This window comes from Niallia sp. Kr1, from assembly GCF_050389805.1.
GTDB lineage: Bacteria > Bacillota > Bacilli > Bacillales > Cytobacillaceae > Bacillus_BD.
This window is the reverse complement of sequence record NZ_CP130945.1, coordinates 1,745,515-1,940,000: the sequence shown is the minus strand read 5'-3', so window position 1 is coordinate 1,940,000 and position 194,486 is coordinate 1,745,515. Positions and strand designations below refer to the sequence as shown.

The window sequence follows — 194,486 nt, the reverse complement described above, 5'->3', positions numbered from 1 at the left end:
TAAGTTTAAAAAAAACTGGTAAGACTAATAATGTATTCCCTATTCTAAGCATTTGTTTAGTTTAAACAGATGCCTTTTTTTATTATTAGGAGCTTAATCGTTTCTTAAGTAATCTCAAAATAAATAGAAGCCATAAATACTTATAATGACTTCCATTCAACTCTATCTATTGAATTTTTACACAACGAGGTATGTATCAGGGGTACTTTAGATGAAGGTATTTATATATCGAGCTCTTTTCGAAGTCTGCTCTCAAAGTTGTTATGAACATATTCTTTAATAATTACTTTGCGTCCTTCTTCATTCTCTACCTTTTTAAACCAGCCGATTTTCACCATTCTTTCTTCTAATCTTTGCCGCCTATGCGATTTGTGCTTGTCTTTTCAACGATTTCAAATCTGTTTGACCCCTAGTTCATATGAAAGTTGCCTTCTAGAAAAATAGAAGGTGTCTTCATTTGTGGTCTGTGGTCAATAACCGATCGAGACGTATTTTACTTCTAAGTATTCGCCCATTCCGTAATGTCTGCCTTCTCGACCTAACCGGCTTTCCTTGACTCCACCGAAAGGTGCCTCTGGGCAACAGAAGGAAGTCCATCGTTTAACCCGATGATTCCGTATTCAAGCTTTTCACTGATTCGAATGGCTTTACCTAGGTTTTCGGTGGAGAAATATGAGTCATGGGACCTGTCCCTTGACTCATTCCAATTCTTTTAAAAGTGAATTCTCATCAATCACCCAGCGATCCACGAAAACGTCTCTTTTTAGAATAAAGTGGACCTCCTTTTTTACCAATTCATTTTTACTTGTATAAATGTTTACCCGAGCCGGAATTTCAATAAATAATAGTCCATTCATGTCTTTTATTTGCGGTTCTTGAAAATTCCCAATGGCAATGGATGTAATATTGTTTATTAAATCATCCAAACAGTTGGTACAGGTAGAATCTGAAATAATTTGATTTAATAATGGTTGATCATCCTGATTCGTAGCTACTTTAAAAATATGGATCAGTTCGTAAGGATCTACCGTATGTAAATATTCTTCTAATTTTCCAGCAGCTCTCAAGATCATTAATTTATGTGCAAGATCTTCTTGCTTTAATCGATGGGTAATGCTCCCAGAAAAATGCACACAAAAATGACCAGGAAAATTATTTTTAAGAATTCCCCCACCATGAGGCATACCATTCATAGAAGCTGCAATCATTTGATCATGAAACAAAACGATAATGGCTCTTCTTTTCCAGCTCCATTTATCATGATAGATTTTCTTCATGATCCTAGTATCTTCTTTTGTTAATGGCTGTACATCGGCATGTTGACTTCCAGCTCTACGTTGAACATTAAATTGCAAACCCGTTTCAACATCTATGATGGTAAATTTTGTTTTGTTGGGTAAAAGTTTATTTACCTCTTTCCAGGGTAACATTTCGATTTTAAAACTAATGGGTGTATCTTCATCTTCCCATTCATTTGCATAAGTTGAATGATTCCCCATCCCCAAAAATATAAAAATTACGACTACTATGTAACGGCATGTTTTATTGTTCACTTTTATTTCTCCACTGTGTTTTTTGTTATTTTTATAAAACATCACCTATTATATACTGTTAAATCATTGGAAAAATAAGTCGAGTCAAGGGGACAGATTCCTTGACTCATGTTTAGGGTGTCCGTGGGTCAAGTTATCATGAACGAAACTAGCCCCTTGCCGTAATCCCGTAGACTGTTTTATGACTATTAAACCAAACCAAATAGTTTCGCAACATGGAAACCTTCAGTATTATTGAAACCATTTATCTAAATTGATCGTTCCTGATTAGATTAGCCGTAATAACCCGAAATTTTTATAAGGTTTATGCCTGACGGTAATTTCTCAACCATGAATAACAAGTTTCACCTAACTAACTTCTTAAATAATCGATGACATCCTCAAAGTCTGGGTCATCCCCGCCCGTTTTGAAATAAACAATGTCATCTGGGAGTAAAAATGAATCGAAAAACTTCTTCATTTCATCTGCATCTGAAAAGTGATAAACACTATCTGGATCGATTCCGGCCTCTATAGCAGGCTTTACAAAATCTTTTGCAATGAAACCTTTGGTAATAAGCACATCAATTCCTAAATTACCGAGCAGAAGCCCTGCCTTTTCGTACTCTTCGTCAGCATATTTTCCCAGTGATGCCATTCTTCCCAGAACAGCAATTTTTCTTTGATTTGGCAATGCTATCCTGCTTAATGTTTCTAAGCCTTTTCTTAAGGAAGCAGGATTAGATTTCCAAGTATCATCTACCACTGTAATTTGGTTTCGTCCTTCAATTATTTCAAAATGGGATCTCATGTGATGAAACGTGGATAATCTTTTTAAAGCATAGTGAAGATCCACTCCTAAAATTGCTGCTGCTACCAATGAAGTAACGGCATTATATACATTATGTTCACCCATACCCGGGATAAATCCCTTATATTTACTTCTCTTATATTCAATACTAAAAGTCATGCCTGAAGATTTATGTTGATACTCCATAATCTTAAAATCAGCATCCTCATGTTTGCCGAATGTTATAATTTCTCCCTTAAACTTTGAAGTATCGAGCGAGGAAAGATATGGGTCGTCTATATTAAGAATGAGAGTCGCCTCATTGTTCATACCTTCCATTATTTTTGCCTTTTCTGCTAAATAATCATCAAATGATCGAATTTTATCCGTATGATCTACATCAATCATGGTTATAATCCCAATAGTCGGGTAAAAATATTTACAGGACTTCGTCATATCCCCTCTTTTAGATATGGCTGTTTCAAACACAGCCACATCGGTATCTTCGTCAATTCCCATTAAATAAGGAAGGTTGTAATAATCAGCATTCTTACTGGATTTGGTTGCCTGAACGTTATATTTTTCTTTCAAAATGTGTTTTAGCATTTCTTTTGTAGTTGACTTTCCACAAGTACCAGTAATGGCAACTACAGGTATGTTAAACAAATGCCTGTAATACCAAGTGAATGTAAAGAAACTTTCTTCGAGGTCCTTTACCATAATGATTTGCTCGGGTTTTAATCTTTCCATATTAGCAAATGGTGTTTCTGTAACGATAAATACATCCTTATAATTCTTTATCTTTTTAACAGGAACCTCTCTGTCGTGCCAACGAAAATATAATGTATGATGATTGATTTCAAATCTACGGTTCGTTACCGTCTGGATTCTTTTCCCTTTTTGCCTTTCATTAGGCCGAATCTTCATTGCAGTTAAAATGTCCTCCAATAATACTGTCTTCAAAATGTCACCCCTAATTTTTTTTTTGAAAAGGCATTCTCATAATACGGTTCTATATAGGTAGAAGTGCTTGATTCACTTTGAATTCAAAAACTACAGTATCATATGAAGTGTCCCCTAATGTAGGTTTGTGTTTAATACTCAATCAATTAGTGGAAATCATTGTTTGTCATACACTTATGAGATTTAGAATTTTATCTAGTAAAGTTTTCTTTAATTTCTACCCACCCTTATACTTCATTATCGGACCCTTTCCTGTAGTGATCGAAAGGAATGTAACATTTCGCACTTTTTCCAATATTGTTATTGGTTGCTTTTAGCATCCATTTACAAAAAGTATGACGAAACATATATGAGTAACCGGCTTTTGTTCTTTAAAAAGAACATTGTATTGGGGATTAATAAAAAACTCATTACTTATGACACGGTTCACCTTTACTACTCAAAATGAGATCTCTTTGTTCATTTCCTTATCCTTCAAAATAAAAACATTTTTTTATTTAATGATGATCACCCATTCATTATCATCTATAAAAAATATAATATTTCAGGTGGGAATGGATTAGTCATTTGAATCAAATATTCAAAATCTTATTAACCCATGGACCACTAAATAAAAATGAAGTGCTCTTTAATCTAAGCTAGAAGACATTTATAAGAAGCTTAATTGTTAGGTTGACGATTGTGATGTAATAAACAAAATTATACAAAATAGAAATGAGGGAATCTTCGTTTGAGAACCATCATCTTCCTTGACACAATGAAATCAGGTTCAACTAGAGAAGCGATTAAGGCGGCTGAAAAACTAGGCTATTTTACCGTTCTTTTTACAGACAATGAAAATTTTTTGAGGCAAAGAACTGAATTCTCAGACGTCCACAGAATGACTTTAGTTGATTTCTCGAATGTGGAAGGATTACGTAATCGTATAGAAAGTTACCAAAGCCAAGGGTTAATCATTGATGCAATTGTCAGCTTTGTTGATCCTTATGTGTATTTAGCAACAAAGTTGCATGAGGAATTCTGTAACAGAAGCTTGTCAATTAATGCAATAAAAGCAATGGAAGATAAAATTTCAACTAGGGAAATACTAAAAGACTCACCTTATACACCGAATTTTATCAAGATTAATGGTAAGGAATCTATAAAGTCATTAGCCACAAAAATTAAACATTATTCATATCCATTAATGGTTAAATCTCCCTTCTCTACTGGTTCAAAGGATGTAATAAAAGTTGAAAATATTAGAGAACTATTTAACAGTGTCAATTTACTAAAAAGAAAATATCCAGACCTACCTATTCTGATCGAGGAATTTCTTGATGGCCCACAATACCTAGTTGAAACGGTTGTTGTTGATGGAAATATCCATATTATCGCCATCCTTGAACAAGAAATAACTCAATATAAGAGATTTATCATAACTGGATACAATGTAGTGAATAAAACCGAAAAGGCTCTTCTCCAAAACATTCAGCAAGCAGTCGAAAGTATCATCAAATCCTTTGAAATGGAAACAGGTACTTGCCATTTAGAAATAAGGATTACTCAGGGTCAATGTAAACTAGTTGAAATAAATCCAAGGATTTCGGGTGGAGCAATGAACAGAATGATTGAAATTGCATACGGCATTAATTTAGTCGAAGAAACTTTAAAAATTTCACTTGGTTCTACACCTGATTTGACAAGAAAATGGGAGAGACCTGTATTCACACAATATGTCACAATTCCTTCAAGTGGAATTTTAGAAAAAGTAACGGGTAAAACAGTTGCTTCTCATCTTCCAGGTGTGCAAGAAGTTTATGTAAAACCTAGGAAAGGTAGTTTGCTGACTCCACCTAATTCTATGGGGCAACGATATGCGTATATTATTGCAACCGGAGATTCATCAGAACATGCCAAAGAGAATGCCAAAACTGCTGCAAAAGAAATACAATTTCACTTAAAACCCATTAAAAAAGACAAAAAAAAGAAACTTTAGATGAATAGAATTTATATTTATGATTTTTATCTAAAGTAGATGTATTATTAATCAACTTTCTGAAAAAATCATTGGAGGGATAGAGTTGATCACAATTGGTATGCTTCATTACCGAAAAGATCCGCAAACTGTTTTTAAATCATACGCATATGCGGCCGCAGCAAAAATGGAGGGGGTAGAGTTTTTCTATTTTACTCCAGGAAAAGTAGATTTAGAAAGTAAGCTTATTAATGGATTATTTTATGAAAATGGCGCATGGGTAGAACGAGAAACTGAATATCCTGATGTAGTATACAATGCTGGAGGGACAATAACCTCAAAACAAGACCTTATCGTAGGTGCGTTAGAAAAAGAAATTCCTTTTACCAGTCACCCCATAGGAAATAAAATGAGCGTTTATAATCGAATCAAAAAAGGCGAAATCTTTAATAGTTACTTAATACCTTCGGAAGATTTTGAAGAAATTGACTCGGCCTTTTCATACATCGATAAATTTAACGCTATCATCATTAAACCTCTTGCTGGTGCTAAAGGTGAAGGTATTCATTATATAGAAAAAAGGCAAAATGATTTTCTACTAATTGATTCTGGAACAGAACACTTATTATCAAAAAAACAACTTGAAGATCGGTTAGATGATATTTTATCAGAAGATAGGGCCTATTTAGTACAGCCATTCATTCATTCGAAAACTAAGCAAGGCCAATCATTTGATCTTCGCCTACATGTACAAAAAGATGGTGAAGGTAAATGGACGTTAACAACGATGTTTCCTCGCATTGCTAGCAAAGGAATTGTGGCAAATGTAAGTAGCGGTGGCTACACAAGTATGACCACTTCTTTTTTACAGGAACAATTTGGCGAGGACTACTTCGATATGAAACGTTATTTAGAAGTATTTGCAGTACAATTTTCAACACATTTTGATAGTTTATACGATGAACCATTAGATGAACTTGGAATCGATGTAGGAATTGATCAAAATAATAAAATTTGGATTTATGAAGTAAATTGGCGTCCAGGTACACCCGTATTATTTTATTTAGAAGCGGATGTAGCGAAAAAAACGATTCAATATGCTATTTACCTAGCCAATGAAACAAAAAAGACAAAGACGATTACTAATGACCATGGATTGACGATCAAAACACTTCAAGCACATGAAAAAACCATAAAAAAGCCTATACACTTTGAAACCAGCTCCAGTCGCAAAAAACAAGAAGGCTTCCAACGAAAATTAGAACTGTATAAAATGTTTAAAGAACGCACACAATGAAGTAGTCTTTGTACGAAAATGAAACATATTCGGGATTATCAAACGTTGCGTGTCACTTGGAGTGTATAAGGAAAAGGAAAAGGAAAAGGAAAAGGAAAAGGAAAACAAAACCCTACCTATGGACACCATGGCAGCGTAAGTCTATTTGGTTGGTCAACATGCAAAATGGATAGTTATCCAACAGATTTAAATTTCGGTTTTATAAAATTGATCACTTTCTACCTGTGTTTCTACACAATCGTGCCCGATCGTAATATAAGGTTAGCCAGATATTTCTGGTTGACCTTTTTCTATATGGTTTTATCATTTCGGTAGTCGGGATAGAACATAGCGCCCGTGGGGCTTGATCCCGTCCGTAAAACTGTTCCCCTCCTACCTGTATAAGCTTCAAGAATTGCATGTTCCCATTTATGAAATACCTAAAATATGACCGCTGTCCAAAAACATTATGTTCCTCTTTCATTCATGCACCCTTTACTTTAAGTGAATTCCTTCACCTTCTCTATACTGAATGCAACATACATGATTTAAGAATTTTCCCCATATAAAGGGAATAGATATCAGAAAGGTATGTATGGCTATTTATAACAAAGGGGGCATTGGTATGAATGATGTTTTTGAGAAGACAGCAAGATTTGAGCATTGTTTTTGGCTTCAAATCTTAGGTGATCATTCTAGGTTTATTTATGAAGCTTTAGCACCCGTTCAAAAAGAGGAAATTGAAAAAGCCTCAATTTTTATTAAAGTATTTGATACACTTCTAGATCATGCCAATTCCACCGATTCCATGCAATTAACAGAAAAAGCTGAACTGGAGGTAATAAAACTTCGAGAATTTAAATTAGAATTATTAAGAAAACACCTTATCGGGAAAATCAAAATTCATCTTTCCCCCACTTTTATTAATCATATGATAAATGAATTAGAAGAATATCTACGAATTTTAAAACATTTAAAAGCTGGGCAAGTTCCCCCTATTTATCATGAACTACATCATCATCTTATATGGTTATTAGATGCTGCTGGTCATTCAGATGCGATATCATCCAATTTAGACAGTGTTGAAAAGAGATTAAGGGAGAAAAGTGATTCATTTACGAAGCATTTTGAAGATTTTTACTTAAAAGCCGTAGAAATGGCAGGATATTTAAGAACGGATTTAAATACGTTTCCTGCTTTGGCAAAATTCAATTTAGACACCCAGTTAGAAATAAAATTATTTCAAAGATTTTTACAAGAAATAGAAGAACTAGAACTAAGTAATCAAGCATTAGGGACATTTGCCCCGTTAATGGCGGACCATATGTTACGTGAAGAATGTTATTATCTAATGAAGTTAAGTGAATCAGCAAATCTTGATACACCAAACTGTGACCCTACTAAACCTCGGATTAAAGAGTGAAAAAGATATATTCGGGTTTAATGATAAGTGCTGAGGAAGATGGATATCCTCAGCACTTATCATTAAATTTTTTTTATACAGTTTAATATCCAATGGTTTGAATGCTTCATTATAAAAGAGGTCTCACAACGAGCACAATTACAGGGCATCTTACTGCTGATTTCGCCCACGAGGTACGATATTTTTTTGCCATTCTTACAATAGACTTTCAGTGACTTGAAGAAGAAAAGCGATCCACGCTATTGTACAATCGCTACCTTTAATTGAAGGTCATTTATTAACAAACTTATCCTTTTTACAGTTCATTTATAACAGGAATCCTGTCTTGTTTGTAAAAAAACAACAGCTATTATTATCAATCGCCCTCGTTAGCTCTATTTTGACTGACTACTTCACCAAATGTTCCCTATTAAGCGAATGATCATTCTTGGTATAAACATTAAGATGTTCCAAACCACCTCAAATATAAACTCAATTAGGGTATCTTTAAAAAAGCCGTCTCTATTTCTTTTTTTATTTTTCATCTACTAACTCCCAATAATTGTTGTTTAACCATTCCAACTCGTATTAACAATCTTTAAATAAATTCTTCTTTTATTTTCTATTTCCTTCTTCCGCTAATCCACCGTTGTGAAAAAAGGTCAGCTTCACAAATAATAATGTGTATACTGTTACACTATGTATAAGATTCGATATTACTAATGAATATACGGCCAAAACATACATCAATTTGTTGCTAATCCTTGCACGCACGATTTAAGTTCGTTTGTATTTCTCTTTCGCTTGTATCCCCCTTTCTATTTTTCTTAATCATTAAATCTGTTAACAACTCCTTTTGACTTTGAGACAGGATACTAGTGAAGATATGAAATTCAAATACTAGAGATTGCCAATCAACTTCAACCCTATTTTTTTTCTCCTGATCTAACGATTTATTCTTTTAAACTACTAAAAAAATACGAGGTATAAAATTCCATACAGACACAAAACTGACGCGGTTTTCAGCTTGTTTTTTGGAAATTTTTTTGGCATTGTTTATATCCAACTATTAATATATGATTCTCTCAGCAAGCTAATTGCATGGCACTTATTAATAGTTTCGGAGGAAAATGCTGATGAAAAAAGCATTACTTTTATTTATGGTTTTCACCATCTTCATTTCTTTACTACCAATGGGTCAAGGTCATGCACAAACAACAGAACCGATTGTAAAAGTAAAGTTAATCAATTTTTTAGGAAACAAGACAGAAATTGTATTAAAACCAACAGGTGATTATGTAACAAATGATGAGAACGTTGTCTTAAAGGCGAATGAAACATATACATTAAAACAAGTAAACGGAAAGTTATTGTTGTTTAAAGGCGGGAATTTACTAGATTCCTATGAATCCTTTTCCGTTCAACCAATTGATCCTAGAAAAACACTTTCCATTAATAACCGTTTATATTTAGGAAGTTTTGATTTTGTGGTAGAGAATAATTTGTATGTACGTCCGATTAACTCTGTTTATATGGAAGATTATTTAAAAGGTGTCGTTCCGATTGAAATGTATCCTTCTTGGAACGTGGAAGCATTAAAGACGCAAGCCGTTGCTGCACGGACTTACGCTATGAGCTATCTGAATCGTGGGATTATCAATGACACCATTTCTTACCAAGTATATGGGGGTTGTATTTGGACTCCAAATACAACAAAAGCAGTAGATGAAACAGCAGGACAAGTCCTTCAATATAATGGTCGTTTAATCGATGCTGTTTACTCAGCTAGTAACGGCGGAATGACAGAAAGCAATGCCAACGCTTGGGGAAATGTAGCCGTCCCTTATTTAACCATCAAGCCAGATCCTTATGATCCAAAAACTGTTTGGAGTTTTTCATTCAATAAAACACAAATCGATTTAACAACAAAAGATTTAGCAAAACCATCTGAATGGTGGACTACTACAAAAGAGGCGGACCCAACGATTGCTTCTAACATTAAGTTGTGGTTAAACAATAACGGATATGCCAATAAAGATATCAAAATCACGTCGATCCCTACTTTTTCGCTTTTTGATATTGGTTCGGGTGGTCGCATGAACAAAGGAAATATCACGGTAGACTTTTTAGTGAAAGATATCGTCGATGCAACAGGAAAACTCATTCCTCAACGTATTTCTTTCTCTAATGTAAGTGCATCTAAAATCCGTGCGATCATGGGTAATCGTACAATGTTAAGCTATATGATAGATGAAGTGAATACAGATACCAATATCGTTCGTGTGAAAGGACGCGGTGATGGACATGGTGTAGGGATGAGCCAATGGGGTGCTAAGTATATGGCTGATGCCGGTAAGTCATATGAAGAAATTCTAACGTTTTATTATACAGGAATTTCAATCGTAAAATCGTACGAGCCTTCAGCTAAAATGGAAAGTCCGTTAACGATGTCACCCATTAAATACCCAATCATTAAACAAGAAGAAACACCTACAGAAGAAGTAAAGCCTATCGAAGTAGCGAAAGACCAAACTGCGCCGATTATTAAAGATCTAGCATCATCCTATAACAATTCGACAAAAACAGTTTCCTTCACTTATTCTTTTAACGAAGATTCGATCGTAACGGTTTATGTAAAGGACTCTAAAGGAACGATTATTAAACACCTTGAAAATCAAACAAAAAAATCTGCAGGCAAATATACACTAACTTGGGATGTGGCTTCTGTTGGTAACGGAAACTATACGTTTGGGATTGTTACTACAGACCTTTTCGGGAACACTTCTTCTGCAGCACATTCGTTTTCTTTAAATAAACCGGTTGTTGTTACAGATAAAACAGCTCCTTCTATAAAAGATGTGGCAACTTCTTATAACAACAGTACTAAAAAGGTTTCATTATCGTATTCCATTAATGAACCAGCTTATGTATCGGTTTATGTAAAAAATTCAAAAGGTGCCATTGTACAAAACCTTGAAAAACAAGTGAAGAAGGAAAAAGGTAAAGTTACGATGACATGGAATAAATCGGCTGTTTCCAATGGTGCCTATACATTGGTAATCACCGCAAAGGATTTAGCAGGTAATACTTCCGTATCATCTCCTACATTCAATCTGGCTAAAGTACAAACAGGAAAAATCAATGCATCCAACGTAATGATTAGACAAAAAGCTACGACAAGTTCTAAATCATTAGGGAAACTTCAAAAGAACCAAAATGTTACGGTTATTAGCAAAAGTGGTTCTTGGACTTATATCCAATATGGTAAAATAAAAGGATACGTCTCTTCAAAATATATTAGTCATATACGCTAAAAAAAGCAGTGTGATTCCACTTGGAATCCACTGCTTTTTAATTAAATTACTCTACCCACTCATTTTTCTTATATTAATTCTATTTGTGTATTGCAATCAAAAAATGCTGTTTACGGAAGTATGTTTTACGAATAAAAAAGAGTCTGAATGTTCAAAAAACTCATAAAACCCTGTATATTTTAGGCCCTTTCATTGTATTCCTTGTTGGATTAAACTTCCCGTTAGTTAAAGAAAAAAATAGTATATATGCAAAAGGTCTAACCACAACTTAAAAAGAACAATTAATGTTTTACACTCTCCGATTTTCTCAATATATGTTTCGTGCCCCATTCATGCATTGCTTCCAAAATTGGCTTCAATGTTATTCCATATTCAGTTATTGAATACTCAACTTTTGGCGGAACTTCTGGGTAAACTACACGGTTTATAAGTCCCTCCTCTTCTAATTCTCTTAATTGATTCGTTAGCATTTTGGGCGTAATATCCACCAGTGCTTTTTTTAATTCACCGTATCGCATTGTCCCCTCTGACATTAGGTATAGTAAGATGATAGGTTTCCATTTCCCTACTAAAATTGAAAGTGCTCCGTGTACTTTACAGTATTCAGGTTGTATTTTCATCATAACCTCCATTAGTATCCTTTTGTATACTATATCTCTTTGAAGTGCATACTTACATAATTAATTATAATGATTTATTATGATTCTAATATTAACAAAGGAGATGAAAAAATGGAAAAAGAAAATATGAAACTTCGTGAAATAAAAAAAATATGGACTGTAAACGAACAAAAAATCAGCCCTATTCATACTGCAGGTCCAGTTCTTCCACCAGGTCCTTGGAAAGACTATGATCCGTTTTTATTATTGATGGAAATATAAATCATTACGATAGTGCGACAGGTGCAGGTGGAAGACTTGAAAAAGGAGATTTACAATTTATGACTGCAGGTTCTGGGGTTGTCCATAATGAATCTCCAGCCGATGGAGAGAAAGTCCATCTTCTTCAACTTTGGGTCAACCTACCTCGCAAATATAAAATGGTTAAACCTCGTTACCAAAATATGCACGCCAAAGATATGCCTGTTCGTCAAGAGGATGGTGCATTAATTCGAGTATATTCAGGTTCGTCAGCTGATGTTGTATCTAATACCTTGAATTATGCACCTGTCACCTTTGTAGAAATGGTTTTGGAGAGTAGATCTTCCATTATTCAAGATCTCCCAGGTAGCTATAATGGCTTTATCTATGTATTAGAAGGGAGTGGAACATTCGGAGAGAATAAAGCAGAAGCTAAAAAGGGGCAAGCCATTTGGTTAGGTTCGGCAGACGAGTTAAAAATGAGTGGTATTCGTGTTTCTGCAAATGAACAATTACGCCTTATTATTTTTGCAGGTGAGCCTCTTAAAGAGCAAGTAGTAGCTCAAGGACCTTTTGTAATGAATACAGAGGAAGAAATAAGACAGGCTTATCGTGATTACCATGAAGGTGCATTTTTAAATCCAGAAAGATAAAGGATTTTTTAACATTGATGAATATGTACAGATAAGGTGTGTTTTTCACATCTAATAAGATCATCTGGGGAGAGGAAAAATGTTAGATTTAGCTTTATTATTAATACGTTTAGTAATTGGTTTATCATTTATGGCTCACGGAGCCCAAAAGTTATTCGGTTCATTTGGTGGTGGTGGATTAAAGGGAACTGGAGGATATTTTGAAACTATAGGAATTAAGCCAGGTATAACAATGGCATTAATGGCTGGGTTATCGGAATTCGTAGGTGGGACTTTACTTACGCTTGGATTACTCACCCCGCTTGCAGGCATTCTAATTGCAGGAGCCATGATTGTAGCCATTTTAAAAGTCCACGGACCAAATGGCTACTGGCTTATTCAAAATGGATATGAATATTGTCTTACAATATTAGTCGTAGTGATTGCTCTAGCTCTTTCTGGTGCAGGACAATATTCACTAGATGCTTTCTTATTTTAAATTACATCAATGCATAAGGTTAATATTTAAATTTTACTAGACGCTCAGAAGCTAATTCTGGGCGTTTGTTATTCAACTAAAATTCCGTTAGTGAAAAAAGTTCAGTATCACAAATATGTATGAATATGTATGCAATTACACTATGAACAAGATTCGATATTACTACTTACATACTGCCGAAACATACATCAATCAATCTCCGATACAAATTGCTTAACAAGAGCACTTTTTCCCCCTCGCCGTATCAATTTCCAAAAATCACTCTCATTCTTTATAACATCAATAAGCCATTTCTCTTTTAATTCAGAATAAAAGCATACACTTGTTCAGGCTACAAACTGTTTATATTAATTAACGTCAGAAATGATATTTTCTTGTTATAGTTAAAGTAAAAAGAAACTTGAATCGCTTTAAGTCGGTAACTAAACTAAGAAAAACATCCACTATTTTGGGATCAAATTGTGCACCTTTACTTTTCATATATATGTAGGAAGGGCTTGGTAAGAGCCCCTAAATAACCATGTATATTATTATCGGTTAACTGGTAATCCACCCCAAAATCCCCTATTTTTTCCTTTTTCCTATTAGAAACATCACAATTCCAAATAATATTGCACCAACAATCCAGACCCACGTTGGAATCCCATTGTTAACAACTGCTTGAGGTTTATTTGGTTGTGCTTTTTCTGCATATTCCTCAACGTCGTTATTGTTAATCGTAAAAGTTTCGGAAGCATTAATCGATTTCCCTTCAACCTTTCCCTGAATGGTTAATGTGTAAGTTCCGTCTTCAAGGGTATCGTGCCCCCATTGGAATGGGAACCTAATTTTTGACTTAGGAGCCATCTTGAACGGACCAAACTCTCCATTGAATAATTCGTTTCCTTCTTGATCTGAAACACTATACGTACCTGTAATTTCTTCTTGAATTTTTTTGGCATCATTGGTCATTACAATAAAAACTTGGGCATTTTCTGGAATAAACCCAGCCTCACCTAAAAAGAAATTAGATGTAACTGTTGTTGGTAAATTTAACTGCGCGGCAATGGCATATACAGTTTCCGTTTTTAATACAAAATTCGCTTTTCCTTCCTCAACCTGTTGTTGTTGTTCCGTTTCGTCCCCTTGCGTAGTAAACAGGATACCCCCTAATAGAGTTTGTCCATTCGATTCTGGAACACTAATTTCAACTGGTACATCGACGGATGATAGAGGAGGAACTGTTACAGTTTCTTCTATTTTAATATATTCAGCCATTCGAACAGCATCATCCAAAAGGACGGTATCTGGAGAATTAATCTCATACTCATACATCATTCCACCAGTTGGGTATGTATAAGCATTGGCTGATTTCATTGTAATCATGACCTCTTTATCTTCATTATTGGTAATACGAACACTTAGCGACTGCTTTTCTCCGGGACTTACTGTAAGGTCAAAATAGCCTTTTGTTTCGGGATTTTGATTTTCAGGATAGATGGGTTCAATGATTAAAGGTTGTTTAGTATCTTCTGCTACAGCATAACTCTTTACCAACGAAAAGAATATTCCATATATGACTGTTATCAAAATTACAATTCGTAATATTTTCATTCCTGCACCTCCCTATAGATTTATTCTAACCAGGTTATAGTATTTCAATTAAAGGTAAAAATAAATTAGCCATTCCACTATGAAATGACCTTTTTATCTTATCCTTAAGAATCCAGTATAAATATTTATAAAATGTATAATACTATAATAAAAAAAGACCATGCCTATAAAGACATGGTTAAACATAATTTGATTGTATTATGGTCCAGTTGTAACAGTTACTTTAACTGTTGAAGCGTAAGTTCCTGCTTTTACATCTTTCGGTTGAAGGTTTAAAGTTAAAGTGTTTGCAGCCACTTCGTACGTACCCATTCCGCCTTCTTCAGCAGCAGATAAAATTTTTACACCAGTAGAGTTGTCAATTTTACCACTTGCTTTAGTGATAGTTAAAACTTCACTTGCTCCTGGTTTAGGAGTAACAGTTGGAAGAGCAATATTTAATGAACCTTCTGGTAATACTAATCCTTTATCAGAATCAGTAAATTGAGAAGCCTGCACCATTACTTTCCATCCAGATCCAGTTCCTCTTGCATCAATTACAGTAAAAGCACCTAATGTAGCAGTTGTAGTTTGTTCTAGACCATTTAATGTTACAGCATCAAAGGTTCCTGCTGTTGGTTCTTGTGGCATTGATAATGATCCACCTACAATTGTTGATTCCGCAGCAAAGGCTGATTGACCACCTAAAAATGCTGTGCCCATAATTGCTAATGTTGAAACTGTTGCAAATACTTTTTTGATTGATTGTTTCATTGAATTTCCTCCTTTAGATTGGTTGTTCGATTGTTTTATAGAAATGAACTTGTTTTTCTCCATTAAAAAAATCCCTCCAAAACAAATTTTGATTTGCATCGGAAGAATTTTGAATTTCAACTCATATAGCGAGTATCATTCTCCATTCTTCAGCGGTCCAGCCACCATGGTGAATTTCACTTTAGGTCTGAAAACTTTGCGTCCCAATTTTTCAACTGGTTTGCCTTTTATAAAGAAATGAGAACGATCTTTGACTCTCTTTATCTATGTCGATTTATGTCGTTCATCACTCTCTGATACTAAATATAATCCAAAAATCGAAAACAAGGTAGTCATCAAATTCTTCCAATTAAACATTTTGTTTTGATATGATTTATGAAGATGAATTTTAACATTTTGCGTAACACATCGTATTGAATCGGGAGGCGATATGTAAGAAACAAATAATTATCTATCGATTTGTTCAAAGCTACTAGCTAGTTGTAATAACAGTATTAACCGTTTCAGATCTACCCCAAGTTGTCATAGCACCAGTTATAACAGTTGCACCCGCGATCTATAGTAATGTAGCTCCCATAATTATTCCTCCATTAATTAAGTCATTTGTGATTTGTTTCGACCTTGCAGAGATAAATAAAACATGAATTTTTCAAGGTAATCAGATTTTCCCTTTAAAAGAAGTTGGGATATTTAGGGTTAATATCCATAGTGTTGTATAAAGTAAAAAAGGAACTTGAATCGCTTCAAGTCCCTTTATTTATTGGTAACTAAACTAAGAAAAACATCCACTATTTTAGGATCAAATTGTGCCCCTTTACTTTTGTGAATTTCATTAAGAATATATTCAAGTTCAAGTTCATCTCTATAAACACGTTTAGAAGACATCGCATCAAAAGTGTCGGCTACAGCAACGATTCGGGCCACTAATGGAATTTGCTCCCCTTTTAAGCCTTTTGGGTACCCCTTCCCATCGTATCTTTCATGATGGTATAAAACGACGTCTAAAACCCCATTTTTATTAAAGTTCGTAACATGCTTGATGATATTATAGCCGATAGTGGGATGAGTTTTTATAATATTAAATTCTTCATCCGTTAATTTCTCTGGTTTATTGAGTACATGCTCTGGGATCCCAATTTTCCCAATATCGTGTAGCAATCCTCCAACGTAGATGACATCACACATATCTTTAGGTAGATTCATCTTTTGAGCGATTTCTAATGAATTTTTTGCTACATTTTTCGAATGATTTGATGTATAAGGATCTCTGGAATCCAAAGCATTAGCAAGTGCTTTGGTTAATTCTAATTGATCCTCTTTGACTTTTTGAACATATTTCATTAACCCAGCCGAGATAAATGTGATTAAAAGATAGGTAAACGAATGAATAAAAATAGAACCTACCATGGATACAGAATCCGAATCCGGTATACATAAATACCTAGCCACTACCACGATTTCAGTAAATAATAGTAAGAACCAGATTGGTTTGTTGTAGTAACCAATACCTAAAAATATAACGGATATAATATAAAATATATAAAAAGGACTAGCACTATGAAGGAGAAGTTTATTTAAGATGATACTGAAGAGTAAAATGCTAAAAAATCCGTAGCGAAAATAATCTGGATGGTTTAATCCTTTATTTAATAAATTAAACATAATACCTCCTTTTTGTTCTGCAAATGAAGGCCTAAGATTAGGAATACTTATATCATTCGCTTTTACTTTTGTATTAATCGTGGTGTTTTATTCTTATAAAAGTATTAAAATGATGCTTTGATGAATGTATACGTATAAGGCAAATGAAAAAGGAAGCCTAAATAGGCTTCCCACTTGCATTCTTGTTATAGTTTTACTTTCTTTGCCCCTAAATAACGTGCTTTCCAGTAAGAATTATTCATGTCTGTAATCGTTACACCTGTAGAAGATCCTGCATGAATGAATTTGTTATCGCCAATATAAATACCCGCATGGGATGGTCCGCTCTTATACGTTGTAAAGAATACAAGATCACCCTTTTGTGGGGTTGAAACTGGTGTTGTGGCACTCCAAATGGTTTCAACCGTACGAGGTATGGATACCCCTTGTTTATTGTAAACATAGTTTAAAAAACCAGAGCAATCAAAGCCAGAAGGTGTGCTTCCTCCCCATACATATGGAACACCCATGTATTTCTTGGCTTCCGCAATTAATGCATCCACCTTTAATGTTTTTTCTACTTCGGGGACAGGAGCCGGTGCTCCTTCAGATGTTAATTTTAGTACTTGTCCAACGGAAAGGTTGTCGCTAGTTAAGTTGTTGTAAGATTTTACTTGTGTAACCGTTAATCCATACGTTCTTGCTATGGAATATAAAGTATCACCTGACTTTACTGTATACGTTTTGACATTCTGATCTACAACTGGAGCTTGACTTGTTGAAGTACTTGGCACCTTCAATACTTGTCCTATTCTGATCATGTCAGAAGTTAATTGATTCATAGATTTTAATTCAGAAACGGTTGTATTATAATTTTTTGCTATAAGAGAAAGGCTGTCACCGGATTTAACGGTGTAAGTATAATTGGTAGTGTGTGAGTGTGGCGCAATCAATGTAAGTTCTTGACCAACATAGATTGTGTTTGAAGTGAGGTTATTCCAATTCAGTAAATCTTGAACTGAAACATTATTTGTTGAAGCGATTTTCCAAAGTGTATCACCCGATTGAACAGTGTGATTCAATTCATGTGCAGATGCTTGAGCAGAGTAAGTCGAGAATAAAATTCCAACAGAAGCAGCCACCGTAATTAGTTGTTTTTTCAAACACATCATCTCCTCTGATTTAGTTGTATTTTTCGTTTCGTTTGTCGAAATATCTTACAAGAAGAATTGTAACTTGATATTCAACGAAAAAATACCCTTCAAAAATTGGAAATTATAAAATCAAAGGAGTTAGTGTAATTCTGTCTTATCAAAGATTATTTTTAAATATGTTAGATTTGAAAGGTTTCTTGATCTAAAAAAGACCGTCAAAATGACGATCTCTTTTACTAAAGCACCTATATCCAACAACTTACTTGTTTTCTCCCATCATTTTTTGAAATCCGTACATTAAAAATGCGTTTTTATACATAAGGAGAAAAAAGTTAAATGGACTGATACGTTCGAGTGAGTATATATTTAATTTCTTGAATAGCCAAGATAAGGGATAAGCAAGGGTGAGATTGAAAATAGCATTTAAGAAAGTATATTTGGTGAATTTTCCATATGTAAATGTTAAAACCCATAATGAACCAGCAAGAAACGGACCTACTATAAAAGGTAGTTCGCCATTAACATTTGGATTCATTTTAGTATGGAAAACCCACCATTTACGTTTATTTCCGATAAATGATTCTATCATGAGGATGAAAGAAATGAATAATGAAGCTGGGAAAAATCTTTTTATATTTTTCCATCCAACGAAAGGAATTGTTATCCATGAGAGAAGAACCATTATACCTAATATGATCTTTGGATTTTTCATTGGATTCCCTCCGTCTAATTAAAAATCATAATAGTTTATTTAAATCCACTTTTTTTATTATTGTCTCTTTTAATACAAAAGTAATATTATCCCTGTTCCAAGCTCTAACCTTTCCCGAACCTTTTGGTATTGTAATCTGTCCGATAATTTCATTTAACTCACAACTCCTTATTTCTTTACTTTGTGTAAATGAAAGAATTTTATTCTTTTCATTATATTTGAACTATAATGCCCTCTAGTTCCAAATAAAGCATAGCTTAGTTGTTAAGTTAAGTTATGGAACAATTTACGAATCGGTAAAGTAATTCATCATAATCATGTTTTCGAGGGAATCCAATTAGGGAACGCTGGTCAGTTTTTGCACAAAATTCGCAGGTAGAAGGAGTGTTTTTTTTGGAATACAAAAATTGACAGTCCTGTTCTTCTTACCCAATTAATTGTAAAAATTCTCCATTGTTACTCCTTGCCTTTATTCTCCAATCCCATAGTCATTAACTTTTCCCACATCTTTTTAGGATGACTTTTCCTTGTATATCTTCTTTTTTGTCTTACTCAATAGAGTATTTATAAAATCTATAACATGATTACTTAATAATGCTTGTTCATAGCCTTCTTCAATCAGAGTCTTCATTTTTTACGATAAACTCAAATATTAATCTCACACAGTAGATCTAACCACCAATTATATAGTGGCACATTAAAACTGTTCTATATACTTCTTATCTTGCACATCATTTTTTATTAGCATATGTTGAATGTTTCTTCGTTCAATTTCGTTAAACAATAATCTTGTAAAGGAATCGTCTAATTTGAGTTCGATTGCTTTCGAATACGAGTTTATTAATAGCTCATCTGATAAATTTTGAAATTTCATTTCTTCCACCTTTGCTAATAATAATTTTTAAAAAACCTTCAAATAAAGATATAAATATTTTACATGTTTATATTACAATCTCAATTGTACTTATTCAAGTAAACTGCACGTCAGTTGATAAGAGTCCATCGGATACAAAAGATGATCAGCTTTTATTTATAAGATTTCGTTGCATCCCATTTTTTCTTCATCAGCCTGTTTTAATGGAGATCGGTCTTTTTATGTCTAGATAGAAAAAACAATATTGTTAACAAAATTTAACATAAGAACAACTATGTAGAGAATAGGCTTGGAATTTATATTCACTGTCTTTAACACGAACAAGTATTAAATAGTCATAACTTAAAGTTTTGACACTTTTTGTCTGGTGTTGGATTCAAGGTCAAACTAGTGTCATTAGGTAAGGTGAGTTTCAACATGAAATATGGGTAGTATGCCAGAGTGAGGACACTTCAACAGGACTAAAATCATGGTATGGAGTTCTTGCTCTAGAAATCAGAGGAAACGTAAAGTCTATTAAATATAAACTTGATGAGAAAAACTAGAGAAATTCTTAAAATATACACCTACCGGATAGAAATGAAAGAATAAGCTTATTTATTGGACAAGTACCGTTCCTTCTATATCCCCCAAAAATATACTGATATGGCTAAAGACATTCCATACAAAAAGGAGGTGAAAGATAAATGGAAAGAACTCCTTTTAACTTTATATCTATTAATCCATGTAATGGCGAGGTAATTACCTTTAACGGTGTGCTAAGATCCATGGTTAAAGAACACACTACCCCTTCAGGAACTGTCCACAATAACATTCATTTTTATTTACATGGTCAGGGAGTAGGAGACCAAGGAAATGAATATGTTTATAATGATATAAGGATTTTCGTGGCGAACGCAAATAAGCAATCCGAAATTTCATCTAACTTCTCCCTTCTTATTATTTCAAAGGGACCTGCCCCGAATTATATGTTACATGCCGTTCTTCATACAACGTTTAATGCCAATGGAGAGGTTACTGCAGTAGTCGAAATCTTAAAAGAAGAGTGCAGAGGGTAATGAATTCAATACGTTTTCTTCTTTGTTTCAGGCGTAAACTTACGCCTGATTTTTATTATAAAAGGTTTACTTGAACATTATTAAAAATGAAGTGCTAAATCGGTTTAAATGGACAGTCATTTACTCTTTACCCCTTAAAAAGGATTGCCGTAAATCATGCGACTGCCTCGAGGGACCGGAAGTTTATCGCCCACTTCCTGAAGACTCCGCGTCACTTCGGACAATCTTGCATTCATCTTACCGCTACGTTCACGACTTTCAAATTAGAGAGCACACACTCTGGACGCACGTAAAAAAGGAACTTGAATAGCTTCAAGTCCCTTTATTTATAACTGAACAAAGAAAGATATCCACTATTTTGGAGACAAATTGTGTCTCACTACTTTTGCGGATTTCATTGGGAACATATTCAAGGTCAAGTTCCTCTCTATAAACACGTTTAGAAGACATTGCATCAAAGGGTCGGATACAGCAACGATTCGTGCCACTAATGGAATTTGATCTCCTGATCTCCTTTTAACCCTTTTGAGTACTCCTTTCCGTCATATCTTTCAAATGGTACAAAATAATTTCTAACACCCGTTTTTGAGAGTATGATCTGAAGAAACAACTTCTCATCTATATGCCCTAATCTTTAACTCCTCAGAATGGAAAGAGTCAAGGAGAGAGATTCCTTGACTCTTTTTTTGGGGTGCTAGTGAGTCTTCCTACTTACTCTTTTGTTATAGTTTTACTTTCTTTGCCCCTAAATAACGTGATTTCTAATAAGAATTATTCATGTCCGTGATTGTTATACCTATAAAAATCTTGCATAAATGAATTTGTTATCACCAATATAGCTACCCGCATGGGTCAACCCGCTCTTATACGTTGTAAAGAATATAAGATCACCCTTTTGTGGAGTTGAAACAGGTGTTGCGGCGCTCCGAATGGTTTCAACCGTAAGGATTGCCAATCTCCTGCCCAACCTGATACTTCGTCATCTTCAAACAACCCTGAATAGACTTTTTCTGTTTTTCATCATCGTGTCCATGATCATGACTATAATTATGGTCATGATCGGTACTTTCTGTAGACTCAGAACCATATTCAATAGGTGGATCTACTTCTATCTAGAACCCTGCCAGTATTGACATAATTAAAAAACAAAGCCATTGTTTTTTTAATTTCTTTTTTCATAAAATAAAAACTCTCCCTTTCCTTTTTTATATATGATATAAAAAAAGAATTATTTTGTTTCACGGTGTAAGGTACGCCTTTTTAGGCGCGGACAGTACTTCATAAGTTCAATTCTTTCAGGCTTGTTTCTCTTATTTTTTGTTGTAATATAATTGCGGTCTCCTGTCTCTGTACATGCTAATGTAATTGTTACTCTCATTTTTTCTTCCTCCTAGATTAAAATATTTAAACTACATTTGGGATTTCACTCCACTACCGTAAAAGCAGGAAGCTGATCCTGAAATTTAGACCAGTCCATGTTCATCTCCTCATCGGTTAATAAACATTGATCCAATCTAGCCTCAATTTCTTTTCGGTCCATATCCACTCCGATTAAGACAAGTTCTGTCATTCGATCACCAAATTCTGGGTCCCACCTCTCAAGAAGTTCTGGTTCTTTCTTTAGGATTTGCTCTCTTTCCCCTTCAGAGAAAGCCGCTATCCATTCTCCAGCACCTTGAAAAATAATGGAAGGACCTGCTTGAGACAGTAATCCAGTCATATCGTTTCGAGATGCCAGCCAAAAGAAACCTTTTGCCCGGACTACCTCAACAGGCCAATCCTCCATCCATTGCTTCCATCTTTCAGGGTGAAACGGTCTCTGCTTACGATAAACAAAGGAAGAGATTCCATATTCCTCGGTCTCCGGAGTGTGATCCTCATTCAATTCCTTTATCCACCCTGCCCCATGGCTAGCCTCTTCAAAATCAAATAAACCTGTGTCCAGAATGGCTTCTAACGAAATCTTTGAGTGGGAACTTTCAATAATCTTAGCCCCTGGATTAAGCTTTTGTAATACGGCTTTTAGCTCAAGTACACTTTCTCGATCCACTAAATCAATTTTATTTAAGACTAAAACATTGGCAAACTCAATTTGATCGATTAATAAATCAACTACTTCTCGAGTATCCAATTCATCAGCTTCTTGCTTTCGTTCAAGCAGGCTCTCTCCTGAAGAAAAGTCATGCCAAAATCGTTTCGCATCCACCACTGTCACCATCGTGTCAAGCTTGCAATATTCTGTCAGGTTGATTCCTAAACTTTCATCTATATAGGTAAATGTTTGTGCAACCGGAATCGGCTCTGAAATTCCTGAAGATTCAATTAAAATATAGTCGATATCCCCTGCCTGAACGAGCCTTTTTACTTCGATCATTAAGTCTTCTCTCAATGTACAGCAAATGCATCCGTTTTGAAGCTCTACTAATTTTTCATTTGTCCGAGAGAAACCTCCTTTTTTAACCATGGAAGCATCGATGTTCACTTCACTCATATCATTGACAATGACAGCGATTTTTTTATTTTCTCGATTTTTTAATACATGGTTCAATAGTGTTGTTTTCCCCGCACCTAAGTAACCACTTAATACGGTTACAGGAATCGTTTTGGTCATTTATTCACCCCTATTTGATAACTGAAATCATTACGATTTAAAGTTTATAAACTGCTAACAATTCGCTCTGCAGCATGTCTAGCTCCAGATATATTCCTAGCAATAGGTCCAACTTCAAGCTCAGCTAAAGGACCAGATACATAAAGATGAGGACACCATTCTAAAGCTTTACTAATAATGGGGTATCCACATTGGGCACATGGTAAATCTAGTTCCTTCATTAATTTACCAAGCCAATTCAAGCCTGGTGGTGATGGTATAAATCCAGTTGCAAGTAAGATAGTATGTACATCAATTTCTTTATCTATCATTTTTAACGTAATCTCATTGTTTTTAGCAAAAGCTGAAATCACCTCACCATCAATAATGGTGATCTTTTTTTCGCTTTCCAGCCTCTTTAATTTATAAAAGAGCTCTTTCGTTAATGACCCTTTATTTCTTGCCTCTTGAATCAACCTCCGACGTTCTTCATAGCTTTTGTTTTTATGATATGACGTTAAATTTTTTGGACCTAACCATCCGGGATCACTGTCAAAATCCTCTATTCGAAATGGATTTCGTTTTATTAATACCACATTTCCAGGATACATGCTCGATAATTTAATCGTTACGTGTGCTGCCGTAATGCCTCCGCCAATAACCGCAATGGGTGGTTGTAAAGATGAAAATCGAACGGGACTCTCATCAAAAATGTGAAACACTTCGATTGGTAAATCTGATTTTAGTTGTTTAGCCCAATCAGGAATATTTAATTGGTTATTGATACTGATTGATAATACAATATTTTGCGCTCTTAATTCGTCTCCGTTCTTATTCCTTACTTTCCAAAAACCATGTTCTTTTTCAACAGAAATGACCCATCCCTTATGCCAGCATTGGTGTATATTCACTTCTTTTAGGATGAATTCACAATGTTCATTAAATAAATCTAAGGAAGGTCGCTTATATTTTCCATAAAGACCAGTTCCTTTCTGATTATACTGATGAGCATATTTTTGGAGACTAAATGGATCTACATCTATGTGATGGACAGACGGTGAGCGTAAATATTCCATTCCAATCCTTTCCGTATTTTTCTTCCATTGATACATTGGCTCATCGTGGGGGTCAATGATGCATAACCGCTCAATCCTGACTTTCCCTTTTTTTAATAAAAACGATGCCACCGTACAGCCATGGATACCTCCACCAATTACAATCCAATCATACAAAAATATTTCACCCCTTAATTTAAATCGGAATAATTACGATTTAAATTCTACAAAATATTTAGGATTATATCAAGTTTTTTTATAATTAATTATCAAAATCATCTAGACACCCTCACCCCGATTTTATTAAAATTGGATAAATATACGGTTCAGCAGGTTCTTGGATTACTGTCCATTTCTCCGCTTTTATCAATGGTAATTGTATTCCATTGTAGTTGGTTACTTCTAAAGTTCCTTCTATTTCAAGCCAAGTGTCTTCTTCAAACTCATTGGCTTGGTCAAATTCAGTAATCAATCCAGTGATACTTGCATCCGCAATACAATGGGTGATAAGAAACCTTGATAGTACAAGCTGGTTCTCCTCAAGTCCCTCTTCCTTATACACAAACCCGCTAACCTTTATTTTTCTTCCTTCAAAATCCTTTGGGTTCATATTCATGGCTTCAACATAAGAGGAATAAATTCTGTCATTCAGTTGAATCACCTCTGAGTTCTCTAGTTTTTTTATTTCATGATTATATTCCTCTTCAGAATAAAAGTTATTGTTCGGTAAGACTTCTTGTTCCTCCTGGCTGCCAGGTGGATGGTTTTCAAAAACAGCGTTATCGATTCCATTTTTTTCGTTCCTATTAACCTGAGGCAGAATCGTTCCTTTTTTAGCTGCAATAGAGGAATCTAATACGGTTGGGGCAAACGCAAACCCCGTTAATAAAGGAAAAATTAGAATACCATAACTCATTAACCTTTTGGACAAGGAACCGGATTCCCCATGGTCATGGGTACAACCTGGTGAACAGTGAGCATGGGAATCTTCCTCCTTCTCCCAGACCCGAAAAAGCTGAATGAAGAAAAACAGAATAAAAACACCAGCAGCAATCTTACTCATTCCATTGTACTTTGGATTGATATATTTTGTTATATCGTCCGTGATATGTAGTTTAATAAAGAAAATAGCAAACACAGCTAATACTGCGGCTCTTATGAAATTTTGAACTATGCGAATCATCGACATTCACCACCCTAAAAGAAACTTATCAAGTTGATAAGGATAAACACAATCATCGTGATTAAAAAAAGCAAAATGATGACAAACTTTGCTCTAAATACACTTAATAACATGATCGTATTTTTCAAATCGATCATTGGACCATAAACTAAAAAGGCTAAGATGGAGGAAGTTGGAAATAAGTTTCTAAAGGAAGCTCCTATAAAAGCATCGGCCTCTGAACATAGTGATAAAAAATAGGCTAGTCCCATCATCACAATCGTAGATCCTACAACGCCCTCTCCAAAAACGAACAAGGATTTTGCGGAAACATAAGTTTGTACAAAGGCAGCAATAAAAGCACCCAGGATCAAGTATTTACCCATATCAAAAAACTCATCAATGGAATGTTTCATCATTCCTTCTACCCGATGCATAAAAGGCTCTTTCTTATTTGTATGATTTGTAGATGAAGTAAAATCGGATACAGAATGTTTCAGTTGGGTTGACTTAAAGAGAAAACTAATGATAAGGGTGATGATAAGAGCAGCGACAAAGCCAACTCCCATTCTAAGCCCCGCCATCTTGATGTCATTTCCAAATGCCATATAAGTAGATAAAATAACAATAGGGTTAATTAAGGGACCTGTCAAAAGGAAACCAATTCCTGCATGGATCGGTACACCTTTTGAGATTAACCTTCGTACGATTGGGACTATTCCACATTCGCAGGCAGGAAAAGCAGCCCCTACAATACAACTCATCGTTACAGCTAGTAATCTATTTTTGGGTATTAAACGTCGAATATGATCTTCTGTAACGAATATTTGAATAAAACCTGCAATGAGGACGCCAATTAAAACAAACGGGACTGCCTCTATTAAAATACTAAGAAAAATAGTATTTAATTGGAGCAACGAATCGGGTAACTGCGGAGAAAATTTTTTTCCAGCTAGTTGACTAATGGTAATAAAATAAATAGCTGTACCGATTGCTAGTAAACATGTGAAGTCAATCAAATAGGAACGAATCCATCGAATCATTCTAATCATTCCTTCTTTTATTCTATTTGTCTTATAACGTCCTCTATCAAAATATATATGTTGTTAACTATTACATCATGTCTATGCGCTCTAAAAAACGTGAAGGCCTGTCAGAAATACAACTCCACTCTGAAACCATGCCTTGCTTAAACGTTCGTTAGGATAAATTTACTTTAAAACTAGTAAGAATCTCATCTGTATTCAATCTATCACCAATTAAGATAATCGTGGGCTGTTGTTTTGGCGTGTCTCTCATTCTTTCAAACTTCATATTCCCAGATGAAAACTGAAAATGAAAATAACCCGGATTTCCTTCCAGTTGAACAATCCCCTTGCCTCTTAAAATTGTTTTCGGTAACCGTTTCAGCCATGTTTCAAATTTTCTTCTTTTCATTATTGGCAGTTGAGTAATCTTTAAAGCAGTAATTGTAGAATGGTGGTGTTCATGTTCACTTTTATGTTTGTATACAGGACTTCTATCTAATGTTTTTTCTCGTTGACCTTGGACTGTATGTACATAAAACCTTTTTAAAAAAAGCTCTTTTATAGAAATGTTACCAAATGTGGTCTTGAAAATAGGTACTCCGGGCTTCACATTTTCTTTTATTTTATGTTCGATCTTTGATAAGGACTTCTCTTTTACAAGGTCGGTTTTATTTAATAAGACCATGGTCGCACTTGAAATTTGCTCTTTTAACAATTTACGTACCTCTGCTGTGCTTGAAAAATGGCTTTGATACACTAGATAATGACTTGCATCAACTAGACTGATGATAGAATTTAATTCAAAGTAGTCTAGATACTCAGGAATCATTAGGGTCTCTTCGATCTCTTGTGGATGGGCAACACCTGTCCCCTCTATGAATAATACATCTATATGGTTTCTTTGAATTTCTTCAGTAAATTGGTTTAATGTTTCTTTTAAGTCATCCTGAATCGTACAACATATACATCCGTTTAATAATTCTTTCACCTGTTGATTTTTAAATAAGTCACTCTCCACATTCACTTCCCCTAATTCATTTAAAATAATGCCCGGTCTTTTATCGTTTCTTTCACACTCTTTAACCATATTTAAAAGAACCGTCGTTTTCCCACTTCCCAAAAATCCACTAATGATATATACGGGTATTTTTTTCATTAGAATATTCACCCTTTCTGATTCTTACTTAAATGAGCCACCTTTAATCTCTCTTTTTTGATTCCAATCACGATAAATCGTAACTATTATGATTTACAGTAATTTCTATTATTGAGAATTAAAAATTAGTACATTATGTTAGAAAACCAATTTATCAATGATCTACTACCTACGAAATGTATAGATCCCAATTCCCCTATTCTGACGTTAACAATTTATTCATAGAATTTAATAATTTAATTTTATAAATCAAAATGATTACTATTTACAAATCGTAATCATTACGATATTATGGAAAACAGAAAAAAGAACAAGGAGAGGTTAACGGGATGAAATTAAAATACATATCATTTGGGGTTATTTTAGTTCTTTCTATTTTTCTAGCAAGCTGTAACACTCAAAAGACTTCTACACCGAATGAAAATCAAACAGAAACTACACAACAAGACGAAGTGGCGTTAAAGATTTACACGACACTTTATCCGTTGGAAGATTTTGCGAATAAGATTGGCGGCAAGTATGTAAATGTTGAAAGTATTATGCCTGCTGGAGCTGATGCTCATACTTTTGAGCCAACAACAAAGCAAATGATGATGATTGCTGAAGCTGATGCCTTTATTTATAACGGCTTGGGAATGGAACCTTTTGCCGAAAAAATGGCGGAAGCTCTAAGTAGCGAAAAAGTGAAAATGGTAGAAGCTACCCACGGGATTGAAACCATTGTTCATGATGAGGCACATGCTGATGAAGAAGATCAACATTCAGAGGAAGTTCATGCTCATGAAGAAGAACAACATTCAGAGGAAGTTCATGCTCATGAAGAAGAACTGCATTCAGAGGAAGCTCATGCTCATGAAGAAGAACAACATTCAGATGAGGCACATGCTCGTGAAGAAGAGGTATCTGATGAAAGTGATGCACACGGACATGACCACGGGGACTTTGACCCTCATGTATGGCTAGATCCTTATCGTTCTATTACTCTCGCTGAAAACATAAAAAATACTCTTGTTGAGTTAAAACCTGATGCAAGGGAAGAATTTGAAAAGAATTACGAATCGTTGAAAGCCGAGCTTGAAAAACTAGATGAAGAGTTTCATCAATTAGTAGACTCTAAGAATAATCCAGAGATGATTGTTTCTCATGCCGCATATGGATATTGGGAAGAAGTTTATGGGATTCAGCAAGTCCCAGTAGCAGGTCTCTCCCCTTCGGATGAACCATCCCAAAGAGACCTGGAAGAAATTATTAAACTTGCCGAAGAAAAACAAATTAACTATATCCTTTTTGAACAAAATGTAACACCAAAAGTAGCAGAAATTATTCGTAAAGAAATTAATGGTGAACCTCTTTACTTACACAACTTAGAATCTTTAACAGAAGAAGATCGACAAAATGGAGAAGATTATTTTAGTTTAATGAGAAAAAACCTTGCCACATTGGATAAGGCTTTAAAATAATAGATTAGGAAGTGCCCCATATAGGTACTTCCTTCCTTTATCTGAAACCATTGTTTTTGACATAAGACTTTACATATACATATTTCCCTTAGAACATGGATATTTCGGAACAATGATCGTTTCTTACCTATAAACCTTCAATGTGTATAACGCCTACAAAAATTGAGTCATTAAATTAATCACCACTGGACCAAGGAGAATAATAAATAAAGTTGGAAAGATAAACAATACCATTGGGATCAGCATCTTCACAGGAGCTTTCATCGCTTGTTCTTTCGCACTAAACCGTTGTTTTTCTCGTATTCGTTGTGTTTGGGCACTTAATACTTTGCTCATCCCAATTCCCATTTGATCCGCTTGAATAATGGAATTCAACACACTCTTAAAAAAATCTGAAGGAATCCGGTCTTTTAATTCAGTAAACGCTTGTTTTCTCGACTTTCCGAGTTTCATATCCTCTAAGGCAGATAAAAATTCGTGTGACAGCGGTGAATCCATTTGATGACATACCTTTTTTAAAGCACCATCTAATCCCATTCCCGCCTCGATCGACACATTTAACAAATCAAAAAAGTCAGGCATGGCTTTATCAATTTGTTTCACCCGTTGTTTACTCTTTGCCGATATATAAAAATTCGTGTAACTATAAGTAAAGACTGCAACGAATATGGAAAGAAAAAGAATCTTTATCGGTTCTTTTGCTACAGGGGCAAATAGCAAAAGTAACAATAAACTGATCACTGTTGGCAGTAAAAATTGGATGAGAACAAAATCCCCCGCTGAGATGCCAAATGGATACCCTGCACCTTGGAGTTTCTTTTCGACCTGTTCCATTTTTTGTTTGGGCATTTTTCCAACAGCGATTAATCGCCCTTTTGCCAACAAGGGTTGTATAAGCCGTTCATAGAAGGATTTTTGTTTCATATCCTCACCCTGTTGTTCGAGCGTCTCCATTTTTGATTGACTGGTTAATAACGGTGAAACTCTTCGGAGCATCACCATTCTATTTCGAAATAATCGCTGAAAGATGAGAAGGCCGATACAGGTAAAAAATAAAAATGAAACCAATGAAAATAGAATCGTTAACATGTTTATACCTCGATATTGACAATTTTATTAATGAATACCCAACCTAAAAGTCCTGATACCGCCCCTCCCCCTAATAAGACCCAGCCTAATGGATGGGAAAACATAGGCGTGAAATAATCTGGATTCATCACGTTTAAAATCAATCCTAAAATAACAGGTAACAGGGAGATGACAATGGCTGACATTCTTCCTTGTGAAGTCAATGCCTTTAATTCATCCTTCATCCGTACCCTTTCAGAGATGGTTTCATGGATCGTTTCTAACATTTGCGCCAAATTGCCCCCTGTTGAACGCTGAATTAATACAGCTGTTACAACAATTTCTAAATCTTTATTTGGCAGTCGGTTTAATAAATTCTCAAAAGCCACCTCAGTTGAAATGCCTAGATTCATTTCTTTTATTGTTTTTCGAAATTCAATCCCAATCGGATCGGGCATTTCTTTTGAAACTAACTGCATCGCTTGCATAAAACTGAAACCAGATTTAATCGCACTTCCCATGGTTTCTAACGCTTCCGGCAATTGGGCAGTAAAGTCTGCAATTCGCTTATTCTTTTTCTTTTGAAGATAAAGCGATGGTATTTTCCACCCGATTAACCCAATCAAAATCGATAACAAAGGATGAATTCCCATAACAAGAGTTAAGATGAAGACCATAAAGAACAAGATGATTCGAATCGTAATAAATTCTTCTACTTTTAAGGGAATCCCTGCACGTTCTAATTCTGTTTCAAGCGTAACTCGTTGATTTTCAGAAGCCCTAATATTTTTTGCTAGAACAGAAATGAATTCCTTCAATTGAGGTTTTTTCTTTTCCGTTCTTTCTTGTTCGGATTTGTTTTCAGCTTGCTCGATCGTGATGAATTGCCTAATTCTTCTTTTCACTTTATTATTTTTATTCAACAAGTAAGACCCCATTAAGCCAAAGCTAATGGTTGTTACTAGGAAAATGATGATGACCATTGCGTTCACTCTCCGTTAAACCAGTGGGCAGGAAGTTCGTACCCATATTGCTCTAATTTTTCCGAACAATACGGACGAATCCCTGTGGATCCATGTTTTCCAATTACTTTACCATCTGCACTTGTTCCACTTTGTTTGAAAGTAAATAAATCTTGTAAAACAATGGTTTCCCCTTCCATCCCAATGACTTCCGTTATATTGACCACTTTACGGCTTCCATCCTTTAATCTGGATTGCTGAATAATAATGTCAATCGCTCCCGCAATTTGCTCCCGGATGGCACGAATTGGTAAGTCCATTCCAGCCATTAGAACCATCGTTTCAAGTCGCGAAAGCATTTCTCTTGGTGAATTGGAATGTCCCGTTGCCAAAGAGCCATCATGCCCCGTATTCATGGCTTGTAGCATATCCAACGCTTCCCCACTCCGAACCTCTCCAATGACAACTCGATCTGGTCTCATTCGTAACGAGTTTTTAACTAAATCACGTATCGACACAGCCCCTTTTCCTTCTATATTAGGAGGTCTTGTTTCAAGTGAGACGACATGGTCCTGTAACAATTGCAGTTCTGCGGCATCTTCAATCGTAATAATTCGTTCATCATGAGGGATAAACGAGGATAAAACATTCAACAAACTTGTTTTACCACTTCCAGTACCACCACTGATAAAAATGTTTAACCTAGCCTTAACACATGCATCCAAAAATTGTGCCATCTCTTCCGTTAATGAGCTAAACCCAATTAGATCCTTCATTTGTAATCGATTTTCAGGAAATTTACGGATCGTGATAGACGGTCCTACTAATGATAAAGGGGGGATAATCGCATTGACCCTCGACCCATCAGGAAGACGTGCATCAACCATTGGAGAACTTTCATCAATTCTCCTCCCGAGCGGAGATACAATTTTTTCAATCACCTGTAAAGTATGTTGTTCATCTCGAAAGTAATAATCACTTAAGGTTAATTTTCCTTTTTTCTCTACATAAATTTGATAGGGACCATTCACCATAATTTCCGATACATCCGGGTCTTCCAATAATGGGGTAATTGGTCCATATCCGATCAGTTCATGTGAGACCCGGTCGATGAGCTCTTTCTTTCCCTCAAATGATAAACGATCCTGTTTATCATTCAAAAATTTCATCGATTCTTTTTCGATTAAATCTTTTTGTTCATCATCTGATAGATTGGGGATTTTTTTTAATTCTGTTATGAGATGACTTTGTAATTGTTTTTTTAACTCAGATTCAACGGGTCTACTTTCCCTCTTTTGATTGGATGGTAGATCCTGCTGATTTCCTTCAGAAGTTAATGTAGAGAGATTTTTTTCATTTAACCGTTTTAACAAAGACAATTCCATCTCCCCCTATTTCTTTGCACGTTTAAATAAGGACCATTCTTTTCTCTTTTTATCTTTTTTTCTAGATAAACCATCTATATTAGGCGTACCATTGATGAGCTTTTCAGCCATTTTCATAATCGCTTTTGCCACACCCGTTCTTGGTGCGGAGGTAATAAAGGATTCCCCTTTATTAATCGAGGAGATCACAGTTCGGTAATCGCTTGGAATACTTCCCTCAATCTTCATTCCTAACACATCTTCTACAATGTCTTTAGTCATATCTTCCGCTTCCGAATCCCGATTTAGAATGACATGGATTTTATCCCTTAGTTCTAATAAACTCAACGTTTCGATCGCCAGTTTGCCATTCTTTAAAGCAGGCAAATCTAATGAAGCTATCAGTAAGATGACATCGGATTTTTCAAGAGCCACTAAGCTTGTCTCCACGAAGGATGGCGGCGTATCAATGACGATCATGTCATACTGGGTTTTCATATTATCGAGAAGAAAGTGAATATGCTCTCCTGTGATTAACTCTGCAAATTCAGGAAGTGATGGTGCTGCAAAAATGTCAATTCCAGATTTGTGATGTAATACATAATCGTCTATAGATTTGTCCCCATTTTCATAAGACTGCTTGACCCAGTCGTAAATCGTTCTAGTCGGTTGTACATCAAATAAAAGCGATACATCTCCAAATTGTAAATCCAAGTCAATGATAGCGACCTTTAAGTTGTGTTTATTCAAGGCAACAGCGGTGTTTACGCTGATTGTTGTTTTTCCGACTCCGCCTTTTGTGCTACAAACGGTAATGATTTTTGCTTCTTTCTCTTGCTCTTTTGGAGCCTTGTCGCTTTTTAATGTTAACCCTAGAATTTTTTCCGCTTTTTGAATCGATTGAATGACTTCTGATTCGTCACTTTCAATATCGAGGACATCCACAGCTCCTGAAAACATCGCTTTTTTATAATCAATATCCTGTTTTTGAACCAATAAAAGAACGACTGCTAATGGATACATTCGTGAAATTTCCAAACAGATTTCATATGGATCTTGAATGGAATTCGGTCCGATGATTACAACGGTTCCTCTCGATTCTAGAAGACCCGTTTTTAATTCAGCAAACGTATCATAAATTTTACTATTCTTCCTTAACTCGTCTAACATTAGTTTAACAGCGGTCGAATACATTCTTTTTTCTGAAAGAATAAAGTAATTCATTCTCATAAAACATCTGTCCTTTAACCATTAAGACGTTTTTTCGTCCTCACTCCCCCTTAACATTAGAGTGACTGTTCCTCTTTCTTTTGCCAAAGCTAGATTCGCTCCATCTGTGGGGGAGACTTCGAGGGTTACCATTTGATAAGGTTCTTGTGTATTTTCTTGGGTTTCTTGGGTTTCTTGAGTTTCTTCTGTTACTTCCTTCTCTAAAACTGTTTTCCCAACGGCTAGAACCTTAACGTTTTCGATTAAAATCTGTGCGTTTGTATTTTCTTGAATAGGAATTGGCTGAACGACCACTACATCGACAAAGGATCCTGGCTGTACGAAACCAGATACACTTTGAACTTCATTTACTGGAATGGTCATCGCTCTTTTTCCCACTGTAATGTCTAGTATCTCTTCATGTTTTGGTTCTATTTGATCAGGTTGTTTTACTTCCTCACTTGGAGGCGGATCTATATTTTCATTAGTATCCCCATTGTTGTTGGTCAATATGAAGAAAATAACCGACATGAGGGCCCCAAATATGATCGCTATTATCCAGATTTTTTTTGTATTCACTGTATCACCTTTTATTAATCTGTCAGTTTAAAACTATAGGTTCCATAATCCTTTTGATTGGATGATGACTCCCCTGATTGGGAGTATCTAATAAACCTTCCAGTTACTTCGGCTCCTCCGCTCGTCGAAGAAACCCCTTCTAAAAAGAATGTTCCAAACCCAACGATACGCACTTGTTTAATTTGATTTTGATCCGTTTGAACGGGTTCATAGATAGGTATTAATACAACCCTTGAACAACCTGTGGGATAAGTCAGATACGTAGCATTAGGACAGGAAGCAATACGTTTATCAACCGCTTCTTTCGTTGGTCCCGCCAATTGACCTGTTTGTGTATTTAATATTTGACCGATTTTCAGTTCAAATTGATATCCATTTGTTAAATCAGTTTTATAGTCCTTTGCTCCTGGACCAGTCAATGCAATAGCACCAAAGTTACCATTAGCTGAATCACTTACTTTTAACACTTGTAATGTCCCGAAAGATAAATTCGTCGTCGGTTGTACCCCTAGAGGGATGGCCCCTTTTCCTGAAGTCAACGCTTGAAGTTCAACTCTTGCTTTTGCCGTAATATCTGGCTCATCGAATCCTAACGCTTTGGCAAAATAAAAAGTCGCCTTTTTCGTACCTGTTACTTCAATCATTGTATAATCCGCATTCGTGTTGATGGAAAAATTGTTAGGATTGCTATTATTTAGTTGTATCGTTTTATCGATCTCTACTTTTGCTTTTGAAAAATGACTGGGTAATTCTTGGGCTCCAGCCAATGCAGCCGCATCGACAATCTTTTGCAATCGATTTTTTTCAAGATAAAGAGATCCCATATCGATGACCAATGCTAAAAAACCTATAAAAACTGTCATACTAAGGGCAACTAAGACAATAACGGCTCCATCTTCATTTTTTGAAAAAGCTTTCATCTTATTCCACCCTCATGACCGTTTTTGAATGGAGAACAAAAGGATTTGGTAGAACATTTTGTAATAAAGGAACGGAAATGGAAACGGGATACGTCATATTTACAGTCACGTAGGTTCCTCTGCTACGGCTTTGACTAGTCGGTGATATCATCACACTTACATTACTGTCATTTAAAGATGGTGCCGATGCTTTAGCTCTTTCTTCCACTTCTACATCGGTTCCACCCAAACTAGCTATCCTTGCTGCTTCACGACCAGCGTGTTCAAGGGTCAGATAAGTATGAAAAATACGACCAAAATCAATGATCCCAAACAAAATAAACATAAGGATCACTAGAGATAGCGCTAGTTCCACTGTTGCTTGACCTTTTTCTGACTTGATCAAAGTACATTCACTCCGTAATAACTTAGAGTTCCAAATACAATCGCAACTCCATATGGAAACGCATGATGCAATTCATTTTTGCTTAACGTATCCAACGTTTTAAATTGGGCCGAAAAGATAATTCTCTTTAGTGAATTTAGTAGATCCTTTTTTACTAACAAAATGATTAAGGCTATTATGCCACCAATTATGGCGATATATAGGAATGAACTGAAAGTAAATGAACTGCCCTTTAACGCACCAATGGCCATTAACAGTTTAACGTCTCCTGCTGCCATTCCTTTAAGGGCGTATGGGATGAATAATAGACCGAAACCTGTTAATATACCTAGAAAGCTGAAGAGGAAGCCATCCCAGCCGTTTGTTATTGTATGGAAAAGAAGGCCGATTAACATGGCTGGAAATGTAACCAAATTTAAAATTTTCCTGTTTTTAATATCCGTTACAAATGAAATCGCTAAACAAATAAATAGTACTATACTTGTCATTCCGTCACCTCATAAAAAAACCCACTCTCAGATTTGAATATAATTTGAAAGTAGGTTTTTTATAAAATAGAAGCTTTTTAAAATTTAGTATTGAGATAAATAGATAAATTATTATCCGAAAATTTGTGTTTTAACCGATTGTAACTTAGTCACTATTGCCTCACCAAATGCAGTAAAAGCAGCAACAGTACCCACTGCAATTAATCCAAGGATTAAACCGTACTCAGTCATTCCTTGTCCTTCTTCTTCTTTAAAAAACTTCTTAACTTGGTTCAACATAATATGTGAATCCACCCTTCGTATAAAATATAGTTTTTTTGCATAAAAAAATACTATACCCGAAGAATAGTATCGAATGATCACTATTTTCGGCAGCTGGCTGGCATATCGTATGAACGAATGAAGCCCCTTTAGCTTTGCGTCCCAAGGTTTCCCCTGGTTTGCCTTTATCATTTTTTAAAACAACGCCAACGGTAAGATCTTTATGTTGAATGCTTTTTAACACTGTGTCGGTGTTGTTTGTAATGTGATATTAACACGCGAAATATACATGTAACAATCAAAAAAATTTTCCATTTTAACGTGATTCTGGAATACCATTTTGAACTTATTCTAAAAAACCCAATAAAGTAAGGGATGTTGAAAGTGAAGTCGATTTCGAAGACTGGTCAGATGAAAAATATACCAATAAAGGTTTATCAATTTAACACTTTCTTTAAAAGATTAAAAGGTTTAATGTTTCGAATTAGACCAATCGTGGAAGAAGGAATTCTTTTAACCCCCTGTAATTCAATCCATATGTTTTTTATGTTTTTTCCTATTGATGTTGTTTTCTTAAATGAACAGTATGAAATTGTATCGTTACATAAAAATGTTAAACCCTGGAGAGTTATTTTGCCGATCAAAAATGCTAAATCTGCATTAGAATTACCGCTAGGAACAATTACTAACTATTCTTTACAGATTGGAGACACCATTAACATTAAGCAATAAAAAACGCATACGTTTTTAACGAAAGGGTTCCGTTATAAGGTGCAAATTAGGTATACTTCTACTGGCTCTAATTCTATAAATTCTTTATTCGCAACTACTAAATTAGAGTAGGTGAAAGAGCCTTTTGCTTTAGATAGGAAACGAAGAAATCAATTGTATATACACGAGTACATGATAGCATTAGTAAAGGAAAAGATTAAAAGAAATTGAGAGGAACAAAATGGGCGTAGTATTTATCGTTATTAACGTTAAATACTACGCCCTGATATACTACATTTAAGGGTGCTAAAGTTCAGTAAGTACGAGCTATCTTCAGCAGCCGCTGATCTTTAACAATCGGGGGCATTTATACAAAAGGAATGCGCCTTTACACAGGTTGGGCTAGATTTTCTAATCCAACAAAATCAGTCTCATAGTTTTTATTTAAAATTCTGTACAGCAATTTATTCTTCTCGATTGTAGGAGGCATCCGGCAGCAACTTTTAGAGAAAAAATTGAAAAAAATAAATAAGGCAAAGGAGAAAAACGACTTGTTTATTTTCCTTGCCTTATTTAGGTATTATCAGATGGCCCCTTTTAAGACCATTAGATGCCATATCGTCTTTTCATTTTTACAGATGAACGAAAGGTAAAAATCTCTGCATCTGTTGACTCTTCTTTTTTTATACGTAAATTTACTTGACCTGTCTAATTTTTTTCTTCTTTTTTTGGAGTTGTTTTAAAATTAACTAATTAAACTTACAAACATCCCTTTACAAATTTACCTTGTTTTCTTTTTTGATTGAATTAGAATTGTTGGAATAATAACTAAGATAATAGAATGAACTAAATTACGGGTATTAATATAAATAATTAAACCAATCAATAAAAATACTATAGTTGCAAATCGGCATCTTCCCAAGGTACCTCGTTTGATCGACTAAGACATTACGGTCTGCTAAAAAGAGAACTTTTTTCTTTTTGAAAAAACTTTGTCCAAATGTTTTATATTTATTTTATAATTAATAATGATTATCATAGTTAATGATGAAAATAAATGCTTTAAACAATAAATAATTATTAGAAAAAAAGTATGTTTATTGATTTAGCAAGTCCTTTACTGGGGCTTTTTCAATATAAGCATATTTTCCAAATGCAGGTTTTTGAGTCAATGTTTCAATCGGGATGATATCCTGTAATTCCACTGATGTGCTGATTCCAAGTTTAGAGGAAAGCTCACTTTGGATGGAGTCAATATTTATTTCATTTACAAATTGTAGAATAAAAACAAGGTGGTCACCTTCAGACCTAATCTTCCACATAAATGGAACATGACTTAGTGAATACACGGCTTCTTGGACTTGAAGAAAATTGATGGTTTTTCCTTCAAAGACCATGGCGTCATCTTTGCGGCCATAATGGATGACAATTGGGGATTCATTGCAACATCTGCACATACTTGACTTTTTAACTTCTATTAGATCCTCGTTATAATAGCGAAGAAGAGGCATTCCCTCTCTGGCTGTTGTTATGACACAATTGCCAATTGTATCGAATTGCACTTGGCACCCCTCATCGTCCACAGCTTCTACTTTTAGTTTTGGGTGATTGAGATGATAGTGCCCAGCCTTACAGGTTACAAACAAACCTCCTGTTTCCGTACTGCCAAATAATAAATAGACAGGAACACCCCAAAGTTTTTCGATATATTTTTTTCTTGCCGGGGACACTAATTCTCCTGCTAAAATTAGCGCTCTTAAGCCTGGTATAGGGAACTGTTCACCCATTTGTATTCCAGTTTGATGAAGTTTAACTGCTTCTGTTGGAGATAAAGCTAAAATGGTGGGATTTACCTTTTGAATGATCTCAACTGCTCTCTTTAGGGGAGCAGCATTGCTCCATTCATCCACCCCAATGTGCCCTGCTTTTACTTCGCGCACTGCCCAATACACAATAAAAGCAGGCAAGGCAACAGCAAAAGGAAATCGATTTAATATAATATCCTTTTCATTCAACTTGAGATCTGATCTCAGCAAAACATCCACTTCTTGCTGAATATCATCGTGGCTGAACCAACTTGGAGTCGGTATTCCAGTCGTTCCGCTTGTTTCATGATAAGTTGCAATTCGCTCAGGATTAACACCCATTACTTCAAATATATCAACATTCCTTAATTCTTCTTTTGTTGTGAAGGGGATTTTCTCCCAATTTCCAAGATTCATTCCTGCTAATTTCTTTTGGTAAAAATTGGATTGCAATGCTGCCTCAATAAAGAATTGATTATTCATTAAAAATCCCCCTTTCTTTCTTTTAAAATGTCTTGAAGAAATTCTTTTATATCCATTTCCACTTTTTCCACACCATTGACATTTTCTTGGATAATTGTATTGAGTTCTTGTATCATATCTACACCGGTTAATTGAACATTCTTTGTAAAATCAGTAATATTACTGATTTCTTCCGACCCTGCAGATAACTGTTGAGCGGCAGCAGAAACTTCCATGATTTGATTCGACACTTCTTTAATCTTATCCTGAATGAGCCCAAAAGTAAGTTTGACATCATTTACTACTTGGATTCCGTTATTTACTTTCTCTTTTCCTTCTTCCATAAAATCCACTGATTTATCCACATTATTTTGAATGGATGAAACAATATCCGTGATTTGTTCAGAAGAGAATTTTACTTCTTCTGATAATTTTCTGACCTCTTCAGCCACAATAGCAAATCCTCGCCCGTGTTCCCCAGCTCTGGCTGCTTCAATCGCCGCATTTAGGGCTAATAGATTTGTTTGTGATGAAATATCAGTTATTGTTTTAACAATTTGACCAATTTCACTAGAATATTTCAATAGATCCATTATGACTGCCGAAAGATTATCGACAGAGAGGTGAATAGACTTCATTTGTCCCATTACAATGTCAAGAGATTGAAATCCTTCTATTGCAGCTTCATTAGTTGTTTGGGAAGTGTTTGCGACAGACTGCGCGCTTGTAGCAATTAGATCAATGCCACTTGAGAATTCAATCATCGATTCTGTACTTTTTTCAACATTTTGCGCCTGTAAATTAGCTCCCTGTAATACATTTCCTGCCAATTCTTTGATTTTATGAATATCATTTTGAAACTGTTGGATAGATGGATAGAGTTCACTTATATAACGAAAAGTTTCTTCATTCGTATCGTCCGCTGCTGTTTCCGAAGACAAATCAATCTGTTCATGTTCATGTTTGTTCCCGTCTCCCTTTTTTAAAACTTGTTGGATGGATACAAATAAAACGAAAAGGATGACAATTAATACAACCATAGCAAGCGTAATGTATAAATCAAAAGCATGAGTATACATATATCCTAACAACAATCCATTCGGAATAAGCAAGAGTAAAAGCAAAATAACATAGATATTCCTTTTTAAAGCCATACTTTAAATCTCCTTTTTCAATTTTAACGGTCTGATTAGCCAAAGCTAAAAGAGATGTAACTAATTGTGATCGGACTAATATAAACCAATTTATTTATATGTAAAAAGTCTAATAAACACTGTAGTTTATTCGAACATTAATTTAATAAATTCATATTTAACCTGTTAATAGTTAGGAAAGAAGCTTTCAAGCTGCCAATCTAGAATATTGTAAATAGTTGATAATAATAAAAAATCCCTCCTTCGTAATTTTTTCAAACACGTTCCTCTCTCCTTTCATAAAAAACACCTTTCCTATTAAGCAGGAAGCCTTCGATAAGTTTATCATGCTCGTTAAGTAAATTATAGTAGAATAGTATAATAGTATACTAGTGCAATTGTACTAAAATAAATAGTAACAACCCTATAAAATGATAAAATCACAAAGCTTAATACTCATAAGGTCTTTAGTTAAATATTACTATATTTGTTATTTGAAAAATTCTTTCAAATATTTCATTATGTTTTCTTTATCTAGGTTAGAATTATAAAAGGGATAATTAGTATAGTAGGATAGAGTGCCTCAGAAGTTGAATATTATAAGTACCCGAATATGTCATGTATTTTACCCTTCTAAACCTGTTTCAGATGATTTGTAAACATGTTGTTTAGTATAGAATCAAACAGTTCCTATCCTTTTTTCAATAAAGTAAATCTCATCTAATGGAACAGTGAATACAATACAACAATCAGTAGATCGTTTGGGTGGTTCCTTTTATATCACTCATCGATCCTATTGTAAATTTGAAAAAGGTATCGAATATCACTCCAATTAATGAGACATTTACGGTTAATTTTAAAGACTATGAAAAACTGCTTATGTTTCAATGTTGAAGGTTAATATTTTAAATTGAATTAATTGAGTAGAAACTTAAAAAAGGAGTAATCAAATTTAGAATATTTTTAGTTTAGTCATTTTTTACATGGTTAAACTCCTGCTCTAATAAGTTTAATAAGTGATCTAATTGTTGGCTGCACTCAATAGATAATTCAGAAGTAAAACCATATTTTTCTGCTGTTTCATACATTTTCTTACGCTTATTTTCGATAAGTACCATTAAGTAATTCATAAGTAAGCCTCCTTCTGATAAAAAATACATGTTTTTTTAAAAATGGTTATATTTTACTAAAATAGTATAAAAAAATTAATATAATTTCGTTATTGTGGGTGTATTTATGCCTGATATAATCAATTAGAAGATTGAGGATAAAAAAAGTTTTTTCGTCCTTTAATTGACAGGTTTTTCATTTTATCCACAGTCAGTAAAGGGTCAACCTTCTCTTGTTATACGAGGTGAATAAATATTTTTGCCTTGTTAAATGCTTGCACTTTTTACTTTAAATATGTAAATACGAAAAAGAATGTTAATAATTTACATGTTAAAAATCTTGATTAGACATTTAAAACATAGATTGTTTATGACACTTTAAAATCTACTTACCACATTAATAGATTAAAAATACTTTGAGTTTAATTTATAAAAATTTTCTACTATAAATTTTATCCAATTTGGTCTTATAATAAGGACCATTTTCCTTATCTTTTTAGATCAATCCAGTTTTTTAACTCCGCTTAACCAGAACGGTTAATATCCAACCTCTTCATCCTTTTATCCCACTTCCTTTTTATCAGTTGTTTCAATTTTAAATAAATTATGCTGGAAAGTCGTTTAAATGTGTATCACCGTATGCTCTTATTAAACTGCAAGGGTGGAAAACAGGATAAGATTCCTATTTCTTGTTTTATTCATTTTTGAATAGGACCCCTTTCCTATTTTCAATAGTGAACAAAAATTTAAACTGTTACACTTTAAGCGCTTAATTATGAAAAAAAGAGAGATTAGAGAGTATATTTGGATTCAAAGGAAAGTAACATAGCCTAAGGAACCGGCGTTAATATAAATATTATTAAGACAAATTTAATAAATTATTTATTGATGAAATTACAATGATTAAAATTAATGATAGTGTCATATAGTGTTATCATTCTTGAAAGGGATTTAGGAATTCAGTTCGTTGCAAGAAGAAGTAGAACATATATCTTTTTCACCTTGATTGCCCTCAAATTAAAGACTCTCGATTTAGCAAGCCAGTAAATCAGAAGAGTTTAACAAATATTAGAACTGGGCATATCTAAAACTTTATCGAAACAAGACTCCTACTTCAATTTTGTGCAGGGCGTAGCCCAAAAATAAGGGGGAGATGAATGTCGGTTGGCGATAGCCAAAACATTTGTTTGCATGGTAAAATATCCCTGTAAGTTGTTCTTTGAAAACTGGATTATAGGGTTAGTGCGAGAAAGGCTTCGCATTGTAAAATATCCAAGCACATCGCCTTTCACGCATACCGAAGTTGCGAAAACCAAGCTAAAGTAGGGTGCGTGGGGGGTTCAACGTATTTCTACGATGATTACATTAAATTTGAGGCACTTTTTCTCAAACGATCCAAGCTTATCTTCTTCGTTTGCATTAGTAATTCTTCTACCAGTTTAGAAGCAGTTATAAACTTGGTTTTAGCCAATTTGGATCATTTCTATCCCCAAAGCAGTGACCAGATGAGTTTTTCCTTTATGGAAAGCTTTCTATAATTTTGTTTAAGGCATGTTTATTCATATCGTCCACTTTTCCTTTTGGGAAAAATAAAGTCCAGGAACGCTGTTAAAAGGATTCCTGGACTTTTATATTCGGACTGTTACTGGAAACAAAGCTTAATGTTTCTTGCATTAAAACGATGTAGGTTTCGACAGTATGTTTATTAATTATCGTGAACCATTACTCAACGTAAATACTTTTGCTTTCACATAATTATCTAACAATTTGTATTGTATTAACTGGAAGTTTATTTTAAAAAATAGTACTTTACTTTATAATTACACCAATTGTCATATCTATTTGGTGAGTGAAACATGCTATTTTTCGACAAATCTGGAAAAGGAGTAGTGTTCTACTTTTGTTAAGGTTTTTGTGTTGGTTAGTTAATAAGGGAAATGAATAGGGAGGGAGTAATATTAGTCAAGCATTTAAGATAAATAGGTTTGATGAACAGTATTTTAGTAGCGATCATTTTATTTTAGTGAATTAGTGTTTTTATTTTAGCAGGAGAGTTGCCGTTATATTCTGAAGGAATTGATGGAGAGGCTATGCCGGAAAAAGGAGACATTATTTCACCGGATGTTCCATAAATATGGGATTCATTCTAGAGTGATTATTTTTATAACTATGCAACGATCGCAATTGTTGAGCAACACTGTTAAATGATCATGAAACACTGGGGTGTATCGAGGCCACTTGTTTCCTTTCGGAATACACTTTACTTTGACAACTAAGGTAACAACAGACATGTCTGGTTTGATTAATTTTGCTTTCAAAATTAATCTTGAAAATAAAAATACTCTAGAAAGTATATTAATTCCTAGAGTAAATAAAAAATTAAAATGTACTTATTTTTATTTAACAGCTTCTTTTAGTTCTTTACCTGGTTTAAATGCAGGTACTTTAGAAGCTGCAATATCTATTTCTTCACCAGTTTGTGGATTGCGTCCTTTTCGAGCTGACCGTTCACGTACTTCAAAAGTTCCAAATCCAATTAATTGGATTCTCTCTTCTTTAGCAAGTGTGTTAGAAATGGTTTCAAATAATGCATCTACTGCTTTAGCTGCATCTTTCTGTGTCAATTCAGATTGTGTAGCTACTGCTTTTACTAATTCTGTTTTGTTCATTATCATGCACCTCTATTTAATCATTACTATGTAGAATCTAAAATATAGCATAAATTTTCTTTCAATACTATGTCCAGTATTGTAAATTTACAATTTCTCTAAGAACAAACAATATCTTTCCATGGCCAACAACTGTATTTGGCTGTTGGTAACCTAAAGATTTTGCATCTTTTTCTCAAATTATAATTAATACACTATTAGTCCTCACAAGGAAAACTGTACCCTCGTAGGTATTATTTTTTCTTTCAAAAAGTATAATTTCCCCTGTACTTCCTATTTTTCTATCTGATAAGACTCCTTTTTCATTTTGCATTGCAATATACCTGATCGTCCTGGAAACAAGATTGTACAATGTATTTTAGTTGTCAATTGCCTTAACAAAAAGTGTCTCTTTGAATGTCCATTCTATTGACATTATGTAAGTATTAGAAAAGTAGTTGAGGAGTGACTACTTTTAGAAAGAAGAATTTTATTAAGAATCACTTTTAACTATTTAATCATTTTTAAAATACTTTTTGAGTTTTTTATCATCCCCAATATTCCAAGCCCTTTTTTCGCTTCTTTTGATAATTTCTTCTCTGCAATCTTTATGATCTTTTCTTCCGCAATAGAATAATTACCAGAATTAAATATGGTTTGAGGATCGTATTCAATTGTGAGTTGAATAGCTTTGGTTTCATCCTCACCGACAATTTTATTAGATAAATATAAAGCCATATCTATTCCTGCGGAAACTCCAGCAGCTGTTATTTACTTCCCTTGTTCAACCACTCTCTCTCTTTACGGGTGTAACTCCAAAATCACTTAATAGGTTGATCGGTTTCCAATGTGATGTTGCTTTTAACCCAGTGAGTAGTCCTGCTGAAGCTAGTATCAAAGAGCCAACACATACAGAGGTTGTCCATTTTGTTGTTTTATCTATTTCTTTTATCCAACTCAATACATTGTCGTTTTTCGTTTCTTTAATAAACCCAATAGTTGAACCCGGTATAAATTAAAATATCCGCTTCTATCATATCATCAATACTATGCTTTACATTCATATCTATAAAACCAGAATCAGCTTTTATTTCACCTGTTTTTTCAGCGACAAAGTACACTTCAGCATCAGTGATATTTCTTAAAACCTCATAAGGTCCAATTGCATCAAGCATAGTTATTCATTATACAAATAAATAATTATTTTCATCATTTCCTCTCCCTGATATCTCGGCTTTTAAACTAATTTTCTTTTATTTTTCTTGCTATGTAGTTTTTGTGAATTTTTCATACATGTCTAGTCGATAAATCGTACATTGCTATTTTCCTGAATATTCAATCAATAATTTATTGTCATTATAACAAAAACCCGCCTATTAAATAGACGAGTTTTATCTGCCATTTTATTTGTCCATTTTAATTTCATTTTGGGGTGTATTTTTTTGAAAATGCACCCCAAACGAAACCCTTTAGGTTTTAACATGTGCGTTATCCAACATCATTAGGACATCACAAAAGCATCGATCCCTAATCCTTGAATTTGTTTGACTCGGTCATCTGCATTTTCTCTTGTAGAGAAGGCACCCGCCTGGACTCGATACCAGGTCGTACCTGAAATCTGAACTTCAACAACAAAGGCATCGATATTGCTTTGACGTAACCGAGCGACTCTTTCTTCAGCATTTTCTAAATCTTGGAATGATCCAGCAATCACTCGGAAGAGTGTTCCAGTATTACTTCCCGAATCAGTACCACGGCCACCATCTGAACTTCCTTTCTTCTTTGGTAAATTAAAGGCTTTAACAATACCGTTGACATGCCCTCTTGCGACCTTTTCTCTCCAAGAAGGTTGTTTCATTAGATTTGCATCGCTGCTGTTATCGATAAACCCATTTTCCGTGAGTATGGCTTCCATTTTAGATTCTCTTAAGACATGTAGATTGCCTTTCTTTTGCCCACGATTAATAAGTCCATTCACTTTCATAATTTCTTCATGCATAATATCTTGAATTCTTGCGGATCTTGACCTGTCATCTAAACCACTATAAATAAAATCTTCATACCCTCTTGATGAACCATTAAATGCATTACAATGGATAGATAAGAAGAAATCAGCTTTCCAACTGTTTGCTTCATTTGTTCGTTGAGATAAACTTGGGAATGTATCGCCTGTTCGGCTCATTTTTATTTCAATATTGTCATATTCATCCACTAAAATATTTCGAATACGGAGTGCAATGTCTAAGGTAATATCCTTTTCCCTAAGACCATTTCCGACGGCTCCCGGATCCGATCCACCATGTCCCGGGTCCAAGTAAAGTTTCATCGTATCTTCCTCCTTTTATTCTTTTATACTGACTACTAACAACCTATGTATCTATATTCACACCGTAAGGGCATTTACCCCACTAACTGTTTTTTGTAAAGAAATTGAAATATTTATGAAACAAAAGAAAAGGCACCTCATAGATGCCGTTCCTCCCTTTTTGGTTATCCTGCTTACACATAGCTTTCTTATCCCATTGATATAGAAATACTCTCCTTTTAATTTTACCCTTTAGCTCTCCAACTAACTTTATCTTTTTTAAAAATTAAAAACTCACCACTATCAGTCGGTGAGCCTTTCAAATGAAATTATTTATAAACGGGTTCAAGAACGAATAATTGTATTAATTCGGATCAAAAGTTTTGAGTGTTTCAATTCTTAAAAGTTTAAATTTCTAATGGGACAGAAATACGAGTGGAAAGACATTAAAGCATTTAGGGGTTATCTATATCCAGTTAGTGTAGGTGGTATTTATAGAACAGGATATGTTCCTTTAGAAGGCTGTTATATTATCTTCGCCAATTTTGGTACAGCGAATTGAACGAGTATAAAGTAAATCATATTTACCTCACAATTTATTAGCAAACTCGTTAAGTTTTTTTGACAAGTCTTCAATTTCAACTATAAAGGTTAAGGTTTGTTGAATGGAAGCAGCCTGTTCTTGCCCAACTGCAGCTACTTGCTCAATCAATTTCCCCATTTTTTGTGTAATTAATTGGATTTGAGACATTGTTTCTCGTACATTTTGTGTTGAAGTTGCTGTTTCCTTTGGAAATTTTCGAATTTCATTTGCTACAACTTCAAATCCCGTTCCTTTTTCTCCAGCCCTTGCTGCCTCAATGGCTGCGTTTAATCCTAGTAAATTGGTCTGATCTGCTACTTTTTTTACCACCGTTAATATTTGATCTGAATTCTTAACATCTTCACACGCCTGTTGAGATTGTAATAGAAGTTCTTGAGAAAAATCAGCGAGAGAATTCGATCCATTGGTCAAAACACTTATTTGTTCATTTGCTAATAATAATGATTCTAAAATTTCATTGGAAATTGTCCGTAACTCAGTTTGTCTAGATATCTGAATTTATGACACCCTTAACAACCAGAATGATCAGAGGAAAAAGTCATCTAATGAAAGATGTCTTTTTCCTCTGAGTCAACTGTCACTTTATAAAATTGGAGATGTAAAACTAGTGATATCCGTCTTCTGTTCATATACTTTTAGAAGTACCATCGTAATATCATCTTTTTGAGGTATTCCTTCAGTAAATTGTTGAATTGAATCCATTACACATTGCTCAATCTCTCCTGCTGCTTTATCTTGACACTCTAATAGTGTTTGAGTGAGCCGTTCCAATTGATAGTACTCTTTCCCTTTATTTTGAGCTTCTATGATCCCATCTGTATAAAAGAAGACTGTATCCTGTTTATCTAATTGTACAGATTCTTCCTTATATACTTGATTTGGCAGCCCACCAACCATAATTCCTTTCACCTTTGGTAATGTTTCCATTTCATTTTTTTCCCCTTTAATCCATAAAGGAAGATGATGACCTGCATTAGCATAAGTAAATATTCTCGTATTGGGGTCCCAATCTGCACAAAATAAAGTCACAAAGGATTTTAAAATACGTAAGTCTTGGTAAATGGCTTTGTTAATGGCTGTTAATGTTTCACCAGGACCCTGAGTACTTTCAGCGGCACTACGAAATGCCCCTCTTGTTAAAATCATAAGCATGGCTGCCGGAATCCCTTTACCCATTACATCACCTATGACAATACGTATTTTCCCATTGATTAGCGGGTAAAAATCATAATAGTCTCCACCAATTAATCTGGCAGGAATTGAATTTCCTGATACTTCTCCACCCTGAAACGTAGGTACCTTGCCATTTAAAAGGGATGTTTGAATATTTCTAGCTAAATTGATTTCTCTTTGTAGCGATTTATCCATTAAAGGTTGCTGCTCCTCCTTACATCCATTTGCTTTGTTTTCATAGGTTAGATTATCTAAATACATTACTGTTCATCCTCCCGCAGCGCCTCCATTATCTGAAATAACCCTACTGTTTCAAACACCTGATGGGTTAATTCATCCACCCCTTCGAAAGTCAGTTTGAATCCTTTGTCCTTTGATAGATAAATGGCGTTCATGATAGAACCAATCCCAGTAGAATCAATAAATTCTAAATCACTAAAATCAATAATAAGAACATCAATTTCTCCCATTTCGGCTAGGTAGGGATCTATTACATTACTTGTTGAAATATCTAACGTCCCTTTTAGTTTTATGACCATAGTAGAATTTTGGACATTTGTTTGAACCGATAATAAATCCATATTCAATCCCCCCTCCATCACAACTTAAATTTGCTCATTTGTTCGAGTAAAGCACTTGATATTTCGGATAACTCCCTTGATTGCTCATGCAAAGAATTTAATAAATCGGATAGTGTGATTGTCGTATTCGTTGTACCGGATGCCTGTTTTTTAGCTATTTCTCTCATCGTATCGATTTTCTTCATAATCTTTTGAACACCTTCATTTTTTTGTTGATGAGGTAAAATAACCTCCTCTACGTAATCAAAGAATTCCATCAGCTCATATAATTGTTCTCTAGCTTGAATGGTTGCTTCCGTAGATAGTTCATAAATTTTTTCAACAGAATGAGAAGCATCTTCTTCTAAGATTAACGAAAGGTTTTGTGTTTCAATGGCTTGTTTTTGTGCTTCTTTTAATAGATGATTTAGCTTATTTGCCATACTATTTATCGCCTCAGAAAGATGTGTCAATTCAGTTCCATCGTTTATTTGACTTACTGCGGTCAAGTCTCCACCTTCTAATAAGTGAATTTGATGTGAGATCTTTTGAATACTAAAGTAGATTTTGCTAAACAGTTTAAAGATTAAGACGAACAGACTGACTAACGATATGACACCTGTTATAACTAAAATAATAAATTGCGTTTTAAGTGGTTCAATCATTTTTTCATAATCAAAAACAATATGAATGATATGACCATTTTCTTGGGGTAAAAATAATTTTAATGTTTTTCCCCCTTTAACCCTATCCACATAACTTTGTTTAATGGGGTTATCAATCATTCCGATAATAAAATCATGATCCTTTTCAGATTGATATTGATAATCTCCATAAACTACCTTTTTGACAGGGGGCCAAAATTGATTCTCTAAACTTGGATTATAAAATACCTCAGGATTCAAAACCGAAATATCCAAAACGAAAGAACTATCTTGTTCCATTTCACTAATCCAAGAATCCGTTCCTACATTTTTTGTGAATTTATAAATTTCATCAGCTTGGATATAAGGATTTATTATGTAATCAGTTCCCTCTGGATGGTAGTATGCGTATTTAAAGAATTGTGGTTCATCCTTATAAGTACCCGATTGCATAAGTGGTAAAATAACCAACCCTTTTTTAGAAAGGACTCCAGGAATATTGAGGTCCTCTCCCTTCATAACCGAATCAATTCCACTGTAGATCATTTCTCCATAATCTCTTCCACTGAAACCGACCTCTTTAGGATCTGTAGATTTAACAATAACAATGTCATCGTTTTTTCTTTCAAAAATAGCTAAACCAGCTAATTCTAGTTTTTCTTTTATATTAGATAGCTCTTGATCAGAAATGTCTTCAGCTTTCTTTTTATCTAACATACTTGCAATATATTCTAAGTATCCAACCATTTTTAAATCTATTTGATGTTCAATACTTTTTGACGCTAAATCCGTTTCTTCTATACCTTGATTAACGCTATTAGCTATAATAGTTGTTTGAGTTTCTATTTCGTAGTCTACTTGTTTAATCATTAAGTATAATTGAATCCCACTAGAAAGAATTGAAATAACTACTAGGATGGCAATAATCTGAGTTAAGAACTGTTTTCTTAATGTAATAGGCTTCTTAAACAAAAAAGCTCACCCCTTTATTCATGATTGATTGTTACTTTTTTTCGAAGGGTTACTTTATCAATTTTCCCTTGGATCATAGGATATTCATCTATCGTTAGAATTTGATCGGGAATTTTATATCGCGCAATACGATTATTACAATATTCATATAGATCATTTATTGTAAGTTCATTATCTTTTTGAACAAACGCAACAATTTGTTCTCCAAATACAGGATGTGGAACTCCAACTACCACAGCACTATGTACCCCAGGATATTTAGTTAAAAAGCTCTCTATTTCTCCTGGTATGACTTGTTGACCACCTTTTTTAATCATATCCTTTTTTCGACCCATCATTTCAATTTTCCCCTCTGGTGTTACTCTACCTAGGTCTCCAGAAAAGAACCAGCCATTTTTAAAGACCTCATTTGTTAGATCTGGTCGATTATAGTACCCTAAAAAAGGAGATTCACATTTAAATAAAAGTTCACCTATCCCTTCCTCATTAGGAGATTCTAATTTGTAATCAACATTTGGCAGAAGTGTCCAACTTATTCCATTTCGAATGTCTTCTTCGGTATACATTACAGTCCCAAACTCAGTTATTCCTAAAAAGCTCATTATTTTAGCATGTAAATCAGAATAAGTCTTAATGAACTGAGGCGTAACCATTTCTCCAAACACACACAGGAGGGACACCTGATTGATTACTGATTTATTAAGGGATTTACAATATAGATCAAATGCCTTAAATAACGATGGAGTAGTAATTAATTTTTCACTAGGTTGATGTTCAAACAACTGTATGATTTCTAGAAAATTAAAATTCTCCGGAATGACAAGATGGTTTTGTGAATGTAAACTAGATAAAATCCAAGCAAGGCCAAACACCCCAGTTGCTGGAGCAATAAGGAATAGTTTGTCATTTTGTTTCATATGCAAACCTACTTTAATTCCATCGTCTACCCTTTTAACAAAATCAACATCATATACAATCCCTTTAGGCATGCCCGTACTACCTGAGGTGCATCCAAGAATCTGAATATTCACTTCTTCTAGTGGGTTCTTTTCACCTGAAATATTTGATATGCTCCATTCTTCGTTCTCTTCTTGGGTAAGAATAATCCTATCTTTATGACTAGACAAAGCCCAGTCTCTCACAGTCTCACTTAAATGAAATCCATTATGCATGGATATTGTAAAAACAATATGTGGATTTAGAAAATCCAATAAAGATACTAAATCATCTTTACGGAGCAGTGGACTTAAAGGAATAATAATTCCTTCTAGTTTACTAATGGCCAAAGAAAGAGTAGTAAATTGAAAAACAGATGGAACAATTAATGCTACTCTTTTCTTTTTTACATTTCCTATTCTTTCTAGTAAATTAGTATTTTGTTCTACTCCTCGGTAAATATCTTGATACGTATAATTCCCACTTTGTGTAGATAGGATTTGTTTATTGAAATCTAGTTTTTGGTCGAAAATCCAATTGTATAAATTATTCATATTTTGTTTTCCTCACTTATCACCAATTGATAAAGACTCCATACGGTTGCGAAATCTTCATTACTCCGAATCTTGATATTTTCAATTCCTAAAATGGTAGTTAATTCGAGTATTAAATTAACCATCTGTAAGGAATCCACGTCTAAATGATCCCGAAAGGATGATTCTTTCTGAATTTGATCTAATGGTACCTTCGAAATCTCTGAAATGATTTTGCAGAATTCCTCAAAGCTCACAGACTATTTCCCCACTTTCCTTCAAACCACTTCGTTGCTTTTTGACGAATGGTTGACAGCTCGTAATTACAACAATGCCCTTCTTCCCTAAATTCCAAATAAAGCTTTCCTTCTGGTAACCTTTCAAATAATTGTTCAATATCTTCATCTTTTACCATGACATCTTTTTTTCCATGAATTAAGAACACGGGCCTTTTCAGCGGTAATTCATAATAGTTAGGTACGATATCCTCTTCTAATACATATTTCGTTCGTTCAACGAAATAGTCAGGCATATGAATTTCAACATTTCGAAACGCTGGAGAAACAGCCACTACTTTAGAAACTCGTTTATCGCAACTTCCATAAATAGCCCATGCTGCTCCTGAACTGGTTCCGAATAAATAAATGGGCTGACCGAAAAATTGGGTATAAGCAAAGTCGATAAGTCCATCCACAAATCTTTCCCAACTAGCTTTTGTTCCTTTTAACCCTGACTTTGTGTAGGTCTGACCCTGCCCAGGTCCATCCATACTGATGGTGGTATACCCTTTTTCTAAAAAGTCCATTTCATACGTAAACAGCTCTTCTTTAGTAGAATCTAAAGGGTTAATGATAACAATGACTCCCTTGGAATCTGCCGGGATACGAACTCTTCCAAAATATTCGTAATGGTCAATCGTAAGACTTGTATAATTGGTTTTGAACTTTGATAACTGATCAGCTATCATAGTCATCTCTAAGCTAACATTCATCCACTCAAGCTTTTGTTGGTTACATTCCGAAAAAAGCCATGAAATCAATTGATAATACAGGGCTGACGTTCTGTATGTTATTTCAGCTTCTCGAAAAAGTCCTTTTAATTCTAGACTTTTCGCTTTTAAATATTTAGCTTGTGCTTGTTCTTTCCATCCTTGAACCCATTGTTCTTCGGTTAAAAAGGAAGTCCGAATGGAAGAAAGGTCGTTTTGTTGCACACCGTGTACTTTCCACCGATCCCAGAATCCATCAAATATCCTAGCTGTCAACAATGTTTTTTCAATTGTAGTTAACTGTTGTCTATTAAGCACTCGATTCCTCATTTACTCTTCCTACTTTCGCTTCTCGATCTACAAAGATTAATATAATAGTTGACCCTGAAGGAGAAGTTGATAACAAAATCTTATTTGCCATTTTCCTCATAAGTGTAAACCCTTGACCCATTGACCTTTTTGTTGAATATCCTTCTAATAAGATTTTCTTAGGTAAATCTTCAAGTGAAAATCCGGGTCCATTATCTTCAATGATAAAGTAAATCTCATTGGTTCTGTGATTTTCAACCAGTGTCATTTTCCCATTCTCAGCATGTTTAATCGTATTCGTTATAGCCTCTGACAAGACAAGCAGCCAACTCATCATTTTAGCTTTATTAATTCCCATCTTTTCGAGACTCTCTTTTGCCATATTTCGATTAATTGGAATGTCTGAACTTTCTTTAATTATTCCTTCACAAAATATGTTTCCTTTTTTATAGCTTGCCGCTTCGTTCTCTGTAATCAATAAAAACTGTCCATGGGTAGCTGAAAACATGACATCACGATAGATTTTCCATTCAATCTTCTCTTCCTGAGACTGTTGGGACTTTTTTGGAGGATTAACTAAAAGTTTGGATGAAAATAAATCCTTTTGATGAATTTCATAGGCTTTTAACAATGCATTTTGAAATATCATGCTCATATTTAAATTCTTGATTTGCTCTACTACATCTAGGTTTTGATCATACCAATCTAACATTTTTTCGGAAAAATATAAGATGGTGGTATGTTGGTCTTCATATTTAGTAACATGGCTAAATGATGAAGTGGATAATGAAAAGTAGAACAGTTTATCTCCTTCTAACGAATCCAAACCAAGATATTGCCCTATTTTTTTAGCTAAGAATCCTCGATTTGTTTTCTTTATTAATTCTGAGTAGGATTCATCTACAGGAAGAGACGGTTGTTCAGTTTGATTAATTTCTACAGAATTCTTCTTAAATTGATCAAAAAACCGTCTCATTCACTGCCACCCTTATAAAATTCCAAGTGGCGGCATAATAGTGATTTCATCTATATATGCACCCTGCGGTTGATGGAGCAAATAGAGTATGTGTGAAGCCACACTTTCAACTGGAATCATTTGAGACAAATCTGGTTTTGGATCAAACTCATTCCAAAAGCTGCTGCTAACTGAGCCTGGAATTACCGATGTAACTTGAATACCTTTTCCACGAAGTTCTGCTTGTAGCACCTTCGTTAATCCCATCACCCCAAATTTTGAAGCTGAGTATCCTCCGCATCCCGTTAAAGCCATGGTACCTGCGATGGAAACTAAATTAATCATGTGTACCTGATGGGTATCGACCATATGTTTACCAAAATATTTGCATGTAAGGTATGTCCCCCGTAAATTAACATTGATCATACGATCAAAATCTTCAGTCGAAGAATCAATGATACTACTAAACACTCCTACTCCAGCCGAGTTAATTAACACATCCACAGTCCCAAATTGTTCAATAGCTTTCTCATAAAAGTGCTTAACCGAATCCTCCCTGGTCACATCTAAGTAAAGTTCCAATCTATTATCTTGTACACGGTCTTGATAACTTCTACTGCCTAAAACTAAATTACCACCGGATTCATTTACTAGATTAGAAACCGCCAAGCCGATTCCTCTACTAGAACCTGTAATCGCAATCGTTTTTCCTTGTAAGGTTTTATTTATACCCATATTTAATAGACTCCTGGACCGTAGTATTCAAAGTAATTCTTTTCTGTTTCATATAAACCAATTTTAAATAATTTTGGGATTCTCGGAGCTAATAAATTCCAAATGACAACTGCTACATTTTCTGACGTAGGATTTAAATCTTTAAATTCTTCTGTATCTAAATTCAAATGTTTGTGATCAAATCTATTCATAATTTCTTCGTCCACAATTTGATCTAACGTGGATAAGTTATCGACCATTCCTGTTATAGGATCCGGTTCCCCACTAACCGTTACTTCTAGATAATAGTTATGACCATGCCCATATGGATTATTGCATTTACCAAATAATTCAAGATTTTCCTCATCACTTAATTGATTACTATGTAAACGATGAGCCGTGCTAAAATGATATTTCCTTGTTAAACGAACCATGGAAGAACTCTCCTTTTCTGCATATAAGAAATCATTTTCTCTTAATCGAATTTTGTAAAGTTGGCAATTTTCCATTTTCCCCTCTAAAGAATCCCACAGATAAGAAACAATATTTTCAGTTGTAGGGACTTTTGTTTGGAAGAATGGATTTTCTTTATTTAAGAATTTACCGTCTAATTCTTTGCGAACAACTGACTTCATAACCCAATCAATATCTGTAATGTTCACAACAATACCCGATTTGGAGTTTAATTCTCCTTTTACCATGACGTCTAATGTATAATCGTGACCATGACCATGTACATGACTACATAAACCAAACATCCTGCGATTTTGTTCTTCACTCCATTCCTCAACTCGGTAAAAATGTGCAGCAGAAAAGTACATTTTTCTTGATAAATAAATCATGGAATACCTCCCTAATCTCTTAATATAGTTCGTTCAAATTCATCTACTAACGATGTATCTATTTTAAAAACTCCCTTTTTCACTGTTGTAACAGTTGAACTTCCCGGCTTTTTTACTCCTCTTGCACACATACAAAGATGCTGACCTTCAACACTAACGATCACGCCTTCTGGTTCTAATACCTTCATAATCGCGTCGGCAATTTGCTGCGTCATTCTTTCTTGCACTTGAGGGCGTTTGGAAACCAGTTCCACAAGACGAGCAAACTTACTTAAACCTACTACTCTACCATTTGGAATATATCCAATATGGGCTTTTCCAAAGAAAGGGATCAGGTGATGTTCACAGAATGTATAGTAAAATATATCCTTTACGACAACCATTCCTTCATAATCTTCTTCAAAAGTAGTGGTAAGAGCTGTTTCAGGAGGAATCCCTATACCTGCAAAAACTTCTTGATACATTTTTGCCACCCGTTTGGGTGTATCCACTAATCCCTCTCTTGTTGTATCTTCTCCTATTAAGCCCAATATTTCGTGAATATGATTTTCAAGTAATACTCTATTTACCTCGATTTGAAATGTCATACCATTTTCTCCTCCCCATTAATTTAAGTTACAATAGAATAGACGGGCTTTAAGATACAAAATATACAGGTATAAAGCCCCGCTTGTTCCCAAGAATATGCCATCTTTATTTTTTAATTTTTTTCCGGACTGTTTACATTACTTAAAAATGTCTTTGCCGATAATCTCATCTAGTTGAAGGATATCAAAAACCTCATTAACTAAAGGTTGAATATTAGTAATGTGTATTTCCATAAATTTGTCATTCTGCTTGACCGTATTAATTAAATTAATCAGTAATCCAATCCCTGTTGAATCCACGAACGGTACTTCGTTCATATCTAATTGGATATGGGAAAAGGGTTTTAGTTTTTCAGAGATCTCTTCAAATATCTCCGTTACCTCTATATCAAGATCGCCTTTAAATTCAATCGATGCATGTTTTTCTTTTAAGTTCAATTCATATGAAAACATATCTTAAAACTCCTCTTATCAAAAAATAATTTGGTTATTCTCATTTAATCTGGCGCGGATGGCTCTATGTTCTTGTTGAAAAGTATGTTTTGCATTACCAATTCGGATGATAGTCCCTTCTCTAACATGATCGATATTAATTTTTCCATTAGATGGAACCATTATTTTACTCACGACACCCCCAGGTGATCCTGACTCTTTAATAGTGATTTCAGACCTCGCATACACTTCACCACCACGGAAAACACCATCTATGATTAACTTTCGTCCTGCGTGTATTTTGGAGCTGTAACAGCCTTTTTCCTGAATAAGAACATCTCCGGCAGAATAGATCACACTATTATGTGTGTACTGTAGCTTCACAAAACATTCTTCGTCTTCAGTACTAAATCGCTCAATTAATTCTGTAATCTTGGTTTGTAATAGAGTCAATTGTTTGAGTGTATGGTATTCATTCATGACAGAAGATAGAAAACTTAGTCTTAGTTCTTCAGATAAAGTGATCCACTCTTTGTCTAATACGTGACTTCCTTTTTTCGTAATTTCAATAAAATGTTTAGTAGTGTGTAATAGGATATTGAACTTTTTTTCTAACAATAATTTAATTAACGGCATTAATCCTTTTTGATCATAATCAGACATTTTAAAAGCAGGTAAGTTTATTAATTGTTTAATAGATTTAAGCATCATCTGGTTTTGTTCTTGAATAATGGTTAAAAAATAGACTAATTCCGAAGTAAAAATGTTATGCCTACCTGCAGATATAGAACTACTGATTGCATTACCCCTAATGGAAATCGCACTATTGGAGATTACCGTACTTGAGTAGACATTTTGCAGAACCGAGATATTCCCTTCTGCTTCAACTACCATTCCTTCTTCAATATTTCCAAGAATGTCAAGATCCCCTTTAAAATGAATATTACCTGACATCATGTTTACATTCCCAGGGTGAATATGTTTAGGAATAACTGATACTTTTACCAGTAAACCTTCTTGTCTAATAAAAGGGCGCCCTGTTTCCGTTGCCACAATTTTAGAATCATTTTCAATTAAAGAGATTCCTTTTCCAGTTTGAATGATAAGAGAGTGTGTTGGTTTGGGTGGTATAGGTTCGTTCGTCACAGTTGTACCAGGAATACCGGGGATCGGTGGATGAATAAAGGCTATGACTTGACCTTTCTGTACGGTAGGGATTTTTTCAATTTCTCGAAAGTCAACCGTTCCATCCTTTCTCTCTTTTGGACCCACTTGTTTATCAATATCGACGGTCAACTCCAATCTACCATTTTGACCATCTTTCGTTTTTATTCCTGTTACGATGATAAAATTAGCCTCTTTTTTACTATTGACGGCTTCCATAATCTCACTGTGATTAAAACCATGAATAACCCGTAACTCATCGAGCTTGGATAATACGTCCTTATAGGTTAATTCATTATGAACCTCTATATTCTCTTCTGCCTCTAAATTTAGATGGTCGCTCGGTTCCATATCTTTTATTTGATACGTAATTCGTGTTCCAGGTTGGATATGTAATAAAACATTAAGTTTATCGGAATCCATAGTCACGTTCCATTTTGTTTTCTTTACTTCTTCCACTGTTTCAATGTCAAACTGATCCTCGAAGGTTACAATCGTTGTTCCCACAACAGGTTCATGATTTTTTAATAATTTCAAACCTTTTCCAACAGTAATCGTAGGATAATGAAGCCTAGAGGGTTTGCAAAAAATTCTGCCATTTTGAACCCACACTTTACCTTCAAGTTCATCTACTTCTTGAGCTGTGAAAAGCTCTTGCACTTCATGCATATTTTTATCTGTCAGGTGGTTTTGATTAGCGACCTTTTCCGGTAATATTTGATTAATCAGTGATTCAATCGAATCATGGTTATGTTGTTTTTTTATCTGTACGTTTTTTGTTACTTTTACAATAGCTGGCTTTGAAAGTAGGCCAATGAATCCAGTTGATTCTTGCTGAACAATCTCAATCGCCGCTTCCTGTTGCTTAATCCCTAAAATATCTAACCCTAGTTTAATGGCTTGTTTAATATCTTTTCCTTTTGATACAACCGTTTGAGCCATCTACATCACCTATCCTTGAAATAAAGTGGAAAACTTTCGAATGAAACCACCTACATAAATTGAATGTTGAATGCCATATGAAGCTTTTGCTTTTTAACAATTTTAGGATTCCCTAATAGATAGCCTTTTCCGAACTCTTCATCCATTCGGTCCATTACCTTTTAATTGAGTTGTTTCTTTATTTAAATAAATTATGCTAGAAAATAAGTTAAATGGGTATCACCGTATACTCTTATTAAACAGAAAGCAGAAAACAGGATAAGGTTCCTATTAATCATTTTTGTTCATTATTGATATAGGAACCCTTTCCTGTTTTCAATAATGCAAAAATTTAATCTATCCCTTTTTAGTGCTAAATGGTCCCATTTTTTAGATTTGAAAAAACGAGAGATTAGAGAGTATTTTTGGATTCAAATGAAAGTAACATAACCTATTCTTATCATTCTTGAAAAGGGTTTAGGTATTGAGGTAGTTGCCAGAAGGAATAGAACATATTTGTTAATTAACTTTCTTCTTCAACTTGAATGCCATCGAATTCAAGACTAGTTAACTAGTAAATCAGAAGAGTTTGAGTTAGCACAAATAATAGAATAGGAATATCTAAACATTTCTTTAGTAAAAGAAACCAAAACTAAAATTAGGTAATTTCCTAAATTTTTAAATGGGTATTAATAAAATTTTTATTTCGTAAACACCAATTGGACTGCAGTAGGAGGAAAATGGAGTATTGAGATTTAAGATCCGGTTATAAGCTCAGACTTACAGATCGGTCAAAAACAAAAAATAGACTTTTAAACAGGAAAAGTCTATTTTACAATAGTTTTTTATTTTATATATTTGTTCAATTGGATGAATCCTCAAATAAGACAATCTGTTTTGTATAATTGTCAATACGATTCCCTTTCGATTCATTATATGGAATATAATCGACCCTTAAACCGTCTATAATTAACGGCTTTTTATGAAGTAAATTAAATACATCATCTTCTTTAAGTTCGCCTTTATACTGGATAGCTACATCAATATCTGCAGAATCCGTATTAGTTCCTCTAACTCTACTTCCAACTAAACAAATTTTTGTTGGATGAAAAATTCGATTATATCTGTTAAATTGATAAGTAATATGTTGAGCCACTTTATAAAAGATTTGGCTTAATTTTTTTTGATTTATCACTACAAGTGCCTCCTAGCCGAAGTAAATTTGTGATTATTCTCTCTAAGAATCCAAAAGGAGCGCTTTTTTGTTATGGGTTTTTACGACAAGGTAATCACATACTCTACTGCTCGTTTTTAATTTATCTTGTGTATAGCGTTCAAATCCTCTTGCCTCTAGATTTATAATCTGAGGAGACTTTCCCCTATCTTAAGAGAAAGATGCTTGTCAATAAACCAAATTATCATATGGGTAATGAATACAGTCTACACGTTTACCTAGCACCTTTTTATAGTATTAAGTTAAATGCTTGAGCACAGTTTAATTTCTCCTTCCTGTTTCTTTTTCAGATTTTTTAATCCTTGTTACTTTTAAATAATTTTATATAGAAGCGATAGAAGAGATTAATTAGCAAAAATATCATGTTTCATACAGTAACAGTTAAAAAGATTATATATGCTCCTTTAAATATCGTGAGTCACTCCCGGAATCCAGAACTTTTTCATAGTATTCCACGCTATTACCTTTTATATATATCCATTAGTTCAGCGAACAACAAGGTTATCTTTATTTTTACTATTTTTAATAATCACTATAATTTTTTAATATAATTATTCGTTAATATAAAAGTTGAAGATAGTTCCCATACTTTAAAAGAGTAGAAGTATTGTAAAGACTTTTGAAATTGGGAATTTCTTTCGATTTAATGTCAAATACATCTGGATACGGAAGCACAATCTCTTTTCACCATTGGTAAAGCGTATGGTGTTTAAAGTTGCTACTATTGTTTCTAAATCAACTTCTTTTTTCTCATGCATTTTCATTAGAATGTCTGTACATACATCTACAGATTGTTTATGTGTTTCCTTGTTCCTAAGCAAGGTTAATATATGAGAATACTTTCTCTTGATAATAGGTAATATTATTTGAGCTTTTTCATTCCCATATACTCATGTATTGCGATTTGTCAAATCTTTGTCTAATTCTTGACTTGTGAATAAAAACCTTTTTATACCCGTATAATTATGTCTATTAGAGTAGATATACCCCTACTTGGAGTACAAAACCTAGTGAAAAAGGAGAACGCCCTTTGACGTTCTCCCTTAATCCTGGTTTAAATTTTAAAGCTACTGAATAATTCTTTTTGAAAATAGATAATTCTTTGACCAATAGGAGTTATTGAGAACATCGCTCGTAATGATAACTCCTTTTGATGTAGAAACGTGTATCATGCTCCCGTCACCCATATAAATACCAACATGGGCCACTCTTCCGTCTGTATATTGATCTTTCATAGTGAAATACATCAAATCTCCGACTTCTAAATTAGCTGTAGGAACAGCAACACCCTTACTCGCTTGATCTCTGGAAACCCTTGGAAGAGTAATCCCGTTGTTTTTAAATACTAATTGCGTATAAGAGGAGCAGTCAAATAAATTCGGGGCATCTGCTAATGTTGCTCCCCATTTATATTTTGCTCCAATGTATTTCTTTGCTTCTGTGATAATATTTTGTCTTTGAATATCCGCATTGAGTTCCTCATTTACATTTCTTACTATCCCTTCTTCTTTAATTGGCTCCATTTCTTTTGGTGAGCCACTATCAGGGATTTTTAAGACTTGCCCATCTTTGATGATATTTGATGTAAGATTATTTACTTTTTTCAGCTCATTGACCGTTGTATGGTGAATGCGAGAAATGTTATATAATGTATCTCCTGCATGAACGATGTACTTCGTTGCAGGATTTTCTATTTGAATGGAGCCGTTCTCCTTTTTAAAAGTAATGTAAGAGTTGAACAAGGCCCCACCAGCATGTAGCGAAATATAGCCTATTCCATCCATCCAGAGAGGAGGCTTAATGTTTACATACTCGTTCCCTTTCTTCGCCCTCGTCCCTCCCATCGTTGCTCGAATGATGGTTGAACCATCTGTGACTTCATACGTCAGTGTATTCTTGTCAAACTTGATGTGGTTGTATCCAAGAGCTTTTGCTAGTTGTGTAAAAGGTAAATAATAAATTCCATCTACCTTAACTGGATTAATCCCATTTACCACTTTCCCATTGATAAAAACTCCTGCTGTCGGGATTCTCTCTACTTGTGCATTAGTAGTTATAGCCCCACTCATAAAAATACCAAAGACTAACATAAGGACCGTTATCATTCGTAGAAGTTTTTGTCTTCTCATGTCTATCTCCTTTAATATTTTTTTCGTTTGAGCATATAGTTCCTTTCGACTTTGTTTTTTATTCTTTTTTTCAGCTTTCATTCATTTTATACCGTTAAGAACCCAAATAAAAAAGAGGGGAAACCTCTAGTTACCACTCAATTTGTCCAGTTAAGATCCCAGTGATGAAAGTAAACAAAGCAAATCCAAGGAGGACTAACTTACTTGTTTCCATAATAGTAGCAAACCAAAATCTTCCTTTCACCACACATTGATTTTCGTTCTCCACGATTTTTCTACTTAATCTACTTAATTTAGCTTTGGGATACTGTTCTTTGATAAGTTTCAGTATCTTTACAATTTCAAAGTAGTTCTCTCGGTCAACATCCGCTTTGATGTATCCAAAAAGAGTGCCATCTGAAATACGAAGCTTATATACATGTGACCTGGATACTGTAAAAAACGCTCTCACTACTTTGTCTATTGAAATTTCTGTTCCGTCATTTGAATTCTATCAATACTCCATCTTCATAGAGAACCATCTACATCTCCCCTTTCTATTCTAAAAAAACACAGGGCTATGGATCCTTGACTCATTTTTTGAGTTTTCCGTGTGTCAAGGGACATATCCCTCTAACTCATGCATGAAATATCGTTTCTGAGGACAGTTTAAATGTCGAGGTGTTGATTAATGGATATTTTGAGATATGAGCTTCGTTTGGAGCAGCAGGATGCTTATACATTGGTAGTCTATTTGGATCCACAAATGGAGGAGTTTTCTTCCGAGTTAGGCAGGTTGCGGAAGAATACAGCTAGTGTGCAGGAACAAATTCAGTTGTTGGTTAGAGAAAAGTTTCCTCATATGAAGATATCTGTAGCGAAGGTCATGGTGGGAACTGTGCTTGTCTCGACTATTTATTTAGGTACCTCTATAATGGGGGCTCATGCTTCATCCACATCAGGGCAAGTGCAACAAACCACTACTTATGATGTGTATCTTGTACAGCCTGGTGATACCTTATATGGAATCTCAAAAAAATTTAATGTTACAGTTGATTTGATTAAATCTGTTAACAACCTAACATCTAACAGTATATTTGTAGGACAACAATTAAATCTTCCTTTTTATACATACACGGTGGTACCCGGTGATACCCTGTATAGCATTGCGAAAAGAAACAATACGTCTCCAGAAAGGATTCGTACAGATAATGGGCTAACAAGCACTACGATTTTTGTAGGACAAAAATTAAGAATTTATAGAACTACAACTCCGGTGGTGACCACTTCACCTACGCCAGCACCAACCGAACCAGAACAAAATGGTACGTACACAGCAGTTGCTGGAGATTCCCTGTTCATCATCGCCCAAAAGTTCGGTACAACGATTGATGCCATCCGCTCACTTAATGGATTAACTTCCGATCACATTTATATTGGGCAAGTACTAAAGGTTCCAACCAATGGATCAACCAATCCAAACACGACGGAACCTACGACAAATGACCAAACCGTAACAGAGCCATCTCCTAGCCAAACAACAATTTCTTACCGTGTTGTTGCCGGGGACACGCTGTACAGTATTGCCAATCGATTCGCAACTACAGTTGATAGAATCATGATACAAAATAACTTAACATCGACAAACCTTTATATTGGACAGGAGTTGCAAATTACGGAAAGTGAATCCGTTACACCGCCTGAACCGACCGCAGATACAGTGGCGCCATCTGCCCCGGTCATTGCACAATCGGAAACGATCACATCTATGAATGTAAAAAACTTCTCCATCACTGGGAATGCTGAAGCAAACTCAACCATTACCCTGACCTTACGTGACGGCAGTAGCACGCCAATTACGCTTGAAACGACGGCCGATAATGATAGGAGATTCACGGCAAAAATGGATGCAGCAGGTCTCAAAGACGGGACCATCACCATTACGGCCACTGCAACAGATGCAGCAGGAAACACAAGTACGGAAGGGCTTTCTTCTATTAAAAAAGATACATCGACTGCCAAACCGACGCTTAACGTTGCAAATGAATTGAACGGACAGACGTCACTCTCCTACCCCGTAACGGGGACAGCTGAGCCGGGAGCAACGGTGAAAATCACAATTTCTGACGGATTCAATCGGGCAATAGCGAAACAAGCTATCGCAAATGAACGCGGTGAATTTCATACGTTATTGGATATCAGTTCCTTAAACGATGGAAACATGTTGGTTAGCGTAACAGCAGTCGACCGATCTGGTAACACGAGTGATGAAACGATCCGTACAGTCACAAAAGATACGGTTTCAGCGAACCCAGTCATTGATAATAAAATGCCGGTCACCATTGAAAATGTAAGAAATTATACAATCTTCGGCCTTGCCGAGCCGGGAGCAACCGTCGAGTTGACGATATCAGATGGTATTCATCCAATTGTGACCGCTACTGCAAATGCTAATGATGCTGGTGAGTTCCGAACAAATGTTGATTTACTTTCCTTAAATGACGGTGCATTGACCCTCACTTCACAGACCATTGATTCTTTTGGTAACAAAAGTGAAGTGACAAGCACGACCCTTACAAAAGAAACAAGTATCTCACCGCCTATCATTGAAAGTACTGACGTAATCAACAGTCAAAATGCCAGCAATTATGCCATATTTGGATACGCTCAACCCGATTCGTCGATTGAAATTACCGTTTCAGATGGGGTTCATTCACCGATTGTCGCTACGGCAACCAGTAACCCTAACGGTGAGTTCCATGTCAATACCGATCTCAGCTCCCTTCTTGATTCAACGATAAGAGTGACTGCGACCCAAACAATCGGGTCAGGCATTAAAAGTGAGGTCGGTTCAATAGAACTAAGCAAAGATGCGACTGCTCCAGGAGCACCGCTTCTCCATAACAATCAATTTATTAACGAAGAAAATCAAAGTGCCTATTTGTTAACCGGAAAAGGTGAACCTAATGCGGAGATTAGGATTCGGTCATTTAACGACAAAGACACCTCTGCCGGTGGATTGGAGACGACGGTCCAAACGGACAAAAATGGAGAGTACAGAATTCCTATTGACCTCTCCTCCCTTCAAGATGGAGATGTTGTATTCCAGCTTTCGCAAGAAGATCTTGCTGGGAATGTTAGTCCATTGACGACGAAGACCTTGCTTAAAGATACAACCGGTCCAACATCGGTGACCTTGGATTCTCCGCCGACCATATTTAGCGGGAATGTTGCCAATTACCTGTTAAGTGGGAAGGCCGAACCACTGATTACGGTGGAAATGGTCATTTCAGATGGAACGATCGACATTACTAAATCTTTTACAACTGACGCTACTGGAACCTTTTCAATTCCTGTTGATTTGAGCACGTTAAAAGATGGGGACGTCACCGTTTCATTTAAGGCAAAGGATGCTGCGGGTAATTTAAGTGACATTGAACCGATTACCCTTCTCAAAGATACTACCGCTCCAGAAACGGTCTTATCGGATATTGGACAGTATGTAAACAGCCAGAATCAACATGCCTTTTCGATCTCTGGAACTGGTGCAGCAGATGGTTCATCCGTTACCGTTGTCATCAGTGATGGAACCACAACCGTTACGAAGTTCACCAATGTGGTAGATGGTCGATTTACCGAGAACTTTAATTTATCTGGTTTCAAAGACGGGTCCTTGAGAGTTGACTTAACACAAACAGACCTTGCAGGTAATACCAGTACGATACAATCCACCATTTTGACAAAAGATACAGTCGTTGACGACCTCTTTGTTTCGAAAAATGGATTCTCGTTTGACAGTAAAGGCTCTATTTTTACCATCATTGGTCGTGCCGAGCCAAGGGCGACGATCCTTGTTCGCTTATTAAACGAAAATGGCGATGAGGTGCAAACGGTTACTTCAACTGCTGATGATACAGGATTCTACTCGATTCGGGTGCCAGTCACGGGATCGGTGGCTTCTGCAACGGTTTCACAAAGAGATGTGGCTGGTAATAGCGGCGAGGCGGTTACGTTCGACCTATACAGTCATACGGTGACAGCCGGGGAAAATCTAAATATGATCGCAAAAAGGTATAACACGACCGTTGATGCTTTGAGGTCTTTGAACAATCTTTCTGGTGATGCCATTAAAACGGGACAAACCCTTCAGCTGCCTGTTACGGCGAGTGAAGTGGTGAACCTTGGATATATGTATTTTAATACGTCGGGCTATACGGATTTAGCAGGTCAGACGGCGCATTCGGTAAACACGGTGTCACCGAGTTATTTTGATATTAATCCGGATGGGACTCTGAAACTGACCCCGAGTATAGATAGAAATTTTATCGAAAGCATGCATAAGCAAGGGATTCGTGTCGTACCGTTTTTAAGCAACCATTGGAACCGCTCTGTCGGTCGCGCGATGCTTGCCAATAAAGAGCTGGCTGCGACACAAATAGCGGATGCCGTATGGCGCTATAATTTGGATGGGATCAATGTTGATATTGAAAATGTAACAGATGAAGATCGAGATGATTATACAGAGTTTGTTCGGTTGCTTCGGGAAAAGATTCCTGCCCATAAGGAAGTTTCCGTTGCGGTCGCAGCCAACCCGAACGGCTGGTCACAAGGCTGGCACGGTTCCTACGATTACAATAATTTGGCAAAGTACGCTGATTATTTAATGATCATGAGCTATGATGAGAGCTATCCTGGCGGTCAAGCGGGACCGGTTGCAAGTGTGCCTTGGGTGGAGCGATCGATTCAATATGCTGTTAACCAAGGGGTTCCAACGGATAAAATTGTGATGGGAATTTCCCATTTTGGGCGTTACTGGATTGAGGGGCAATCCTACGGAGGATTTGGGATCTCCAATTGGCAGGTCGAGGAGCTGGTTGAGAAATATAATGGTGAAATCATTTGGGACGATCGGAGTCAGACGCCGAAAGCTATGATTACCATTAAGGCAGGTGATCCAAAAGCCGTAATTGGCGGAACCACGCTTGCTCCTGGGACTTATACGATTTGGTTCGATAATGATGAATCAATTCGTGGAAAGCTCGCTCTTGTTGAACAGTATGGATTGCGTGGGGTCGGAAACTGGAGTATTGGTCAGGAAACAGAGGCAGTATGGAACCAATTCGCTACGACTCTGCCAACAACCGTGCCTGTTAGTACTGCTCCTCCATCAAGTGTTGAGGTGGATCAAGACGCAAGCGATGATTCAGTTTATACCGTTGTAGCTGGAGATAGTTTGTGGTTAATTGCGAGTCGGACTGGGACTACGATTAGTGCGCTGAAGGAGTTAAATCAGTTAACTTCGGATAATCTTTATGTTGGGCAGACTTTGAGGATTCCTTCGGTTGTTGAGAATGAAGAAGCTGTTCCTGTAACGGATTCTGGTATGATTCCTGGGGATGTCGTTAATGAACCTGTTCCAACTCCAGAGACTGGGCTTGAATCCGGGGGAACACCTGAGACTGAGCCAGCGCCTGAGACTGTTGTGTCACCGGCACCTACTCCTGCTGTACCTCAGCCAACTATTTATACGGTGGGGTCCGGGGATACGCTTTATTCGATTGCGAAAAAATTGGGAACTTCGGTTACCGCCATCAAAGCCGAGAACGGACTAACCTCCGACTTTCTCGCTATTGGGCAGACTTTAAGGGTTCCAACTACAGCAGTTAGTCAGCCAACCATACAAAGCTACACCGTGGTTTCAGGAGATACTCTCTATTCGATTGCAAAACGGTTTGGAACCTCTGTGTCGGAGATTAAAACCGATAATGGATTAACAAGCGATATTCTTTCGATTGGACAAGTATTGAGGATAACAACATGAGTCAAGGGTGAGTCAAGGGGACGGTCCCTTGACTCATTTTTGGGGTCTCCGTGGGTCGAGGAACCTGCCCCTCTGACCCACCAATTTAGTGATTAGCTGTGGCTAACTGAATCTTCTTCGCCAATCTTGCGTAGCCGTTGGGCTACCTGTTCTTCTGTTAAGCCATGTTCTTTTACATATCGATTCCTAGGATGGACGCGACATTCAGGGCTGCATCCGCGAAGGTACTTGTGTTCGTTCTCTTCTGAAGTCAGGATCTGCTTGTTGCACTCTGGGTTTGCGCAATTGACATAGCGCTCACATGGCTCGCCTGTAAAATAGTCCCTTCCGACAACAACATGTTCTACACGGTTAATTGGCACAGAAATCCGCTCGTCAAAAACATACATCTTGCCATCCCAAAGCTGCCCCTTTACTTCCGGGTCTTTACTGTAAGTGGCTATCCCACCATGAAGTTGGCCAACATCCTTGAAGCCTTCCTCCACAAGCCAGCCAGAGAATTTTTCGCAGCGAATGCCTCCTGTGCAATAGGTAAGCACTCTCTTGTCTTTAAACTGATCCTTATTCTCCCTGATCCATTCCGGAAGATCGCGAAATGCTTTAATATCTGGACGGATTGCGCCACGGAAATGGCCAAGGTCATACTCATAATCATTGCGTGCATCAATGACAACTGTTTCGGGATTCTGCATTGCCTCAAAGAATTCCTTCGGCTCAAGATATTCTCCTGTCACTTCATTCGGATTGACATCATCCTCAAGCCCCAACGTGACAATCTCTTGCCTTGGACGGACATGCATCTTTTTAAATGCGTGACCATCTGCTTCATCGATCTTGAAAACCATATCAAAAAAGCGCTGGTCCTCGTGCATCACCCTTATATATTCTTCCGTCTGATCAACTGTCCCAGAAACAGTCCCATTTATCCCTTCCTCAGCCACAAGGATACGGCCTTTAAGACCTAGCTCCTTACAGAACTTTAGATGTTGCACTGCAAATTCCTCGGGATTATCGATATGGACATATTTATAATAAAGTAACACTCTATATGAATCGTTCATGATGTTTTTCTCCTGCCTGCTTTTAAGATTTTACCTATCAAGGTATTTATATAGTATACACTATTTCAATATTACTAAAGTAAAAATTGCTTTCAACTTGTGTCTGATTTTTAGTGACCAATGCGATTAATCTCCTTTCAGTTTACAATGAGTCAAGGTGACAGGTTCCTTGACTAATTTTTGGGGTGTCCGTGAGTCGAGGGACCTCTGACTCATAGAGCATGAGCTTAATAAGGAAAAAGCCATCACACCTTATTAATGAATCTATGCCATTTTTTTAGTTAACTTTTCAGATAACCAAAATGTTCTTAATCAAGATTTAATTTATATAATATAAAGAACAAAATTTAGTGCATTGAAAAGGAGAGGTTTTTTTGAAAAATAGGAGATTTTTTATGTTCTTAGCCGTTGCCTTTTTATTGATTTTCGGATTTGCCACTGTGGTTGGAGCACAATCCTATGGTCCAGATGTATCAAAACAACTTTCAGATGTCCGGAAAGCAACAGTTAAATATCATGACATTAACGTAGCTTTTGAGGAAGGGTATACAACTGATTACTTTCTAGTTCCAAACATGGGAGTTCATCTAGTAAGAGAAGATTTACTTTTTGATAACGGTAGCCTTGACCCACTCGCACCTGAAGTTCTTGTTTACGAACCTAAAAAAAATGGTGGATATAAGCTGGTAGCTGTTGAATACATGACTGTTGGTGGAGAGCGTCCATCATTATTTGGTCAAGACTTCGATAATGGACCTTTCCCTGATTCTTTTGCTTTACATGCTTGGGTTTGGCAGGCAAACCCTGATGGAATGTTTTCTCCTTTCAATCCCAATGTAGCAAACATCAAATAATCTTCATTGATATTAACAAAGAAAAATAGACAAACCACTTAATTTGTATAAAGTTGGTGGTTTGTTCTTTTTTATCTTCTTTTTCTTCTTTTGGTACCACTGTCACCACCCGAAAAGTCTTGTTTCATATAAGGTTTCACGGGATGATTTTAGTATTGACAAGCTATTTAGCTTGAGAACGGATTAAACATGGTTAACATTCTTGTTTAGTTTAATCCTATTGTGATTGACCACCTTTCAATAATACATAAAACCAGTAATCGACAAATCCCTTTGACTTGTTGATTACCGTTGCTCGATCATGAGCCAATGGACCTGTCCCTCTGACTCATGATTTTAACGAAATTAACGTCTTTTGTTGACCTCTTTTTACTTCCAGCGTAAGGGTTACGGTTTTCCCTTGCTGTTGGGATACTTCATGCATCAAATGATCGGATGCTCCGGCAGCATAGGTTTTTCCATCGGACGTGATAAAATAAAAAGCTCCAGGTTCTAGACCTACGATTTGAGCTACTACATTTATGTGATTTAAAGAAGTAGCTTCGGCATTAGGAATCTTAATCGCTTGTCCTACTTTCAGTTTTGTTGGTACCACTGCTGGATTTAGTTCTTGAATAACTGAGGGAGAGACACCTAACGTTCTACCAATTTTCGTGAATGTATCACCGCGTTTAATCACATATTCTGATAAATTATTTTGGGTGCTTTTACCGATATCATTTTTAGTTGATACTGGTTTTTTATCCGTTAAATAGGATTCACTAACAAACGATGCTTTGCCATTGAAATCAATCTCAGCCCACCCATTCTTTACGGTTTTTACAGAAACAGGATCATTTAATTTTAGCTTTCCTACGATTGAACTGTTAGTAGATGCTGATTCTCTTACTCTCAATGAAGATGCCGTTACATACATCGTTTTTTCCTGCGATTCAACTTTACTAGAACCTGTTGAAACGGTTGCAGGTACATTAATTTTTTGACCGATTTTCAGTTTTGTTGGATCCACTGTTGAGTTTAGCTTTTGAATCGTAGAGGGAGCGACACCTAACGCTCTGCCAATTTTCGTGAAAGTATCACCGCTTTTAATCACGTATACAGCTGAACGTGTGGTGGTGTTAGCTTTCATCCCTTCTTTATTTGTAAGATAGTCAGAACTAACATAATAAATTCTACCTTCAATCAGAATACCAGCCCAGCCATTTTCCTCAAATGAAACCTTAACGACATCCCCTTTTTTATATTTTGTAAAAATACTACTGTCTGTATTCGGACGGGAACGGACATTTAGTATTGAAGCTGTTACCACCCTATCTTGTACTTTCGGTAAAAGAATCTTCTTTTCCCAAATCGAAGTTATTCCATTAGCCTCAATTATTTGTTTGACTGTAACCCCATGATCCCTAGCGATATTTCCGATTTTATCATTATTTTTAACCTGATATGTATATTCCTCAACCATTGCTGCATTCGTTGAAAGTGTGTTCAAACCAAGAATTATTGTAAAAATCCCAGTCACTACTAGTTTCTTTACTGGATTTTTTTGAATCCAGTGGTTCATTTGTGAAACATATGTATTCCAATTATCTCTTATGTCATTAAGAAAGCCTTTAATATCTATAACATTTTGTATATCAAAAAGATTATTGGAATGATCATACTCCCGTTTTTCCATTCTTGAAGAGAAAACCGGTTCTATATTGCTACGTTTTCTTTTCCCATGAGTTTCTTTTCTCTCTAATACTAATTTCCCGTTTTCAAATAATTCTTTCGTCATGATAGTAAAAATCTCCTATTCTGTCATTTAATAACAAAAATTCTTTCATGCTACCAAATAATAAATTTTTGCTTCTATTATAGAATTCGTAGCTATATGTCACTTTCTGTCTGTTTATGTCGAAAAAAAGGAAAAATCATCCTTATTAACCATTATTATCCATAAAAAGTAAGGATTACCATCCATTTGAAATAGTTATTTTTCATCATAAACATTGAGTCAAAGGGTCAGGTTTCTTGACTCATTTTTGGGATGTCCGTGAGTCGAGGGACCTGTTCCTCTAACTCACTTGTTATTGACAAGATACACTATTCTGTATTACTATATACCAGTAATAAGTAATACTAAATAGCAGTAACACAGAGTACCTGTGATGACAGTTGCATAAGATCATATCGTGAAAAAAACGGGAGGAAAAATTGGAAAATATTACAGAAATGCTGAAAGGTCTACTTGAAGGTTGTGTGCTTGAAATCATCAGCCGTGGCGAAACATACGGCTATGAAATCACACAACAGCTGCGAGAACTAGGCTTCACAGATATTGTTGAAGGCACAGTTTATACGATTACAATAAGGCTGGAGAAAAATAATTTAGTGGACATTGAGAAAAAACCTTCTACTATGGGACCGCCTAGAAAATTTTATAAACTCAATGCCAAGGGTAAAGAACAACTTGAACTTTTTTGGAAAAAGTGGGAATTTGTCTCAAGCAAAATTAACGAACTCAAAAACAAAGAAAATTAAAAGGAGGAACAATCATATGAGTATTTTTGAAAAAATCATAGGCAGTCTAGATGATAAACGGGAATGGAAGGAAATGGAGGCGCGTGGAAAAGCACTTCCAGAAGAGTACCGTAACGCTTATAATGCAATCAAAAAATATATGTATAGCACTGGTGGTCTCACGGACTGGAAGGATATCAAACGTATCTTTGACGCCATTCTAGACCTCCTAGAGGAAGGGGCAGCAGAGGGAAAACAAGTAACTGACCTCACAGGTGAGGATGTAGCTGCTTTCTGCGACGAACTAGTAAAGGACTCACAAACTTGGAAGGACAAGTACCGAACGAAGTTGAACGATACAATTGGTCGTCGTGGCTAAAGCGAATCTTAGTAATCGACAAGGCCCTGTTCCTTGTCGATTACTCATGTGTTTCATTGCTAAATACCTATTATTCTTAGAAGTTTGGTTTTTGAAGGTTATGTACTACACCTGATCCGTATTATTTAGTTATTACTATTAGAAGCTTTGCTCGGAAAACAGCATATTAAGCTGTTTAACTACTACGATATTTCGTAATAAGTTTCATTGAAAACAAAAAGGACAGCCCATTTTTTAAAACTACGGCTATCCTTTTTTTGAAACGTGGAACTACTCTGGTGTTTCATCTTTTTGGACAAAGCTTTGGATGTCTAGTTTGAAGGTTATCTATCTGTAGCTTTATGTTTTCTCAAAATGAAACACGAGAACCGTCCCTCTGTTTCATAATTTATTAGCAAATCGATTTAGCTTTTCGACCATTTCTTGAATTTCTTCCATAAAGTTTACAATTTGTTTTGTTGATGTCGCTTGTTTTTCACCGATGTCGGTAATCTTTTCTATAGATCCTTCCATGGAATTCATGGATTCACGAATTTTCGTCATGGTATCATCGATTACTTTTGTTGAAGCAGCCGTCTCATTTGATAGCTTTCTAACCTCATTCGCTACAACTCCGAAGCCACGTCCCATCTCTCCAACTCGGGCTGCCTCAATTGCCGCATTTAAGCCAAGTAAGTTTGTCCGTTTCGCAACATGATCAAGGATTTCAAGAACTTCTGATGATTTATTTACATCCTCACCAGTAGAATGAGATTGAAGCAATACCTTCTGTGAATAATCAGCAAGGGAATTTGAACCACTTGATATCATTTTGATTTGTTCATTTGCCTGTAATAAAGAGTTTAGTATTTGGTCTGCTATCGACCTTAACTCCGTTTGTCTTCTTAGCTGAACTGCTATCCCTCCTATCACATTTCCTCTATCATCATGTAAAGGAGTAGCCGTTCCCGTAAACTCAAAACCATAAAATTCTGAAGGAACATGATCTTTTAGAAATTTATTCTGTTTTAAAGCGATCGAAAGTGGCTCATCTGGGTTTAACGTTTGGTTTACTTTAATATGTAGATTGATATTTTCTCCAGGAAAATAGGCAATAAACTTCTCTAAATCACATACGGCTATTGATAGATCTGCGGGTATTGCTGTTTTTAATATAGGTATTATTGAAATTAGGTTTTGTAAAGTATTCATTTTATTGTTCATTTTACTACCGGTTTCCTTTACTTTGATGATTATTCATGGGACAAAGGAACAGGTCATTGCCCCATCCCTGTACCACTCATTTTATCTTCTGATATAATTTGTGCTTACTACTAATTCCTTTATAACAGTCTGTAACCTCCATGTATGAGATGGTTTCTTTATCACCGAGACCGAGAACACCAAACATACATAGGCTTTCATGAAATAGTTTATGAACCTTTTTTTGTAGGGTTTTATTAAAATAAATTAATACATTTCTGCAGAGAATGACATGAAATTCATTAAATGATCGATCGGTTACTAAATTGTGCTGGGTAAAAATGACGTTTTTAGATAAAAAGGAGTGAAATTTAACTCCGTCATTCATGACATTGTAATAATCTGAAAATGCCCTTTCGCCACCTGCCTGCAAGTAATTATTCGTGTATTTTTTCATATTATTTAGAGGAAACAAGCCTTTTTTCGCTGCGCTAAGTGCATTTGCATTAATATCTGTAGCATATATTTTTGTTTTTTCAAGCAGACCTGCTTCATGAAGCAAGATCGCCATTGAGTACACTTCTTCCCCTGTTGAACAACCTGCATGCCATATACGGATCGAGGGATAAGTGCGTAAAAGTGGTACTATTTTTTCCCTGAAATGCAAGAAAAACAATGGATCTCTAAACATTTCGGTTACATGAATGGAAAAGTCCCCCACAAGTCTTTGCAAAACTTGTGGGTCATGTAGAACCTTGTTAAGCAACTCAGTAATTGTGTCTAAATTCTCCTCGTGTACTCGATGCCATATTCGTCGTTTTATCGATTGATACGCATAGTTTCGAAAATCATATCCACACCATTCAAATAACCCTTGTAATAATAATTTAATTTCTAATTCCTCTAAATCATTCTTGGAATTATTATGATGTAAAGACAAGTTTCCCTCTGAATTGTTCATGTCCTAGTGATTCCCTTCTCCATCGTATAACCAAACTTTTATTAAAGAGATTAACTGATCAGGATCAACTGGTTTAACTAGATAATCTGATGCCCCTACTTCTAAGCACTTCTCTCGATCTTCTTTCATGGCTTTCGCTGTAACCGCAATAATCGGAAGATTTTTGTGGTCAGGCATTTTTCTTATTCTTTCTATTGCTTCATATCCGTCCATCTCTGGCATCATAATATCCATGAGCACCAAATCTATATCTGTATGATCTTGCAATAATTCAAGGCTCTCTAAGCCATTTTCAGCAAAGATCATTTCCATTCCACTCGTTTCAAGAATGCTGGAAATCGCAAATACATTCCGAACATCATCATCAACTAAAAGAACTTTATTTCCTTTAAGCACCTTGTTCTTACCTAATTCCTCTTTCATGAAAGAATGATCCTTTTCATCCGACTGACTGCTTTCACTCAAATATAATTGAAGCTCCGCTTTTAACCGCTTCGGTGAATGTTCATTCTTGATGATAATGGTATGGGCATATTTATTTAATTGCATTTCCTCTTTTATCGTTAAGTCTCGTCCAGTATACACAAACACTTTTATTTCATGGTTATCTTCCATTATTCTTTCTAATAGATCAAAACCGCTTGTATCTGTCAATCCTAAATCTAAAATCATGCAGTCAAACTTATTTACTTTGAGTTCTTCAATTGCCTCTCGACCGGTAGAAACAGCTTTCATAATGAAATCCATCTCACTAATTAATTCCATTAAGCTATTTCTTTGTCTTAAATCGTCGTCAACAATGAGTAATCTCTTAATAGGACTATTCTCCGCTATTGGCTGTTCAGAATGAGATTGATGGGATTCATTCGTACCTAGTTGAAGGGTGGAAGTTTCAATGGATACAGCCGCTTCATCTTGTCCCATTCCCATCGTTTCATTTACTTCATTTTTATAATTTCCAACATAGAATGTGAACGTACTTCCTACGCCTTCGGTACTTTCTACCATGATTTCTCCGCCTAATAGAGCAGCGATCTCCCTGCTAATCGAGAGACCTAAGCCTGTTCCTCCATATTTACGACTCGTTGTTCCATCAGCTTGTTGGAACGCTTCAAAGATTAAATCCTGTTTTTCTTTTGAAATCCCGATGCCCGTATCAATAACAGAAAAGGCAATCCTATCTACATCATTGGTTTTTGAAATTTCTAGCTTCACTTCACCCTGTTCCGTAAACTTAAAAGCATTTGATAATAGATTTTTCAAGACTTGCTGTATTCGAGCTTCATCACTATAAATGAAAGGAGGCAAGTCATCTTGTATTTGAATATGAAAAGATAAACCTTTTTCATCTGCAACTGGTCTAAAATTCATCTCAACAAACTCTACGATATCTTTGTATATGACATTACTGAGGTTTACCCTCATTTTTCCAGACTCTATTTTTGCTAAATCGAGAATATCATTGATTAATAGCAGTAGATCCTGTCCAGAGGAGTAGATGGTTCTTGAATATTCTACTTGCTTAGCCGAAAGATTTTGTTCTGGATTGTCAGCTAGTAGTTTAGAAAGAATTAATAAACTATTTAAAGGGGTTCGAAGCTCGTGAGACATATTTGCAAGAAATTCAGATTTATATTTTGAGCTTAGTGCTAACTGTTCTGCTTTCACCTCTAGCTCTACTCGTGCTTTTTCTACCTCTCGATTTACTATTTCAAAGTTCATATTTTGTACTTCCAAGCTTTTCGCCTTTTCCTCTAATTCTACATTGGTTTGTTCAAGTTCTTCCTGTTGAATTCGCAGCGTTTCTTCAGATTGACGAAGGGCACTGGTTTGCTCCTCAAGTTCCTCATTAGTTGCTCTTAATTCCTCTTGCTGACTTTGAAGTTCTTCAGATTGAGCCTGTATTTCCTCCATTAGCATTTGAGATTCTTCTAATAAGTTTGCTAATTGAATTCTACCCATCACACTTTCAATAATGATGCCTGCATCATGCATCAATTCTTCTAAAAAGCTTTGTTGCGTTTCATTGAACGGCTTAAAGGATGCTATTTCAAGAACGGCCTTTACATCCCCTTCAAAAATGATGGGCAATACATATAAATTTAATGGAGTTGCCTCTCCTAGTCCTGATGAAACCTGTACATAATCTGATGGGACATCTGTAAGGATAATCGGTGATTTTTCTAGGATGACTTGACCAATTAGGCCTTCACCAGCCTGAATCGTATTTGTTACATGTTTTCTTTTCTTAAAGGCGTATGATGCCAGCAGTTTGTACATTTTATCTTCACTCTTAGGATCCATATCTTTTACATAAAATACAGCATGAGCCGCTTCCACTGTTGGAATCACTTTTGAAAGGAATGTTCGACCCAAGGTTTCTAAGTCGTGTACACCACTGAGGCTCGTTGTAATATCAGCTAGATTTGTTTTCGTCCATGTCAGTTCTTGTTCCTTTTGCATTTGTTCCAATAAAGTTTCACCCATCCGATTGAATGATCTTGCTACATCATCTATTTCATCATTAGATAGCACTTCCACTTTCGTATTTAAATCTGTCTTTCCATTAGCCACATTACTCATAATGCTGGACATTTTATTTAATCGAGTTGAAAGAGTCCAAATACTTTTATAAAGAATCCATAGAACGAGCATGATACATAAAGCTAATATGATTGAACTGATGATGATATCTCTTTGAAAATTATTCGTCATGGTACTTAACGATGTTCCTAGTTCGGCCTCGAATGAAGCTGATAAATCCGCAATAACCTTCGTTACTTGATCATGAAAGGGTTTCGAACTTTCATTAATGAGAGCAAGTGCTTCTTCTTTTTTATTTTCAGAAGCAAAAGTAATGACTTCTTCGATATAGGCATTAAAATCATTATTAATTTTTATCAACCTTGCCGTTGCTTCTTCTTGATCTTTTGTAGAAATCTTTGATTCCAAAAGACTAATATTTTTCTTTATGGCTTCACTTTCTAATCGTAATTGATCGATTTCCTCCTGTATGGATTCGGTTTCTGTAAAAATAACCAAATTTCTTACTAATAGCCCTTCATCCTTAATGTCTGCACGAATTTGTCCAGCCAATATAGATGCATCATAGTTATCTTCAAGCACTTTACTCGCATTAGTCAGATGACTGATTTGAATCCAGCCAGTTACAATAAGAACGATTAGGACTACCGGTAAGGTGCTTAGAGCTAATAATAGCTTTGTTCTTATTTTCATTTGTTTCTTCCCCTTCTTGAAGTTAGGCTTCCTTGATTCGGGTTCTTCTTAATTAAAGAGCGTATTCCCTTCATGCATGAACGTTTCATATACCAAAGCAATCGCTTGGATACGGTCAGTGACATTCAATTTTTGAAAAATACGAGTAATATGATTCTTAACCGTATGTTCGCTTATAAACAATTGTTCTGAAATTTCCTTGTTGGTTAACCCATCCATAATTAACGTGAATACATCCATCTCTCGACTAGAGATGGAATAGGTCTTTTGGATATAGGTAAGAGCTATATCGAGAACATCTTTTTTTATCTTTTTATCTTCGTTTATATCTGTATTTTGGGTACTAGGATTAACATAGGATGATCCATCCATGGTTGTCATTTTTGTTCCCTCTTCTCGGAACAAGAAGGGGTTCTTACTTCTAGTTACAATAAGTTTTTCAAAATCAGAAGATAACAACGGAGGACTGAATAGATACCCTTGTACCTCGTCACAATTTAAATTGTTGATTTCTTTTAATTGTTCTTCTGTTTCAATTCCTTCTGCAATAACCGACATGTTTATACTACTTGCTAAGGAGATCATAAATTGAATAATGGCTTTACTATTATTTTGCTGATTTAACATGTCATCAATGAAAGACTTATCTATTTTAATGGCATCAAAAGGAAAACGCCTTAGGTAATTCAAAGAGGAGTACCCAGTTCCAAAGTCGTCAAGGCTAATAATAATCCCTATTTTTCTAAGTTGCTGCAAAGTACTTGTTACAACATCCTCATTTCCCAAAAGTACGGACTCTGTAATCTCAATTTCTAGTTGATCAGATTTTATGTTTGTTTCGGTCAGTACCTGTTGAATATGTTCCAATAGATTTTTTTGTAAAAATTGACGTGCTGAAAAGTTAATAGCAATGCGAACCGGACTAAGACCTTTCTTATTCCATACCTGTATTTGTTCACAAACCTTTTGAAGTACCCATTTTCCGATCTCAACGATTTGGTCCGTTTCTTCAGCAATTGGAATAAACTCACTCGGAGAAATGGCCCCCCAACTTGGATGATGCCATCGTAATAAACTTTCAGCACTTGTAATTTTTCCAGATTTTGTATTTACTCTAGGCTGGAAAACAAGCTCAAGTTCCCCTTTATCGATTGCTTTTCGAAGATCATTTTGCAATAAAAAAGTTCGATAGGATTGCATATTCATTCCTGAATGATAGACTTTAAACTTGCTTTTCCCTTGCTCTTTGGCACGATATAATGCGACGTCAGCATTTTTCATTAAAGTGTTTGAATCCTCCCCATCGTAAGGGAAAACAGATAATCCGATGCATGTTGTGATAAAAAGCTCATATTGGTCGATCATAAAAGGCTGACTAAACCCTTCTACGATATTTTCAGCTACCTCTAGTGCTTTTTCACGGTCCGTATCTGCTAAGATGATGTTAAATTCATCACCGCCTCCCCTTGCGACAAGGTCTTCCTCACGAACACTTGCTAAAAGCCTTTTGGACACTTCTTTTAGTAGTCTGTCGCCAACAATATGACCGAGAGAATCATTCACATATTTGAAACGATCTAAATCTAAATACAAAACCCCAAGTGTCTGGTTCATTCTTTTGGCATGATTTAATTTTAATAGCAATTGATCATTGAACATTCTTCTGTTTGGTAGATCGGTCAACCCATCATGATAGGCCATATATTCGATCACTTTGTTCTTTTCTTCAAGAGTCTTTGCTTGATGAATAAGAGTTTGTTTCATCTTATAGATTTCAACAAAGCCTTCAACCTTTGCTTTTAAAATAATGGGATCAAAAGGTTTTAGAATATAGTCAATGGCTCCCAAAGAATAGCCCATAAAAATATGCTCATTATCAAGATTATTAGCTGTAATAAATAATATTGGAATGTTCTTTGTTTTTTCACGAGTTTTAATAATCTTTGCTGTTCCAAAACCATCCATACCAGGCATTTGAACATCCAATAGAATGGCTGCAAAATCATATTTCAACAAATGTTTCAATGCTTCTTCCCCTGATGATGCTTTAACGAGATTGTAATCGTCTCTTTCAATGATAGCCTCTAAAGCTAGTAAATTCTCTGGTCTATCATCTACTAAGAGAATATTAACCTTGTCTTCGTTTTTCAAAACCTAATATCCCCCATTCCTTATATCTTACATGTATATACTTATCTTATTATAGGATAGCATACTACTAGGAATGATGGCATAGTTCTATGCTTGGAATTGGTATCCAAGTATACCATTTGTTATTAGATATTCTTTAGAATCGTTATCAAATGATTGAAATAAGGCTTTATTACAAAATCTTTAGCCCCACTATGCAAGGCTTCTTTAATTAAGGTCTTCTGTCCCATAGCTGAGCAAATAATCACATTCGCAGAAGAATCATACTCTCGGATTTCTTTTAAGACATCCACTCCATTTACTTTAGGCATCGTTAAATCTAGAAGTAAAATGTCTGGTGAAAAAGCTTTATATTTTTGTATCGCCTCTTGACCATCCTGTGCTTCTAAAATTACGTTGAAACCGCCTTTATTCAACATATCCTTTAACCACGTTCTCATAAACAAAGAGTCATCTGCTAAAAGTACGGATTTATCCAAATTTTCTACCCCCTTATCCAGTCTCCTGAAGCTTTTTTAAAAAGGTCATTTTATCTTCATTAATAAAGTTACATTCAGGAGGAAACGCTTGTTTTTTTAATTGTATAGAAAAATGATTTAAGGTTTTAATTAGATGATCTCTTTCCTTTTCATCAATGGTGAATTCCAGCCCATACTGGTAAATATCCTTTATTTCATTTTTCCAAGTTAGATGTCCATAAAGTTCTAGCTTTTCACCCAAAATAGTCGTTACAAATTTATAGGTTATGTCAGGGCGTACTGGTAGATGGATCGATGATAAGAACCTTAGTCCTCCAGGACCGATGTCTTCGATCAATGCCTCTGTTCTCCCTACTTCAACATCTCTGCCTTGTATTGAAATTAAAGTCATATCAGCTTTTAATGGGGATATCAGCTCGATCCTATAATATTTTCTTCGATCTTTTATTTTCGGTTTGTCACTTCTCATAATGGGTCTCAGGATAACCCTTTTTAATAGGTCCTGAAAATCCTTCTCTGGGATCGGTCTACTAAAAATATATCCTTGTATTTCCGCACATTCCTGTTGTTTTAAAAAGTCTAATTGTTCTAAGGTCTCAACTCCCTCTGCAACAACATTCATCTTAAGAGCATTCGCCATATAGATAATGGACTTAATAATGATTTCTACATTCGGTGTTTTGGTAATTTGACTCACGAATGATCGGTCAATCTTAATTGTATCAATGGACAAATTCTTAATATGTGACAAAGAGGAATACCCTGTTCCAAAGTCATCTAAAGCTACTTTTATTCCGAGTTCATCTAGGAATCTCAGTGCCGATTCAACCAACGTCTCATGTTTAACAATGGTTGTTTCAGTTATCTCAAACTCTATGAGGGTAGGATCAACATTGGTTTCTTTCAAAATACGAATAATGGTCGATTTCCAATCATTTCTTAAAAATCGTTGAGCCGTAATATTGATGGATATGGGAACAACTGGAAGCTCTGCTCGTTTCCACTCTGTGATAGATTGACATACTTTCTCTAAAACCCAATCACCGATGTCGATAATAAAACCATTTTCCTCTGCAAGTGGGATAAATTCTCCTGGAGAAACTAATCCCCACACTGGATGTTGCCAACGTACTAAAGCTTCTGCACTGACAATTTTTCCAGTAGATGCTTCTACTCTTGGTTGAAAATGAATCAATAATTGATTATGATCAAGGGCTTTCCGTAAATCTCTCTCCAGTTCATATTGTTTAAATGAAGGGATATCTAAAGTAGGAGAATAAATGTGGAAATTATTCTTTCCGTTAGACTTCGCTCTGTTTAGGGCAACATCCGCATACTTCATAAACTCCTCTAAAGATACTTCATTAGAAGAGGTTATACTAATCCCAATACTAGCCGTAATAAATAATTCAAATTTCTCAACCATGAATGGTTGTTTTAGACTCTCAATGATCATCTTGGCAATTGTTTCTGGAAACTCTTTTTCCTTATACCCCCATAGGATAATTCCAAATTCATCTCCAGCAATTCGTGCAAATAAGGCCTTTTCAATCAATAACTCTTGTACTCTTTGAACAAAATGTTTCAGTAATTTGTCTCCAATAACGTGACCCAGAGTATTGTTGATATTTCTAAAACGATCCATATTTACATACAAAACGGCAATTGTTTCCTTCTTCTCTTTTGAAAAGAGAGAAGTGATTTTTTCATCAAAAAGCTTACGATTTGGTAATTCCGTTAAAGGGTCATGGAAAGCTAAATATTGAATTACTCTTTCATGCTCTTTCTGTTTTGTAATATCTCTAATAAATCCATCAACCCTAACAACATTGCCTTTCTCATCGATTTCTGGAATCGTTTTATCTTGCACCCAAATCATTTGACCATTATTATGGCATATTCGATATTGAATATTGAAACTTTTTCCTTCTGCTACCTTCGAATATTCATTTAAATAATGATTAAGATCATCAGGATGAATAATAGATTCCCAAGCTTCTCTATTATAAAAATATTTTCGAGGATACCCAGTGATCTCTTCTATACCTGGGGTGATCAAGATGTTCCCTTGATTTAATAAATCGAAGGATTTGATCCCTAAGGATAAATTCTCATATATATGTTCAAACCTTTGCTCACTTTCTTGCAACTTGTTTTCGACTAATTTTCTTTTTGTAACATCTTGTGTCATTCCAAATAGACGGATTGGTCTACCAGCTTCATCAAAAACCATTTCTACTTCTTCTGAAACATAAATAAGAGTCATATCCTTGCGAATAATTCGGTATTCAATCCTGTAGCCTCTTGACTCCTTTAAGGATTGGTTTAATGTTTTTTGATATCGGTCACGATCATCTTGGTGTACGAATTGTAAACCTTCATTCAAATTCGTCACATGATGATTATCTTTCGTTCTCCCAGTCAGTTCAAACAGGTAGTCGGACCAGTAGATTTCATCTTTAAGAACATCGTATTCCCAGCTGCCAATTTTTCCAACTTGCTGTGATAATTCTAAGCTGGTTTTTATTTTTTCTATTTCATCTTTATGCTCAATATTACCTGTAATATCCTTTGCTATAGCATAAACTGCGACTACCTTCCTATCTTGGTTTACAAATGGAAGATATGTAACATCCATTTTTAATTTGCTTATATTTTTGTAACATATCTTGACCTGGAACTTTTGCTCATCTCCCTTTAATGCTCGCTTAAAATATTTACTATTTTCCTTATTTTTCTCTTTAATATAGTTCTTAAATTCCGTTTCTAATTCTTGATCAGTAAGACTAAATTTGTCTATCACCGTTTTATTAAGATAGATTGGCTCTCCATAAACACTTAAGGCAAATACCGAATCGAGATGGTTTTCAAATAAAGTCTCAAATGTCGTTTCATTAAGCAACGTCTCACTGTCAATAAGAGAAGAGTCGTTTCTTTCATTTATTTCATTTCTTGTTCCTAGTATAAACGGGAAAATCCCCACGTGAAAAACCTCCTATTATTGATCTTTTCATCTAAATAAATTCAGTTTTCTTAATACCTTAATTTTCTATTATTTTGAAAGGTAAATGTATCCCCGTCTATTCTCATTAAAATAGGAAGAAGCTCCTTTTTTTCCCCATTTCCTATTTTTTTAGGAATCCATTCTTCCTAGTTCTACATACCTACCTTAACAATGAGTTATTTCACCAAATTCATTCCTTCAAATAAATTAATCGTGCAATCCGTTATTAATAGGGCGCTATAATTTTCGTACCTACCAAAACCTTTCTAAATATGAGCAATAAAAATGGATGACTGATCTCATTTCACGTATCTTGTAGAGTAAGAAACTGATTTCAAAGGGATAGCTTTTGCTATCTCTTTTACTTTCAGCTCCTCCTCATCAAACCGTACGTGAAGTTTTCCTTCATACGGCTTTCCGACGTTCTTCTTTCCTTGGCTTTACAGCGTCTAACTAGCTAATTTCACTAATATATGTTTCACTTCTTTTCTTACATCCTTTAAATTTCCATGTTTCTTACGATTATTTCTCTTTTTGTTATGAAATAAGGTAAGTCGTTCTAATACATACCAGTCGATTCTATTTAGCCATTTCTTTGCGTGAGCCGAGATAAGATAGTAATTCTTGAAACCTTGCAGTTTCCTATTTAGCCCTTTTACTAACTCTCTGATATCCAAGTATAATTTATTCCTTGGTTCTGTATAGGCTTTAATCTTAGAACGCATTTTCTTCATCGCATTCCTCTTAGGTATATGTGACATGACATATAACGTGTTTCCACCTTTTCGTCTGATTGGAAACTTCCGATTATGAAATCCTAGAAAATCGAAACCATCTATGTCATTCCACAGATTAACTAGTCTCGATTTATTTCTATTAATAGTAAGGTCAAGTTTCCTCATTATTGATTGGATGACCTTTATACTTTCAAGTGCTTGTTGTTTGGTTTTACACATAATGACGAAGTCATCCGCATACCTTATGAGTTCACCCAAGTCTTTGAACTTCTTCTCCCAAAGCATATCCATTGTATTTAGGTAGATATTAGCTAAAAGAGGTGAAATTACACCACCTTGCGGTGTACCAGTAATTGGATTTCTTATTTTGCCTTCCTCCATTATGCCTGACTCTAGCCATTTTCGAACAAGCTTTAAAACCCGTCGATCACTAATCCTTTGTTCTAATATTTTCATCAACTTGTATTGATTAATATTATCGAAATATCCTTGGATATCGACGTCTACTACCCAAAAACATTTCTTACTGGCTTTTCTTATCTTTGCCATCGCTTGATGGGCATTTCGCTTTGGACGAAAACCAAACGAACAGTCATGAAAGTCAGCCTCGAATATTGGTTCAATAACCATTTTCGTTGCCATCTGTACGACCCGATCTTTAATAGTTGGAATTCCTAATGGACGTTTCTTTCCATCATCCTTTGGAATATAGGTTCTTAGGACTGGACTAGGGTGATAACGCTTCTCCTTTAGTTCCAAATAGAGCTCGTTCATAAATTTCTTTTCCCCGTACTCCAAGACGATTTGTTCAATCGTCTGTCCATCGACACCTCCACTTCCTTTCTTTCGCTTCACACGTTGCCATGCCTCCCATAGAATATCAGGACGATAGATTTTGTCATATAAAGCGTGAAATCTTCGAGTTGGACATTCCTTGGCACAAAGATATAACGTCTTCCAGAGTTCTTGAGCTTTTACTTTATTGGTGTAGTTAGTCATTTTCCTGACATTCACTGACTCTTACCTCCTTCTGACATATGAACGAAGTAGGGTAATGGCTTGCGCCGTCCTTCCCTAGACAATGTTGTGTTGTCATTGTCATTAATGGTACTATGACCCCCTCCGACTCCCTCTCATCCATCCACCACTTCGTTTGCACTTATAGGTTTCTGCTTTACTTTCGTTAGAAAGTGACAAGGAGGGTATCCCCAGTTCCGCTAACTACTTTACTAACATGTCGCTCCCCATACCCCGAGAGATTCATTGGTGCTGCTATTCCAAGATCTTCACACCTTCCATGGTCTTCGCCCATTATCCCAAGGCTCGACTTCTCTTTGGCTACCGTAGGTAGGTTCTTTTGACGAGACGGCAGGATTCACTTTATGTTACAACCTGTTAGTTTGCTCGCACTCCGCTAGGGAGTTACTTTGTCACAGGGCTTCAACCTTAGAATTTCTTCACCAGTTGCCTGTCAGCTACTGAGCGTCTTGGTACTTACTCAGGTTGGACTTTCACCAACTAGCAATTAACGGCTTGCTAGGCACGCAAACAATAAAAAAAGCACCTTCTATTGAAGATGCTCATTTTTAAATATCCATTAATTTTTTTTCGTATTATTGGCTAACGGCTATCTTTGATGCTATATAGAAAAAGGCACGATTCATTCAAGAATCGTACCCTTTACTGACCTCATCCTATTTTATTATTTTTCTAAGTGCTTATTAACAATACGAAAATCTTTAACCTTAAGCAAGTTTGCAATATTTCAACTAATACTCATCATTAAAGCTAAATAACTTGAAAAGACAAATAGGACACTAAGCAAAAATGTAATCATTGCTGATGTTTTTTTAAAGAATGCGTAAAAAATCATGACCAAAAATAGAAGGGAAATAATAATGAGGAAAATACCCATTGTATTGATACTCAATTGAATATCCATCCCTGGATTATACTGACCTTGATAAAAAATTTCAAACAGGAAAGATAGTCCATCTATTTCTGGTGTACGAGCACTTGGGGGTGATTGTTGACCCATTGCCGCCGTTACAGAAAAAATAAGAAGGGCAACAATACTTTCTACTCTCACCCATGGAATCGGATTGAAATTATGGTTCTTTATTAAACTGCGACGAATCAATATGCCATTGATGGCAGCATAGACAAGCAATGAAATAATAAGTAACTGTTTCATTAATAAAAATTGCCCATAATTAACCGTCCACGAATCCGGATACTGTGAAAGATCCATGAAAAATGACATCAGGACAATCCCAGAAGCCGCTGTCAAAAGAACACAACCAATCGCAAGTGGGGTATACCAACGTAAAAACTTTAGCCAATTTGAGTGATTTTTGGAAAACCAACTGACTCCAAACAATACTCCCATCCAAATGCTAACGGCAGTAAAATGAGTCAGATGTGTTATTATCCCTATTCCTTGTTCTAAAGAACTTGCATGACTAGACCATGCAAGTCCTATGATTAAAAGAAATGTTAGAAAACATCCAATCCAAGAATATTTTGGCTGTTCCGGATGATAAAATTTTACGAGAAATATTAGCAAAAACAAAACAACAAGGGAAGTAAAAATCCATGCGTTTCCCATGTCAAACGTTAAAAGTACCGTTTGCATCCCCTCTTGCCATCCTAATCTTTTTTGCAAATTCAAAATTAACACGAGCACAGGTGTAAAGGAAAATAGGGCTACACCAACTGCAGCCAGTATCATATATCTTTTTTCCACTAAAATGGTTGGACGAAAATCATTTGAGATGAGTGATAAGATAAAACTCCCCATTAATATGGAAAAACAGAGATATAAAATGAATTCGCTAAAAATTACAGCAGCCATTGATTATTTCTTTCTCCTTAATACGAAGAAGATGATAATAATTGCCAATACTAATACGACTACAATAACAGATACGAGATTGGAAGATCCTTCATTTTCTGTTTGGTCACTAGCAACATCATTTTCTGTTGTATTGGCATTTTGTTCGGGACCTTGATTCGTCTCATCATTTGAGTTTGCTTCGCTATTCTCACCATTTTCAGTTACCGGTTCTTCATCATTGCTGTCAGCTGGTGGAGTTTCTGTTTCCGAAATATTTACTACAAATGAAAACTCCCCTTCCATTTGATGTCCGTCCGCACTAATGATGTTCCAAAGAACTTGATAATTTCCGTTTTTCAAATCATTTGGAATTTTCCCTATCACTTCAGTATCGGTAACGATAATTTCTTCTATTGAAACAGCTTGTCCATTAGGATCCAGTAATTCAAAAGTACTGCCTATTTCAACCTTACCATCAAAGGTTAATGTGATTTCACGTAATTCTTCGGTAACCACTTCTCCATTTTCAGGTGTGGAACTCTCTAAATGAGAATGTGCAAAGGTAGCAGGTGCAAATGAAAACAGGACTAGTAAAGTGATTAAAATAATTTTCTTCAAGATATTTCCTCCTAATCATTTTTATACCGTATCTGTCATTTGTGTTGTACAAACAATACAATAAAATCGACAAATGACAATCATTTTCAATTATAATATATAACAATAATAAATTTAATCTTTTTGCTCCTCTAACTTGTAACCATACTTTTATGGGTAGTGATAAATTTATGGTTACAATATATGTCTACCTTTATTTAAACTAACCCGCTTCGAGAGCTTAAGGGCATTTCTTCATATATTTATACAACGTCAAATTATAAGGGGTTTAGTATAGTTAATTTAAACTAAAAAAAAGCTGATGCATAAGGGCACCAGCTTTTTTAGTATATTTTTTCATATATTATTAGGAAGTTGTTAGGAAATACTGAAACTAGATTTGCTAAGTCACTAATATTTAGCCGCTTTTTTTTCACTTTTTAACAGTGTTTGCATAATGAGTTTACTCAAATGACTAGGTTTATAAGGCTTTACCAGGTACTCCTCTGCTCCCAAGGAAAAACCTAGTTCTTTATCATCGAGTGCTGATGATACAAAAATCGGTATATCTTTCAATTCTCTGCTTTCTTTGATTTTCTTCATAATCGTCCATCCATCTATTTCATCTTCAAGCAGAATGTCTAGAACAATCGCGTCTGGTACTGACATCTTTAATTGTTCCAACGCCTTTTTACCATTATTAAAGTGTTTTACATGAAACCCATTATCTTGCAATTCATGGTTTAAGAGTTGTGCCAAACTAAGGTCGTCCTCAATAACCATAATCGTGTATTGAAGCATCGTATCTTCTTGTATATTTTTATTTTCAGCTCCTATGCTTACTTGAGGGAATCTAGTAGTAAAAACACTCCCTTTTCCATATTCAGACGTTACAGAAATTGTTCCATCGTGTGCTTTGACAATCTCTTTGACAATAGAGAGTCCAAGTCCCGTCCCTCCAATTCTTCTTCGGTCCGAATTGTCGACTCGGTAAAATTGTTGGAATAAATGAGGAAGTGCATCTTCTGGAATACCTAGCCCTTCATCTTTAAAATCTATGGAAATCATATTGTCATACCCATACATTCTGATGAAAATGTTTCCACCATCAGGTGAGTATTTTATCGCATTACTCAATAAGTTCGTAAATACTTGTTCAAGTTTATCCCGATCTCCGAGAATAATGGTATCCTCTAATTCAATGGATAGGTTCATTTTGTGCAAGGTTGAATGAACTGCTTGGAGCTCCATTACATTCCGCAAAATGGAAGCGATGTCGATAAATTTCTTTTCATATGTCTGTTTACCAGACTCCATTCTTTGAACATCTAGAAAATCATTGATGAGTGCGGTTAGCCGCTTAGCCTCTTTATAAATGGTATTTAGATACTTTACTTTTCTCTCAGGTTTTAATTCTTTCGTGATTAATAGTTCTGTGAATCCGAGAACACTTGCCAATGGTGTCCGCAACTCATGACTCACTGTACTGACAAATTCAGACTTCATTTGAGCTACTTGATATTCTTTGGTTATATCACGATGAACAAGTAATGTTCCATAGTCTTCATTGTGTTGATTTTTAAAAGATTTACAATATACTCTAATCACTTGGTTACTATTGTTCAACCTGTATATAAACGAATGTTCTTCATCTGCACGAAGAAAGGCCGAATCTATTAATTCATTTAGGGAATCAATGAAGTCATTTTCTTGAACCTGCCCTGCCATCCTTTCACTCCATTGTTTCCATGAAAGTTCTAGCAATTCATCAGCCACATTTGTGCCCTTAAATATTTCACGAAGCTGTTGATTTACTTGAATAATTTTTCGATCCCGATCAATTAACTGGATTCCTTCTTGGACCGTATTTAAGATATCTTGATTTAATCGCCTATCATTCTCAGATTGTTCAAACAGCCTGATTTTTTCAAGATAAATAGCTATTTGCCTTGCTAAGGTATCATACTCCGCAATCTCACTTTCTGAAAAAGGATCTGCATATCTGGTAAACATCATAATCGCTACAACTTGACGTTCCATAAGAATTGGCACATACAAATCATAGCTAAAAAGCGGTATATCATGATATCCCTTCTCCTTGGGATCTTGTTCCCGCTTTACGGTAAATGGTCTTTTTTCATTTATTAAACGAAGAATGAATCCATTGTCTAAATTTCTCCTAAATTGTTCTATACCAAAGCGTGAAACGGCATAGGAAGCAAAGTTGTCTTCATCAAGGTAGGTAATAATTCCTTTATCGGCCCCCGTAACTTTACACATGCTCTTAACCATACTTTGAAGTACTTTCTCTTTATTTAGTGAAGAAGAAATACCATTTATTAACTCATTTCTCCTTATCAGTTTTTGTTCTTTTTCAGATATAATCTCCAGGGTTGCTTGTAGTTCTTGTTGTTGAGCTTGAAGCTCTTCTTGTTGGGCAATAAGCTCCTCATTATGAGCAAGTAAATCTTGTTCTTTTTCTTGAATTCTTCTTGTCATTTTTTGAAATGCTTCCGACAAAGTGCCAAGTTCATCTTTTCGATTTGAATCTACTCTTATAACCGCATCTCTGCCAGCTGCAATTTCATTGGCTGAATGGGTAAAATTAGCAATCGGTTTCGTAACGTTCTTAAAAATTTTATGAATAATCAATAATAGGAGTACCAGAAATATCATAAAAAAGAGAATAATACAGTATTGGATAACTAATTGTTTCTTCATTAAATTCTCGGCATTATCGTTGAGTTGTTCTTCAATTAACTTAATGTAAGAAGTAGTCTGTTCCAAAAACTCTTTTACCCTATTTTGATCGTTATTATTTTTTAAATCCGCACTTGAAACTTCATTAATTTCATCATCCTTCATGATAGGGAAAAGGATGTCAGTAAAATAATAGGTCGTAAAGTTATCGATAACTCGATACATGGATCTTTCTTGTTCGGTTTCAATCAATGGTTGTAGTGCGTTCATTTGTTTTCTAAGTTCATTTTCTTGATCAAGTGCAAACTTCTTTTTTTCCGGTATTTTAATAGTTATGGAATCTGACATGACTAAAATGTCTGTATTTAACTGATTATAAATATAATGGATCAATTGCTGTTTTTCTTTGAGAATTGCGCGTTTTTGAAGATAATCATCCTGAATTTTATGTTGAAAATAGAATAATCCCCCAGTCGCTACAATAAAAAAGAGAAAACATATTCCTATTAATGAAAAAACTTTATGAGATAAAGAGCTATTAAAATAATTAATTAGTTTCGTCATGTAATATACCCTGTACTAATTCCAATAGTTCCATTGGACTGAATGGTTTTGCCATAAAATAATCTGCGCCTGTTTGTAAAATCTCCTTTTGTTCATAGGATTGGTTCTTTGCAGAAAGCATAAGGACTTTTGTACGCTCCTTTGTTTCAGCATGACGAATTTTCTCTATCACCTCAAGCCCTGTAAAAACAGGCATCATATAGTCTAGGATGACGAGATCATATGGATGATTTTGCCATAAATCTAGTGCCTCCCCTCCATCTGCTGCTTCATCGACTATATACTCTTCATCTTCAAGTGTATCAACTATAAGCATGCGAAGAACTTCTTCGTCCTCCGCTAATAAAATTCGTTTCAAATGTAAATTCCTCCACTCATTTCAACTTATTTAGTATGGTTTCCATTCTTGAATGTAGTTCCCTTACATAAAATGGTTTCGTCACATAATCGTCCACACCTAGCTTTAAAGCTTGTTCGATTTCATGTTTACTTTTTCTCCCCGTAAGCATTAACACTTTATACAGATGGGCGTTTTTTCCTTTTTTAATCTTTTCAAGCACTTCTAATCCATCCATAATTGGCATTACACCATCAAGGATGACGAAATGGTTAACCTCTTCTTTTGCATGGTCGGATTGTAAAAAGGAAGGTCCATCTTCAAAAATCTTAATGTTTAATTGCAAATGCTTCATATTTAAAGAATCAAGTATTTGTGCCAGTAGAGTACGAATAATAAAGTCATCATCAATAACAGAAATATTAACAATGTTCTTTTGATAGGACTGGGACGTTTTTTGTAAACATTCCACTCTTGCTCTTCCAAGACGTTTTGCTTCATATAACGAATTGTCTGCCTCCTTAAACGCTTCTTCCCACGTAATGGAATCATTCTGTACTGTAAATACACCGGCTGAAAAAGTGACGGAGAACGTTTCTTCTTTATGGGTGTATTCAATTTGTGAAAATCCCTGTATTAGTTCACTTAAGCGTTTCTTTGCTTCCTCACTAGTGGTTTTAGGAAAGATAATCACAAATTCTTCACCCCCATACCGGTAAACCATATCCAAACCTCGGATATTCTGCTTTAAATATTGGGCAAAATCTTTAAGTATTCGATCTCCCATAAGATGGCCATATGAATCATTTATTTTTTTAAAAAAGTCAATATCAAGAATACTAATGGAAAAGGCTTGTTTTGTTCGTCTAAAGTCTTGGTAAAACCTTGGCAAACTATCAGCCAAATATTTTCGATTATAAACCTGTGTCAGTTCATCAATTAAAACGGATTCATCAAAAATCTTTTTCCGTTGTAAATGTCGTTCGACCTTTGCAACAAGTTCCTCCATATCAATCGGTTTCGGAAAAAAGTCATCTGCACCCTTTTTATAAGCGTCTATGCGTACTTGCTTGGTATTTTTAATACTGATCATAATCGTTGGGATAAAACGCTTTTCATTATGTTCCTGAATTTCCTGCAGAATGTGAAAGCCATCTTTTTTCGGTAATTCAATATCAAGAATGAGGCAATCCGGCTTCATTTCAAAATACTTTTTCACGGCTATTTCAGGATTTGTATAGGTCATCACCATACAATTCTTTGCTTCTAATACATCTTTAAGAAGCATGAGCAGCGAAACATCATCATCAATGATTTGAATAATCGGTGCACTTGTATAAATGACTGGCTCATCAGGAATGACTATTTCATCAAAGTTTTCGTGCTTATATGTCACTTCAATTAAAGGGAATAGAAACTTTTTTAATTCGATTTCCCCCCATGTTGCTTTACTTTCAGGGTTCAAATGATTTAATAGTTTTTCTGAAATTTGCATCAGATCATGAAGTTGTAGTGTACCTGAAGTTCCCTTAATCGAATGTAAAAATCGGTAAACCTCCTCGGTTGAGATCGTTGTTTCTTCTTTTAAAAAGATCCATTCCGTTAGCTTATTTTTAATATTTTTGAATAAATGATTTTTATATTTATTAAGATCCATTATGTACCTCCTTATTGGAGTTTCTTTTTAGTTAAACTTACGAATATCCGGGTAAAGTTAAAAATGATTTGAGAAAGTAAAATGAACTTGAATAGCTTCAAGTCAAGTCCCTTCTTTTGTAAATAAACTAAGAAAAATCTTCTATATTCGAATCAGATTGTACCCTTCCTTGTTCGAGTTTCATTATTAGTATGTTCATATTCAAGTTCATCTCTATGTACACGTTTAATTGCTAAAAAAGATTCTTTATTCGAAACTTTTGATGCATGATCATGAACTTTATTATCCTATGATAAATATGATTATGGAATCCGCTACTCTTCTTATTAATATATCTCTATCAAGAAATGAGAAGCTTTTCCTATTGCATCTCCTTATACGTTAAAACTCTGTGTAACAAACTTTTATTAGGTACCACAAAACGCATATGATTCAATCAGCACCAAGCACCCATCCCACTCTATATCGTATTCGATAGCTTTTATTTTTGGAAAATGCAAAGGTACCCATCACGAGATAGAGAGAATTACTTTATCAAAGAGATACCTTTACTTAAACAGAATAACGAGAAATTGAAAAAGCACATTCATAGGGTGTTCATGTCTTTTTGTTTCCTAGTTATTTCAATATTTCTTTCCAAAATCGTATCCTTTAGGCATACAACCTTTCGGATTAAAAAAAAATAGATACATTGGATTGTAGTGAAGCCAACTATTTAGGGGGAAGATACGATGAAACTTTACTTGGACCCGGGACATGGTGGTTCGGATTCCCGGAGCCGTTGGAAATGGTCTTAGGGAGAAGGACATTACCTTAGACATTGCGCTCCGTATTCGAAATATTTTACTGGATGAATATGAAAATGTGGAGATAAAAATGAGCCGTTCAAGTGATGTATTCCCAAGTTTAAGTCAACGAACCAATGAAGCGAATAGTTGGAAAGCTGATTTCTTAATCTATTCATTGTAATGCCTTTAATGGTTCAGCTTTAGGGTACGAAGATTATATTTACAGTGGACTCGATGACAGTACAAGAACCGCAAGAATTCAAGATATTGTCCATGAAGAAGTGATGAAAGTGAATGGTCTTCGTTATCGCGGGCAAAAAAAGGGGAATTTTCATGTGTTGCGGGAATCCACTATGCAAGCCCTACTTACCGAAAATGGGTTTATTGATAACAGTGGGGATGCCAGTTTGATGAGTCAACCTTCTTGGAGAGAAAAAGTCGCAAGAGGGTATGTCAACGGGATCGTGAAAGCTTATAACCTTCCGAAAAAGGCAGGAAGTTCTGGTGGTGGCCGTGGTGCTGATGGTGGAGAAACAGGAACCCTATTCCGAGTGATTGCGGGGTCTTTCCAGGATTTAGAAAATGCAGAAGAAAGAGTGGCTCGACTACGTGAAAACCAAATTGATTCCTTTGTGAATGAAGTACAAATTTCAGGTAAGACCTGGTATCGTGTACAATTGGGAGCTTTCTCTACAAGAGAAAATGCTGATGCTAGAGTAAATCAAATTCAAGCATTAGGGATCGATGCTTTTGTGATGACCTCATAATGGGTATGTCGTACACATTCAGCCGTGTGCGGTTTTTTAATATTCATTCTCTATCCCTCTCATTTGTACATTTAGATCTTTGTTTTAGCCGTAAAAAACAAAGATCGCTTTAAAAAATGCTTGGAGTCATGAGGCTCCAAGCATTTTTCTTTGTTCATTTACTTACCAAATTACTTGTTCGTTCTAATACTAATAGATATGTGAAAGATACTGTTCATTTCAAAACTGAACCCGTTATTCCAATGTTAGTAGGATTTTATTAAAAATAATTCCCTATTTAATAGCCCAGTCCAAAATTATATCGATATCGATTTCCTGATTGATCCTGATACGGATAAGCTGGACCCTCATCATACCCTGGTACATCCCCTGCTTCTTTGTTAACAACTTCTTGATTGGCGGGGATGGTGATCGGGAGTCTTCCAACAGGATTGAATTTTCCTCTAATCATGTCAACCACAGCCTCTGCTTTCGTCCCAAACGTTCCGATGACGGCTGCTGCGTTTGGTTCAATCCTGTTAATTAGCCATGGATTGGAAAAATTTATCGCCGTAATCGTTGGGACCGTTTGTTGAATTTTTACAATTCGATCTACTTGTTCAACACCCGTTTCCGGCCCGACCACAACCGTTGGCTTGTTGGCAAACAAATCTTGAAATGGCTGGATCCAAACAAAGGCATGCGTCGCATCCTCTATATTTTCTACGATGGTAATTGAACGATCGTAATTCCTTATTTTTTGCTTTAATTTATTCGTTTCTTGCCCGTTTTCTCCACCTGGGAACCTTTCAACATAGAGTCGAACATCGGCAATGGTTTGATCCTGTATTGGAAGTAGCTTCTGATCATTTCGCATGAGCACCACCGACCTGCGATGCGCATCATCAGCGAGCTTTTGTGATTCTGGATTATTGGCTACCGTTAATGCTTTGTCCCGATCGACATATGGATTTTCAAAAAGTCCTAATTTCATCATTTCTGTGAGGACATAAGTGGCTGAACGGTTGATTTGTTCTTCTTTCACTAAACCCTGTTTTACCGCATTTAAAATCGGTGCTGGATTCGGGACCCCGGAAAAAATATTGGTTCCTGCATTGATGGCTTTTGCAAATCGCTGCTCTACCGGTAAATCCTGTGCTCCCCACGCTCGATCAATCACCGCACTCGTATCTGAATTTACATATCCTAAGAATTTCAACTCATCTCGCAAATATCCGTTAATAAATGGTTCATTTAGTGCAAAAGCAACTTCTTCAAATTGTTGATCTTCACTAAATGGTGGCAATCCTTGTTTGGCGCTTTTGTTACTTGGGTAAGCATAATAAGGCATAATAGACGTTGTTTCTGCATCTATGGCTGCCTTGAAAGGTGGAATGTGATACTTTAACAAGCTGCCAGAGGTTGGATAGATATTATATTGCCCTTCTTTAAAATGAGGGTCCCTTCCCTCAGATCGTGCTCCCCCACCAGGGAAATGTTTTGTGGTTAACGACACACTGTTTTCATTTAAGACATCCCCTTGAAACCCTTTAATCACATTGTAGACCATACCAGATACCAGTTCTGGATGTTCTCCGAATGTTTCTTGATTTCTTGCCCATAAGGGGTCTGTTGCCACATCCGCTGAATATCCGTACATCTTTTGAATTCCTGCAGCCCTCCATTCTTTCGCAGCGATCTCACCAAACCTTTTGACCATCCGCGAATCACGTGAGGCTGCTAACCCTAACGTATCTGGCCAATGAGAAAACTGTCCTGGCTCTTCAATAACAGGAAACATTAAAGGATGATTTCTTGGATTCGAAATAACGACAGCCGGAATGCCTAGTCTTGAAGCCTCAGCTGCTTCTTGTAATTGATTATTATGGTTTGCAATCACATCGGCACTTGGCATTTCTCGATAAATAAAATAACGGGTATGCTGGTCAAGAAATTTGTTGGGTAACACGACCTTGCCATCCTGAATTTTTGGATATTCATTAATGGTCAGGAGCCCCGCCTTTTCTTCTAACGTCATTTGAGACAATACATCCTCTACCCTCTTTTCAGTAGACAACTGCCAATTTTCGTAGGGGTCAAGCTTTCCATTATCATTTAAATCTCTAAACCGTTTTCCTTCAACTTTTAAGATGGCTTTTGTTCTTGTTTCAACTTTTATATTATTTTGTGCCTGTACTTCTAGTCCTTCCACTGGAAATACCAACACAAACGCCATCATACCTAAAACCATATTTCTTATGTACCGGGCAACCATCATCTTCACTCCATTTTTCATTAGTCTTGTTTTCTTCCTTAATATCTCTTTCTTGGGGAAGATTATCCAACTGCTACGGAGGTTTTTATTAATCAAAAATGATTCATTATAAGCTAATTGACAAACATTTGTTATTCCATTAAAGGACTAGAATCTTACGATGTTTGGTTTGAATGATAATCAATAAACAGATTAAATACCTTTATTAAACTTTCGATTTTCAGAGAACTGTTCCTCCCTTAATCCGAAATGAAACATGAGAACTGTCCCCACGTTTTGTCCTGCATCCTTAGGAGTGCTGGGACTGATTAGATTTATATTTTTTTAACAAAGTCATATCGATTCCTTTATTACATATAATTCTTTTGGGATGTGAAAAAGGAGTGGTGATTAATGAATGGACAATGGAACCTTAGTGATCCGTATGTTTATGAAGCTTTAACGAGATTTCAACATAAAACTCTTGCCGTCCAAACGACACGTGGCTCTGTGCGAGGCGTATTACAAAAGATCATGCCCGATCATATCGTTATCCATATGGGGGGATCACCATTCTATATCCGTACAGCGCAAATCATTTGGTTTCATCCGATAAGTAGCGATCAGATAAAGAAGAGAGAATAGGTTAGCTTTATCCAACATAGGATGGCTATCGTTTTTATTTATGGATGGAGGTGCAAAGCGGATGATCAAACGTGTGAATAGAATCGCCATTGAACTCCCTATTCCAGAACATGGAGATATGAATGCTGCTGCAGCTGTTCAGGAATTAATGGGAGGAAAATTCGGTGAAATGTCCACCTTAAACAATTACATGTTCCAATCCTTTAATTTTCGCGAAAAGAAAAAGTTCAAACCCTTTTATGATTTAATTGCGAGTATTACAGCTGAAGAATTTGGTCATGTTGAATTAGTGGCCAATGCGATTAATCTACTATCAGTTGGCAATACAGTCCCTGGTGATCCTGACACCGCCCCACTACAAAACGGAAAGGACGCCCGTTATTCGACTCACTTTACGACTACCGCTCAAACCGCTTATCCAGGAGATGGTATGGGGAGACCTTGGAATGGTTCTTACGTAAATAATAGTGGTACACTCGTTGAAGACCTTCTCGCCAATTATTTATTGGAAATTGGTGCAAGAAACCATAAAATGAGGGTTTACGAAATGACTACACATCCAACCGCCTTAGAAATGATTGGCTACTTACTCGTTAGAGGCGGGACTCATATTATTGCTTATGCAAAAGCAATCGAAGTAGCTACAGGAGTCGATGTAGGTAAAATGCTTCCTGTTCCAAGTTTGGATAATAATAAGTTTGATTATGCCAGAAAATTTATGGATCAAGGATTGTATAATGTATTGTTTACATGGGGAGAGCCGGAATATCGAGACATCAACCAAATTTGGAAAGGACCAAACCCTGAAACGGGCGAACCACTGAGAGTAATTGATGGAATGCCTGAGGGTGCACCTGTACCAGATTTACCAGAAATTCCAGAGCAATTTGCTCCAGGGATTGATCGAGATGATTACCAGCGTATTTTAAAACGTTTAAAAAGCAATATGTAAAAGTCATTACCGGACAAAGGAAAAGGTCACTTGTCTCAAGTGTAAAGTAGAAGTTTTCTTCTTGTATGCAATCATTTTCCGAAGTGTAGTTTTAGACAAAAAAAGAAACGCCAGCATAGTCCTTGCGTTTCTTTTTTAACTAATGATTTTGGCTGTTTTGAGAATTTGATTCAAATCTTACAATAACCAACCAAGATTCTAGTCTGATGTTTTTTGAAACACTAGAACCGTCCCCGTGTTTCTAGTTTCCTATTGCTTTTTGGTAGAATTCTAATCTTTGTTGGGCATTTCCTTTTGTTACGATATCGATTGATGTGTAGATCTCTTTATTTACGTTTTCTCCGTTCGCCACTTTTGCAGAGGTTTCAATACTTAAGTAACCCATATCATACGGTGATTGAGAAACGGTTATCGGTATGACACCTTCCTTAACGAATGGAAGCATTTCCAATACGCCCCCCGTTCCCATAACCGTTACATCGACTCCTTGCTCTTGCACAACTCGTAGAGCGGGGAGCGCAACATAATCAGAAGATGTTACAACCCCTTTAATATCAGGGTACTCCTGAAGAATCGATTTCATCTCCTTCGTTACAACCTCATTTACTTTTTCATTCCCCTCTGGCAAATGATTCGATTCCACAACAATTTCGATTCCAGCAGCTTCCAAACTTTCTCTTGCACCATTTAAGCGATCGACCTCAAAACTCGACTGTCTACCCAGAAGAGCTACTTTTTCTCCTGGCTGAAGTTGAGAAGCCATTAGTATGCCTTCTTTTGCTCCTAATTCAATGTTATCGGTTCCAATATAAGCTGTTTTCTTTTCCCATTTTTCATTTGTCTGGATAAAAAGGACAGGGATATCGACTGTGTAAAACTCCTCTAGCTTCGGAAAAATTTCAGAATGAACCGGGGCTATGACTAGTACGTCAGGCTTTTCTTTTAAAACATCATCTAAAATCTTGATCTGTTCCTGTGCTGTTCCATTTTTAGCAACCACAATCTTGCCATCCATTCCAAAGTCTTTAAACCCTTTTTCTGCACCAGCTTTAACAATATCCCAATATTCTAATTTAGAATCCCATAAAACAACAAAAACTTTTGGCTTGTCCACGATAAATTGTTTATAAATAAAAGTACCCAAAATGACGATACCTAAGGTCAGAACGGTAATAAACAGTTGCTTTTTTTTTCTGGACATTCAACTTCCACCTTCCCTCTCTATTTAAGACCATTTTCACTATTTTTTGTAAACCGAATAGAGAAGGTTGTTCCATGTTGAGAAGTGTCGATATTAATATCGGCTCCATGCCGTTTAGCAATGCTATAACAAATGGCTAACCCCAAGCCTGTACCATTGTCCTTTGTTGTAAAAAACGGCGTGCCCATTTTCTCAAGCACTTCAGGACTAATGCCAGTCCCTGTATCCCTAATGTTTAATATGACAGCATGCTGCTCATCATATGTCTCAATCGTTAATATTCCGCCAGATGTCATCGCATCAAGTCCATTTAAAGCGATATTTAATATCAATTGCCGAATCTCTTTTTCATCGATAAAAATATCGCCACAATGTTGATCCAATTGAAGGATTACCTGTTTACCGGAACGAAGAGCTTCCGCTTGAATTAACGGAAATAAAGCCTCAATAATGGTATTTAATTGATTCATCTCTTTATGGCTGACCTTATTTTTAGCTAAATTGAGAAACTCGGTAATAATCGAATTGGCACGATCCAATTCATCTAACATAAGGTCAATAAACTCATTTGATACTTGACTTCCCTTTGCAATTTGAAGAAATCCATAAACCGTTGTCATGGGATTTCTAATTTCATGTGCAATCCCAGCCGCCATTTCTCCAATTAAATTTAATTGATCGAGCCGGGATATTCCTTTTTCTAGAAGAACCTTTTCCGTAATATCTGTTAATACTAATAGAATACAAGGTTCAGAATCGAGCTCAATAATCTCTGATGATAATAGAGCAGATCGTTTTTCCCCTTTTTTCGTCCAATAGTAAATTTTCATGTTTTGAACTGGTTGATCTAAGCGGATTGGATTCTCCGCCTCCTCTTCCATAAAATGGGCTAAAACCATTCTTTGATTATTTAATTCATGATAAAGGTATCCCGTGAATTGTAACCAGGTTGTATTAACATCCATATAGGTTTCATCTTTTATCGAAATAATCGCCATTAAATTCGGACTAGCATGAAAAATCTTACGAAAACGTTCTTGGGATGCTAATAAGTGATCCGCAATCTTTTTCCGCTCCTTAATTTCTTGTTTCAGCTTTTCATTGGCTGATAGGAACTCGAGTGTTCGCTCTTCCACCATCTCTTCTAAATCACTTAATTGTTTCCTTTTGATTTCCTCTAATTCGATGGAGTACTGCTCCTCGGTGCGGCTGATTTTTTCCTCAAATCTCTGATGGATTTCAACAAATTTTTCTATTTTTTGTTTTAATGTTTCAGGATGAAAGGGTTTAAAAATATAATCAATGGCCCCTACAGCATAACCGCGCTGAACATTTTCACTATCCTGACTGATCGCCGTAATAAAAATGATCGGCGTATGCTTCGTTTTTTCCCGCGCTCGAATCAATTTGGCTGTTTCAAAGCCATTTAACCCCGGCATTTGCACATCTAGCAAGATAACGGCAAATTCTTGTTTGATCAGATATTTCAATGCCTCTTTTCCCGATGTCGCACTGACTAAATGATAATTAGGTGATGAAAGCACAGCCTCTAACGCCAGTAAATTTTCAGGATGATCATCGACCATCAAAATGTTTACATTTTTCGAGGCGCTGTTATAGGACTTTCCGGTATAATTTTCCTGCTGGATCGGTTTCATCATAGTATTTTCCATAAGTAGTAAGTCGAACCCCCTCTCTATTCCCTAAACAAAGAAAACCGGATAAGCTTAGGCTTTCATAAAATAGCTTATGAACATCGTGTTGTAATTTCTGGTTAAAATAAATTAATACATTTCGACAGATGATGATATCAAACTCATTAAATGAGGAATCTGTCACTAAATTATGCTCAGCGAAGACAATATTTTTCTGAAGAAGCGGGTTAAAAACGGCCTCCCCGCCAACCACCTTATAATATTCCGAAAAAGATTTTGTCCCGCCGGCTTCCATATAATTTTTTGTGTACTGCTGCATATTGGCTAAAGAAAACGCACCTTTCTTCGCCCGTTCAATCATTCTTGCATTAATATCGGTGGCAAAGATTCTAGCTTTCTCATAAACTCCCTCTTCCTGCAACAGAATGGCCATCGAATAAACCTCTTCACCACTCGCACAACCTGCATGCCAAATGCGGATCTCGGAGTATTCTTTTACAATGGGTATCACCCTTTTCCGAAATGATTGAAAAAATGAAGGATCACGAAACATTTCGGTTACATTTATAGACAGATCGGAAAATATTTTTTTCACGGTCACCGGGTCACGCAGTACCCTTTCTTGAAGCGCTGAAATGCTTGTTACATTTTCCTTATGAACCCGATGTAAAAGCCTTCTCAGGATAAAAGGCTTCGAGTAATTTCTGAAATCATATCCATAGTAACGATATATAGACTCAAGCAGCAGATCGGCTTCAATTTGTTCAATTTCTTCTTTTTGTATCTGTTCCTGCGTCAATCTATCCATTTTCATCCCTTATCCTCTCTTTTGATACAGCCAAACATTCATGAGTGAGAATAATTGATCAATATTAATCGGCTTACTGATATAATCATTTGCCCCAGCCTCTAAACATTCTTCTCTGCTCTTTTTCATCGCCTTTGCTGTAAGGGCGATGATTGGCAATGACTGATAAATTGGCATTTCTCTAATTCTTTTAATGGCCTCGTATCCGTCCATCTCAGGCATCATAATATCCATCAGGATGATATCGATGTCGGGATTTTGCTGTAGCAGTTCAATCCCTTCATATCCATTTTCCGCTGCGATAATTTCCATCTCAACCTTCTCAAGCGCAATGGTTAACGCATACACATTTCGGATATCATCATCAACAATCAGCACCTTTTTATTTTGTAAGAATGAATTTTCCTGCTCCATGATGCTAGTAGGTTCCTCATTCAGTACATCAAATGAATATTCATCATTTTCAAGACCTGCTGATGCTTCCTCGAAAGACGCTAGCGTTTCGATTTGTTCCTTCGGTGGTTGGACCGGCAAATACAGGGTAAACTTACTGCCTTTTCCTTCAATACTGGATAACTCGATGAAGCCACCTAATAAACTGGCTAATTCACGACTAATCGCTAGCCCTAACCCCGTACCCCCATACTTTCGGCTTGTCGTACCATCAGCTTGTCTAAACACCTCAAAGATGGTTTCCTGCTTTTCTTTCGAGATGCCGATTCCTGTATCCATAACAGAGAAAGCGAGGAATTGATTCGTATTGCCAGACCTTTGCCCCCTTGGAAGCGTTTCTTTTACTTCATGATGAATATCAAGGATGACATGCCCCTTTTCTGTAAATTTAAAGGCATTAGACAAGAAATTATTTAATATTTGGAGCAAACGATGTTGATCATTGTATAAGTTTTGAGAATCGGTATTCAAATGAATTTTAAATTCTAATCCCTTTTGCCTTGCTACAGGTAGAAACTGCATCAGCAATTGTTCCTTAACCTCATCTAGATCCACTTCATTATGAATAATCTCTAATTTCCCAGACTCTACCTTAGCCAAATCTAAAATATCGTTGATTAACAGAAGGAGATCATTTCCGGAAGTATAAATGGTACGAATATATTCCTCTTGCTTTTCTGTCAGATTGCCTTCATTGTTTTCGGAAAGGATCTGCGCTAGGATGAGTAAGCTGTTCAATGGTGTTCTAAGTTCATGAGACATATTCGCTAGAAATTCAGATTTATAGTGAGAGCTCACTTCTAATTGCTGAGCCTTTTCTTCTAGTGCTATCTTCACGCCCTCTAATTCCTTTTTCTTTTGCTCGGATGCCGCGTACTGTTCCTCAAGCTTTTCATTCGTTGTCCTTAATTCTTCCTGCTGCATCTGCAGTTCCTCAGATTGTACTTGAAGTTCCTCTGTTAGGCTTTGTGATTCCTGTAATAACCTTTCTGCTTTCATATGATTTGAAATACTATTAATCGTGATCCCAAGCGTACCAACCACTTCTTTAAGAAGATTCACATGTCCGTCTCGGAAGATGTCAAAGGATGCGATTTCAACGACAGCCAGCGTTTCCCCTTCATAAAGAATTGGAAAAATCATACTGTTTGTGGGTGTGCTTTCCCCTACTCCCGAACGTATTTTCAAATAATCATTTGGCACGTCATTTAAGAGAATCGGCTTCTGCTCAAGCGCACATTGACCGACTAGTCCTTCACCTAGCTGGAAGGTTTCAAATCTGTTGTCATTCCTTGAAAAGGCGTATGCTGCTAATCTTCTTAAAAGCTGTTCTTCTCCTTCGGAACTTTTTATATAAAAAGCCCCATAACTCGCTCCAAGCATTGGAACGATTTTCGAAATAAATACATTAGCCAGCATCTTTAAATCTTTTGCCTCTGGGTACATCTGAACAATTTCTGTAATTTTAGTTTGACGCCAACTTAAGTTTTCCGCTTCTTCTAACAATTTCTTTTCGTGTTGACTATGAATCTCAAGTTCAGCAACCATCTTGTTATAGGCATTCGCAATGGAACCGATCTCATCTTTTATTGAAAGATCAATTCTTGGCAATTGTTCAGCATGGCTTTCACTGACCCCTTCCATTACTGACGTTACATAATGAAGATTCTTTGTCATTCTTCTAATCAATAAAATAATTAAACCCGCACCTGCAGCGATCGTAATCGCAAGATAAATATAAATCGTGGATACCGCTACATTATAGGTCTCTCTAGATGTAAGAAGTTCGTTTTTCATTTCTTGTTCCTGTAATCCAACAAGAAGGTTTGTCACTTGTAGCATTCTTTCCCTTGTGAGATCTAGGTCATCCAAAAACTTCTGTTCAATTTCTACATTCTGGTCAATGGATTTTATGGTGATTCCTTGTTGAATGGCTTCCTTATAGGATTCTAGCAAGATTCGATATTTTTCTAATAGCTCTTTCGATATATCTTGTTTGTCCTTATCCTTTAATAGCTCGATCCTTTGATTGATTTGTAAATTTGAACTTTCCCAATTATTAATGGCTGTTGAATCAATCTCCACTGATGGATTATCAAGCATTTCCTTGCCAACCCTTGTGAATACATCCGTTTCACTCTTAATATCCGTTGAAATTTCGATGCGTTCATATAGATCGTTGACGACTACATGCATATTAACCATAGATTGCTCAAGCATATTCATTAAATAAACAACACTAATTGAAATAAGCAAAATAATAACACCAATGCTCGCATAGAGCTTTGTTTTAAATTTCATTTTACACCCCACAATACATATAATAAGAGACTCCAAATTCTTTTAATTCAATAAATATTTTTTCTATCCAGACATTTTTATGATGAAGGAGAAAATAAACCTATGGTCTCCTTAATAGGTTTTTTCTACTATAATATCACAGGTTACAGAAAATTCACCATAATATTTATTTTAACAAAAATAAATGACGATTTTTGTCAGACTCGAACCGTTCAAATTGCCCGTTGTAAAATAGGAAAATGCTATTCGGTAAATACCCTGATCGTTTTTTCCGAGAGGTCGTTTTCTAATATAAATCCGCTAAACTTTTGATAATAAATTGTAAATAGCTATATCCTCATTACTTCATTTATTTTTATTGCATGATGAATTTGGGTTCCTAGTTCCAACGTTTAACAAGGACGGAGAGACTCCGATTTATTGGCGATTTAGAAGCACTCATTCTTGAAAATATAAGGAGTATCTTGCGTTTACATACATTGATTTCCCTTCAAATAGAAAGGGATTTTTAGAGCAAATGAATATAAAAAGGAAAAATCTAATAGATTCCGTATACATACAAAAACTCCTATTCTCAAAATAGAATAGGAGTTTTGGTTTTAAAAATTAACCGACAAGGACGAATGTGAACCCTCACACAGGTTGCCCGATCTACACCCTTTACAGGGGTGTCTCTTCAGCCATTTGAGTACTTCTCTAAAAATAAATTGGCTCCACAGGAGGATTTCAAACCTACGACCGATCGGTTAACAGACGATGAAAAATAGGGTCAGTCCCCAGCTGCGTTCATGTTTTAGCAGCTTGGGGGACTGACCCTCGTACTCTTAGATGCTTTTCGTTCGCGTTCTACGTATATCATGTTGCTCAATCATGAGATAAGGAACTTCCCCTCTCTCCCACATCACCTAAACAACCTCAAGCGAAAATGAAACCTACTTTACATATTCTGCATTAGTATTCTCTTGTAAACTAGAAACCTTTGTTTTAGAAAATGTAATAAGGGCATTCCAGCTTCCGGATGATTGTCCTTCTGCTAAATATTCAGGATGATCCTCTTCATTGATAATACCTAACAGCATCGCTAAATGGCGACCACCTGACTCTACTTTTGCCATATTTGCATATTGCGGCAGCATGTCAAAGGCAGCCTTATAATTTTTATTCATAACGAAGCCAATAAATTCTTTATCAAGGGCATGTTCCGAAAGGGTTGGCATATTATGTCTGCCCCGAACTAAACGATGGGATAGGGCACCACTTGAAATGAAAACAATCTTCTTATCCGTTTCTTGTAAAACCTTTGCAATGGTCTGCCCCCACCGGTACGTTTCATCCAAATCGGCAGCTAATGTAACGGATAAGTTAACAACCGGAATATCTTCATTTGGAACAAGATACCGTAAAGGAACAACCGTGCCATAATCCCAAACGAAGTGTTCATCCTGGACTTCGATGACCGAAAGACCCGCATCTTTTCCTGCTTGCACGAGCTGAAGTCCTAATTCCTCATCACCTGGATAGGAATATGGAACATCCTTAATGAGCTCTGGTGCTTCTTGTGCTGTCAGAAGCCCTTTATGAACAGGATAACAGTCTACATAATGGGCGAATGTAGTCGGCCAGTGACATGTAACCAATACGATGGCATCTGGCTTTATTTGCGCGATATCTTTAGCAACTTCTTTCATAGCATCAACCATTGGCTTTTGAAATTCAGGTGCTAATTCTTCATGACAAATACTTGGAACATGTGGGGCGAGTATACTTAATTCGATTGTCATTTTCCATTCCTCCTAGTCATTTTTAGAATGTGAATATTTACCTAAAGATCTACCTAATCGTTACCAAACTATTAGATTATTTGGACGGCATCACCTAATAAACGATGAGCTCCTTTATTACTAACCTCTTTTGGTGGCCATACCGATAGATCAAATGGATAATCGGATCCTGCTACGACGCGGTCCTCACCAACCATTTTGATAAGAGAATCAAGACTATTCTGATTCCAGAGGACGGTATCGTACCAAAAACGCTTTAAATATTGGGATGGCGGGGCTTGTAAACTAGAGGACACCTGCTCCCATTGCTCGTAGCCTCTATCTAACCTCCCTATTTGATAAGGAAGGAACCCGCCACCATGGGCAAATAATAGTTTGAGTTCTGGAAAGCGATCAATCATTCCACTTAATAGGATATCTGTCGCACAAACCGTTGTTTCCCACGGGATTCCAATCAGATTAGGCATCATCCTTCTCTTTAACCGAGGATCTTCACTTAATAGAGGATGAATAAAAAGAATCGCCTTTAGTCTATTCGCCTCTTCAAGAAAAGGTTGGAAAAAAGAATCTGAGAGCATATGTTGATATATTCCAGGGCCGATAATGGCACCCTTCAATCCCATACTCATCGCCTCATGTAACACTTGGGCCGCCTTTTCCGGATAGGCGAGTGGAACTGTTCCAACAGCCGACAGTTTATCCGGGTAACGTTTAACTAATTGTGCAAGCGAACGATTGTAGATTCTTGCCATTTCTATACTAATTTCAATTGGAAAATCATACATAAATAACTGTGGGATTGGGGAGATCATCGCATGTGTCACCCCGGCTTTTTCTTGGTTCTCTAAATAAAGCTCAAGATCAATAAAAGCCTTCTTTAATTCAAAGCCCCATTTTTGATTCACAACAAGAAACTCTTCTTTATTTTCGTCTTTTTTTATCCATTCCGCATGAACGGTATGCTTATTTTCCTTCAGCCAGTTCAGTACATCTGCAGGGATAAAATGGGTATGGAAATCATGCATGAAGTCTCTCACTCCTTGAAGTATCTTGTTTCATGAAAAGAAATACATTTAATAATTCAATCTATAAATATCCTTAAAAACAAAGTGCAAATATAAAGTTATTTGGTAATAAGCCTTGCATCTTTCGTTTTTTCCCATTCGATTGGCATTCCCACATAGTTTTCGGCAATCATCGTTAACCCTGCATCCGATGATGTATAGTAATCTAAATCAGCCAGTTGAATTCCCCGTTCGAATGAATCATAGGCTGGATTTGCGTGAAGCAGCTTTGTCATCAAGGAAGAGAAGCGTTCTGCTTTCCAGATACGACGAAGACAAATTTCCGAATAACGCTCAAGAATATCCTTATTTCCTGTTTGATAAAACTCCACGATCCCCCGCGCCATGACTTTGACGTCTGTCGCAGCCAAGTTAAGCCCTTTAGCACCTGTAGGCGGCACGGTATGTGCAGCATCACCTGCAATAAACAGACGGCCATATTGCATCGTTTCACATATGAAGCTGCGCATCCGGATAATTCCTTTTGAATTAATCGGTCCATCCGGAATTTGCCATCCATCATCGGTCTTCGTTCTTTCATTAAGTTCTGTCCAGATCCGATCGTCAGACCAATTGGCAATATCGTCATTTGCATCTACTTGCAAATAGTGGCGTTGAAGAATCGGAGTACGTGTACTTAATAAAGCAAATCCCCTATCATGGTTCGCATACACAAGCTCATCTGCTGCTGGAGCAGAATCAGACAGAATCCCTAACCAGCCATCCTTATATACATGCAGATGTTCTTTTCTAAGCTTTTCCGGGATCGCCTGACGGCTTGGTCCATGATACCCGTCACAGCCTGCAATAAAGTCACATACGATTTCTTCGTCCATCCCGTTTTTACGGTATCTTATTTTCGGTTGATCCGTTTCGATGTCATGTAACGTAACGTCCTCTACATCAAAGATGATGTCTTTCCCACTCGCTTGGCGTGCATTGACTAGGTCAATAATGACTTCATGTTGCGGGTAGACAACTACTTGCTTTCCACCAGAATATTTCTTCAAATCAATTCGACGTCTCTCCCCATTGAATTGAAAGTAATTTCCATCATGAAAATGACCTTCTTGATCCATGCGGTTGCCAACATCCAATTCTCTTAGAATATCAATCGTTGTTTGTTCTAAAATCCCGGCCTTTACCGTTCCTTCGATATTATCCTTTGATTTACGCTCTAATATAATAGAATCAATGCCTTGTAAATGAAGGTATTGTGCAAGTATAAGTCCAGCCGGACCAGCCCCAATAATTCCTACTTGTGTTTTCATTTTTACATCCCCTTTTTAAAGAACTTTATTATCTTATGAATATATAGTAAAATAGAAATATTCAGATTTTAACCATCAGGTTCCTATATACGGGACAGTCGCTATTTTTGAGGTGATTTTTAAGGTGTTAACGAATAAAAAAACTTCTGTCCTCCAATCGGTTCAGAGAGGACTAACGATTTTGCATCTATTTACAAAAGAAAGACCTATTTGGGGAATTACCGAAATAGCAAAGACACTAAAATTATCTAAAAGCACAGTGGGTCGTTTAGTCGCTGACTTAGTGGCTGAAGGTTTTTTACAAAAGGAACAAAATAAATATAAACTAGGGTTTTCATTTCTTACGATTAGTGGGGTCATCACCTCTCATTTAGAAATCCATCGAGAATCTAAAGATATTCTTAAGAAATTAGTAGATCATTTAAATGAATCGGCTCATATTTCCATTTTAGAAGGAAAGGAAATTACGTACGTCCATAAAATAGAGTGCAACACTCCTGTACAGCTATTATCCGCGATCGGAAAAACAAACCCTCCATCTTGTACAAGTTCCGGAAAAGTATTGTTAGCCTTTCAAAAAGAAAATGTGGTGAATAGTATGATTAACCTAGGTCTTCCCCAACTTGGACCCAATAGCGTGACAAATCCTGAAGAATTTAAAGATCAATTATCAAAAATCCAAGAACAAGGTTATGCCGTATGCATAGATGAATTACATGAAAATAGTGTAAGCATTGCTGCTCCAGTTAGAGATTATACAGGTGAGGTTGTAGCAGCTGTTAGCGTTGTTGGGACAAAAGAACGGATTCAATGTCAAAGAATTAGCCTGTTTACAGAAGCTGTTATAAAAGCGGCTAATGACATTTCCTCCCAATTGGGCTATATTCCTGCCATTTTTGAAAAGGGGGTATGATAAAATGGATCCATTTTCAATGAATAAGAGCAATTACTCGTCATTTAGAAATGCTCTTCGTATTCTTAATTTATTTTCAATGGATCAACCTGAGTTACAACTAAAGGATATTATGAAGGAATTAGGAGTGGGAAAAAGTACGGCCTTTCGATTAGTCCACAGTTTAACAGAGGAAGGATTTATAATCAGAGATTCTTCATCCAAATCCTATCGTCTTGCCGCATCTTTGTTGGCTAAGGGGCAAACCATCATTCATACAGAAGACTTATGCCACTTATCACTAGATGTATTAGAAAATCTAGCAGAGAAGACCCATGAAGCAGCACATATTAGTATTTTAAAAGACTTTCGCGTTCTATACTTACTCAAAGTAGATAGTGCCTATCCTGTGCATCTCTTATCCCATGCAGGAAGACAATCTCCTCTTCATTGTACTAGTAGCGGACAAGTATTGTTAGCCTTTCAATCAGATACGATGATTAGGCAAGTGATCGAAAAAGGATTAACTGCTTTTACAGCGAACACCATAACCAATTCGAGCAAACTAGAAAAGGTATTAGAGTACATTCGGATAAAAGGATTTGCTGTATGTAAAGAGGAACACCGGAAAGGAATAACATCAATTGCGGGCCCTGTTAAAAATACACAGAATGAAGTGATTGCTTCTGTTAGTATCGCGGGACCGATTAGTAGGATAAACGACAGAACCATTTCAAACTTAACGAGAGAAGTTCAACAAGCTGCAGATGAGATTTCGAGAAGATTACGAGAAAGTTCTTCATCAAAAGAAAAACACTTGTAGATCTCTCTGGAAATCATGTTCATACTCCAAAACTCAACTCCCAGAGGAACTATAAGTGTTTTACACCATTATTGATGGTTCAAAATGTATAGGTAACAAAAAGAAATTGCTAAATAAAGGTTTAACCAGCAAAAAGTAAAGTGAAAAATCCTGAGAGCATAATAACGATTGTAGAAATTTTTAAAAAGAGTTCTTGTTTAATCAGCTTATCAATTTTCACACCTATAATGCTTCCTAATACTAATGAAACGCAAAGCCACAGCGAGTATTGAATTACTTCTATATTGATCAGCCCGATCATTGTATAGTTAAAAAAGGTGAGGACTGCTACGACAAAGCCTAATAATGCGATGTTGGCACGGAATACATTCTTTTTGGCCTTTTGATTCGTCATGTATAGGGCAATCGGAAGTCCCATCATTCCAATACTTCCATTTAACAAACCACTTATAGAACCAACCGTAACAAGTGCGGCTTTTTCATTCTTTACTCTAAAGCTTTTCCCTTTCCAAAGACAAATACCAAATGATAACACAAGGAATCCAGTGACTACCTTTAAGTAAAGCTCATTGATCATCACTAATGAATAAGTTCCTAATGGGGTTAAAACAATGATGAAAATCAACAGCACTTTAACCTCTTTAAAGTCGATATAAGATCTTTCACGGAAATAGATATAAAAATTAATATAGATCCCTAAAATCCCTACAATAGGCACAACCATTTGCAGCGAAACAAATAAGGATAGAAAAGGAATGGCGACCACAGCAAAGCCAAACCCTGTAATGCCTTGGATAAAAGCAGCAAAAAAAATAACAATAGAACCAATCATAAGAACCGATATTTCCACATTAATCCCTCTTTAAAAACTGAATATTTTCATTCAATTATGATTAGAGTCGCATTCCTCTTTTTAATGCTTTAAAAATATCGTACTAGTGAACAAAGCCTATTTTAATTGATTGGAGACCAATTAAAATAGGCTTTTAGCATTTTAGGATCCTAAATTTATTATGTGATGTTCATTTTTCTAGAAGAACGCTGCTTCGCATATTATTTACTAACTGTTCAAGTTCCTCCTCTTGTCTCTCACCATTCAAGACTCCTTTTGTCAAACTTAATAAGTTTTTTAGAAACTGAACGTATACATCATTTTCTTCTTGAAATAATTCGTCCCATTTTTGTTCTAGTTCTTTGTGATACAAAGATAAATCTTGGTCATTTGATTGACGATCTTCCATTAAATCAATTAATCTATGAAGGTCTTGAGACCACTCTTCAAAATTGAACATATGATTTCACCCCATAAGGATTCATCTATTGGCGATAAAGCCAATAGATGAATCAATTGATTAAATTCTTTAGATTATTGGTAGCGGACTAATTCTTTTCGCTCCTAATAATTCTAAGTCTCTTCCCATAATCTTAATTGTATTTTCTAATCTGATGTTTTGTAATTCTAAAATTCTGCGTCGTTTCTCTGCTGAACCACAATATTTAATCATAATATCTCTACCTACGGCAATATGTCTCGGTTCATCAGCCACAACAGACTTTTCAATATCTGCTAATAACTCATCTGGCAATAAAATATAAGTCATGCTTTCTTCTGGTGTTAGTGTTCCATAGCCAAATAGATACGGAAGAATCACTTCACCTGTTAATTGTAAATTCACCGCGATTTCCGCAACATCATCATATTCATTCGTTAATTGGAACTGTCTGATGACTTCTGAACTTACCTCGTAATCTTGAAGTCTTGGGCTGCCTCCATAATACTTACACCATTTTCCCCATGTTCTTTGATGCTGTACTTCGTCAATAATTTGCTGTGCTAGACGAATACGGATACCCAAATCTTCTGTATTTTTCTCCAGCATCACAATTTGTTTGGACGGTGGATGAACGCCATTATAAAACTCACGCCATGCCAATCTTGCACAGAATTCAACGAGATTTACTCTACGCGTCTCTTCATCTAGTGAAACTCTCTCCCAATTTTCCTTATGGAAAAAGTTCTCAGCAAACATTTCGGACTTTTTCATCATTCTTTCCGTAAACTCTTCAGGACTCCACTCCATTAATTCCTTATCAGAAAGCTCTTGGTATTTTGGTAATTGAATAGCAACTGTCATTTAAAACCTCTCCTCTCAAATGATAGATATCTATATTTATTATCAAATTCGCCTTGGCGTATTTGCGCCCAGATTTTATCGAGCTTGCGAAGGTATTCTTTCCCCTGAAAATCTGTGGCATCCGCCGCCGGAGGCTTTAATTTCATTCATCCAGGGTTTGAACCCGGCTGAATGGTTATAAAACCTTGCATTCATCTCACCACTTATAAAAGTGGCAGACTTTTCGGCTGAATGTAGTTAAAAATTACTTTAAGACATGACGTTTTACTTCAACTTGGTCTAAATCTTCTGGGACTACAATTTCCCCTGTAAAGTATTGGGCTGTTTCACGATAAGCCTTTTCAGGATCTGCTTCAGGTAAGAAGTGAGACAGAACGACCTTTTTCACATTCGCTTCTGTGGCAATCTCTCCTACTTGCTTAGTGGAACAATGTTCCTTTTGTAATTCATCCCAGATTTTTTCTAATGCCGGACTGAATTTTCCGACAGTTAAACAAGCGTCGATTACGAGTAAATCAGCATCTTGTGCAAGCTTATTGATTCCATCATGTGGGGCTGTATCTCCAGAAAAAACAATCACTTGACCATCCACCTCAACTCGATACCCATAGGTAGGTACATTATGAACCATTGGCTCAACCGTTAGGTTTAATGAAAGTGGATTTTCTACTGGACCCGCCTGCTCGAGTTCAATGATTTGTACATCACGTATCCCCGCTTCTGATCTTCCTAGTGAACAGCGGTAATCAATATCTTCTTGATATAAATCGAGGATTTTCTCATGAAATGCCTTCGTCCCTTTCGGACCAATAATCGTTAATTCCGATCGACCACGGCCCCATCCCCCGATTAAAAACTGACCATAACCAAAAGTGTGATCAGAATGGAGATGTGTAAACCATAACTGTTTGATTGATTCTGGAGGGATGTCTGCTTTTAGCAATTGTTGAGTGGTTCCCTCACCACAGTCAATGAGAATGGTTTCATTACCGATTGTTAATGTCTGTGCCGGTCCTGATCTCTTCACATCTGGACGCGGGCTTCCTGTTCCTAACATAGTTACTGTTATGTTTTCCATCATAAACACTCCCTACATGAACTTTTTATCATACAAACATTGGATATTGACGCTTTTCCTTTTGAACAGACACCCATTTGACCGTTGTAAATTTATCAATAATCCATTGCCCTCCAAATCGACCAATTCCGGAGTCTTTTTCACCGCCAAATGGCATGGATGGTTCACTATTAACCGTTTGGTCATTGATATGAACCATTCCTGTTTGCAATTGTTTGGCAACTCCCAGCGCTCTATCCATGGATGAGCTAAATACAGAAGCGGTTAATCCATAACGTGTATCATTCGCTACAGAAATGGCTTCCTCTTCGCTATCTACTGGAATCACGAGAGCCACAGGACCAAAGATTTCCTCTTGAGCAATCCCCATCATATTATCGACATCCGTTAAGATGAACGGACTCAGTACATTTCCTTCAACTTTTCCTTCTAGGTAGACGGTTGCCCCCGATTGCTTACCTTTATTAACAAGGCCTAATACTTCATGAACTTGTTTCTCATCAATTAAGGGGCCAATGATCGTGTCATCTTGTCTCGGATCCCCAACCTTTAAAGCGCTTACCTTTTCCTTCAACTTTTCAATAAAAGCAGGATAGATGGTTCGGCTTACAATCATCCTGTTAATCGCCATGCAAATTTGACCTTGATGCAGAAACTTTCCAAAAGCAGCTGACTCAACTGCTTGCTCTAAATCGGCATCTTCCAAGACAATAAAGGCATTGTTTCCACCTAACTCAAGCGAAGCTTCCTTTAAGTTTTGTCCCGCTAAAGCTCCAATTCTTTTTCCTACTTCGGTTGAACCGGTGAAAGAAATGACTCGTGGAATAGGATGTTCGACCACTGCATCCCCTACTTCTGAACCGGCACCAATAATGACACTCATCAACCCTTTTGGTATTCCTGCGTCCTCAAATAACTTAGCAATAAAACTACCACCAGAAATAGGAGTGTTAGAAGCCGGCTTTATTACAACTCCATTTCCCGTTGCTAATGCCGGAGCAATCGAACGCATCGATAAAGATAATGGAAAATTCCATGATGTTATTACATTAACAACTCCAACTGGTTCCCGGTAGATTCGATTCTCTTTTCCAGGAATAGCAGAAGGCATCATCCTTTCATCCATTTCATACGGATACGTTGCCGCTTCCCTGATTAAGGCGATTGAAGAGTTTACTTCGATCGTAGCTTTGACCTTCGTTGAACCGGTTTCATTTCTTAACAGCTCAATCGCTTCTTCTCTCCGCTCCTGTAATAATGAAGCCGCATTTTCGATTATTCGGGCACGCTGATCCGGAGAAAGTCCGATCCACTCCTTTTGAACGCGAGCAGCCGTTTCATAGGCCTCATTGACATCTTCGCGATTTGCTAGTTTATGAGATACGAGCACTTCTTCTGTGTATGGATTTTTATTATCTACATACTTTTCACTTGATCCCTCTCGCCACACACCGCCAATCGGCATCGTATTCCATTGCGAATAATTCATGCACAACCCTCTCCCTCTAGACACTCACTTTATTGTCGGTTTATTAATGCAGTACAACGGTTGGTTCTGTTGTTACTTCCTCTTCCTTCTGTTTATGTGGTGGTCTCAAAAAGAAGAAGGTGATAATCACACCAGATAAAAGAACGATTGATGTGAGATAAAAAGCATTATTAAAGCTTTGCGTGGCTTCCACAATATATCCTGTAATGACAGGCGCAATAATACCTGGCAATGTCTGAAATACTTGTAACACACCGCCTTGTGCACCTGCTTGACCTGGCAGCGTTTCAGCAAGTACTGGACCAACCACGCCTCCTGCGCTCGCCATCGCCATGCTAGCAATTGTAAGAACCAAAATAGCTAATGTTGCCGACTCAATCGTGACGGTGAAAAACATCGCGATCGTTGATACTGCGAATGAACCTGCACACCAATAAGCTCTGGCGATTTTCCTGCTTCCCGTTCTTTCAAGAAGATAGTCCGCAATTCTTCCACCTAGCATAATCCCTACCGCTGCTCCAAGCCATGGAAACATGAGAGCGATTCCCATTGAATTCAAGTCAAACCCACGCTGGATGTTTAAATAACCAGGTAACCATGTCATGAGAAAGAATAAAGCATAGCCAAAGCAGAAGGCAGCCCACCAGTTCGCAATGATTACTTTCCGAACCCCTTTTGGAATGCTTAGCAATTCCTTGACAGACTTCTTCTCTCCACTTGATTTAGCGGATGCTGTGACTTGATTCTGTTGTTGCTGTTCGAGGATCCACTTCTTCTCACTCTCACTTATATACTTGTTATTGTCAGGACGATCCGTAAATAGTTTTTTCCATCCAATGACCCAAAAGAATCCTAATGCTCCCATGATGTAAAATGGCATTCTCCAACCAAATTGTGCAATCATCCAACCAAGAATCGGTGCTGCAATCGCAGGTCCTAAAAACACACCACCGAAAGCATAACCATAAGCCCTTGAATATTCTTTCGGGCTGACCCAGTTCGAAATGACTTTAATTCCATTTGATTGGGTAGGCCCTTCTCCTACTCCAAAGAACACACGTGCAATAAAGAAGCTAATGAGACTCCATGCTCCCGCTGTAGCAACCGTGAAAAACGACCAGACAACTACACCCCAGGTATAGATTTTTTTCGGACCAAATTTATCTGATCCAACTCCAGCGATAAAGGAGAAAGGAACAAGCCCCCAAAAGAAAGCACTTAATACCCATCCCCATTGCGATGCTGAAAATCCGAACTCTTCCATAATGGGCTCTGTGGCAAGTGAAATGACAACCCGATCCACAAAATTGATGATCATGAGGATGGAAAGAAATAAGATAATAAACCACCGGAATTTGTTTTTGAACATGGACACTCTCCCAATAAAATAGAATGGAACCTTAAACATTTATCATCAATTAAACTTAATTACTGGCTTAATACAAATTCCTTTTTCTGCATCCTCACAAGCTTGATTAATTTCTTCTAAACTATAAAAATTGATTAATTTATCAAATGGCAGTTGTCCCTGTTTATATAATTCAATTAGCTTTGGAATAAATACTTGCGGATTTCCGCTTCCTTCCACAACTCCTGTAATCGTTCGTTCTTGACGGATTGTCTTCACATCCAAACTCACTTCTGTTCCGATAGGTGGAGCACCGATAACTGCTGCTGTTCCAGATACAGCCAAGCAATCAACAGACTGTCTTAAAACTTGCGGTACGCCGCTTGTTTCTAATGAATAATTTACGCCTTTTTTCGTAATCGCCATAATTGCCTCTAGCGCATCTTCCCTCTTCGGATTGATCGTATGCGTTGCCCCCAGCTCTTTAGCCAACTCGAGCCGATCTTCATAAACATCAACGGCAATGATTGTTGTACAGCCTGCTACTTTAGCCGCCATGACAGAACTTAATCCAACAGAGCCACAGCCAAATACCGCGACACTTGAGCCTGGCTCAGGCTTCAACTTATTTAAAATAGCACCACATCCCGTTTGTATGCCACAGCCAAGTGGTCCTAATATTTCTAGCGGAACATCTTTTGGGACCTTTACGACATTTCTTGCATTTATTACCGCATAGTAAGAAAAGCTAGATTGACCGAATAAATGGGATAACGTTCCCTCTTCATCCTTCAAACGACTTGTCCCGTCACTCATTTTTCCGCCAAAATTAAGTTGGAAGAAATGTTCACAGGCATATGTTTTTCCTTCGTGACAGCTCGGGCATGTTCCACATGAGCTATAGCTTAAAACAACATGGTCTCCTTGCTCTATACCTGTCACTCCTTCTCCCACTTTTTCAACAACTCCTGAACCTTCATGCCCTAATACAGCTGGCAATTGCACTGGAAATTGTTGGTCTCTAACGATTAAATCCGTATGACAAATCCCTGTGCCTACGAGTCTTATTAGTACTTCACCAACACGTGGACCTTCTAACTGAACTTCCTTAATTTGAAAGGGAGCCCCTTTTTCTGAAACTACTGCGGCTTTTGTAAGCATTGTTTTCCTCCTTCATGAACATCTTAAGTTTCCAACAAACAGGCAGATAGATTTTCAAATAATGACAAACTCTAAACTTTTTCACAAAATGTGATAAAGTGCTATTAAAAAAACTTCTTACTTTTTCACAAAACGTGATAAAGTGCCTTTAAAAATAAGCATCTTTCTTTTTCACAAAACGTGATAAAGCGCCATCAAAAAGATCTACTTGGTTTTTCACAAAATGTGAAGAAATAGGTTTGAAGTAGATTCAATTTACATAGAGTTTGTAAGATTTATACTTACAACTTACATAATGTTCAGAATATTGTCAAGGTTTTATTTGATTGAATTTTTTTAAAATAATACATTCGAGGATTCTATGGGTGTTATTTTAGCTGATTATTGTGCTTACAAAATAGAATAAAAAGTGACGGTTATTAGTAATAGGTTAAAAAACAATCCAAATAGGATGCTGAATCGTATATGATATAGCATCCTATGTTTGGTTGGTATAAAGTGAGAATAATGATTCCCACTGATCGTTTGTCGAAATCGTTAGGAGATAAAGGGCTCATACCGAGTAACAAATGAAGTTCTGCGGACGCATGTTCCGTTATTTAGTAAAACACCTATAATTCTTGTGATAAACGGACACACGTTCCTCTATTTTAGTTATTTTAAGTTAATTTGAGTGATACGAGCTAAATAAAGGAACTGGTGTCCATGAAGACCATGATTAGGCGTTTATTTGCAATATAAGGGATTGTGTGTCCGCTTAGATAAAAGAAAAGAGCTCGGATAAGACGATCCCAGCTCCTTTTTGGTACTTATTGTCTTGTCATATATGATTCGCACCCGCTAATTGCAATGCTTTTTTCACTTTACATTCTTGAAAAAGAATCCATTACTATTTTTGCTGCAGCTCTTTATTTTTAAACTTATGTTGTTGATAAACCTTTACAAGCATGATGAAATACATCAATAGCTGCTCCAACCACCATCGCATCCCCATTAAAATCGCCTTTACTAAATTGAGTTTTTTCTCTTAGAGTCTTATTGAGTGAAATATGGTGAACAATCTCTTCGTAGTAACCGGGATAGTTGCTAATTAACGGTCCATTGATAATGACTAATTCTGAATTAAAAACTGTTGCTAAATTAGCGATACCAATCCCAAGATATTTAGCAGACTCATAAATGATCTCCCTAATATCCGTATCCTTTTCTGTTAACAAATTGTCTATTTGTTCAACTGGTGTACGGTCTGCTAACTTTTCTTGAAAAAAATGCGGGCAACGATCTTTTATTTTATCCAGAATCGCATAGAGTGAAGTATAAGCAACCATACAGCCTTTTTTTCCACAAAAACAATCTTTTCCGTTCATATTTATGACCATATGACCATAACCACTGACATCACTACTTTCGACGTTTACTAATTTTCCATCTAAAATAACGCCGCAGCCCCATGTCCAGCCAACGATCACATTTAATATATTACGATACGCTGGTTTTCTTTGATACTCTGCCAAAACCCCAGTATTAGCACCATTATCAAGTTTCACCAAAACAGGAAACGCCTTCCTTATGCTATCAACAATCGCAACATCTTCCCAACCATGTGTTAAAAAAGGCTCGGAACTTAGAATCAATCCTTTTTCTCGATCTAAAGGTCCAATTGCCCCAATGCCTATTCCAAGCAGTTCATTGATTGTAAAGTGCTCTGCGTTCATAAACTGATGAATCGTATGTTTTATTTCTTCTATCACTACTTGAGGTGTATGTTTCACAGTCATTCTAATTATTTTTTGATTCAACTTCTCAAAAAGTAAATCAAATAAAATAATCTTTATATCATACCTTGTAATCTGAATCCCAATAATATAACTGCTTTTTGGATTGATTTGATAAAGAGTAGGGGGTCTTCCCCCACCAGAATTTCCTTGTCCAACGATGCGAATATACCCTTTATCTAAAAGCTCCTTTAAAGAGCGATCCACTTTTCCTCGGTTTATTTGCGTTTGGGTAATCACTTCCGCCCTGGATATAGGCCCATGATTATAAATACATAGATAAATATCTTTCGTCAATTGATGATAACTAGACTGTTTTTCCAAAAACTGAGATAACATGTTATTACCTTCTCTTTTATGTTCTTTACTACGATCATACCATATTTCTTTTTAGATCAAGAAAAAACTCTATACTAAAAAGGCGATTAGTCAATGCTGACTTTATTATGATTCATAATTAACTCTAAAAGATCTGTTATCCAAACTTTAGAGAATCTCTGCGGCTTTCGAACCATCCATAGATTTCTTGTAAGATTGATGCCATTCATACTCACCTTCCGTAAAGTGCCTTGTTCTAATTCCCTGCTAACGGTGAGTTTAGGTAAAATACTAACACCAAGTCCTGCTTCAACAGCACTTTTTATCGCCTGTGTACTGCCAATCTCCATATAACTATCGATCTTTTCTAACACCTTATGCTCTTTTAACATATTTTCCACAATCATCCGTGTGCCGGATGTGGGTTCGCGCCATATCATCCTTTCATTTACCAGCTCTTCGATATCGATTTTTTCTACCCATCTGTGGTCAGGTGCACTGACAAGAATCAGTTCATCATCCGCAAATTTTTCAACGATTAACTCTTTATTTTCAATAATCCCTTCAACCAAAGCGAGATCAATCACATCATTCATTAAATCTTCTAAAATACTCGGCGTATTTTTAATCGTCAGTGTTAGCTTAATATTTGGCTTCTGCTTTTTAAATTTACCTAATAAACTAGGCAATAAATATTCCCCAATGGTAAAAGTAGCTCCTACGTGAAGATTCCCATGGTTCTTCTCTATTTCTTGTTGAACCGCTTCTTTTGAACGATTAAAATCATTCACAATCGTTCTAGCATAAGGATACAGGAGCTTCCCAGCTTCGGTTATCTTCAGCTTCCCCCCTGTTCGATCAAATAACAAAGTACCATAGTAATTTTCCAGTTGATTAATTTGTCTCGTTGCTGCTGGCTGTGAGACAAAGCTTAATCGAGCAGCTTGACTGATACTTCCTTCATCTACGACTAAGCAAAACATTTTCAAATTCGCGATATTCAATCGTATCCCCCCTGATTTATATAGTATTCTATCATAACAACAATATTTTTCCGAACAATCAGACTATTTTACTTGGGTATACGACTTGATTATACCCTATACCATTATTGCAATTTACGAGTACCTTTCCTTCTGCTAACGTATTGATTAAAGATGGATCAATAAACTTTCAACACTCACCGGTGCATTTTAACTTTCAAACCCATCATTATTATATTTCGAAAGAAGGAGATCCTATTGAAAAAGCAATGGAGTCTATTATTTCAAATTTTTTGGTCATTTTTCAAAATCGGTCCCATTACATTCGGCGGTGGTTATGCCATGATCCCAATGATTGAAAGAGAAGTAGTTACAAATAAAAAATGGGTAAAAAGTGAAGAAATTACAGATGTATTTGCCGTATCCGAATCCGTTCCTGGTGCCATTGGCATTAACTCCGCGACTTTTATCGGCTATCGGATTGCTGGTGTGAAAGGAGCCATCGCTGCCATGATAGGAATCCTATTACCTACATTCTCCATTGTCATTTTATTAAGTCTCATCTATCAATTTCTTAGAGGAAACCCGATCGTAGATGCAGCTTTTATGGGAATCCGCGCTGCAATTGTCGCTCTTATCACCTATGCTGGAATCAAAATCGGGAAAACAGCGATTTTTGATAAAACAACAGTTGCCATTACAGCTATAACCGTGATCGTCTTATTATTTCTAACGATTCATCCCGTACTCATTATTTTAACAGGTATCATCGTTGGGATTCTTGTCACTAAAATTAAGACCGTCATGAAGCTCCCGATTCGATTAGAGAAAGAAGAACCATCTCACACTGTGAATCATTCGATGGCAAAGGAAAAGGAGGCTAGTCATGTATCTTGACCTATTTTTAACTTTTCTCATGATTGGCTTTATTTCATTTGGCGGTGGCTACGCTATGATTCCAGTCATTGAAATGGAAGTTACCCAAAATGGCTGGTTGACGACACAAGAATTTACAAATGTGATCGCCATTGCAGGGATGTCCCCAGGTCCAATCGCTACGAATAGTGCGATCTTTGTAGGATATGAGATTGCTGGATTAACAGGAGCGATTGTTTCAGCTTTAGGGATGGTACTTCCCTCCCTACTCATTATTTTAGTGATTGCTACTTTCTTTTACAAAATTAATGAAAATCATCTAACAAAGTCCGCTTTCTATGGTCTTCGCCCGATTGTAACAGGCCTGATCATCTATGCTGCGATTAATTTTGCCATATCCAATCGGATCATCGGAAGCTTTTCATTGACTACGCTCAGTGCATTATTGATTTTTGGCGTCTCTTTATTTGCTTTACTCCGTTTAAAAATGCACCCTGTGTTTGTGATTTTACTTTCTGGCGTTGTTGGAATGGTACTTTATACTTGAGTGTATAATAAAGATTTGAAACGTAACGACAGTTTTTTTATAGGACACTCGAAAGTTTTGAGCGAAAAACGGCACCATTTAGCGTTTAGCTGCTAGATATGCCGTTTTGTGATTAGGTTATTATCTTTGAAGTTAGTGCCCATTGCATCCTACATAATATTGTTCACAATATCTTTCACTATGGAATATTTAATTTAATGTGCTGATCCCCTCTCACTACACATTTTTAACAATATTAGGTGTATCTGAAAGTTTTCTACATTATGCGATAATTGATTGCTTCTTTTTTAACGGTCTTTCTTTTCGATTTTTGCAATTTAGTAAAAAGGATAATCAATGGAAATCATTTTACAAACACAAAAACTCCTATTCTAAAAATTGAATAGGAGTTTTTTGATTTTAAAAATAACCGAGAAGGAGGGGTTTGAACCTACATTCGATCGGTTGACGGAGGATGGCTTGCCCAACTGATCTAGCCCATGCGAATTATATTTTACTAAAAAAATAAACCCCTATTAACATAGGGGTTTAACTTCGCCTGGCAACGTCCTACTCTCACAGGGGCAATGCCCCAACTACCATCGGCGCTGAGAAGCTTAACTTCCGTGTTCGGGATGGGAACGGGTGTGACCTTCTCGCCATTGTTACCAGACTATTTTATTGAAGGTTTGTTCCTTCAAAACTAGATAATGCTGACATTCATCAAAGTTTAGTGTCTAGCTTCGGCTCCTAGCTTTTTCGGCCGCTTCGATCCGTTTCTTCAAATCCAAAACCAGGATTTGTAGAAACGGCTCTCCACCGTCTTTCAAAGCTGGACAGTCGCCCGGCCCACAGGATGTGGGTCATGCAGGCGTTGCCACAGGACGTGGCGCCTTTAGCCAGCGTTCATTAATGTTGTGGTTAAGTCCTCGACCGATTAGTATTTGTCAGCTCCACATGTCACCATGCTTCCACCTCAAACCTATCAACCTGATCATCTTTCAGGGGTCTTACTAGTTTAACACTATGGGAAATCTCATCTTGAGGGGGGCTTCATGCTTAGATGCTTTCAGCACTTATCCCTTCCGCACATAGCTACCCAGCGATGCTCTTGGCAGAACAACTGGTACACCAGCGGTGCGTCCATCCCGGTCCTCTCGTACTAAGGACAGCTCCTCTCAAATTTCCTACGCCCACGACGGATAGGGACCGAACTGTCTCACGACGTTCTGAACCCAGCTCGCGTACCGCTTTAATGGGCGAACAGCCCAACCCTTGGGACCGACTACAGCCCCAGGATGCGATGAGCCGACATCGAGGTGCCAAACCTCCCCGTCGATGTGGACTCTTGGGGGAGATAAGCCTGTTATCCCCGGGGTAGCTTTTATCCGTTGAGCGATGGCCCTTCCATGCGGAACCACCGGATCACTAAGCCCGACTTTCGTCCCTGCTCGACTTGTAGGTCTCGCAGTCAAGCTCCCTTGTGCCTTTACACTCTACGAATGATTTCCAACCATTCTGAGGGAACCTTTGGGCGCCTCCGTTACTCTTTAGGAGGCGACCGCCCCAGTCAAACTGCCCACCTGACACTGTCTCCCAGCCCGATAAGGGCTGCGGGTTAGAATTTCAATACAGCCAGGGTAGTATCCCACCGATGCCTCCACCGAAGCTGGCGCTCCGGCTTCCAAGGCTCCTACCTATCCTGTACAAGCTGTACCAAAATTCAATATCAGGCTACAGTAAAGCTCCACGGGGTCTTTCCGTCCTGTCGCGGGTAACCTGCATCTTCACAGGTACTATAATTTCACCGAGTCTCTCGTTGAGACAGTGCCCAGATCGTTACGCCTTTCGTGCGGGTCGGAACTTACCCGACAAGGAATTTCGCTACCTTAGGACCGTTATAGTTACGGCCGCCGTTTACTGGGGCTTCAATTCAAAGCTTCGCCTTGCGGCTAACCTCTCCTCTTAACCTTCCAGCACCGGGCAGGCGTCAGCCCCTATACTTCGCCTTGCGGCTTCGCAGAGACCTGTGTTTTTGCTAAACAGTCGCCTGGGCCTATTCACTGCGGCTTCTCAGGGCTTTAACACCCTAAAAAGCACCCCTTCTCCCGAAGTTACGGGGTCATTTTGCCGAGTTCCTTAACGAGAGTTCTCTCGCTCACCTTAGGATTCTCTCCTTGACTACCTGTGTCGGTTTGCGGTACGGGCACCTAATCCTCGCTAGAGGCTTTTCTTGGCAGTGTGGAATCAGGAACTTCAGTACTATATTTCCCTCGCCATCACAGCTCAGCCTTCACGCAGGTGGGATTTTCCTCACCTGCAGCCTAACTGCTTGGACGCGCATATCCAACAGCGCGCTCACCCTATCCTCCTGCGTCCCCCCATCACTCAAACGGATTTTGGTGGTACAGGAATATCAACCTGTTGTCCATCGCCTACGCTTTTCAGCCTCGGCTTAGGTCCCGACTAACCCTGAGCGGACGAGCCTTCCTCAGGAAACCTTAGTCAATCGGTGGATGAGATTCTCACTCATCTTTCGCTACTCATACCGGCATTCTCACTTCTAAGCGCTCCACAAGTCCTTCCAGTCTTGCTTCAACGCCCTTAGAACGCTCTCCTACCACGGACATCGTAGATGTCCATCCACAGCTTCGGTGATACGTTTAGCCCCGGTACATTTTCGGCGCAGAGTCACTCGACCAGTGAGCTATTACGCACTCTTTAAATGGTGGCTGCTTCTAAGCCAACATCCTGGTTGTCTAAGCAACTCCACATCCTTTTCCACTTAACGTATACTTTGGGACCTTAGCTGGTGGTCTGGGCTGTTTCCCTTTTGACTACGGATCTTATCACTCGCAGTCTGACTCCCATGGATAAATCTTTGGCATTCGGAGTTTGTCTGAATTCGGTAACCCGATGGGGGCCCCTAGTCCAAACAGTGCTCTACCTCCAAGATTCTTACACATGAGGCTAGCCCTAAAGCTATTTCGGAGAGAACCAGCTATCTCCAAGTTCGATTGGAATTTCTCCGCTACCCACACCTCATCCCCGCACTTTTCAACGTACGTGGGTTCGGTCCTCCATCCAGTGTTACCTGGACTTCAACCTGGACATGGGTAGATCACCTGGTTTCGGGTCTACAACCACATACTAAAATCGCCCTATTCAGACTCGCTTTCGCTGCGGCTCCGTCTTATCAACTTAACCTTGCATGTAATCGTAACTCGCCGGTTCATTCTACAAAAGGCACGCCATCACCCGTTAAAGGGCTTTGACTACTTGTAGGCACACGGTTTCAGGAACTATTTCACTCCCCTTCCGGGGTGCTTTTCACCTTTCCCTCACGGTACTGGTTCACTATCGGTCACTAGGGAGTATTTAGCCTTGGGAGATGGTCCTCCCAGCTTCCGACGGGATTTCTCGTGTCCCGCCGTACTCAGGATCCACTCAAGAGGGAACGAAGTTTCGACTACAGGGTTTTTACCTTCTTTGACCGGCCTTTCCAGACCTGTTCATCTACCCCGTTCCTTTGTAACTCCATATAGAGTGTCCTACAACCCCAAGAGGCAAGCCTCTTGGTTTGGGCTAATCCCGTTTCGCTCGCCGCTACTGGGGGAATCGCAATTGCTTTCTCTTCCTCCGGGTACTTAGATGTTTCAGTTCCCCGGGTCTGCCTTCAATACCCTATGAATTCAGGTAAAGATTCTATCCTATTAAAGATAGAGGGTTTCCCCATTCGGAAATCTCTGGATCAAAGCTTACTTACAGCTCCCCAAAGCATATCGGTGTTAGTCCCGTCCTTCATCGGCTCCTAGTGCCAAGGCATTCACCGTGCGCCCTTTCTAACTTAACCAATGTTAATGGTCTTAAATTTAAAAAAGAACTTTTTTCAATGATGTCTTGTCATTACATTATCTAGTTTTCAAGGAACAATGTTTCGAGAGATTATTCTCTCAAAACTAAACAAAGTCAGATTCCGTCAATCGTTAGCATCTCATAAGAGATGTTCCGTATATATCCTTAGAAAGGAGGTGATCCAGCCGCACCTTCCGATACGGCTACCTTGTTACGACTTCACCCCAATCATCTGTCCCACCTTAGGCGGCTGGCTCCTTACGGTTACCCCACCGACTTCGGGTGTTACAAACTCTCGTGGTGTGACGGGCGGTGTGTACAAGACCCGGGAACGTATTCACCGCGGCATGCTGATCCGCGATTACTAGCGATTCCGGCTTCATGTAGGCGAGTTGCAGCCTACAATCCGAACTGAGAATGGTTTTATGGGATTGGCTAAACCTCGCGGTCTCGCAGCCCTTTGTACCATCCATTGTAGCACGTGTGTAGCCCAGGTCATAAGGGGCATGATGATTTGACGTCATCCCCACCTTCCTCCGGTTTGTCACCGGCAGTCTCCTTAGAGTGCCCAACCTAATGCTGGCAACTAAGAATAAGGGTTGCGCTCGTTGCGGGACTTAACCCAACATCTCACGACACGAGCTGACGACAACCATGCACCACCTGTCACTTTTGTCCCCGAAGGGAAATTCCTATCTCTAGGAAAGGCAAAAGGATGTCAAGACCTGGTAAGGTTCTTCGCGTTGCTTCGAATTAAACCACATGCTCCACCGCTTGTGCGGGTCCCCGTCAATTCCTTTGAGTTTCAGCCTTGCGGCCGTACTCCCCAGGCGGAGTGCTTAATGCGTTTGCTGCAGCACTAAAGGGCGGAAACCCTCTAACACTTAGCACTCATCGTTTACGGCGTGGACTACCAGGGTATCTAATCCTGTTTGCTCCCCACGCTTTCGCGCCTCAGCGTCAGTTACAGGCCAAAAAGTCGCCTTCGCCACTGGTGTTCCTCCACATCTCTACGCATTTCACCGCTACACGTGGAATTCCACTTTTCTCTCCTGCACTCAAGTCCCCCAGTTTCCAATGACCCTCCACGGTTGAGCCGTGGGCTTTCACATCAGACTTAAAGGACCGCCTGCGCGCGCTTTACGCCCAATAATTCCGGACAACGCTTGCCACCTACGTATTACCGCGGCTGCTGGCACGTAGTTAGCCGTGGCTTTCTGGTTAGGTACCGTCAAGGTACGAGCAGTTACTCTCGTACTTGTTCTTCCCTAACAACAGAGTTTTACGATCCGAAAACCTTCATCACTCACGCGGCGTTGCTCCGTCAGACTTTCGTCCATTGCGGAAGATTCCCTACTGCTGCCTCCCGTAGGAGTCTGGGCCGTGTCTCAGTCCCAGTGTGGCCGATCACCCTCTCAGGTCGGCTACGCATCGTTGCCTTGGTGAGCCATTACCTCACCAACTAGCTAATGCGCCGCGGGCCCATCTGTAAGTGACAGCTTACGCCGTCTTTTAGCTTATCAACATGAGTTGAAAAGAATTATCCGGTATTAGCTCCGGTTTCCCGAAGTTATCCCAGTCTTACAGGCAGGTTGCCCACGTGTTACTCACCCGTCCGCCGCTAATCTTTGGGAGCAAGCTCCCTCAGATTCGCTCGACTTGCATGTATTAGGCACGCCGCCAGCGTTCGTCCTGAGCCAGGATCAAACTCTCCAATAAAGTGTTTGATAAAGCTCATAAAGTTTGTTGCCTGAAAGGCAAATAGTTTTGTTACATATAGTAACTAGAATTAACGTTGACGTATCTGCTTTGTTTAGTTTTCAAAGAACAATCTTTTTTCTCATTCACTTCATCAGCGACAAGAATTATTGTATCATTATTTTTCGTTGAAGTCAACTGTTTTGAAAATATTTTTAAACAGTTTCTCATTACTGACATTCATTACTATAAAACTCATTTTCGTTGAAGTCAATAATTTTTTGAAGTTTTTTTTAGTTTTTAACTACAACTAACTAAATCGGAAAAGAATATCTTATATCGCATCAGCGACATTTAATAATTTATCATCTAAATTCGTCGAAGTCAACTTCTTTTTTAGAAAAATCTTCCTCTATAATTTTTCATGGCATAATATAAAAAATAATGGTGTTTCATAGTATCATTTAAACTACTTCAAATCAATACCTTAAAATCGACACACGGGAATCCTTTTCCTATTTTCCCCTACAATGAAACACTAGAACCGTCCCCATGTTCCACAAGTTCTCTTAGCATTGAGAAATAAAAAACACTTGTAGAAACCTAAATTGGGATAAACATTCCGTGTCTTTCAGGAAAATGGGGAACAGTCCCATCCCCCCCACGACCAGGCAGTGTTGTATTTGCCAAATCCCTCAATTAGAGAATTTTTCTTAATAACCGATTATTATCTCGGAAGCTAGATACATAAACACAGGTTCACTTGCTACAGATATTGTCTAGCTATTGCTAATAAGAAAAATCGCTACAGAGGTTCCCCTCATTACAATTAGTGAAACTTTGATAAAAGAAATGACGAACTTCGTGCAAAACGCTTATATTCTATGAAAAAAACTAGGTTTAAATAAACGAAAGTTTGACATATTAAGGGAAAGAACGAACTTTTGGAAGGGAGAATTTTCGTGGATTATTTATCTCGTGAACAAATCATGAACGAATTACAGCAATCTTTTCAACCCTATTTAAATAAGTATGGAATTGAAGATATCGGTATTTTTGAAGAAGAAGGACAGGACGATCGCTACTATATTGGCTATACAACTCAAAAAGATGGTAAAACCCATCATATTCATTTGCCTTTTCAAAAAAATAAGGATGGTGGGCTAGCTCCAATTGATAATAAGTGGACGGTAGAATCTGACAATCCGAGGGAAGAAGATCTAAAAGAATTTGAAAATCTTGAGCATGTATTCCGCGAAATATACTAACCATCCCTTAGGTGAAGGGCATTGTGCTTCTTCACCTACAGGATTTCTTATTATTTATCTAATATGTCTCATAGTTCATCAGGAATAATAATTAAGATGTTTTACCTTTTAATTTCCCACCCATAAAAGTTCCTCCAAACTACTAATAACCTACAGCTGAAGCGCCATAAGCAGCTTGTTCACTCGTAAATCCTTCAAATTCAAGTTGTTCAATTAAGCCTTGCTTCGAGAAACTTGAAAAATCTAAATAGTCTTGAGCCTTCTTTGTAGCTTGTTCCATCCAGTCTACTTTAATGAGATCTACTGCAAATGTAGCATCTTCTGTAGAATAGCTTCATACACAAGTTGCTCGATTAAGCCTGTTCGAGAAAATGCCGTAAAGTCTAGGTAATTTTCAGCTTGTCCAATTGCATTAAGTTGCCCCATTGTATATTTGGAACTTTCATCTGGCTGTATGGTTTCTTCTACAGGCGGATCAACAGTTTCCTCTGCAGGTTCTTCTACAGGTGAAGCAGGAGCAGTTTCTTCTTTAGCAGGCTCTATTGTTGTTTGCTCTGTTGTTTGTTCTGTTTCTGTTTGCTCTGTTTCTACAGGGGTGGTTGTTTTCTCAGCAGAAGAATCTACCGGTGTTTCTGCCGTTTCTCCGCAAGCAGAGAGGAACAGGGCAGCTGAAATAATAGAGGCCGTAACAATTGTCTTTTTCATGATCATTTCCTCTTTTCTGTTGTGTATTTTTTATATAAGGAAAGGACTAATGGATGGTGCCTGGCACCAAGTATATTAGTATACATGCAGGGATCACCCTTTCTATTCAAGAAGATAGTTATTGTAGAATAGAAAATGAGTAGAGGAAGTTATATAATGATGAAAAAATTTATAGAATCTTTCAAATCAGGGCTGGAAATGCTAGCTAATTCTATGTATGGGGATATCAATTGCAAATATAAAAGCGAGGAGGATGGTGCTCAACAAATGGAATTATCGAAAAAACATAAACCTCGAAAATCTCATAGTCATCTTAGGGTAATTAAATGAGTCAGATGGAAGGTCCCTTGACTCATCGATTATTGATGCTCAAATGGGACAAGGGACGACCCTTATCCCATTTGAGGCACGAGCAATGAGTCAAGGAACCTGTCCCTCTGACTCATCAATACACATCTCGTTAGTACCGTCCTTGTTTTTGTAGGTCATTTAAATATGCTTCGGCTGCTTCGCGTGTCATGGTGCCTTCTTTTTCGATTACTTCTAAAAGTGTGTTGTGGACGTCTTTTGCCATACGTTGCTTATCTCCACAAACATAGAAGTATGCTCCGTTTTCGAGCCATTTGAACAATTCTTGGCTATTCTCAAGCATTTTATGCTGTACATATACTTTTTGGTCTGTATCACGGGAGAATGCAGTCTCTATTCTGGCCAGTACCCTATCCCTTTGATAGTGCTCTAACTCCTCTTGATAGAGGAAATCTGATGCTGAATGTTGATCTCCAAAAAACAGCCACGATCTTCCGTTTCCTTTCGTGACGGCACGCTCCTCAATAAAGGAACGGAATGGCGCAATCCCTGTCCCTGGACCCACCATAATCATATCATGATCCCCCGAATCTGGTAGATGGAAGTGTTTATTATGTTGAATAAAGATTGGAAGTGTGTCTCCTTCTTGAAGACGTTCCGCTACTAAAACTGAACAAACCCCTTTACGATCGCGTCCGTTCGTTGTGTATCGCACAGCGCCAATCGTTAGATGCACTTCCTCAGGATGGGCTGCTATACTGCTTGCAATCGAATAGAGACGTGGTGTCATCTTTCTTAATAGAGAGACCATCTCCTGGGCAATCCCTTTCCATGGACCAAAATCGCGTAATAAATCCAGCAAATCACGCCCATAGCAATATTCTTTCAACTGGTCTGTATTTTCTACTAACACAAGTTTCTGTAACTCTTCATTTTCTGTGAAGACCTGAGCCTGTTGTAAAATCTTTTTTGTCAATAATGTAATTTCAAAGTAGGATGTTAGTGCTACTTTTAATGGAAGTGTATCCCCTTGCTTATTAATGGTCACCACTGTTTCCCCATCCCATTTCATTTCTTCAAGAAGAGAAGCCACTAGTTCTGGATCATTACTAGGAAGGATACCAAGGGCATCACCTGGGATATATGACAGACCCGATCCTTTTAACGATAATTCAATATGTCTCGTTTCTTTGCTCGATCCTACTCCATTTAAATTGATATTTTTTAGAACCTTCGCTTGAAATGGGTTGGTTCTTGAAAAGGTTGTTGGCGCCTTTTTTTCTTGTTTTATAAGTTCAGAGTTTACTATAGTCGCTTGCATCTCTACACCTCATTCATTTATTGTTCTTTAAAACCGGATTTATACGAAAGCTGGCTGTTTTTCTTCTGCTAACGCTAATAAACGCTCTTTCACGGTTTCTGGGTTAATCATTTTTCGTGCCACACCCGTTTTTATTGCCGCATTCGCAACGGCTTCCGCAACATGTGCTGCCACTCTACCGTCAAAAGGATCCGGAATCACGTAATGAGGATGAAGATCCTCTTCCGTAATTAATCCAGCAATCGCTTGAACGGCCGCAAGTTTCATTTCTTCATTAATTTCTTTTGCTCCAACGTCCAAAGCACCTCGGAAAATACCAGGGAAAGCAAGTACGTTATTAACTTGATTTGGAAAATCAGAGCGACCTGTCCCAATCACAAGTGCTCCTGCTTCTTTGGCTTCCCCCGGCATAATTTCAGGTACTGGGTTCGCCATCGCAAAAATGATGGAACGTGGATTCATGGAACGAACCATGTCTTTTGTGACAACGCCTGGTGCTGATACTCCCACAAACACATCTGCTCCTACAAGAGCATCTGCCAATGACCCTTGTTTTTGTTCTTTATTGGTCATACGGGCCATTTCCGCTTTAAACGAATTCATGCCGGATGGGCGTCCTTCATAAATAATTCCGGTTGTATCACATAAAATAACGTCTTTTACACCCATACTTAACAGCAACTTGACAATCGCCACGCCAGCAGATCCAGCACCGTTTACGACAACATGAATCTCATCTATCTTTTTGTTTGCTAGTTTCAAAGCATTGAGCAAGCCAGCTCCTGTGACAATCGCCGTCCCATGTTGATCATCATGAAAAATAGGAATATTACAGATTTTACGCAGGCGGTCTTCAATTTCAAAGCACGCTGGTGCTGCAATATCTTCTAAGTTTACTCCGCCAAAAGTAGGTTCTAATAATTTAACAGTCTCTACAATTTTGTCTGTATCTGTTGTATCTAAGCACAATGGAAATGCATCCACATCAGCAAATGATTTAAATAATAATGCTTTCCCCTCCATGACCGGCATCGCAGCTTCCGGTCCAATATTCCCAAGACCAAGTACAGCTGTTCCATTTGAAACAATAGCAACAAGATTCCCCTTTAGCGTATAATCATACACTTTGCTTTTATCTTGAAAAATGTCCTTGCATGGCTCGGCGACACCTGGAGAATAAGCGAGACTTAAATCTTCAGCGTTGCGTAATGGAACTTTTGATACAATACTAAGCTTTCCTTGATTTTCCTTGTGCATGTTTAAGGCGTCTTCACGTAAAGTAGACATCTATTCCCTCTCCTTTTTGTTTAAATATCTTCTTTTTCAATCAGCTTACGGGAACTTTCGCCTTTACAGTTGTATGATCAGATCGTTTCAGACTGTGGTTCTAACTCTGTACGGCTTTGATAAACCTCATTGCTAGCATGTTTCACAGGCACTAACGCTAAGGCGATCGCCGCAATCAAACCTGGAATCGCAAAGGCAATGAAATTCATATGGATGGGTAATGCAACCGATAAAAGAAACCCACCCAAAATAGGTCCTAACATACCGCCGATACGACCAATGCCAGACGCCATACCTAAAGCTGTTGATCTAACAGATGCCGGATAGTACTGAGATACATAGGCTTGTACAATATTTTGCGCACCGATTGTAGCCGCCCCTGCGATCGCTACCAATAAATAAATCACGAACATATTCCCGCCAAATCCAAGTAATGTTAAAGCAATAGCCCCTGAAGCATACATCGGAACGAGCATCTTTTTAGAGCCATATTTGTCACAAAGCCGGCCGATGATAAGAGTTCCGATAATGGCTCCGCTTTGAAGGGCAATAAGGAAACCCAAGCTTGAATTCAAGGCATACCCTGCTTCAATCATCAACTTAGGAAGCCATGTATTCAAACCATATACCATCAATAAACAACAGAAAAAAGCAATCCAAAACATAACCGTACTTAAAGCTCGATAATCTTTAAATAAGCCGATAACTGGAACCTTCGTCCCCGTTGCTTGTAATTCCACAATCTCATCGCTTTGATTAAACGTCGATCCCGGGCTTACTTTAGAAAGTGTAGATAATAATTCTTCTTTTCTACCTGTTCGGATTAAATGACTCGCCGTTTCTGGTAATTTCTTATACATTAATGGCAAAGCCAATAACGGCAGTCCCGCAACCCAAAAGATGGATTCCCAGCCAAAAGTCGGCATCAAAAAGATTCCTAATAAGGGTGCAAGGATTCCACCGATCGAATAACCGCATAACACGATGGATACGATCATACTCTTCATTGATTTAGGGGCATAATCTGTCAACAATGCAATCACATTTGGCATAATGCCTCCAAGTCCTAATCCCGCTAAAAAGCGGAAAATAGAGAACAGTGTTGGTGTTTCAGCAAATCCGCATAAGAATGTAAATAAACTAAAGAATATTAAAGTAATCGCAACGACGTTCTTTCTCCCAATTCGGTCAGCCAGTGTTCCAAAAAAGATCGCACCGAACATCATCCCAAATAGTCCATAGCTCCCCATTGCTCCTGCTTCAACGGAAGTGAGGTTCCATTCCTCAATCAAAACAGGTACAACAGTTCCAAAAACGACCAAATCATAACCATCAAATGCAATGATAATGAAACTCCAGACTAGTAAACTTAAATGAAACTTATTAAACTTGCTATTTGCGATGATTTCAGCGGGATTCACTTGCCCCATATAAATAACCAACTCCTCGTTCTACTTATTTTAAATGCGTTTACTCTAAAGTATGGAGTAATGGTATGAACTCGTTGACTGCTTATACTTAAAAGTAAAAAGTAAAGGTTCCCCTTATAACATTTTTGATTATATTCAACATGCTTATGTTGTTAATTGCTTAAAAAAAGAAGTTGTATAGAACTCACAACTTCATTTTTATGATCATTCTAAGCTTTTACAGCCGTTTTATTATATCCATGGAAACGATCCACAAATTGGAAGTCTTGATCCGTACGATTTTTCATAATTGTATTTCGAAGAAGAATCGCCTCAGGTGTTGTATTATGAATGATTTCTCCCCACATTCTTGCACTTGTTTGAACATCTGCTGTACGTGGAATCCGCTCTTCTTGATATTCTAAAAAGGCTTGTTCAATATTGTCGCCATGCTTTTCAAGCATATCCGTTAAAAAAGAGGCATCTTCTAAAGCTTGACAAGCACCTTGTGCTAAGTATTGAAGCATCGGATGCGCTGCATCTCCCGTAAGTGTTATGCGACCTTTTGTCCAATTATTGATGGGGTTACGATCATACATTGGCCAGCGACGCTGACGTTGAATATAGGAAATACCCGTTTGCACCAATGGACAAGTTCCGGCAAAGACCTGATCCATTTCCTCTGGTGTACCCCATTGATCTGTTTTTTCAATTGCAGGTCTATATTGAGAGCTTTTAAATACAACTACTTGGTTATAAAGTTCCCCTCTTCTCACTGGGTATTGAACAAGATGTAGATCTGGTCCAATCCACATATACACATCATCAAGGTTTCCGTGAGATGAGATATCATCAATCGGAATCGCACCACGATACGCTACATATTGTGAGCATACCGCCTCATCATCAGCGAACAACTTACGAGTATTCGACCAAATTCCATCTGCACCAATGGCTGCTTTTCCAATATGCTGTTCTCCATTAGCTGTTGTGACAGTTACAACGCCGTCGTTTTCTACTGTGTTTTCAATTTTTTGATTGGTAAACAATTCAATATATGCATTTTCTTCGCATGCTTCGACTAGAATTCGGTGAAGGTCTGAACGGTGTAACACGATATAAGGAGCTCCGTATCTTTCTCTATACACATCCCCAAGGTCTAAAGCAGAAAGCTCTTCCCCGCTGAAAGCATCCATTAACACAAGTCTTTTTGGAAAAACGGCAATCTCGCTAATCTTATCCATCACACCTAAACGTTGTAATACATTCGTAGCATTCGCTGCTAGCTGAATTCCTGCCCCTACTTCACCAAACTCTTGTGCCTGTTCCAATACTTTTACCTTTTGTTTTGTTTCTGCGATTCCAAGAGCTGTTGCTAACCCACCGATTCCGCCACCAATCACGATAAATGCTTGTTCTGCTACTTTACTCATCATAATTCCCCCTTTTATTATTTGGCTCTGTTAAACGTGGTTGTTGATTTCATTTGCAGACACTTCGCTTTCCGCTCAGCTACGCCTGAGCCACCTTGACACTACGTTTCTTATGTTTTCTTGCCTATCTAGCTTCTCTCGCAGGAGTCTACGTGCCTTCCACTGCAATAAATAGTAGTCAGAAATCAACATTGACCTTTAACACAGCCTATTATTCAAACGCAAATTACTGAATATTAGCAAAATTAAAAGCGTTTGCAAATGACATTCTATTCGTAGCCACTGGATTAAAGCCTCCCCAATGGCTACAGATCTTTATACAAGAACGGGCTTGAATTCACTTTTTACTTCTTGCTGACCTATATTTACATCCAATATTTGTCCTTGTTCCAACTGGAACTTCTCCATAATTGGCAAATCATTCACAGAGAATAAATAAGAATCTTCTGCCGCCACATGCTCATGCCATGCCCAATTTGGAATAACGAAATAATCGCCTTTTTTCCAATCGAATCGTACACCATTAATGACGGTATAGCCTGACCCTTGATGTACATGATAAATGGATGAATGTGTGTGACGATGTGCTTTCGAATGGAAGCCTTTTGGTAGTTTCTGCATCCAAGAGGCCATCGTTGGATTTGCTGTATGTCCATTAGATGGATTGATATACTCCACTGCATAGCCATCATATGGATCCGGTTCAAATTTCATTAATCCGTTAATGGCGTCAACCGTCCGTTGCCATTTATAATTTGCCAGTGGAGCAACACTTGAATAGCGATCACTAATTGGACGAACCATTCCACCACTATAGCGATGCTCTGAAAAGTTATCCGGACGTTTTGGTGTTTCTAATCGATCTGGATGAGGTTCAAAGAAAGTACCACCAAGTGAATAAATCGTTGGAATATCAAGCGCATCCATCCAAATCATCGGCTCACTACCTGTATGACCATGGCCATGCCAAAGATTTTTTGGTGTAATGAGAAAATCTCCTTCTTCCATAAAGATGCGCTCACCTTCAACAATGGTGTAAGCACCTTCCCCTTCTGAAATAAATCGAAGGGCATTTTGTGAGTGCCGATGTGACGGAGCTTCCTCCCCTGGCAGCAGTAATTGAACCGCTGCATAAAGCGTTTGTGTGGTAGAAGCCCAACCCCAAGGCTGACGGTATGTCAACCCGGGATTTTGAAAATAGATCGCCCTTCGTTCTCCACCTCGCTCTGGAGTGAATATCTCCGCTGCTTCCCACAACTTTTTCTTCAAAAGTTCATCCGTCCAAAGATAGGCTTGAGCATGCGGCTCAGGCGTTTTATTCATAATCGCTGGGATAGCCTCCCAAAGCGGGCCCAAATGGTGTTGCTGAATCTCTCTCGTAAAGTCTTTTACATCCTGATCTTGCAGGTACGCATTCATTTCAGCCATCTGTCATCCCTCCTATAAAAGATTCTCCTCTTCTTTCTTTCGCAGTTTTTCCAGGTTGCGTAGAATTTGCTTCGCATGTCCTGCTAAATGTTCCTCAATAAAATGGTCGATGATAAACGATACAGGTTTATTGCCAAATTTTGCAAAGTTACGATGTGGTGATTCCTGCTGCAACGTTTCGCTATCAAGCCCCTGCAATCCGCTCTCCACTTTTTCAATCAATAAAACGACTTCTACAAGCACATCTTTTACTAAAAGTTTCTCTGGGTCGGTTACCGCTCCAAGTCTTGCGGCATCCTGCAATCCTCTTCCCCAGCTAGTGCCAGGTTCAGTAACAACTCGTTCTACTTCCCCTAACCAATAAGGAACCGCTTCAACAAGATGGGAAAGAATTTGAAGTATGGACCACTCTTCTTCACTTGGCTTCCAACGAATGGTTTCTTCAGAAAGTTTTTCTGTCATCATCACAATGTCTTGCAATGATTGTTGAATACGGTGAATCGATTTGTTAACCGTTGTAATCATCTTTATCCCTCCTGTGTAACTGGTACTTTATTGACTGCTGACACTTTATTTTCTAGAACACCAATTTCATCAATTTCAACTCTTACGATATCTCCGTCCTTCAAGAACACTTGTGGATCGCGGGCAACCCCAACGCCACCTGGAGTACCGGTTAAGATCAAGTCACCTGGCTCAAGTGTCATTAAATTAGATAAGAATTCGACCAAATGCTGAACATCAAAGACAAAGTTTGCTGTGTTGGTCTTTTGTCGTTCTTCTCCATTCACCGTTAAGCGCACGCCTAACCCAGATGCAGATGGATCTTTTAATTCATCCTTTGTTAGAAGCCAAGGTCCGTATGGCAAGCTGCCTTCTACTGTTTTTCCTTGTAGCCATTGAAGCGTACGGCGCTGGATATCTCGGTATGTAACATCGTTAGCAATCGTATAACCGGCTACATAATCAAGAGCCTCTTCTCTTGATACGTTACGGGCACGTTTCCCGATGATAAAAGCAAACTCTGCTTCATAATCAAGCTGTTCTGAAACAGGATAGAATGGGATATCGTCCTGTGGTCCGATTACGGTATTATTAAATTTTGCAAATATAACTGGATTCTCTGGAATTTCTCTTCCCATTTCTAAAATGTGCTCACGATAGTTATGACCAACACAAATGATTTTTCCTGGATTTGGTACAGGTGCTTCTAGTTTTACTTCATCAAAAGCATGTACAAGCTTATGTTTATATACTTTCGGATGTTGAAGAGCAAATTCTACAATTTCTTGCACTAAGGAAAGGCTTTCATTTCCTCCTTCAAGGAACCCTTTCAACTCTGCTGGGATAAAAGCCTCCGCAATAATTTCTGCTCGTAGACTTCCTCTATTCTCAAGTAAAGCTTGGTAAGCATAGTTTAAGTCTATTACTTCGTTATCAGTCGTAACGGCTCCAAGTCGCGAAAATCCAGCATGGCTAAATGTGATTAATTTCATCGTGTATTTCCCCTTTTTTTGTTTTTTATTGAGGTTATCTAATAGACTTTTAATTTTTAAAATCATTTTTTACTTTTAGATAACTCTGTTCTCTATTTATAGAATATTTTATATTCTGATAATTGTCAATAATTTTATTTGACTTTTTTTTATTTTTATAGTGGATACATTTTGAACCTTTGATAGAGTCGAACCTTGGTTGATGATGTTCATCGATCTTGATCTCCAATGAATGTGAAAGCAAAAAAAAGAAAGGCGATCGATTTCACCTTTCTTTTTAGACTCTATTAAGTTATTCTTTGTTTCCAAAAATACGAGAAACTTCTTTTGCTGTGGCTAGTAACTGCTGGCTAGCTGGATGGTCTATATCTTGAGGAAAAAACTGTAAAAATCCGATAAGGGTTATTGTACCTAGTAAATCCTTCTTGTAGTTAAATACTGGAACGGCTGCTGACGTTACATTCTGAACCAGTGCCTCGTTTGAAAAAGAAATACCATTTTGCAATACTTCTTCTTCTGCTGTTTCAAGGTGTTCTTTGTCATTCTGGTTCAATTCCTTTAATTCCTTTTCCCTCCAATCATCCATAAAAGTGGTTGTATGAAAAGCTGAAAATACTTTCCCCGTCGCTGACAAAATCGGCAATTGTGATCCGATTTGAGCACCAATATTAAATAAATGATTGGTGTTCCATATGTTAGCCACTACTGGACCATTAGGAGTTCCTACTGCCAACAAAGCCGTTAAAGAGGTTTTCTGACTAAGCTCCTGAAGATAGGGAGTCGTAATCGAAATAATATCTTGGTGACCAATGGCACTCCTGCCATACTCAATCATTTTACTTCCAAGCATATACGTACCATTTTTTTTATCCCGATGCAGAAGTTGAAGGTGCGTCAAAGTATTTAAATATTTGTACAAATTACTCTTCGTGATTCCAGTAAGCTCCTGAATCTCCGTAAACTTTAAAGGCTGTTCTTTTGAAGAAATTAAATCCACAATACTCATTCCCACTTGAAGGGACTGAATCATCGCATTGCTTTTATCATTACTCATCTGTTTATATCCTCTCCATCCATAATAATAGAACGTTTTCACATCTCCTTAATTCATAGATTATACCATAGTTGATTTTTAATGAGTCAAGGGTCCCTTGACTCAGCCATTTTGCTAAACAAGACAAAATCCAGTTGTTAAGTAGTACATCATGCCTCTGATCCAAGGGTAGTTGACGTTTAAATATTGTAAATAATTGGATATACCTGTTAAAATGAGAGGAAAGGAGCTGATTAGGCGATGAGAAAAATGGATTTTTCCGAACTTAATAAGAAAATTAGTGATAAGAAAAGTGATGTAGAACGGACCATTTTACGTACAAAATCCCCTGATCGGTTGTTAAGGAAAAGGTCACGTGATCAACAAGAGGCGAAGATATTAGATGAACTATGTATAAGACGATGGAAAAAAGCGGAAGAAGAAGGAAAAATAAAATATATAAGTGATCGGGTGTGGTACTATGAATTCGATTAGGGAAGCGAAACAAATGCTCTCTGAATTAGAAACCAAAAGCACCTTTGAAAAAATGGTAAAGGTATCAGCCATCCTGACTAAACTATTAGAAAGTAAACAGATCCGCCCCGTAATCGTTGGCGGATTAGCAGTTGAAATTTATACTCGTAGTGATTATACAACAGTGGACATCGATTTGATTATTAGTGATCGCAAACTTGCGGGAGAAATTTTAGAACAGCTAGGTTTTACTGTTGAAGGCAGGCACTGGTATCACGAAAAGCTACTGGTCAGTATTGAAATCCCAAATGACATGCTAGAAGATGCTGATTATCGCAAAGTAACAGAACTACAAATAGACAGTGAAATGAGCGTTTATGTTATTGGGATTGAAGATATAATCTTAGACCGCTTAAGAGCCTGTGTACACTGGAAATCCACATCAGATTGTGAATGGGGACAGAGAATGTTTCTCCTTCATTATGAGCGCTTAGATCTTATATATATGAAAGAAATGGCCAAAAAGGATCTAACCAATGAACTCTTAGACCAATGGCTCTTAAATTGAGTCAAGGGGATAGGTCCCTTGACTCTTTTTGTCTTTGTATAGACTATCGTGAGTCAAGGAACCTGTCCCTCTGACTCACCTCTATTTTGCTACTACTAACTTAGGAATGGCTTCACTCCAAAGTGTATGAAGCTCCTCAACGGTATCTTCAATTACTTGTTCACCGTTTAATGATACAATTAATTTTCCATTGTTCGTTACCGAGCCGATTTGGTTCGCTTCTGTCCATAGGTTTTCAAATTGTTCTTTGTTTTCTGGTTTTACTGTTACTAAGAATCTTGATTGGGATTCACTAAATAATGCTACCGTTGCATCACCCGTTACGTTAACTTCAGCACCTAAGCCTTTACCTTTAAATAAACTTTCCGCTAAGGCAACCGCAAGCCCACCTTCAGATAAGTCATGTGCAGATACGACAAGACCTTTTTTAATTGCAGTCGCAAGTAAGTTTTGACGGTTCGCTTCCACTTGTAAATCTATCGCTGGGGCTTTACCTGAATATTTTCCAGCAATCACATTTTGCAGTTCACTGCCACCGAATTCAGGATGCGTTTCGCCAATTAAATAAATGAGATCCCCATTATTTTGGAAATGGCTTGGTGTCACATATTTCGTATGTTCGATTAGACCAACCATCCCAATGATTGGGGTTGGAAGAATCGCTTCGTCTTTTGATTGATTATACATAGAAACATTTCCGCTAATAACGGGTGTTTCAAGAGCAAGACATGCTTCGCTAATCCCATCAATGCTCTCTTCCATTTGCCAAAATACTTCTGGATCGTTCGGGTTCCCATAGTTCAAGCCATCTGTAATCGCAAGTGGTTTTGCACCAGAACAAACAAGATTACGTGCTGCTTCAGCCACAGCAATCTGTCCACCCACTTTTGGATCTAAATAGATATAACGAGAATTACAGTCCGTCGTAATCGCAATGGCTTTATCCGTACCATCAATTTTCACGATAGCTGCATCCGATCCAGGACCAACAAGAGTATTTCCTTGTGCCTCCGTGTCATATTGCTTGTATGCCCATTCCTTGCTTGCAATAGTCGGTTGTTGTAAAAGCTGTCTTAACATCGCCTTATGATCGTCTACTGTTGGAACTTCATTCTCCATTGCTTGAAACTCTTGATAGTAGACCGCTTCTTTTGATGGTAAATGATAAACAGGTGCTTCATCCGCTAAAATATTGACAGGAATATCTGCTACAATTTCACCATGCTGCTTAATACGGAAAGCTTTTTCTTCTATAACCTCACCGATCACTGCTGCATCCACATCATGTTTTGCAAAAATATCAAGAATTTCCTGCTCCTGCCCTTTTTTCGCGACTAATAACATTCGCTCCTGTGATTCAGACAGCATGATTTCATAGGCATTCATCCCTTCTTCACGTTGTGGGACAAGGTCAAGATTCATCTCAATTCCCGTACCTGCTTTTGCTGCCATCTCACTTCCTGATGATGTTAATCCTGCCGCACCCATATCTTGAATCCCCACTAATGCATCAGAATGGATCACTTCTAAGCATGCATTCATTAATTTTTTACCGATATGTGGATTACCGATTGCGACTGCAGATGTATTCTCTTCTTTTCCAGCTTCGACAACCTCTGAAGAAAACGATGCACCGCCAACTCCGTCTTTTCCAGTATCCCCACCAGCATAAATCACGACGTTCCCTACGCCAGCGGCAACACCTTTTTGCATATCGTCATGGTTAATTAACCCAACAACCATCGCATTGACTAATGGATTTTCTTCATATTGCTTATCAAATTGAATCTCGCCACCAACCGTTGGGACATCGACCACATTTCCATAACTTGCAATCCCACGGACAACCTCAGAAAATAACATCTTCGTATGGTCATGATCTAGATTGCCAAAACGTAATGAATTCATAGACGCAATTGGTTTTGCTCCCATTGAAAAGACATCACGCAAGATCCCACCAACACCTGTTGCTGAACCTTCAAATGGCTCGACAAAAGACGGACTATTATGACTTTCAATTTTAAAAACAACGGCTTGATTATCACCAATATCAACAACCCCAGCACCTTCACCAGGCCCTTGTAACACTTGGCTACCTTTTGTTGGGAACCTTCTCAGTAATGGTTTTGATGATTTGTAGCTACAATGCTCGGACCACATCGCAGAGAAAATGCCTGTTTCCGTATAGTTTGGAAGACGTTTTAATAATTTTTTCGCTAGTTGATACTCTTCGTCTGATAAACCCATTTCTCTGTATAATTGTTCCTGTTCAATTTGTTCTGGACTAATCTTATGTTGCGACATCAATCGTTCCCTCCAAAATTATGTAATTTGTTTGGTAAACAATGCTTATTTTTTCTGCACCAATTACCATAATTTTCTCTCTTTCATAATAGCTGTCTCGACAGATTTTGACAATAACCGAAAATCTTATGGTGAGTTAAGGGTACAGGTTCCTCGACTCATTCAGCAATTCAGACTATAAAATGAGAGAATAATCTCTATTGCTCATAATAATGCTACTTTTTTGTACTATATAGCAGAAATGTAAACCCAAAGGAATCATGAATGTCGTCACGTTCTTTCTGCACTTCTGGCTCTTTTTAGCTCAAAGCAATTTTACCAAAAATAAATATATTTCATACTTTTGTATAAGTTTACTTTACTTTTATACAATGTAAGTTTATAATTTAATTCAAGAGGTGAGGGTCATGAAGAAAGATTTTGGTGATTCGATATCAAATAAGGTTTATGAATATCGTGTGCTTGCCAGAATGTCTCAGCAAGAATTAGCAGAAAAAGTCGGAGTTTCCAAACAAACCATCTTCGTAATGGAAAAAGGAAATTATGTTCCAACTCTCCTGTTAGCTTTTCGAATTGCCGAGTTTTTTAATGTTGATGTAAACGATATTTTTACTTATATGAAAGGAAATGATCAAAATGGAAAGTAGGTCTATCTTTGATATCACTAATTCAATTTTTTACCCTTTAAAATCCTGGGCTGAACATTCTTCGGCAAATTGGAATATTCTCATTGGAGTTGGTTTCTTACTGCTTATCGGTAGCGCGATTTTTGCCTATGTATTTTATAAGCAGATTGGGCATGACGACGAACGGACAAGTAAAATCTTTTTGAAAAGCTCTTACTGTATGTTGTGGGCCATTATTCTATGTGACATCATTTTTCCTAAAGACTATATGTGGACCATCTTTTTCCTGTTCAAATATACGCTGGCATTTTTAGCAGCTGGCTTTTACTTGGCCATCCAATATAAAAAGGACTTTTTATGATGAATCATGGGGACGGTTCTCACGTTTCAATTTCAACCACATTCCTTATATATTTGTTTTTCCCAAACACCTTGGCTAATTTCCAAGGGATGATCCATAATTAGTTTGTTTCAGAGTTGATTGAGAACTTCCCAGGTATTTCTATCCAATCATGGTCGGATCAAACCTACTCTCATCTATACATTATTCTATTGGCTACCTTACACTAATCGTTTTGTTTGTGGTTGTCCAAGTTTTGATTTAGTAGTTTAAAATCGATTATTTCCTTTGGGATCGATCATTTATCTCTGATTTTCCCAGAATGAAACGTAAGAACCGTCCCCACGTTTCAAACACGGGGCCGGTTCTTGCTATGACAGAAGATCATATTTTTATAGTTTCACAAGTGTTCTTCCACGTACTTTTCCTTCTAAAATATTAGTTAGTACTTCTGGTAGTTCTTTTAATGAGATTTCATTGACCATCTCTTCATGTAAATTGGTTGGTTTCAAATCATCCCCTAGCCGCTTCCACACTTTTAAACGCTTTTCCATTGGACATTCGACCGAGTCAATGCCAAGCCAATTCACACCTCTTGAAATATATGGAAGAACGGTTGTAGAAACTTCTATCCCACCTGTTAAACCACTTGTAGCTACAGATCCACCATATTTCAATGTACTTAAGATGTACTGGAGAGTTTTCCCACCTACAGGGTCGATCGCCCCAGCCCATTTTTCTTCACGGATTGGAGTTTGATCAGTATCAATAATTTCATTACGATGAAGAATTTGTCTGGCCCCTAATCCTCTCAAATAGGCTTCTTCATTCGATTTGCCTGTACTTGCTACAACATCATAGCCTCTTTTAGCCAGAATATTAACAGCAATACTTCCAACTCCACCTGTTGCACCGGCTACCAAAACAGGTCCCTTACTAGGTTCCAATTCATTATCTTCCAATCTTTGAACGGACAACGCTGCGGTAAATCCAGCTGTTCCAAGAATCATGGATTCTTTTAACGTCAATCCTTTTGGAAGAGGAACCACCCACTCTGCTGGTACACGAGCAACTTCACTAAACCCACCAAAATGTCCTGTTCCTAATTGGTAACTCGTCACAATGACTTCATCCCCTAATTTAAAACGGTCATCTGTTGACTTCATAACTGTTCCAGCTAAATCGATGCCAGGTACTAAAGGATAAGACTCCACCATCTGATTTTTAATCGCTACTAAACCGTCCTTAAAATTCACACTCGAATAAGCAATTTTAATGGTCACTTCTCCTTTTGGTAAATCATCGATCATCAACTGTTTCAATTCTAATTTTGTTTGATCATTCACTTTATCTAATACCATGGCTTGAAACGGATCCATTTTCTACATCTTATCCTTTCTTCACTATACTTTTTAAATTCATCTTTTGTTATTTGCATATGCAAATGATCGGTAAAAAAAAGAATGAACTTCTTTCTTTTTTTAAAATCTCACTTGATTCATATAGCGCTTTTGCTAAGACATGATTATTTTCTTCACCCAAAATGGACGTGTACTGTTTGTAAAATTCATCAAAACATTCATCAATTTCCTCACAAAGGACGATTCCTTTTTCAGTAAGGTGAATATTCGTTTCTTTCCATTCTAACCGCCGATAAACTAGTTCTAGTTTTTCAAGTTTATCAATAAATCTTGTACTTGTGGACGGAGCAATGGACAATTTTTCACATAATTCCTTTTGAGTGATACCGGGATACTGATTCACAATGACTAAGAGATACACATATGTAGGAGACAGTTGAAGCTTTTCAAAAACTTCCTCAGCCATTTTTGTCATGTATCGAGCAAAACGGTTCGATGTAAAATATAAACACATCGATAAAATAGACTCATTGATTTTCACTACATTTCACCTCTCATTTGCATATACAACTTATCTTATCATTTAGGAAGAATCAAACAAATCGTATACATAGTAGCGATTATACACTTTTGGTTATAAGCTTTGGAACCCCGCGGTCATCACCCTCATCTCTTGAATGAAAATTAAAGTAGACTTATTCAAAGGTATAATATATTTATATTTAATTAGAATACTTTTGTTTAATCAGAGCCAAATGCAACAAGAACCTGACGAATTTCATGATTCCGTCAGGTTCACATATCGTTCTGGTGTAAATGATGGTTTTTGGAGGTGCATTTTATAATATTCAGTTGTAAGAAAACAGTGAGAGTGGTGCAATCGGGTGATAATATTCAATCTTAAACTTATTGATTTAGAACAGTATACAATTGCATACGGAAAATTTATAATAAATTTTATTAGTTATTTTCAACGACCATTTATATTCGCTAAGATAACATGGTTAATACTATAGATATTACAAGAATCACTTTAGACAACAACTCTACTAGCCAGTGCCCTCTATTTTGCTCTGAGCTATTAACAGCAGCATTTCCATACTGCGAAAGTCTTTTCTTTAATGAATAATCTAAAGTGAACTTCAATAAAAACAAAAATAATATGATGATTTCTAAAACTAGATCCCCATAAGTATATTTGTTTCCCATTGTGAATTGAATAAGGTCTATAACCAGCATAACGACAATAGCAGCAAATGCTACTTTATTATACCGATTCCATGCGTTAATCGAAATTCCTTCAACCAAGTTACTAAACTCTGTGCTATCTTTACGTGTTAATTGTTGTAACAATAACGGACGTACACAAACGACCATAATGATCATTCCACCGATAATAAGAGAAAGTAAGATCCGATCAACTGACATAAGGATTACTTCAAGCATATGAAAACCTCCTATATTTAATGAAATGAATGCAAGTAGTTGCTTGCATTTTTGATGAAAAATTTAACTAGAGTGTTAATCCTCTAGCTAAAACGCTGACCGTATTCTTTAGAAATTCTTCTTCAGTTAAATCCGTAATCTTGTTATCATGTTGTGATCGAGACATAAAAAAACTAAAATTCATCCATATTAAAGCCATTGCTTGAGCTTCAACATTTGTTTCAATCAAAATCCCTTTCTCTCTCATTGAATTCAGATATTCCATTAAACGTTCTTTCAATTGCCTAGGAATATCTGTCATTTGCTGTTGAAGTTCAGAAAATAAGGCTGCTTCTTTTAAGCCAATCATAATTAAATCTCGGTTTTCATCTAAAAGTTGTTGATACAATTTGGAAAACATCATTAAGTCTTTTTCTAAATCCCATTCAACCTTTTCTTTTAGGACCTTTGAAAGAGAAGGAACATAAGATACTTTTTCAATAACAGCTTTTACAATCCCCTTCTTATTATTAAAATGACGAAACAATGTGATTTCATTGACACCAGCTTTCTGTGCAATTGCACGAGTAGTTGCCCCTTTAAATCCTTTTTCCATTATTAATTCGATCGTTGCTTGTAAAATTCTTTCACGTGTATCCAAAATTTGTTCCATGATTAACTCCTATTTACGTTATGAATGTAAGTGATTACTTGCATTATAAAATGAATTCCAGTATATGTCAATTAACAATAGTCAATGATTCTATACTCCTCAGAACTTAGGGCTAGGAGAATGCAAGTTGCCAGTCCCTGCTATCCCACGCTTGAACGAATGAAACAGGGAGAACCGTCCCCCTGTTTCAAAGCTTACGATACTTTTTCAAGGCGAATAGGTTTAAAATAATGAATACTGTTGCAAAAGCCAATAAGATATATAAGTTATTACTAACTTCAGCCAAGCTTAATCCTTGATACATTACTCCTTTTAAAGCGTCGGCTGCATAGTACAACGGCATAATATTTGCGAATACTTGGAGCCAATCCGCCATTCCCTCAATAGAAAAAATACCTGAGAAAAATATTTGTGGCACAATAATGATCGGGATGAACTGAATCATCTGAAACTCTGAACTTGCGAAAGAAGATAATAAGATTCCAAGTGACAAAGCCACCAGTGCTAAGATCAGATTGATTAATATAACAGTCCAAATTGAACCCACTAAAACCATATCGAGTACATGGATGGAGAACAACACAACAATAATCGTTTGTATCAATGCTAGTAAGCCGTAGCCAATAAGGTAGCCTGTGACAATCTCTCCTCTTTTAATAGGCGTTGCTAATAAACGTTCTAGCGTGCCAGTTGTTCTGTCATTTAATAAGCCTATGCCAGAGATTAAGAAAACAAAAAAGAAGACAAAGAACCCTACTAAAATAGGACTAAAGGTATCAAAAAGCTCGGTTTCACTACTTCCATAAACATATTTTGTTTTCATTGTATCCTGAGATAGTAAGTCACTCTGCATTCCCTTTATTTCTATTAATTGTAATTGTTTCTCCCAACTATAACTTTGCTTCACTTTCATTTCTAAGCTTTTCGCTACTGTAGGATCGTCATTAAGCAACGTTATGATTGTGTCATCGCCTTCTACATGTAAAAAGCCATCTAAATTTTCATCCAATATCGTTTCATTAACATTCGTAACGTTGTTATATTCCTTTACTTCAATATCCTCTTCTTCTAATTTTTCTATGATTTGCTGATTACCATTAGCAACTCCTAAAACGGGATGAACGGTATTTCCATTAAAGACTAGGTTCATTAGGGTTAATACTAATAACGGAGCTACAAAGAGAAGAGCCAGCGTCCGTTTGTCTCTGAGTATTTGCAATAAAATTCTCTTAATAAGCGCGACGGTTCTCATTGTTTTTTTCTCCCTGCATTTAAGAATACTTCATCTAAACTATTAACCTCATATTGTTCTTTCAATTGATTAGGTGTGCCCGTTGCTATAAATGAACCATCTCTAACCATTGCGATATAATCACATTTTTCTGCTTCATCCATTACATGCGTTGTGACAATAATGGTTTTTCCTTCCTCGTTTTTTAATCTTAATAGCTCATTCCAAATACTTAATCTTAATTCCGGATCAATTCCCACAGTCGGTTCGTCTAATATCAGAACTTGAGGATTGTGAATGATTGCAATTGCTAGGGATAATCGACGCTTCATACCCCCAGAGTAGGTAGATACTCTTTTATCAAGGTCTGCAGTTAAGTTAACGAGTTGTACAGCATAGGCCATGCGTTTTTGTTTTTCCGTTCGATCTAATTTAAAAAGTGATGCAAAAAACAGTAAATTTTCCTTTCCTGTAAGTGCTTCATATAATGCATCAGATTGTGCCATAAAGCCAATTTGCTGCAAGATATTTAAATTAGGCATTTTTTCACCTAATAAATAGATGGAACCATTATCTGGAATATCCATTCCAATCATCATCTTGATTAGGGTTGTTTTTCCAGCTCCTGAAGGTCCTATAAAACCATAGATATGACCTTTTTTAATATCAAAGTTGATATCTTTTAATACCACTTTCTTACCGAAACTTTTCGTTACTTCTTGAACTTGGATCGTATTGGTTTCGCTCATTTTTATCCCTCCTCTTTACTCTTATCGACAAGTCACTGTACTTATCGACCGACCTCTATCCGATTCAGATAACATTTAAGATTTGAACAAATAATGATACACATAGACTTATGAAGAAGGTTATCATCCAATTTACTTTTTTGGTTGTCTTTAAAAGAATATTTAGTACCGAACCTATAGTCATACAAACTAAAAAGGCGAATAAAATCAGAATAAATTCCAAAAAATTCCCTCCTATCATTTTCACTTTACCACATACAACCAAATTCCTTTTTGAAATATTCTACTTAATCGAATCGCTAAAGGTTCTTTCTTCTATCGTCAAGTTTTTTTGATAAATAGAAACATACTAAACCAGAACTTAATGAAATCAGAAAAGGAAGAATAGCCAGTAAAGGCATAATCATTGTCCAATAGAGTAAGTATGCACTTATGGAAAATATCAATAAACTTACAATAAATAAAAAACTCGATACAAACTCTTTTAATGCAGACAAAGGAATCGCCCCCACTGAGACATTTTTAGCACTTTCTATCATTAAACTGCTTTTAAGTGAACAAGTTTGAATTTGATTTATCAGTAGAAGCACCCCTTTTATGAAGAACATTCAATCACCACTACTGCCGTCTAAATCTATATTTATAAAATCATCCCACTTTCATAATCGTAATATTTTTTCTCCTAGGGCCCAAGTATCTTTCCTACTCTGTTTAATCTAATTTGTTTAATAACAATGGCTAATAGAAACCCTACCAATGCTACACATAGTAAATAAATGTTTTTGAAAGTTAAAGTTAAAGCCAAGAGTAACAAAGAAGACACTACGATTATTGCTTATACTTTATTCATAAAAAATTCCAATCACCTCAATTAAAATATAATTGAGACTATCTAATCGTACGATTTACGGATCATGAATGTTTCACAATCTCTCGTTACTTCAGTATCAAACTTGTAACACAACTAATAAGAAAAAGCGATTTCTTATTAGTTACATTCAAAAAATCATTTTTGTTAGGATACACCTTCTTTCATTAGTATTGTTTAAAGTGTTCTTGAAAATATTTATTATCATAAAGGTCTGTGCTTGAATGGCGTTGCCTTATACTATTCCATTTATATAAAAAACAAGCACAAAACCTTATTTCGGAAAAGCACTTTTAGTTGTAGAACAATAGTTTAAGTGAGATTAAAAATTCGTTTTACATGGCCCTCTAATTCAAATTACTAAGGTCAAATCGGGCGACCTCCTCATCCTCAATCGTTACAATTAACGCTGCATCTATAGCATTTTTCTTCAACCTATCCAATTGTTGGGAGGAAGGGGCAACTCTAATCTCAGAGTTTTCTTCTACTGCTCCTAAATCAAGATCAAAGGTATATTCTCCTTCTTGGTTGGGTTCAATAACGGGAATACTCGTTTTCCCCACACTTAAATTAGCTTTTTTCAATTCTGCTTCGTCATAAATATTAAAACCGATGATTTCTTCTGAAACTGATTTTAGCAGTTGATTGGGTTCGATATAAACGTTGATCCCATCATCAACCTCAAATGTATCATTATTGATATTTTCCATTCCTCCAAGAGTCTTCTTACCCGTATTCTTTAAGACAAAATGATAACTAAGTGAAATCGGCTGTATGATCTCACCTTGCTTGTCGCCAGTTGAAACACTAATACCTGTTGACCGATTACTTATTTCTACTGTTGCATCTATCAACTCTAAAGAAGGATTACTTGAACAACCTGACAATAGCAGTAATATAATGAAAATACTCGTTAAACCCCTCATGAAATCTCCCCCTCCATCATGCATATCTACTATTATTTTACAATAAAAAGGTGCCAGGCACCTTCCATTTTTTAGGAAATACCTGACACCATTTACGTGCGCTATGGCAAATGGATTAGGGGATTGTAAAAGTTCTGTTTCCGATTGAGAAGCAATTCGATACGTATGTAGAAATAATTTTTGAATCTCGACGTGAACATAAACCCATGTTCTTCATCCGTTTTTAATTTTTATTTCACTAACTTATTTGAAACTCGTTTGTTACTAGCAGATTCAGGAATAATGGTCTGTAGATACTGAAATGATGAAGGCTTTGCAAAGTACAATTAGAGACCAGAAAAAAGCACCTTCCAATATTTGGAAGGTGCTGGCACCTAATTTAGCATTTTGATGCGTTTTTCAACTTCAAGAAAAAACTCGCTTAAAAGCATATCAAACGCATTAATTATTTTCAGAAGGGTGGTTATTAAAGGATTGCCCTGACCTTTTTCAAATTTGCAAATTGTTTTGATATCTAGACCTGATTTTACCGCTAATTCTTTTTGTGTCCATTTGCGAATTCTCCTATTCTTCTCAATTTCATTACCTATTTCTAAAAAAATGTCAGTAGTTTTCAATGAAATTCCTCCTTTATAAGACTATTAAACACTTTTTTAAAATAATCGTACATTGAAGTTTTTAAGAAAAAGTTGGAGGAGTGCAAAACTTTTCAAAACACAGGTAAAACACTGGGACGGTTCTCACGTTTCAAAAAAGTAAAATCAAACATAAGTTTACCTTCCACATGTTTCCGAGAGAGTGAATGGGAGAACGTACCTGTCACTGCTGACCCATTTTCGAACAAAACTAGACTAATCTTTAATGATCAATCCCATTAGGGAAGCGAACTGAATAGCCTGATAGGTTGATACTTTGCATCCCTTTAAATCATTTATTGAAACAGTAAGTGATTCAAAATTCGAGGATCTGATATCTATACCTTTTAATGATGTTTGTTCGAAGTTTGCATCATTAAGGTTACATATCTCGAATTCAACCTTTTTTAGGTTACAATCATAAAAATCTGCATTCTGTAATGAAACTTCTTTAAATATAACTTTTTCCAGTTTTGAGTTTCCGAATGCAGCTAAGTTTAATACCGAGTTCTCAAATTTTACATGACCTATGTAGGATTCTGGAAATTCACAACCGACTAATTTGCTGTTCATAAATTCGACTCTATGAATGGAGGCTTTGCTCATATTAACATTTGATAAGTCACAATTCTCAAAACAGACATCCGTCATATCTATATTACTGAAATCGGTATTCGTAAATTTGCAATTCTTTATCACTGCATTATATAGTCGTACCTTATCTACAACTTCATTTGAAAAATCAATGTCGGTGATGACACACGCTTCAAGCATTAGATCCTCTGCAGTGTAGATATCATGAAAATCCCTTTCAGATAACTCTCGTGATATTTTGGGGAAATCAATTTTCATACAATACCTTCTTTCAGATAATGAAGAAACGCGGGGACGGTTATCGCGTTTCATTTTCTCAGAATGAAACACGGAGAACCGTCCCCCTGTTCATCCTGTCAGAATGCTTTCACTTGGATAGCGAATGTTGGTTTTATCTGGTTTCGCTAATGAGAAAGCTAGAGTTAGGGGACCGAGTTTTCCTAGAAACATGATAAATATGATCATGACTTTCCCAAAAGTCGTAAGTGTGGCGGTTATCCCCATCGATAATCCAACGGTTCCAAACGCTGAGACTACTTCAAATAATAAAGGCAGAAATGACGCTTCTTCTGTGATATTTAACAAGAATACTGCAATAAATATAAAGGTTAAGGAAATCGTTGAAATCGCTAAGGAGCGAAAAACAATTTCATTGCTAATCGATTTTCTTCCCGCTACCACTTCTTTTTTTCCTTTCAGATAAGTGATAACGGCTAAAATCATCACGATAAAGGTCGTTAGCTTAATTCCGCCACCGGTTGATGCACTTCCCGCTCCAACGAACATAAGCAGTACCATAAGAAAAATCGTCGATTCATCTAAACTTCCTATATCCAATGAATTAAAACCCGCTGTTCTTGTTGTGACAGCTTGAAAATAGGCCGCCCACCATTTATCCCCTACTGAGGACAGTCCTCCTAAAGTATTCGGATTATTCACTTCTATCGCAAATATGACCAACATCGACACAATATTGATGACAAACGTACCCACGATCATTAATTTTGAATGGAGAGACATTTTTTTAAATTTCTTTTTGGACCATAAATCCATTAAAACCGTAAACCCAAGTCCTCCAATAATAAATAAAAGGGATATAACGATATTAATTACAGGATCCCCTACGTAACCCATTAAACTATCCGACCACAGGGCAAATCCTGCATTATTAAAAGCTGAAATAGAATGAAAGAAACTATAATATAATCCCTGTCCCCATCCCATTTCGGGAACCCATCGAAAGGCTAAAAAAATCATGGCAATTCCTTCAATGGCTAAAGAGAAGATCAATAAATGACGAACTAAATAGATCACGCCACCAATTGAAGTTTGGTTTAAGGATTGTTGTATCACAATACGCTCTTTTAAACTAATTTTCCTCCCTAATGCGATAAAAATGAGAACCGCAAATGACATGATCCCTAATCCGCCTAGTTGAATGAGGGAAACAATCACAAGTTGACCGAATAACGTAAACGTTGTTCCTGTGTCAACAACGACGAGTCCCGTTACGGTCATCGCAGATGTTGCTGTAAATAAAGCATCGATATAACGAATGGGTTCGGTCGTGGCGATTGGTAGCTTTAACAGCATGGACCCAATACCAATCGATACAAGAAAGATTAAAATTAATAGCTGCGAAGGAGACAGATTTATTTTTCTATGATTCATTTTCATACTCCTTTCTGGTCAAACCGATTGATATCTTCGTTCCGACCAATCACCACTAAGACATCCCCTTTTAGAATCTTCTTATCTGGATCTAGTGATACAACAATTTCGTTACCTCTTTGAATGGCTACAATATTACAACCAAATCTAGATCGGATATCTAGTTCAATTAACGTTTTATTATGGATTTTTTCAGTCGCAACGACTTCTGCTATACTAAATTCTTTTGATAATTCGATGTAATCGATGATTTTGTGAGAGGCAATATAATGAGCCACTCGGATCGCCATATCTCTTTCAGGATGAATGACACGATCAACACCGATCTTTTCAAGCACTTTCGCGTGGTAATCATCATGTGCCTTAGCCCACACTTGGGGAACCCCTACTTCCTTTAACAGTAAGCATGTCAGAACACTGGATTTCATATCTTCTCCAAAAGACACAATCGCATGGTCAATGTTCCGAATGCCTAATTTTTTCAAACTGCTTTCATCTAGCTCATTGACGACAACGGCATAAGTAGCAAATTCAGAGTAACGGCTTACTTTTGCTTCATCAATATCCACCGCTAAGACTTCAATCCCTAATTCTGCAAATTCCTTTACTAATGTGCCTCCGAATCTCCCTAAGCCAAAAACTGCAAATGACTTCTTCATTCACCCTCGTCCTCTCTTCAATACATGTAAAAAGACCATTCTTAAGAAAAGAATGGTCAACGATTCTCATCAACCCTTCTCTCAATTAACGCTTACGAGGTTAGCTGTCGGATTAGGGATGAGAGTATCCCTTCTAAACAATTTTGTTAAGATTCACCCCAAGATAAACAAATGTTTATCCAATTTGGTTCCCCCGCTCAAAGACTCAGCCAAAAGGTCTATTTATACATTTTTTACCAACATCACTAAAATACTCCTAGAAACTTTGAATGTCAATCATACATTGAAACAGAGGGACGGTTCTCCGTGTTTCATTTTTTATGCAGACTTTAATAGGTTCGGTATAAGTTAGTATCTTGAGTCCTATATTTTACTGCCATTTTATAAGGGTGTTACCTCTTTCCCTCAGAATGAAACATCAGAACGCCCCCATGTTCCATTCAAATACCTGCTCCCTCGAAAAAAAATTGAACTTTTATTATCGCACAATATCGATTTTTCAATAAACTTCCCTAAAAAATGAAGAAATAAAAGGTAAAAGATCCCTTTAATCGCCACGACATCCCAAACCGTAAATCCGAAAGTCTCGACTCCAGCATTTTTCTAATTCTTCACGACCATGCGAATCGTTCATTTTCTTCAGCTGAAACATATGCATACTCTGTATTTCCTAGCTGGGGATTTGTCGGAAGCTTGTACCGATAAAATTTTGACCTGTACACCTAGTTATTCAACCATGCAACAAAATCCAAACAACATATCCTAATCCCAACACGATTCTTCTAAGAAAGGAGGAAAATGTGTATGTACCCGTATAAGCCTGTATATTTTAGGAATCAAAGGCAGACATTTCCTAACCAAATTCCGGCTTTCCCATTCCATTTACAGAATCAATTGCCCCTACTTAACCAAATGAATGGGATTGGAAGACCAGGTGGCTGGAGTAGTTTAGTTCATCCAGGTGGTTTCTGGAATCCAGGTGGATTAGGAAGCTTTGGTAGTTTAGGACATAAAAATTGGACTGCACCAGTAAATCAGATGGGTTTAAATGTTTTTGGACAGATGATGGGTTTGGGAGGTCTTGGGGGTCCGCCAGGCTGGGGAAGTTATGGAAATCCGATGAGCTTGATGGGCTTGGGGAATAACATCGGATATGGCCAACCAGGAATGTTAGGAGGAATGCTTAACATTGGAAAAGGAGCATTAGGCGGACTGGGAATGCTCAGTAATCTAATCAGCCTAGGAAAGTTCTTTATTTAAGAAAGTTGTGTTAAATTTTGTTGTTATTCCATAAGCCACCATATATGGGGTCATATCATTCGATATGACCCCAAAGTTAGATTATTTCATTAAGCTTTTCGGCAAATTCAAACTATAACATACTACCATTTTTGAGGATGGAACGCCGGGACGGTTCTCCGTGTTTCAATTTTTTGTGGAGGTCTTAATGGGTTCGGCATAAAGAGCACCCTTCAGTCCCTTTTAATTGCCATTTTATATAGTCCCTCCCTTACCTCAGAATGAAACACGGAGAACCGTCCCCCTGTTCCATGATTTTTCTGTGAACGTTTCCAGTTTTTACTGGAAATATGTTTTGTTTTCTAGTATCCTAGTATACAAGAATGTTATTTCGATAAAACTTTTTGAAATAATGCATTCTATATTGGGAAACCTATCACTATTCGAAATTCTATCTTATCAATAAGGAGTGTACATAATGACAAGAGTAGATTTAAAGGCAAAACCTTTTAACTTAACGGATTCTGACATCCAATGGGTAGAAGAAACAATTCAATCCATGTCTACTGAAGAAAAAATCGGTCAATTATTCGTTAACATGGGATCTGAACGTACGGAAGAGTATTTAACAAACGTGCTAAATACCTATCATATTGGCGCTGTTCGCTATAACCCAGGTAAAGCGGAAGAAGTTTATGACCAAAATAAAATTCTTCAAGAAAACAGCAAGATTCCGATGCTGATTGCGGCAAATACGGAAGCTGGCGGTAACGGTGCTTGTACTGATGGTACGGAAGTCGGCGTTGAAGTTAAAATCGGTGCAACAAAGGATCCAAAATGGGCATATGAAATGGGTCGTGTTTCCGGTGTTGAAGCAGCTGCTATCGGTTGTAACTGGAGTTTCGCCCCGATCGTTGACATTAACTATAACTGGCGCAACCCAATCATTTCTAGCCGCTCATTCAGTTCTGATCCAGATTTAGTATTAGAAATGAGCCTTGCTTACATGAAAGGTATCCAAGAAAGCGGAATCGCTCCTGCTGCTAAACACTGGCCTGGTGATGGTGTGGACGAGCGCGATCAGCATTTATCTTTCAGTGTTAACGACTTAACGACTGAAGCATGGGACCAAACTTATGGAAAAGTATACAAAGGTTTAATCGATGCTGGACTGCCATCAATCATGGCTGGACACATTCATTTACCTGCTTATCAAAGACATTTTAATCCAGGTGTAAAAGATGAGGATCTATTACCTGCAACTCTTTCTAAAGAAATCACAACCGATTTATTACGTGGAAAGTTAGGTTTCAATGGAGTTGTTGTTACAGATGCTAGCCATATGCTTGGTTTAACAGGTGCGATGAAGAGAAGCGAACTTATTCCTACATCTATCGCAGCAGGCTGTGATTTATTCTTATTCTTTAACGATCCAGACGAAGACTTTGGCTTCATGATGGACGGTTATAAAAATGGAATTATTACCGAGGAACGTTTACAAGAAGCATTAGAGCGTATTTTAGGCTTGAAAGCGATGCTAGGTCTTCATAAAAAAGCTAAAACCGAAATTTTACCACCAAAAGAAGAAGCACTAGCAAAAATTGGTCTTCCTGAAAACAAAGCTTTATTCAAGGAAGTGGCTGACCACGCGATCACGTTAGTAAAAGACAAACAAGACATCTGGCCTGTTACTCCTGAAAAATACAAGCGTGTATTATTAGTAGATGTAAAAGGTGTACAAGGTGGATTTGGTGCGATGCTCGGCGGAAAAGAAAAAGTAGTCGACATCATGAAAGAATTGCTTGAAGCACAGGGTTTTGAAGTGTCCATTTGGGAATCAACGGAAGAAAGAATTATGAAACTTCCAGAGGAAGAAAGAGCTGCAGCGATTGCAAATGTCTATGCACAAAAGAGACCGATCGCTGAGTTAACCGAAAACTATGATCTCATCATTAACCTTGCCAATGTAAACCCTGGAACAGTACAACGTATCGTATGGCCAGCAAGTAAAGGAACACCGGACATTCCTTTCTACGTCCATGAAGTTCCAACAATCTTTGTATCTGTTCAATATCCATACCATCTAGCTGATGTACCACAAGTAAAAACATACATCAATGCGTATGATAGCAGAAGAGCAAACTTAGAAGTACTTGTTGAAAAACTAATGGGACGCTCTGAATTTAAAGGCGACAGCCCTGTAGATCCATTCTGCGGATTTGTGGATACGTATATCTAATTTTAGACAGAAAAAGCGAATGATTGGTTCAAAAAGCAAAAATCCCTTAGTCCATGACTAAGGGGTTTTTCACTATTAAAATCTTACAAAGCTTAATCCCACAATACCTTCACGACCGCTTTTCTAATCGGTTGTGGTTGATCATCACACATGCCTGGTCTATGGGCATCTTCTGGTGTAAAAATGGCAAAAGAACCTTCTTTTACAAGGAATGTATCCCCTTCTGCTTCTAGGAACATCAGATCCTTCTCTTTGTCAGCCTCAACTACCTTCGTCTCACCAATGTGCGTATACTCCATTTTCTCTTGACCTTTTATTACATATTGAATATCCGCGTAACGGTAATGTGCCTCAAAACGGCAGACCTCCGGTAATTTCGTGTCATACTCTTGAATCATGACAAACACTTTATCTTCTTCAACCGGATAAGTACCCACCTCAAGCGAATCCAAATCATTTTCAAGCAGAAAACGAAGTCCCTTCGTTAATCTCGGGTGCAACTGATCATACATCTTCGCATTCGTTAATTTATCAAGTATCAAAGTAATTCCTCCATTATGTAATATCAAAGCTGATTTTACCATTATAAAACAATCTTCTTAGAAATGAAACAGGGGGACGGTTCTTGTTGTTTCGCCTCTATTTCAATTTCTATTAAATTTTTAGCGCTAGACATGTCATTGACAATCTACCCTTTTTTTATTATCCTTTTAAAAGTCTTTATAAATTCAATATAATTTCGTATAACTCCAATAATATGGTTTGGAGGTCTCTACCAGGAACCGAAATTCCTGATTACGAAGAAAATACAAACCTTGTACTTTCTTCGTATTCAGGAATTTTTTTATTATATCTATATAATTCTTTATTTGGAGGTCAAAATGAACTTTTTAGCATTGCCAAAAATTGAACTTCACTGTCATTTGGATGGGAGCGTTAGGCTTGAAACCATTATTGATATTGCCCAAAAGGAAGGAATCCCATTACCGTTTTCTGATAAGAAAGATTTGGAACAAAAATTGATCGCTCCTTTGGATTGCGATTCCCTTGATGAATATTTAAAAAGATTTTCCCTTCCTAATTTAGTCATGCAGTCCAAAGAAAGTTTAAGGAGAATAACTTTTGAGCTTTTTGAGGATGCAGCACAGGAAAACGTGAAATATATGGAGGTCAGATTTGGACCATTACTTCACATATTAAAAGGACTTGATATCGAAGAAGTGATTCAAAGCGTTATAGAGGGAATGAGGGAAGCGGAAAGCATTTACGAAATAAAAGGAAATATTATCCTGTCTTGCTTGAGGACCATGTCAGTAGAAAGTTCATTTGAAGTGGTCGAAAAGGGGAAAAAGTTCCTTGGAAAAGGTGTAGTAGCGATTGATTTATGTGCATCAGAAAATGAAGGCTTTTGCGAAAGATACGTAGAACCCATCGCATTAGCCAAAGAATATGGATACAGAGTCACGATTCATGCAGGTGAAACGGGTATCGGTAAAAACGTTTTAGATGCTATTGAATTGTTGGATGCTGAAAGAATAGGACACGGAGTATTTATTAAAGATTGTCCTGAGGCTTATAGGAAAGTGAAGGAAAAACAGGTCGTGCTTGAAATGTGTCCAACCAGTAATGTCCAAACAAAAGCCGTTCAGCATTATTCTGACCATCCGATCTTTCAGTTTCATAAAGATGGAATAAAAGTGACAATTAATACGGATAACAGAACAGTATCTGATACGACCATGTCAAAAGAATTCCATTGTGTTAACAATGAATTCAATCTAAGTGAAGAAGATTACCGACAAATCTATTTAAATAGTGTAGAAGCATCCTTTGCCGAACAAGAAACCAAAAAATGGTGCTTAGCACAATTTCAAAAGAAACACGGGGACGGTTCTTCTTGTTTCACTTCTATTTCCATTTAAATCTATTTTTACATTTCTATAAACAAGTAAGAACCTTTTCAATGATTGAAAAGGTTCTTACTAATAGGCTACCGCTATCTTGTGGGATGATTAATTAGAGAAACACTATGTGGCAAACATCAACTGCTCATGAATAATCCTGATGCCTAATTTTTCACTCACACTTAATTGCGTTTGTTCTCCTACTTTTGATAATTTAGTAACCATCCGATTCCAAATTGATCGATTAAGTTAGCATGTAGCGCTCCCCAAAATGTCTGTTGCCATTCAAAAGTAATTTGTCCATCTTGTCTAAGTGAGTCATAAACCCTTCTAATTTCTTCTTCACTATCACATTCTAAAGTAATCCGTACGTTGTCACCTTGATTTACTTTGCTAAATATATCCGAAAAGTGTATGGTACTAGCCCCAAGATGAAGTTCAGCATGTAAACATTTCCCATCATCACTTTTTTGAATATTAGTCATTTCCCCTCCCAATAAATCTTTATAATACTCCATTACTTGTAGACAGTTTTCTACAAACACATAGGGATTTGCACTCTTCAAATTAATCCCTCCCTAAATTTGTTTATAATTAATATTAACACTAATGTTTATTAAATTAACCTCGTTAATGGGTAATAAGCAATTTAATAAAAGGCTTTTTCAACTAAAAGATTACTGATCATTCTATTAACAGGGTGGGGTACAGAGGATTTCAATAGAACCTAGTAAAATTTTGTATGATTTTCCTCAGCCCTATCATCTACTGCACATTGTTTATGTTGAGGAGTTAATAAAAAAATCAATGCAAAAAAAGATGATCACCAAATAATGGTAGTCACCTCTTTATCGTAAAAAAATCACGTTTTATTTCGTTAATCCTAAAATTAATTCTTTATAGATATCAAAGAATGCAAAGTAGTACTCTTTATAGACATATTCATCTGTTTTGTGTGCCATTTTAGTTTCGCCTGGACCAAACATCATGAACGGGAAGTTGTCATCTTTCCCTCGTAATAAGTTTGAGGCATCCGTCACCCCTGGCGAACCTTTAACCGAAATGTCTAAACCTAAATGTTTTTTACCGAGTTCTTTCGAAAGATCCACCATGTTAGACTGTCCTGAAGTGAACACACTTGGTAATGACATGGTCACTTCAACATTAATTTTTGAACCTTCTTGATTGTATTTATTAGCAGTTGTGTTGAATAAGTCAATCACTTCATCGTTATCAAATTCTGGAATCGTACGCACGTTTATTTCAGCTATCGCTTTTTCTGGTACGGAGTTTACTTGGTTCCCTGCATTGAAAATCGTTGTACTCATCACCAATTTATCTAGAACTTCATTTTTACGATTATCGCCATTCAATTTCTCGTCTACTTCTAATAGATATTTCATCAATGGATTAATCGCGTTATACCCATGTTCAGGCATAGAACTATGTGCGGCTTCACCAATAGACGTTACACGCAAGTTAAGCGATCCTTTGTGAGCATAAATAATCGTGTCATGAGAAGGTTCAGCTACCCATAGATAATTGACATCATCCATATAGCCTTCTTCGTATAATTTTTTAGAACCTGCACCACCGACTTCTTCCCCAGTCGTTGCCATAAAACGGACCGTTCCCTTTTTCAGTTCATTATTTTCTTTGAGTTCAATCATCACTAAAGCAAGGTTGACTAAACCTCCTTTCATGTCATTGGTTCCACGTCCGTATAATTTTCCGTCTCTTTCTGTCAATGTGAATGGATCTGACGTCCATTCGCTTTCATCACCGGGAGAAACGACATCCATATGCCCAGAAATGCCAATGACTGGACTCCCGCTTCCAATTTCAGCCACTAAATTAACTCGAGTGTCTGTAACGGGAACGATTTTAGATTCAATGCCGTATTGGGAAAATAAATCCTTCAAATAATTGGCCACTTCAATTTCGTTTTCATTAACAGATTTAATCGCAATTATGTCAGATAAAATCTTTATCTTTTCTTCTCCTGTAAATTGTTTCATCGTAATTCCCTCCAAAATTTTATCCCATCTATCCTCAATAAAAATACAACAGTATTTTACCCAAAAGTCCATTAATAAATGAAACATGGGGACGGTTCTACTTGTTTCACTACCTTCGATTTAAAATTTTTATAAACAAGGAAGAGCTTTTAGAATGATTGAAATGAAGGTTACCCATGGGATAAAGTATGTAGTGGAAGTTATCAATTGCTCATGAAAACGTGGTTGCGTTGGTTCACTAGAAAAGTGAACTGGCACAGTTAATTAAGGCTATTCCTTTTCTCCAACTTCTGCGGACATTGAGTACGGTATTATCATAAATAACGTTATTTTTGAAGACTTCTGGACATTGAGTACTCTATTAATATTTAATTGCTAATAAATAATAACCTTTCAATTAAATAGAGGAACAGATGTCCAACAGAATGTTAAATCACTATTTTTAACTCAAATTACGGAACATATGTCCTCTTTCACACAAAATCACAACCCCCATTAAACCCAGGAAAACTACAGGATGTTACATCATTTAAAAATCTATCGAAGCTTAATGTTCCCCTTTTCTTTCAAGGAAATCCATTATACGACTCTTAATAATCAACAAGGTCCGGTCCGATAAAAGATCTTTAGCTACTCTAATTCTTCATATTTCTAAATCATAGTGAAACTTTTCCTGTATCCATAACGTAAATAAATTCATAAGTAAACAGATGGAGGATTATCAATTGAAAAAAGTATGGATGGGAATATTAATAAGCATCGGGTTAGTTCTAGGAGGATGTTCCTTCATTGAAGAAGCGGGCAACACGGTCAATTATGTCAATGAGGCAACCGATTATGTGAGTGTGGTCAACGACTTTGTGAATGAGGTTCCAACCCTTGCGAATGAGGCGATCACAGACCAGCAGGCTTTTACGGAATTAGAAACGAGACTTCTCGACATGAAAGATGAAATTCAAACTTTCACAGATGTCCAAGCTCCCGAATTCGCTGCAGACTTGCATCAGCAAATCCTTGATTATAGTGAACAAGCGGAACAAGGAATTGATGTCTATTTAAACAGTATGGAAAATGGAGAATTGGACCCTGCCTTATTGGAAAACACAGAAATATTCCAAACGCTAGAAGAGATTTCTACATTCGTGAATGATATTAAGCAATTAGGTCAGGAATAAACGAAATGAGTGAAAAGGAAGTGGATCCTTTGCAAGGAACGATTAGGGAAAATATAAAAATAGGCTTGAAAGTTAAAGTTGTCCAAAAACAAGATCAACGAACCGGAAAATTAACAGAAGGCATCGTATCAAAAATACTAACCAAATCGCCTAATCATCATCATGGAATTAAGGTCATGTTAGAAAACGGAATCGTTGGTAGAGTGAAAGAAATTGAAGGTTAAAAAGCCTGTAAGTCTCTAGGAACGGTCCGAAGCCACTGAAAAAGTTTGTCTTTTTTCAGTGGCTTCGGACCGTTTTCGTATTTCCTTTTTAAAAATATTGGAATCATAAAGCTCTTTTACTAGCATGAATCTACTATGTTTTTAATGTAGTAATAAAATTAAATAACCGTACATCTGATAAAACAAGTCATGATATACGGGTTATTTGTCATGCGTTCCGGAAAGGTGCGCATATTTAATAATTTCGGACTTATTGATCATAAGTGGAAAACGATGAACCTAATAAAATGGTGGATTACACGTGATTATATTTAAGTGAGAAGCATGGGATCGGTCCTAAAATTACGAATTTATTATGTCAAAGTTACGTTAGTTCCATTTAAAAATTGGCAGCTATTCACTTTTTTTCATTAAGACTATTAGTTGTTGTCCTCACCATGTAATCTTTTTATATTAATTTGTTTTCAAATATGTGTTACTGTCCTGTTGTAAAAGCTTATACATATGGATTTTCTTAAGAATAGACTGGTAAAAAAGGAGTTGTTACTAATGACCGATTACAATTACTGTTCGCGTTGCAAATCAAATCCAATTGATATTGATCTTAATCTTGATAATGAGAATAGAATCGAAAATAATCCGGGGAACACAAATACATTCAATCCAGTGATTACAGTCAGTCCTTGTTGCTGCCCTAACAACCAACAGCCCCCTATACCCGTACCACAATCGGCGTTCAGGGCTATTAAAAATAATACCTCGCAATCTATTGAAAATAATCTTGAACTAGTCACGTTTGAAATTGAAGAATTTGATTTAAACAATGAATATATTCCGGGAAACCTATCGGCATTTGTTCCGCAACAAGATGGAGTATATTTAATTAGGGCAAGTATAGCCTATACAACAAATGACCCCACAGCAGATAATTTAGCTGCATTGGTTATAGTTCTTAACGGTGATCCAACTGGTGCAGGTAACATCTTAGAAGTTAAGAACGATTATATGCTTGAGGGTATCCAAAATATTACAACTATTACTTCTATCATTCAATTACAGGCTGGGAAGCCGGTGCAAATCTATGCTGCTTCTAGAGAGCCAGGTTCAATATCTAGTGGATTATTAGCAAATTTTGAAGCAGCAAGGTTAGCCACATTATCAACTATAGGTAATTCCCCGATAATCAACTCTTTATCCCGACAATCAAATCTAACGCTTGAAGAGCTTCAAAAATCAATATTTTAAACTTTGATAAATTTCAGTTACTTATCGGAAACAGGAGAAGACATACATCCAATTCAGAAGGAACTAGGACAAGTAATCCAAAGGTAACGGCAAGATATTCGCAAAAATTAATAATAGAATAGTCCAAAATATATCATAAAAGATGATGCCTCTTTAAAAAAAGACTAAGCCCTTAAAATCTTTTTTATAAGAGCTTGGTCTTTTTAGTTAGCATATAAACTACATATAAACGAACGTTTAAAAAATAGGATAAATAATGCCGGAATGTCTTCTGTATTGTCATGACTTTTTTTTACACCAGCCGATCTAGAAATACCTCACACCCTTAATGGGTGTTTTTTGTATGGAAGGGATATAGTCAGGATGATCCGGATTTACTATTTATCTTTGAATAAGTCGGAATTGGGCAAAATTGATTAAAGGAAAAAAGAATGATGCTATCAATCATAGGTAAGGTTATAAAGCGTGTGGTTGAATTAGTCAATGAAATATTATCAAAGATAGGAATATATGGAGTCATTATATCGACAATATTAGTTTTAGCGAAAATAAATCCGATACCTTCTATTTCATCTAGTTGGGTAGAATTGAAGTTGTCCACTAAAGAAAACAGGGTATATTCGGATAATATGGACTTTTATTAAAGATATTTTTTATTTACTTTTTCTTTTAATGATTACGATATATTTGTTTCTAATAAAAAAATATAAATTCCACAGATTACAGTTCTCTGTGGAATTATACTCTTAGTGATATTTATTTGGATTTACATTTTAGATCTAAAAGAAAACTCATGTTTTGACCTTGTAAAATCTAATAAAAAGAAATAGAAAAAAGTTTTGTTATACATGTTGTTCTTATTGCATTTTATTTTAACTGTATTTACATTACCTTCTTACCATTATTCTACAAATAAAAGTTACGAAACGCTGGGACAGTTCTCTTTTTTATAAATATTGGAATCATAAAGCTCTTTTACTAGCAGGCATCCAATATGTTTTATGAGGGCGTTCACCCCCGCTCTTCCCAGAATGAAACAACGAGAACCGTCCCCTTGTTTCACTGAGTCCCTCTGGCTCCCCTTTTTGTGATGTAAAACATGCCTGGTATTAGGATAAAGGATACTACGAGTAGAACGATGGTCATTCCGTTTTTGCTTTCATCATTGATGCCTGATGCAAACATGATCCCGTATACACTTGAGGCCAGGATGTTTCCGATAAATCTGGATGTCATGAGTAACCCTGAAGCAATTCCACTTTGTTTGGTCGTCACAAACGAATACAGAAGGTTTTGCAAGCTAATGCTCAGCGTTCCGTTGCTGATCCCCATGATTGCTAAAATCAGAAAAAGCCAGTACAGTGGGCTATTTTCATTAGCCGTTAGCAGCAATCCAACCCCTACGATTCCGACCATTCCCCCAAATAGTAAAGGGATTTTAAATCCAAATGATTCCGTCCAACGCGTCGTAATCGGTGTCATGAGCATCGAAAAGACGGAAATGGAAAGCATCATCATCCCGGCTGTTTTGGAGTCCAACATCATGACCTTTTGTAAGTACGTGGGGATCGATAACAGCAGGGCGAAAAAAATCACCGTCGTTAACACATATTGAATATAAATAAAAGAAATGTTGAGATTTTTCGTTAAAAAGTGAACATTGATAAACGGCTCAGATCGTCTTTTTTCATAGTAATAAAAGAAAAGAGTGATGACGATTGAAAAAATAAGTTTCCATAAATCGAACCCTTTTTCCAATGATTCTAAAAAGATCATCCAACTTGTCATGAGTAAAGCAAATGATAAGATGCCAATAAAATCCCATTTATACCGACCATCTGTCCTTTTCTGATCATTCGGGATCATCTTAAACGCCAATAAAGCAGATAGAATGATAACAGGAAAATTCACATAAAAGATCACAGGCCAACCGCCATACTGGATTAATAATCCACTGATGGTAGGTCCAAATGCAGCAGAGGTGGTAGCGAAGACAGCTAGTGTCGCAATAACCCGATTTTGATTTTTTTCAATATAGGAACGGACCATTCCAATTCCAGCCGGATAAAGGGCTGAGGTTCCGATTGCTTGAATCGATCTCATGCCTAGCAACACCATCATATTCGGTGATAATGGGGCGAAAAAGGAAGAAATGGCGACTAATCCGAGTCCGCCTAGAAAAATTCTTTTCCTTCCATAATAATCACTAAGTTTGCCAAAAAGAGGTAAAAAGATGGCACTAATAATAAAATACGAGGCAATTAACCAAGAAATATCTCCAGCGGACAGTTGAAATTCATTTTGGATCGATGGTAGCGCCACCGTAATCATCGTGGTATTCAAAGGGTTTAAAATGACCCCTAGTGCGATGGCCACGATTAATAATCTTGGTTTTTTCACTTCCGATATAACATTTTGCTCTGACATAAATAAAACATTCTCCTCATATTTAAAAATACAAATTCAACATTCTCACGTACTTATTTAATCAATAAAGTCCTTCCACATCAAATAAATGGATTAATAGTTTTCACGTAAATCTGAGTTTATTTGATTGTAAGGTTCTTTTCAAGTCTTATTCATTTATGAATATGTGGATAAACAGAGTCGACGATTTGGTTGGTTTAGACAAGCATAAACCACCATTAATCATAGCAAAAAAAGGAATAGGAACCCTACCCCTTTTTCTAAAGCTTTTTACATCATGATTAGTTTCTTGGATCTACATAATCTGGATAATCAGAAATAATGGCGTCAACTCCCATATCGAATAAGAAGTCTGCTGCTGCTTGACTACGCACTGTCCATGATCCAATTTGCATACCGAGAGAATGCACTTCATCCACTAATTCTTCTGTAACAATTCCATAACTCGGGTTAAACCAATCAGCATAGGTGGCAAATTCTTGTAAAGCTTCTGATGTTGTGTGCGCACGATTTGAAGTTAACACACCAATTGGCGTTTTAGGAAGAAGCTCATTCATTTTTTTCATCGATTCAAAGTTAAAAGATTGAATAATAATCTTTTCATTTTGTGGTTTATCAAGATTTCGTTCTTTTAATGCTTCTGCCACTTGTTCTTCAATCCCAGGGTAGAGTTCCGGAGCCTTTAATTCAATTAAAATACCAATTTTTCCACGATAACGGTCAAGGATCTCTTCAAATGTTGGGATTTGTTCACCAGCAAATTGTTCCCCTTTCCAGCTACCCGCATCAAGGCTTCTAAGCTGTTCAAACGTTAAATCCCCTACTCTACCGGTTCCATCTGTTGTCCGATCTACCGTTGTATCATGGATCAGTACTAATTTGCCATCCTTACTTCTTTGAACATCAATTTCAATATAATCGGCTTTCATATCTACTGCCAAATCAAAACCAGCAATTGTATTTTCGGGTGCATATGCGGTGGCGCCACGGTGTGCTACATTATCCACCTGTTTTCTTTCGCCTACTGTTGGTTCCGCTGCAAACGCCTGACTAAATGGGTTGACTAACAGCGTTAATGCTAACCCTGCACCTACTATTAATTTTTTGTTCATTCTCTCCATCTCCCTATCTATGATATGTATACAACTGTTATTCTAGAATAGGGATGTTGATCTAGTATGTGATTATGTTTAAAGCTCTTTGCAATTTCTGTTAACAAAATTCAACCTTTCTTCTTAAGATCTTTTACAAAACTACCATTGATTTTAATTAAAAGGAAAATTATACCATTACCTATTACCTGACATTTATGGCTAGAAGCACAAGGTATTCCTTATACTATAATATTGGAGTGAAGTATGCAGAAACAGAGGGTTGCCATTTCATAAAAGCAAAAAAATCCTGCTTTTGCGAAATCAGGATTTTAATCAAACTTTAAAATTATGAATGATCTTAAAAAAACAGCTTATTTAATGGATCTGAGGTTTATAGTCCACTATGTCTCCCTCGTCATAAGCTTCTTGAAATAATGGCGGTGTTTTCGCTTCAGACTGATTTTGTGATGAGGAACGAATACCATTTTCGGCTAAGATATCCAAAATTTTTTGAATATCTTCTTTGGTTGCCGGTGCTTTGTTTGGCTTTAGGATAGTTGATATCTTACCATTTGACTCTAATAATGCCAATTCAACATCTGCGACACTTCCTATGCTTTTTTGGCGAAGTGCACTTTGCATCTCATCTGTCGTTAATCTGGCTTTTTTTAGCTCTTCTAACTTCATCTTTCCATCTTTAACTAGTACTGATGGTACTCCATTAATAAACTTCCTAGATTTAGGTAACCATATTTGTATTTTTGCTACTAATACAATTCCTATAATAAGTAAAGTTCCAGCATATATTGCTTACCATTCATCCTTTAATGATAAAAGTTGGATTAGGACAGCACCAATCGAAATCCTCAACACAGCTTCCGAAACTATCGTTTCTGCAAGCGATCTCTTTCCAGCGAAATGTAGAAGATATATTGCAGCACCAAAATTAACAATGCCTTTAATAGATAAGGTAAATTAGATAGATCTTCTAAAACATCCATTATTTCTCTCATTCCTTGAAATTTTTTTGTTATTATCTGTTAAATCAACCAAAAATGTAGATAGTCGTTAGAAATTAGATAATAACAAAAATTCAGGTAAGGTGTTTTTTAAAATGTAAATATAGGCTTATACCCTAATTTTCTACATCAACTAAACCGTCCGTTCGTACAATAACTTCAACATAAAAAGGGTTAATCCTTTTTGGTCATAACTCCCCCCATTAGCTTAAGTAGGTTCTTCTCAATAAGCTATTTCCCCTGTATTGAGATTTACAAGATCTTTAAGATCCCTATTTATACGACTTAATCAATACAAAGCAATAAGTATTTTTTGTCCTTCAATAAGCAAAATAAAATATGGCTGATGCCTATAAGATGTGAAAGTGAGGAAAACCATGTATTTTTACAGAGAAGATTTAATTAATATTATTGTACCAGACAAACCTGATCCGGCTGCAGCAAAGGTCATGCAGGAAATCCTTGGCGGGCACTTTGGTGAAATGCGTACTATGATGCAGTATTTTTTCCAGAGTTCAAATTTTCGCGGAAAAGATAAGAAATACCGGGATCTGCTTCGGGGAATTTTTTTAGAAGAAATCGCGCATGTTGAACTTGTGCAGACGACAATCAATCAATTGCTGAATGAATCTGGGGAGCCGGGAGTAGGTTCGGATAGTCCAAGTGGTGCACCATTGTCAAGTCCGGTACAACAAGCTAATCCTCATCATTATATTATTGGTGCACAGGCTTCTCTTCCAGTAGATGCAGCAGGAAATCCATGGAATGGTTCCTAGGTGTACAGTCATGGGAATTTGATAGGAGACTTGTTGGATAACCTTACATTGGAATCAACTGGAGTTCTGCAAAAGTCAAGAATATATGAAATGAGTTCAAATAAAACGTTTAGAGAAACACTTGCGTTTCTAATTGTTCGGGACAATGCGCATCAAAATGCGTTTGCCAAAGCCCTTGAAACACTTGGAGTAGACTGGGGGAAATTATTGCCGGTTCCAAACTATGATATAAATAAATACCATGAATTCCGGAAGTATGTAGATATGGGCCTCCACAATGCCCAGTTTAATTTCAGGCTGGATGATACTTTAATTGCGGAGGTTTTCTCTGGAAAATCTCCAAGCAGGAATGACCATGAGCTTCAGGTTATTCCTCCACCGGTAGGTCATCCAGTTTCAGAAATGCCTGAGATGCCAAATGAACACGCCCCAGGAATAAGTGATTTGACTAGATAATGAATGACCTACTCTTTAGAGTGGGTCTATTTTTGTATTGGTTATGCATGATTTTGAAGCAAGGTAGCTGCATAAAAAGGGATTTTATGAAATCTTTTATTCACTAAAGCCCCCTTTAAATTTATCATATACGCAAAAATTGAATGAGAAATTTGATAAATAGAAAGAACTTTGGTTTGCACCCGACGATAGTTGAATAAGAATAGTAAAATTTATCCCTTTAGGAAGCCTTATTTAATTGGCTCTACTTTATCATAATCCCTTTCACCAGTATCTTCATTTATTGCGTGAATAAACTCAATTCCATCTGATGATCTCATATAAGAATAAGTATAATTTCTTTCTTCGTAGAAAACGATTTCTATGCTTTTTACTCGAAGCCCTTTCATAACTTTCCTTTTAACATATTTAGGTGTGGAGTATTCTTTAGGCGTAAATCCTTTATTATTTAAATAATCTATAACTTCATTTTTAAAATCTTCTACTTTTTTATATTCCGAATAACAAAATATTCCGATAAATATCAATAAAAAACAAACAATCAAGATATATTTTTTCATCGTACACCTACTATTTTTAATATTACCCTAAAAAAATAGTTGCATAACTCAATAAGAATCGTTTTTCACCTCTACATTCAAAATAACATGTCCATATAATTCCTTACCTTCTAACTTCTATATACCTGCATTTGGTAACATCCTCATTGAAGGAATGTGTTGTCTGTCCCATTGTCGACCACATTATCGATACTTCCGAAAACTTGATATCCATTTATAAAGATCTTATATTAGATAAAAATTGTAATATTAGGTTACAACTTCTGTTTTTAAATATGTAAATGTCATTCGATCTCAATCTCTCTACTACCATTATACTACCATCTTCTCATTATTTATAGACTACTCTTTTCGTAATCGCTATACTATACTGTTATACACAAATATAAAATATATGAGGTGTATAAGGATGAATGACAAAAAAGATGTATTAGATCGTGGTCCTTTTTTTCATGGTACGAAAGCAGAATTAAAAATTGGAGATTTATTAGAACCCTATCACTTATCCAATTACCAGGATAAAAAATCGAACTATATCTATTTTACCGCTACATTAGAAGCTGCTAAATGGGGGGCTGAATTGGCAACATCTAATTCAAAAGAAAGAATCTATATGGTCGAGCCATTAGGTGATTTTGAAAATGATCCGAACGTAACGGACAAAAGATTTCCTGGAAACCCAACACGCTCTTATCGGTCTAAATCTCCTTTGAAAATCATAGCTGAATTAGGTTCATGGGAAAGACATTCCGATGAACAAATCAATCATATGCTTACCTCTTTAAAACAGTTACGTGAACAAGGAAAAGCTGTAATAGACGATTAATCCTTAAAAAAGATAATTTAAGAGAACAAAAAATCAATTTGCTTTCGGCTTTTGCACGCAATGGTGAGCAAAAGCCAGGTTTTGAACGTTGCAAACATCCGTCAAATTTTCTTAATTTAGACAATGAACATTAACTCCCTACCCCTCAATACTTGAGGGCTCCCTTTCTCATAAAAATGTTCGTTTGTTAAAGAAGCCTTAAAATGGCAATATTCCACCTTATATCGGTAGCAAAAGTATAATTTAATGATTCAGAGAAACGAGTTACCTCGTTAAATGTACTATAAATCAAAAAAATCTCCCAAATGTGGACTGGGAGATTTTTAGTAATGAATCTTATTATTGATCATAAGCGGACGGACTCTATATTCCTCCACTGTATTATATTGCTCTTGTAGCCATTCCACTACATTAGGAGAGTCTAGAGCAATTCTTAAAAGCTGATCGGTCATTTGCGACTTGCTCAAGTCACATGAAAGAGATAATTTAGACAGTTTCTGATCATATTCATCGTTAATCGAGATACTGAGCCGAATATTTCGGTTGTTTCCCAATCCTCTTTTTTCTACAGCTGCTGAACGCTTTTTTAATAGTTTCATCACATATCCTCCTTACAAATCTATTAATCATTAGGTAATCGTTTATGTTTACCATAAAATATGCTAGTCCTATTATATTCAGAACTCTTATTTAATAGATTTTCGAAATTGAAGGAAAAATGGTCAAGGGAGACTGATACCTTGTCTCACCCACACTATCGATACTTCCGATTACCTGATCACCATTCTTTTTATAAAAATCCAATGCAACATCAATTGTTAAAAAAGTGATAAATTTTCATAACAACCCAAACAATCATTACACCCCAGATCAAGACGATAAGTGAACCAACTATCCAATTTTTTGGCTTCACATTTTTCATCATTTCTTCTGCCATAACTTCACAATCAGTTAATACATCCTTTGGTATCATCTTCACTGCGAACATGATTCCTAATGGAAGGAGAATTACCTCATCTAAAAAGCCAATAAGAGGTATGAAGTCTGGTATTAGGTCAATTGGACTGAACGCATAAGCGACAACACAAGCAGTAAATACTTTTGCATACCAAGGTACTCTTTCATCTTTATAAGCATAGTAGAGAATAAATATCTGTCGTTTTAATTCTCTTGCCCAATCCTTAATTTTCTTAAACATCTTATTCCTTCTTTAAGTAAATTTTTATTTTTTTCATATTAACAAAGATTTTTGTGCTTTAACTATCTTGCCACATTCGAATCAGAAAGCAATAGCCATAGTAACCCTCCCACCAACACTTGCACCCTTTTGTTGTATTCATTAAAAGCGGTCTACTCCTATTCGTCATAAACCATATGTATTAAAAATTTCCCGAAACGAAAGGATTAGTACTAATCCTATAATTACAGTTGCAAAAAAACAAATCCAGCTTATTATTTTTACTTTTTATCCATGTCAGCTTTTTTCTCTAAATTATGAATGTAATTCATTACTAACGCGAAACTACCAAAAGAAATTACTCCTATATAACTGGAACCTAAAACAGATTTATCTATCGAAAATAAAACGACCACTAATAGCATAATTGCCATTGATATTATATTTATTATTGTTCCGATCGAAATTCCCCCTAACTTCCATTTTTAAAGATAACCACCTTAGTGAAACAATTCAATTTTAACATATAATATCCATTTAAAATTCCGTTTCGTAACGAACCAGACTGTTCGTACAACCATTTCAATAAAAAATGCGTTAATCCTCATAGATCAACGCATCCCTTTTATATTTCCCAATCAGATACAGTATTTTATAAAACATTCCCGCTTATTTTTCACCTCGACGAGATCCCATCACCACCGGAATGAGTAATAAGGATAGAATTCCTCCAGAAATGGACAATGCTAGATAACTTGAACCGGCAACAATCATTCCAGACAATACTCCGCCCGCAGCTCCTGACAATGCAATCAAAACATCCACGGTCCCTTGAGTTTGCGCCCGTGTGGAGGCTTCAGTTGAATCAACAATAAGCGCCGTTCCACTAATTAATCCAAAATTCCAACCTAATCCAAGTAAAGAAAGAGCAATGACGAGAAGAACCGTAGAATCTCCTGGTGCAAAGGCTGCTATTAATCCAGCAGAGAGTAACGTCATTCCAGAAACAATAGACATCGCCGTACGCCCCAGTTTATCAACAAGGACACCTGTAAACAATGAAGGGAGATACATCGCACCTATATGAAAACCAATTACAAGACCTACCGCACCCAAGTCATGTCCATAATCTCTCATATGAACGGGTGTCATAGTCATAATGGCTACCATGACCATTTGAGTAAGAACCATAATGGTTGCCCCAACGATGATGCCTCTTTTGTTTCCAATAGGTACAGTAGTTGCCATATCTTCTAGATTACTAAGTTTTTCGTTGCTTTCTTCTAACATTCTAGCAATAACGAGTGGATCTGGTCGAAGCATGATAAAAAGGACAAGACCTGCTAAGATATAAGCTGCCGCTGCCAAAATGAAAGGACCTGCAAGTGCTGGAACACCAATCGAAAGAGCAAAATCTCCCATCACATTCACTAAATTCGGACCTGCGACGGCACCAAATGTGGTAAAAACCATCGTTGTACTAATAGCAGTTGCTCGCTGTTTACGATTCGCTAAATCTGTACCTGCATAACGAGCTTGCAAATTTGTTGCGGTTCCAGCACCATAAACAAGTAAAGAACCAAATAATAATAAAACACTATTGATGATGGCTGCAAGGATCACTCCTATTGCTCCAACTCCACCTAGCATAAAACCGGCTGTAAGACCTGTTCGACGACCAAACTTTTGAGAAAGTCTCCCAACGAATAAAGCGGCTCCTGCTGACCCTAACGTAAATAAAGCTGTAGGAATTCCAGCAAACGCATCCGTACCGAGCATTTGCTGTGCAAGAAGTGCTCCCACCGTAACACCTGCTGCTAACCCTGCCCCACCAAATATTTGTGAAACACTTACTACAAATAACGTACGTTTGTATAATGCCCTTTGCTTTTCCAAAGCACCTATATAGCTTTGTTCCACTGCTGGTTTGGCGCTTAACTCATTACCATTATCACTCTCTGTCATAAATAGCCCTACCTTTTTAAAAATCCGATTTCCATTTCATTTTATCTTCTACAAAATTTGCATGCTCTTAACCGCCTAAAAAACACAGAACCTTAAATAAGGCTAGTTTATTTAGCAGTCATCTAAGAATCTTTTCTTCTAAAGCAATTAAACTGGATGGTTCAACTTATCCGATAATTTTTTCATAAAAAAGGCCGGGACTTGGAGACAGGCACTTTCCCTCTACAAAAAAGCTACCTCAATAACTTATAAAAACGAATTTGAGTTTTCAAAAATCATCTGTTGAGTCAACGGACCTGTCCCTCTGACTCATCTCTCCTCTCTCGATTTAATATATAGGTGTATCTCCTTCAATCCACTTCGTCTTTTCTTTAAAGGAAATTCTTTTTCCCTCCGGTTGAGGCATTTCTGGATATCCGATATAAATAAACCCTAACACCTCATCCCTTTCTCCTAATCCGAATAATTGTTTCATTTTTGGATGGTAGGTAGGCTTTCCTGTGCGCCAAATCGCGCCGAGTCCAAGAGCATGAGCAGCTAACAGCATATTTTGTATCGCAGCACTTACGGCACCCACCTCTTCGATTTCGATGGCTTTTGGATTGTCAGAAGGAGTGACCGCTACCGTAATAATAACAGGTGCCCGGAAAGGCTTTTCCTCCGCCTTTTTTAACTTCTCTTGATTTTCCTTTGTTTCAGGATCTTCCATATTCTCCTTTGCAATTTGGGCTAATGTTCTACCTAAAGGGCGTCTCCCTTCCCCAGTTAAGACAAAGAATTTCCAAGGTTCCGTACGAAAATGATTCGGAGCCCAAATAGCCGCTTCCAATATTTTTTCAATTTTTTCTTTCTCGATTGGATCCTGTTTCACCTTACCAATTGATCTCCTTTTGACTATTGCTTCAAATATATCCATTTTACATCCACCTTTCTCTTCATCCATTCAGTCAACATATCTATTCAAGCTTTAATATAAAAATAACGGGGCTTTTTATTCTTTCTCTTCCACCATCGTATCTATAACAAAATCCCAAGTCTCCATTAACGTCACTCTCCGAATGATTCAGTCTTATAAATGAGCGAACGATGCCAAGCACTGTTTAATTGATCCCTTACTCATGAATCAAATGGCTGGTTGTGTTGGCATAACTACATCGGAAAATCCATAATTTTCATGTTCGAATTGCTTCATTTGATCGATATATATATCATGCTCTTCCTTTAAGTTTCTTAAAGCGGTTTCCCGCATTTGTTTTTCCTCTTTTTCGGTGTTTAGATCCCTTTTTAACTGGTTTACATCCCTTTCCATAAGAAGAATCCGCTCCCGTTCAGCCTTGAATATTGAACAATTTGACAGAAGGATATCATTGACCATTTTCTCCAATATTGGTTCTAGCTTTTTTTCTTCCTCTAGGATCTCTAGTGGATTTACGAGATTTGTCCATTTACTGCTAATTTTCTTCAAAATATTTGGTGATGCTGGATGTTGTTCCTTAGCATCCTTTAGCTCTTTAATTTTAGCAACCACTTCTTGATATTCTATTCTGTGTTTCTCAAAAGAAGATGAGATGTCTAACCCATCAAAATTTATTGCCATTAAGGCCGATTGAAGTTTCTGCTTCTCTTCCTTTATTCTGCCTGTTTTCTCACCCATTTGCCTATCATAGTCCTTTATTCTGGTGTCATTTCGCAGAATGCTGTCCCTTAACTCTTTTTGTTCCCTTTCGATTCTCTCTAATTCCACATGGAAACTTCGGTATTGATTATATCGTCTTGCCCATTCTTGAATGAATGGCTCAAATTCAGCATCCTCTTCCTTATTCATATTAGGAAGAGACACTTGTAACAAAATAATCGGAAGTAACTTTTTCTTTAATGATTTATTTTGATAGTTTATCAGGATTGCACCACCGCCTACTAGAAGTGGAAACAAAAAAAATGGATTTGTCAGGATAGCGACCGACGATGTTACACCCGTGTAGAAACCAAATGGTAACGTGAAACCAAATAAACTAGAAAATCTAGTAACGAAAGAGGTTGCAGTTGAATAAAAGGCAGATCCACTTACCTCAGCAATAATCGCGAATACCATACTTGTCCCATTCATCATAATGGCCTTGCCTATCATGATGTCGTTTAATTCCGGTATGTCGAGCTCTTCTTGAATCACCCTTTTCTGTTCTTCTGGCAAACTCTGAATATATTCATTCACTTGAGAGGCAAATCTCATTTGATCCTCTAAGGAAAAGTCTTGAAAGCTCCCGTCTAACTCACGAAAAACATGACTCATTTGAAACCGAATCATTTGTTGAAGCTTGCTTGATTGGGGCATGTCCTCTATAAAGATGCGAAACTGCTTATCTTGTTTTTGAAACTGTTCATATACCTCATTCACGACCGTTTCACATTGATCCTCAATATCTTGTTTTAGTGTATACTTTCTGCCACTAAGTTTTAATAATTCCGTTAATTTTAAAAATAGATCGACCTGCAACTCATGATCGTCTTTGTTTTCTATCTTCTTTACCTCGTCTTCCAAATGCTTCGTAAAATAGTCTTGACCTTCTTTTGAAAATAACCCCTTTGTCTTTGATGATAAAAGGTGACCTACATTTGTTTTGCACAATAAGGCATATACCATTCGAAGATCCGTTCCCTTTAACGAAACGATCCCATTGGCAAGAATTCGACCATCCAAATCATCCACTCCCCATTTTCAGTTTATTACCACTATTATAATAACATGAAACAGGGGGACGGTTCTCGTGTTGCAATTTGGGTCAGTGGTAAGTCATGGGGCAGGCTTCTTGATCATTTTTAAGTTGTCCATGAATCAAGCGACCTCTACCTCTCTACCTCTCCTTTACAAAAGGATATAAAACTTATTAAACCTTTACAAAAAATCCATCAGTACTCAAAAAATGAATTTTATCATTTAATCAATAAGCCACCAACTACGAAAAAGGAGAGGAAACAACATGTATCAATATACCATCTATGTCACGTTACAGGATAAAATGTATCAAACCAATGTCATTACAAACAAGAGTCAACCAGATGAAGAAGTGTACCAAATGGCGAAAGAGCAAGTAATGAAACAATGGGCAAATTAAAAAAACATGCGGAATGATCGTCTGTTCTCTCAATCTAACGCTGGATAACTTTCCTCTTTGTCCAATTTAGCATGACGATTTTCACTCTATGCTTTCCCCTTTTGAAAATAAAAAGAGCATGACTGAAATTCGGTCATGCATCAATTCGTTGATCGCCCCATAATCTTATAACCAAAAAAGTCAGGGATTTTAGTTGAATAAGAAGATCATTTATGATGAATCACGAAGAAACTGGAAATATATTTATTTTTAATAAACCCGCCCCTCTTAAACACTCCTTACAAACCTACTTTTTTTATTACTGCTTCCCCATTTTTCTAATTTTCGGGTTAAAATTGTAAAATGATGTTTTCACTATTACCGAATTAAAATGGAATCGACATGTCCCTGTAACGCGCCGTTTATCCTTAACGTTCAACTAAACCAAAAAAAGGAAAGCATTCTGTTCAGGTACAAAACGCTTTCCTATTAGATCGATTAATTTAGATTGGGTCCCTAACACCATGCTCTGTCCAAACTCTCATCTAAATGGAATGAACCTCAGCATGTGCAGTAATCCATTCATATCCATTTTCATACCAATCTACAGGTTTCTCAGTATCACAAATGACTTTTGTTATGTTGGATATCGGACAAATCTCAAATAAAGATTTCTTATTCAATTTCCATGAATCTGTCAATAAAATCGATTCCTGACTGTACTGGATCATAGCTTCGGATACAAGAGATTCGTCCATATCAAAATCATAAATAGCCTCTTTTGTTACCCCACCACAGGAAATAAAGGCAAGATTAAAATTGAATCTCCGCAAAAATTCTACTGTATAGGTCCCTTTTACAGAAGCTTGATAGGGATTAGTCACACCCGGCAGCATGATCACTTGACCTGTCATTCTTTTCTCTTCAATGGCCAAATTAAATCGGCTGGCCGCGCTTAACGAGTTTGTGACAACCGTTAACCCTTGGACATATTCAATCATATCCGCTATATGAACAGTCGTCGATCCGACATCAACAGCAATCGTATCGCCATCCTGAATAAGCTCGGCTGCTCGCTTCGCAATTTTCCTTTTCTCTTCTATATGCAGTGACATTTTTTTATCATAAACCATTTCTTTATGGGTTGGTACAAATGGGACCGCCCCACCATGTATACGTGATAACTGTTCGTTCATCTCAAGTTCAGCTAAATCTCGACGAATCGTTTCAGGAGTAACATCCAGTAGTTTTGCTAAATCAATAACAAGAACCTTTTGGTCCGTTTCCAATTTTTCTAAAATATAGGCATGCCGTTCATCCTTGTTCATTTCAATTACCTCCAAGGTTTTATTCTGGCAATCTAGTCATTACGTATTCATACAATTGATTATAATTAAAGTATACCAAAAAGGTTGGAATTTCTATAGACAAATATCCTCTGAACTTAAACTTTGTTTTCTATAATCCTTCCTTGAAAATGAGAAGGCAATTTAATTTGTACGATAAAATCAAAGGCAGACATTCTCCAACTACTCTCTCAATATTCTGTACCTAGATCTAGTTTCATCTTTAATAATACAAACTTTCTTCTCTCGATTTTTTAAACATCTTAAAAAACCCTCGAACGGAAAGACTTTTGCCTTGAAAGATGGGGAAAACCAGTTTCATCATAACAAAGGCTGGAAAACTCATTCCGATAAATAAGATAAAGCCAGGTAATTGACTGAAAATAAATTGAATCACAAAGAATAGAGCAGCAAGTAAAATCATCGAAAATAGATTCGTTATCGGAAAAAGAATCGTATTTTTAATATATTGGAAAAGTGATAGTTGATAATGTGAGTAAATCGGAAACAATATAAATAATGACAATAAAGAGAAAGCCAACAAGATTAAAACGATATATCCTAATGCAAGCATACCGAGATTTGCGATTGAACTTACAAATTGATAATCTGCCCAAAGAATGATCGCTACTAGCAAAAAGAAATAGCCTAATAGATTACTTTTCCAAAAATCTTTTTTATAGTACCGGAAAAATTCAGAAACAATCTTCACACGATCATTCCCAATAAACCATTTACGCATCACTGAGAACAACGCACTTGTGGCTGGAAAAATACCAAGAATTCCAAGTCCTAAAACACTGAAACCCATCCATAGAAAATTTAGAAATACTAAACGAATGACCCATTCTCCAAAATGATTAAACTTCTCATTAAAAGCTTGCATCTCTTTCCCTCTTCCTCTTTATAATCATTTCATTTCTTTACCCTCTGCTTGTCCCGGTCAACGATTTTCTGCTACACTTCCCAACAAATGAATCGTAACCCCGACCTACATCTTTCAAGCTATGCGAATCTGAACCATAGACGAATGTCACGCCTTTTTCTATTACCTTGTCCATCACATGACTCGACGGATAGGTTTCACCACAGTATTTTTTAAAAAGACCCGCAGTATTAAAATCGAGCTCATATCCTTTTTCTTTCACTATATCCAAAATGTTATCTATTAAAATCAATGATGTATGACTTAAATTCGTTGCTTCCTTTTCAAAATAGGTTTGGAATTTTTGACATAAAGTTAAATGCCCCATTCGTTTGGGTTTATAGGAACCTAGGTCACTTTCGACCATTTGTAAATAAACGGAAAAATAATTTTCTTGGGCTTTTTGAAAACTGCCGTAATGCTGAACAAGACCAGCATCAAATTCTTCCGGGCTAAAATCATTTGATCTAAATCCACCAACACCGTTTTGGAAATGCAACGAGAGGATACTATCATCGATCAGTTTTCCATATTCATTCAAAAAGTCGATTGTCCAGTTTTCAAAGCCTGGTAAATAATCGATTTCAAAACCGACATTAATTTTTATATCGCTTTTATATTTCTGTTTTAAACGCTGCATTTTTTGTAGATAGGTCTCTACATCATTTACATTCATTCCACCTGTGACAATTGCCTCACTCGGACCTTTTGCTTCGTCCATAAAACGTTTTGGCAGTGGATTATGTTCTGTGATACTATATTCGTCAAACCCTAATGCAATCGCCCTTTGTATAAATTGTTCTACATCTTCACCTGATCCATGCGGGCAGAACTCTGTATGTGTATGACCATCTTTCTTCAAATATCTCACCTTTCTCTTGCTGATTATAAAAAAATATAAATGTTACAAACTTATCCTTTTCCTATCACATAAAAATGACTCGTTCACAATCTTCACCCTATCGAATTAACGTTTGACAGACCATCTTATGTTCCCTCTTGTTCAAATATTTGAATGTGCTGCCAAGATTCATTTTTCCAGCGCTTATACATCAACATGGCTCGAGTCCATTCATCTAAAATAAATACGATCCATACCCCGATTAGTCCATAGCCAAAATATACGCCGACCAAAAAACTCATGGGAACCGTAAAGATAAATGTAAATAAGATTGAAATCATAGTCGGGTATTTAACATCCCCTGCAGTATTCAGTGCACCAATTAAAATTTCATTCACCATTCGTCCTGGCTCTAAGAAAATACTCAACCATAATAATGTCAAAACCATTTGTTTGATAGGAGGATGATCCGTGAACAATTGAATAATGAACGAACCTGAACAAGCTAAGATAAGTGATGTCGCTACTCCTACTACTAATGAACGGACCATGATTTTTTTTGTATATTCTTTTGCATGTTGTTTTAAATCCAATCCGATATAACGTCCAACAATAACTTGATTCGCCATTGAAATAGAGGCAGCTAACGTAAAGATAATGGTTGTAATATTTTGCGAGTAAATTTTAGAGGTAATCATCGCCGCACCAAATGTTGCAATAATCCCTGTAATGATCATTTGTGATGTTGTATAGGAAACATTTTCCATTGCGGATGGGAAACCTAGTTTAAAAATAGAGCGAACCGTATGTTTTTCTAATTTTAACGAATGAAAAGCATCCCGATGCTGCGGCAGTAATTTAATAAAATAAAGGATCATTAGGGCAGCACCCACAAAACGAGCAATTAAAGTCGAATTGGCAACTCCGCTAATCCCAGTGCCAAGAAAGTCCCATGGAGATAAAATGACAATATAATTGCCGATAATATTTAAGATGTTCGTCAAGATCGAAATCATCATCACAATTTTTACAATTGCAAAGCTGCGAAACACCGTACTCATACTTGTTGTAATCGACTGAAAAATAAGGCTGATTCCGACAACAACAAGATACGTATTGGCACCATTTAATAATTCGGTCGGCGTTTGAATCATCGTTAGAAATGTTCGACCAAAGATGAAAAACACAAGTGCTAAAAGGATCGAAATCATCACGTTTAAGTAAATCGAATGTTTAATGACAGATTTCAAGTATTGTTGTTTTGGTGAACTAACCAATTGCATAAGCTGAACAGAACTGCCGAGTGCAACAATACCAAGAATCATCAGCCCAACCATAACCAGTTGATTGGACATCCCAACTGCCGCTACTGCATCATCGCTATATTGGCTGAGCATCAGCACATCAATATTTCCGAGAATCATATTAAATAGTTGTTCGATAAAGATTGGTAAAAATAAAACGCTAAAACGGGGAATATTCAGCTGTTCAGATGCAAGTACCTGTTTAGAATTCACGTTCAGCAACGGTTTTCGTCTCCATGCCATTCGCTGTTAATCGAATCAATCGTGCACCTCTTTCATTGTCCCCATAACATTGATACCCGCTGACTTGACCGTATACCAATTTAATTCCATGATGTTCACCGACAAAATTATTATCATGATCATGTCCGCAAAATACAGCTGCCACTTGCCCATTCATATAAGCTGAGGCAAACAAACCTGTATTAATATATGGAGCTGAAATCATATCATTTGTTTCCTTACATTCACCTGATAAAATATTTTCCGCAGCTTGCCAGTATTCAGGAAGAGGAATATGCATAAACATTAAATCGGACTTCACTCCGCGCTCATGCTTGTACTGTTTTGAAACTTCTCGGAACCAATTGACTTGTTCTGGAAGAACCCAATCATAAATGCCGACCGGAAGTGGAGCCGCTGCACCAGAATCGATCACATACAACACATTTTGAATGCTTTCGTCTTTTTCATCGTAAATCTCAACGGTATAGCTTTCCCGATCCTCTACAATAAAGGAATTTTTCTTTTCAACAAAATGGTCTAAAATGCCTTCCATTTTCCGCATATCCGCACGAACAAATTCATCCTCAGAATCATGATTTCCATACGTAATGGCTACTGGAACACGGTGTTTGTTGATGCGCTCTAGTAATTCAATAAAAACTTTATCTGCATTCGGAACCCCTTCACTCCAAATTAGGTCGCCTGTAATCATGACTAAATCGGCATCTAATTTTTCAAAAGCTTTATCAATCAGGTCAAATGTTTGATAGTCATGTTCGTGATGTGGGATTGATCCGATATGCAAGTCTGTTAATTGTACGATGTTAAATGTGCCGTCTTCACGATATTTTAGTTTCATTGTATTCACCTCGAAATTATTCTTTAATCGAACCTACTGTAATTCCTTTAACAAAATATTTTTGAATAAATGGATAAATCACAACCATTGGGATCATAACAACAATAATGGTCGCCATTTGTAGAGACTCACTTGTAACCGTGATTTTATCGAGCTGTGCGTAGGCCATCGTGCCGGAATTTCTCAATAAGATATCTGAAAGTGCCGCTTGCCTTGTCAACATTTCTTGTAAAAGGGTTGCTAGCGGTTTTAAACTTGCATCCCGTACGTAGAATGAACCGGAAAACCAATCATTCCAATGTCCGACCGCTGTAAATAGAGAAATCGTTGCAAGCACTGGTTTACTCATCGGAATCACAATGCTTCTAAAAATCTTAAATTCACTGCACCCATCAATTCTTGCTGCTTCAATAACGGAGAATGGCAATTGATTGAAAGAAGTTCGTAATAAGAGAATATTAGTTACACTATATAAACTCGGGATAATGTACACCCAAATGGTATTCGTTAAATTTAATTCGGTTAAAACGAGATAATAAGGTACAGTCCCACCACTAAAGAGCATTGTAAAGAAAACAAAGAATGTAATTTGTTTTCTTCCTGGTAGTGTTTTAATGGTCATTGCATAAGCAGCCATTGACATTAACGCGACACCTACAACCGTACCAACAACTGTTCTAAAAATCGAAATAAATAAGCCGTTGACTAAATTATCTTGTTTAAACACTTCCATATAATTTTCCAATGACCATTCCCTTGGCCAAAAACCAATGCCGCCTTTTTGCGCGTCAACTCCGCTGTTAAATGACATGGCTAATACATGTAAAAATGGTAGAATAATGGCTAAACAAAACAATACAATCAACGCGATATTCAGTATCCTTAATGATGTTGAACCAGTTTGTGATTTACTCATTCGTTTAGTCTCCTTATCAAGTGACTTTTTTCTAAAGTTGTTTACTAAAAAACACCTCCCCTGCTCCATATAGGGATTAGGAGAGGAGCATTGAAAACCTACATTCGTCTTCGTTGACAGCTCTTTTCCAATCTATCAGTCAAATTAATATTGGGGGAATTTAACTTTTTTCTAAGGAGAGCTGTTCACTTCAGACAGTACTGGTTGATTACAATCAAATTCGCCTGTCGAATTTCCTTTTAAAAAATCCGAGACATCCGCCGGAGGCTTTAACTTCATTCAGCCGGGGGTTGACCCCCACTGAATTGATAAAAGCTTGCATCCCATCTCGCCACTTATAGAAGTGGGAGACTTTGCTGAAAAAAAGTTAAAACTTAATGGTTACACCTTCAGCTTCTTTTTGTTCTACTAATTTTAAGAAGTCTTGTAATCCATTCTTTTCGAGATTTTGTAGAGATTCAGCTAAAATACTTTGTGCTTCTTCAACTGATTTTGCATAGTAAGCACGAAGAAGATCTTCATTATAACGATTTAATGCTGTTGCAAGACCGCCATCGTCACCTTCAAATTCATATAGGAACGATTGGACGGTCATTCCATCTATCATTCTTGCATTTTCAAGTCTTTCATCATAGTTATATAAATCTAGTATTTCTTTTGCTGCAGACGTGTCTTCACTCGCTACACTGTCTCCATAGCTAACTTCACCAAAATCACCCAAGTTGTCCATATCTGTATAAGCTAAATGTTCACCCCAATAAGCACCCACACCACGGAAGCCACGTTTTTTCGCTTCTTCTGGATTTGATTCAATTAAATCTAATACTTCTTGTGTAGGAACCGGGTTACCATTTTCGTCTAATTCATAGTCTCTTCCTTCAAGACCGTAGAAATAGAGTCTTTTACCTTCTTCACTTGCTAACCAATCAGCAAATTGCATCACATGTTCTGGCATTTCTGTTGTTGAAGGAATCGCCCAACCTGCATAACCCGATTTATACGGAATTACCATATCGTTTGTACCATCAACACGTTCAATTGGACCTAATGGAATATATGTCATATCATTATTTTCTGGCATATAGTTGTGCATATCAGAAACAATGCCGAATGAACCATTCACGATGCCTTCTTTCGCACGCGTTTCTTCCATTGTGTAATATTCTGGTGTCATTAAGCCCTCGCTCATTAATTTTTGAACAAATTTCACACGTTCCATCCCATAATCTGTTTGTGCTTCATGTACGATTTTTCCATTTTCATCTTTCATAAATTTCTCGCCGCTTACACCTGTCCATACAAGATCGTTGTATAACCAATCACGGTCAGAACCGCCCCATGCTGTTGGACCCATTACTGTAATTTCTTTTCCATTGTCATCCTTGAATTGACCAGCTTTAATCTCTTTTGCTAATTCATAGATTTCTTCAGATGTTGTTACTTCAAGAGGATCAATTCCTAAAGCGTCCACAATCTCTTTTTTAATGTACAAACCACCAACAGATGGACGACCTACATCCCCTGCATTACGGTTAATGGCCATATGCACGAGGTAACTTGCTCCATCCCATTCTTCACGGAACATAATGTTATCGCGTGTATCTTGTGGTAAATAGTCTTCTTCTAAATATTTAGAGTAAATTTTTGTTTCTTTCATTAAAGGAGTTAAATCATGGAACATTCCTTCATTGGCTGCTTTTAATAACAGGTTCATTTCTGGACGACCACTATTATTTAAATAGAAGGCAACAAAGTCTGGTAAATCACCGGCTGCTAAACCAGCTGCTAAAGCTTCTGTTGAATCATCATTTGTGACGGTTTGTAATTCTAATGTGATCCCTGTTCTTTCTTTAATATAAGCGAGAACGTCTTCGTTCATATCGACCCCTGCATCATTGGCAGATTGGAATACTAAGCCTGTAATGGTACGATCTGCAATCCATGTATCTGGTGCGCCCTCAGGTTTTTCCGTATTAATGGTCGCTTTATCATTTGAACAAGCGACCGCAACAAATGCGGTTAAAATCACTAGAAATGTGGCCAAAATCTTTTTCAAAGATGTTTTCATTTTGTATTCTTCTCCTTTTTTTACCATAATGAAGTTCCGAATTTTTTACTTGTAATTTTATTCACGATAATGGTGAAAATTAAACCAATAACCCCTTGCATTAAGCCAATTGCTGTTGCATAACCGAATTGTCCGCCTTGTAAACCGGTGTTGACAATATACGTATCAATGGTTTCAGAAACATCGGCGTTTCCTGGATTTTGCATTAAGAAAATTTGATCAAATCCAGAAGATAAAATACTGCCTAATGACAAGATGAAAAGGATAATGATCGTTGCTGATATTCCTGGTAATGTAACGTGCCAGATTTGACGTAATTTCCCTGCACCATCAATAGCTGCTGCTTCATATAAGGTTGGAACTATCGCTACAATCGCGGCAAAGTATATGATAGAATCCCATCCAATACTTTTCCAAAGATAACTGATGAATACGAGTGGATAGAATAATCCTTCTTCCATCATGTAAAAAGTACTGCCGTCAGCTCCGAATGATGCGACTGCTTGGTTTATCATTCCTGTTCCCGGTGCTAGCATTCTGTTCATTAACCCAACCACAACGACCCATGAAATAAAGTAAGGCAGATACGTGATACTTTGGAAAGCACCTCGTAGCTTATTGCTTTTCACTTCATTTAGCATTAACGCTAGTAGAATAGGAAACGGTAAATATACGAATAGTTTTAAGAAACTAACAATCAACGTATTTTTTACGTATAACCAGCTTCTTGAATCAGAAAAAAACTGCTCAAAATACTTGAGTCCAACCCAGTCTCCTCCAAAAACTCCTGTATTAAAGCCGTACTCTTTGAAGGCTAAGATTAAACCACCCATTGGCCAATACGAGAAAATGAAGAAGAAAACGAGACACGGAAACAGCATCATATAAAATACGTTATGTTTTTTCATTTTTGTCCAAATATTTTCTTTGACTGGGTTATAATGCAACTCCAGTTCATCTTTTGTTTTTAGTACGCCATTATGAACTACTACATTTTCCAAAATTCTGTCGTCCCTCCTCTACCTCTCTCTAATAAATATAGATTGGATTTGTAAAAGCTACTCTTTCTAGTTGCTCATTTAACACCTCAATTCGGAGCAGTGAATATCCATTGTTCCGGAGCAAGACTTCCTTCTGCCATTGACGTTCACCCGTAAAGACTTCTTCAAAAACGAGGCCATCCTGCGAATAAATCCGGAGAAGATCACCACCTTTAAGTTGGTCTAAGGTAATCGAAAGTTTCAATTCACCTGTCGTATCCTCCACTCGATCTCCTAAAATATGAATCTCGTTTACCTTGAAATCAATTTGCGGACGGATCGAAATATAGGTTCTACCTAGTTTAAGAGAGTTTAAAATCTCATCTTCTGTTTCGTTTTGAGATATGAGTAAATACGTATAGGCAATCTCTTCACCTGGATATAGTCTGTGCCAGTCCCTTCCGCTTGATGCAGCGATTTCATAGCCTTGTTTTAAAACCCTTGTCCATTGATGAAAAGCATCTTCATTCGATAAAGATTTTTGAGGATTTGTACCATTCCAAACCTCAATCGCATCAACAAATTTGAGATTTTCTAAAACATATTCCCACCGGCATCCTGTACAAAATGGATTTCCGCCATCAAAAGGATGAGCAATCGTTATATATACATCATCTTGTTGGAGCTTTTCTAGATAGTGAGATAATGTTTTCTTAGAAAGCTTTGTCCAATCAAAGATGATTTTGTCTCTTTCACCATGCACTAAAAAGTGTCCAAAAAACGTGGTGTACTCAATACCATTTAAAATCTGAACTTGACGCTGAAAGTTTTTATTTTGCTCTGCCTCTAGTAAAGCTGAAATCGTATTATGATCTGTAATCGCCAAATAATCGATTTCTTCCTTTTCCGCTTGACTAATTAATTCCTCTGTTGTTTGCGGAGCATCACTGTGAACTGTATGACTATGAAGTTCCGTCCGTTTGACTGACATAGGTTCAACTGCTGTTTTGCGCTCGCGGTCTTTTACGATTTGCTGTATTCCAAGTTCTTTAAATGGAATCGTTTCTTCCACTTTATTAAAATCAAACTCTGTCATCGCGAAAACATGTAAGCTACCGGTTACTTCTTCTGAAAAAACACCATGACAGCTAATGATAAACTCCCAATAGCCTTCATGAATCGGCCCTGCGATAAATCCTTCTGTTGCACGTTCATCGGAAATAATTAGTGTTTGATCTTCATTGAAGTTATGATGTGCACCGCGAAAGCTTTCCGGGTCATTGATTGAAACTGTTAGTAAATTTCTTACGGTTGTGTCTTCTCCAATCACTGACTCTGGTAACCCTTCTCGGACAACCGCTTTTCGAATCGTTTCTTTTTCAGTTTCTAAAATAGGTCCATATTGAAAGTGAACGACAATTTCTGATACATTCTCAGGCACATACACTCTGTAAACAAGATGCGCTTGGTGAGCGGATTGATTGATTTTAAAAGCTTGTTTAAAAAGTTCTACCCTCATGCAGTCAGAGTTTCCTTTTCTTCCCTTTTTTGAACTTCATCCATTGTTGGAACACGAAGTTCTGTTTCTTTATCAAAGAAATGAATGTGATCGAAGTTTATACCTAACTGAATTTTTTGTCCCGCATCAAATTGATCCATACTATTTATCTTCGAAATCACGGTCTCACTGTTTAACTTAATGTAAACTAATGTTTCCGCACCCATTAATTCAGAAAGTTCAACTTCTGCTAAAATCGAAACATCTTTCTGCTCACCTTCATCTAATTGAAGGTCTTCTGGTCGAATTCCGATTAACATCTCTTTATTTACATATCTTTGATCAGCTAATCTTTGTTTCACACTTTGTGGTAAAGGAAAATTTAAATCTCCAATGACCAACCTATTTTCTGTTACAGATACATGGACAAAGTTCATTGCCGGAGATCCGATAAATTTACCAACAAACACATTCGCAGGTTTTAAGTAGATTTCTTTCGGTGTCCCAATTTGTTGAATCAACCCGTCTTTCATCACAACAATTCGTGTTGCCATCGACATCGCTTCTGTTTGGTCATGCGTTACATAAATCGTTGTCGCTTTTAAATTTCTATGAAGTTTCGTGATTTCAGCACGTGTTTGGAACCGAAGCTTTGCGTCTAAGTTTGATAATGGCTCGTCCATCAAGAATACTTTTGCTTCTCGGACAATCGCCCGACCTAATGCAACCCGTTGTCTTTGACCGCCAGATAATTCCGCTGGCTTTCGATCTAATAGTTTTTCAATATCAAGAATTTTTGCTGCATTTTTGACGCGGCGCTCGATTTCATCTTTCGGAGTTTTCCGCATTTTCAAACCAAAAGCCATGTTGTCATATACATTCATATGAGGATATAACGCATAGTTTTGGAATACCATGGCAATGTCACGATCTTTTGGGTGAAGATTATTTTGTTGCTTACCATCTATAGTTATTTCTCCGGAAGATATGTCTTCAAGACCTGCAATCATTCGCAATGTCGTTGATTTCCCGCATCCAGATGGTCCAACTAACACAATGAATTCTTCATTTTCAATTGTTAAATCAAAATCTGTAACAGCATGTACACCATCAACATAATCCTTATATAAATGCTTTAACTCAATTCTTGCCACTCACTTCTCCTCCATTTTCAAATCAGAAGTTCTTTGTATTTGTTTTTACATTCTTAATGTTTGTTTTGTTTTAAAATTAGTAATCTTTTATTAGTAAACCCTAAACAAACATTATTCAAACGTATTATCTGTCTGTTTTGTTTTTGTTTCGTTTTTGTTTACTTTTCCAATATACTTTCCAAATGTTAATCAAACACATTTGATTCGTAAACATTATGTAAATTCATATTATTTCGTTTTAGTTCCTAGTAACATGTCATTTCACACTCAAACGATCTCCGATCTACACGTCACAAGACCTTATGACACTTACTTTTTTAATTGTAAATAAACAAACATTTATTTTAAAAACCAAACAAAATACAACTACTTTACTTTAAAAACAAAAAGAAAACCCAAACTTTTGTAAAAAGTATGGGTCATTTTTCATATATGAGAATTACAATTCCTTAACAAACTTAATATTTTTTTCATAATCATTACACTTTTCACTGAACAGGTTATATAGATGCTATTACTCTTTTTGAATTAATAACTACGATTGTTAATAAGGATAATCATAATCCAAACGTTGGCAAAATAAAGGAGTTTATGTACCGTATATTCAGAAAACTATTAATTACAAAATTCCTTTCCAAGAATCGCTCAGAAACAATTGCAAAAGTAATAAAAAAAACAACCCTGCTGTTTGCAAACACAAACAGACAGGGTTGTTAAATCGTACATTGGGGGCATCAAGGCTTCTTCACACTACCACCCACATCGACATACCATCTATTTCATTTCTTTTAGTACCGCCAGGAAATATTCCCAATTATTTAGCATAGACGGGATGCTAACATGCTCATTTGGAGTATGTACATCAAACGTATCGGGACCAATCGAAATTGCATCTAAACCGGGAATTTTTTCGATAAAAATCCCGCACTCGATCCCTGCATGCACGGCAATCACTTCAATCTCTTTTCCTTCTCTTTCAAAATAGACCTTTTCAAATAATTGACGTAATGCTGAATCAGGATTGTATGGCCATTCTGGGTAATCAGAGGTAACCGTAAACTTGCAATCTAAGCTCTCAGCCACCAATCGAGATTGTTCTGTAATCGCATATTTGCGGCTTTTCACTGAACTTCTGACGTCACTTTCGATAATAATGGAGGTTTTTGTTGTATCCACTACACCTACATTTACCGAACTCTCTACGAGCCCTTTCAATTCCATACTCATATTTTGAATTCCATTTGGCAATAGCATGAGGGCTGTGATGACCTTACGTGTTGTTTCTTCTGAGAAACAAGTCGACAAGGAGCCTTCTTCTCTCTTCAGCTCAACGAACACATCTGGGTCTGAAATGGCAAACTCGTTTTTTAGCGTATTGGTCCATATTTGTATTTTTTCTTGTAATGAATCGACTTCCCCTTCTGGAAAAGCGATGGTCACAAATACTTCGCGAGGAATGGCATTGGATGCCATTCCTCCACGGATTTGTTGGATGACAAATGAAAAATCAGTGGACAGGTCATACAGCAGGCGTCCGATTATTTTAAGAGCATTACCTCTTTCCTGATCAATTTCAATTCCAGAGTGTCCCCCGATTAACCCTTTCACCGATAGAGTAAAACTTTCGTATCCCGCACGCTCAGTTTCTTCGATAATCGGAATCTCTAAAATGGTCTGTAATCCCCCTGCACTACTGACCAACAGTTTATCGTCTTCCTCTGAATCAATATTGATCAACATTTTTCCTTCAAAATGGCTAGGATCAACGGATAAAGCACCCTTCATCGTTGTTTCTTCCTCTGTCGTAATGACAACTTCCAGTGCTGGATGTGGGATATCCGTAGAATCCAATAACGCTAATGCATACGCGACCGCAATGCCATTATCCGCTCCTAGTGTCGTATCTGTCGCATATAACATATCGTCTTGGATCCGTAACTTTAATGGATCTTTATTAAAATCATGAATGGTCCCCTCATTTTTCTCACAGACCATATCCATATGTCCCTGGATAATCACAGTTGGACCCTGTTCATATCCTTGGGTAGCAGGTTTTTTGATAATGACATTTAATGTCTCATCTTGAATAACTTCTAAATTACGTTCATGAGCAAAGCGGACTAAATAATCACTAATTTCTTTTTCGTTTCCTGAACATCTCGGGATTTGGGATATTTCGGAAAAGAAATGAAATACGGGGATCTCATTTAGTTTCTGTAAACTATCGTACATCGTGTTCTCCCTTTCTACTTATAAGCAATTTTATTAAAATACCCATACGAATTGATGGATAATGAGAAGGTAAATGAAACCAACCACATAAAGGATGAGTAATAATGGAATAAGGAATCTTGCCCACTTAATCCAGGATAATCCAGCAATGGCTAAAGCGGCCATCAAATGTCCATTGGTAGGTGTAAGTGCATTGGAAACACCATCACCAATTTGAAAGGCTAGAACGGCCGTTTGTCTGTGTACTTCAAGTAAATCCGCTAATGGCGCCATGAGCGGCATCGTTAAGGCGGCTTGTCCACTTCCTGAACTCACAATATAGTTGATCACACTCTGCACACCATAGATTCCACCTACTGCAAATGTTGACGGTAGCCCATCAATTAAACTAGATAACGAGTAGACGATTGTATCAATCGCATCCGAATTTTCTAGGATGACGACTGCACTATGCGCTAAACCAACAGCCAATGCTGCGACAACCATATCATTACATCCCTTTGTAAAGGATTCGGCGATCTCATTATAATTCATTTTTGCAATAATCCCTACAATCACACCCATAACTAAAAATAGAGAAGCGATTTCCTTCATATACCATCCGTACTTGATGATTCCAAAAGGAATGATGAAAATGGTAAGAAGAAAGAGCAGTAAAATAACCACTTTGCTTTTCGTTAATTGCTGACTAAATGTTACGTTTTCATTATCTGAAATAAACGGTTTATTTCCGTAGTCAAGACTTCTCTCGGGATTTGCGAGGATCATTTTAGAATATCGCATAAGATAAATATTTGTCACAATAATCAAGATGGCTAGTAAAACAATTCGTACGGACATTCCAGAGAACAAGGGTAATTCTGAAATCCCTTGTGCCACCCCAACATTAAATGGATTGGTAACGGCTCCCGCATAGCCAATGGATGTGCCAATCAGGGAGGTTGCTACTGCAATGATTCGGTCAAATCCTAGTTTAAGAAGGAAAGGTAAAAGAATAATTAAGTATGGGATACTCTCTTCAGCCATTCCAAACGTTGCTCCACAGATCGCAAAAAAAGTCGTAAGTATTGGGATTAAATAAACCTCATTACCTTTTAGCTTTGTCATTAATCTGTTAAACAATCCTTCAATCGCACCCGTACTTGATAAAATGCCAAATGATCCACCAACAATAAACAATAAAAAGATGATATCGGCACTTTGAACCATTCCATCAAATACGGAGGTGAAGATATCTAGGAAACCTGCCGGACTTGCTTCGGTTTCATGATAGGTTCCATTGATCACAACCGTTCTTCCATCTTCATTCGTTTCTCGATCATATTGACCAGATGGAATGAAATACGTCGCAATGGCGAGGAGAACAATAATACCAAATAGGATTATAAAAGTATGTGGTATTTTTGATATTTTCATATTTTTTTGTTC

159 protein-coding genes, 3 rRNA genes, 4 pseudogenes and 4 riboswitches (1 of these 170 running past the window's edge) are annotated in these 194,486 nt (G+C 36.8%); of the genes and pseudogenes, 35 read left to right on the top strand and 131 right to left on the bottom strand.

The features are described from left to right. Nucleotides 1–470 precede the first annotated feature (470 nt). The 3 genes and pseudogenes from Q5760_RS09530 to Q5760_RS09520 all read right to left on the bottom strand — a co-directional run. Nucleotides 471–676: pseudogene (locus tag Q5760_RS09530) on the bottom strand (aldehyde dehydrogenase family protein); the annotation flags it as partial. Between the two features lie 22 nt (nt 677–698). Next, nucleotides 699–1,553, bottom strand: a complete 855-nt coding sequence (locus Q5760_RS09525; protein WP_428911949.1) for a hypothetical protein — start codon at nt 1,551–1,553, stop codon at nt 699–701. A 352-nt stretch (nt 1,554–1,905) separates the two neighbouring features. After that, complete coding sequence (locus Q5760_RS09520) at nt 1,906–3,285, bottom strand: UDP-N-acetylmuramoyl-tripeptide--D-alanyl-D-alanine ligase (protein WP_428911948.1); 1,380 nt, start codon at nt 3,283–3,285, stop codon at nt 1,906–1,908. Nucleotides 3,286–4,015: 730 nt separating this feature from the next. Here Q5760_RS09520 and Q5760_RS09515 point away from each other — a divergent pair. From Q5760_RS09515 to Q5760_RS09500, 4 genes are all read left to right on the top strand, one after another. Further along, entirely contained in the window at nt 4,016–5,263 is a 1,248-nt protein-coding gene (locus Q5760_RS09515; protein WP_428911947.1) for an ATP-grasp domain-containing protein, read from the top strand. 85 nt (nt 5,264–5,348) lie between these two features. Then, nucleotides 5,349–6,539 carry a YheC/YheD family protein gene (locus Q5760_RS09510; protein WP_428911946.1) on the top strand — a complete coding sequence of 397 codons (1,191 nt, stop codon included), beginning with the start codon at nt 5,349–5,351 and terminating at the stop codon, nt 6,537–6,539. A 604-nt stretch (nt 6,540–7,143) separates the two neighbouring features. Further along, nucleotides 7,144–7,941, top strand: coding sequence for a DUF2935 domain-containing protein (locus Q5760_RS09505; RefSeq protein ID WP_428911945.1), 798 nt, complete (start codon nt 7,144–7,146; stop codon nt 7,939–7,941). A 1,115-nt stretch (nt 7,942–9,056) separates the two neighbouring features. Further along, a complete protein-coding gene (locus Q5760_RS09500) occupies nt 9,057–11,234 on the top strand; it encodes a SpoIID/LytB domain-containing protein (RefSeq protein WP_428911944.1) in 2,178 nt (725 codons plus the stop codon). 281 nt (nt 11,235–11,515) lie between these two features. Here the strand turns inward: Q5760_RS09500 and Q5760_RS09495 are convergent, their stop codons facing one another. Continuing rightward, the gene (locus Q5760_RS09495; protein ID WP_428911943.1) at nt 11,516–11,854 is read right to left on the bottom strand and encodes a winged helix-turn-helix transcriptional regulator; all 339 of its coding nucleotides are present in this window, start codon (nt 11,852–11,854) and stop codon (nt 11,516–11,518) included. A gap of 111 nt (nt 11,855–11,965) precedes the next feature. On the opposite strand from Q5760_RS09495, the pseudogene Q5760_RS09490 reads away from it, so the two are divergent. Together Q5760_RS09490 and Q5760_RS09485 are read left to right on the top strand one after the other, a co-directional pair. Continuing rightward, nucleotides 11,966–12,747: pseudogene (locus Q5760_RS09490) on the top strand (pirin family protein). Between the two features lie 79 nt (nt 12,748–12,826). Beyond that, on the top strand, nt 12,827–13,225 hold the full coding sequence (locus Q5760_RS09485) for a DoxX family protein (RefSeq protein WP_428911942.1): 399 nt from the start codon (nt 12,827–12,829) through the stop codon (nt 13,223–13,225). Between the two features lie 564 nt (nt 13,226–13,789). Here Q5760_RS09485 and Q5760_RS09480 read toward each other — a convergent pair. From Q5760_RS09480 to Q5760_RS09455, 6 genes are all read right to left on the bottom strand, one after another. Further along, entirely contained in the window at nt 13,790–14,818 is a 1,029-nt protein-coding gene (locus Q5760_RS09480) for a WxL protein peptidoglycan domain-containing protein (protein WP_428911941.1), read from the bottom strand. Between the two features lie 198 nt (nt 14,819–15,016). Continuing rightward, entirely contained in the window at nt 15,017–15,571 is a 555-nt protein-coding gene (locus Q5760_RS09475; protein WP_428911940.1) for a WxL domain-containing protein, read from the bottom strand. A 148-nt stretch (nt 15,572–15,719) separates the two neighbouring features. Next, nucleotides 15,720–15,806, bottom strand: a riboswitch (cyclic di-GMP riboswitch). Between the two features lie 518 nt (nt 15,807–16,324). Further along, a complete protein-coding gene (locus Q5760_RS09470; RefSeq protein WP_428911939.1) occupies nt 16,325–17,233 on the bottom strand; it encodes an HD-GYP domain-containing protein in 909 nt (302 codons plus the stop codon). 185 nt (nt 17,234–17,418) lie between these two features. Beyond that, complete coding sequence (locus Q5760_RS09465; protein ID WP_428911938.1) at nt 17,419–18,375, bottom strand: LysM peptidoglycan-binding domain-containing protein; 957 nt, start codon at nt 18,373–18,375, stop codon at nt 17,419–17,421. A 250-nt stretch (nt 18,376–18,625) separates the two neighbouring features. Beyond that, nucleotides 18,626–19,078 (bottom strand): hypothetical protein, encoded by a 453-nt coding sequence (locus Q5760_RS09460; RefSeq protein WP_428911937.1) that lies wholly within the window; start codon nt 19,076–19,078, stop codon nt 18,626–18,628. 697 nt (nt 19,079–19,775) lie between these two features. Continuing rightward, nucleotides 19,776–19,952, bottom strand: a complete 177-nt coding sequence (locus Q5760_RS09455) for a sporulation histidine kinase inhibitor Sda (protein ID WP_428911936.1) — start codon at nt 19,950–19,952, stop codon at nt 19,776–19,778. A 686-nt stretch (nt 19,953–20,638) separates the two neighbouring features. On the opposite strand from Q5760_RS09455, the gene Q5760_RS09450 reads away from it, so the two are divergent. Then, complete coding sequence (locus tag Q5760_RS09450; protein WP_428911935.1) at nt 20,639–21,010, top strand: hypothetical protein; 372 nt, start codon at nt 20,639–20,641, stop codon at nt 21,008–21,010. Nucleotides 21,011–21,806: 796 nt separating this feature from the next. On the opposite strand, the gene Q5760_RS09445 is transcribed toward Q5760_RS09450, so the two are convergent. The 7 genes from Q5760_RS09445 to Q5760_RS09415 all read right to left on the bottom strand — a co-directional run bounded on the left by Q5760_RS09445 (nt 21,807) and on the right by Q5760_RS09415 (nt 28,001). Continuing rightward, entirely contained in the window at nt 21,807–21,965 is a 159-nt protein-coding gene (locus Q5760_RS09445; RefSeq protein WP_428911934.1) for an NlpC/P60 family protein, read from the bottom strand. Between the two features lie 273 nt (nt 21,966–22,238). Then, a complete protein-coding gene (gene rpmG / locus Q5760_RS09440; protein ID WP_428911933.1) occupies nt 22,239–22,388 on the bottom strand; it encodes a 50S ribosomal protein L33 in 150 nt (49 codons plus the stop codon). 45 nt (nt 22,389–22,433) lie between these two features. Then, nucleotides 22,434–23,621: a GTP-binding protein gene (locus Q5760_RS09435; protein ID WP_428911932.1), complete on the bottom strand. Its 1,188-nt coding sequence runs from the start codon at nt 23,619–23,621 to the stop codon at nt 22,434–22,436. A 44-nt stretch (nt 23,622–23,665) separates the two neighbouring features. Next, nucleotides 23,666–24,832, bottom strand: a complete 1,167-nt coding sequence (locus Q5760_RS09430; RefSeq protein ID WP_428911931.1) for an FAD/NAD(P)-binding protein — start codon at nt 24,830–24,832, stop codon at nt 23,666–23,668. A gap of 112 nt (nt 24,833–24,944) precedes the next feature. Next, nucleotides 24,945–25,838 carry a TIGR03943 family putative permease subunit gene (locus Q5760_RS09425; RefSeq protein WP_428911930.1) on the bottom strand — a complete coding sequence of 298 codons (894 nt, stop codon included), beginning with the start codon at nt 25,836–25,838 and terminating at the stop codon, nt 24,945–24,947. 14 nt (nt 25,839–25,852) lie between these two features. Further along, nucleotides 25,853–26,860: a permease gene (locus Q5760_RS09420; protein ID WP_428911929.1), complete on the bottom strand. Its 1,008-nt coding sequence runs from the start codon at nt 26,858–26,860 to the stop codon at nt 25,853–25,855. Nucleotides 26,861–27,017: 157 nt separating this feature from the next. Then, the gene (locus Q5760_RS09415; protein WP_428911928.1) at nt 27,018–28,001 is read right to left on the bottom strand and encodes a CobW family GTP-binding protein; all 984 of its coding nucleotides are present in this window, start codon (nt 27,999–28,001) and stop codon (nt 27,018–27,020) included. 329 nt (nt 28,002–28,330) lie between these two features. On the opposite strand from Q5760_RS09415, the gene Q5760_RS09410 reads away from it, so the two are divergent. Continuing rightward, nucleotides 28,331–29,461 carry a metal ABC transporter solute-binding protein, Zn/Mn family gene (locus tag Q5760_RS09410; RefSeq protein WP_428911927.1) on the top strand — a complete coding sequence of 377 codons (1,131 nt, stop codon included), beginning with the start codon at nt 28,331–28,333 and terminating at the stop codon, nt 29,459–29,461. A gap of 153 nt (nt 29,462–29,614) precedes the next feature. Here the strand turns inward: Q5760_RS09410 and Q5760_RS09405 are convergent, their stop codons facing one another. From Q5760_RS09405 to Q5760_RS09365, 9 genes are all read right to left on the bottom strand, one after another. After that, the gene (locus tag Q5760_RS09405) at nt 29,615–30,415 is read right to left on the bottom strand and encodes a type II secretion system F family protein (protein ID WP_428911926.1); all 801 of its coding nucleotides are present in this window, start codon (nt 30,413–30,415) and stop codon (nt 29,615–29,617) included. 137 nt (nt 30,416–30,552) lie between these two features. Continuing rightward, complete coding sequence (locus Q5760_RS09400; protein WP_428911925.1) at nt 30,553–31,512, bottom strand: type II secretion system F family protein; 960 nt, start codon at nt 31,510–31,512, stop codon at nt 30,553–30,555. A gap of 5 nt (nt 31,513–31,517) precedes the next feature. Then, nucleotides 31,518–32,870, bottom strand: a complete 1,353-nt coding sequence (locus Q5760_RS09395) for a CpaF family protein (protein ID WP_428911924.1) — start codon at nt 32,868–32,870, stop codon at nt 31,518–31,520. Nucleotides 32,871–32,882: 12 nt separating this feature from the next. After that, the gene (locus Q5760_RS09390) at nt 32,883–34,085 is read right to left on the bottom strand and encodes an AAA family ATPase (protein WP_428911923.1); all 1,203 of its coding nucleotides are present in this window, start codon (nt 34,083–34,085) and stop codon (nt 32,883–32,885) included. 21 nt (nt 34,086–34,106) lie between these two features. Further along, nucleotides 34,107–34,643 carry a Flp pilus assembly protein CpaB gene (gene cpaB / locus Q5760_RS09385; RefSeq protein WP_428911922.1) on the bottom strand — a complete coding sequence of 179 codons (537 nt, stop codon included), beginning with the start codon at nt 34,641–34,643 and terminating at the stop codon, nt 34,107–34,109. A gap of 14 nt (nt 34,644–34,657) precedes the next feature. Continuing rightward, nucleotides 34,658–35,563: a pilus assembly protein TadG-related protein gene (locus tag Q5760_RS09380; RefSeq protein ID WP_428911921.1), complete on the bottom strand. Its 906-nt coding sequence runs from the start codon at nt 35,561–35,563 to the stop codon at nt 34,658–34,660. Nucleotide 35,564: 1 nt separating this feature from the next. Beyond that, nucleotides 35,565–35,948, bottom strand: a complete 384-nt coding sequence (locus Q5760_RS09375; RefSeq protein WP_428911920.1) for a TadE/TadG family type IV pilus assembly protein — start codon at nt 35,946–35,948, stop codon at nt 35,565–35,567. Next, entirely contained in the window at nt 35,945–36,436 is a 492-nt protein-coding gene (locus tag Q5760_RS09370) for an A24 family peptidase (protein ID WP_428911919.1), read from the bottom strand. The genes Q5760_RS09375 and Q5760_RS09370 overlap by 4 nt, the downstream gene beginning before the upstream one ends. A 111-nt stretch (nt 36,437–36,547) precedes the next feature. After that, on the bottom strand, nt 36,548–36,715 hold the full coding sequence (locus tag Q5760_RS09365; protein ID WP_428911918.1) for a Flp family type IVb pilin: 168 nt from the start codon (nt 36,713–36,715) through the stop codon (nt 36,548–36,550). An 88-nt stretch (nt 36,716–36,803) separates the two neighbouring features. Further along, nucleotides 36,804–36,891, bottom strand: a riboswitch (cyclic di-GMP riboswitch). A gap of 217 nt (nt 36,892–37,108) precedes the next feature. Here Q5760_RS09365 and Q5760_RS09360 point away from each other — a divergent pair. Beyond that, the gene (locus Q5760_RS09360) at nt 37,109–37,429 is read left to right on the top strand and encodes a DUF192 domain-containing protein (RefSeq protein ID WP_428911917.1); all 321 of its coding nucleotides are present in this window, start codon (nt 37,109–37,111) and stop codon (nt 37,427–37,429) included. Between the two features lie 1,076 nt (nt 37,430–38,505). Here the strand turns inward: Q5760_RS09360 and Q5760_RS09355 are convergent. The 24 genes from Q5760_RS09355 to Q5760_RS09240 form a co-directional block, all read right to left on the bottom strand. Then, nucleotides 38,506–39,696 (bottom strand): phenylacetate--CoA ligase family protein, encoded by a 1,191-nt coding sequence (locus Q5760_RS09355; protein ID WP_428911916.1) that lies wholly within the window; start codon nt 39,694–39,696, stop codon nt 38,506–38,508. Further along, nucleotides 39,696–40,829, bottom strand: coding sequence for a methyl-accepting chemotaxis protein (locus Q5760_RS09350; RefSeq protein WP_428911915.1), 1,134 nt, complete (start codon nt 40,827–40,829; stop codon nt 39,696–39,698). Before Q5760_RS09350 ends, Q5760_RS09355 begins: the two co-directional genes overlap by 1 nt. Before the next feature lie 947 nt (nt 40,830–41,776). Then, a complete protein-coding gene (locus tag Q5760_RS09345) occupies nt 41,777–41,938 on the bottom strand; it encodes a Spo0E family sporulation regulatory protein-aspartic acid phosphatase (protein ID WP_428911914.1) in 162 nt (53 codons plus the stop codon). Between the two features lie 2,375 nt (nt 41,939–44,313). Further along, nucleotides 44,314–44,586 carry an HU family DNA-binding protein gene (locus tag Q5760_RS09340; RefSeq protein WP_428911913.1) on the bottom strand — a complete coding sequence of 91 codons (273 nt, stop codon included), beginning with the start codon at nt 44,584–44,586 and terminating at the stop codon, nt 44,314–44,316. A gap of 489 nt (nt 44,587–45,075) precedes the next feature. Next, a complete protein-coding gene (locus Q5760_RS09335) occupies nt 45,076–45,303 on the bottom strand; it encodes a hypothetical protein (RefSeq protein WP_428911912.1) in 228 nt (75 codons plus the stop codon). 46 nt (nt 45,304–45,349) lie between these two features. Further along, complete coding sequence (locus Q5760_RS09330; protein WP_428911911.1) at nt 45,350–45,526, bottom strand: DJ-1/PfpI family protein; 177 nt, start codon at nt 45,524–45,526, stop codon at nt 45,350–45,352. Nucleotides 45,527–45,548: 22 nt separating this feature from the next. Then, a complete protein-coding gene (locus Q5760_RS09325; protein ID WP_428911910.1) occupies nt 45,549–45,740 on the bottom strand; it encodes a hypothetical protein in 192 nt (63 codons plus the stop codon). Nucleotides 45,741–46,066: 326 nt separating this feature from the next. Next, nucleotides 46,067–46,891 carry an N-acetylmuramoyl-L-alanine amidase gene (locus Q5760_RS09320; protein ID WP_428911909.1) on the bottom strand — a complete coding sequence of 275 codons (825 nt, stop codon included), beginning with the start codon at nt 46,889–46,891 and terminating at the stop codon, nt 46,067–46,069. 568 nt (nt 46,892–47,459) lie between these two features. After that, nucleotides 47,460–47,885: a methyl-accepting chemotaxis protein gene (locus Q5760_RS09315; protein ID WP_428911908.1), complete on the bottom strand. Its 426-nt coding sequence runs from the start codon at nt 47,883–47,885 to the stop codon at nt 47,460–47,462. Nucleotides 47,886–48,056: 171 nt separating this feature from the next. Continuing rightward, nucleotides 48,057–48,842, bottom strand: coding sequence for a PP2C family protein-serine/threonine phosphatase (locus Q5760_RS09310; RefSeq protein WP_428912538.1), 786 nt, complete (start codon nt 48,840–48,842; stop codon nt 48,057–48,059). 65 nt (nt 48,843–48,907) lie between these two features. Further along, a complete protein-coding gene (locus Q5760_RS09305; protein WP_428911907.1) occupies nt 48,908–49,228 on the bottom strand; it encodes an STAS domain-containing protein in 321 nt (106 codons plus the stop codon). A 17-nt stretch (nt 49,229–49,245) separates the two neighbouring features. Continuing rightward, nucleotides 49,246–50,823 (bottom strand): methyl-accepting chemotaxis protein, encoded by a 1,578-nt coding sequence (locus Q5760_RS09300; RefSeq protein WP_428911906.1) that lies wholly within the window; start codon nt 50,821–50,823, stop codon nt 49,246–49,248. A 14-nt stretch (nt 50,824–50,837) separates the two neighbouring features. Continuing rightward, the gene (locus tag Q5760_RS09295) at nt 50,838–52,313 is read right to left on the bottom strand and encodes a class I adenylate-forming enzyme family protein (protein ID WP_428911905.1); all 1,476 of its coding nucleotides are present in this window, start codon (nt 52,311–52,313) and stop codon (nt 50,838–50,840) included. Then, the gene (locus tag Q5760_RS09290) at nt 52,310–52,549 is read right to left on the bottom strand and encodes an acyl carrier protein (RefSeq protein ID WP_428911904.1); all 240 of its coding nucleotides are present in this window, start codon (nt 52,547–52,549) and stop codon (nt 52,310–52,312) included. The genes Q5760_RS09295 and Q5760_RS09290 overlap by 4 nt, the downstream gene beginning before the upstream one ends. Next, on the bottom strand, nt 52,546–53,610 hold the full coding sequence (locus Q5760_RS09285) for an alpha/beta hydrolase (RefSeq protein ID WP_428911903.1): 1,065 nt from the start codon (nt 53,608–53,610) through the stop codon (nt 52,546–52,548). The genes Q5760_RS09290 and Q5760_RS09285 overlap by 4 nt, the downstream gene beginning before the upstream one ends. After that, a complete protein-coding gene (locus Q5760_RS09280; protein WP_428911902.1) occupies nt 53,591–54,565 on the bottom strand; it encodes an ATP-binding protein in 975 nt (324 codons plus the stop codon). The genes Q5760_RS09285 and Q5760_RS09280 overlap by 20 nt, the downstream gene beginning before the upstream one ends. 12 nt (nt 54,566–54,577) lie before the next feature. Beyond that, nucleotides 54,578–55,279, bottom strand: coding sequence for an SDR family oxidoreductase (locus tag Q5760_RS09275; RefSeq protein WP_428911901.1), 702 nt, complete (start codon nt 55,277–55,279; stop codon nt 54,578–54,580). Nucleotides 55,280–55,281: 2 nt separating this feature from the next. Further along, a complete protein-coding gene (locus Q5760_RS09270; RefSeq protein WP_428911900.1) occupies nt 55,282–56,100 on the bottom strand; it encodes a 6-carboxytetrahydropterin synthase in 819 nt (272 codons plus the stop codon). 11 nt (nt 56,101–56,111) lie between these two features. Next, entirely contained in the window at nt 56,112–56,687 is a 576-nt protein-coding gene (gene folE, locus Q5760_RS09265) for a GTP cyclohydrolase I FolE (protein WP_428911899.1), read from the bottom strand. A gap of 138 nt (nt 56,688–56,825) precedes the next feature. Then, complete coding sequence (locus tag Q5760_RS09260; RefSeq protein WP_428911898.1) at nt 56,826–57,140, bottom strand: STAS domain-containing protein; 315 nt, start codon at nt 57,138–57,140, stop codon at nt 56,826–56,828. Between the two features lie 18 nt (nt 57,141–57,158). Continuing rightward, a complete protein-coding gene (locus Q5760_RS09255) occupies nt 57,159–59,225 on the bottom strand; it encodes a flagellar assembly protein A (RefSeq protein ID WP_428911897.1) in 2,067 nt (688 codons plus the stop codon). A gap of 841 nt (nt 59,226–60,066) precedes the next feature. Beyond that, nucleotides 60,067–60,399, bottom strand: coding sequence for a nucleotidyltransferase domain-containing protein (locus tag Q5760_RS09250; RefSeq protein ID WP_428911896.1), 333 nt, complete (start codon nt 60,397–60,399; stop codon nt 60,067–60,069). 1,106 nt (nt 60,400–61,505) lie between these two features. Continuing rightward, the gene (locus Q5760_RS09245; RefSeq protein ID WP_428911895.1) at nt 61,506–62,567 is read right to left on the bottom strand and encodes an NlpC/P60 family protein; all 1,062 of its coding nucleotides are present in this window, start codon (nt 62,565–62,567) and stop codon (nt 61,506–61,508) included. A 130-nt stretch (nt 62,568–62,697) separates the two neighbouring features. Further along, entirely contained in the window at nt 62,698–63,018 is a 321-nt protein-coding gene (locus Q5760_RS09240) for a hypothetical protein (RefSeq protein ID WP_428911894.1), read from the bottom strand. Between the two features lie 219 nt (nt 63,019–63,237). Between Q5760_RS09240 and Q5760_RS09235 the strand changes: the two genes are divergently transcribed. After that, nucleotides 63,238–68,367: a LysM peptidoglycan-binding domain-containing protein gene (locus tag Q5760_RS09235; RefSeq protein WP_428911893.1), complete on the top strand. Its 5,130-nt coding sequence runs from the start codon at nt 63,238–63,240 to the stop codon at nt 68,365–68,367. A 92-nt stretch (nt 68,368–68,459) separates the two neighbouring features. Here Q5760_RS09235 and Q5760_RS09230 read toward each other — a convergent pair whose 3' ends face one another. Next, entirely contained in the window at nt 68,460–69,428 is a 969-nt protein-coding gene (locus tag Q5760_RS09230) for a rhodanese-related sulfurtransferase (protein ID WP_428911892.1), read from the bottom strand. Between the two features lie 374 nt (nt 69,429–69,802). Between Q5760_RS09230 and Q5760_RS09225 the strand changes: the two genes are divergently transcribed. After that, entirely contained in the window at nt 69,803–70,282 is a 480-nt protein-coding gene (locus tag Q5760_RS09225; RefSeq protein ID WP_428911891.1) for a hypothetical protein, read from the top strand. Nucleotides 70,283–70,610: 328 nt separating this feature from the next. On the opposite strand, the gene Q5760_RS09220 is transcribed toward Q5760_RS09225, so the two are convergent. Then, nucleotides 70,611–72,059 carry a LysM peptidoglycan-binding domain-containing protein gene (locus tag Q5760_RS09220; RefSeq protein ID WP_428911890.1) on the bottom strand — a complete coding sequence of 483 codons (1,449 nt, stop codon included), beginning with the start codon at nt 72,057–72,059 and terminating at the stop codon, nt 70,611–70,613. 419 nt (nt 72,060–72,478) lie between these two features. Here Q5760_RS09220 and Q5760_RS09215 point away from each other — a divergent pair, with 419 nt between their 5' ends. Next, a complete protein-coding gene (locus Q5760_RS09215; RefSeq protein WP_428911889.1) occupies nt 72,479–72,805 on the top strand; it encodes a PadR family transcriptional regulator in 327 nt (108 codons plus the stop codon). 16 nt (nt 72,806–72,821) lie between these two features. After that, complete coding sequence (locus tag Q5760_RS09210; RefSeq protein WP_428911888.1) at nt 72,822–73,163, top strand: DUF1048 domain-containing protein; 342 nt, start codon at nt 72,822–72,824, stop codon at nt 73,161–73,163. A 381-nt stretch (nt 73,164–73,544) separates the two neighbouring features. Here the strand turns inward: Q5760_RS09210 and Q5760_RS09205 are convergent, their stop codons facing one another. The 12 genes from Q5760_RS09205 to Q5760_RS09150 all read right to left on the bottom strand — a co-directional run bounded on the left by Q5760_RS09205 (nt 73,545) and on the right by Q5760_RS09150 (nt 93,605). Next, nucleotides 73,545–74,366 (bottom strand): methyl-accepting chemotaxis protein, encoded by an 822-nt coding sequence (locus tag Q5760_RS09205; protein WP_428911887.1) that lies wholly within the window; start codon nt 74,364–74,366, stop codon nt 73,545–73,547. A 76-nt stretch (nt 74,367–74,442) separates the two neighbouring features. Next, on the bottom strand, nt 74,443–75,306 hold the full coding sequence (locus Q5760_RS09200; protein WP_428911886.1) for a CheR family methyltransferase: 864 nt from the start codon (nt 75,304–75,306) through the stop codon (nt 74,443–74,445). 3 nt (nt 75,307–75,309) lie between these two features. Further along, on the bottom strand, nt 75,310–78,543 hold the full coding sequence (locus Q5760_RS09195; RefSeq protein ID WP_428911885.1) for a response regulator: 3,234 nt from the start codon (nt 78,541–78,543) through the stop codon (nt 75,310–75,312). Nucleotides 78,544–78,591: 48 nt separating this feature from the next. After that, the gene (locus Q5760_RS09190) at nt 78,592–80,694 is read right to left on the bottom strand and encodes an EAL domain-containing protein (RefSeq protein ID WP_428911884.1); all 2,103 of its coding nucleotides are present in this window, start codon (nt 80,692–80,694) and stop codon (nt 78,592–78,594) included. Nucleotides 80,695–80,819: 125 nt separating this feature from the next. Beyond that, nucleotides 80,820–81,173, bottom strand: a complete 354-nt coding sequence (locus Q5760_RS09185; RefSeq protein WP_428911883.1) for a response regulator — start codon at nt 81,171–81,173, stop codon at nt 80,820–80,822. Between the two features lie 13 nt (nt 81,174–81,186). Continuing rightward, nucleotides 81,187–84,156, bottom strand: a complete 2,970-nt coding sequence (locus Q5760_RS09180; RefSeq protein ID WP_428911882.1) for an EAL domain-containing protein — start codon at nt 84,154–84,156, stop codon at nt 81,187–81,189. Between the two features lie 470 nt (nt 84,157–84,626). Further along, nucleotides 84,627–85,928: a group II intron reverse transcriptase/maturase gene (ltrA, locus tag Q5760_RS09175; protein WP_428908370.1), complete on the bottom strand. Its 1,302-nt coding sequence runs from the start codon at nt 85,926–85,928 to the stop codon at nt 84,627–84,629. Between the two features lie 751 nt (nt 85,929–86,679). Next, entirely contained in the window at nt 86,680–87,768 is a 1,089-nt protein-coding gene (locus Q5760_RS09170) for a copper resistance D family protein (RefSeq protein WP_428911881.1), read from the bottom strand. 3 nt (nt 87,769–87,771) lie between these two features. Then, on the bottom strand, nt 87,772–88,368 hold the full coding sequence (locus tag Q5760_RS09165) for a copper resistance CopC family protein (RefSeq protein ID WP_428911880.1): 597 nt from the start codon (nt 88,366–88,368) through the stop codon (nt 87,772–87,774). 390 nt (nt 88,369–88,758) lie between these two features. After that, nucleotides 88,759–91,611 (bottom strand): ATP-binding protein, encoded by a 2,853-nt coding sequence (locus tag Q5760_RS09160; protein WP_428911879.1) that lies wholly within the window; start codon nt 91,609–91,611, stop codon nt 88,759–88,761. Beyond that, nucleotides 91,595–91,969 carry a response regulator transcription factor gene (locus Q5760_RS09155; RefSeq protein ID WP_428911878.1) on the bottom strand — a complete coding sequence of 125 codons (375 nt, stop codon included), beginning with the start codon at nt 91,967–91,969 and terminating at the stop codon, nt 91,595–91,597. Before Q5760_RS09155 ends, Q5760_RS09160 begins: the two co-directional genes overlap by 17 nt. A 16-nt stretch (nt 91,970–91,985) precedes the next feature. Continuing rightward, on the bottom strand, nt 91,986–93,605 hold the full coding sequence (locus Q5760_RS09150) for a diguanylate cyclase (protein WP_428911877.1): 1,620 nt from the start codon (nt 93,603–93,605) through the stop codon (nt 91,986–91,988). Between the two features lie 756 nt (nt 93,606–94,361). Between Q5760_RS09150 and Q5760_RS09145 the strand changes: the two are divergent. Together Q5760_RS09145 and Q5760_RS09140 are read left to right on the top strand one after the other, a co-directional pair. Then, nucleotides 94,362–94,800, top strand: a pseudogene (locus tag Q5760_RS09145) (N-acetylmuramoyl-L-alanine amidase family protein); the annotation flags it as partial. A 3-nt stretch (nt 94,801–94,803) separates the two neighbouring features. Next, a complete protein-coding gene (locus tag Q5760_RS09140; RefSeq protein WP_428912537.1) occupies nt 94,804–95,160 on the top strand; it encodes an SPOR domain-containing protein in 357 nt (118 codons plus the stop codon). A gap of 277 nt (nt 95,161–95,437) precedes the next feature. Here the strand turns inward: Q5760_RS09140 and Q5760_RS09135 are convergent, their stop codons facing one another. After that, nucleotides 95,438–97,435, bottom strand: a complete 1,998-nt coding sequence (locus tag Q5760_RS09135; RefSeq protein WP_428911876.1) for a glycoside hydrolase family 3 N-terminal domain-containing protein — start codon at nt 97,433–97,435, stop codon at nt 95,438–95,440. A gap of 372 nt (nt 97,436–97,807) precedes the next feature. Between Q5760_RS09135 and Q5760_RS09130 the strand changes: the two genes are divergently transcribed. Both Q5760_RS09130 and Q5760_RS09125 read left to right on the top strand, forming a co-directional pair. Continuing rightward, on the top strand, nt 97,808–98,038 hold the full coding sequence (locus tag Q5760_RS09130; protein ID WP_428911875.1) for a YuzF family protein: 231 nt from the start codon (nt 97,808–97,810) through the stop codon (nt 98,036–98,038). Nucleotides 98,039–98,099: 61 nt separating this feature from the next. After that, nucleotides 98,100–98,990, top strand: coding sequence for a manganese catalase family protein (locus Q5760_RS09125; protein ID WP_428911874.1), 891 nt, complete (start codon nt 98,100–98,102; stop codon nt 98,988–98,990). Nucleotides 98,991–99,231: 241 nt separating this feature from the next. On the opposite strand, the gene Q5760_RS09120 is transcribed toward Q5760_RS09125, so the two are convergent. The 7 genes from Q5760_RS09120 to Q5760_RS09090 all read right to left on the bottom strand — a co-directional run bounded on the left by Q5760_RS09120 (nt 99,232) and on the right by Q5760_RS09090 (nt 109,524). Continuing rightward, entirely contained in the window at nt 99,232–100,191 is a 960-nt protein-coding gene (locus Q5760_RS09120) for a sugar ABC transporter substrate-binding protein (protein WP_428911873.1), read from the bottom strand. Between the two features lie 20 nt (nt 100,192–100,211). Further along, on the bottom strand, nt 100,212–101,864 hold the full coding sequence (locus Q5760_RS09115) for a response regulator (protein WP_428911872.1): 1,653 nt from the start codon (nt 101,862–101,864) through the stop codon (nt 100,212–100,214). Beyond that, nucleotides 101,806–102,660, bottom strand: coding sequence for a CheR family methyltransferase (locus Q5760_RS09110; protein WP_428911871.1), 855 nt, complete (start codon nt 102,658–102,660; stop codon nt 101,806–101,808). Before Q5760_RS09110 ends, Q5760_RS09115 begins: the two co-directional genes overlap by 59 nt. 3 nt (nt 102,661–102,663) lie before the next feature. After that, nucleotides 102,664–105,408 carry a response regulator gene (locus Q5760_RS09105; RefSeq protein ID WP_428911870.1) on the bottom strand — a complete coding sequence of 915 codons (2,745 nt, stop codon included), beginning with the start codon at nt 105,406–105,408 and terminating at the stop codon, nt 102,664–102,666. Between the two features lie 932 nt (nt 105,409–106,340). After that, a complete protein-coding gene (locus tag Q5760_RS09100; RefSeq protein ID WP_428911869.1) occupies nt 106,341–107,189 on the bottom strand; it encodes an extradiol ring-cleavage dioxygenase in 849 nt (282 codons plus the stop codon). Nucleotides 107,190–107,260: 71 nt separating this feature from the next. After that, entirely contained in the window at nt 107,261–108,214 is a 954-nt protein-coding gene (locus Q5760_RS09095) for an amidohydrolase family protein (protein WP_428911868.1), read from the bottom strand. A 98-nt stretch (nt 108,215–108,312) separates the two neighbouring features. Further along, nucleotides 108,313–109,524, bottom strand: coding sequence for a 4-hydroxybenzoate 3-monooxygenase (locus tag Q5760_RS09090; protein ID WP_428911867.1), 1,212 nt, complete (start codon nt 109,522–109,524; stop codon nt 108,313–108,315). Nucleotides 109,525–109,648: 124 nt separating this feature from the next. Between Q5760_RS09090 and Q5760_RS09085 the strand changes: the two genes are divergently transcribed. Both Q5760_RS09085 and Q5760_RS09080 read left to right on the top strand, forming a co-directional pair. Beyond that, nucleotides 109,649–110,437, top strand: a complete 789-nt coding sequence (locus Q5760_RS09085) for an IclR family transcriptional regulator (RefSeq protein WP_428911866.1) — start codon at nt 109,649–109,651, stop codon at nt 110,435–110,437. 4 nt (nt 110,438–110,441) lie between these two features. Beyond that, nucleotides 110,442–111,239: an IclR family transcriptional regulator gene (locus Q5760_RS09080; RefSeq protein WP_428911865.1), complete on the top strand. Its 798-nt coding sequence runs from the start codon at nt 110,442–110,444 to the stop codon at nt 111,237–111,239. 121 nt (nt 111,240–111,360) lie between these two features. On the opposite strand, the gene Q5760_RS09075 is transcribed toward Q5760_RS09080, so the two are convergent. The 9 genes from Q5760_RS09075 to Q5760_RS09035 all read right to left on the bottom strand — a co-directional run bounded on the left by Q5760_RS09075 (nt 111,361) and on the right by Q5760_RS09035 (nt 121,547). Beyond that, nucleotides 111,361–112,089 carry a sulfite exporter TauE/SafE family protein gene (locus tag Q5760_RS09075; RefSeq protein ID WP_428911864.1) on the bottom strand — a complete coding sequence of 243 codons (729 nt, stop codon included), beginning with the start codon at nt 112,087–112,089 and terminating at the stop codon, nt 111,361–111,363. A 172-nt stretch (nt 112,090–112,261) separates the two neighbouring features. Continuing rightward, nucleotides 112,262–112,531 carry a hypothetical protein gene (locus Q5760_RS09070; RefSeq protein WP_428911863.1) on the bottom strand — a complete coding sequence of 90 codons (270 nt, stop codon included), beginning with the start codon at nt 112,529–112,531 and terminating at the stop codon, nt 112,262–112,264. 69 nt (nt 112,532–112,600) lie between these two features. After that, nucleotides 112,601–113,374 (bottom strand): hypothetical protein, encoded by a 774-nt coding sequence (locus tag Q5760_RS09065; RefSeq protein WP_428911862.1) that lies wholly within the window; start codon nt 113,372–113,374, stop codon nt 112,601–112,603. A gap of 244 nt (nt 113,375–113,618) precedes the next feature. Further along, entirely contained in the window at nt 113,619–114,452 is an 834-nt protein-coding gene (locus Q5760_RS09060) for an MBL fold metallo-hydrolase (RefSeq protein ID WP_428911861.1), read from the bottom strand. Nucleotides 114,453–114,480: 28 nt separating this feature from the next. Beyond that, complete coding sequence (locus Q5760_RS09055) at nt 114,481–115,941, bottom strand: aldehyde dehydrogenase family protein (protein ID WP_428911860.1); 1,461 nt, start codon at nt 115,939–115,941, stop codon at nt 114,481–114,483. Nucleotides 115,942–115,984: 43 nt separating this feature from the next. Next, nucleotides 115,985–117,310 carry an MFS transporter gene (locus Q5760_RS09050; protein ID WP_428911859.1) on the bottom strand — a complete coding sequence of 442 codons (1,326 nt, stop codon included), beginning with the start codon at nt 117,308–117,310 and terminating at the stop codon, nt 115,985–115,987. Between the two features lie 45 nt (nt 117,311–117,355). Beyond that, nucleotides 117,356–118,450, bottom strand: a complete 1,095-nt coding sequence (locus Q5760_RS09045) for an NAD(P)-dependent alcohol dehydrogenase (RefSeq protein WP_428911858.1) — start codon at nt 118,448–118,450, stop codon at nt 117,356–117,358. A gap of 920 nt (nt 118,451–119,370) precedes the next feature. Next, nucleotides 119,371–120,564, bottom strand: coding sequence for an ROK family protein (locus Q5760_RS09040; RefSeq protein WP_428911857.1), 1,194 nt, complete (start codon nt 120,562–120,564; stop codon nt 119,371–119,373). Nucleotides 120,565–120,650: 86 nt separating this feature from the next. Next, a complete protein-coding gene (locus Q5760_RS09035; protein ID WP_428911856.1) occupies nt 120,651–121,547 on the bottom strand; it encodes a LysR family transcriptional regulator in 897 nt (298 codons plus the stop codon). Between the two features lie 237 nt (nt 121,548–121,784). Between Q5760_RS09035 and Q5760_RS09030 the strand changes: the two genes are divergently transcribed. Both Q5760_RS09030 and Q5760_RS09025 read left to right on the top strand, forming a co-directional pair. Beyond that, nucleotides 121,785–122,423: a chromate transporter gene (locus Q5760_RS09030; RefSeq protein ID WP_428911855.1), complete on the top strand. Its 639-nt coding sequence runs from the start codon at nt 121,785–121,787 to the stop codon at nt 122,421–122,423. Then, nucleotides 122,413–122,949 carry a chromate transporter gene (locus tag Q5760_RS09025; protein ID WP_428911854.1) on the top strand — a complete coding sequence of 179 codons (537 nt, stop codon included), beginning with the start codon at nt 122,413–122,415 and terminating at the stop codon, nt 122,947–122,949. Before Q5760_RS09030 ends, Q5760_RS09025 begins: the two co-directional genes overlap by 11 nt. A gap of 536 nt (nt 122,950–123,485) precedes the next feature. On the opposite strand, the gene rrf is transcribed toward Q5760_RS09025, so the two are convergent. The 3 genes from rrf to Q5760_RS09010 all read right to left on the bottom strand — a co-directional run bounded on the left by rrf (nt 123,486) and on the right by Q5760_RS09010 (nt 128,502). Then, nucleotides 123,486–123,601 (bottom strand): 5S ribosomal RNA (rrf, locus tag Q5760_RS09020). 244 nt (nt 123,602–123,845) lie between these two features. Next, nucleotides 123,846–126,781, bottom strand: a 23S ribosomal RNA gene (locus tag Q5760_RS09015). 171 nt (nt 126,782–126,952) lie between these two features. Further along, a 16S ribosomal RNA gene (locus Q5760_RS09010) occupies nt 126,953–128,502 on the bottom strand. Together the 16S, 23S and 5S rRNA genes form the textbook arrangement of a ribosomal RNA operon. A 941-nt stretch (nt 128,503–129,443) precedes the next feature. On the opposite strand from Q5760_RS09010, the gene Q5760_RS09005 reads away from it, so the two are divergent. Further along, on the top strand, nt 129,444–129,749 hold the full coding sequence (locus Q5760_RS09005; RefSeq protein ID WP_428911853.1) for a DUF5634 family protein: 306 nt from the start codon (nt 129,444–129,446) through the stop codon (nt 129,747–129,749). Nucleotides 129,750–129,891: 142 nt separating this feature from the next. Here Q5760_RS09005 and Q5760_RS09000 read toward each other — a convergent pair whose 3' ends face one another. From Q5760_RS09000 to Q5760_RS08955, 10 genes are all read right to left on the bottom strand, one after another. Beyond that, nucleotides 129,892–130,029 carry an Ltp family lipoprotein gene (locus Q5760_RS09000; RefSeq protein WP_428911852.1) on the bottom strand — a complete coding sequence of 46 codons (138 nt, stop codon included), beginning with the start codon at nt 130,027–130,029 and terminating at the stop codon, nt 129,892–129,894. Nucleotides 130,030–130,049: 20 nt separating this feature from the next. Further along, the gene (locus tag Q5760_RS08995; protein WP_428911851.1) at nt 130,050–130,454 is read right to left on the bottom strand and encodes an Ltp family lipoprotein; all 405 of its coding nucleotides are present in this window, start codon (nt 130,452–130,454) and stop codon (nt 130,050–130,052) included. Between the two features lie 460 nt (nt 130,455–130,914). Next, on the bottom strand, nt 130,915–132,084 hold the full coding sequence (locus Q5760_RS08990; RefSeq protein WP_428911850.1) for a sulfite reductase subunit alpha: 1,170 nt from the start codon (nt 132,082–132,084) through the stop codon (nt 130,915–130,917). 39 nt (nt 132,085–132,123) lie between these two features. Beyond that, the gene (locus tag Q5760_RS08985; RefSeq protein ID WP_428911849.1) at nt 132,124–133,371 is read right to left on the bottom strand and encodes an NAD(P)-dependent malic enzyme; all 1,248 of its coding nucleotides are present in this window, start codon (nt 133,369–133,371) and stop codon (nt 132,124–132,126) included. A 77-nt stretch (nt 133,372–133,448) separates the two neighbouring features. Beyond that, complete coding sequence (locus Q5760_RS08980) at nt 133,449–134,801, bottom strand: MFS transporter (RefSeq protein ID WP_428911848.1); 1,353 nt, start codon at nt 134,799–134,801, stop codon at nt 133,449–133,451. Nucleotides 134,802–135,010: 209 nt separating this feature from the next. After that, nucleotides 135,011–136,213, bottom strand: a complete 1,203-nt coding sequence (locus tag Q5760_RS08975; protein ID WP_428911847.1) for an FAD-dependent monooxygenase — start codon at nt 136,211–136,213, stop codon at nt 135,011–135,013. Nucleotides 136,214–136,528: 315 nt separating this feature from the next. Then, entirely contained in the window at nt 136,529–137,641 is a 1,113-nt protein-coding gene (locus Q5760_RS08970) for a cupin domain-containing protein (RefSeq protein ID WP_428911846.1), read from the bottom strand. A 12-nt stretch (nt 137,642–137,653) separates the two neighbouring features. Next, nucleotides 137,654–138,166, bottom strand: a complete 513-nt coding sequence (locus Q5760_RS08965; protein ID WP_428911845.1) for a DinB family protein — start codon at nt 138,164–138,166, stop codon at nt 137,654–137,656. A 2-nt stretch (nt 138,167–138,168) separates the two neighbouring features. Next, nucleotides 138,169–139,137 (bottom strand): fumarylacetoacetate hydrolase family protein, encoded by a 969-nt coding sequence (locus Q5760_RS08960; protein WP_428911844.1) that lies wholly within the window; start codon nt 139,135–139,137, stop codon nt 138,169–138,171. Between the two features lie 292 nt (nt 139,138–139,429). Further along, entirely contained in the window at nt 139,430–140,191 is a 762-nt protein-coding gene (locus Q5760_RS08955; protein WP_428911843.1) for an IclR family transcriptional regulator, read from the bottom strand. A 240-nt stretch (nt 140,192–140,431) separates the two neighbouring features. On the opposite strand from Q5760_RS08955, the gene Q5760_RS08950 reads away from it, so the two are divergent. Together Q5760_RS08950 and Q5760_RS08945 are read left to right on the top strand one after the other, a co-directional pair. Further along, entirely contained in the window at nt 140,432–140,665 is a 234-nt protein-coding gene (locus Q5760_RS08950) for a hypothetical protein (RefSeq protein WP_428911842.1), read from the top strand. Then, nucleotides 140,652–141,212 carry a nucleotidyltransferase gene (locus tag Q5760_RS08945; RefSeq protein WP_428911841.1) on the top strand — a complete coding sequence of 187 codons (561 nt, stop codon included), beginning with the start codon at nt 140,652–140,654 and terminating at the stop codon, nt 141,210–141,212. The genes Q5760_RS08950 and Q5760_RS08945 overlap by 14 nt, the downstream gene beginning before the upstream one ends. A gap of 81 nt (nt 141,213–141,293) precedes the next feature. Here the strand turns inward: Q5760_RS08945 and purL are convergent, their stop codons facing one another. Beyond that, nucleotides 141,294–143,516 (bottom strand): phosphoribosylformylglycinamidine synthase subunit PurL, encoded by a 2,223-nt coding sequence (gene purL, locus Q5760_RS08940; RefSeq protein WP_428911840.1) that lies wholly within the window; start codon nt 143,514–143,516, stop codon nt 141,294–141,296. 407 nt (nt 143,517–143,923) lie between these two features. On the opposite strand from purL, the gene Q5760_RS08935 reads away from it, so the two are divergent. After that, nucleotides 143,924–144,163, top strand: a complete 240-nt coding sequence (locus Q5760_RS08935; RefSeq protein WP_428911839.1) for a helix-turn-helix transcriptional regulator — start codon at nt 143,924–143,926, stop codon at nt 144,161–144,163. Further along, a complete protein-coding gene (locus tag Q5760_RS08930) occupies nt 144,153–144,503 on the top strand; it encodes a DUF2178 domain-containing protein (RefSeq protein ID WP_428911838.1) in 351 nt (116 codons plus the stop codon). The genes Q5760_RS08935 and Q5760_RS08930 overlap by 11 nt, the downstream gene beginning before the upstream one ends. Nucleotides 144,504–144,874: 371 nt before the next feature. On the opposite strand, the gene Q5760_RS08925 is transcribed toward Q5760_RS08930, so the two are convergent. From Q5760_RS08925 to Q5760_RS08875, 11 genes are all read right to left on the bottom strand, one after another. Beyond that, complete coding sequence (locus Q5760_RS08925; protein ID WP_428911837.1) at nt 144,875–145,861, bottom strand: acryloyl-CoA reductase; 987 nt, start codon at nt 145,859–145,861, stop codon at nt 144,875–144,877. 49 nt (nt 145,862–145,910) lie between these two features. Next, nucleotides 145,911–146,384 (bottom strand): MarR family winged helix-turn-helix transcriptional regulator, encoded by a 474-nt coding sequence (locus tag Q5760_RS08920; RefSeq protein WP_428911836.1) that lies wholly within the window; start codon nt 146,382–146,384, stop codon nt 145,911–145,913. 449 nt (nt 146,385–146,833) lie between these two features. After that, nucleotides 146,834–147,289 carry a hypothetical protein gene (locus tag Q5760_RS08915; RefSeq protein WP_428911835.1) on the bottom strand — a complete coding sequence of 152 codons (456 nt, stop codon included), beginning with the start codon at nt 147,287–147,289 and terminating at the stop codon, nt 146,834–146,836. A 67-nt stretch (nt 147,290–147,356) separates the two neighbouring features. Continuing rightward, nucleotides 147,357–147,941 (bottom strand): TetR/AcrR family transcriptional regulator, encoded by a 585-nt coding sequence (locus Q5760_RS08910; RefSeq protein ID WP_428911834.1) that lies wholly within the window; start codon nt 147,939–147,941, stop codon nt 147,357–147,359. A gap of 187 nt (nt 147,942–148,128) precedes the next feature. Continuing rightward, nucleotides 148,129–149,193, bottom strand: coding sequence for an ABC transporter permease (locus tag Q5760_RS08905; RefSeq protein ID WP_428911833.1), 1,065 nt, complete (start codon nt 149,191–149,193; stop codon nt 148,129–148,131). Next, nucleotides 149,190–149,921: an ABC transporter ATP-binding protein gene (locus Q5760_RS08900; RefSeq protein ID WP_428911832.1), complete on the bottom strand. Its 732-nt coding sequence runs from the start codon at nt 149,919–149,921 to the stop codon at nt 149,190–149,192. Before Q5760_RS08900 ends, Q5760_RS08905 begins: the two co-directional genes overlap by 4 nt. Before the next feature lie 1,215 nt (nt 149,922–151,136). Then, entirely contained in the window at nt 151,137–151,715 is a 579-nt protein-coding gene (locus Q5760_RS08895) for a hypothetical protein (RefSeq protein ID WP_428911831.1), read from the bottom strand. A gap of 374 nt (nt 151,716–152,089) precedes the next feature. Further along, nucleotides 152,090–152,332: a helix-turn-helix domain-containing protein gene (locus Q5760_RS08890; protein ID WP_428911830.1), complete on the bottom strand. Its 243-nt coding sequence runs from the start codon at nt 152,330–152,332 to the stop codon at nt 152,090–152,092. 234 nt (nt 152,333–152,566) lie between these two features. Beyond that, entirely contained in the window at nt 152,567–153,202 is a 636-nt protein-coding gene (locus tag Q5760_RS08885) for a pentapeptide repeat-containing protein (RefSeq protein WP_428912536.1), read from the bottom strand. 90 nt (nt 153,203–153,292) lie between these two features. Further along, nucleotides 153,293–154,615 (bottom strand): TrkH family potassium uptake protein, encoded by a 1,323-nt coding sequence (locus Q5760_RS08880; protein WP_428911829.1) that lies wholly within the window; start codon nt 154,613–154,615, stop codon nt 153,293–153,295. Between the two features lie 2 nt (nt 154,616–154,617). Continuing rightward, nucleotides 154,618–155,274, bottom strand: coding sequence for a potassium channel family protein (locus tag Q5760_RS08875; RefSeq protein ID WP_428911828.1), 657 nt, complete (start codon nt 155,272–155,274; stop codon nt 154,618–154,620). Nucleotides 155,275–155,347: 73 nt separating this feature from the next. Beyond that, a riboswitch (cyclic di-AMP (ydaO/yuaA leader) is annotated at nt 155,348–155,495 on the bottom strand. A 583-nt stretch (nt 155,496–156,078) separates the two neighbouring features. On the opposite strand from Q5760_RS08875, the gene Q5760_RS08870 reads away from it, so the two are divergent. Together Q5760_RS08870 and Q5760_RS08865 are read left to right on the top strand one after the other, a co-directional pair. Next, entirely contained in the window at nt 156,079–156,534 is a 456-nt protein-coding gene (locus Q5760_RS08870; protein WP_428911827.1) for a hypothetical protein, read from the top strand. Between the two features lie 457 nt (nt 156,535–156,991). After that, complete coding sequence (locus Q5760_RS08865) at nt 156,992–158,752, top strand: glycoside hydrolase family 3 protein (RefSeq protein WP_428911826.1); 1,761 nt, start codon at nt 156,992–156,994, stop codon at nt 158,750–158,752. Nucleotides 158,753–158,844: 92 nt separating this feature from the next. On the opposite strand, the gene Q5760_RS08860 is transcribed toward Q5760_RS08865, so the two are convergent. Beyond that, nucleotides 158,845–159,294 (bottom strand): YhcH/YjgK/YiaL family protein, encoded by a 450-nt coding sequence (locus Q5760_RS08860; protein WP_428911825.1) that lies wholly within the window; start codon nt 159,292–159,294, stop codon nt 158,845–158,847. Nucleotides 159,295–159,471: 177 nt separating this feature from the next. Beyond that, a riboswitch (purine riboswitch) is annotated at nt 159,472–159,570 on the top strand. A 63-nt stretch (nt 159,571–159,633) separates the two neighbouring features. On the opposite strand from Q5760_RS08860, the gene add reads away from it, so the two are divergent. After that, nucleotides 159,634–160,674, top strand: coding sequence for an adenosine deaminase (gene add / locus Q5760_RS08855; RefSeq protein ID WP_428911824.1), 1,041 nt, complete (start codon nt 159,634–159,636; stop codon nt 160,672–160,674). 182 nt (nt 160,675–160,856) lie between these two features. Here add and Q5760_RS08850 read toward each other — a convergent pair whose 3' ends face one another. Further along, nucleotides 160,857–161,222, bottom strand: coding sequence for a VOC family protein (locus Q5760_RS08850; protein WP_428911823.1), 366 nt, complete (start codon nt 161,220–161,222; stop codon nt 160,857–160,859). A gap of 303 nt (nt 161,223–161,525) precedes the next feature. After that, entirely contained in the window at nt 161,526–162,674 is a 1,149-nt protein-coding gene (locus Q5760_RS08845) for an ArgE/DapE family deacylase (RefSeq protein ID WP_428911822.1), read from the bottom strand. 725 nt (nt 162,675–163,399) lie between these two features. On the opposite strand from Q5760_RS08845, the gene Q5760_RS08840 reads away from it, so the two are divergent. The 3 genes from Q5760_RS08840 to Q5760_RS08830 all read left to right on the top strand — a co-directional run bounded on the left by Q5760_RS08840 (nt 163,400) and on the right by Q5760_RS08830 (nt 165,318). Beyond that, nucleotides 163,400–163,849, top strand: a complete 450-nt coding sequence (locus tag Q5760_RS08840; protein ID WP_428911821.1) for a DUF6376 family protein — start codon at nt 163,400–163,402, stop codon at nt 163,847–163,849. A 5-nt stretch (nt 163,850–163,854) separates the two neighbouring features. After that, nucleotides 163,855–164,073, top strand: coding sequence for a YwbE family protein (locus tag Q5760_RS08835; RefSeq protein ID WP_428911820.1), 219 nt, complete (start codon nt 163,855–163,857; stop codon nt 164,071–164,073). A gap of 549 nt (nt 164,074–164,622) precedes the next feature. Next, nucleotides 164,623–165,318, top strand: a complete 696-nt coding sequence (locus Q5760_RS08830) for a hypothetical protein (protein WP_428911819.1) — start codon at nt 164,623–164,625, stop codon at nt 165,316–165,318. Between the two features lie 1,059 nt (nt 165,319–166,377). Here Q5760_RS08830 and Q5760_RS08825 read toward each other — a convergent pair. The 3 genes from Q5760_RS08825 to Q5760_RS08815 all read right to left on the bottom strand — a co-directional run bounded on the left by Q5760_RS08825 (nt 166,378) and on the right by Q5760_RS08815 (nt 169,592). Further along, a complete protein-coding gene (locus tag Q5760_RS08825; RefSeq protein ID WP_428911818.1) occupies nt 166,378–167,745 on the bottom strand; it encodes an MFS transporter in 1,368 nt (455 codons plus the stop codon). Between the two features lie 281 nt (nt 167,746–168,026). Then, a complete protein-coding gene (locus Q5760_RS08820) occupies nt 168,027–168,857 on the bottom strand; it encodes a glycerophosphodiester phosphodiesterase (RefSeq protein WP_428911817.1) in 831 nt (276 codons plus the stop codon). A 357-nt stretch (nt 168,858–169,214) separates the two neighbouring features. Next, the gene (locus Q5760_RS08815) at nt 169,215–169,592 is read right to left on the bottom strand and encodes a DUF421 domain-containing protein (protein WP_428912535.1); all 378 of its coding nucleotides are present in this window, start codon (nt 169,590–169,592) and stop codon (nt 169,215–169,217) included. A 643-nt stretch (nt 169,593–170,235) separates the two neighbouring features. On the opposite strand from Q5760_RS08815, the pseudogene Q5760_RS08810 reads away from it, so the two are divergent. Beyond that, nucleotides 170,236–171,090 (top strand): annotated as a pseudogene (locus Q5760_RS08810) (manganese catalase family protein). 230 nt (nt 171,091–171,320) lie between these two features. Here Q5760_RS08810 and Q5760_RS08805 read toward each other — a convergent pair. Then, nucleotides 171,321–171,650, bottom strand: coding sequence for a hypothetical protein (locus tag Q5760_RS08805; RefSeq protein WP_428911816.1), 330 nt, complete (start codon nt 171,648–171,650; stop codon nt 171,321–171,323). 409 nt (nt 171,651–172,059) lie between these two features. Between Q5760_RS08805 and arr the strand changes: the two genes are divergently transcribed. Next, nucleotides 172,060–172,476, top strand: a complete 417-nt coding sequence (gene arr, locus Q5760_RS08800; protein ID WP_428911815.1) for an NAD(+)--rifampin ADP-ribosyltransferase — start codon at nt 172,060–172,062, stop codon at nt 172,474–172,476. A gap of 323 nt (nt 172,477–172,799) precedes the next feature. Here arr and Q5760_RS08795 read toward each other — a convergent pair whose 3' ends face one another. From Q5760_RS08795 to Q5760_RS08770, 6 genes are all read right to left on the bottom strand, one after another. After that, a complete protein-coding gene (locus Q5760_RS08795) occupies nt 172,800–173,075 on the bottom strand; it encodes a hypothetical protein (protein WP_428911814.1) in 276 nt (91 codons plus the stop codon). A 212-nt stretch (nt 173,076–173,287) separates the two neighbouring features. Then, complete coding sequence (locus Q5760_RS08790; RefSeq protein WP_428911813.1) at nt 173,288–173,674, bottom strand: YkvA family protein; 387 nt, start codon at nt 173,672–173,674, stop codon at nt 173,288–173,290. Nucleotides 173,675–173,934: 260 nt separating this feature from the next. Then, complete coding sequence (locus Q5760_RS08785; protein ID WP_428911812.1) at nt 173,935–174,087, bottom strand: hypothetical protein; 153 nt, start codon at nt 174,085–174,087, stop codon at nt 173,935–173,937. 235 nt (nt 174,088–174,322) lie between these two features. Next, nucleotides 174,323–175,618, bottom strand: coding sequence for an MFS transporter (locus Q5760_RS08780; RefSeq protein WP_428911811.1), 1,296 nt, complete (start codon nt 175,616–175,618; stop codon nt 174,323–174,325). A 328-nt stretch (nt 175,619–175,946) separates the two neighbouring features. Next, on the bottom strand, nt 175,947–176,534 hold the full coding sequence (locus tag Q5760_RS08775; RefSeq protein ID WP_428911810.1) for a nitroreductase family protein: 588 nt from the start codon (nt 176,532–176,534) through the stop codon (nt 175,947–175,949). 207 nt (nt 176,535–176,741) lie between these two features. Further along, entirely contained in the window at nt 176,742–178,316 is a 1,575-nt protein-coding gene (locus Q5760_RS08770; RefSeq protein WP_428911809.1) for a hypothetical protein, read from the bottom strand. Nucleotides 178,317–178,596: 280 nt separating this feature from the next. Here Q5760_RS08770 and Q5760_RS08765 point away from each other — a divergent pair, with 280 nt between their 5' ends. Further along, nucleotides 178,597–178,731, top strand: a complete 135-nt coding sequence (locus Q5760_RS08765; protein ID WP_428911808.1) for a BA3454 family stress response protein — start codon at nt 178,597–178,599, stop codon at nt 178,729–178,731. A 524-nt stretch (nt 178,732–179,255) separates the two neighbouring features. Here the strand turns inward: Q5760_RS08765 and Q5760_RS08760 are convergent. From Q5760_RS08760 to Q5760_RS08705, 12 genes are all read right to left on the bottom strand, one after another. Beyond that, complete coding sequence (locus Q5760_RS08760) at nt 179,256–180,038, bottom strand: DeoR/GlpR family DNA-binding transcription regulator (RefSeq protein ID WP_428911807.1); 783 nt, start codon at nt 180,036–180,038, stop codon at nt 179,256–179,258. A gap of 241 nt (nt 180,039–180,279) precedes the next feature. Beyond that, nucleotides 180,280–180,942, bottom strand: a complete 663-nt coding sequence (locus tag Q5760_RS08755; RefSeq protein ID WP_428911806.1) for a YesL family protein — start codon at nt 180,940–180,942, stop codon at nt 180,280–180,282. Between the two features lie 37 nt (nt 180,943–180,979). Then, nucleotides 180,980–181,843 (bottom strand): histidinol-phosphatase HisJ, encoded by an 864-nt coding sequence (hisJ, locus tag Q5760_RS08750; RefSeq protein WP_428911805.1) that lies wholly within the window; start codon nt 181,841–181,843, stop codon nt 180,980–180,982. A 125-nt stretch (nt 181,844–181,968) separates the two neighbouring features. After that, the gene (locus Q5760_RS08745) at nt 181,969–183,369 is read right to left on the bottom strand and encodes an MATE family efflux transporter (RefSeq protein WP_428911804.1); all 1,401 of its coding nucleotides are present in this window, start codon (nt 183,367–183,369) and stop codon (nt 181,969–181,971) included. Next, complete coding sequence (locus Q5760_RS08740; RefSeq protein WP_428911803.1) at nt 183,329–184,210, bottom strand: metallophosphoesterase family protein; 882 nt, start codon at nt 184,208–184,210, stop codon at nt 183,329–183,331. The genes Q5760_RS08745 and Q5760_RS08740 overlap by 41 nt, the downstream gene beginning before the upstream one ends. Nucleotides 184,211–184,226: 16 nt before the next feature. Continuing rightward, nucleotides 184,227–185,126 carry a carbohydrate ABC transporter permease gene (locus Q5760_RS08735; protein WP_428911802.1) on the bottom strand — a complete coding sequence of 300 codons (900 nt, stop codon included), beginning with the start codon at nt 185,124–185,126 and terminating at the stop codon, nt 184,227–184,229. Between the two features lie 367 nt (nt 185,127–185,493). Beyond that, on the bottom strand, nt 185,494–187,194 hold the full coding sequence (locus Q5760_RS08730; RefSeq protein ID WP_428911801.1) for an extracellular solute-binding protein: 1,701 nt from the start codon (nt 187,192–187,194) through the stop codon (nt 185,494–185,496). A gap of 20 nt (nt 187,195–187,214) precedes the next feature. Then, a complete protein-coding gene (locus Q5760_RS08725) occupies nt 187,215–188,102 on the bottom strand; it encodes an ABC transporter permease (RefSeq protein ID WP_428912534.1) in 888 nt (295 codons plus the stop codon). Nucleotides 188,103–188,223: 121 nt separating this feature from the next. After that, on the bottom strand, nt 188,224–189,693 hold the full coding sequence (locus tag Q5760_RS08720; RefSeq protein WP_428911800.1) for a CehA/McbA family metallohydrolase: 1,470 nt from the start codon (nt 189,691–189,693) through the stop codon (nt 188,224–188,226). After that, nucleotides 189,690–190,826: an ABC transporter ATP-binding protein gene (locus Q5760_RS08715; RefSeq protein WP_428911799.1), complete on the bottom strand. Its 1,137-nt coding sequence runs from the start codon at nt 190,824–190,826 to the stop codon at nt 189,690–189,692. The genes Q5760_RS08720 and Q5760_RS08715 overlap by 4 nt, the downstream gene beginning before the upstream one ends. A 774-nt stretch (nt 190,827–191,600) precedes the next feature. Continuing rightward, nucleotides 191,601–193,058: an aminoacyl-histidine dipeptidase gene (locus Q5760_RS08710; RefSeq protein WP_428911798.1), complete on the bottom strand. Its 1,458-nt coding sequence runs from the start codon at nt 193,056–193,058 to the stop codon at nt 191,601–191,603. 33 nt (nt 193,059–193,091) lie between these two features. Beyond that, nucleotides 193,092–194,486: the 3' portion of a YfcC family protein gene (locus tag Q5760_RS08705; RefSeq protein WP_428911797.1), read on the bottom strand. The gene runs 27 nt beyond the window's last position; only the last 1,395 of its 1,422 coding nucleotides appear in the window; its start codon lies off the right edge, out of view; the stop codon is at nt 193,092–193,094.

Excerpts from the sequence above, each read along its gene's own strand:
- Q5760_RS09505 (WP_428911945.1), top strand. The coding sequence starts at position 7,144 with ATGAATGATGTTTTTGAGAAGACAGCAAGATTTGAGCATTGTTTTTGG.
- Q5760_RS09500 (WP_428911944.1), top strand. The coding sequence starts at position 9,057 with ATGAAAAAAGCATTACTTTTATTTATGGTTTTCACCATCTTCATTTCT.
- Q5760_RS09495 (WP_428911943.1), bottom strand. The coding sequence starts at position 11,854 with ATGAAAATACAACCTGAATACTGTAAAGTACACGGAGCACTTTCAATT.
- Q5760_RS09485 (WP_428911942.1), top strand. The coding sequence starts at position 12,827 with ATGTTAGATTTAGCTTTATTATTAATACGTTTAGTAATTGGTTTATCA.
- Q5760_RS09480 (WP_428911941.1), bottom strand. The coding sequence starts at position 14,818 with ATGAAAATATTACGAATTGTAATTTTGATAACAGTCATATATGGAATA.
- Q5760_RS09475 (WP_428911940.1), bottom strand. The coding sequence starts at position 15,571 with ATGAAACAATCAATCAAAAAAGTATTTGCAACAGTTTCAACATTAGCA.
- Q5760_RS09470 (WP_428911939.1), bottom strand. The coding sequence starts at position 17,233 with ATGTTTAATTTATTAAATAAAGGATTAAACCATCCAGATTATTTTCGC.
- Q5760_RS09460 (WP_428911937.1), bottom strand. The coding sequence starts at position 19,078 with ATGAAAAATCCAAAGATCATATTAGGTATAATGGTTCTTCTCTCATGG.
- Q5760_RS09455 (WP_428911936.1), bottom strand. The coding sequence starts at position 19,952 with ATGAAATTTCAAAATTTATCAGATGAGCTATTAATAAACTCGTATTCG.
- Q5760_RS09450 (WP_428911935.1), top strand. The coding sequence starts at position 20,639 with ATGGAAAGAACTCCTTTTAACTTTATATCTATTAATCCATGTAATGGC.
- rpmG (WP_428911933.1), bottom strand. The coding sequence starts at position 22,388 with ATGAGAGTAACAATTACATTAGCATGTACAGAGACAGGAGACCGCAAT.
- Q5760_RS09435 (WP_428911932.1), bottom strand. The coding sequence starts at position 23,621 with ATGACCAAAACGATTCCTGTAACCGTATTAAGTGGTTACTTAGGTGCG.
- Q5760_RS09425 (WP_428911930.1), bottom strand. The coding sequence starts at position 25,838 with ATGATTCGCATAGTTCAAAATTTCATAAGAGCCGCAGTATTAGCTGTG.
- Q5760_RS09420 (WP_428911929.1), bottom strand. The coding sequence starts at position 26,860 with ATGATTCGATGGATTCGTTCCTATTTGATTGACTTCACATGTTTACTA.
- Q5760_RS09415 (WP_428911928.1), bottom strand. The coding sequence starts at position 28,001 with ATGAAAAAAATACCCGTATATATCATTAGTGGATTTTTGGGAAGTGGG.
- Q5760_RS09410 (WP_428911927.1), top strand. The coding sequence starts at position 28,331 with ATGAAATTAAAATACATATCATTTGGGGTTATTTTAGTTCTTTCTATT.
- Q5760_RS09405 (WP_428911926.1), bottom strand. The coding sequence starts at position 30,415 with ATGGAGACGCTCGAACAACAGGGTGAGGATATGAAACAAAAATCCTTC.
- Q5760_RS09400 (WP_428911925.1), bottom strand. The coding sequence starts at position 31,512 with ATGGTCATCATCATTTTCCTAGTAACAACCATTAGCTTTGGCTTAATG.
- Q5760_RS09390 (WP_428911923.1), bottom strand. The coding sequence starts at position 34,085 with ATGAGAATGAATTACTTTATTCTTTCAGAAAAAAGAATGTATTCGACC.
- Q5760_RS09380 (WP_428911921.1), bottom strand. The coding sequence starts at position 35,563 with ATGAAAGCTTTTTCAAAAAATGAAGATGGAGCCGTTATTGTCTTAGTT.
- Q5760_RS09370 (WP_428911919.1), bottom strand. The coding sequence starts at position 36,436 with ATGACAAGTATAGTACTATTTATTTGTTTAGCGATTTCATTTGTAACG.
- Q5760_RS09365 (WP_428911918.1), bottom strand. The coding sequence starts at position 36,715 with ATGTTGAACCAAGTTAAGAAGTTTTTTAAAGAAGAAGAAGGACAAGGA.
- Q5760_RS09360 (WP_428911917.1), top strand. The coding sequence starts at position 37,109 with ATGAAAAATATACCAATAAAGGTTTATCAATTTAACACTTTCTTTAAA.
- Q5760_RS09355 (WP_428911916.1), bottom strand. The coding sequence starts at position 39,696 with ATGAATAATCAATTCTTTATTGAGGCAGCATTGCAATCCAATTTTTAC.
- Q5760_RS09350 (WP_428911915.1), bottom strand. The coding sequence starts at position 40,829 with ATGGCTTTAAAAAGGAATATCTATGTTATTTTGCTTTTACTCTTGCTT.
- Q5760_RS09345 (WP_428911914.1), bottom strand. The coding sequence starts at position 41,938 with ATGAATTACTTAATGGTACTTATCGAAAATAAGCGTAAGAAAATGTAT.
- Q5760_RS09340 (WP_428911913.1), bottom strand. The coding sequence starts at position 44,586 with ATGAACAAAACAGAATTAGTAAAAGCAGTAGCTACACAATCTGAATTG.
- Q5760_RS09335 (WP_428911912.1), bottom strand. The coding sequence starts at position 45,303 with ATGGCTTTATATTTATCTAATAAAATTGTCGGTGAGGATGAAACCAAA.
- Q5760_RS09325 (WP_428911910.1), bottom strand. The coding sequence starts at position 45,740 with ATGCTTGATGCAATTGGACCTTATGAGGTTTTAAGAAATATCACTGAT.
- Q5760_RS09320 (WP_428911909.1), bottom strand. The coding sequence starts at position 46,891 with ATGAAACTTTACTTGGACCCGGGACATGGTGGATCGGATCCGGGAGCC.
- Q5760_RS09310 (WP_428912538.1), bottom strand. The coding sequence starts at position 48,842 with ATGGATAAATCGCTACAAAGAGAAATCAATTTAGCTAGAAATATTCAA.
- Q5760_RS09305 (WP_428911907.1), bottom strand. The coding sequence starts at position 49,228 with ATGGATTTATTATCGGTTCAAACAAATGTCCAAAATTCTACTATGGTC.
- Q5760_RS09295 (WP_428911905.1), bottom strand. The coding sequence starts at position 52,313 with ATGAATAATTTATACAATTGGATTTTCGACCAAAAACTAGATTTCAAT.
- Q5760_RS09285 (WP_428911903.1), bottom strand. The coding sequence starts at position 53,610 with ATGAGGAATCGAGTGCTTAATAGACAACAGTTAACTACAATTGAAAAA.
- Q5760_RS09280 (WP_428911902.1), bottom strand. The coding sequence starts at position 54,565 with ATGAGACGGTTTTTTGATCAATTTAAGAAGAATTCTGTAGAAATTAAT.
- Q5760_RS09275 (WP_428911901.1), bottom strand. The coding sequence starts at position 55,279 with ATGGGTATAAATAAAACCTTACAAGGAAAAACGATTGCGATTACAGGT.
- Q5760_RS09270 (WP_428911900.1), bottom strand. The coding sequence starts at position 56,100 with ATGATTTATTTATCAAGAAAAATGTACTTTTCTGCTGCACATTTTTAC.
- folE (WP_428911899.1), bottom strand. The coding sequence starts at position 56,687 with ATGACATTTCAAATCGAGGTAAATAGAGTATTACTTGAAAATCATATT.
- Q5760_RS09260 (WP_428911898.1), bottom strand. The coding sequence starts at position 57,140 with ATGTTTTCATATGAATTGAACTTAAAAGAAAAACATGCATCGATTGAA.
- Q5760_RS09255 (WP_428911897.1), bottom strand. The coding sequence starts at position 59,225 with ATGGCTCAAACGGTTGTATCAAAAGGAAAAGATATTAAACAAGCCATT.
- Q5760_RS09245 (WP_428911895.1), bottom strand. The coding sequence starts at position 62,567 with ATGAGAAGACAAAAACTTCTACGAATGATAACGGTCCTTATGTTAGTC.
- Q5760_RS09235 (WP_428911893.1), top strand. The coding sequence starts at position 63,238 with ATGGATATTTTGAGATATGAGCTTCGTTTGGAGCAGCAGGATGCTTAT.
- Q5760_RS09230 (WP_428911892.1), bottom strand. The coding sequence starts at position 69,428 with ATGAACGATTCATATAGAGTGTTACTTTATTATAAATATGTCCATATC.
- Q5760_RS09220 (WP_428911890.1), bottom strand. The coding sequence starts at position 72,059 with ATGACGAAAGAATTATTTGAAAACGGGAAATTAGTATTAGAGAGAAAA.
- Q5760_RS09210 (WP_428911888.1), top strand. The coding sequence starts at position 72,822 with ATGAGTATTTTTGAAAAAATCATAGGCAGTCTAGATGATAAACGGGAA.
- Q5760_RS09205 (WP_428911887.1), bottom strand. The coding sequence starts at position 74,366 with ATGAACAATAAAATGAATACTTTACAAAACCTAATTTCAATAATACCT.
- Q5760_RS09200 (WP_428911886.1), bottom strand. The coding sequence starts at position 75,306 with ATGAACAATTCAGAGGGAAACTTGTCTTTACATCATAATAATTCCAAG.
- Q5760_RS09195 (WP_428911885.1), bottom strand. The coding sequence starts at position 78,543 with ATGAAAATAAGAACAAAGCTATTATTAGCTCTAAGCACCTTACCGGTA.
- Q5760_RS09170 (WP_428911881.1), bottom strand. The coding sequence starts at position 87,768 with ATGGCTGCTGTAATTTTTAGCGAATTCATTTTATATCTCTGTTTTTCC.
- Q5760_RS09160 (WP_428911879.1), bottom strand. The coding sequence starts at position 91,611 with ATGACGAAACTAATTAATTATTTTAATAGCTCTTTATCTCATAAAGTT.
- Q5760_RS09150 (WP_428911877.1), bottom strand. The coding sequence starts at position 93,605 with ATGGATCTTAATAAATATAAAAATCATTTATTCAAAAATATTAAAAAT.
- Q5760_RS09140 (WP_428912537.1), top strand. The coding sequence starts at position 94,804 with ATGAGTCAACCTTCTTGGAGAGAAAAAGTCGCAAGAGGGTATGTCAAC.
- Q5760_RS09135 (WP_428911876.1), bottom strand. The coding sequence starts at position 97,435 with ATGAAAAATGGAGTGAAGATGATGGTTGCCCGGTACATAAGAAATATG.
- Q5760_RS09130 (WP_428911875.1), top strand. The coding sequence starts at position 97,808 with ATGAATGGACAATGGAACCTTAGTGATCCGTATGTTTATGAAGCTTTA.
- Q5760_RS09125 (WP_428911874.1), top strand. The coding sequence starts at position 98,100 with ATGATCAAACGTGTGAATAGAATCGCCATTGAACTCCCTATTCCAGAA.
- Q5760_RS09120 (WP_428911873.1), bottom strand. The coding sequence starts at position 100,191 with ATGTCCAGAAAAAAAAAGCAACTGTTTATTACCGTTCTGACCTTAGGT.
- Q5760_RS09115 (WP_428911872.1), bottom strand. The coding sequence starts at position 101,864 with ATGGAAAATACTATGATGAAACCGATCCAGCAGGAAAATTATACCGGA.
- Q5760_RS09110 (WP_428911871.1), bottom strand. The coding sequence starts at position 102,660 with ATGAAAATGGATAGATTGACGCAGGAACAGATACAAAAAGAAGAAATT.
- Q5760_RS09105 (WP_428911870.1), bottom strand. The coding sequence starts at position 105,408 with ATGAAATTTAAAACAAAGCTCTATGCGAGCATTGGTGTTATTATTTTG.
- Q5760_RS09100 (WP_428911869.1), bottom strand. The coding sequence starts at position 107,189 with ATGACAATCGAATTAAGTATACTCGCCCCACATGTTCCAAGTATTTGT.
- Q5760_RS09095 (WP_428911868.1), bottom strand. The coding sequence starts at position 108,214 with ATGCATGATTTCCATACCCATTTTATCCCTGCAGATGTACTGAACTGG.
- Q5760_RS09090 (WP_428911867.1), bottom strand. The coding sequence starts at position 109,524 with ATGAAAACACAAGTAGGAATTATTGGGGCTGGTCCGGCTGGACTTATA.
- Q5760_RS09080 (WP_428911865.1), top strand. The coding sequence starts at position 110,442 with ATGGATCCATTTTCAATGAATAAGAGCAATTACTCGTCATTTAGAAAT.
- Q5760_RS09070 (WP_428911863.1), bottom strand. The coding sequence starts at position 112,531 with ATGTTCAATTTTGAAGAGTGGTCTCAAGACCTTCATAGATTAATTGAT.
- Q5760_RS09065 (WP_428911862.1), bottom strand. The coding sequence starts at position 113,374 with ATGACAGTTGCTATTCAATTACCAAAATACCAAGAGCTTTCTGATAAG.
- Q5760_RS09060 (WP_428911861.1), bottom strand. The coding sequence starts at position 114,452 with ATGGAAAACATAACAGTAACTATGTTAGGAACAGGAAGCCCGCGTCCA.
- Q5760_RS09055 (WP_428911860.1), bottom strand. The coding sequence starts at position 115,941 with ATGAATTATTCGCAATGGAATACGATGCCGATTGGCGGTGTGTGGCGA.
- Q5760_RS09050 (WP_428911859.1), bottom strand. The coding sequence starts at position 117,310 with ATGTTCAAAAACAAATTCCGGTGGTTTATTATCTTATTTCTTTCCATC.
- Q5760_RS09045 (WP_428911858.1), bottom strand. The coding sequence starts at position 118,450 with ATGCTTACAAAAGCCGCAGTAGTTTCAGAAAAAGGGGCTCCCTTTCAA.
- Q5760_RS09040 (WP_428911857.1), bottom strand. The coding sequence starts at position 120,564 with ATGTTATCTCAGTTTTTGGAAAAACAGTCTAGTTATCATCAATTGACG.
- Q5760_RS09025 (WP_428911854.1), top strand. The coding sequence starts at position 122,413 with ATGTATCTTGACCTATTTTTAACTTTTCTCATGATTGGCTTTATTTCA.
- Q5760_RS09000 (WP_428911852.1), bottom strand. The coding sequence starts at position 130,029 with ATGGAACAAGCTACAAAGAAGGCTCAAGACTATTTAGATTTTTCAAGT.
- Q5760_RS08995 (WP_428911851.1), bottom strand. The coding sequence starts at position 130,454 with ATGAAAAAGACAATTGTTACGGCCTCTATTATTTCAGCTGCCCTGTTC.
- Q5760_RS08990 (WP_428911850.1), bottom strand. The coding sequence starts at position 132,084 with ATGCAAGCGACTATAGTAAACTCTGAACTTATAAAACAAGAAAAAAAG.
- Q5760_RS08985 (WP_428911849.1), bottom strand. The coding sequence starts at position 133,371 with ATGTCTACTTTACGTGAAGACGCCTTAAACATGCACAAGGAAAATCAA.
- Q5760_RS08980 (WP_428911848.1), bottom strand. The coding sequence starts at position 134,801 with ATGGGGCAAGTGAATCCCGCTGAAATCATCGCAAATAGCAAGTTTAAT.
- Q5760_RS08975 (WP_428911847.1), bottom strand. The coding sequence starts at position 136,213 with ATGAGTAAAGTAGCAGAACAAGCATTTATCGTGATTGGTGGCGGAATC.
- Q5760_RS08970 (WP_428911846.1), bottom strand. The coding sequence starts at position 137,641 with ATGGCTGAAATGAATGCGTACCTGCAAGATCAGGATGTAAAAGACTTT.
- Q5760_RS08965 (WP_428911845.1), bottom strand. The coding sequence starts at position 138,166 with ATGATTACAACGGTTAACAAATCGATTCACCGTATTCAACAATCATTG.
- Q5760_RS08960 (WP_428911844.1), bottom strand. The coding sequence starts at position 139,137 with ATGAAATTAATCACATTTAGCCATGCTGGATTTTCGCGACTTGGAGCC.
- Q5760_RS08955 (WP_428911843.1), bottom strand. The coding sequence starts at position 140,191 with ATGAGTAATGATAAAAGCAATGCGATGATTCAGTCCCTTCAAGTGGGA.
- Q5760_RS08950 (WP_428911842.1), top strand. The coding sequence starts at position 140,432 with ATGAGAAAAATGGATTTTTCCGAACTTAATAAGAAAATTAGTGATAAG.
- Q5760_RS08945 (WP_428911841.1), top strand. The coding sequence starts at position 140,652 with ATGAATTCGATTAGGGAAGCGAAACAAATGCTCTCTGAATTAGAAACC.
- purL (WP_428911840.1), bottom strand. The coding sequence starts at position 143,516 with ATGTCGCAACATAAGATTAGTCCAGAACAAATTGAACAGGAACAATTA.
- Q5760_RS08935 (WP_428911839.1), top strand. The coding sequence starts at position 143,924 with ATGAAGAAAGATTTTGGTGATTCGATATCAAATAAGGTTTATGAATAT.
- Q5760_RS08930 (WP_428911838.1), top strand. The coding sequence starts at position 144,153 with ATGGAAAGTAGGTCTATCTTTGATATCACTAATTCAATTTTTTACCCT.
- Q5760_RS08925 (WP_428911837.1), bottom strand. The coding sequence starts at position 145,861 with ATGGATCCGTTTCAAGCCATGGTATTAGATAAAGTGAATGATCAAACA.
- Q5760_RS08915 (WP_428911835.1), bottom strand. The coding sequence starts at position 147,289 with ATGCTTGAAGTAATCCTTATGTCAGTTGATCGGATCTTACTTTCTCTT.
- Q5760_RS08910 (WP_428911834.1), bottom strand. The coding sequence starts at position 147,941 with ATGGAACAAATTTTGGATACACGTGAAAGAATTTTACAAGCAACGATC.
- Q5760_RS08905 (WP_428911833.1), bottom strand. The coding sequence starts at position 149,193 with ATGAGAACCGTCGCGCTTATTAAGAGAATTTTATTGCAAATACTCAGA.
- Q5760_RS08900 (WP_428911832.1), bottom strand. The coding sequence starts at position 149,921 with ATGAGCGAAACCAATACGATCCAAGTTCAAGAAGTAACGAAAAGTTTC.
- Q5760_RS08895 (WP_428911831.1), bottom strand. The coding sequence starts at position 151,715 with ATGAGGGGTTTAACGAGTATTTTCATTATATTACTGCTATTGTCAGGT.
- Q5760_RS08885 (WP_428912536.1), bottom strand. The coding sequence starts at position 153,202 with ATGAAAATTGATTTCCCCAAAATATCACGAGAGTTATCTGAAAGGGAT.
- Q5760_RS08880 (WP_428911829.1), bottom strand. The coding sequence starts at position 154,615 with ATGAATCATAGAAAAATAAATCTGTCTCCTTCGCAGCTATTAATTTTA.
- Q5760_RS08875 (WP_428911828.1), bottom strand. The coding sequence starts at position 155,274 with ATGAAGAAGTCATTTGCAGTTTTTGGCTTAGGGAGATTCGGAGGCACA.
- Q5760_RS08870 (WP_428911827.1), top strand. The coding sequence starts at position 156,079 with ATGTACCCGTATAAGCCTGTATATTTTAGGAATCAAAGGCAGACATTT.
- Q5760_RS08865 (WP_428911826.1), top strand. The coding sequence starts at position 156,992 with ATGACAAGAGTAGATTTAAAGGCAAAACCTTTTAACTTAACGGATTCT.
- add (WP_428911824.1), top strand. The coding sequence starts at position 159,634 with ATGAACTTTTTAGCATTGCCAAAAATTGAACTTCACTGTCATTTGGAT.
- Q5760_RS08845 (WP_428911822.1), bottom strand. The coding sequence starts at position 162,674 with ATGAAACAATTTACAGGAGAAGAAAAGATAAAGATTTTATCTGACATA.
- Q5760_RS08835 (WP_428911820.1), top strand. The coding sequence starts at position 163,855 with ATGAGTGAAAAGGAAGTGGATCCTTTGCAAGGAACGATTAGGGAAAAT.
- Q5760_RS08830 (WP_428911819.1), top strand. The coding sequence starts at position 164,623 with ATGACCGATTACAATTACTGTTCGCGTTGCAAATCAAATCCAATTGAT.
- Q5760_RS08825 (WP_428911818.1), bottom strand. The coding sequence starts at position 167,745 with ATGTCAGAGCAAAATGTTATATCGGAAGTGAAAAAACCAAGATTATTA.
- Q5760_RS08820 (WP_428911817.1), bottom strand. The coding sequence starts at position 168,857 with ATGAACAAAAAATTAATAGTAGGTGCAGGGTTAGCATTAACGCTGTTA.
- Q5760_RS08805 (WP_428911816.1), bottom strand. The coding sequence starts at position 171,650 with ATGAAAAAATATATCTTGATTGTTTGTTTTTTATTGATATTTATCGGA.
- arr (WP_428911815.1), top strand. The coding sequence starts at position 172,060 with ATGAATGACAAAAAAGATGTATTAGATCGTGGTCCTTTTTTTCATGGT.
- Q5760_RS08795 (WP_428911814.1), bottom strand. The coding sequence starts at position 173,075 with ATGAAACTATTAAAAAAGCGTTCAGCAGCTGTAGAAAAAAGAGGATTG.
- Q5760_RS08790 (WP_428911813.1), bottom strand. The coding sequence starts at position 173,674 with ATGTTTAAGAAAATTAAGGATTGGGCAAGAGAATTAAAACGACAGATA.
- Q5760_RS08785 (WP_428911812.1), bottom strand. The coding sequence starts at position 174,087 with ATGGCAATTATGCTATTAGTGGTCGTTTTATTTTCGATAGATAAATCT.
- Q5760_RS08780 (WP_428911811.1), bottom strand. The coding sequence starts at position 175,618 with ATGACAGAGAGTGATAATGGTAATGAGTTAAGCGCCAAACCAGCAGTG.
- Q5760_RS08775 (WP_428911810.1), bottom strand. The coding sequence starts at position 176,534 with ATGGATATATTTGAAGCAATAGTCAAAAGGAGATCAATTGGTAAGGTG.
- Q5760_RS08765 (WP_428911808.1), top strand. The coding sequence starts at position 178,597 with ATGTATCAATATACCATCTATGTCACGTTACAGGATAAAATGTATCAA.
- Q5760_RS08760 (WP_428911807.1), bottom strand. The coding sequence starts at position 180,038 with ATGAACAAGGATGAACGGCATGCCTATATTTTAGAAAAATTGGAAACG.
- Q5760_RS08755 (WP_428911806.1), bottom strand. The coding sequence starts at position 180,942 with ATGCAAGCTTTTAATGAGAAGTTTAATCATTTTGGAGAATGGGTCATT.
- Q5760_RS08745 (WP_428911804.1), bottom strand. The coding sequence starts at position 183,369 with ATGGCATGGAGACGAAAACCGTTGCTGAACGTGAATTCTAAACAGGTA.
- Q5760_RS08740 (WP_428911803.1), bottom strand. The coding sequence starts at position 184,210 with ATGAAACTAAAATATCGTGAAGACGGCACATTTAACATCGTACAATTA.
- Q5760_RS08735 (WP_428911802.1), bottom strand. The coding sequence starts at position 185,126 with ATGAGTAAATCACAAACTGGTTCAACATCATTAAGGATACTGAATATC.
- Q5760_RS08730 (WP_428911801.1), bottom strand. The coding sequence starts at position 187,194 with ATGAAAACATCTTTGAAAAAGATTTTGGCCACATTTCTAGTGATTTTA.
- Q5760_RS08725 (WP_428912534.1), bottom strand. The coding sequence starts at position 188,102 with ATGAAAAAACATAACGTATTTTATATGATGCTGTTTCCGTGTCTCGTT.
- Q5760_RS08720 (WP_428911800.1), bottom strand. The coding sequence starts at position 189,693 with ATGAGGGTAGAACTTTTTAAACAAGCTTTTAAAATCAATCAATCCGCT.
- Q5760_RS08710 (WP_428911798.1), bottom strand. The coding sequence starts at position 193,058 with ATGTACGATAGTTTACAGAAACTAAATGAGATCCCCGTATTTCATTTC.